The organism is Aquirufa ecclesiirivi (assembly GCF_011250515.1).
Classification (GTDB): domain Bacteria; phylum Bacteroidota; class Bacteroidia; order Cytophagales; family Spirosomataceae; genus Aquirufa; species Aquirufa ecclesiirivi.
In genome coordinates, this window is sequence record NZ_JAANOP010000002.1 from 57672 (window position 1) to 288357 (window position 230686).

200 protein-coding genes, 5 tRNA genes and 1 other RNA gene (1 of these 206 running past the window's edge) are annotated in these 230686 nt (G+C 36.4%); 94 read left to right on the top strand and 112 right to left on the bottom strand.

Annotated features, from left to right (window positions below):
• Positions 1-127: 127 nt before the first annotated feature.
• From G9H65_RS03555 to G9H65_RS03580, 6 genes are all read right to left on the bottom strand, one after another.
• Positions 128-463, bottom strand: coding sequence for a hypothetical protein (locus G9H65_RS03555; RefSeq protein ID WP_166373978.1), 336 nt, complete (start codon positions 461-463; stop codon positions 128-130).
• Positions 464-789: 326 nt separating this feature from the next.
• Positions 790-1551 carry an acyl-CoA desaturase gene (locus G9H65_RS03560; protein WP_166373979.1) on the bottom strand — a complete coding sequence of 254 codons (762 nt, stop codon included), beginning with the start codon at positions 1549-1551 and terminating at the stop codon, positions 790-792.
• 90 nt (positions 1552-1641) lie between these two features.
• Positions 1642-2301 (bottom strand): DUF4159 domain-containing protein, encoded by a 660-nt coding sequence (locus G9H65_RS03565; RefSeq protein ID WP_166373980.1) that lies wholly within the window; start codon positions 2299-2301, stop codon positions 1642-1644.
• Positions 2291-3007, bottom strand: a complete 717-nt coding sequence (locus tag G9H65_RS03570) for an RsmE family RNA methyltransferase (RefSeq protein ID WP_166373981.1) — start codon at positions 3005-3007, stop codon at positions 2291-2293. The genes G9H65_RS03565 and G9H65_RS03570 overlap by 11 nt, the downstream gene beginning before the upstream one ends.
• A 2-nt stretch (positions 3008-3009) precedes the next feature.
• Positions 3010-3567 carry a hypothetical protein gene (locus G9H65_RS03575; RefSeq protein WP_166373982.1) on the bottom strand — a complete coding sequence of 186 codons (558 nt, stop codon included), beginning with the start codon at positions 3565-3567 and terminating at the stop codon, positions 3010-3012.
• 11 nt (positions 3568-3578) lie between these two features.
• The gene (locus G9H65_RS03580; protein WP_166373983.1) at positions 3579-5786 is read right to left on the bottom strand and encodes a glutamine synthetase III family protein; all 2208 of its coding nucleotides are present in this window, start codon (positions 5784-5786) and stop codon (positions 3579-3581) included.
• A gap of 244 nt (positions 5787-6030) precedes the next feature.
• On the opposite strand from G9H65_RS03580, the gene G9H65_RS03585 reads away from it, so the two are divergent.
• On the top strand, positions 6031-7044 hold the full coding sequence (locus G9H65_RS03585) for a glutamine synthetase beta-grasp domain-containing protein (RefSeq protein WP_166373984.1): 1014 nt from the start codon (positions 6031-6033) through the stop codon (positions 7042-7044).
• Between the two features lie 88 nt (positions 7045-7132).
• Positions 7133-8458, top strand: coding sequence for a tRNA (N(6)-L-threonylcarbamoyladenosine(37)-C(2))-methylthiotransferase MtaB (gene mtaB, locus G9H65_RS03590; protein ID WP_166373985.1), 1326 nt, complete (start codon positions 7133-7135; stop codon positions 8456-8458).
• 99 nt (positions 8459-8557) lie between these two features.
• Here mtaB and G9H65_RS03595 read toward each other — a convergent pair whose 3' ends face one another.
• The 3 genes from G9H65_RS03595 to G9H65_RS03605 form a co-directional block, all read right to left on the bottom strand.
• Positions 8558-9901 (bottom strand): ammonium transporter, encoded by a 1344-nt coding sequence (locus tag G9H65_RS03595; RefSeq protein ID WP_166373986.1) that lies wholly within the window; start codon positions 9899-9901, stop codon positions 8558-8560.
• Positions 9902-9922: 21 nt separating this feature from the next.
• Positions 9923-11077, bottom strand: coding sequence for a porin (locus tag G9H65_RS03600; RefSeq protein ID WP_166373987.1), 1155 nt, complete (start codon positions 11075-11077; stop codon positions 9923-9925).
• Between the two features lie 352 nt (positions 11078-11429).
• Complete coding sequence (locus G9H65_RS03605; protein ID WP_166373988.1) at positions 11430-11777, bottom strand: 4Fe-4S dicluster domain-containing protein; 348 nt, start codon at positions 11775-11777, stop codon at positions 11430-11432.
• Positions 11778-11925: 148 nt separating this feature from the next.
• Here G9H65_RS03605 and G9H65_RS03610 point away from each other — a divergent pair, with 148 nt between their 5' ends.
• A complete protein-coding gene (locus tag G9H65_RS03610) occupies positions 11926-12939 on the top strand; it encodes an aldehyde dehydrogenase family protein (protein ID WP_166373989.1) in 1014 nt (337 codons plus the stop codon).
• Here G9H65_RS03610 and G9H65_RS03615 read toward each other — a convergent pair.
• Entirely contained in the window at positions 12912-13460 is a 549-nt protein-coding gene (locus G9H65_RS03615) for a phosphatase PAP2 family protein (protein ID WP_166373990.1), read from the bottom strand. The two genes, G9H65_RS03610 and G9H65_RS03615, sit on opposite strands and share 28 nt — an antisense overlap.
• 2 nt (positions 13461-13462) lie before the next feature.
• The gene (trpS, locus tag G9H65_RS03620) at positions 13463-14434 is read right to left on the bottom strand and encodes a tryptophan--tRNA ligase (RefSeq protein WP_166373991.1); all 972 of its coding nucleotides are present in this window, start codon (positions 14432-14434) and stop codon (positions 13463-13465) included.
• Between the two features lie 116 nt (positions 14435-14550).
• Between trpS and G9H65_RS03625 the strand changes: the two genes are divergently transcribed.
• From G9H65_RS03625 to trxA, 3 genes are all read left to right on the top strand, one after another.
• Complete coding sequence (locus tag G9H65_RS03625; RefSeq protein ID WP_205753237.1) at positions 14551-15234, top strand: DUF2461 domain-containing protein; 684 nt, start codon at positions 14551-14553, stop codon at positions 15232-15234.
• A gap of 3 nt (positions 15235-15237) precedes the next feature.
• Positions 15238-18801 (top strand): DNA polymerase III subunit alpha, encoded by a 3564-nt coding sequence (gene dnaE, locus G9H65_RS03630; protein ID WP_166373992.1) that lies wholly within the window; start codon positions 15238-15240, stop codon positions 18799-18801.
• 65 nt (positions 18802-18866) lie between these two features.
• Positions 18867-19190, top strand: coding sequence for a thioredoxin (gene trxA, locus G9H65_RS03635; RefSeq protein ID WP_109323049.1), 324 nt, complete (start codon positions 18867-18869; stop codon positions 19188-19190).
• On the opposite strand, the gene G9H65_RS03640 is transcribed toward trxA, so the two are convergent.
• Positions 19187-20389, bottom strand: a complete 1203-nt coding sequence (locus G9H65_RS03640; RefSeq protein WP_166373993.1) for an aspartate aminotransferase family protein — start codon at positions 20387-20389, stop codon at positions 19187-19189. The two genes, trxA and G9H65_RS03640, sit on opposite strands and share 4 nt — an antisense overlap.
• Before the next feature lie 132 nt (positions 20390-20521).
• Here G9H65_RS03640 and G9H65_RS03645 point away from each other — a divergent pair, with 132 nt between their 5' ends.
• Positions 20522-23101 carry a DUF5686 and carboxypeptidase regulatory-like domain-containing protein gene (locus G9H65_RS03645; protein ID WP_166373994.1) on the top strand — a complete coding sequence of 860 codons (2580 nt, stop codon included), beginning with the start codon at positions 20522-20524 and terminating at the stop codon, positions 23099-23101.
• A 66-nt stretch (positions 23102-23167) separates the two neighbouring features.
• Positions 23168-25336 (top strand): sodium-translocating pyrophosphatase, encoded by a 2169-nt coding sequence (locus G9H65_RS03650; protein ID WP_166373995.1) that lies wholly within the window; start codon positions 23168-23170, stop codon positions 25334-25336.
• 390 nt (positions 25337-25726) lie between these two features.
• On the opposite strand, the gene G9H65_RS03655 is transcribed toward G9H65_RS03650, so the two are convergent.
• From G9H65_RS03655 to G9H65_RS03665, 3 genes are all read right to left on the bottom strand, one after another.
• The gene (locus G9H65_RS03655; RefSeq protein ID WP_166373996.1) at positions 25727-26293 is read right to left on the bottom strand and encodes a 50S ribosomal protein L25/general stress protein Ctc; all 567 of its coding nucleotides are present in this window, start codon (positions 26291-26293) and stop codon (positions 25727-25729) included.
• Positions 26294-26352: 59 nt separating this feature from the next.
• The gene (locus G9H65_RS03660) at positions 26353-27294 is read right to left on the bottom strand and encodes a ribose-phosphate pyrophosphokinase (protein ID WP_166373997.1); all 942 of its coding nucleotides are present in this window, start codon (positions 27292-27294) and stop codon (positions 26353-26355) included.
• Positions 27295-27378: 84 nt separating this feature from the next.
• A complete protein-coding gene (locus G9H65_RS03665) occupies positions 27379-29643 on the bottom strand; it encodes an aconitate hydratase (protein WP_166373998.1) in 2265 nt (754 codons plus the stop codon).
• Between the two features lie 170 nt (positions 29644-29813).
• Here G9H65_RS03665 and G9H65_RS03670 point away from each other — a divergent pair, with 170 nt between their 5' ends.
• From G9H65_RS03670 to G9H65_RS03680, 3 genes are all read left to right on the top strand, one after another.
• Entirely contained in the window at positions 29814-32117 is a 2304-nt protein-coding gene (locus G9H65_RS03670) for a DUF5686 family protein (protein WP_262887523.1), read from the top strand.
• A 108-nt stretch (positions 32118-32225) separates the two neighbouring features.
• Complete coding sequence (gene topA, locus G9H65_RS03675; protein ID WP_166374000.1) at positions 32226-34715, top strand: type I DNA topoisomerase; 2490 nt, start codon at positions 32226-32228, stop codon at positions 34713-34715.
• Positions 34716-34737: 22 nt separating this feature from the next.
• Complete coding sequence (locus tag G9H65_RS03680) at positions 34738-35628, top strand: bifunctional 5,10-methylenetetrahydrofolate dehydrogenase/5,10-methenyltetrahydrofolate cyclohydrolase (RefSeq protein WP_166374001.1); 891 nt, start codon at positions 34738-34740, stop codon at positions 35626-35628.
• Positions 35629-35634: 6 nt separating this feature from the next.
• Here the strand turns inward: G9H65_RS03680 and G9H65_RS03685 are convergent, their stop codons facing one another.
• Genes G9H65_RS03685 through G9H65_RS03705 form a run of 5 tightly spaced genes read right to left on the bottom strand, consistent with a single transcriptional unit; the run spans position 35635 to position 39844 of the window.
• Positions 35635-36540 carry a class I SAM-dependent methyltransferase gene (locus tag G9H65_RS03685; protein WP_205753238.1) on the bottom strand — a complete coding sequence of 302 codons (906 nt, stop codon included), beginning with the start codon at positions 36538-36540 and terminating at the stop codon, positions 35635-35637.
• 2 nt (positions 36541-36542) lie between these two features.
• Positions 36543-38156 carry a hypothetical protein gene (locus G9H65_RS03690; RefSeq protein WP_166374002.1) on the bottom strand — a complete coding sequence of 538 codons (1614 nt, stop codon included), beginning with the start codon at positions 38154-38156 and terminating at the stop codon, positions 36543-36545.
• Between the two features lie 4 nt (positions 38157-38160).
• The gene (locus tag G9H65_RS03695; protein ID WP_166374003.1) at positions 38161-38565 is read right to left on the bottom strand and encodes an EVE domain-containing protein; all 405 of its coding nucleotides are present in this window, start codon (positions 38563-38565) and stop codon (positions 38161-38163) included.
• A 1-nt stretch (position 38566) separates the two neighbouring features.
• Positions 38567-39391 carry a 1,4-dihydroxy-2-naphthoyl-CoA synthase gene (menB, locus tag G9H65_RS03700; RefSeq protein ID WP_166374004.1) on the bottom strand — a complete coding sequence of 275 codons (825 nt, stop codon included), beginning with the start codon at positions 39389-39391 and terminating at the stop codon, positions 38567-38569.
• Positions 39392-39394: 3 nt separating this feature from the next.
• A complete protein-coding gene (locus G9H65_RS03705) occupies positions 39395-39844 on the bottom strand; it encodes a DUF2452 domain-containing protein (RefSeq protein WP_166374005.1) in 450 nt (149 codons plus the stop codon).
• A gap of 83 nt (positions 39845-39927) precedes the next feature.
• Here G9H65_RS03705 and G9H65_RS03710 point away from each other — a divergent pair, with 83 nt between their 5' ends.
• The 11 genes from G9H65_RS03710 (at position 39928) to G9H65_RS03760 (ending at position 52697) form a co-directional block, all read left to right on the top strand.
• Positions 39928-41004: an AMP-binding protein gene (locus G9H65_RS03710; RefSeq protein WP_166374006.1), complete on the top strand. Its 1077-nt coding sequence runs from the start codon at positions 39928-39930 to the stop codon at positions 41002-41004.
• On the top strand, positions 40997-41746 hold the full coding sequence (locus G9H65_RS03715) for a hypothetical protein (protein WP_166374007.1): 750 nt from the start codon (positions 40997-40999) through the stop codon (positions 41744-41746). The genes G9H65_RS03710 and G9H65_RS03715 overlap by 8 nt, the downstream gene beginning before the upstream one ends.
• A 5-nt stretch (positions 41747-41751) precedes the next feature.
• Positions 41752-43167 (top strand): aldehyde dehydrogenase family protein, encoded by a 1416-nt coding sequence (locus tag G9H65_RS03720; RefSeq protein ID WP_166374008.1) that lies wholly within the window; start codon positions 41752-41754, stop codon positions 43165-43167.
• Positions 43158-45968 (top strand): BamA/TamA family outer membrane protein, encoded by a 2811-nt coding sequence (locus G9H65_RS03725; protein ID WP_166374009.1) that lies wholly within the window; start codon positions 43158-43160, stop codon positions 45966-45968. The genes G9H65_RS03720 and G9H65_RS03725 overlap by 10 nt, the downstream gene beginning before the upstream one ends.
• A 20-nt stretch (positions 45969-45988) precedes the next feature.
• Complete coding sequence (locus G9H65_RS03730) at positions 45989-47050, top strand: tetratricopeptide repeat protein (RefSeq protein WP_166374010.1); 1062 nt, start codon at positions 45989-45991, stop codon at positions 47048-47050.
• A 53-nt stretch (positions 47051-47103) separates the two neighbouring features.
• Positions 47104-49044 carry a threonine--tRNA ligase gene (gene thrS / locus G9H65_RS03735; RefSeq protein WP_166374011.1) on the top strand — a complete coding sequence of 647 codons (1941 nt, stop codon included), beginning with the start codon at positions 47104-47106 and terminating at the stop codon, positions 49042-49044.
• Positions 49045-49161: 117 nt separating this feature from the next.
• Positions 49162-49722, top strand: coding sequence for a translation initiation factor IF-3 (gene infC, locus G9H65_RS03740; protein WP_109323029.1), 561 nt, complete (start codon positions 49162-49164; stop codon positions 49720-49722).
• Between the two features lie 86 nt (positions 49723-49808).
• On the top strand, positions 49809-50003 hold the full coding sequence (gene rpmI, locus G9H65_RS03745; RefSeq protein ID WP_109323028.1) for a 50S ribosomal protein L35: 195 nt from the start codon (positions 49809-49811) through the stop codon (positions 50001-50003).
• An 82-nt stretch (positions 50004-50085) separates the two neighbouring features.
• Positions 50086-50430, top strand: coding sequence for a 50S ribosomal protein L20 (gene rplT, locus G9H65_RS03750; protein ID WP_109323027.1), 345 nt, complete (start codon positions 50086-50088; stop codon positions 50428-50430).
• 96 nt (positions 50431-50526) lie between these two features.
• Positions 50527-51657, top strand: a complete 1131-nt coding sequence (locus G9H65_RS03755; RefSeq protein WP_166374012.1) for a cysteine desulfurase family protein — start codon at positions 50527-50529, stop codon at positions 51655-51657.
• Positions 51654-52697 (top strand): XdhC family protein, encoded by a 1044-nt coding sequence (locus tag G9H65_RS03760; protein ID WP_166374013.1) that lies wholly within the window; start codon positions 51654-51656, stop codon positions 52695-52697. The genes G9H65_RS03755 and G9H65_RS03760 overlap by 4 nt, the downstream gene beginning before the upstream one ends.
• A gap of 101 nt (positions 52698-52798) precedes the next feature.
• On the opposite strand, the gene dnaK is transcribed toward G9H65_RS03760, so the two are convergent.
• The gene (gene dnaK / locus G9H65_RS03765; RefSeq protein ID WP_166374014.1) at positions 52799-54688 is read right to left on the bottom strand and encodes a molecular chaperone DnaK; all 1890 of its coding nucleotides are present in this window, start codon (positions 54686-54688) and stop codon (positions 52799-52801) included.
• 170 nt (positions 54689-54858) lie between these two features.
• On the opposite strand from dnaK, the gene G9H65_RS03770 reads away from it, so the two are divergent.
• A complete protein-coding gene (locus G9H65_RS03770; RefSeq protein ID WP_166374015.1) occupies positions 54859-55860 on the top strand; it encodes a fatty acid desaturase in 1002 nt (333 codons plus the stop codon).
• A 45-nt stretch (positions 55861-55905) separates the two neighbouring features.
• Here G9H65_RS03770 and G9H65_RS03775 read toward each other — a convergent pair whose 3' ends face one another.
• On the bottom strand, positions 55906-58206 hold the full coding sequence (locus G9H65_RS03775; RefSeq protein ID WP_166374016.1) for a family 65 glycosyl hydrolase domain-containing protein: 2301 nt from the start codon (positions 58204-58206) through the stop codon (positions 55906-55908).
• Positions 58207-58247: 41 nt separating this feature from the next.
• Complete coding sequence (gene pgmB / locus G9H65_RS03780; RefSeq protein WP_166374017.1) at positions 58248-58895, bottom strand: beta-phosphoglucomutase; 648 nt, start codon at positions 58893-58895, stop codon at positions 58248-58250.
• Positions 58896-59074: 179 nt separating this feature from the next.
• Here pgmB and G9H65_RS03785 point away from each other — a divergent pair, with 179 nt between their 5' ends.
• Genes G9H65_RS03785 through G9H65_RS03810 form a run of 6 tightly spaced genes read left to right on the top strand, consistent with a single transcriptional unit; the run spans position 59075 to position 65898 of the window.
• A complete protein-coding gene (locus G9H65_RS03785; RefSeq protein ID WP_166374018.1) occupies positions 59075-60781 on the top strand; it encodes an alpha-amylase family glycosyl hydrolase in 1707 nt (568 codons plus the stop codon).
• Positions 60781-61593 (top strand): N-acetylmuramoyl-L-alanine amidase-like domain-containing protein, encoded by an 813-nt coding sequence (locus G9H65_RS03790; RefSeq protein WP_166374019.1) that lies wholly within the window; start codon positions 60781-60783, stop codon positions 61591-61593. The genes G9H65_RS03785 and G9H65_RS03790 overlap by 1 nt, the downstream gene beginning before the upstream one ends.
• Positions 61590-62726 (top strand): MalY/PatB family protein, encoded by a 1137-nt coding sequence (locus G9H65_RS03795; RefSeq protein WP_166374020.1) that lies wholly within the window; start codon positions 61590-61592, stop codon positions 62724-62726. Before G9H65_RS03790 ends, G9H65_RS03795 begins: the two co-directional genes overlap by 4 nt.
• A gap of 1 nt (position 62727) precedes the next feature.
• Positions 62728-63378: a hypothetical protein gene (locus tag G9H65_RS03800; protein ID WP_166374021.1), complete on the top strand. Its 651-nt coding sequence runs from the start codon at positions 62728-62730 to the stop codon at positions 63376-63378.
• Entirely contained in the window at positions 63375-65090 is a 1716-nt protein-coding gene (locus tag G9H65_RS03805) for an IlvD/Edd family dehydratase (protein ID WP_166374022.1), read from the top strand. The genes G9H65_RS03800 and G9H65_RS03805 overlap by 4 nt, the downstream gene beginning before the upstream one ends.
• A gap of 58 nt (positions 65091-65148) precedes the next feature.
• Positions 65149-65898, top strand: coding sequence for an SDR family NAD(P)-dependent oxidoreductase (locus tag G9H65_RS03810; RefSeq protein WP_166374023.1), 750 nt, complete (start codon positions 65149-65151; stop codon positions 65896-65898).
• Between the two features lie 106 nt (positions 65899-66004).
• On the opposite strand, the gene G9H65_RS03815 is transcribed toward G9H65_RS03810, so the two are convergent.
• Genes G9H65_RS03815 through fucP form a run of 10 tightly spaced genes read right to left on the bottom strand, consistent with a single transcriptional unit; the run spans position 66005 to position 75462 of the window.
• Positions 66005-67072, bottom strand: a complete 1068-nt coding sequence (locus G9H65_RS03815) for a dipeptidase (RefSeq protein ID WP_166374024.1) — start codon at positions 67070-67072, stop codon at positions 66005-66007.
• A 1-nt stretch (position 67073) separates the two neighbouring features.
• Positions 67074-68165 (bottom strand): D-TA family PLP-dependent enzyme, encoded by a 1092-nt coding sequence (locus G9H65_RS03820; RefSeq protein ID WP_166374025.1) that lies wholly within the window; start codon positions 68163-68165, stop codon positions 67074-67076.
• A gap of 1 nt (position 68166) precedes the next feature.
• Positions 68167-68949, bottom strand: coding sequence for an L-fucose dehydrogenase (locus G9H65_RS03825; RefSeq protein ID WP_166374026.1), 783 nt, complete (start codon positions 68947-68949; stop codon positions 68167-68169).
• Positions 68949-69779 carry an amidohydrolase family protein gene (locus G9H65_RS03830; RefSeq protein WP_166374027.1) on the bottom strand — a complete coding sequence of 277 codons (831 nt, stop codon included), beginning with the start codon at positions 69777-69779 and terminating at the stop codon, positions 68949-68951. Before G9H65_RS03830 ends, G9H65_RS03825 begins: the two co-directional genes overlap by 1 nt.
• A 1-nt stretch (position 69780) precedes the next feature.
• Positions 69781-70629 carry a fumarylacetoacetate hydrolase family protein gene (locus G9H65_RS03835; protein ID WP_166374028.1) on the bottom strand — a complete coding sequence of 283 codons (849 nt, stop codon included), beginning with the start codon at positions 70627-70629 and terminating at the stop codon, positions 69781-69783.
• A 21-nt stretch (positions 70630-70650) separates the two neighbouring features.
• Positions 70651-71328: an SGNH/GDSL hydrolase family protein gene (locus tag G9H65_RS03840; protein WP_166374029.1), complete on the bottom strand. Its 678-nt coding sequence runs from the start codon at positions 71326-71328 to the stop codon at positions 70651-70653.
• Between the two features lie 8 nt (positions 71329-71336).
• A complete protein-coding gene (locus G9H65_RS03845; RefSeq protein WP_166374030.1) occupies positions 71337-72104 on the bottom strand; it encodes an SDR family NAD(P)-dependent oxidoreductase in 768 nt (255 codons plus the stop codon).
• 9 nt (positions 72105-72113) lie between these two features.
• Positions 72114-73769 carry a UxaA family hydrolase gene (locus tag G9H65_RS03850; RefSeq protein WP_166374031.1) on the bottom strand — a complete coding sequence of 552 codons (1656 nt, stop codon included), beginning with the start codon at positions 73767-73769 and terminating at the stop codon, positions 72114-72116.
• A 15-nt stretch (positions 73770-73784) separates the two neighbouring features.
• On the bottom strand, positions 73785-74114 hold the full coding sequence (locus G9H65_RS03855) for an L-rhamnose mutarotase (RefSeq protein WP_166374032.1): 330 nt from the start codon (positions 74112-74114) through the stop codon (positions 73785-73787).
• A 4-nt stretch (positions 74115-74118) separates the two neighbouring features.
• Positions 74119-75462, bottom strand: a complete 1344-nt coding sequence (gene fucP / locus G9H65_RS03860) for an L-fucose:H+ symporter permease (protein ID WP_166374033.1) — start codon at positions 75460-75462, stop codon at positions 74119-74121.
• Between the two features lie 210 nt (positions 75463-75672).
• Between fucP and G9H65_RS03865 the strand changes: the two genes are divergently transcribed.
• Entirely contained in the window at positions 75673-77109 is a 1437-nt protein-coding gene (locus G9H65_RS03865) for an alpha-L-fucosidase (protein ID WP_166374034.1), read from the top strand.
• On the opposite strand, the gene G9H65_RS03870 is transcribed toward G9H65_RS03865, so the two are convergent.
• The 4 genes from G9H65_RS03870 to ligA are packed head-to-tail and all read right to left on the bottom strand — an operon-like array spanning position 77075 to position 80709.
• A complete protein-coding gene (locus G9H65_RS03870) occupies positions 77075-77524 on the bottom strand; it encodes a hypothetical protein (RefSeq protein WP_166374035.1) in 450 nt (149 codons plus the stop codon). The two genes, G9H65_RS03865 and G9H65_RS03870, sit on opposite strands and share 35 nt — an antisense overlap.
• Entirely contained in the window at positions 77505-77807 is a 303-nt protein-coding gene (locus tag G9H65_RS03875; RefSeq protein WP_166374036.1) for a Dabb family protein, read from the bottom strand. Before G9H65_RS03875 ends, G9H65_RS03870 begins: the two co-directional genes overlap by 20 nt.
• A 4-nt stretch (positions 77808-77811) precedes the next feature.
• Positions 77812-78705, bottom strand: coding sequence for a 4-hydroxy-tetrahydrodipicolinate synthase (gene dapA / locus G9H65_RS03880; RefSeq protein WP_166374037.1), 894 nt, complete (start codon positions 78703-78705; stop codon positions 77812-77814).
• Between the two features lie 3 nt (positions 78706-78708).
• Positions 78709-80709 (bottom strand): NAD-dependent DNA ligase LigA, encoded by a 2001-nt coding sequence (gene ligA, locus G9H65_RS03885; RefSeq protein ID WP_166374038.1) that lies wholly within the window; start codon positions 80707-80709, stop codon positions 78709-78711.
• Positions 80710-80790: 81 nt separating this feature from the next.
• Between ligA and rpe the strand changes: the two genes are divergently transcribed.
• From rpe to G9H65_RS03910, 5 genes are read left to right on the top strand one after another with little or no spacing between them, the layout of a single operon-like run.
• Positions 80791-81453, top strand: coding sequence for a ribulose-phosphate 3-epimerase (gene rpe / locus G9H65_RS03890; protein ID WP_166374039.1), 663 nt, complete (start codon positions 80791-80793; stop codon positions 81451-81453).
• Between the two features lie 5 nt (positions 81454-81458).
• Positions 81459-83486, top strand: a complete 2028-nt coding sequence (locus tag G9H65_RS03895; RefSeq protein ID WP_166374040.1) for an OmpA family protein — start codon at positions 81459-81461, stop codon at positions 83484-83486.
• Positions 83486-84610, top strand: a complete 1125-nt coding sequence (locus G9H65_RS03900) for an acyltransferase family protein (RefSeq protein WP_166374041.1) — start codon at positions 83486-83488, stop codon at positions 84608-84610. Before G9H65_RS03895 ends, G9H65_RS03900 begins: the two co-directional genes overlap by 1 nt.
• Before the next feature lies 1 nt (position 84611).
• Positions 84612-85361, top strand: coding sequence for a glycosyltransferase family 2 protein (locus tag G9H65_RS03905; RefSeq protein ID WP_166374042.1), 750 nt, complete (start codon positions 84612-84614; stop codon positions 85359-85361).
• A complete protein-coding gene (locus tag G9H65_RS03910; RefSeq protein WP_166374043.1) occupies positions 85358-86749 on the top strand; it encodes a protoporphyrinogen/coproporphyrinogen oxidase in 1392 nt (463 codons plus the stop codon). The genes G9H65_RS03905 and G9H65_RS03910 overlap by 4 nt, the downstream gene beginning before the upstream one ends.
• A 7-nt stretch (positions 86750-86756) precedes the next feature.
• Here the strand turns inward: G9H65_RS03910 and G9H65_RS03915 are convergent, their stop codons facing one another.
• Both G9H65_RS03915 and G9H65_RS03920 read right to left on the bottom strand, forming a co-directional pair.
• Entirely contained in the window at positions 86757-87329 is a 573-nt protein-coding gene (locus G9H65_RS03915; protein ID WP_166374044.1) for a carboxymuconolactone decarboxylase family protein, read from the bottom strand.
• A 46-nt stretch (positions 87330-87375) separates the two neighbouring features.
• Positions 87376-87924, bottom strand: a complete 549-nt coding sequence (locus G9H65_RS03920; RefSeq protein ID WP_166374045.1) for a peroxiredoxin — start codon at positions 87922-87924, stop codon at positions 87376-87378.
• 101 nt (positions 87925-88025) lie between these two features.
• Here G9H65_RS03920 and G9H65_RS03925 point away from each other — a divergent pair, with 101 nt between their 5' ends.
• Entirely contained in the window at positions 88026-88946 is a 921-nt protein-coding gene (locus G9H65_RS03925; protein ID WP_166374046.1) for a hydrogen peroxide-inducible genes activator, read from the top strand.
• Here the strand turns inward: G9H65_RS03925 and G9H65_RS03930 are convergent.
• The 4 genes from G9H65_RS03930 to G9H65_RS03945 are packed head-to-tail and all read right to left on the bottom strand — an operon-like array spanning position 88933 to position 95121.
• Positions 88933-90246 (bottom strand): MFS transporter, encoded by a 1314-nt coding sequence (locus G9H65_RS03930; RefSeq protein WP_205753239.1) that lies wholly within the window; start codon positions 90244-90246, stop codon positions 88933-88935. The genes G9H65_RS03925 and G9H65_RS03930 overlap by 14 nt on opposite strands.
• Positions 90247-90248: 2 nt before the next feature.
• Positions 90249-92966, bottom strand: a complete 2718-nt coding sequence (locus G9H65_RS03935; RefSeq protein ID WP_166374047.1) for a DNA gyrase/topoisomerase IV subunit A — start codon at positions 92964-92966, stop codon at positions 90249-90251.
• Between the two features lie 9 nt (positions 92967-92975).
• Positions 92976-93551 (bottom strand): NUDIX hydrolase, encoded by a 576-nt coding sequence (locus G9H65_RS03940; protein ID WP_166374048.1) that lies wholly within the window; start codon positions 93549-93551, stop codon positions 92976-92978.
• Positions 93552-93561: 10 nt separating this feature from the next.
• Positions 93562-95121, bottom strand: a complete 1560-nt coding sequence (locus tag G9H65_RS03945) for an NAD(P)/FAD-dependent oxidoreductase (RefSeq protein WP_166374049.1) — start codon at positions 95119-95121, stop codon at positions 93562-93564.
• 40 nt (positions 95122-95161) lie between these two features.
• On the opposite strand from G9H65_RS03945, the gene G9H65_RS03950 reads away from it, so the two are divergent.
• Positions 95162-97111 (top strand): thioredoxin domain-containing protein, encoded by a 1950-nt coding sequence (locus tag G9H65_RS03950; RefSeq protein ID WP_166374050.1) that lies wholly within the window; start codon positions 95162-95164, stop codon positions 97109-97111.
• Here the strand turns inward: G9H65_RS03950 and ruvC are convergent.
• Positions 97104-97676: a crossover junction endodeoxyribonuclease RuvC gene (gene ruvC / locus G9H65_RS03955; protein ID WP_166374051.1), complete on the bottom strand. Its 573-nt coding sequence runs from the start codon at positions 97674-97676 to the stop codon at positions 97104-97106. The genes G9H65_RS03950 and ruvC overlap by 8 nt on opposite strands.
• A gap of 20 nt (positions 97677-97696) precedes the next feature.
• On the opposite strand from ruvC, the gene G9H65_RS03960 reads away from it, so the two are divergent.
• Together G9H65_RS03960 and G9H65_RS03965 are read left to right on the top strand one after the other, a co-directional pair.
• Positions 97697-98326 (top strand): polysaccharide deacetylase family protein, encoded by a 630-nt coding sequence (locus G9H65_RS03960; RefSeq protein WP_166374052.1) that lies wholly within the window; start codon positions 97697-97699, stop codon positions 98324-98326.
• A complete protein-coding gene (locus G9H65_RS03965; RefSeq protein WP_166374053.1) occupies positions 98323-99096 on the top strand; it encodes a TatD family hydrolase in 774 nt (257 codons plus the stop codon). Before G9H65_RS03960 ends, G9H65_RS03965 begins: the two co-directional genes overlap by 4 nt.
• On the opposite strand, the gene G9H65_RS03970 is transcribed toward G9H65_RS03965, so the two are convergent.
• Positions 99082-99831 (bottom strand): ATP-binding cassette domain-containing protein, encoded by a 750-nt coding sequence (locus G9H65_RS03970; protein WP_166374054.1) that lies wholly within the window; start codon positions 99829-99831, stop codon positions 99082-99084. The genes G9H65_RS03965 and G9H65_RS03970 overlap by 15 nt on opposite strands.
• 14 nt (positions 99832-99845) lie before the next feature.
• Here G9H65_RS03970 and G9H65_RS03975 point away from each other — a divergent pair, with 14 nt between their 5' ends.
• The gene (locus G9H65_RS03975) at positions 99846-101321 is read left to right on the top strand and encodes a xylulokinase (protein ID WP_166374055.1); all 1476 of its coding nucleotides are present in this window, start codon (positions 99846-99848) and stop codon (positions 101319-101321) included.
• A 34-nt stretch (positions 101322-101355) separates the two neighbouring features.
• Here the strand turns inward: G9H65_RS03975 and G9H65_RS03980 are convergent.
• Both G9H65_RS03980 and G9H65_RS03985 read right to left on the bottom strand, forming a co-directional pair.
• Positions 101356-101439 (bottom strand) — tRNA-Leu (locus G9H65_RS03980).
• A gap of 71 nt (positions 101440-101510) precedes the next feature.
• Positions 101511-102749: an ABC transporter permease gene (locus G9H65_RS03985; RefSeq protein WP_166374056.1), complete on the bottom strand. Its 1239-nt coding sequence runs from the start codon at positions 102747-102749 to the stop codon at positions 101511-101513.
• Positions 102750-102814: 65 nt separating this feature from the next.
• On the opposite strand from G9H65_RS03985, the gene G9H65_RS03990 reads away from it, so the two are divergent.
• On the top strand, positions 102815-104086 hold the full coding sequence (locus tag G9H65_RS03990) for an asparagine synthetase B (RefSeq protein ID WP_166374057.1): 1272 nt from the start codon (positions 102815-102817) through the stop codon (positions 104084-104086).
• On the opposite strand, the gene G9H65_RS03995 is transcribed toward G9H65_RS03990, so the two are convergent.
• From G9H65_RS03995 to G9H65_RS04020, 6 genes are read right to left on the bottom strand one after another with little or no spacing between them, the layout of a single operon-like run.
• Entirely contained in the window at positions 104083-106095 is a 2013-nt protein-coding gene (locus G9H65_RS03995; RefSeq protein WP_166374058.1) for a glycosyltransferase family 39 protein, read from the bottom strand. The genes G9H65_RS03990 and G9H65_RS03995 overlap by 4 nt on opposite strands.
• A 7-nt stretch (positions 106096-106102) precedes the next feature.
• The gene (locus tag G9H65_RS04000; RefSeq protein ID WP_166374059.1) at positions 106103-107173 is read right to left on the bottom strand and encodes a DegT/DnrJ/EryC1/StrS family aminotransferase; all 1071 of its coding nucleotides are present in this window, start codon (positions 107171-107173) and stop codon (positions 106103-106105) included.
• Positions 107174-107175: 2 nt separating this feature from the next.
• Positions 107176-108396: an ABC transporter ATP-binding protein gene (locus G9H65_RS04005; RefSeq protein ID WP_166374060.1), complete on the bottom strand. Its 1221-nt coding sequence runs from the start codon at positions 108394-108396 to the stop codon at positions 107176-107178.
• A gap of 5 nt (positions 108397-108401) precedes the next feature.
• The gene (locus G9H65_RS04010) at positions 108402-109205 is read right to left on the bottom strand and encodes an ABC transporter permease (RefSeq protein ID WP_166374061.1); all 804 of its coding nucleotides are present in this window, start codon (positions 109203-109205) and stop codon (positions 108402-108404) included.
• Between the two features lie 5 nt (positions 109206-109210).
• Positions 109211-110269: a GumC domain-containing protein gene (locus G9H65_RS04015; protein ID WP_166374062.1), complete on the bottom strand. Its 1059-nt coding sequence runs from the start codon at positions 110267-110269 to the stop codon at positions 109211-109213.
• A gap of 4 nt (positions 110270-110273) precedes the next feature.
• The gene (locus tag G9H65_RS04020) at positions 110274-112895 is read right to left on the bottom strand and encodes an SLBB domain-containing protein (RefSeq protein ID WP_166374063.1); all 2622 of its coding nucleotides are present in this window, start codon (positions 112893-112895) and stop codon (positions 110274-110276) included.
• A 122-nt stretch (positions 112896-113017) separates the two neighbouring features.
• On the opposite strand from G9H65_RS04020, the gene G9H65_RS04025 reads away from it, so the two are divergent.
• Complete coding sequence (locus tag G9H65_RS04025; protein WP_394367184.1) at positions 113018-114898, top strand: DNA topoisomerase IV subunit B; 1881 nt, start codon at positions 113018-113020, stop codon at positions 114896-114898.
• Here the strand turns inward: G9H65_RS04025 and G9H65_RS04030 are convergent.
• Positions 114895-115203, bottom strand: a complete 309-nt coding sequence (locus tag G9H65_RS04030; RefSeq protein ID WP_166374064.1) for a tetratricopeptide repeat protein — start codon at positions 115201-115203, stop codon at positions 114895-114897. The genes G9H65_RS04025 and G9H65_RS04030 overlap by 4 nt on opposite strands.
• 56 nt (positions 115204-115259) lie before the next feature.
• Here G9H65_RS04030 and G9H65_RS04035 point away from each other — a divergent pair, with 56 nt between their 5' ends.
• The 8 genes from G9H65_RS04035 to G9H65_RS04070 are packed head-to-tail and all read left to right on the top strand — an operon-like array spanning position 115260 to position 121071.
• Positions 115260-115991: an electron transfer flavoprotein subunit beta/FixA family protein gene (locus tag G9H65_RS04035; protein ID WP_166374065.1), complete on the top strand. Its 732-nt coding sequence runs from the start codon at positions 115260-115262 to the stop codon at positions 115989-115991.
• Between the two features lies 1 nt (position 115992).
• Positions 115993-116946, top strand: coding sequence for an electron transfer flavoprotein subunit alpha/FixB family protein (locus G9H65_RS04040; RefSeq protein ID WP_166374066.1), 954 nt, complete (start codon positions 115993-115995; stop codon positions 116944-116946).
• A gap of 43 nt (positions 116947-116989) precedes the next feature.
• Positions 116990-117580, top strand: a complete 591-nt coding sequence (locus G9H65_RS04045) for a bifunctional nuclease family protein (protein ID WP_166374305.1) — start codon at positions 116990-116992, stop codon at positions 117578-117580.
• Positions 117577-118461: a cell division protein FtsX gene (locus G9H65_RS04050; protein ID WP_166374067.1), complete on the top strand. Its 885-nt coding sequence runs from the start codon at positions 117577-117579 to the stop codon at positions 118459-118461. The genes G9H65_RS04045 and G9H65_RS04050 overlap by 4 nt, the downstream gene beginning before the upstream one ends.
• Before the next feature lies 1 nt (position 118462).
• Positions 118463-118675: a DUF3098 domain-containing protein gene (locus tag G9H65_RS04055; RefSeq protein WP_166374068.1), complete on the top strand. Its 213-nt coding sequence runs from the start codon at positions 118463-118465 to the stop codon at positions 118673-118675.
• Positions 118675-119463 (top strand): undecaprenyl-diphosphate phosphatase, encoded by a 789-nt coding sequence (locus G9H65_RS04060; protein ID WP_166374069.1) that lies wholly within the window; start codon positions 118675-118677, stop codon positions 119461-119463. The genes G9H65_RS04055 and G9H65_RS04060 overlap by 1 nt, the downstream gene beginning before the upstream one ends.
• Complete coding sequence (gene truB, locus G9H65_RS04065; protein ID WP_166374070.1) at positions 119451-120140, top strand: tRNA pseudouridine(55) synthase TruB; 690 nt, start codon at positions 119451-119453, stop codon at positions 120138-120140. Before G9H65_RS04060 ends, truB begins: the two co-directional genes overlap by 13 nt.
• On the top strand, positions 120124-121071 hold the full coding sequence (locus G9H65_RS04070; RefSeq protein WP_166374071.1) for a bifunctional riboflavin kinase/FAD synthetase: 948 nt from the start codon (positions 120124-120126) through the stop codon (positions 121069-121071). The genes truB and G9H65_RS04070 overlap by 17 nt, the downstream gene beginning before the upstream one ends.
• On the opposite strand, the gene pheA is transcribed toward G9H65_RS04070, so the two are convergent.
• The gene (pheA, locus tag G9H65_RS04075) at positions 121045-122124 is read right to left on the bottom strand and encodes a prephenate dehydratase (RefSeq protein WP_166374072.1); all 1080 of its coding nucleotides are present in this window, start codon (positions 122122-122124) and stop codon (positions 121045-121047) included. The genes G9H65_RS04070 and pheA overlap by 27 nt on opposite strands.
• A gap of 89 nt (positions 122125-122213) precedes the next feature.
• On the opposite strand from pheA, the gene G9H65_RS04080 reads away from it, so the two are divergent.
• Complete coding sequence (locus G9H65_RS04080; protein ID WP_166374073.1) at positions 122214-123308, top strand: glycosyltransferase family 4 protein; 1095 nt, start codon at positions 122214-122216, stop codon at positions 123306-123308.
• Here the strand turns inward: G9H65_RS04080 and G9H65_RS04085 are convergent.
• Genes G9H65_RS04085 through G9H65_RS04095 form a run of 3 tightly spaced genes read right to left on the bottom strand, consistent with a single transcriptional unit; the run spans position 123298 to position 125926 of the window.
• Positions 123298-124491 (bottom strand): MraY family glycosyltransferase, encoded by a 1194-nt coding sequence (locus G9H65_RS04085; protein WP_166374074.1) that lies wholly within the window; start codon positions 124489-124491, stop codon positions 123298-123300. The two genes, G9H65_RS04080 and G9H65_RS04085, sit on opposite strands and share 11 nt — an antisense overlap.
• 5 nt (positions 124492-124496) lie before the next feature.
• Positions 124497-125045: a WcaF family extracellular polysaccharide biosynthesis acetyltransferase gene (locus tag G9H65_RS04090; protein WP_166374075.1), complete on the bottom strand. Its 549-nt coding sequence runs from the start codon at positions 125043-125045 to the stop codon at positions 124497-124499.
• A complete protein-coding gene (locus G9H65_RS04095; protein WP_166374076.1) occupies positions 125042-125926 on the bottom strand; it encodes a glycosyltransferase family 2 protein in 885 nt (294 codons plus the stop codon). The genes G9H65_RS04090 and G9H65_RS04095 overlap by 4 nt, the downstream gene beginning before the upstream one ends.
• A 198-nt stretch (positions 125927-126124) precedes the next feature.
• On the opposite strand from G9H65_RS04095, the gene G9H65_RS04100 reads away from it, so the two are divergent.
• Positions 126125-127258: a glycosyltransferase gene (locus tag G9H65_RS04100; RefSeq protein ID WP_166374077.1), complete on the top strand. Its 1134-nt coding sequence runs from the start codon at positions 126125-126127 to the stop codon at positions 127256-127258.
• Here G9H65_RS04100 and G9H65_RS04105 read toward each other — a convergent pair.
• The 11 genes from G9H65_RS04105 to G9H65_RS04155 all read right to left on the bottom strand — a co-directional run bounded on the left by G9H65_RS04105 (position 127243) and on the right by G9H65_RS04155 (position 138912).
• Complete coding sequence (locus G9H65_RS04105; RefSeq protein ID WP_166374078.1) at positions 127243-128436, bottom strand: glycosyltransferase; 1194 nt, start codon at positions 128434-128436, stop codon at positions 127243-127245. The genes G9H65_RS04100 and G9H65_RS04105 overlap by 16 nt on opposite strands.
• Positions 128437-128469: 33 nt before the next feature.
• Positions 128470-129768, bottom strand: a complete 1299-nt coding sequence (locus tag G9H65_RS04110; RefSeq protein WP_166374079.1) for a hypothetical protein — start codon at positions 129766-129768, stop codon at positions 128470-128472.
• Positions 129769-129825: 57 nt separating this feature from the next.
• Positions 129826-129899, bottom strand: a tRNA-Arg gene (locus tag G9H65_RS04115).
• 60 nt (positions 129900-129959) lie between these two features.
• Positions 129960-130033 (bottom strand) — tRNA-Pro (locus tag G9H65_RS04120).
• Between the two features lie 12 nt (positions 130034-130045).
• Positions 130046-130132: transfer RNA gene (locus G9H65_RS04125), tRNA-Ser, on the bottom strand.
• 63 nt (positions 130133-130195) lie between these two features.
• Positions 130196-131692, bottom strand: coding sequence for a glutamate synthase subunit beta (locus tag G9H65_RS04130; protein ID WP_166374080.1), 1497 nt, complete (start codon positions 131690-131692; stop codon positions 130196-130198).
• Between the two features lie 9 nt (positions 131693-131701).
• Entirely contained in the window at positions 131702-136270 is a 4569-nt protein-coding gene (gltB, locus tag G9H65_RS04135) for a glutamate synthase large subunit (RefSeq protein ID WP_394367185.1), read from the bottom strand.
• Positions 136271-136472: 202 nt separating this feature from the next.
• Positions 136473-136910: an STAS domain-containing protein gene (locus tag G9H65_RS04140; RefSeq protein ID WP_166374081.1), complete on the bottom strand. Its 438-nt coding sequence runs from the start codon at positions 136908-136910 to the stop codon at positions 136473-136475.
• A complete protein-coding gene (locus G9H65_RS04145; RefSeq protein ID WP_166374082.1) occupies positions 136900-137847 on the bottom strand; it encodes a phosphoribosylaminoimidazolesuccinocarboxamide synthase in 948 nt (315 codons plus the stop codon). Before G9H65_RS04145 ends, G9H65_RS04140 begins: the two co-directional genes overlap by 11 nt.
• A gap of 2 nt (positions 137848-137849) precedes the next feature.
• The gene (locus tag G9H65_RS04150; protein ID WP_166374083.1) at positions 137850-138392 is read right to left on the bottom strand and encodes a hypothetical protein; all 543 of its coding nucleotides are present in this window, start codon (positions 138390-138392) and stop codon (positions 137850-137852) included.
• Position 138393: 1 nt separating this feature from the next.
• Positions 138394-138912, bottom strand: a complete 519-nt coding sequence (locus G9H65_RS04155) for a hypothetical protein (protein ID WP_166374084.1) — start codon at positions 138910-138912, stop codon at positions 138394-138396.
• A 233-nt stretch (positions 138913-139145) separates the two neighbouring features.
• Here G9H65_RS04155 and G9H65_RS04160 point away from each other — a divergent pair, with 233 nt between their 5' ends.
• Positions 139146-140357, top strand: a complete 1212-nt coding sequence (locus tag G9H65_RS04160; protein WP_166374085.1) for a pyridoxal phosphate-dependent aminotransferase — start codon at positions 139146-139148, stop codon at positions 140355-140357.
• A complete protein-coding gene (locus G9H65_RS04165) occupies positions 140354-141091 on the top strand; it encodes a queuosine precursor transporter (RefSeq protein WP_166374086.1) in 738 nt (245 codons plus the stop codon). The genes G9H65_RS04160 and G9H65_RS04165 overlap by 4 nt, the downstream gene beginning before the upstream one ends.
• Here the strand turns inward: G9H65_RS04165 and G9H65_RS04170 are convergent.
• A complete protein-coding gene (locus tag G9H65_RS04170; protein WP_166374087.1) occupies positions 141088-141816 on the bottom strand; it encodes a TrmH family RNA methyltransferase in 729 nt (242 codons plus the stop codon). The two genes, G9H65_RS04165 and G9H65_RS04170, sit on opposite strands and share 4 nt — an antisense overlap.
• A gap of 3 nt (positions 141817-141819) precedes the next feature.
• On the opposite strand from G9H65_RS04170, the gene tamL reads away from it, so the two are divergent.
• Entirely contained in the window at positions 141820-144102 is a 2283-nt protein-coding gene (gene tamL / locus G9H65_RS04175) for a translocation and assembly module lipoprotein TamL (RefSeq protein WP_166374088.1), read from the top strand.
• Position 144103: 1 nt separating this feature from the next.
• Here tamL and G9H65_RS04180 read toward each other — a convergent pair whose 3' ends face one another.
• From G9H65_RS04180 to sucC, 5 genes are read right to left on the bottom strand one after another with little or no spacing between them, the layout of a single operon-like run.
• On the bottom strand, positions 144104-145054 hold the full coding sequence (locus tag G9H65_RS04180) for a transketolase family protein (protein ID WP_166374089.1): 951 nt from the start codon (positions 145052-145054) through the stop codon (positions 144104-144106).
• Positions 145055-145063: 9 nt separating this feature from the next.
• Positions 145064-145921, bottom strand: a complete 858-nt coding sequence (locus G9H65_RS04185; RefSeq protein WP_166374090.1) for a transketolase — start codon at positions 145919-145921, stop codon at positions 145064-145066.
• Positions 145922-145930: 9 nt separating this feature from the next.
• On the bottom strand, positions 145931-146377 hold the full coding sequence (gene bcp / locus G9H65_RS04190; RefSeq protein ID WP_166374091.1) for a thioredoxin-dependent thiol peroxidase: 447 nt from the start codon (positions 146375-146377) through the stop codon (positions 145931-145933).
• Between the two features lies 1 nt (position 146378).
• On the bottom strand, positions 146379-146990 hold the full coding sequence (locus G9H65_RS04195; RefSeq protein ID WP_166374092.1) for a fumarylacetoacetate hydrolase family protein: 612 nt from the start codon (positions 146988-146990) through the stop codon (positions 146379-146381).
• A 9-nt stretch (positions 146991-146999) separates the two neighbouring features.
• Positions 147000-148190, bottom strand: a complete 1191-nt coding sequence (gene sucC, locus G9H65_RS04200; protein ID WP_166374093.1) for an ADP-forming succinate--CoA ligase subunit beta — start codon at positions 148188-148190, stop codon at positions 147000-147002.
• Positions 148191-148285: 95 nt separating this feature from the next.
• Between sucC and G9H65_RS04205 the strand changes: the two genes are divergently transcribed.
• The 11 genes from G9H65_RS04205 (at position 148286) to G9H65_RS04255 (ending at position 158291) form a co-directional block, all read left to right on the top strand.
• On the top strand, positions 148286-148939 hold the full coding sequence (locus G9H65_RS04205; protein ID WP_166374094.1) for an ABC transporter ATP-binding protein: 654 nt from the start codon (positions 148286-148288) through the stop codon (positions 148937-148939).
• A gap of 52 nt (positions 148940-148991) precedes the next feature.
• Positions 148992-150410: a tRNA (N6-isopentenyl adenosine(37)-C2)-methylthiotransferase MiaB gene (gene miaB, locus G9H65_RS04210; protein WP_166374095.1), complete on the top strand. Its 1419-nt coding sequence runs from the start codon at positions 148992-148994 to the stop codon at positions 150408-150410.
• Between the two features lies 1 nt (position 150411).
• On the top strand, positions 150412-151722 hold the full coding sequence (locus G9H65_RS04215; protein ID WP_166374096.1) for a sigma-54 interaction domain-containing protein: 1311 nt from the start codon (positions 150412-150414) through the stop codon (positions 151720-151722).
• Positions 151700-152206 carry an LptE family protein gene (locus G9H65_RS04220; protein ID WP_235927464.1) on the top strand — a complete coding sequence of 169 codons (507 nt, stop codon included), beginning with the start codon at positions 151700-151702 and terminating at the stop codon, positions 152204-152206. Before G9H65_RS04215 ends, G9H65_RS04220 begins: the two co-directional genes overlap by 23 nt.
• Positions 152207-152209: 3 nt before the next feature.
• Positions 152210-152752: a hypothetical protein gene (locus tag G9H65_RS04225; protein ID WP_166374097.1), complete on the top strand. Its 543-nt coding sequence runs from the start codon at positions 152210-152212 to the stop codon at positions 152750-152752.
• 7 nt (positions 152753-152759) lie between these two features.
• The gene (secG, locus tag G9H65_RS04230) at positions 152760-153086 is read left to right on the top strand and encodes a preprotein translocase subunit SecG (RefSeq protein ID WP_166374098.1); all 327 of its coding nucleotides are present in this window, start codon (positions 152760-152762) and stop codon (positions 153084-153086) included.
• Positions 153087-153220: 134 nt separating this feature from the next.
• A complete protein-coding gene (locus G9H65_RS04235) occupies positions 153221-153499 on the top strand; it encodes a co-chaperone GroES (protein ID WP_166374099.1) in 279 nt (92 codons plus the stop codon).
• A 46-nt stretch (positions 153500-153545) separates the two neighbouring features.
• The gene (gene groL, locus G9H65_RS04240; RefSeq protein WP_166374100.1) at positions 153546-155177 is read left to right on the top strand and encodes a chaperonin GroEL; all 1632 of its coding nucleotides are present in this window, start codon (positions 153546-153548) and stop codon (positions 155175-155177) included.
• A 63-nt stretch (positions 155178-155240) separates the two neighbouring features.
• Positions 155241-155765 (top strand): 5' nucleotidase, NT5C type, encoded by a 525-nt coding sequence (locus G9H65_RS04245; RefSeq protein ID WP_166374101.1) that lies wholly within the window; start codon positions 155241-155243, stop codon positions 155763-155765.
• A gap of 12 nt (positions 155766-155777) precedes the next feature.
• Positions 155778-156914 carry an MFS transporter gene (locus tag G9H65_RS04250; protein WP_166374102.1) on the top strand — a complete coding sequence of 379 codons (1137 nt, stop codon included), beginning with the start codon at positions 155778-155780 and terminating at the stop codon, positions 156912-156914.
• A gap of 63 nt (positions 156915-156977) precedes the next feature.
• Complete coding sequence (locus G9H65_RS04255; protein WP_166374308.1) at positions 156978-158291, top strand: sugar porter family MFS transporter; 1314 nt, start codon at positions 156978-156980, stop codon at positions 158289-158291.
• Between the two features lie 19 nt (positions 158292-158310).
• Here the strand turns inward: G9H65_RS04255 and G9H65_RS04260 are convergent, their stop codons facing one another.
• Positions 158311-158763 carry a GNAT family N-acetyltransferase gene (locus G9H65_RS04260; RefSeq protein ID WP_166374103.1) on the bottom strand — a complete coding sequence of 151 codons (453 nt, stop codon included), beginning with the start codon at positions 158761-158763 and terminating at the stop codon, positions 158311-158313.
• A complete protein-coding gene (locus tag G9H65_RS04265; RefSeq protein ID WP_166374104.1) occupies positions 158744-159787 on the bottom strand; it encodes an RluA family pseudouridine synthase in 1044 nt (347 codons plus the stop codon). Before G9H65_RS04265 ends, G9H65_RS04260 begins: the two co-directional genes overlap by 20 nt.
• Here G9H65_RS04265 and G9H65_RS04270 point away from each other — a divergent pair.
• Positions 159780-160649 (top strand): 1-aminocyclopropane-1-carboxylate deaminase/D-cysteine desulfhydrase, encoded by an 870-nt coding sequence (locus tag G9H65_RS04270; protein ID WP_166374105.1) that lies wholly within the window; start codon positions 159780-159782, stop codon positions 160647-160649. The genes G9H65_RS04265 and G9H65_RS04270 overlap by 8 nt on opposite strands.
• Position 160650: 1 nt before the next feature.
• Here G9H65_RS04270 and sufB read toward each other — a convergent pair whose 3' ends face one another.
• Together sufB and G9H65_RS04280 are read right to left on the bottom strand one after the other, a co-directional pair.
• Complete coding sequence (gene sufB / locus G9H65_RS04275; RefSeq protein WP_166374106.1) at positions 160651-162099, bottom strand: Fe-S cluster assembly protein SufB; 1449 nt, start codon at positions 162097-162099, stop codon at positions 160651-160653.
• 81 nt (positions 162100-162180) lie between these two features.
• Positions 162181-162645 (bottom strand): Lrp/AsnC ligand binding domain-containing protein, encoded by a 465-nt coding sequence (locus tag G9H65_RS04280; protein ID WP_109322930.1) that lies wholly within the window; start codon positions 162643-162645, stop codon positions 162181-162183.
• Between the two features lie 407 nt (positions 162646-163052).
• Between G9H65_RS04280 and G9H65_RS04285 the strand changes: the two genes are divergently transcribed.
• The 3 genes from G9H65_RS04285 to pgi are packed head-to-tail and all read left to right on the top strand — an operon-like array spanning position 163053 to position 166139.
• Positions 163053-163688: a peroxiredoxin gene (locus G9H65_RS04285; RefSeq protein ID WP_166374107.1), complete on the top strand. Its 636-nt coding sequence runs from the start codon at positions 163053-163055 to the stop codon at positions 163686-163688.
• 34 nt (positions 163689-163722) lie between these two features.
• Positions 163723-164487, top strand: a complete 765-nt coding sequence (locus G9H65_RS04290; RefSeq protein ID WP_166374108.1) for a glycoside hydrolase family 25 protein — start codon at positions 163723-163725, stop codon at positions 164485-164487.
• A gap of 5 nt (positions 164488-164492) precedes the next feature.
• Positions 164493-166139, top strand: coding sequence for a glucose-6-phosphate isomerase (gene pgi / locus G9H65_RS04295; RefSeq protein WP_166374109.1), 1647 nt, complete (start codon positions 164493-164495; stop codon positions 166137-166139).
• A 49-nt stretch (positions 166140-166188) separates the two neighbouring features.
• Here pgi and hisS read toward each other — a convergent pair whose 3' ends face one another.
• Positions 166189-167547 (bottom strand): histidine--tRNA ligase, encoded by a 1359-nt coding sequence (gene hisS / locus G9H65_RS04300; RefSeq protein ID WP_205753241.1) that lies wholly within the window; start codon positions 167545-167547, stop codon positions 166189-166191.
• Between the two features lie 89 nt (positions 167548-167636).
• On the opposite strand from hisS, the gene G9H65_RS04305 reads away from it, so the two are divergent.
• The 11 genes from G9H65_RS04305 (at position 167637) to G9H65_RS04355 (ending at position 178331) form a co-directional block, all read left to right on the top strand.
• Entirely contained in the window at positions 167637-167780 is a 144-nt protein-coding gene (locus tag G9H65_RS04305; RefSeq protein ID WP_166228046.1) for a hypothetical protein, read from the top strand.
• An 87-nt stretch (positions 167781-167867) separates the two neighbouring features.
• A complete protein-coding gene (locus G9H65_RS04310) occupies positions 167868-168623 on the top strand; it encodes a 3-keto-disaccharide hydrolase (protein ID WP_166374110.1) in 756 nt (251 codons plus the stop codon).
• Positions 168624-168685: 62 nt separating this feature from the next.
• Positions 168686-169450 carry a class I SAM-dependent methyltransferase gene (locus G9H65_RS04315; protein ID WP_166374111.1) on the top strand — a complete coding sequence of 255 codons (765 nt, stop codon included), beginning with the start codon at positions 168686-168688 and terminating at the stop codon, positions 169448-169450.
• A gap of 4 nt (positions 169451-169454) precedes the next feature.
• The gene (locus G9H65_RS04320) at positions 169455-170747 is read left to right on the top strand and encodes an aminopeptidase P family protein (RefSeq protein ID WP_166374112.1); all 1293 of its coding nucleotides are present in this window, start codon (positions 169455-169457) and stop codon (positions 170745-170747) included.
• 217 nt (positions 170748-170964) lie between these two features.
• Positions 170965-172752: a translation elongation factor 4 gene (gene lepA, locus G9H65_RS04325; RefSeq protein WP_166374113.1), complete on the top strand. Its 1788-nt coding sequence runs from the start codon at positions 170965-170967 to the stop codon at positions 172750-172752.
• Positions 172753-172824: 72 nt separating this feature from the next.
• Entirely contained in the window at positions 172825-174435 is a 1611-nt protein-coding gene (locus G9H65_RS04330; protein ID WP_166374114.1) for a dihydrolipoamide acetyltransferase family protein, read from the top strand.
• A gap of 61 nt (positions 174436-174496) precedes the next feature.
• The gene (hisG, locus tag G9H65_RS04335; protein WP_166374115.1) at positions 174497-175360 is read left to right on the top strand and encodes an ATP phosphoribosyltransferase; all 864 of its coding nucleotides are present in this window, start codon (positions 174497-174499) and stop codon (positions 175358-175360) included.
• 1 nt (position 175361) lies between these two features.
• Positions 175362-176633 (top strand): histidinol dehydrogenase, encoded by a 1272-nt coding sequence (hisD, locus tag G9H65_RS04340; RefSeq protein WP_205753242.1) that lies wholly within the window; start codon positions 175362-175364, stop codon positions 176631-176633.
• The gene (hisC, locus tag G9H65_RS04345; protein WP_166374116.1) at positions 176630-177679 is read left to right on the top strand and encodes a histidinol-phosphate transaminase; all 1050 of its coding nucleotides are present in this window, start codon (positions 176630-176632) and stop codon (positions 177677-177679) included. Before hisD ends, hisC begins: the two co-directional genes overlap by 4 nt.
• Positions 177680-177683: 4 nt before the next feature.
• Positions 177684-178205: a hypothetical protein gene (locus tag G9H65_RS04350; protein ID WP_166374117.1), complete on the top strand. Its 522-nt coding sequence runs from the start codon at positions 177684-177686 to the stop codon at positions 178203-178205.
• Positions 178206-178254: 49 nt separating this feature from the next.
• A tRNA-Ala gene (locus G9H65_RS04355) sits at positions 178255-178331 on the top strand.
• A gap of 205 nt (positions 178332-178536) precedes the next feature.
• Here the strand turns inward: G9H65_RS04355 and nspC are convergent.
• The 4 genes from nspC to G9H65_RS04375 are packed head-to-tail and all read right to left on the bottom strand — an operon-like array spanning position 178537 to position 184781.
• Positions 178537-179685 carry a carboxynorspermidine decarboxylase gene (nspC, locus tag G9H65_RS04360; RefSeq protein ID WP_166374118.1) on the bottom strand — a complete coding sequence of 383 codons (1149 nt, stop codon included), beginning with the start codon at positions 179683-179685 and terminating at the stop codon, positions 178537-178539.
• Positions 179675-180889 (bottom strand): saccharopine dehydrogenase family protein, encoded by a 1215-nt coding sequence (locus G9H65_RS04365; protein ID WP_166374119.1) that lies wholly within the window; start codon positions 180887-180889, stop codon positions 179675-179677. The genes nspC and G9H65_RS04365 overlap by 11 nt, the downstream gene beginning before the upstream one ends.
• A 60-nt stretch (positions 180890-180949) precedes the next feature.
• Positions 180950-181462: a C40 family peptidase gene (locus G9H65_RS04370; protein WP_166374120.1), complete on the bottom strand. Its 513-nt coding sequence runs from the start codon at positions 181460-181462 to the stop codon at positions 180950-180952.
• A complete protein-coding gene (locus tag G9H65_RS04375) occupies positions 181455-184781 on the bottom strand; it encodes a UvrD-helicase domain-containing protein (RefSeq protein WP_166374121.1) in 3327 nt (1108 codons plus the stop codon). The genes G9H65_RS04370 and G9H65_RS04375 overlap by 8 nt, the downstream gene beginning before the upstream one ends.
• A gap of 101 nt (positions 184782-184882) precedes the next feature.
• Here G9H65_RS04375 and G9H65_RS04380 point away from each other — a divergent pair, with 101 nt between their 5' ends.
• Genes G9H65_RS04380 through G9H65_RS04395 form a run of 4 tightly spaced genes read left to right on the top strand, consistent with a single transcriptional unit; the run spans position 184883 to position 190674 of the window.
• On the top strand, positions 184883-186532 hold the full coding sequence (locus tag G9H65_RS04380; RefSeq protein ID WP_166374122.1) for a CTP synthase: 1650 nt from the start codon (positions 184883-184885) through the stop codon (positions 186530-186532).
• A gap of 16 nt (positions 186533-186548) precedes the next feature.
• On the top strand, positions 186549-188366 hold the full coding sequence (gene yidC / locus G9H65_RS04385; RefSeq protein ID WP_166374123.1) for a membrane protein insertase YidC: 1818 nt from the start codon (positions 186549-186551) through the stop codon (positions 188364-188366).
• A gap of 2 nt (positions 188367-188368) precedes the next feature.
• Positions 188369-189661 (top strand): glutamate-1-semialdehyde 2,1-aminomutase, encoded by a 1293-nt coding sequence (hemL, locus tag G9H65_RS04390; RefSeq protein ID WP_166374124.1) that lies wholly within the window; start codon positions 188369-188371, stop codon positions 189659-189661.
• 26 nt (positions 189662-189687) lie between these two features.
• Positions 189688-190674, top strand: coding sequence for a glycosyltransferase (locus G9H65_RS04395; RefSeq protein WP_166374125.1), 987 nt, complete (start codon positions 189688-189690; stop codon positions 190672-190674).
• Here G9H65_RS04395 and rfaD read toward each other — a convergent pair.
• Entirely contained in the window at positions 190655-191620 is a 966-nt protein-coding gene (rfaD, locus tag G9H65_RS04400; protein ID WP_166374126.1) for an ADP-glyceromanno-heptose 6-epimerase, read from the bottom strand. The genes G9H65_RS04395 and rfaD overlap by 20 nt on opposite strands.
• Positions 191621-191752: 132 nt before the next feature.
• On the opposite strand from rfaD, the gene G9H65_RS04405 reads away from it, so the two are divergent.
• On the top strand, positions 191753-192175 hold the full coding sequence (locus G9H65_RS04405) for a 6-pyruvoyl trahydropterin synthase family protein (RefSeq protein WP_166374127.1): 423 nt from the start codon (positions 191753-191755) through the stop codon (positions 192173-192175).
• Positions 192176-193282: a lipid-A-disaccharide synthase gene (gene lpxB, locus G9H65_RS04410; protein WP_166374128.1), complete on the top strand. Its 1107-nt coding sequence runs from the start codon at positions 192176-192178 to the stop codon at positions 193280-193282.
• Here lpxB and G9H65_RS04415 read toward each other — a convergent pair.
• From G9H65_RS04415 to G9H65_RS04450, 8 genes are all read right to left on the bottom strand, one after another.
• Positions 193270-193830 carry a 1-acyl-sn-glycerol-3-phosphate acyltransferase gene (locus tag G9H65_RS04415; RefSeq protein WP_166374129.1) on the bottom strand — a complete coding sequence of 187 codons (561 nt, stop codon included), beginning with the start codon at positions 193828-193830 and terminating at the stop codon, positions 193270-193272. The two genes, lpxB and G9H65_RS04415, sit on opposite strands and share 13 nt — an antisense overlap.
• The gene (locus tag G9H65_RS04420; protein WP_166374130.1) at positions 193821-194459 is read right to left on the bottom strand and encodes an HAD family hydrolase; all 639 of its coding nucleotides are present in this window, start codon (positions 194457-194459) and stop codon (positions 193821-193823) included. Before G9H65_RS04420 ends, G9H65_RS04415 begins: the two co-directional genes overlap by 10 nt.
• A 5-nt stretch (positions 194460-194464) precedes the next feature.
• Complete coding sequence (locus G9H65_RS04425; RefSeq protein ID WP_166374131.1) at positions 194465-195421, bottom strand: acetyl-CoA carboxylase carboxyltransferase subunit alpha; 957 nt, start codon at positions 195419-195421, stop codon at positions 194465-194467.
• A 33-nt stretch (positions 195422-195454) separates the two neighbouring features.
• A complete protein-coding gene (locus G9H65_RS04430; RefSeq protein ID WP_166374132.1) occupies positions 195455-196879 on the bottom strand; it encodes an MBL fold metallo-hydrolase RNA specificity domain-containing protein in 1425 nt (474 codons plus the stop codon).
• 76 nt (positions 196880-196955) lie between these two features.
• Complete coding sequence (locus G9H65_RS04435; protein ID WP_166374133.1) at positions 196956-198005, bottom strand: DUF6807 domain-containing protein; 1050 nt, start codon at positions 198003-198005, stop codon at positions 196956-196958.
• A gap of 72 nt (positions 198006-198077) precedes the next feature.
• Entirely contained in the window at positions 198078-199754 is a 1677-nt protein-coding gene (locus tag G9H65_RS04440) for a RagB/SusD family nutrient uptake outer membrane protein (protein WP_166374134.1), read from the bottom strand.
• Between the two features lie 23 nt (positions 199755-199777).
• Entirely contained in the window at positions 199778-202768 is a 2991-nt protein-coding gene (locus G9H65_RS04445) for a SusC/RagA family TonB-linked outer membrane protein (protein ID WP_235927465.1), read from the bottom strand.
• Between the two features lie 313 nt (positions 202769-203081).
• Complete coding sequence (locus tag G9H65_RS04450; RefSeq protein ID WP_166374136.1) at positions 203082-203651, bottom strand: RNA polymerase sigma factor; 570 nt, start codon at positions 203649-203651, stop codon at positions 203082-203084.
• Between the two features lie 264 nt (positions 203652-203915).
• On the opposite strand from G9H65_RS04450, the gene G9H65_RS04455 reads away from it, so the two are divergent.
• Complete coding sequence (locus G9H65_RS04455; protein ID WP_166374137.1) at positions 203916-205325, top strand: APC family permease; 1410 nt, start codon at positions 203916-203918, stop codon at positions 205323-205325.
• On the opposite strand, the gene G9H65_RS04460 is transcribed toward G9H65_RS04455, so the two are convergent.
• The 11 genes from G9H65_RS04460 to G9H65_RS04510 all read right to left on the bottom strand — a co-directional run bounded on the left by G9H65_RS04460 (position 205310) and on the right by G9H65_RS04510 (position 216609).
• Complete coding sequence (locus G9H65_RS04460; RefSeq protein WP_166374138.1) at positions 205310-206215, bottom strand: alpha/beta hydrolase; 906 nt, start codon at positions 206213-206215, stop codon at positions 205310-205312. The genes G9H65_RS04455 and G9H65_RS04460 overlap by 16 nt on opposite strands.
• Positions 206212-207135, bottom strand: coding sequence for an EamA family transporter (locus tag G9H65_RS04465; protein ID WP_166374139.1), 924 nt, complete (start codon positions 207133-207135; stop codon positions 206212-206214). The genes G9H65_RS04460 and G9H65_RS04465 overlap by 4 nt, the downstream gene beginning before the upstream one ends.
• A 1-nt stretch (position 207136) precedes the next feature.
• On the bottom strand, positions 207137-207811 hold the full coding sequence (trmD, locus tag G9H65_RS04470) for a tRNA (guanosine(37)-N1)-methyltransferase TrmD (RefSeq protein ID WP_166374311.1): 675 nt from the start codon (positions 207809-207811) through the stop codon (positions 207137-207139).
• Positions 207801-208334, bottom strand: coding sequence for a ribosome maturation factor RimM (gene rimM, locus G9H65_RS04475; protein ID WP_166374140.1), 534 nt, complete (start codon positions 208332-208334; stop codon positions 207801-207803). The genes trmD and rimM overlap by 11 nt, the downstream gene beginning before the upstream one ends.
• A 65-nt stretch (positions 208335-208399) precedes the next feature.
• A complete protein-coding gene (locus G9H65_RS04480; RefSeq protein ID WP_166374141.1) occupies positions 208400-209077 on the bottom strand; it encodes a 30S ribosomal protein S16 in 678 nt (225 codons plus the stop codon).
• A 93-nt stretch (positions 209078-209170) separates the two neighbouring features.
• Positions 209171-209528, bottom strand: an RNA gene (gene rnpB, locus G9H65_RS04485) — RNase P RNA component class A.
• 20 nt (positions 209529-209548) lie between these two features.
• Positions 209549-210829 (bottom strand): DUF4403 family protein, encoded by a 1281-nt coding sequence (locus tag G9H65_RS04490; protein ID WP_166374142.1) that lies wholly within the window; start codon positions 210827-210829, stop codon positions 209549-209551.
• Complete coding sequence (locus tag G9H65_RS04495; protein WP_166374143.1) at positions 210826-212640, bottom strand: hypothetical protein; 1815 nt, start codon at positions 212638-212640, stop codon at positions 210826-210828. The genes G9H65_RS04490 and G9H65_RS04495 overlap by 4 nt, the downstream gene beginning before the upstream one ends.
• A complete protein-coding gene (gene fabG / locus G9H65_RS04500) occupies positions 212640-213386 on the bottom strand; it encodes a 3-oxoacyl-[acyl-carrier-protein] reductase (protein WP_166374144.1) in 747 nt (248 codons plus the stop codon). The genes G9H65_RS04495 and fabG overlap by 1 nt, the downstream gene beginning before the upstream one ends.
• 18 nt (positions 213387-213404) lie before the next feature.
• A complete protein-coding gene (locus tag G9H65_RS04505; protein ID WP_166374145.1) occupies positions 213405-215954 on the bottom strand; it encodes an ATP-dependent Clp protease ATP-binding subunit in 2550 nt (849 codons plus the stop codon).
• Between the two features lie 55 nt (positions 215955-216009).
• A complete protein-coding gene (locus G9H65_RS04510; RefSeq protein WP_166374312.1) occupies positions 216010-216609 on the bottom strand; it encodes a WbqC family protein in 600 nt (199 codons plus the stop codon).
• A gap of 63 nt (positions 216610-216672) precedes the next feature.
• Between G9H65_RS04510 and G9H65_RS04515 the strand changes: the two genes are divergently transcribed.
• Positions 216673-217545, top strand: coding sequence for a lysophospholipid acyltransferase family protein (locus tag G9H65_RS04515; RefSeq protein ID WP_166374146.1), 873 nt, complete (start codon positions 216673-216675; stop codon positions 217543-217545).
• Here the strand turns inward: G9H65_RS04515 and G9H65_RS04520 are convergent.
• Genes G9H65_RS04520 through G9H65_RS04540 form a run of 5 tightly spaced genes read right to left on the bottom strand, consistent with a single transcriptional unit; the run spans position 217542 to position 221622 of the window.
• A complete protein-coding gene (locus tag G9H65_RS04520) occupies positions 217542-218168 on the bottom strand; it encodes an L-threonylcarbamoyladenylate synthase (protein WP_166374147.1) in 627 nt (208 codons plus the stop codon). The two genes, G9H65_RS04515 and G9H65_RS04520, sit on opposite strands and share 4 nt — an antisense overlap.
• The gene (locus G9H65_RS04525; protein WP_166374148.1) at positions 218149-219099 is read right to left on the bottom strand and encodes a YihY/virulence factor BrkB family protein; all 951 of its coding nucleotides are present in this window, start codon (positions 219097-219099) and stop codon (positions 218149-218151) included. Before G9H65_RS04525 ends, G9H65_RS04520 begins: the two co-directional genes overlap by 20 nt.
• 1 nt (position 219100) lies before the next feature.
• On the bottom strand, positions 219101-219505 hold the full coding sequence (locus tag G9H65_RS04530; protein ID WP_166374149.1) for an acyl-CoA thioesterase: 405 nt from the start codon (positions 219503-219505) through the stop codon (positions 219101-219103).
• A gap of 1 nt (position 219506) precedes the next feature.
• Positions 219507-220541 carry an endolytic transglycosylase MltG gene (mltG, locus tag G9H65_RS04535; RefSeq protein ID WP_166374150.1) on the bottom strand — a complete coding sequence of 345 codons (1035 nt, stop codon included), beginning with the start codon at positions 220539-220541 and terminating at the stop codon, positions 219507-219509.
• A gap of 1 nt (position 220542) precedes the next feature.
• Positions 220543-221622 carry an Ldh family oxidoreductase gene (locus G9H65_RS04540; RefSeq protein ID WP_166374151.1) on the bottom strand — a complete coding sequence of 360 codons (1080 nt, stop codon included), beginning with the start codon at positions 221620-221622 and terminating at the stop codon, positions 220543-220545.
• Positions 221623-221733: 111 nt separating this feature from the next.
• Here G9H65_RS04540 and G9H65_RS04545 point away from each other — a divergent pair, with 111 nt between their 5' ends.
• Genes G9H65_RS04545 through G9H65_RS04555 form a run of 3 tightly spaced genes read left to right on the top strand, consistent with a single transcriptional unit; the run spans position 221734 to position 226467 of the window.
• Positions 221734-223323 (top strand): FMN-binding glutamate synthase family protein, encoded by a 1590-nt coding sequence (locus G9H65_RS04545; RefSeq protein WP_166374152.1) that lies wholly within the window; start codon positions 221734-221736, stop codon positions 223321-223323.
• Positions 223324-223346: 23 nt separating this feature from the next.
• A complete protein-coding gene (locus G9H65_RS04550) occupies positions 223347-225227 on the top strand; it encodes an ABC-F family ATP-binding cassette domain-containing protein (protein ID WP_166374153.1) in 1881 nt (626 codons plus the stop codon).
• 1 nt (position 225228) lies between these two features.
• Entirely contained in the window at positions 225229-226467 is a 1239-nt protein-coding gene (locus G9H65_RS04555) for a type IX secretion system plug protein (protein ID WP_166374154.1), read from the top strand.
• Here G9H65_RS04555 and ychF read toward each other — a convergent pair.
• Positions 226464-227567 (bottom strand): redox-regulated ATPase YchF, encoded by a 1104-nt coding sequence (gene ychF, locus G9H65_RS04560; RefSeq protein ID WP_166374155.1) that lies wholly within the window; start codon positions 227565-227567, stop codon positions 226464-226466. The two genes, G9H65_RS04555 and ychF, sit on opposite strands and share 4 nt — an antisense overlap.
• A gap of 90 nt (positions 227568-227657) precedes the next feature.
• Positions 227658-227975: a DUF3276 family protein gene (locus G9H65_RS04565; protein ID WP_109322876.1), complete on the bottom strand. Its 318-nt coding sequence runs from the start codon at positions 227973-227975 to the stop codon at positions 227658-227660.
• A 176-nt stretch (positions 227976-228151) separates the two neighbouring features.
• Here G9H65_RS04565 and G9H65_RS04570 point away from each other — a divergent pair, with 176 nt between their 5' ends.
• Entirely contained in the window at positions 228152-228751 is a 600-nt protein-coding gene (locus G9H65_RS04570; protein ID WP_166374156.1) for a septal ring lytic transglycosylase RlpA family protein, read from the top strand.
• Positions 228717-229601, top strand: coding sequence for a DUF58 domain-containing protein (locus tag G9H65_RS04575; RefSeq protein ID WP_166374157.1), 885 nt, complete (start codon positions 228717-228719; stop codon positions 229599-229601). The genes G9H65_RS04570 and G9H65_RS04575 overlap by 35 nt, the downstream gene beginning before the upstream one ends.
• On the opposite strand, the gene G9H65_RS04580 is transcribed toward G9H65_RS04575, so the two are convergent.
• On the bottom strand, positions 229594-230686 hold the 3' portion of the coding sequence (locus G9H65_RS04580) for a TlpA family protein disulfide reductase (protein WP_166374158.1). 359 nt of this gene lie beyond the right edge of the window; 1093 of the gene's 1452 nt are visible here — the last part of the coding sequence; its start codon lies beyond the right edge, outside the window; its stop codon occupies positions 229594-229596. The two genes, G9H65_RS04575 and G9H65_RS04580, sit on opposite strands and share 8 nt — an antisense overlap.

The window sequence follows — 230686 nt, forward strand, 5'->3', positions numbered from 1 at the left end:
AGGATGTTATTCTGAGCCTTTTTTATAAAATATGCAAAGTGTTGTCTTGCCTGATAAATGGCCAAAGTAAATGATGTGATTTTAGTTTTTTTGAAGCTTTTCTAAAAACATTACTTAAAATACATTTTTACGGTATTTCTTTTTTTGAAAAAAAAGAAACAAAAAAACTTCTTTTCTTGTCGTTCATCAAAGGCGAATTTCGCTTCGCGAAACCGTGATTCACTTCGCTATCGCCTATATTTTTGACGCCAACGCGCATCGCCTTTGCTATGGTCAAAACCTCGTCTACCGCTGCGTTCATCATCTTTCGCTCGTGCTGACCGACGGTATTTTCTATCAAAAAATCAACAATCTTCATTCTGAAACTAAACTCTAAATAACTGACAATTGATGAGGTTAATCCCAACGAAAGATGGGAACGTAGCATGAGCGAAGCGGTAGGCGGATGGTTGCCCCTGCGCATAGGCCATATGAGATAGAGTCAAAGATTAAAGCCGAATGCGGAGTGAACATCGGTTCCGCGTAGCGGAATTCGTCTTAGGATTAACCGCACTTCTTTTGTTTTTTTTGTTTCTTTTTTTCAAAAAAAAGAAATACCTCAGTATTGGAATTAAAGTAGAGTTCGATATAAAATAACATAGATTGATTCAATTATTATATATCGGAAAATCCCAAATATTATTGACCAACTCGCTCGTCCTAAAAACTGTCAACTAATTTCAGGTCAGGACACGTTGATAAAAAAAAAGCCCTGAATAATTCAGGGCTTTTACATAATGCTTTGTACAATTAAAACTTGGAATTCGGGTCCTTAACGTTAGGACGAATAATTTTTAACCAAGTTAATAATTTGACCATCGGATAGGTAGGATCAATCTCAAACCATTTGGTGGCAAAATTGACACGGTTTGGTAATTTATGGTGGTTATTTTGGAACAACTCCCCCATCATCAGGACATCTACTACTAAGGAGTTCTTGGAGTGATCATGATTGTCATAATTTTGATAGCCATATTTGTGACCTGACCAGTTAACAATGGCTCCATGTACTGGACCCATCAAAAAGTGTACCGGTAACAAAAAGAAGAATGCCCAGTGCATATCAAAATAACGGTATGCTACTATGTAGAATGAAGAATAGGCCACTCCCCAACCAACACGTGAAATCCATGAATCACCGATTTTTTCAATTGTTTTTGAAACAGGGTAATCATGTTCAAAGCGCTCTTCTACTTTTTGAGAACGGTTTAAAACCGCATTATAAATGTTCTTCGTTTTCCACATCATGGTAAAGACATTGCTAGAGAACATCGGTGAATGTGGATCTTTAGGTGTATCAGAGAATGCATGGTGCATTCTGTGTAGAATGGCGTAAGCTCTTGGACTTAAGAAAGAAGATCCTTGTGACAAATAAGTAAGAAAATAGAAAAATTTCTCCCAATACTTGTTCATTAAGAACATTTTATGTGCTGAATAGCGGTGTAGGAAGAATGTTTGACTAAAAAGAGATACGTACCAATGAATAATAAAAGCTGGAAGTACTAATTGCATAAATTATATAATAAGATTATGACTACAAATTTAACTATGAAAAGTTTAAGAATCTCTAGTATTCCAATATACTTTTATGATTTTTATCAGTTAAGGGTGCAGGAAAGCGTATTGAAGTATATTGACTCCCATCCTAAGCGCGGCCTCTCTTTTTTCTGCCGGATCATGGTAAATACTTTCATCTTCCCAGCCATTTCCTAAATCACATTCATAGGAATAAAAACAGATAAGTCGGCCTTGATAAATCAATCCAAATCCCTGAGGTGCTTTTCCATCATGCTCATGAACCTTGGGTAGGCCTTTGGGAAAGGGATATGCTTGTGAATAAATGGGATGGCTATAAGGTAATTCTACAAAACTTAATTCTGGGAAGACTTTCGCCATTTCTCTGCGAATGGACTTGTCTAAACCATAATTATCATCAATATGCAGAAAGCCACCACCCAATAAATATTGGCGTAAGTTTTTTTGTTCTTCTTTGTCGAAAAGCACATTGCCATGTCCTGTCAAATGTATAAAAGGGTAATTCCAAAGCATGGGACTAGTTAATTCCACCGTTTCTGGACTGGGATCAATGCCCATTTTCTTTTGTTGGTTGGCAAATTGAATAAGATTAGGTAAGGAAGTCTTGTTGGCATACCAATCTCCTCCCCCTTTGTATTTTACTTTGGCAATTTTAAACAAGGGATTTTGAGCCAAAATAACTTGACTAAAACCTACTAGTAAGAAAATTAGCGCCTTAGTTTTCATGTAATAAATGAATGGCATGTGTGGCAGCCAAACCAGCTGTTTCTGTTCTCAAAATAGCTTTTCCTAGACTAAAGGGTGTCCAATCAGTTGAAATTAAAGCCTCACTTTCTTCGCTGGAAAAATCACCTTCTGGGCCAATCAAAATATGATACGCTTGATTCAAATGTATACTTTTACTTAAGCTTGAACTAGGAGGATTGGAAATGTAAGCAAATAGTTTTTGCTCATCTTCCTTGTTTCCAAGTTGTCCGACAAGCTCTTTGAAGGAAACCATGGGATAAATAGTCGGCAAAAACAGATTTTTAGACTGTTTCAAAGCCGAAATGACAATTTTTTCTAAGCGATGCGTTTTAATCTCTTTTCTTTCGGAATACCTAGAATGAAAAAAGCCAATGGATTGAATTCCAAATTCAGCGCATTTTTCCACCATCCATTCCATGCGTTCCATTTGCTTAGTGGGTGCTATCCATAGGTGAATCGCATAGGCGGGCATGACCGAATTTTCTATTTCATTTACTAGATGGAATGAGGTCTTTTTACTCGTAGATTGGTCAATTTTAGCCTCAAATTTTTGCCCCTTCCCATTTAAAATAAAAATCGGGTCTCCCGCTTTTAAACGGAGGACCCGATGGGCATGAATGGATTCTTCTTCGCTTAAAAAAGGGCTAGCAATTGGATTTGGCTCATAAAAAACCGGAATACTCATGCTTACTCTTCTTCAGATTTGAAAGAATATAAAGATGTATCTAATTGTATATTATCCGCATTGAAATCATGGATAAACTCCTCAATCACTTCATCTGTTAATGCAGGAACATATAAAGCAGCCTCTAAACCGATACCAAAATCAAAGTCTTTATCTACTTCTACATATTCACTAACCTTGATTTCATCGTTTTCTTCCATTTCTTCGATGATTTCTAAGACCATCATTTCTACTTCTTCATCCAATGAATCATTTGCTTGATAGGTCTCATCCCTGTTTTCAATAGGAACATACAAAGGAAAATGCTGGATAGCTTCTCTCTCTGCAGCCTCATATAGCAAGCTAGAATAATGTAATTGTAGAGTACAAAGGATGGCGTCGTAGACTACCTCTTTTTGCTCAAAATGGCCCACAAATTGTATGTGGACCATTTCTCTATCATTGCTTACCGGAAGATCTTCATCTTCAATCAAAATAAAGTTACGTTTTTCAGATACGCAAAGCTCTTTCAAACGGTTGATTTCCTCAGGAGAAAATCCGGGATTGCTTATTTGTGTCATAAGAAGACAAACTATTTAATCATTAATAATTCTCTATACTTTGGTAATGGCCACTCATCATCATCAATGATCAATTCCAATTTATCCACAGCATAACGGATTTCTTCGAAATATCCTTTGACCTTAGAGCCATATAAGAACGCTCTTTCTTCCAGATTTTCTACGTTATTAGCCTCTTTTCTTGCTTCTGTCATATCATTTTGTAATAAAACAATCTTAGAAGTATACTCAGAGATTTTTTTAATCATTTCAATCGTTGGAGCAAAATACTGAGGATCAATGCCAATTTCCTTCTGTCCTTTCACATTTTCTACCAATTGAGTTTGGTATTTTAATGAAGTAGAAACAATGTGGTTAATCGCCATATCTCCAACAACACGTGATTCAATTTGGATTTTCTTAATGTAGTTTTCCAATTCAATCTCGTAACGAGCATGCATTTCTTCTTTAGAATAAATGCCGTATTTCGTGAATAATTCAATTGACTCTGGGCGAGTATAAACTAACAAAGCCTCAGGAGTAGTTTTCATATTAGATAAACCTCTCTTTTCTGCTTCTTCTACCCATTCATCCGAGTAACCATTTCCCTCAAAACGGATTTTCTTAGATTCTTTGGCATAACGCTTTAACACATCCATGATGGCCAATTCTTTCTTCACTCCTTTTTCTAAGATAGCATCTACCTCTTTACGGAATAAGATTAATTGGTTAGCTACAATGGTATTCAAAATGGTCATGGGTGCTGCTGAATTGGCAGAAGAACCAACGGCACGGAATTCAAATTTATTACCTGTAAAAGCAAATGGAGATGTTCTATTACGATCCGTATTATCCAAAATCAAAGAAGGGATTTTGTTGATACCTAATTTTAGGTACACATTATCTCCTTTTTCTAATTGGAATTCTTCGATATCCTTCATGTTTTCTAAATCATCCAATACATTGTTCATGGTAGATCCTAAGAAAACAGAAACAATCGCTGGAGGCGCTTCATTGGCCCCTAAACGGTGCTCATTGCCTGAAGATGCGATCGATGCTCGTAATAAGTCGGCATTATCATGTACCGCTTTAACTACGTTCACAAAGAAAGTTAAGAAACGAAGGTTTTCTTTTGGTTTAGAAGATGGTCCCAATAAATTGACACCCGTATCCGTACCCAAAGCCCAGTTATTATGTTTACCTGATCCATTGATACCAGCAAATGGTTTCTCATGGAACAATACTTTTAATTTATGTTTTACGGCTACTTTCGACATCAAATCCATCAAAAGCGCATTGTGATCACAAGCTAGGTTGGCTTCCTCAAATGTCGGAGCCACCTCAAATTGCGCTGGAGCCACTTCATTGTGACGCGTGCGAACAGGCATACCTAATTTTAAAGCTTCAATTTCAAAATCAACCATGAACGCATTCACACGGGTTGGAATAGATCCAAAATAATGATCTTCTAATTGTTGACCTTTAGCAGGCGCATGTCCAAAAACCGTTCTTCCCGCCATCATTAAGTCTGGACGAGCATTGTATAGAGCCTCATCTACTAAGAAGTATTCTTGCTCAATACCTACGGTGGGTACAACTTTAGTTACATCACGATTGAAATATTCTTTTACCACAGCAGTAGCTGCTTTGTCGATTAATTCAATAGATTTCAATAATGGAGTTTTGTAATCAAGTGCCTCGCCTGTATATGAAACAAAAACTGAAGGAATACATAAAGTAGCTGTTCCAGCCGCATTTTCCATGATAAAGGCAGGTGAAGATGGATCCCAACCTGTATATCCGCGTGCCTCAAATGTAGAACGAATTCCACCGTTCGGGAAAGACGAAGCATCTGGCTCTTGTTGTACTAAAGCAGATCCTTTGAATTTTTCTACCGCCTTACCCGTACTTAAATCAATATCGAAAAACGAATCATGTTTCTCAGCAGTAGTTCCTGTTAAAGGTTGAAACCAGTGTGTATAGTGAGTCGCTCCTTTAGAAATAGCCCAAGATTTCATCGCTGCAGCTACCTCGTCAGCCGCATCACGGTCGATTTTGGAGCCCGTATTAATGGCTGTCGTAATCTTAAGGTATGCTTCTGGTGATAATAATGAGCGCATCACCTCATCATTAAATGTCATATTGCCGTAATAATCACTTACTTTTTCAGTAGGGATTTTCACAACGGCAGTAGCTCTACTTTGAGCTAATTCAAGAGCTTTGAATCTAGTTATTGCCATGGTTGGAATTTGGTTATCAAGAACGTAAAAATAGGATTTTTGCTTGTTACTTGAAACAAATTTAATCTCTTTTTCCCGTATATCTTGTTAATTCTAATAATTGTCATGTTTTTTATTTTCAAGTTTAATAGTAAAGAAATTGTATAATTTTTATGTCAAAAAATTGTTTTTCTTGAAAACAGGTTTATTTTTGCATTGTATTTGGTACAAAAAATGAATTTTTAATAAAAACACGTTTAAAATCATGGCAAAATCTAAACTTGAATACATTTGGCTTGACGGTTACAAACCTACTCAGAGTTTACGTTCTAAAACAAAGATTGAAAATAACTTCAGTGGCAAACTAGAAGATTGTGATATGTGGTGCTTTGACGGCTCATCTACTGAGCAGGCTCCAGGTGGATCTTCTGACTGTCTTTTGAAACCTGTGTTCATTTGCCCTGATCCTGCTAGAAAAAGTGCTTACCTAGTAATGTGTGAAGTGTTGAATTCAGATGGTTCAGCACACGAAAGTAATGGTCGTGCGACTATTGAAGATGATGATAATGATTTTTGGTTTGGTTTTGAGCAAGAATACTTCTTGTGGGATCCAGAAACTAATAAGCCTTTAGGATTTCCATCCAACGGTTATCCAGCGCCTCAAGGACCATACTATTGTTCAGTTGGTGCTAAGAATGCCTATGGTCGTGATATCGTAGAAGAGCATTTAGACATTTGTTTAGAAGCTGGATTAAATGTGGAAGGTATCAATGCCGAAGTAGCTGCTGGTCAGTGGGAATTCCAAATTTTCGCAAAAGGTGCCAAAGAAGCAGGTGATCAAATTTGGGTAGCTCGTTATTTATTAGAAAGATTAGGAGAGAAATATGGTGTTGCTATTAACTGGCACTGTAAGCCCCTTGGAGAATTAGATTGGAATGGATCAGGAATGCATGCCAATTTCTCTAATACGGCTTTACGTACTTGTGGAGAAAAAGGTACATATGATGCCATCTGTTCTGCATTTGCTCCAGTAGTGAAAGAGCATATTGAAGTATATGGTGCTGATAACCACTTACGTTTGACTGGAAAGCACGAAACTCAATCAATCCACCAGTTCTCTTATGGAGTTTCTGACCGTGGAGCATCTATCCGTATCCCTATTGCAACAGTAGAAAAAGGATGGAAAGGTTGGTTAGAAGATCGTCGCCCTAACTCAGCTGCCGATCCATACAAAGTAGCTTCAAGAATTATTAAGACAGTAAAAACAGCCAAATATTAATATTTGGAGTATTGTTTCATACATAATTGAGTAAAAATGGCGGATTTATCCGCCATTTTTGTTTTAAATTTGTAGCTTATTATTCTGCATGAAAAAATTAGCTTTTTATACGTTAGGTTGCAAGTTGAATTTTGCCGAGTCCAGCACCATTGCTCGTTCCTTGGAACCCATGGGTTTTGAACGGGTAGAATTTCAACAAAGCCCTGATCTTTTCGTTATCAATACTTGTAGCGTGACTGATCAAGCAGATAAAAAGTGTAAAAAAGTAGTTAAAGAAGCTAAAAAAATCAATCCAGAATCAGTAGTCGTCATTATGGGCTGCTATGCTCAATTGAAACCTGATGAAATTGCTCAAATCCCTGGGGTTGATTTGGTTTTAGGAGCAAATGAGAAATTCCAATTAGCGGACATTATATCACCTTATTTTGTTTCTGAAAAGAAACAAGCCTTGCCTAAAGTGATAGCTTCTGAAATTCGCTATGATTTAGATTACCATGCCTCCTATTCTGTCAATGACCGAACACGAACTTTTTTAAAAGTTCAGGATGGTTGTGATTACCCCTGCTCCTATTGTACCATTCCTTTGGCACGTGGACAAAGCAGATCGAGTAGTATTAAAAATGTGTTGGGTTTGGTTAAGGAAATTGCGGAAAAAGGAGTTAAGGAAGTCGTATTGACTGGCGTAAACATTGGAGACTTTGGTATTCAACAAGGTAAGCGTGTCGAATCTTTTTTTGATTTGGTCAAGTCACTAGATGATCAAAACGATTTAAATAGATTTCGTATATCTTCCATAGAACCTAATTTATTGCACAGTGAGTTATTACACTACCTAGCTGATTCACCGTATTTTGTGCCACATTTTCATGTTCCACTACAATCTGGTTCCAATGCAGTTTTACGATTAATGAAGCGTAGGTACCAAAGAGAATTGTATGCTGATCGGGTTCGCGAGATAAAATCTCTGATGCCAAATGCTTGTATTGGTGTAGATGTGATTGTAGGTCATCCTGGTGAAAGCGAAGAGATGTTTTTAGATACCTATCATTTCTTAAATGAATTAGATATTTCCTATTTACATGTATTTTCTTATTCAGAACGTGCCAATACCTATGCGGTCGATATCCAGCCAAAAGTAGATGCAAAGGTGAAAGCCGAGCGTTCGAAAATGTTACATATTCTTTCCGATAAAAAACGTCGGGCTTTTTATGAATCCCAAGTAGGGCGAAAAGGCAAAGTGCTTTTTGAAGAGGCTTCTTCGGATGGTTTTATGGAAGGGTTTTCTGAAAATTACGTACGCGTTCGTGTACCATTTGATCCTTTATTAATCAACACCATTCAGCCTGTACGCTACAAATCTTTAGATGATGAAGGATTAATGCGGGCGGACATCTTAATAGAACAATTCGTTTAATACGTATAAAACAAAAAAGCCGGAAACTAGAAGCTTCCGACTTTTTGATTGAAACAAAACCACAAGAACCATTACTTGCGGCTTTGTCTATATGTTAGACTATTCCGTAATCGACTCGTCGTGTTGCGAAATGTCCAAACCTAATCTTTCTTCTTCCTCATTAACACGTAATGGAATGATTTTATCCGTTACAATTAAAAGGATATATGATACGCCAAATGCAAAGGCAGAAACGATGGCAAGAGCTAAAATGTGTTTTACGAATAAATCTGTTTCTCCGTAGAACAAACCGTTACCAGCAACCGCAGAGTTTACTGCGCTAGTAGCGAAAATACCTGTCATCAACATACCAACCATTCCACCTACACCATGGCAAGGGAAAACGTCTAAGGTATCATCTAAGTTGGATGATGCTCTCCAGTGAGCGATGATGTTAGAAACCATTGCTGCGATTACACCGATGAAGATAGCTACTGGAAGGGTTACAAAACCTGCTGCAGGTGTGATGGCTACTAAACCAACTACAGCACCGATACAGAAACCTAATGCAGATACTTTTTTACCACGAGTTACATCAAATAAGATCCAAGATAAACCCGCAGAAGCAGCAGCAATGTGCGTAGTAGCGAATGCCGTAACAGATAAGGAGTTAGCTCCTAATGCTGAACCTGCATTGAATCCAAACCATCCGAACCATAATAAGGCAGTACCTAATAATACGTATGGAATATTAGCTGGAGGCAAAATGTTTGACTCGATGTGTGACTTTCTACGACGTAAGTAAAGAGCACCTGCTAAAGCAGCCCAACCAGCTGACATGTGAACAACAGTACCACCTGCGAAATCTAAAACACCTAAATTGAATAAGAATCCGTCTGGGTGCCATGTCCAGTGAGCCAATGGAGAATAAACAAAGATGCAGAAAAGCACCATGAATAAAACATAAGCTTTGAAGTTAATTCTTTCTGCCAATGCTCCTGAAATTAAAGCTGGGGTAATTACCGCGAACTTCATTTGGAAAAATGCAAATAACGCAAAAGGAATCGTGAATTTAATCTGGTCAGCTGATCCTAATGATAATTTGTGGTCAAACACATTATTGAACATAAAAAAGGTAGTTGGGTCACCAATCCAGCCGCCAATGGAATCTCCAAATGCTAAACTGAATCCAAAAACCACCCAAATAACGCTGATAACACCCATGGCAATGAACGATTGCAACATAGTAGAGATCACATTTTTATGATTTACCATTCCCCCATAGAAATAAGCTAATCCAGGAGTCATTAGGAGTACTAATCCAGAGGCTACAATCAGCCAAGCTGTGTCACCCGTATCTATGCCTTCTGTAGGAATCGATCCAGGTAGATCGGTAAACAATGCAAGCACCGCGACTGCAAGTAATACTAGAAGCGGAATCCAAGTTGGTTTTTGTGTTGTCATGTCCGTAAATGTTAAGTTAAATTAAAATTTGTATATAAAGACTGTTCCAAATGTGGCTTGTGATTTTTGAGACTTTCCATCACCATCCACAAATTGAGCGGTTTTGTATGCGTCTGTTCTTAATTCTGGTTTGATCAATAAGTGTCCTTCTGCTGTAGTGAAAGTAGCAGTTAAGGTAAATGAACTTACATCTGTTCCAACTGTCTCGCCGGCAGCATTGATACCACGCAAAGCTCTAGCTCCACTAGTATTATCAAAAACTTCGTAACGACCTCCTAAGCTAAAGTGGTCTGTGAAAGCGTAGTTTGAGTAAAGTGCTACCCCACCCCAAGTTTTGCTATCACCTACACTACCACCACCTTGAAAATCACCTGTTTGTGAACCATAAGCAGCATTTAAGCCGATTAAGTATTTAGGAGTTACTTGGTATGAAGTGGTTAAGTCTAATAAGTTGTAACTACCCGAATCATCTTTTCCACTAGCTAAAGGAGCAGATTCGTTGGAAGTAATTCCATTGATGTATACGTTCCATCCCTCTTTAGGAGCAAAAAAGAACTGACCTATGAAACCTTTCGAAGAGTTGTTATCATTTAAGTTATCTACGTTATTCACGATACCCAACATCAAAGCGGATTTAGAAGAGAACGCATAGTTGGCTTTAGCACCGATGTGGTAGAAAGGACCGTTATTGAATAAGTTAGATAATGAATAATTATAATTCACGGGTGCATCAATAACTTCATATCCAATGTGTGTACCAAACTGACCCACAGTGAATGTCCATTTGTCGCTAGGCTTCCAGTTGAAATATGCTTGTTTAATAGCTAAAGCAGTGGATGCTTTTCCTGCGCCTAATGGTCCAACTACGTTACCGTATTGGCCAAGGTCTGCATTTGGTCCAAAAGTTAAATCAACCACAACATCCGATGTTTTTGTAGCATAGCCAAATTTGGTCTGTACTAAACCGATGGAGAATTGATTTGATTTTTGATCAAAAGCTCTTTCGTAACCTGAAGTACCTAGGTTGCTGCGGTTTGTCGGATTGTTAAAATTTAACATATAGTACGAATCGATGTAACCCGAAAATGTAAATTTTGAGCTCTCAGCTTCTTTTTCTTGGGAAAATCCCAAAAAGCTAATTCCTGACAATAAGAGGGTAAAGATTGATTTTTTCATATTCTTTAAATTTTAATGGGAAAATAAATGCTTGACTACGGGACAAATATTGTTTTAAAAAAAATACAAAACAAGAATTATTGATAAAAATTAAACCTAAAAATGATAATTATTCAAAAATATTACAATTTAAGGTTAAAAATTAAACCTAAAATTTGAATAATTACAAAAATGAATAAAAATGGGATTAAAATTGAAACTCATTTTCGCAAAATTGACATTTTGAGGTTTTTATTCTTAGAATAGTATAAATTGGATATTATGACTTAGGATAAGTCAGTTTGGATTAAACTGAGGCAAAAAAAAAGACCTGCACGGGGCAGGTCTCTGTAAGTATCTATATTATAGCTATTTATTCAGCATGTAACCACGCTTTTTTAGCTAATAAGGTATCTTTATCTTCTACGTGATCAGGGTCAGGTACGCAACAATCTACTGGGCAAACAGCCGCACATTGTGGTTCCTCGTGAAACCCAGTACATTCCGTACACTTATCAGGTACGATGTAATAAAATTCTTCTGAAACTGGCTCAACGGGCGCCTTGGCGTCCATAGTGGAACCATCTCCTAATTCTACTTCTGTTAACGAGGTTCCCCCTGCCCATGTCCACTCAACTCCACCTTCATAAATCGCTGTATTAGGGCATTCTGGTTCGCAAGCCCCACAGTTAATACATTCATCTGTAATGATAATAGCCATAATCTTTTGTTTAAGACCTTAATCGTCCTTTTTGAAAGAAATTTATGCAATTTACATCCAAAATTTTGAATACTATATATTTTTAAAAGACTATTGCAAAATTTTTAGAACTTTGCATTCCCATTGCATGCTAAGAACCATTCCATTTATGAAAAAAGAGTCATTTTTGCAGCTCATTGCCTTTTTGTCGGACTATTTTACAAAGTCATCTAACAAGGAAAAAATAGAACTTTTTATAGATAGAGCTAAAAATGAGAATCCATGGTTCTCTGAACACCTCATTCGTGAAGCTATGGAAGCTGTTCAATTGCAATTTTTTGATGTGACCGCTTGGGAAGCTTTTTTTCTACAGCACCCCTTACAAGTTTCTACTCGCCATCAAGTCGGATTAATTTTAGCGGGAAATCTACCTGCTGTTGGTATTCATGATGTCTTAATGACTCTAGCTAGTGGAAATGAGGCTTGTATTAAATTGAGTTCTCAAGATAAATCCATCATGCTTTTATATGTTCAAGCCATGCAAGAGTTTAGTCCTGATGTGCCCATTCGACTAATTGAACGTTTACAAGGTATGGAGGCCGTCATAGCTACAGGAAGTGATTTCTCTGGTTCTTACTTTGCCCATTATTTTGCCACTATACCCCACATTATACGCAAGAATAGAACTTCCATCGCAGTATTAGATGGCTCAGAATCAAAAGAGGATTTTCATGCTTTGGCTAGCGATGTATTTTCTTATTATGGTTTGGGATGTAGAAATGTATCCACCATTGCTATACCAGAGGCTTATGATCCACTTCCTCTTTTTGATGTGTTAACTCAATACCATTGGGTTTTAGATCATACTAAGTATTCCAACAATTACCAGTACCACAAAACCCTTTTTCTTTTAAATCAAATTCCTCATTTTGATTTAGGAAATGTATTGATTCAAGAAAGTCAAGATTTAGTTTCTCCCGTTGGCGTGGTTTATTTGAGAAGATATGCTTCGAAAGAAGAACTTCTAACTTGGATACAAGCCTCCGAAGGAAAAATTCAGTGTATTGTTGGAGCTGATTCAGAGCAGGCAAACCAGGTAGCATTTGGAAAAAGCCAACAGCCTGGCTTGAGTGACTTTGCTGATGGAATTGATACTTATGCTTTTTTGACAAGCTTGTCGTAAATAAGGTGTTTTAATATAATAGTTCCCAAAATACCCACAGCAGCTCCAGTAATGACATCCAATGGATAATGGGCTCCAAGGTAAACGCGACTGTAGGAAACTAGAAATGCCCATAGCAGCAATAAATTTCTCGCAGTTTTATGTTGAGTTATTATATAAAAGCCAAAAGCTAATGCAAAGGAATTGGCCGCATGTGAGGAGCAAAATCCATACAATCCTCCACAGCCATCGGGTAAATGTATCCAAGAACTAAATGCTGGTTCATGGCAGGGTCTTAATCGTTGAAAATAGGGCTTTAAAATACTAGAAGATATTTGGTCGGCCCAAACAATGCATAAAATCAAATAGGATATGGAAGCTAAAAATAGCTTTTTCTTTTGTTGGTAAACGATATAAATCAAATACAAATACAAAGGAACCCAAATCCAGCGGTTGGATAAAAGCACCATGATTTCATCCAGACCACTCGCATGCGCTTGGTTGATCCATTGAAAAATATCACGATCCCACTGTGGCCACATAACTAAAACTGAAAGATTTCCCGTACTCGTTGAATCGTAGCCTCAGCAATAGGTTTTACTCGGGCCTCTCCTTCTTCTAATTTGGCTTCGATTTCCTTGGGATTGGCCATATAGTAATCGAATTTCTCACGGGCTTCTTTGAAATAAACTAACATAGCCTCGTATAATGCTTGCTTCGCATGTCCATATCCATATCCACCTTGTAAGTAATTGACTCTCATTTGAGAAACATCTTCCGGAGAAGCAATCAATTGATACAATTTGAAGGTAATATCTTCATCTGGATTCTTCGGGTCCTCCAAAGGGGTGGCATCCGTCACAATCTTTTTGATTTGTTTCAATAAGTCCTTTTCAGGCAAAAACACATCAATGTAATTGTTCAAGGATTTGCTCATCTTTTGTCCATCGATGCCCGGGATCGTCATGACATGCTCGGAAATTTCAGCTTCAGGGATAACGAAAATGTCTTTTTGAGCTAAACGATTAATCACGCCAGCCATATCCCTCGTCATTTCAATATGCTGACGCTGATCTTTACCTACTGGTATCAAGTTTGCATCATATAATAAGATATCAGCGGCTTGTAAAACGGGATAGGTAAATAGACCCGCATTCACATCGGCCAATTTATTGGATTTGTCCTTGAAGCTGTGCGCATTTGCTAGCATCGGGAAGGGTGTCACACAAGATAAATACCACAATAATTCGGTATGGTAGGGAGCCAATTTCGACTGGCGGTAAAAATAGGTATGCTCCGTATCCAATCCACAAGCTAACCAAGCTGCCGCAATGGATAAGGTATTCGCTCGGATGCTAGCACCATCTTTTAAACTCGTTAAGGTGTGTAAATCGGCTATAAAAAGGAAAGATTCATTACCAGATTTCTTAGAAAGTTCAACCGCTGGTAGGATGGCTCCTAATATATTTCCTAAATGTGGCCGACCAGAAGATTGAATGCCCGTCAGAATGCGCATGCTTTAAAATTTAATGTTTTACAAAAATCAAGAAAATAGCGCGAAACTCCCAAAGTTTGCGGGCAAGTATTGACTTATTTATTTAAATTCGTTTATATTTTTTGATTCCTAGGCTCATGTCCATTCCTTCTTCCCTTTTGACCTTTTTATCTGATTTAAAAGAAAACAATACAAGAGAATGGTTTGGAGAAAATAAGGACAGATTTCTAGAACAAAAGTCGGCATTTGACCAATTTACCATTCAGCTCATTTCGCTTTTTGGGGATTTTGAAAACATGGATGGTGTGGAGTTGAAGCATTGCTCCTACCGTATTTACCGTGATGTTCGCTTTGCCAAAGATAAGGCCCCTTATAAAACCTGGTTTTCTGCTAGTTTCTCGGAAGGTGGACGTAAGTCAGGTCTAATGGATTATTATGTGCACATTGAACCTGGTGGAAAATCCTTTTTAGGAGGTGGTATGTATAGTCCTACGCCTGAGCAATTAGCTATATTTCGACAAGAAATAGATTATAATGCGAAGCATTTAAAAGGAATCATTCATGCTCCTGAGTTTTTGAAGGTGTTTGGAGAAGCTGTGGGAGATGCTTTGAAAACAATGCCCAAGGGATATCCTGTTGAACATCCAGAAATTGAGCTATTGAAGAAGAAACAATTGTTTTTTTGGCGAAAATACAGTGATTCTGAAGTGTTAAATCCCAAATTTGTAGAAACACTAATACAAGATGCACAGGTATTGAAACCTTATCTAGATTTCTTGAATGCCATTTTTTTTGATAAAGAACCCTTTTCTATTAAGTAATTTATGCAGTTTTCGCATTTGCACAATCACTCCCAGTTCTCTCTTTTGGATGGTGCGTCCAAAATTTCTTCCATGTTTAAAAAAGCCAAGGCCGACAATATGCCTGCAGTGGCCATTACAGACCATGGAAATATGTTTGGAGTGTTTCAGTTTGTCGCTGAAGCTGGAAAACATGGAGTTAAGCCCATTGTGGGTTGTGAGTTTTATTTAGTGGCAGATCGTCATAAGCAAAGCTTCACGAAGGAGCAAAAGGATAAAAGGTATCACCAGCTATTCCTGGCCAAAAATCCTGAAGGCTATCAAAACCTTGTGAAATTATGTTCTTTGGGATTTATGGAGGGTATGTATTCCAAATATCCGAGGATCGATAAAGAATTGGTGTTGAAATACCATAAAGGCTTAATCGCAACTACTTGTTGTTTAGGTGCGAGTGTTCCTCAGGCCATTTTACGTTCAGGTGAAGCCGAAGCGGAAAAGGAGTTCAAATGGTGGTTGGATTTATTTGGTGAGGATTATTACATTGAAGTTCAGAATCACCATATTCCCGAGCAGCAAACGGTCAATGAAGTTTTGTTGCGTTTTGCCAAGAAATACAATGTCAAGGTGATCGCATCCAATGACAGCCATTATTTAGACCAAAAAGATGCGAATGCACACGATATCTTATTGTGTATTAATACCGGAGAAAAGCAGTCCACACCTACGTACAAGGACATAGAAGGTGATTTTGACATGAAAGGGAAGCGTTTCGCTTTTTACAATGATCAATTTTACTTCAAAACAACGGAAGAGATGACTCAATTATGGTCACATATTCCTGAATCCATTGATAATACCAATGAGATTGTTGGCAAAGTAGAAACTTTGGAATTGAAAAAGGACGTATTGTTGCCCAATTTCCAAATCCCAATTACCTTTTTAAGTCAGGACGACTTCTTGGAGCACTTGACCATGGAAGGCGCTAAAAAGCGCTATGTGGATATAAATCAAGAAATTGAAGAGCGTTTGAGATTTGAATTGCATACCATTAAAACCATGGGTTTTGCTGGATATTTCTTGATTGTCGCCGATTTCATTAATGCGGGTAAAGATTTAGGGGTTTATGTGGGGCCAGGTCGTGGTTCAGCGGCAGGTTCTGTGGTTGCCTATTGTTTGGGTATTACCAATATTGATCCCATTAAGTATAATTTACTATTTGAGCGTTTCTTAAATCCTGATCGTAAGTCATTACCCGATATTGATACGGACTTCGACGATGAAGGCCGACAAAAAGTTATTGACTATGTGGTAGAGAAATACGGCCGTAATCAAGTGGCACATATAGCCACTTACGGTACTATGGCTGCCAAAATGTCCATCAAAGATGTGGCTCGTGTATTGGATTTGCCTCTTTCTGAATCCAATGCTTTGGCAAAATTGGTGCCAGATAAGCCTAAAATATCCCTCGAGCGTGTGATTAACGCACCATTAACGGGAGATGGCAGTTTGGCAGATAAAGAAAATTTATCGAGTGAGGAATTAGAGCAAGTGAAACAATTAAGGCAAATCAAGGCAGATGGTGGTTTAGCCTCACGAGTGATTGAAAATGCCTTGGTACTGGAAGGTTCCGTTCGTGGAACGGGAATACATGCTGCGGGTATTATCATTGCCCCCAATGATTTGACTGATATATTACCTGTTGCCACCTCCAAAGACGTTAGTTTATTGATTACCCAATTTGATGGATCGGTTATTGAAAATGCGGGTGTCATTAAAATGGACTTTTTAGGCTTAAAAACCTTATCCATTTTAAAGGAAGCAATTCGCTTAATCAAGCAAAACCATGGAATAACGATTGATTTGGACTCGCTTCCTTTGGATGATGTCAAAACATTTGAATTATATCAAAGGGCAGAAACGAATGGTACCTTCCAGTTTGAATCCCCAGGTATGCAAAAGCACTTGAAGGATTTGAAGCCTGATCAGTTTTCAGATTTAATTGCCATGAATGCCTTGTTTAGACCAGGTCCTATGGTCTATATTCCTAATTACATTGCTCGTAAGCATGGAAGAGAAAAGATAGAATACGATTTACCAGAAATGGAGGAGTATTTAAGTGATACCTATGGTATTACAGTTTACCAAGAGCAGGTTATGTTGCTTTCTCAGAAATTGGCCAATTTCACCAAAGGTGATGCGGACGTTTTGAGAAAGGCCATGGGTAAAAAAGATAAGGCCACGATTGACAAAATGAAAGGTAAGTTCATGGAAGGTGGACAAGCCAATCAGCACCCTGCCGATCGATTAGAAAAAATATGGACCGACTGGGAAGCATTTGCTCAATATGCCTTTAACAAATCGCACTCAACTTGCTATGGATTAGTGGCTTATCAAACAGGGTATTTGAAAGCCAACTACCCATCCGAGTTCATGGCAGCGGTACTTTCTAACTCATTAGGAAATATTGAGAAGATTACCTTCTTCATGGATGAATGTAAACGCATGGGGATTCCGTTATTGGTTCCTGATGTGAATGAATCGGAAAGGTATTTTGCGGTGAATAAAAAGGGGCACATTCGTTTTGGTCTAGGTGCCATTAAAGGTGTGGGAGAAGCAGCCGTGGATGCCATTGTGGAAGAGCGCGCCAAAAATGGGGAATACACCGATATTTTTGATTTTGTTTCTAGGATCAACGTACGTCAAGTAAACAAGAAAAGCTTGGAGTCTTTGGCTTTCGCAGGTGCCTTTGACTGTTTTACGGAAATACCTCGCTCCCATTATTTTTACGTAGATCAGGAAAATACAACCTTTATTGAGAAGATTGTTCGATATGCCTCACGGATGGCTGAATTGAAAGCTAGCGCCACGCAGTCCTTGTTTGGTGAGTTGGGAGCAGGAACGGGTAATGATATCGCTAAACCAAGAATACCTTCGGCTGAAGCTTGGTCTGTGATGGAGCAATTGAAGAACGAGAAAGAAGTGGTGGGTGTTTATATTTCAGGACATCCTTTGGATGAGTATCGTATCGAAATCAATAATTTTTGTAATTCGAGTGTTTCTCAATTGGAATTAAAAGGTGGAAATGTGCAGTCTTTTGCGGGTATAGTTACTAAAATGAATGTGAGAACCTCCGGAAATGGGAATCAATTCATGATTTTCAGTTTGGAAGATTTCACAGGAACTACGGAGTTTGCGCTTTTTGCAAAGGATTATATTGAATTTGAACGATTCATTGGTCTCGACAGACTCTTATTTATTCAAGGAATTTATAAAAATAAAAACTCTTATTCGGATCAAAAAGCCTTTAAAATTCAATCCATTGAGCTTTTGTCAGAAATTTTATCTTCCAGAACGAAGGAAATGAAACTTTCTTTGAACTTACATAGTTTAAACAAAACTTCCTTGGATCATTTGTTAGCTACCTTAGAAAGACATAAGGGAAACAAAAAGCTGGTGATTGAGGTATATGATGAAGTAGAACGATTGCAGCTTGATTTTATGTCGCGCAAAATGCAATTGAATATAGAGAAGTCTTTAATGGATGAATTAGCTGATTTAGAGAATATTACAGTAAAACTGATTTCTTAATTAGCCAGTTTATCTAATAGAAATAATAAAAATGTTTAATTTTGAATCTTAATAAAAAATAAATCATGGGAAAATACGTAGAGGCTACTGATGCCAATTTTCAAGAGTTAATAGGTTCTGATACTCCGGTATTAGTGGATTTCTGGGCAGAATGGTGTGGCCCATGTAAAATGATTGGACCCGTAGTAGAAGAATTGGCAGGCGAAGTAGAAGGTCAAGCGATTGTAGCTAAAATGAATGTAGACTTAAATTCAGCGGTTCCTGCTTCTTTGGGTATTCGTTCTATTCCAACTTTGATGGTTTTCAAAAATGGAGAAATGAAAGAGCGTTTAGTAGGTGGAAACTTACCAAAATCAGTATTAGCTGAAGCTTTGTTGAAACACGCTTAATTTTTTGAAGTGACTTTTTGAATAGCCTGTAACAAAACGTTGCAGGCTATTTTTATTTCCTCCTCAGTAATCACTAAAGGAGGTGCAATGCGAATGGAATAGTCGCAAAACAAAAACCAATCGGTGATTAAACCTTGTTCTATGCAGGCATCAATGACTGCTTTGACTGTTTGAAAAGAATCCATTTCAACGGCTAGCATAAGTCCTATACCCCGTACTTCTTTGATTTTAGGATGAATTAACAGGGTTTTAAATAGTTGACTTTTCTTTTCAACATCATCCAATAAGTGTTCTTTAAATATAGTTTCTAGGGTTGCCAAGGAGGCAGCACATGAAACAGGATGACCGCCAAAAGTAGTGATATGCCCCAAAACGGGTCTTACCGTTAAGCTTTGCATGATTTCTTCGGGTGCCATGAATGCTCCGATGGGCATGCCCCCTCCCATTCCTTTAGCAGAAAGTAAAATATCAGGTTCGATATCCATGGCTTGAAACGCCCAAAATGTACCCGTTCTGCCGAATCCGGTTTGAATTTCATCAATGATTAAAAGACTTCCAGTTTCAAGGCAACGCTTTTTGAGCGCTTGAAAATAGGATTTGGTTGCTAACCTCACTCCAGATTCACCGCCTATTATTTCAATAACAATGGCAGCTGTTTTATGTGTGATTTGAGCTAAGTCATCTACATTTCCGTGTCGAATATGGCGGATATCAGGTAATAAGGGACGAAAACTATTTTTGAAGTTTTCATCTCCTGCCAAAGATAAGGCTCCCTGAGTGGCCCCGTGGTATGCCTGAAAACAGGAAATGACTTCTGTTCTACCCGTATATCGTTTGGCCAGCTTCATGGCTCCTTCAACGGCTTCTGTTCCTGAATTAGTAAAATATACTTGATTCAATCTGCTAGATTGAGTGGATTTTACTAGTGCAGCGGCTAGTTTTACCTGTGGGCTTTGAATGTATTCTCCATAAACCATTAAATGCATGTACGCATCTAATTGATTTTTAATGGCTGCAATCACTTTGGGATGTCGATGACCTACATTGGAAACAGCTATTCCTGAAATTAAATCCATATAGGATTTTCCTTGGTCATCATACAAGTAAATATGTTCTGCCTTTTCAATCTCTAAAGCTAAGGGTGCATCAGAAGTTTTAGCAAGATGATCTAGAAATAATTGTCGGTGTGTAATGGCCATATCTTAAAGAAAAACAAATTTATCTCCTTTACGTTATGATTGGTAATTCTACTTACGACTTTATTTTACCCTTTATCATAAATTAAGTTTACTTATAAATTCTCAGTTTATTTTTGTGGTAAATCCCTACATATGAAATCTATAAAACTACTTTTCACTTTATCTCTTTTTGCATCGTCTTTACAGGCTCAACAAATTCATGGTACAATTCGAAACAAACAAGGCGAGCTAATGCCATTTGCCACTGTTTGGGTTTCGAATCAGAATAAAGGAACCACAGCCAATGAAGATGGAAAATATTCGATTAAAACGGGTGTCGGCAAACACAATCTAGTCTTTCGTTTTTTGGGACATAGTCCCAAAACATATACGGTTGAATTGGAATCGGCTAGCTCCGATAAGTTATTGGATGTGGTTTTGGAAGAACAATCAGTGAACCTAGCAGAGGTCAATGTAGGAGGATTAAAAGAAGACCCAGCTATTGGTATTATGCGTCGAATGATTGCTATGGCCCCATTTCACTTAAAAGAATTGGATTCTTATGAAGCAAAGGCTTACGTGAAAGGTTCAGGAAAAGTGACCGAGGTGAGTTCATTGGTGAAAATGTTGGGAGGGAAAAAGATAGAAAAAGAAATGGGAATAAAGGTGGGAAGTACCTATTTATTAGAAGGTATTAACCAAGTTACTTATCAGAAACCGAACAGATTGCAAGAAAAGGTTATTTCTAACCGAAACAATTTGCCTCCTGCTTTAAATCAAGGTCTGAATTTACGAGTAACCCAAACCAATTTTTATCGTCCCAAAGTATGGGGAAGTTTATGGTCTCCATTGGGTCCCCAAGCTTTTCAATTATATAAATTTGCCTATTTGGGTGGTTTTACACAAGATGGTATGACTATCAGTAAGATTCAAGTACAGCCGAAAGCCAGTTATGACGATTTATTTGAAGGGACGTTACAAGTCGTAGAAGACACTTGGAGTATCTATTCATTTCAATTGAGATTTAAGGATTCCAATGGTTCATATGGATTTACGCAACAGAACGCGTTGTTTCAAGGAGTTTGGATGCCTATTCAATATGATTCACATGTGAATTTTGATGCCTTCGGGATTAAGGCCAATTTTAGGTATATCACTCAAATTAAGCAATATCATATCAAAGTAAATCCTGCATTTGTGGTGAAACCTGCGCTCATAGAAGAGCGCTTGAATAAAGAATTGGCAAAAGAGATCAATAAAGAAAAAGTAAAAGATCCTAAAAATGCATTGGGTAAGGAGTTGACTAGAAAGAAATTAAAAGAGGTATTGAAGAAAGTAGACAAATTGGAGAAAAAAGAAAATTTGGCTAAAATGGATGGTTTGACCTCGGATTATACATTTGAGGTGGATTCCATGTCGAGAAATAAATCGGAAAGTTTTTGGGAGGAAGAGCGCCAGGTTCCTTTAACCGAGTCAGAGAAAGTGGGTTATAAAGAAGCGGATAGTTTATGGATAGCAGGTGCAGATAAACGAAGAAAGGACTCGATCAATGCTTTACCTAAATTTCAATTTGGACAATTATTTACGGGTAAATTTTACAATTATGAAAAGAATTCCATTGGTAAGAGTTTCAATTTAAATGGTTTTGGCGCAGGATTTAATGCCGTGGATGGCTTATATCTCGACCGAAGTTTAACTTATCGAAATCGATTTGGGAGAAATAATTATTTGGCCTTAGGTGGAAATATTCGATATGCATTTGCTCGTCATTTCTGGAACGGGGATGTTTTTCTAGAGCGTAATTTCGATGAAAATAGACAGTACTTTAAAGCGGAAGCAGGAAGTAATGTTTTTCAAATGAATCGGAGTAATCCAATTTCATCCTTTTTGAATAGCTTGTATGCATTGATATTATCAGAAAATTATGTCAAACTATTCCAAAAGAATTATGTGAATTTCAATTATCAATACCAGTTCACACCTAGCCTGCGCTTTTTATCCATGATGGAGTATCGAAATAGAGAAATTTTATCTAATTCTGTTAACCATGGATTATTGAATCAGGATAAGCACTTTGAAGCCAATATGCCAGTTAATGAGGCTTGGGGAAATCAAATTCCCAAGAGAGGAAATCAGTTAGCAGGTTCCATAGGATTTCGTTGGCAACCCAAAGCTTCTTGGAATCGATATAACGGTGTAAGAAGAATAAATAATGGTGAAGGACCTACATTTACTCTTATTTATGCAGTTGGAACGGGCGATGATCAATTTCAACGTATTAATTTGGAGTATAGTCAATTTGTCAATTTAGCTCGTTTGGGTACCTTGAATTTACAAATGACCTATGTGAACTACTTCCAAAGGGCGACTAATTTCTTGGATTATACGCATTTTAATGGCAATCAGACTAATTTTATCAGCGCCAATGAGCAGTCGTTTCGAGCATTACCCTATTATGCATTTAGTACCACAGATAACCATTTAAAAATGCATGCGAAATGGGAACCCAGAAAATTGTTGTTTAGTCAATGGAATTTGTTGACACAATATGGTATCCGTGAGTATGTGGTATATAACCGACTTCAGATGTTGCAAGGAGCCAATCAAAGTGCTTATCAAGAGTTAGTTTATGGTGTTTCGGGTATTGGTAAATTTCTAGGTGTGGAACTAGCATATCCCGTAGGTAATTGGGTTCCTGAGCGTTTTAAGCTATTGCTTAGATTTCCTTTTTAGTTGTTTTATACGCCAAAATTCTTATTTTTGTAACAAATTTTTTTGGAATAATCTAAAACACACTTTATGGATTCAATTGTTTACTTAGTTCCTGCTTTTGGAATAGTAGGATTGTTGTACACGGCTTGGAAGTTTAGCTGGGTATCGAAGCAAGATGCTGGAAATGACACAATGAAAGAGCTTTCAGGCTATATTGCCGATGGGGCGATCGCCTTTTTGAAAGCTGAATGGAAAATATTAGCCTATTTCGCTATTCCTACAGCGATATTATTGGCATGGTTAGGGAATCAGGAAGGACCTGGATTTCACTCTTCACCACTTATTGCGGTAGCCTTTTTAATCGGAGCTATATTTTCTGCTACGGCAGGTTATATAGGGATGATTGTAGCTACTAAAGCCAATGTTCGTACTGCAGAAGCTGCTAGAACATCTTTGGCAAAAGCATTGTCTGTTTCATTTACAGGAGGTTCTGTGATGGGAATGGGAGTTGCTGGATTGGCTATCTTAGGTTTAGGCGGTTTATTTATCGCTTTTTATCAGATTTTTGCACAAGGACAAGCCTTGACATCCAATGAAATGAAAACAGCTATTGAAGTATTAGCGGGTTTCTCATTAGGTGCTGAGTCAATTGCCTTGTTCGCTCGTGTAGGTGGGGGTATTTATACAAAAGCTGCTGACGTAGGAGCCGATTTAGTAGGAAAAGTTGAAGCAGGAATCCCAGAGGATGATGTGCGTAATCCTGCAACCATTGCGGATAACGTGGGTGATAACGTAGGTGATGTGGCTGGTATGGGAGCTGACTTGTTCGGATCTTACGTGGCAACTATATTGGCAACCATGGTATTGGGTCAGGAAATTGAAGTTAGCGATAATTATGGTGGCTTCTCCCCTGTTTTATTACCGATGTTAATTGCAGGTGTAGGTTTATTAGCATCTTTAGTTTCTACCTTTTTTGTTCGTATTAAAAGCGAAACAGATTCAGTTCAAAATGCGTTGAACACGGGTAATTATTTATCGATTGCCATCACGTTTGTTACTTCTTATTTTTTAGTAACGAACATATTACCTGAAGCATTGGTATTACGTGGATTTAGTTTTACTGCTATGGATGTATTTTATTCCATTATTGTAGGTCTAATTGTAGGAACCTTAATGTCTATTATAACTGAATACTACACAGCTATGGGAAAACGTCCAGTTGACTCCATCGTTCAGAAATCAGGAACTGGTCATGCCACTAATATCATCGGTGGTTTAGCCGTAGGTATGGAGTCTACTGTGTTGCCTATTTTGGTTTTAGCAGCTGGTATTTATTTCTCTTATTTCTTTGCTGGAATTTATGGAGTATCTATTGCTGCGGCAGGTATGATGGCCACAACAGCCATGCAATTGGCCATTGATGCATTTGGACCCATTGCTGACAACGCAGGTGGTATCGCTGAAATGTCTCAATTACCGGCTGAAGTTCGTGAGCGTACCGATAATTTAGATGCAGTTGGAAATACAACAGCAGCCACAGGTAAAGGATTTGCTATTGCTTCTGCTGCTTTGACATCATTAGCTCTTTTTGCTGCATTTGTTGGTATTTCAGGTATTACACAAATCGACATCTATAAAGCAGATGTATTAGCTGGTTTATTTGTGGGTGGAATGATTCCATTTATTTTCTCAGCATTGTGTATTTCTGCGGTTGGTAAAGCTGCCATGGAAATGGTGAATGAGGTTCGTCGTCAGTTCCGTGAGATTCCAGGTATTATGGAATACAAGGCTAAGCCAGAATATGAAAAATGTGTAGCTATCTCAACAGAAGCTTCGATTCGTCAGATGATGTTGCCAGGTGCTATTGCGTTATCGGTACCAGTAATTGTTGGCTTTATCATGGGACCAGAGGTTTTAGGTGGTTTATTAGCTGGTGTTACGGTTTCAGGTGTGTTGATGGGTATATTCCAATCTAATGCAGGTGGAGCTTGGGACAATGCTAAGAAATCATTTGAAAAAGGGGTTTTAATTGACGGAGTTACCTACAAGAAAGGTTCTGAGCCTCACAAAGCTGCAGTGACTGGTGATACAGTAGGTGATCCTTTCAAAGATACCTCAGGACCATCAATGAATATCTTGATTAAGTTAATGTCGATTGTTTCCTTGGTTATTGCTCCATACATTGCAAAAACAGATGGTAAAGTTTCTCATGTGGAGAAAGCCCCTATCGTCATGAAAGTGGTAGCTAAGAAATAGTTATAATTTTTTATTTTTTAAAAAGGTCAATCCGGAAGGGTTGACCTTTTTTAGTGAAAAGTGTTAAGAATGTAGAATGTAGAATGTAGAATGTAGAATGTACTTCCCTGATTAGAGTTGACAGGTTTCTAATAATTTTTCATTGTTAAAATAGAAAAGGCCGAAACCGACACTATTTTCTACTCACATAATTTCGAGATAATTCCAATGGAGAAAGTAGAATCCCCAAATGGATAAAATGGTCAACGTATTTCTGTCATTCACATTCGGATTCATAATTCTACATTCTACATTCTTCATTCTTCTTTTTTTATTCAATTCCTTAATAACCAAAAAAGCCCTCCAAATGGAAGGCTTTTTTGAATCTCTATCAGAAAGATATTCCTAGAATTAAGCTGTTAATTTACCTCTTAATGCTCTTGGGATATCGATCGTTGCAACTGGATTGGACATTGGATTCAAGATCTCACATCCTTTCACATCCAATTTATTTACTTTAACTGTTTGTCCTAGATCTAATCCAGAAATATCAGCAGTAACAAAATCAGGAATATTTTCAGCTAATCCCTTTAATGTCACTTTACGTAACTTTTGGATCATTTTACCCCCTTTAATAACACCAGGAGAGTTACCAATAATTTTGATAGGTACATCAATCTTGATAGGCTTGTTATCTACAATTTCTAAAAAGTCAACGTGTAATATCATTTCATTTACTGGGTGAAACTGCGCATCTTGTAAAATGGCGCGGTATTGATCACCTTCAATATTCAATGCTACTTCGTAAACATCTGCTGAGTAAAGTAAATCACGGAAAAGAATCATTGGAACAGCAAAGTGAACCTGCTCTTTTCCACCATACAATACACAAGGAGCTAAAGCTTCAGTACGCAAATCTTTCGCGCCCTTACTTCCGAGATTCGCTCTTTTAAACCCTACAATCTCTAATTTTTTCATGTTGTTTTTGTTAAGTTTTCAGTCTTTCGCTTGCTGCTATCCCCTGAAAACGGTTGAAATTAATATTTAATAAATAATGAACTGATAGATTCGTGATCTCTGATTCTTCCGATTGCTTTGGCAAATAATTCTGAAACGGTAAGAACTTTAATTTTGGCGCATTCTTCTTTTAAAGGTATCGTGTCAGTTACAACTAATTCCGTTAGCACGGAATTAGATATGTTTTCGTAAGCCTTACCCGATAATACAGGGTGAGTCACAATGGCTCTCACTGATTTAGCGCCTTTGTCCATGATTAATTGAGCAGCTTTACACATGGTGCCACCGGTATCAATTAAGTCATCAACTAATACGACATTGGCACCTTCCACATCTCCGATTAATTGCATGGAAGCAATTTCATTGGCACGCTTTCTGTGTTTGTCGCAAATAACCATGTTGGCATTGAAAAACTTGGCCATGTTTCTAGTTCTAACCACACCTCCCACATCTGGAGAAGCAAAAGTTAAATTTTCTAGACCTAAGGATTTCAAATATGGGATAAAAATTGCCGTTCCTTCCAAATGGTCTACAGGAAAATCCATGAAACCTTGAATTTGTCCAGCATGTAAATCAATCGTCATTAAACGATCTGCTCCAGCAGCAGTCAATAGATTCGCAATCAATTTTGCCCCAATTCCTACTCTAGGACGATCTTTACGATCTTGACGAGAGTATCCAAAATAAGGAATGACAGCAGTAACATAGTGTGCGGAAGCTCTTCGGGCTGCATCAATCATTAACAACAATTCCATCAGATTATCTGCTGAAGGGAATGTCGATTGAATGATGAATACATCACAACCACGAACTGACTCGTCAAAACTTGGAGACATTTCTCCATCTGAAAAGCGCAATGTAGTGGCTGCACCCAAATCTTTTCCATAGTATTTAGCAATTTCTTTGGCCAAATAATTGGACGCTGAACCTGAAAATATTTTTACTGCATTAATCGCTGCCATTTGGAAAAATTAAGGAACAATGGTTGGTTTATCTGAAATAAGGCGCAAAACTAGTGAATTTTGCGCCCTTTTACAATTTTATGCTTATTTAATCGAAGCACGAATGATATTCAAAGCTCCACCAGCTTTAAACCATTCAATTTGCTGTGCATTATAGGTGTGGTTAACAGGGAAACTATCTGTACTTCCATCCGCATGCGTTAATTCAATAGTCAATGACTTTTCAGGAGCAAAATCATTCAATCCAAGGATATTGATGCTATCATCTTCTTGGATTTTGTCATAATCAGCGTCATTGGCAAATGTTAAAGCTAACATTCCCTGCTTCTTCAAATTAGTTTCGTGAATACGAGCAAATGATTTTACTAATACCGCACGAACTCCTAAGTGGCGTGGTTCCATAGCAGCATGCTCACGCGAAGAACCTTCACCGTAATTGGTATCTCCTACTACGATGGTACCAATGCCAGCAGCTTTATAAGCACGTTGGGTATCTGGTACTGCACTATAAACACCAGTCAATTGATTTTTAACGTTATCTGTTTTTTCATTGAAGAAATTTACAGCACCGATTAACATGTTGTTGGAGATATTATCTAAGTGTCCACGGTATTTTAACCAAGGTCCAGCCATAGAAATATGGTCAGTTGTACACTTTCCTTTAGCTTTAATCAATAATTTTAAACCTTTCAAATCAGTTCCTTCCCAAGCTGAGAATGGAGCTAATAATTGAAGACGATCCGACGTGGATGCTACTTTAACTTGAACACCTGAACCATCTTCAGCTGGTGCTTGGTATCCTGCATCTTCAACGGCAAAGCCTAATTTTGGTAATTCGTCTCCTGTTGGAGCCTCTAATTTAACCTGTTCTCCTTTTTCGTTAGTCAATGTATCAGTTAAAGGATTGAAAGTTAAATCACCTGCAATAGCCAAAGCAGTTACAATTTCTGGTGAAGCGACGAAAGCATAAGTATTCGGGTTGCCATCTGCACGCTTAGCAAAGTTTCTATTGAAGGAGTGAACAATTGTATTTTTTTCTCCTTTTTCAGCACCTGGACGAGCCCATTGACCAATACAAGGTCCACAAGCATTTGAAAATACCGTAGCACCAATGGAATCAAATGTCGAAATAAAACCATCTCTTTCGATCGTATAACGAACTTGCTCCGATCCTGGGGTTATGGTAAACTGCGCTTTGGTTTTTAAACCTTTGGCCGCAACTTGTTTGGCTAATGAAGCCGCACGAGCGATATCCTCATAAGAAGAGTTGGTACATGATCCAATCAAACCAACCTCTACTTTAGTAGGCCAGTTGTTTTTAATCGCTAATTCTTTCAATTTAGAAATAGGCGTAGCTAAATCTGGAGTAAATGGACCATTGACATGTGGCTCCAATGCATCCAAATCAATTTCGATTACTTGATCAAAATAAGCCTCTGGGTTTGCATAAACCTCAGAATCCGCAGTTAAATGCTCACGAATACCGTTTGCTAAAGTAGCTACATCGGCTCTTCCTGTTGACTCTAAATAACGAGCCATTGAATCATCGTAACCAAACGTAGAAGTGGTAGCACCAATTTCTGCTCCCATGTTACAAATGGTTCCTTTTCCTGTACATGACATAGATGTAGCACCTTCTCCAAAATATTCAACCACACATCCAGTACCACCTTTAACGGTTAATATTCCAGCTACTTTTAAGATGACATCTTTCGCTGAAGTCCAACCGTTTAATTTTCCTGTTAATTTAACACCAATCAACTTAGGGAATTTCAATTCCCAAGCTAAACCAGCCATGACATCACATGCATCTGCTCCACCAACACCAATGGCTATCATACCCAAACCGCCTGCATTCACTGTGTGTGAGTCAGTTCCGATCATCATTCCACCTGGGAAGGCATAGTTTTCTAAAACTACTTGGTGAATAATACCCGCTCCTGGTTTCCAGAAACCAATACCATATTTATCTGAAACAGATGATAAGAAATCATACACTTCTTTATTCTTGTCTACAGCTACTTTTAAGTCGGTGGTCGAAGCCACTTTAGCTTCAATTAAGTGATCACAGTGCACGGTAGAAGGAACAGCAACTTGCGGACGACCTGCTTGCATAAATTGCAACAAGGCCATTTGAGCCGTTGCATCTTGCATAGCTACACGGTCAGGTGCAAAGTCTACATAAGAACCTCCACGTGTAAATGTGGTGGAAGGAGTACCTTCCCACAAGTGACTGTAAAGAATTTTTTCCGTCAATGTAAGCGGTTTTCCTGTCAATGCACGTGCTGCGGCTATTCTAGCCGGCATGCGATCATAGACAGCTTTAATCATTTCAATATCAAAGGCCATGAGTCAATGTTGGTTTTAATAAATTGTTTGTAAAATTAATAGATTAGCGTCACCTTTTTGCCACTTTTTGTAAATATCATTTCCTTTGCAGCAGTTTTTTATGAATTTTACATATTAATTGACTTTTTATCGATTAATTTCTCCTTGTTAAAACCATTGTTAAGCCCAATTTGAGATTTAAACAGTTTTCTTCTTTTTGTTTTCTCCTGTTTTTTTCTGGAAGCTTTCTTGCCTTCGGCCAAAAAAGCAATTCGATCGATACCTTACTTAACAGGGCATTAGCGCTGGCTCCTCAGCACAGTGCTTTGATGGGACAATTTTCTGCGGAAGTTATTACTAAAGAAAAAGGTCGCTTCAATCAAGTTATTGGTTTGGCCAAAAATCGATTGAAAAAGAATGAAGGAATACAAGAAGGTCAGTGGTATGGAAATCAAACTCACGCTAAAGTCTATGTGAAAAGCTTAAATCAAATGATTCATGAAATCATTGATGTCAAAGGTTTTCAAAAAAAATACCCTAGGCCTACTCTATTTTTCTGGCCTGATTTTTATCAAGACTTCATTGGAACAAATTGTGTTTCTCCACTTAATTTTCACGGTCGGGATTATTATACCTATGTATATAAGGGTGATACCTTAGTTAGTGGACATAAAGGTTATCAATTTGAAGTTCGTCCCATTTCTACAGGAGATCGCTTGTTTACGGGAAAATTAACCTTAAGTAACACAGGTTGGATTATTCGCTGGGAAGCTCAGGTAGAGTCTGATGCTTTACTTTATCACATGGATTTGCAACATCAATGGGTAAATCAAGCCTGGTTGCCTAAATCAGCTTATTTTAGCTTGGCAGGTGGACTCATGGGTAATTATGGAGAATTTATTTTGCAAGAAGAAGTGCAGCAGACTCCTCAAATTTGGAAAGCCGAAGCAGGATTTCAAGTTCCCAATCAATCGCAAGAAAGGCTGAATATTGCTGAAATAGGTTTTGATGAAGTATTTGCCACTCAATTATTAGGTAATTTTCATCAGTCATTACTAAGAAAATGGAAGTCGCGCCCTCAAAGCGGACTCATCACCATGGATTCTGTTCGCTATCTCAAACGTGAAGAAATCAAACACAATACAGATGAAGATCGATTTTTTCAAGGATCCTTGACCTCTGAATTATTAGAAACCTCCATTGATACGCTCAGGAAAAGCCCATTTTCATTGAATCAATTACTTTTTTCTAAGTCGTTTTATTACGGACCTCGACAAAAGGATTTTTACCCTTTTGAGATTTACTATAAATCACCTGTGTTTGATTCCAACTTTAATACGGTGGAAGGATTTGTGGCGAATGCTGGATTAGTATTTAGAAAGCGTTGGGCTCGGTACCGTTTTCTAGAAGCTGAATTTTTGGGCAGACGATCATTTGGTTTGAATCGTAATACAGGCTACATAAAACTGAAGTATAAGACGGATTCTTTTGATATATCAATAGCCCAAGGTGATTTTGTTCAACAATTGAATCCTGATAATTCCATCTCTCCTGAAATGAATTCACTTTCTACACTTTTGTTGAAGAATAATCAAATGAAAATTTATCGAAAGGAATTTTGGAATTTGGCCTTGATTAAACGATTCTCTTCTAAATTTTTCCTAAAAACTAGTTTGGAATGGTCAAGGAGAAGTCAAATGGATAATACCACGGATTACTTTTGGTTTAATTACCTGAATCGTAAATTCACATCCAATAATCCACAAAATGCAGAATATATCCAAGAAGGATTTCAAACGCATCAAGCATTTATCAGTCAATTGACTTTAGGATTTAGACCTTTTTTAACTCAATATTACCGCAATCACATTCGGGAAAGCGAATGGGGCTCCTCTCCTCTTATACTTGTTAAATACCGTGCAGGATGGAGCGGAGTGGCTGAATCGAGTGCTCCATTTAATATGGTAGAGCTTTCATATTTACAAAATATGGCCCTTTCTCCTTGGATCAAAACTGGATTTATCATTAATGTGGGAACTTTTCTTGGAAATGCCCCAACGAATTTTATTGATTTTAAGCATTATAACGGAACCATGAATTTAGTTCAAGCTGGAGAAATGCTGGCTTCACATCGCTTAGTAGGTTACTACCAAAATTTCACTTCTGGTGCTAACCAGCGACTGAATGTGAACCATTATGCTTACAGTACTGCTGGTACCTATATAGAAGGATTGTCTTTGTTTCAATTTTCTAATTTGTGGCTGAAACCCTTGTTAGGTATGAAAAAATCCTATGTCAAAGAATTATTGATTGCCAATACCGTTTACATCAACAATCAAAAACTTTTGTATTCAGAAGTGGGTTATGGCATGGATGGATTACTTAAAATTTTCCGCTTGGAAGCAATCGCAAGCTTTATCAACGGGCAATTTAATTATGTAGGATTACGCTTGAATCTCAATTCAAGAATTCGGATTGGAAACATCCCGGATTAATAGAACAAATAGATTTTTTTTCAATGCTTCCTTATCATTCGCTAGAAATTCATTTTAAGCAAGTATATTTGAGGTCATTTTTTAGTTAACAATATTCAATTTAATAGAATGGCAAAAAATTTGGTCATCGTGGAGTCGCCTGCAAAAGCTAAAACCATCGAAGGGTATTTGGGTAAAGATTTTGTGGTGAGATCTTCGTTTGGTCACGTGAGGGATCTTCCTATCAAGGGAGATAAGGCGATTGATATAGAACATGATTTTACGCCAACCTATGTGATTTCACCGGATAAAACCAAAGTGATTTCGGAATTGAAAAGTTTAGCTAAATCTTCTGAAGAAGTATGGTTAGCGACTGACGACGACCGTGAGGGAGAATCTATTTCTTGGCATTTAAAAGAAGCATTAGGTCTAAAAGACGACACCAAAAGGATTGTTTTTAGAGAAATTACGAAATCAGCCATTCAAAATGCCATTTTAGCGCCACGCAAAATTGACATGGATTTGGTCAATGCCCAACAGGCTCGCCGAATCATGGATCGATTAATAGGTTTTGAATTATCTCCTGTTCTTTGGTCGAAAGTTCAAAAAGGCCTGTCTGCAGGACGTGTACAATCCGTAGCAGTTCGCTTGATTGTTGAACGAGAAAAAGAAATAGAAAAACACGAAAGTGTCGGAACCTATAAAATTTCAGCCTTATTTAATTTGCCCGGCAAAAAGGTGTTGAAAGCTGAATTACCTAAGAATTTTGCCACGGAAGATGAAGCAGTTGCCTTTTTGAAAAAATGTGTTGGAGCCAATTTTAGTATCAAGAGTTTGGAAACCAAACCTGCCAAAAAATCGCCCGCTCCACCGTTTACTACCTCCACATTGCAGCAAGAAGCATCCAGGAAATTGGGATATTCGGTAGCTACTACCATGCAAATTGCTCAAAAATTATATGAATCAGGGCGTATATCTTACATGCGTACTGACTCTACTATGTTATCTCAAGAAGCAAGAGATAAGGCGAAGTCGGCAATAGAAGCAGCTTATGGAGCTAAATTCCATCATGCCCGACAGTTCAAAACCAAGAGCGAAAGTGCACAAGAGGCTCACGAAGCCATTCGGCCTACTGATTTTGAAGTAAATTCCATTTCAGGAGATGCGCGTGAAAAACGTTTGTATGAGCTGATTTGGAAACGTGCAATCGCTTCTCAAATGTCGGAAGCTGTGATTGAACGTACAACAGCTCAAATTCAGATTTCCAGCACTTCAGAATTATTAATAGCTCAAGGTGAAGTGGTTACTTTTGAAGGTTTCTTAAAGGCCTATTTAGAAGGAAAAGATGAAGAAGAGGAGGATGAAAACAAAGATATGCTGCCGCCTTTATCCATTGGTCAAATGCTTGAATTAGCCGAATTAAAAGCTCAAGAGCGTTTTTCTAGACCTGCGGCTAGATACACGGAGGCCAGTTTGGTCAAAGCTTTGGAAGAAAAAGGAATAGGTAGGCCTTCTACCTACGCACCTACCATTTCAACAATCATTAAACGTGCTTATGTTGTGAAAGAAGATCGTGCAGGTAAAGAGCGCGAGTTTCAAACATGGATATTAAAAGACGATGAGATAGTTGGTCAAAAGAATACAGAAATAGTAGGTACAGAGAAAGCAAAATTATTCCCTACGCATATTGGGACCTTGGTAACAGACTTTCTTGTAGAAAATTTTGAAGATGTAGTGGATTATACTTTCACTGCTGAAATGGAAGATGAGTTTGATAATGTGGCCAAGGGCAAGCTAGCCTGGACTCAATTGATGAAGAATTTTTATGGTTCTTTCCATCAAACCATTGAAGATAGTAAGTCCATTTCTCGTAGTTCGGTAGGCGGTGGAAGAGAATTAGGGGTAGATCCAGCTTCAGGAAAGAAAATATCGGTTCGACTAGGCAAATTTGGTCCTTTCGTACAATTGGGCGAGTCTGGAGAAGAAGAAAAACCTGTTTTTGCTAATTTATCCAAAGAACAATCTATCTCGAGTTTAACTTTAAAAGAAGCCATCGCTTTATTAGAACGTCCGAAATTACCTCGTGAAGTAGGTATTCATGAAGATAAACCGCTGGTGATTGGTGCAGGAAAATTGGGTCCATACATTAAATTTGATGGTAAATTCACCAGCTTACCAGACACAGAAGATCCTTTCACCCTGGATCTGACTGGAGCAATACGAGTGTTGGAATCAGCACAGAAAGTAGCCGAAGCGGAAAGTTTAGGAACTTTTGAAAATGAATTGATTTCGACAGGAAAAGGTCGTTTTGGCCCTTATGTGAAACATGCTGGTAAGTATTATTCCTTAGGAAAAACAGACAATTTGGCTACTTTGAGTTCTGAAAGAGCCATAGAAATCATTTTAGCTAAGCGAAATTTAGAAGCAAATAAATTCATTAAAGAATTTGCGGAAAACGATCAAGTGAAGATTGTCAATGGCATGTATGGTCCATACATTCAAATTGGAAAGCGTAACGTGAAGATTCCTAAGGATCAGAATCCTGCCGAATTAACATTAGAACAGTGCCTAGAACTTGGAGAACAAGCGCCAGCACCAAAGAAAACTAGAAAAAAGTAATTTTAACACATAATGTAAGGGTATGAGTCAGATTATTGATGGCAAATTTGTTTCTGAAACAATGAAAGCTTCGATTGCCAAGGAAGTTCAAGATTTAGTTGCATCAGGTCAAAGAGCCCCCCATTTAGTCGCCATTTTGGTTGGAAATAATGGAGCATCTGAAACGTATGTGGCCAATAAAGTCAAATCTTGTGAGGAATTAGGTTTCACTTCTACCCTATTGCGCTTTGATCCAAGCATCTCTGAAGCTGATTTATTAGCTGCTGTTCAGGGTGTCAATGATAATCCTGATATGGATGGTTTGATCGTTCAATTACCTTTACCAGATCACATTAATCCAGACAAAGTGATGGAAACCATTCATCCTTCCAAAGATGTAGATGGATTTCATCCCATCAATATCGGTAGAATGGCCAAAGGATTACCAGCTTACATCTCAGCAACACCTCAAGGGGTATTAGATTTATTAGCCTATTACCATATTCAAACGGCTGGAAAGCATTGTGTGGTAGTCGGTAGAAGTCAAATTGTTGGTTTACCTTTGTCTATTTTGATGCAGAGAAATCATCCTCAAGGCAACTGTACCGTCACACTGACACATTCAAGAACGCCTAATTTGGAGGAAATTTGTGCTCAAGGTGATATTGTTATTGCAGCATTGGGAAAACCAGAGTTCATCAAAGCGGCTCATATCAAAGAGGGTGCCGTTGTGATTGACGTAGGTTTGACTCGTGTAGAAGATGCTAGTAAAAAATCAGGCTTTGCGTTGAAAGGTGATGTGGATTTTGCAGATGTAGCTCCAAAATGTTCTTTCATTACCCCTGTACCTAAAGGTGTAGGCCCCATGACGATTGTTTCATTAATGAAAAATACCTTATTGGCGGCTAAAGGAACGATTTACCCTAAAAACTAGATTTATTTATAATCGATGGTAATAGCGATGAAAGACTCCCAAAGGAAGTTTTTTGTCGCTATTGTCATTTAAATAAAGTTCTCCAGATTCAGCAGAAGATGGCACATCAAATATGCCATTCATGAGATTCTCTACGACTAAGGTGGAGAATCCTAAGGAATATACATTACTCAATAAGAGATGTTCTTCAGGATCTAATATTTCTTTCACAGATAACAAAAGGTCTTCAATTTGCTCTTCCAATACCCATTTTTCTCCATCTGGTCCACGACCATAGGCTGGAGGGTCCAAGAGTATACCTTGATAAAAATTCCCTCTTCTAGCCTCTCTTTTAACAAATTTCAAAGCATCTTCAGCCATCCATCGGATACCATCTAATTTAGAGACTTCCATATTTTCTCTAGCCCAAGATAAAACGGGTTTAACCGAATCAACGTGTGTCACTTCCGCTCCCATTTGTCGACATACCAAACTGGCTCCTCCGGTATATGCAAACAGGTTCAAAAATTTCGGATTAGGTAGTTGAAATAAAGGAATTTTTTCAGCTAAAAACTCCCAATTGGAAGCTTGTTCTGGAAAAAGTCCTACATGTTTAAAAGAGGAAAGTGAAATTTTAAACGATAGATGTAATCGTTCAGATTGGTAAGGCATAAACCATTTGTCGGGTACTTTACCTTTTACTTCCCATTGACCCCGCTCTTGGCTACCTTTTTCCTTTTTGAAATGTGCATGACTCAGTTTTTGCCATTCTTGCTCGGATAGCGATTTTGCCCAAATAGCTTGAGGTTCTGGTCTTCTAACAGTGAATTCTCCAAATTTCTCTAGCTTTTCAAATCCACCTGAGTCGATTAACTGATAGTTTTGACCCCAAAATTGAGGAGTTTCAATGGCAATGGATGTGGACTGCTTCAAAATTATTTCTGGATTTCTATCTTGTTTAAATAATATACGGACCGGCGGCCTTCTTCGTTGGAGATTGTTTGATAGCCATTGGCTAAGAAAAATGGTCCGTACCAATAATTCAATTCAGAACGACTACTTCTTCTGATTTTGTCGCCCTCATTTTCAGTACTGATGTTTTGTATGCTTTCACTTTCTGACCTTCCTTGATTTCGGATAGTTTTAGTAATGATTTGATTGTCTAAATTAAAGGAAAGTACAATTTGATCTCCTTGAATGGAGGTTTTGATTTTTTGAATCAATTTAGGCTCTTTTAGGTCTTTCATATCGATGCAATGGTCCCAAAGTAAATCTCCTTTTTCATCCAATTCAACAATTACGGCATGTGTATACACCCAACCATCAAACTGCTGTTGGTTACCATAATAATTATAACCTCTATACCCCCAAGGACTATAATAGCTTGAATATGGAGAATACAAACCATAATAACCATAACCCCAACGGTAGGGATTGTACATCATGCTCCAAGGAGAATAAAAGCCACCTAAGCCCATCATGCTGCCATAGGGGCCAAAATTATTGTATTTATAGTCAGGATAAAATGCTTCAGCTACCACAATGTAGTGATCCCCTTTTTTGAGGATTTCATGGATTAATAAACGGTAATCTAGCCTTAAATCCTCTCCTTTACTTTCTTTATCCTTGATTTTCTTTTCTTGTTTTTCCTTCTGTTTCGGAGTTAGGAAATTGAAAAAATTAGAAAATTTCGTGAAACTATGAAATTTTGATTGAAGCAATTCTCCGTCTAAATAGGAATTGAAATAAATACCTTGTGAACTTGGACCTTTGGAGGATCCAATGGTGGTTTTGTGTCCATAGGTTCCCACAATCACTTGTAAAGAATCATTCAATTGAGTCGACTTAGCATTCATCATGGCGAAATTCTCATTAGGATTCATGACAATTTGTCCAATTTGACCGCCATCTTCATCAAATGATTTAATGATCAACTGATAATTTTTAGCTCTATTTCCCACCGAATAGGTCACATTTACCTGCTGTTGGATAGAATCTAAATCCATGGATTGGATTTCAGCTTGGCCTTTTACCACTGCTGGAAGAATTCGTGTTTTACGTTCTTTTAGATTGGTAAATAAGATAACTGGTTGATTATTAACGATTCCTCCTATGAATAAAGATTCATTCAAGGCTTTAAAATTAGAAATTTCCATTCTATCTACAGAATAGATTTGGAACTTCTCAAAGCTACCTTTAGCTACATTGACACGAACAATTTGGTATGAATTACTCTTAAATCGACTAAAAAGTAAATTTAAGGATTTGCCATCAAAGCTATAGTTTACATAATCTAATCCATTGTCGATGGTTCCAGAAGTGTACCAAACTTGTTCCAAATTAGTGGAGAATTTTTGAATACTAAATTCCTGTTTACCTAATTGATTCAGGATGATAACGCCTTGATTACCAATGGGAATGGTAAATGATTCTAAGTCCTTTCCTCCTACGGGGAACTCAATTCTTTGTCCAATTTGGGCATTGGCTTGAAACAAGGCGGTTACCAAAAGGCAACCTATAACTAGCTTGAATTGATGAAATCGTTTCATATATTTATTCTGTTAGGCTCATGATAATATCAAATTCGGGTTTGTCAACAGGTGTTACTGAAAGTCTAGATTGTTTCAATAAAGCCAAATTGCTCAAACGTTCATCTGATTTCATCTGTTTAAGGGTTACGGTTTTAGAAAACTTCCGTATTGGAATCAGTTCCACCACTACCCAGCGTGGATCATGCGTAGTAGGATCTGGATAATGTTCCTTACTTACTTCGGCTAATCCGACCACTTCTAGACCTTCATTGGAATGATAAAAATACACCCAATCGCCTTTTTTCATGGCCATTAAATTGTTTCTGGCTTGGTAATTTCTAACTCCATCCCAAACGGACTTTCCCTCTTTAACGAAATCATCCCAAGAATATTTGAATGGTTCTGATTTAACTAACCAATGGTTCATGTTATGGGAATTTAGGGAATTTAGAGAAATCAGGTTTTCTTTTTTCTAAAAAGGCATTTTTACCTTCCTTAGCTTCATCCGATAAATAATATAATAAAGTAGCATTTCCTGCTAATTCTTGAATTCCAGCTTGTCCATCTAATTCAGCATTGAAGGAAGATTTAAGCATTCGAAGTGCGATAGGACTTTTTTCTAAAATCCGTTCACACCATGATATGGTAGTTGCTTCTAATTGATCCAATGGTACCACTTTATTCACCAAACCCATTTGTAAAGCCTCTTGTGCATCATACTGATCACATAGGTACCAAATTTCTCTGGCTTTCTTTTGTCCAACCACTCGTGCTAAATAGGAAGCTCCGAATCCACCATCAAATGAACCTACATTGGGACCAGTCTGTCCAAATCGTGCATTATCAGCTGCTATCGATAAATCACAAACCACGTGTAAAACATGACCGCCTCCTATAGCCCAGCCAGCCACCATGGCTATAACCGGTTTGGGAATCGTTCTGATTTGTCTTTGTAAATCCAAGACATTCAAACGAGGTACTAAATCTTGGCCTACATAGCCCCCATCACCTCGTACACTTTGGTCACCACCTGAGCAAAATGCTTTCCCTCCTTCTCCTGTTAATATAATCACCCCAATGGTGGTGTCTTGTCTGGCTAATTCCATCGCCTCCGACATCTCTTGTACCGTTTTAGGGGTAAAAGCATTGTGTTTATGCGGACGATTAATAGAAATTTTTCCGATTCCGTTGTATTCTTGAAAGAGAATTTCTTCGTACTCCTTGATCGTTTTCCAGGGAAAATTAGATGTCATTGCTTATTCGTTTTCTTGGTTATAAATCACATCCCAGGTATGGTCTGCTAATAAAGTTACTTGGGCTAAAAATCGACTATACTTGAATGAACGGCCCCATTCATGAGGTGCTACTAATGATAATAAATCCGTTCCATTCTCTTTTTCATATAAGTAATAGGTTTCACTGATGATGGGTTCAAAACCCATCGCTGCGTCATATATACGCTCGGATATCTCTTTTCTCTCAGCTAATAATTTGGCTTGTTTGGCCAAAACTTCCATTTGCTCATACAGCTGGTTCATTTGACGATCCGTCTGTTGCCTCATTGCTTTTACCGATCGTCCTTTGGTTTTGCCCATATCTTCTGGCTTAATGACAGCAGACCCTGCGGTATGCGCATAAGGTAAAAGCCCTGGGTTTTGGGCAACTTTATCAGGATTAATGGGATTTAAGAAAGGATCTTCAGACATGCTCAATTAATTAAGGTAAATCCTAGCTGTAACCCTCAAAATTAGAGAATGTTTGGTTAATTTTGGAATGATTCACCGATTATATGCTGGTATTTTCTCCAAAGTCAAATGTCTTCCCTACTCCTTCCACTCCTTTTGAGGCAGAAGTGATGGAATTTTGTAAGCTTTGGAAAGCTGGTATTGAATGGTTTAGCTTCCATACTTCTGGTTCAACGGGTCAACCCAAAGCCATCCGTATCCATCGAGATCAAATGAGGCACTCAGCCCTTTTAACTGGCGAATGGCTTGGATTAGAGGCTGGAGATCGAGCTTTATTATGTTTACCCATCAAATTTATCGGAGGAGTAATGGTGGTAGTCAGGGCCCTAGTTTGGGATTTACAACTCGTCATAATCGAGCCTAGTAACCAGCCTGAAATACCTCCAAATATTCCAATTCGATTGACATCCCTAGTTCCTCCACAATTACAATATATTTTGCAACATGATTCACTTTTAGCATCTTTCCAAGGTGCTAAAGGAATTTTAGTGGGAGGTGCAGCCATTTCAGTGGAGATTGAGAATTTGGCCATGAAACAAGATTTCCCTATTTTTCTTACTTACGGTATGACGGAAACCGTATCACATATTGCTTATCGTCCTATTTCTCTAAAAACAGATGACTATCTTCACCCCCTCCCAGGTGTTGAATTAAAACTGAATGAGGAAGATTGTCTGTGTATTCGATCTGCATTGACAAATAATCAATGGATAGAAACGAATGATTTAGCTGAATTAAAGGCAGATCAAGGATTTCGTATTTTGGGTAGGAAAGATTTTATCATTAATTCGGGTGGGATGAAAATTATACCTAGTCAAGTCGAAAAACATATTCAGGCATTTTTTATTGAAAAGGGTATTTCAGCTCTTTCCTTTGTGGCTGGTATACCAGATGATTTTTATGGACAAAAAGCCGTATTATTCATCGAATCACCTAATTTCTTTAATCTGGGAGACCCATTAAAACAGTATTTATTACAGCATTTGTCTTCAAAACAAATACCTAAGTCAATTATTTGCCTTCCAAAATTCATATTTAATTCAAATGGGAAATTGGATAGCTTGAAAACGGTAGCTTTGTATCTTCAATCTTCATCCAAAGAATCTCATGCCAATGACTAATTTTAATTTATTTTATGAGAGTGCCAATAACGTTCCTGCTCCTTATCATTTTGAATCACTCATTCGATTTATAGGATTTGGTACTCCAGAAGCCTCTTTGGAAGTAGAAATTCAATATACTGACCGAGAAGATTTCTCAAAAGAAGAATTGATAGCCGAGGGTTTACCTACGGATGAATCTTGGACTTGGAATGGAAGTATTTCTGTTGCTTGGCAACAAAGATTAGCTGCTCGATTTGACACCTATAAATCTGGATCTTGTAAGCCTAGGGATGAGGAACCATTTATTATGTTAGAATACCCTAATTCTACCACCAAGGTACCTAGGATGTTAGAAATAGAAGAAAACTTAATACAGGAATTCATACAATCCATTTTTGAAACTGCTGGAAGGGAAATGCCTCTCTTTTTAGGATTTCAATTTAAGGATGAATTGGATGAATGGGTCAGAATTGAAGGTGAATTATCCTTTGAAAATTTAACTTTTACATATCAAGAATCGGGATCGGTCTTAAAAACAATTTCGGATTGGGATCGTTTACAAGCTTTGATGAATACGGTTTATATTGCTGATTTTCAAGCTGATAAAGCAAAGGAGGAATTGAAAAGTACCCATTCGTTTGCTGTGTATCCAGGAGATGGCTTGTGGTATGTGGCTGGTGATTCCTTAAGAAAACCCGCTGGAAATAATCGGTATTTTGATGGATTAGAAAATAGTTTAAGAGAATTATTTAAGTCTTAAAAGCCATGGTTTCACCAATAGAAGATCAAATCGCAGAAGTATTTTGGATTCAAAAATCGTCTTCGGGACGTCTGAAAAACACGACCCACCAAGAGCGCATTGAAAAATTGAAGTCCATTGAAAAATACATGATTTCTCACAAACAGGAATTGTTTGATGCCCTTTATGATGATTTCAAAAAACCTTCCTCCGAGGTTATATTGGCAGAACTTTTAGGAGTAAAAAGAGAAATAGATCATATATGCCGCCATTTGAAGTCTTGGATGAAACCTCAGAAAGTAGATACTCCACTTCTGCTTTTAGGTACTCAAGGGTATGTGCAAATGGAAGCCAAGGGTATGTGTTTAATCATTGCTCCTTGGAATTACCCATTTAATTTGGCCATTTGCCCTCTACTTTTGGCTTTGGCTGCTGGAAATGCAATAATTTTAAAACCATCTGAACTAAGTCCTGCTACTTCTTCTTTTATAAAAAAGATGATATCGACCTTGTTTGATCGCAGCGAAGTGGCGGTTTTTGAAGGGGATGCATCTGTTTCTACCTATTTACTCGATCAAAAATTTGACCATATTTTCTTTACAGGTAGTCCTTTAATTGGTAAACTAGTGATGAAAGCAGCAGCGGAGCACTTGACTTCCGTGACTTTAGAATTGGGAGGCAAATCCCCTGCTATTATTGGTCCTCAGGCAGATATTGAAGCTTCAGCACAGAAAATAGCTTGGGGTAAATTTTTAAATAATGGACAAACCTGCATTGCACCTGATTATGTATATGTGCATGAAAAACATTATTTCTCATTTTTGGAAGCCTTAGAAAAGGCGGTGAATCGTTTTTATGATCCCGAGAAAAAAGGAGTACAACATAGCAAAGATTATGCTAGAATTGTCAATTCAAGACATTTTAGTCGAATTATTGGTTTAGTTGACGATGCTAAATTACATGGTGCCAATGTATTATTTGGTGGTGAAACAGATGAGCAAGATTGTTTCATCGCACCTACGGTATTGACAAACTGTCATCATGATATGAAAATCATGCAGGAGGAGATATTTGGACCTATTTTGCCTATTTTAGTTTATAAAGACGAGCAACAAATCATTGATCAATTGGCCAAAGAGGAAAAACCATTGGCTCTCTACATATTTTCTGAAAACGAAGAGTTTACACAGCATATATTGAAAAATACAAGCTCAGGTGGTGTGGTCGTTAATGACTGCCTCATTCATTATGGTCATGGTGAACTGCCATTTGGTGGGGTAAACAACTCTGGAATTGGTAAAACGGGTGGTAAATTTGGGTTTATTGAGTTTTCAAATCAGAAATCAGTATTGGTTCAACATAGTGGAATGATGAAAATGTTATATCCTCCTTATCATTTTAAAGTTCGCTGGATGCTTGATTTTATTTTAAAATGGCTGTAAAGAAATTTGCTTTATTCTTGTGGTGCATCTGTTTCTCACCTGGCTTATTAGGTCAACTGAATTATTCTTTATTGGACCAAAATCCAGCTTCCGTTCGGTGGAAACAGCTTCAGCTTCCCAATCATGCCATTCAGATAATCTATCCTGAAGATGCGGATAGCTTGGCTCAGCTAACAGCCTATTATTTAGAAAAGCATGTCCATCAAGTAGGTCAAACCATACCGAGTAAACTTCATCCCTGGAAAATTGTATTGCAAAATAGAGGGATTTATTCCAATGGTTTTGTTAGTTTAAATGCTCCCAGAGCTGAATTATTTACGATTCCCACGCAAAATCCCGCCTTAGTAGGAACCAATGAATGGTTAGAAATGCTGGTGAGTCATGAAACTCGTCATATGTTTCAAAATGAGTTAGGTCGACAAGGCCTAGCCAAGGTATTTCGAAGTCTCTGGGGAAGTAATGGGCAAGCCTTATATTCTAATTTAATCATTCCCAATTGGTTGTGGGAAGGTGATGCGGTAGAAACAGAAACGCGATTAAATCCGATTGGTAGAAGTAAAATTCCCGAATTTTATTTGCCTTTGCAGGCCTATTTATTAGAATATGGTATTCCCTCCTATGGTAAAATGATGGGAAAATCATATCGTCAATTAGTTCCTAATCACTATGTTTTTGGTCAATTTTTGAGTCAATATATTCGCCAAAAACAAGGAGAATTGGCCATTGGTCAAATTTGGCAAAAATCATTGCTTCGTCCTTATCCATTTGCCTTTTCTTCTGTGTTAAAAGAACGAACCGGTCTGAGCATCGATCAATTTAGTCAATTGGCTTTAAAGGAATTACGGGATTCTATTCAAATGAGGCGATTGAATGTATCAGATCAATCGGAACAAATTAGCCCCAAGGTTTCTCAAACCTTTACATCATATAAATTTCCATGTTGGGTTACCGAAGATACGTTTGTCGCCATTAAGTCAGGCTTTTCAACCATTCCTGTTTTAGTTGAATTTAGTCGTGGTCAAGAAAAGGAATTAACCAAATTAGGACCCATCTCAGAAATGAATATGCTTTCTGCATCCAAAGAATGGGTGATTTGGTCTGAAATCAAATTTGATGTTCGTTGGGGACAAAAACAAGGAACACGTTTGGTTCTTTTTAATCGGAAAACGAAGGAAAAGATTTTTTGGGATGGTGATGAAAAGTGGATTAACCCATCCATTAGTCAGGATAATAAGCAAGTTCTTACTTTAGTTCAACAAATTAATGGATCTTCTCATTTGTTACTATTGGATGTAGACACTCGGCAATTGATAAAAAAAATACCTATTTCATCTGGAGAACAAGTCTTGCATGCCCGTTTAGCAGATCAAAATCGAATGGTTTATGTCGTGAAAAGTCAGCACCAAAAATCCATTAGAATTATGGATTTAGAGCGATTTACCGTCATTTATGAGTTTCATTTAGGAAGTAATAATATTGGTGCACCTTTTTTGAAGGGTGATTTTGTTTATTTCAATCAACCGATTGAAGGTTTAGATCAGATTGTGCGTATCCATGTGAAAAACAAGCAACAACAAGTGATTACTCACGCTCCTTTTGGGGCATATTCAGCTCAAGTAATTTCTAATGATGCCATTGTTTATCAGTCTTATCGAGCTTCAGGTGATGCCATTATGGTAAAGAAATTAGGAAATGAGCCATGGAGTACTTTGCTACAGTCTAAACCTACTCCTGTTTTACAAGAACTTAGGCCACATTATGCAAGTCAAAAATATTCTAAATGGAATATTTTCAATGTGTATTCTTGGGGACCATTGATTGCTGCCCAAGGAAATCAATTGGAAGTAAGTCTTTTATCTAAGAATGTCACCAACACCTTACAAGCTGGAATTGGGTATCAATATGATCCCAATGAACGATCGGGAACTCAATTTGCTAGATTTTCGTATCAAGGATTATTTCCTGTGATTGATGCTTCATTTCAAAATAGCCAGCGAAGCACGAGTTTGTATGTGGATAAAAGAGCACCCTTTGATAGTTTGCGGACCGATAATTGGATGCAAACAAAAGGGGATATTGGTATTCGACTGCACTTAAATCTTACACATTCAGCCTTTGCTGAATATTTAACCCTTTCATCTACTTATTCTTTTTTCCAAGTTAATGGATATGATTTACCCTTAAGGTTCAAAAGCGAGGCCTTTAATGGCTTGTATTCCTCCATGACGCATGCTATTTCGTATTCAAAATTATTAAACAGAGCTTATAGGGATGTGCAATCACCCTGGGGTTATCAAATAGGTCTGCATTGGCAAGGAACACCTTTTAGTCAAAACTTAAATTCCGAAATTTGGTCTGCACAAGGGAAAGTATTTGTTCCTGGCTTATTTAGGCATCATGGTATTTCCTTGAGAGGCGCTTATCAGCAACAATCTAATGGGAATTATACCTTTGCCAGTACCCTTGCCTTGCCACGAGGTTATACGACCGTACTATACAATCGATTGTTCACTTTTTCTGCGGATTACAAATTTCCGATCGCAAATACCGATTTTAATATAGGGAGGTTGTTGTATGTCAAACGATTAAAGGGTAATATCTTTTTTGATGCATCACAGGGAGAAAATATAGTAAAAGATGGTACATCCACCACCACATTCCAATCATTCGGTGTAGATTTGTCATCCCAATTTCACTTCTTGCGTTTTTCTCAGAATTTTGAAATCGGTGTTCGTTGTTTATATAAATCTCAAACCAAGCAAATCGAGTGGTATCCTCTAGTAATCGATATAGGATTTTAGTCATTTATTGGATAACCTTGATGGTTTTGGGCATTTTTTTGATGTCGTGTGAAACGAATCAAGATTCAAAAGGAGAAAAAATCCCTCCTGCTTCTGCTTTTTTAAAAGGAGAAGATCCCCAGCGAGTGATACAATATGTCAGTGCGATTATTGAAGATAAACCTTCTTCTACTTTGTACTATATTAGGTCAAAGGCTTATTTCACTCAAAGAAAGTATTTATTGGCATCTGAAGATATTCAAAGAGCACTTCAAATCGAATCTGGTGATTTGGATTTTTTATATCTATCCGCTCAAATTCATTTTCACCTTGAAGAATATACGGAAGCATTAAAAGATGCTAAATCTTTGGAGGAAGCGGGATTTTCAGCTCCCGGTTTATGGATATTATTAGCAGAGATTTATGCTCAAACTGCTCAAACCAAAATGGCTAATTACTATTTGGCAAAAAGCCTGAAAGTAGGATTATCCCCTACCGATAGAGCTTATGTCTATACTTTACGAAATTTATCGATAGGCGATACATTGTCGTGGATGAAGTTAGTTCGCGATAGTAGTAGCATTTATCTATCTGAAACTCCCCTAGCGAGATTGTATTTTCAGCACCAAGGTGATCGAGTACCCATGTTGATTTATCAAGCTCAATTATTATCGGCACGCAAAAAATTCCCGCATGACCCCCATTTATTACGCTTTTGGGCTAGGTTTTTGGCTAAGATTCGACAAGTTCCCAGAGCTGAAAAAGTTTATGCTAGCGTTTTAGCCTCATTTCCCTCTAATGATAATTTATTCGCAGAAATAGGGGATTTTTATTTTAAGAATCGGGATTATTATAAAGCTATCGCCTTTTTAGACAAAGTTTCGAGCGATAGTCCTTATGCTTCTCAGGCCATGTTTATCAAATCCATCAGTTGGCTGTATTTAGGCGAACGATTAAAGAGTTTGGCCTTGTTGGATTCAGCTCTACAAATCTACCCTAGCGACATGAGGTTTAGAAGTTTAAAGTATCGTTTGATAAATCGAAACTTGGATTCTACCCGAACTCAAACGGATAGTTTGTCTACTGAGTCTTCTGAAAATTAAAATACGCTCCTAATATTCCTGCTTAATTTGTAAATTGCATAAAATTTGTTCGAATGATAAAAATTACTTTTCCCGACGGAAATATCCGTGAGTATAATTCTGGTGTGACACCAATGGAAGTTGCCTTGTCAATTTCAGAAGGTTTAGCAAGAAATGTGTTGGCTGCCAAAGTGGATGATCAAGTGGTAGATGCTTCTACCCCAATCCAAACAGATGCACATGTTCAATTATTGACCTGGAATGATACGGAAGGGAAAAAGACATTTTGGCATTCTTCAGCTCACTTAATGGCTGAAGCTATTGAAGCTTTATATCCAGGTACCAAATTTGGTATTGGTCCAGCTATTGAGAATGGTTTTTATTATGATATCGATTTAGGAGGGAAAGAGTTTGGCAGTGATCAGTTTAAGCAAATTGAAGATAAAATGCTGGAATTGGCTCGCCAAAAAAGTGAGTATTTACGCAAGCCTGTTGCAAAGGCAGATGCTATTGCTTATTTCCAAGAGAAAAACGATGAATATAAGTTGGAGTTATTGGAAGGTTTGGAAGATGGTTCAATTACCTTTTACTCCCAAGGAAACTTCACTGATTTATGTCGTGGGCCACATATTCCTCAAACAGGATTTATTAAATCGGTCAAACTACTCAGTGTAGCAGGTGCTTACTGGCGTGGCGATGAAAAGCGTAAGCAAATGACCCGAATTTATGCCATTACTTTTCCTAAGGCAAAAGAATTGGAAGAGTATTTATTCTTGTTAGAAGAAGCCAAACGCCGTGACCACCGTAAATTAGGCAAGGAATTAGAACTTTTTGCATTTTCAGAGAAGGTAGGTTTAGGTTTGCCTTTGTGGTTACCTAAGGGAACTATTCTTCGTGAAAGGTTAGAGAATTTCTTACGTAGAGCGCAGGTTCGAGCTGGTTACTCTCCTGTAGTAACGCCGCATATTGGTAGTAAAGAATTGTATGTAACCTCAGGTCACTATGCCAAATATGGTAAGGATTCATTCCAACCGATCAATACACCAGATGAGGGAGAAGAGTTCTTATTGAAACCCATGAACTGTCCTCACCATTGTGAGATATATAAAACGAAACCACGCTCCTACAAAGATTTGCCATTACGACTGGCGGAATTTGGAACGGTGTATCGTTATGAACAATCGGGTGAATTACATGGATTAACTCGTGTAAGAGGCTTTACTCAAGATGATGCGCATATTTTTTGTCGTCCAGACCAAGTGGAAGATGAATTCATGAAAGTGATAGATTTGGTGCTTTATGTATTTAAGGCCCTAGGTTTCCATGAATTTTCGGCTCAGGTTTCTTTAAGAGATAAAACGGATCGTGAAAAATACATTGGACGTGATGAAGATTGGGAAAAAGCGGAATCGGCTATCATTAAATCTGCACAAGAAAAGGGTTTACCTTATGTGATTGAATATGGTGAAGCAGCATTTTATGGTCCCAAATTGGATTTTATGGTACGTGATGCCCTAGGTAGAAAATGGCAATTAGGAACGATTCAGGTGGATTATCAATTACCTCAACGATTTGAATTGGAATATACGGGTTCAGATAATCAAAAACATCGTCCGGTTATGATTCACCGAGCGCCATTTGGTTCCTTGGAGCGTTTTATTGCTATTTTGATTGAGAATACAGCTGGAAACTTCCCATTGTGGTTATCTCCCGATCAATTGGCGGTCTTACCCATTTCAGAGAAATACGAAGATTATGCCAATGAGATCTATTTACGTTTACAAGAGCGTGATTTAAGAGGTTATGTTGATCACCGTGATGAGAAGATTGGACGTAAAATTCGTGATGCAGAAGTTTCCAAAGTTCCTTTTATGATCATTGTAGGTGAAAAGGAGCAAGCAGAAGGTTTGATCAGTATTCGTAAAAAAGGACAAGGAGATTTAGGTTCCATGACTTTGGATGCATTTATGGCTATTGCTCAGGAAGAAATCCAACAATTGACACACGATAAATAGATTTATTGGAGAATATCAATTGCTTGAAACTCTTTTGTTTGCAAATGCGTTAAAATTGATATAGCTTTCGAATTGAATACAAGAATTAACAATAATTATTAAACGAAATTTTACTTTATGGCTTTACGCCCCAATAACAATTACCGAGGAAACAAACGAGAAGAGGAGCCTTATAGAATCAATAATCTAATACGAGGAGTTGCAGAAGTGCGATTAGTAGGAGAAAATATTGAACAAGGTGTTTATGAGTTTTCTAAAGCTTTGGCGATTGCTGAATCTCAAAGTTTAGATTTGGTTGAAATTTCCCCTAATGCCGTTCCTCCTGTTTGTAAGGTTATTGATTATGCTAAGTTCAAGTATGATCAAAAGAAAAAGCAAAAGGAAATCAAAGCTAATGCCACTAAAACGGTCATTAAAGAGATTCGTTTCGGTCCTAATACCGACGAACATGATTTTAACTTTAAATTAAAGCATGCCGTAAACTTCTTAAAAGAAGGTGCTAAGGTGAAAGCCTATGTACACTTTGTGGGTCGTACTATTGTTTTCAAAGAGCGTGGCGAAATGTTGTTATTAAACTTCGCTAAAGGCTTGGAAGAATTTGGTAAACCCGATGACATGCCCAAATTAGAAGGTAAGCGTATGAGCATTATCTTCTCTCCTAAAGCTGCCAAGAAATAATTTCAATTTTTTTTCATCAAAACAGGGAATTAAAGGGTATTTTTTATACTTTTGCATTCCCAATTTTAAATTTAATTTTTACTATAATGCCAAAAATTAAAACCAACTCTGGAGCAAAGAAACGTTTCAAAGTAACTGGAACTGGTAAAATTAAGCGTAAGCACGCTTTTCATAGCCACATCCTTACTAAAAAGACGACTAAGCAGAAGCGTAACTTAGTTCACGCTACCTTAGTTTCTCCATCTGATATGGACCGTGTAAACTTAATGTTAGGTCTTTAATATCAATTTAAGTTATTGTTCAACCAGAAATAAGGCCTAAAGTACTGTAAGAAGTCGCCTCAATTTCAAAAAACAAATTTCTATGCCACGTAGTGTCAACCATGTAGCTTCTAGAGCTCGCAGAAAAAAAATCTTAAAATTAGCCAAAGGCTTTTATGGTCGCGGAAAAAACGTTTGGACCGTAGCCAAAAACAAAGTAGAGAAAGGTTTGCAATATGCATACCGTGATCGCAAAGTAAAGAAAAGAGATTTCAGAGGATTGTGGATTCAGCGTATCAATGCTGCCGCTCGTCAAGAAGGAATGTCTTATTCAGCTTTCATGGGCAAATTCAACAAATCAGGAATGACTTTAAACCGTAAGGTGCTTGCTGATTTAGCGATGAACCACCCAGAAGCGTTCAAAGCAGTAGTGAATAAATTAGGTTAATCCTTATTTACATAGCTTACAAGAAAGTCCCAAAGAAATTTGGGACTTTTTTCATGCCCAATATGTATCTTTGCTGTACAACCACCCGCTAAGAAATTGAATCGTCCCGTCTATTTAGATTATGCCGCTACAACTCCTGTATCACCAGAAGTTTTGGAAGCTATGATTCCTTATTTTAGTCATCATTTTGGTAATTCAGGCTCTAACCAACATCTATTTGGTTGGGAAGCCTCTGATGCTGTGGATGAAGCTCGTAAATCCATAGCCACCTATTTTTCGGTTAAACCTGCCTCTATCCTATTCACATCAGGTGCCACGGAATCCAATAATTTGGCCCTTTTAGGTTTGTTGGAGCATCAAACTCCTGGTCATATTATTTCTTCCTCTTTGGAGCATAAAGCCGTTTTGGAGCCTTTGGCATATTTAGCTACCAAAGGATGGGAAATTACTTATTTAGCACCTAATTCAACAGGTGAAATTAATTTGGATCAAATTAAAGCGGAAAAAAAGCCTAATACGTCCCTCGTATCCATCATGTGGGTTAATAATGAAATTGGAACAATCAACGATATTTCAAGTATTGCAACCTGGTGTACACAGCAAGGAATAATTTGTCATAGCGATGCGACCCAAGCATTGGGGAAATTGGATATTTCACAAGCACATTTACCTGATTTAATGAGCTTTTCTGGTCATAAAATTTTTGGACCTAAAGGTATTGGTGCTTTGATTGTGAAAGTAAATACTCCCTTACAAGCCCGACAATGGGGAGGTGCACAAGAAAGAAGCTTACGTGCTGGTACTTTACCCGTTCCTTTGATTGTAGGGCTTGCAAAAGCGGTGGAAGGTATTCCACAACTTCTGAACTCTTTGCCTCAATTACAAGCTAAAAAAATGGATTTCGAAAAGGCTCTTAAAGCATCTTTAGGAGAAAGAATATGTTTCAATTCAATTTCTGAAAATCAAATACCTCATATACTTAATTTTTCCATTTTAGGAGTCGATTGGGAAAAGCTTTTTAGATCGATGCCCAAGTTGGCTCTTTCTAATGGGTCTGCTTGCAATTCTAAATCAACATTTCCCTCGCATGTGTTAAAAGCTTTAGGTAGAGACGATGATACAGCTTTGACTAGTGTTAGAATCTCAATGGCGCATACCTATTTGCATGAGGATCATGATTGGGTGGTGAATTACTTGGTTAAAAGTCTAGAAAAATTGATATCATGAAAGATTGGATACAAATTGTGAATCGTTTGGAACAACTATTGGCAGAAAACATGGACTTAGCTCTTGCCACTGTTGTACATGTTGATGGTTCGGCTTATCGTAGACCTGGAGCAAGAATGTTGGTGACGGGAGATGGAAATTGGTGGGGAGCCATTAGTGGCGGTTGTTTGGAAGGAGATATGTTGAAGAAGGCACAAATGGCCATGATGACCCAACAAATTAAATTGGTCACCTATGATACGCGTGAAGAGGATCCTTTTCAATTAGGAGTTGGATTAGGTTGTCAAGGACTCATTGATATTGTCATTGATCCTATTCGTGTTCATTTGGAAGCTTTTTGTGTTGCCATGAAACAGGCGGTATCGTCTTATGAGCCTGGTGTATTAAGCAGCGAGTGGGATGAAAATAAGGTATCATCTTTTCAGTATTTGTATATTCCTCAGTCGGATATTCATTCCTTTGATGCTGACAAAAAAGAGATTTTGCTTCAAAAAACGGCTCATTATCGCCTTTTAGAAGGAAAATCAACTCTTTTAGAATACATCCCTCCTATGCCTCGTATTTGGATTTTTGGGAATCAGTTTGATGCTTTGGCTTTGATTCAACAAATAAATCTTCTGGCTTGGGAGATACATTGGGTAGGTAATGTGCAAAAAATGAATCCCCTTGGTAAGAAATTGGTCAAGCAAGTTTATGATTGGGAAGCTGATTTTCAAATCCTACCAGACGATTCTCTAGTCATGATGACCCATGACTTTGATCGAGATGTGTTTTTAATGAAAAAGTTAAGTTCATGGGAACTTGTTGCTTATTGGGGAATTTTGGGTCCACAAAAGCGTATGGATAAACTGCAAGGTCATTTGAATGATGCGGGTTTGGATATTTCCAAACTCAGAAAAAAAATTTCTAGTCCTATTGGTCTGGATTTAGGAGCAGAAGGTCCTGAAGAAATCGCTATTTCGATTATTTCTGAAATAATCGCTCAAAAAAATAATCGAGCTGGTCAAGCACTTAAGTTCAGGGAGAAGCCAATCCATTAATATTTTAATGCTTTAGAATAGATTTTTGATCGATAGGTATATCAACAAAAAACTCCCAGCGTAGCTGCTGGGAGTTTAAATAAACCTCTAAACCTATTTAACTATTTTACTTCCTCGAAAGCTACATCTTCTGCTTCACTAGCGCCATTGGCAGAAGCATCCGCTGTATTTTCTGTTGCACCTGCAGTTTCACCAGCAGCGTACATTTCTTGGGAAGCAGCAGTCCAAGCTGTATTAAGTTTTTCCAAGCCAGCATCAATAGCAGCTACATCTTGGGAAGCATGAGCTGTTTTTAATTCAGCTAATGCACCTTCAATGGCTGATTTGTTTCCTTCTGAAAGCTTCTCTCCATATTCTTTCAATTGCTTTTCAGATTGGAAAATTAAAGCATCAGCTTGGTTGATTTTCTCAACACGCTCTTTCTCAATTTTATCGCTCGCTTCATTGGCCTTTGCCTCGTTGCGCATTTTTTCAATTTCAGCATCTGTTAAGCCACTGGAAGCTTCGATACGGATTTTTTGTTCCTTACCAGTTCCTTTGTCTTTCGCAGATACATGCAAAATACCGTTGGCATCAATGTCGAAAGTAACTTCAATTTGAGGTACTCCACGTTGTGCTGGTGGCAAACCATCTAAGTGGAAACGTCCTAATGAACGATTATCCTTCGCCATAGGTCTTTCTCCTTGCAATACATTTAACTCAACGGATGGCTGGTTATCTGCGGCAGTCGAGAATACTTCTGACTTCTTAGTTGGAATGGTTGTATTCGCTTCAATTAACTTAGTGAATACACCTCCCATCGTTTCAATCCCTAAAGATAATGGAGTCACATCAAGTAACAAAACATCTTTTACTTCACCGGTTAAAACTCCACCTTGAATAGCAGCTCCTAAAGCGACAACTTCGTCTGGATTCACTCCTTTAGAAGGTTTCTTTTCAAAGAATTTTTCTACTTCTTCTTGAATTCTAGGAATACGAGTTGAACCTCCTACTAAAATAACCTCATCGATGTCTGCATTAGAATATCCTGCATTTTTCATGGCTCTTTTGCATGGCTCCAAGGTACGTTGAATCAAACTATCAGCTAGTTGCTCAAATTTAGCACGTGTTAAATTGCGAACTAAGTGCTTTGGAATACCATTCACTGGCATGATATAAGGCAAATTGATCTCGGTGGACGCGCCAGAACTTAATTCAATTTTAGCCTTTTCAGCCGCTTCTTTTAAGCGCTGAAGTGCCATTGGATCTTTACGCAAGTCGATGTTTTCATCTGAAATGAATTCTTGAGCCAACCAATCAATGATTACTTGGTCAAAATCATCTCCTCCTAAGTGGGTATCACCATCAGTAGATTTTACTTCAAAAACTCCCTCACCCAATTCTAAGATCGATACGTCAAAAGTTCCACCACCTAAGTCGAACACCGCAATCTTCATATCCTTACCTTGCTTGTCGACACCGTAAGCTAAAGCTGCAGCAGTGGGTTCATTGATGATACGTTTCACTTCTAAGCCTGCAATTTGGCCCGCTTCTTTCGTTGCTTGACGTTCTGCATCATTGAAATAAGCAGGAACAGTAATAACAGCCTCTGTAACAGTTTGTCCTAAATAATCTTCTGCTGTTTGCTTCATCTTCGTTAAGATTTGCGCAGAAATTTCTTGTGGGGTATATAAACGATCACCGATGCGAACACGTGGAGTATCGTTATTCCCTTTTTCAACTTGATATGAAATCGTTTTTAATTCAGAACTTACATCACTATATTTTTTACCCATAAATCTTTTAACAGATGATATGGTATTTTGAGGATTGGTAATCGCTTGTCTTTTGGCAGGATCTCCTACTTTACGCTCCCCATTCTCCAAAAACGCTACAATGGAGGGAGTTGTTCTTCTTCCTTCTGAGTTAGCAATAACAACTGCCTCATTTCCTTCCATTACGGCCACACATGAATTGGTGGTACCTAGGTCAATTCCAATAATTTTTCCCATGATTATTATTTTATTTTTTACCCCCATGTTACAAGGAATATGCCATGAAAGCTGTTTTAAACAAATGCTGACATATTGTCACGTACTCTCCCATAAATAATAAAATTCAATAAATTTCGTCAGTAAATAGGCATATGTGTTATCTTTGCAACAAGAAAATATGTTCAATTATGTCTGAATTTAATGACTTTACGTGGGTAGAAGGTTCAGAGCCTCACCGTCAACGTACAAGAGAAATCATCAAGAAACACCCCGAAGTAAAAAAATTAATTGGTAAAAATCCGAGTACAATGTGGTGGATTTTGGCCTGTGTTGGTTTACAAATTACCCTAGCCTATTTTTTGAAAGATTCACCCTGGTGGTTAATTGTTGCCGCCGCTTGGTTTGTAGGTGCATTCCCAACACATACCTTATTCGTATGTATTCACGAGACCGCCCATAATTTGGTATTCAAAAAAAATTCATGGAATGTGTTTGCTGGGATTGTTGCTAACTTCCCCTCTTTATTTCCTACAGCCATTTCTTTCAAAAACTACCACTTAAAGCACCATGCTTTTCAAGGGGTACATGAACTGGATGCGGATTTACCTGATTATTGGGAAGCAAAATTGATTAACAATTATTTCATTGGTAAAGCCATTTGGTTATTATTATTTCCCTTCTTTCAAGCTATTCGTACCATTCGTTGTATTGAGTTAGCCGTATTTGATCGCTGGGTAATCATGAACATTGTAGCACAATTCGCTTTTGATGCTTTGATTGTGTACTTATGGGGCTGGCCTGCCTTGGCTTACATGGGTTTAAGTTTCCTGTTTTCTGTGGGTTTACATCCACTAGGCGCTCGTTGGATTCAAGAGCATTATTTGGTTTTAGATAAAAATCAGGAAACGTATAGTTACTATGGTGGTTTGAATGGCATCAATATGAATGTGGGTTACCATAATGAACACCATGATATGCCTTCTATTCCTTGGAATAATCTTCCAAAATTAAAGGCTGCAGCACCTGAGTATTATGATAATTTGAAATACCATACCTCCTTTGTCAAATTGTTCTTCACTTTCCTATTCTCTCAAGAGGTAGGTTTATATTCAAGAATTGCCCGTAAAGAACGCGGTGGAGTTGTATTAACAGATGTTTCTACACCCGATATTGATTTAGCTAAAGAATAATTGATCATTCTCTAGTATTAAAAAGGCCTCATTTGAGGCCTTTTTTTATATTACTACAGTTGAGTTTGCTGCAACATGAAGCTTCTTATCATGGATGACAATTTCACTAGCATGACCCGCTAAATTTTGTACTTTCACCCCTGCTTGGTTGACTTCAATTTCTAAATGATCATTTCTGAAATTGATTTTAAAACGATAGCTCTTCCATTGCTTCGGTAAAAATGGGGCTAAGTGTAATTGGTTATTTTGAACACTTTGCCCTGCAAAACCTTTAATAATAGACATCCAGGTTCCTGCCATGCTGGTAATATGACAGCCATCTTCAGTATCATTGTTATAATCATCTAAATCCAATCTGGCAGCTCGGGTATAAAATTCATACGACTTATCTTCCTTACCTAATTTGGCAGCCAAAATACTATGAACACAAGGACTTAAGGATGATTCATGGACGGTTAAGGGCTCATAAAATGAATAATTTCTTTCAATCTCATCCAAAGAGAAATCTGATTCAAAGAAATACATACCTTGTAAAACATCTGCTTGCTTAATATAACAAGAGCGTAATATTCGATCCCAAGACCAATGTTGATTGATGGGACGTTGCTGGGCAGGGATTTGATCAACGGGTGCAATAATTTTATCTAAGAAACCATCTTGCTGAAGATATATGCCTCTTTTTTCATCTCTTGGATAGTGCATGTGTTGAACAATATGTTCGAACTCTACTAATTCCTCGACTTTAAATTGACTTTTCTCTAGTTTGATAGAAGTCTCATTCGGGTACAATTGAGTGATTTCTTGATGAACTTCTTGAACATAAGACAAACACCAAGCTGCTAGGTAATTGGTATACCAGTTATTATTGACATTGTTTTCATACTCATTTGGACCAGTTACACCCAACATGACATATTTTTGAAGATTTTCTGACCAATTGACACGTTGCTTCCAGAATCGAGCAATGGCTAATAATACATCCCAGCCATAATCAAGCAAGTGTCTTTTATCATCTGTGTATTGTACATAATCCTTGATGGCATAAGCAATGGCACCATTACGGTGAATTTCTTCAAAGGTTATCTCCCATTCATTGTGGCATTCCTCCCCATTCATAGTCACCATCGGATATAATGCTGCCCCTTGGTCAAAACCTAGTTTCTGTGCATTTTCGATGGCCTTATCCAATTGCTTCCAACGGTAGATCAAGAGATTTTTAGCTACCTGAGATGGTGCCGTTGATAGGTAAAAAGGTATGCAATAAGCTTCTGTATCCCAATAAGTAGATCCTCCATATTTTTCACCTGTAAATCCTTTGGGACCAATATTTAATCGATCGTCTTTGCCTGTATACGTTTGATTGAGTTGGAATATGTTAAATCGGATTCCTTGCTGTGCTGCTACATCACCTTCAATGACGATATCATTGCTGTTCCACTTTTCTGCCCATGCTAATGCCTGTTCTTGTAACATTTGATCAAATCCTTTAGATGCAATCTTCGTGAGGTATTGGGATAGTGCTATTTCAAAATCTGTGGTTGGGTGATTTTCGGAGCTTAAATTGATGGCATATTTAAATAAGGTAATAGGCTCATTTTCAATCACATCCACTTGGTAGCTTAAAACGCTATATTTTTCTCTAGTTTCAGATTGAGCTTGAACATGGACTTTTTGTCCATTTTGGTAAATGTGCACTTCTTGTCCGGTGATGACTTCAAAATGAGTTTTTTTAGTTTTTGACCATACAAAGGAACGATTTCCTTGAGCCTCTACTTTGACTTGATCCCAAAACTTCTCTTGATAATTAGAATCTTTATTTTGGATATCTCCGTCGATATAGGCTTTTAGTTGAATTGATCCAGAAAAATTGACGGGAGTGATGCTGTATGAAATAGCACCAGATTCGTCATCAGCCATGCTATTGAAACGAATGGATTTAATTTTTAATCGTTTGTTATTCGATAAGGTGATTTCGCAAGTACGAAGCAAATACCCCTCTTTCATATTCAATTCTCGATAAAATTCATGTATGCTTGCTTGGTGTAGGTCGACCTTCACTCCTTCTATCTCAATGTCTATTCCGATCCAATTGGCGGCATTTAATACTTTGGCAAAATATTCTGGATAGCCGTTTTTCCACCAACCAACGCGCGTTTTATCAGGATAATAAACCCCTGCCACATAATTTCCTTGAAGTGTTTTACCCGTGTAGCTTTCTTCAAAATTGGCTCTTTGTCCCATTCGGCCATTCCCTAAGGAAAAAATGGATTCCGTGATTTCGTTGAATTCAGGATGGAATGAATCTTCAATGACTTTCCAAGCATCATGTTTTAAATACTGTTTCATAGGGTTCTAATTAGGAGCGCAAATACGATGAATAGATAGGATTAAAGAAGAAGAAGTTCAGATACTTGTAGTTCTGTAAAAGAGGAAATGACTTTATCCGCGCCTCGCAAAATGGTTGGAGAGCCAACTCCTACCACTTTCATTCCACCCGCTTTGGCGGCATCTATACCGGCTTGGGCATCTTCAAATACAATACATGCTGTCGCGGGGCAGCCTAGTGCTTCCGCTCCTTTTAAAAATACTTCAGGGTCTGGTTTACTTTTTGTTACTACGTTTCCGTCTATTATGGCATTAAACCAAGTTGTTAAGCCTGTTTTTTCTAAAATAATACCAGCATTTTTACTCGCAGAACCTAAGGCAATCAGGTAGCCTTGTTCTTTTAATTGTTGTAGGAAGGAAATGACACCCGGCAATATTTCACAGGGATTCATGTGCGAAATGAGCTCTAAGTAAGTCTCATTTTTTTCTTTGAGCCAACGACCCTTTTGTTCTTGCGTAGCTTGAAAATGTGCCCAATGCAAGATTTTATCTAAAGACTCAACTCGGGAAATCCCTTTGAGTTCTTCATTTTGCTCATGACTTAATTCAAAATCAAAATGTTTCCCTAAAATTTTCCATGCTTGAAAATGATATACTGCGGTATCTACGAGTACGCCATCTAAGTCGAAAAGACAGGCTTTATACTTCATTTTATAATTTTTAGGGTTATGCTATATTTCAAAAATACGAGTTTTCCAGCTGCGGAAAAAGCGAAATTTGGCTTATTTGAGCCCTTTATCTTGTTATTGAGGAATAATTTAATTTTATTTAAACTAGAATTATTCCGACCTAAGCCTATTTTTTTAGAAATTAATAGATTCAGATTTACATGAAAGAGAAAAGATCCCATAAGTTTATCGTATATCAAATGATGTTTCATTTATGGGGCAATACCAATACCGATTTAGCTTTTAACGGTTCATGTCAAAGAAATGGAGTTACCAAATTTTCTGACATATCCATCAAAGCTTTGCAAGCCTTGGCGAAAAAAGGATTCACTCATATTTATGCGACTGGTATCATCGAACATGCCACTATGGAGGATTTTTCTGCCTATGGATCCCCATTAGATCATCCATCCATTGTGAAAGGTCGGGCTGGTTCACCCTTTGCCATCAAAGATTATTATGACGTTAATCCCTTCTTAGCAATTGATCCTGCCAAAAGAATGGAGGAGTTTGAGGAAATGTTGGAGCGAATTCATGCCTGTGGTTTGCATTTGATTTTGGATTTTGTACCGAATCACCTGGCCAGACAATACCATTCAGATAAGAAGCCAAAAGGAATTAGTGATTTTGGACTAAATGATCAGACAGATAAATCTTTTGATCCCAATAACAATTTTTATTATTTACCAGGTACTCAATTTTCTGTGCCTGATGGTTTAGATATACCTGTACCCTATTCTATTCCTTATATTGAAATTCCCGCCAAAGTGAGTGGAAATAATGTTTTTTCGGCTCAGCCCTCGAAAGATGATTGGTTTGAAACCGTGAAGTTGAATTATGGAATCGATTTTCAACATGGAGAAAAGACCTATTTTGATCCGATACCGGATACTTGGTTAAAACTGCTCGATGTTTTAGTCTACTGGACTAATAAAGGAATTGATTCTTTTCGATGTGATATGGCTGAAATGGTTCCTGTGGAATTTTGGGCTTACGTCATTCCTAAGATCAAGTCTATCAATTCCAAAGTGACATTCATTGCTGAAATTTACCAACCTTATCGTTACCAGGATTATATCTATCGAGGTGGGTTTGATTATTTATATGATAAAGTAGGTTTATATGATGCCTTAAGAAGGTTGATGGAAGAGAAACCTAAAGCTACGGTAGAGGATATTACTCGTGTATGGCAACATGAATCAGGGGAATTTTCTGAGCACATGTTACGCTTTCTGGAAAATCATGATGAAACTAGAATAAATAGTCCTGGTTTTGCTCAACATAATCTATGGTCAACTATTCCAGCTATGGTCATAACTGCTTGTCTGCATCATGGACCATTAATGACCTACATGGGACAGGAATTTGGTGAGTCTGCCAATGAGGTGGAAGGATTTAATTTGGCGCAAGATCGCACCACTATGTTTGATTTTTGGCGGGTAGAATCACATCAAAGATGGATGAATCAAGGGCAATTTGATGGGGCAGAATTAACTAAGGAGGAAAAACAATTGGATGATTTTTATGTGGATTTGTTTCAATTCGTACATGCACATCCTGCTATTCAAGAAGGGCATTTTTTTGATTTACAATATGCTCAAAATGAACATTATCCGAAGAGAAAAGTCTATTCATTTTTAAGATATACTTCCAAAGAAAAATTGTTAATCGTATGTAATTTTGATTCTCAACAATATTATTCTTTGGATATTCAATTACCCAACTTGGCGAAAGAGATGATGAACGTGTCCCAAGTTAAGTTGAAATTAATACAAGCATTTGTGCCACCAGCTGTGAGAGAACACCTTCAACAAGCTGATGTGGCGATGTTGCCCCCGAACAGTGCTTATGTTTTTATGATTTCATAATGGCCTTACTCCCAAAATCCATGCGATTACTATTCCTTCTATTGGGCGTTTTTCTTTTTCAGTTCGGAAATGCTCAAGAAAAATGGATTCCTTTAGATTTGCAAAGTAGAATAGCTTTGTCTCAAAAAAAACAGAATCATGTGATTTTGGCAGAGTATTTCTTGGGCAAACCTTATGTGGCAAATGCCCTTTCGGCTGAAAATCCAGAGAAATTATACCTTTCATTGGAGGATTTTGATTGTGTAACATTCATTGAAAATGTGATGTCACTATATCATTCCAAAGGTCAGGATTCCCTGTATAAGAAAAATTTGATTCATTGGAGGTATGCTCAACCTAAGGATATTCGATTTGAAACAAGAAATCATTATTTTTCAGCTGCCATGGAACAATTGGTTAAAGATCAATGGATCCTTCCCATACCTACTCCTGAGGGAAAACAGATCAAGAAAAGTTTTACGTTTTTATCTCAATTTTATCGAAATAAGAACAAGAATATATCCATTCCAGCTTTGGAACAAGTGGAGAGCCAATTAAGATTAAATCCTTTTACCTACATTCCATCGATCAATGTTAGTAAGGTACTCTCCAGTTTTAAGGAAGGCGATATTGTTACTTTTGTTTCCAAAAGAAATGATCTAGATGTACAGCATACGGGCTTTCTTACGTTTAGAAAATCAACTTTTTATGTACTTCATGCTTCTCAGGAAGTAAAAAAGGTATGTGTTTCGGATAAGAACTTAGTGGAATACTTGAAATCGCATCCCTCCTTTCTTGGCATTCAGGTTTTTAGACCTAATTTTATTAAATGAAAAAATACAACTTTGATCAAGTGATTGATCGTAAAAATACGTCTAGTTATAAATGGGACAACCCGATCTATGCGGGCAAATCCATCCTTCCTATGCCTGTGGCTGATATGGAGTTTGTAGTGGCAGATGAAATTTTGGAGGCATTGGATAAGATTACTCAACATGGAGTTTTAGGTTATTCCATCGTGCCTGATTCCTTGAAAATATTAGCGCAAAAAAAGATCCAAGAGGAATATCAATGGGAAACAGCAGTAGAATGGCAAGTTTGGTTACCCGGAATCGTTCCAGGTATTAGCATAGCCTGTGATATCTTTTCCAACGAGAAAAATGGAGTTTTGACAGCCATTCCCGTGTATCATCCGTTTCATTTGATACCTACTTGGTTAAATCGCCCTTTACTTACTTTTCCCATGGTGGAAAAAGAGGGCCGATGGACTTACGATTTTGAAGCTTTTGAAGAGGCGCTAAAACAACAGCCAGCCGTGTTTTTATTTTGTAATCCCCATAATCCTGGAGGTACGGTATTTAATCAGTCAGAAATAGATCAAATAGTACGTTTGTGTAAACAATATAATTGCTTGATTATTTCTGATGAAATACATGCTGATTTACGCATTCATCCCCAATCCAAACATATTTGTATTGGTCAATACATCGAAGATATTCCCTCCATCAGTTTTTTTGCAACATCAAAAGCTTTTAATACAGCTGGCTTAGGAGGTTGTGTAGCCATTATTCCTCACAAAGCAAGCAGAGAGGCTTTTATCAAAAGAACCTTTGGATTTATGCCTATGCTGAGTCGACATAGCATTGACGTCATGTCAGCTACTTACCTGTATGGTTCTAATTGGTTGGCTCAATTATTGCCTTATTTGAAACAAAATCATGATTTTCTGTTGGATTTTGTCAAGCAACAACCAGGTTTGGACATGATTCCTCTAGAAGCTACCTATTTGGCCTGGATTTCCTATGATGAAACTTGGGGAGATTTACCAGAACGATTGCTAGAACATGGGCTACACGTATTGCGTGGGGAGCAATTTAAAGGAAAAAACTTCATTCGGTTAAATTTTGCTTGCCCTCAATCGCAGTTACAAGAAGCCTGTCAGATCATTGCCAGTTTAGCGCTTTAACATGGTAAAAATTTTTCGATTTACTGTATTTCTATTGTTGGTATCGCTACTGCTTGGTTTGTTGTATTATGTTCAACAAAAGGAGGAAGTAGAAAAACAATCGAATATTGGCTTGGAGGAAATGGACTTGGTACAGCGCTACCAAGATTCCTTGGATAGCCCATTGAAGTCGGTGGATCAAGATAAAAAAACCGAGTTCATTACTAAAATCGAGGATTTTGAAGCGAAAATGGAGTCCATACCCAATAAAGTAATTTTTAGTGTCACTAAAAGTAATCAAACGGTCTATCGTAAAGAATTTCAGCATGTTTCTTGTAAACAAATTTTATCTTCTGATTTGAATGGCGATATGCAACCTGAGTTTTGGGTTTTGGTCAGCAAGGGTAAAAAAAGCATTATTTATACTTTTGAATATCATAAGGGAAATTTACAGACGGTTCAATTTCCCGTCTTGAAAGGTCGTCAAAATTTTGGGTACCTAGGAAATGATAGTTTACATGTAGATAAATCTTATATTGTGAGGTCATTTGACTTTCAAAACGATCCCTATTCAGACCTGTCTGAAGGAATTAGGTCATGTTATTATAGCTTTGGAACAGACCGAAGCTTTGTATTAAACAAAACGTTAGACTTAGAACATATTCAACAATGAGTGAGCAAAAATTACGATCGCAGCAATGGTTTGGCAAGACAGGTAAAGATGGATTTATTTACCGTGCTTGGATGAAAAATCAAGGTATACCTGATGATTATTTTCAAGGGAAACCAGTTATTGGAATTTGTAATACCTGGTCAGAATTAACGCCATGTAATGCTCATTTTAGAGAATTAGCAGAATTTGTCAAAAAAGGGGTGATTGAAGCAGGAGGATTTCCCGTAGAATTTCCGGTGATGTCTTTGGGGGAAACATTAATTAAGCCTACCGCCATGTTATATCGTAATTTGGCCAGTATGGATGTAGAAGAATCTATTCGTGCCAATCCGATTGATGGGGTGGTATTAATGTGTGGTTGTGATAAGACGACTCCTTCTTTGGTTATGGGTGCTTGCAGTGTGGATTTACCGAGTTTGGTGATTTCTGGCGGACCCATGATGAAAGGAAAGTTTAAAGGTAAGGAAATTGGTACCTCTGATGTATGGCGCTTTGCTGAAGCGTATAAATTAGGTGAATTATCGCAGGCAGAGTTTATTGAAGCAGAAGCGTGTATGGCACGTACGCCGGGTCACTGTGCGGTGATGGGTACAGCATCTACGATGGCTACCATGGTGGAAGCACTAGGATTAAGTTTACCACAAAACGCGGCTATTCCTGCCGCCGATGTTCGTAGAAAGGTATTGGCTCAGCATTCGGGAAGAAGAATTGTGGAAATGGTGAAAGAAGATTTAAAGCTTTCTAAAGTTTTAACGCGTGAGGCATTTGAAAATGCTATTCGAGTGAATGCTGCCACTGGAGGATCTACCAATTTTGTCATCCATTTATTGGCTATTGCTGGACGTATCGGTGTGGAATTAGATCTAAATGATTTTGATAAATTTTCTAAGCAAATACCTTTATTGGCTAATATTCAGCCTTCAGGAGAACACTTCATGGAAGATTTATATTATGCAGGTGGCTTACCTGCCTTGATGAATCAAATGAAGGATTTTTTACATACGGGAATCATTACTGTGAATGGTAAAACCGTCGGTGAAAATATAGCGAATACTCCTATTTATGATTCCAAGATCATATCTACCATGGAGAATCCTTTTAAACCAGATTCAGGAATTGCGGTGGTGAAAGGTAATTTGGCTCCGAATGGGGCTGTGGTTAAGCCAAGTGCAGCTTCACCTGAGTTATATAAACATCGAGGAAAAGCCGTGGTATTTGAAAATATTGAAGATTATCATGCTCGAATTGATCTTCCCGATTTAGATATCGATTCAACTTCTGTGATGGTGTTGAAAAATGTAGGTCCTAAAGGCTATCCAGGAATGGCGGAAGTGGGAAATATGGGTATCCCTAAAAAGCTCTTAGAGAAAGGTGTGAAAGACATGGTTCGTATTTCTGATGGCCGTATGAGCGGAACAGGATTTGGAACCGTTGTATTACACGTTTCCCCTGAATCTGCAGCTGGAGGTCCATTAAATTGGGTTCAGAATGGCGATTATATTGCTTTGGATCTAGATAATAGATCCATTCATTGGGAAGTATCAGATGAGGAATTGGAGGCACGTAAACAGGCGCAACCTTTCCAAGCACAAGCTCATATACGGGGTTATGTAGGACTATTTATTGACCGTGTGTCCCAAGCCCATGATGGGGCTGATTTTGATTTCCTAAAAGGAGGATCAGGTTCTATTGTGACGAGAGATTCACATTGATTTTATTAGTAGAGGCCCTTATTGAACGATTAGGGCCTCTTTCATTTTATACAGAATTATGTTAAAGTATATTGTTACAGGTGCAGCGCAAGGAATTGGTTTTGAGATAGTTAAATCTATTTTGTTGCAAGGTAATTATGTGATTTGGAATGATATCAATCAAGATCAAATTGATAAAGCTAAAGCCCAATTACACCATTTAGGACTATATCAATTTTCCAGTATTTGCGCAGATGCAAGTTCCGATGAATTTTTAGATTCTCTTTCTATTTTGGTGGATGAAACCCCCGGAACATTAGCGGGATGCGTTTGTAATGCAGGTATTACTACTTTTGGTGATTTTTGGTCATATACTAAAGAGTCTTTGGATCAAATATTGAAGATAAACATCAAAGGAACTTTCTTTTTAGCGCAATTGGTGGCTAAAAAACTACGAGATGCAGGAAATGGAGGAAGTATTTTATTGATGTCGTCCGTTACAGGTCATCAGGCGCATCCTGATTTAGCTGCTTATGGTATGACCAAGGCTGCTTTAAATCAATTGGCAAAGAATTTGGTGATTGACTTATCTCCTTTTCAGATTCGTATTAATACGATTAGCCCAGGGGCCACTTTAACAGAAAGAACACTTTCAGATCAAGATTATATTAAGGAATGGTCTGCTATCACTCCTTTGGGATATCCAGCCACGGTAGAAGACATCGCAAATGCAGCTTTATTTTTCCTCTCTCCCCTTTCTAAACACATCACTGGTCAATATTTAGTAATCGATGGTGGCTGGACTTCAGTGGGGATACCCCCCAAATGAATGATAAATTATAAAATATAAATTGTAAATGAATGATAGTTTTCTTGACTCCTTTTAAATCTGTTTTATTCCCAATATTTATAATCTATATTTTATAATTCATAATTTATTGCCAGTTTTTCTCCAGAAACCCAATCCAATTTTTATGACAGATCTTTTCAATGTCATTTGACGAATAGCCTCTTTTGCTTAGTAAATTAGGTATTTTTTGCAAATCGGCAATAGATTGAAGGTCATAGGGACATTGTTCTGTACCAAATCCACCATCTAGATCAGTCCCAAGCCCTACGTGATTGGTATTTCCTGCAATTTGGCAAATATGATCCAAGTGATCAATCATGGTATTCAAGCTCACCTGCATATTTTGAGGAGTGGAGACTCCCCTTACCCAATTGGGAACCATCATCCATGCATCCAATGGCATACCTATGACAGCACCCCTACGAATCAATTCCTTAAATTGTTCATCCGTAAATTGGCGATTATGATCGACCAAAGCTCTACAATTATGATGACTAGCCCAAACTGGGCCATTATAATGCTCCATGGCTTCCCAAAAGCTATCATCACATAAATGAGTGGCATCAAGAATAATACCTAATTGTTGCATTCTGGCTAATAGAGCCCTTCCATTCTCACCCAATCCTCCCGTTGCATTGGTTCCTTGCGCATATCTTCCAGGGCCATAATGCGCTGGTCCTAAAGCTCTTAATCCATAGTTATACGCAATATCTAAATGATCAACCGTGATAATGGAATCGGCACCTTCCAAACTTAAAATGTAACCAATCTTCTTTTTGCTATCTTGACTGCTATTCCAATATGCTACATGAGTTTGTAATTCTGACCAGTTTCTGATCGGACTTAATTCCCCCAAAGCTTCTAGTGCTTTGTAATAGGCTAATTGTCCTTGAGTTTGAGCCCAGGCTTGTTCTGGCGAGTGCCAACCAGGTAAAGTAGAGCTTTTATCCACATAACGTGCTATTTGGGTCGCCACTACAATTCCAATATTCCCTTTTCTCAATTCTTCCAAAGAAATGACAGCATTGCCTCGATCGGGTTTATCAGTCATGCCTTTTTCCCTTTCATTAATGTCCTTTAATGAAGCTCTTAAATCACGATTCCATTCCAAAGCATTCATGCTGAGGTCTAAATGTGCATCAAATAGTAGCATGTTATATGTTGATTTTTCTGTTTCTAGCTTTTACTTCCCAATTGCCCACAAATTTGTCATTTTCGATTACTTGCAAATTAGCATGCAAGGCTACAGTAGGACAAACATGGTAAGGAATCATTAAAAACTCCTGACCTATTTCAAAAATATCAGAATCAGGCACTTCTACGATACCATGTTCTTCACTTTGGCTCAATAACTTAAATTCTGGTTGATCGATGAATCGTACTCGATTCTCTATGGTGTTTTCTGCTGCCACGGATTTATGTCCCAAATCCAAGCAAATAGTTGTTTTACTAGGTTTTGAAATGATACGGCTAATGATGAAAAGTGCTGGTTTTAAACTATTTTCTTGATAAAGTGCTGTATATCCCGCATCAAAAAAGACAAAAGTACCAGGACTACATACATAGGCTGGGTTCTGATGATGAACTAAAAAGCTGGGAGTTCCTCCTACACACAATTCTAAGTAAGGAAATTCAGATGAAATTGATTGAACCAAGTCCTTAAATTCGCTGAAATCTCGTTGCACATGCGCATTTCTCTCTTCTACACTCAAGTCCCTGATATGGCCATCATAGGCATGAAGACCACTAATTTTTAAAGCTGGTAAATTCTTTATTTGATGAATCAAAGAAGCAGCCTGTGTAGAATTGATACCAGTTCGATTCATACCTACATTAATATCAATGAATACATCAATACTAAGTTGTTGACTTAGAAATATGGCGGAAATAGCTTCAGCGGCATGAAGATCATCGACTAAACAAGCAAATTGACTTTTAGGATAAGCTTGTACTAAATTTGCCAAACGGATTATATTAGGCCCTGTTGGCTGCATGCTCAATAAAATAGATGGGGCAAATGACAAAGCTAATAATTCCGCCTCAGCTATGGTCGCACATTTAAATTTTGTGATACCAGCCTCAATGCATAAGTCATTGACCTCCTTCGTTTTATGTGTCTTGATATGAGGTCTTAATCGATTGGGATCTCCATCTACTAAACTCAATACATAAGCGATATTTTCCTTGACCTTGTTAGGAAAGACCAATAAACCAGGACTTTGAATTTCTGTATAATCAATGCTCATCTTATATCAATGCACGATCTAAATGTGTATAACCACCGTCTACATGGATTAATTGACCCGTCGTATGACTTGATTTTTTAGACATTAAAAAAGTAACCATATCCCCTAATTCTTCCGGAGTGGTCATTCGCTTTCCTAATGGTATTTTTTCGGTGATGGAGGCCAAGGTTTCTTCTGGATTAGGAAGGGTTTTTAACCATCTGTCGTACAAAGGAGTATAACATTCCGCTACTATAACAGCATTCACTCGAACGCCTTCTTTCAATAACTCAACTGCCCATTCTCGGGTTAGCGCATTTCTGCCTCCATTGGCTGCAGCATAGGCAGAAGTACCACCCTGACCTGTTTCAGCCACTTTAGAACCAATATTAACAATTGCTCCTTTTGATTGAATTAAATGCGGTAAGCAGGCTTTGGCCATCAAATAATAATGAATCAAATTGGAGTGTAACGACTGCATGAATTTTTCATAGGTTCCCGAAGCCAATCCTACCCCATCGTTAATTCCCGCATTATTCACTAAGCCATCTATTTTACCAAAAAATTGGTAAACTTCATTGACCACGCGGTCACATTCTTCGGGTCGACTAAGTTCAGCAACAAAGGAGAAAGCTTGTCCTCCCGTAGCTTGTATCTTGGCGATTGCCTTTTCATTATCTTCTCTATTCCTTCCCACAATAGCCACCATGGCAGATTCTAAAGCCAATGATTGACTAATTCCTTCTCCGATTCCTTTGGCACCACCAGTTACGATGATGACCTTTTCTTTAAGTCCTAGGTTCATTATAGTTCTACTTGATAAAACGCTAAACAATTATTCAATTTGATATCCGCTTGTTCAGTAGCAGATAAGCTAGCTATACTTTCATGAAAGACTTCCAACCATTTTTCTAAGGTTGAAGCCACTAATACGACTGGGTAATCTGAACCAAATAATAATCTTTTGGGACCAAAAACTTCAATGGCCACATCGATAGTCTCTTTGATCTCATCTTTTGTCCAATTGGCCCAATCTGCTTCAGTTACTAGTCCTGAAATTTTGGCAGAAACATGCTCAAGTTCTTTAAATCCTAGCATGTTCTTCTTCCAGTTTGTTAAATCGTTTGATTTATAGGGAGGCTTAGCTAAATGATCTAATATCAGTTTTTGACTATTTACTTTTTGTGCAAATACTATACTTTCTTTTAATTGATGTGGATAAATTAAAATATCGTACGTGTAATCAAAAGCAGCTAATTGCTTCACTCCTTGGATGAAATTGGGCCTTTGAAAGAACAGGGGGTCTTTTTCTCCCTGAATCACGTGACGGAAACCTACACATTTTTCAAATTGAGAAAAATACTCGAGTCGACGTTCTAGGTGCTCATTTTGTAGGTCAGTCCAACCCACCACGCCTTTGATAAAGTCATTTTGCTCTGCCAAAGCTAACAAAAAAAGCGTTTCTTCTTCGGAAGAGTCCGCCTGAACAGCTATGCAGCCCTGAACACCATTTTTTTCAAATATTACTTGACTTTCATTTGGATAAAAATCAGTTTGAATCTTGGACATATCATCGGTAATCCAAGTATCTCGCTCTGGCTGATAATTCCAAAAATGTTGATGTGCATCAATCATACTAAACTGCGTAGGCAATGGCCTTTTGCTTTTGCTCTCCTAAACCGTCCATGCCTAAAGTCATGACATCTCCTGCTTTTAAAAACACAGGAGGATTTAAACCCAATCCTACTCCATGAGGTGTACCTGTTGAAATCACATCACCAGGCAATAATGTCATGAATTGAGAAATGTAAGAAACAATTTGAGCCACGTTAAAAATCAATTGCTTTGTGTTACTAGTTTGAAAACGCTTCCCATTAATATCCAACCACATATTTAGGTTGTGAACATCTTGAATTTCGTCTTTGGTAGCTAAAAATGGTCCTAAAGGGGCAAATGTATCACAACCTTTACCTTTGGACCAGTTTCCTCCTCGTTCTAACTGGAACTCTCTTTCAGAAATATCATTATGTAAGCAATAACCAGCGATATAATCGTATGCCTGCTCTTCACTAACATAAGAAGCTTTTTTACCGATTACGATCGCAAATTCTACTTCCCAATCCGTCTTAACTGAGTTTTTAGGAATAATGACATCATCATAAGGGCCACTTAAAGCTGATGTGCTTTTGAAGAACAAGATGGGTTCTGTAGGAATGGCCGCCCCTGTTTCTTTGGCATGGTCAGCATAATTTAATCCGACACAAATGATTTTGGATGGACGAGCCACGCAAGAACCAATTCTTTCTCGTTTACTAATCTCTTCTAATATTTCGTTTTTGACGATATCTGCTAATTTTTCAAGTCCTCCTTGCTCAAAAAACGCTTCATTAAAATCTTGAAAAAAGGCACTTACATCGAAGTATTTACCATCGATTAAAACGGCAGGTTTTTCGTTATTTAAGGCTCCTAAACGAACTAATTTCATGTGATGTATTGAATTTGGGTATTATTTGATGTCTTTTAAAACTGACCACATCGTTTCAGCAAGAAATTTATTTCCTGCTTCATTCAAATGTACACGGTCGCTGGTTAAAATACCAGATTCTTTATTTTCTGGATTATTGTTTTGCTCAAAGCTTAAAAAAGCTTTTCTCAAATCAATCAAGGCACAATTATTGTTTTTTGCAATTCGGCGTATGATTTCTGAATATCGATTTAAATCTCCGTCATTTTCATTGGTGGAATCAAAACGTTCGCCAATAAGGGTTGGTGTACAAATAACAACTTGACTACCAGCAGATTGTATTTTCTTAATTAACGCATTATAAAAACGCTCAAACTTGTCAGCATCAGTTCCTGTTCTAGAGGATGTTTTATGCCAAACATCGTTAATTCCGATGTAAATGACCGTGATGTTAGGTTTTTTGGCTAGTAAATCATCTTCATGACGAAGGTATAGATCATAAATTTTATTACCTCCTATACCCGCTCCTATTAATTCATATTTGTCCCCAATACCTTGCGCTGCCAACATGCCTTGCATTTGAGTAATATAGCCAGTTTTTGAAACCCCAGCTTGAGTAATGGAATCACCAAAGAATACTATCTTGATGGGGTTGGCAGGTGAAAAAGAGCTTAATGATGCCAATAATAAGGCAATGGATAATATCAATTTGCTTTTCATGGGATTAATTAATTGTTTAAGTAGGTAAAACCTCCGTCGATAGGATAATCACAACCTGTAATAAATGATGCTTCATCGGAACATAAATATAAAGCTAAATACGCAATTTCTTCTGGCTGAGCCATCCGTCCAATGGGTTGTGTGGCTGATAATTTGGCAAACATTTCTTCTTTTTTGTCTGGATAATTTTTGGCGATAAATCCATCGACGAATGGAGTATGAACTCTTCCAGGAGAAATGCAATTGCAGCGAATACCTTGCTGTACATAGTCTTTGGCTACGGATTGAGTCATGGAGCGAATGGCACCTTTGGTCATGGAATATCCGAAACGGTCGGGAATACCTACAGAAGCCGCCACCGATGCCATATTCACAATAACCCCTTTCGAATGCTGTAACATGCCTGGAATAAAGGCCTGCATACAATGAAATGCACCTTTTACATTGACATCAAAAATGGCCTGAAAACCCTCAGAGCTAGTATTTTCAATATTCCCAATTTGAGCTATTCCAGCATTATTGATTAAAATATCGATGTTCCCTATTTCAGAAGCCAGTTTATTCACGGCATCTAGCTGGGTAATGTTAATGATATGAAGTTGAGATTTAGATGAAATTTGTTTTAATTCTCTTTCCGTTTCACGGGAAGAAGCATTTTCTAAATCTATCAAATGAACCTCAGCGCCCTGTTTGGCGAATAGTAATGATATGGCTTTTCCAATTCCGGATCCACCACCTGTAATGACAGCTTTCTTATTTTTTAATGAAAATAACATAGGACAAAATTATAAAGATACTCCCCTTCTCCAGAACATGAAATCATCTTGACCAAGCTCCATGGCTTTGGTATTGATTTCCCCTGAAGCTAAACGAATCACATAATCTAATATTTCTTCACCCATTTCTTCGACGGTTTTTTCACCTGAAATAATGGGACCACAATCAATATCAATGATTTCTGGTAGTTTTTCTGCTAAACGTGTATTGGTAGATAATTTGACCATAGGACTGATCGGATTTCCAGTAGGTGTTCCTAAACCCGTAGTAAACAGTTGAACGGTAGCACCTGCACCAGCCATACCCGTAGTAGCAAGCACATCATTTCCAGGAGTACAAACTAAATTTAAGCCATTTTTTTTCGCATATTGACCATATCCCAAAGCATCTACAATGGGTGACGTTCCAGCTTTTTTAGCAGCACCAGCAGATTTAATGGCATCAGTAATCAATCCATCTTTGATATTGCCTGGTGAAGGATTCATGTCAAATCCTGCTCCTACAGCCTCAGCTCTTCTAGCGTATTCACGCATCAATTTGCCAAAATTATCCGCTACTGTAGAATTGATAGACCTATTTTGTAATTCTTGTTCTACACCGCATAATTCTGGAAATTCCGCGATCATCACTGTACCACCTAAGGCAACCAATAAATCTGCGGTATGTCCAATGGCAGGATTAGCAGAAATCCCAGAGAATCCGTCTGAGCCACCACATTTAACTCCTAAACGTAATTTAGAAAGTGGAGTATCTGTTCTACTAATTTTATTGATTTCAACAAGCCCTTGGAAAGTTTTTAAAATGACTTCACTTAATAAATTTTCAACTCCACTACCTTCATCTTGTTGTTGCTCAAAGAAATGAATGGGTTTAGAAAAATCAGGATCTATGGCTTTTAAACTATTTTTAAAAGTCTCAATTTGAGAATGTTGGCAGCCTAAACTTAAAACAGAAATCCCCCCAACATTTGGATTGGCACAATAACCAGCCAATAAGGCACATAGCATGTCTGAGTCGTCTTTACTTTCTCCACATCCACTTTCATGACGTAAAAACTTGATACCATCTACATTGGGAAATGAGTCCGATTTTTGTAATAATTCACCTTTAAAAGTACCTTTTATTTCATTGGTTTTTAATTCTTTACCATTTTCCAATTGCTTTTTCAATTCAATTACTTGGTCCGTAAATGGGTCATTTTTTTGAAATCCCAAACCTTTGATAAAGGCATTTTTAAGTAATTCAATATTTCGATTTTCACAAAATACCAAAGGAATAACGAGCCAATAATTTTGGGTACCGACTTGACCATCAGGTCTTTGATAGCCTTTGAAAGTAGTATTTTTCCAACGGTCTACATTCGGAACTTCCCAGGTATATTCTTTTTGCTTACCCAAAAAATCTTGAGAAGCATGGTGTAAATTAAAGGTATGAATTAAGCCGCCTTTGGGAATATCTTGTGTAGCTACACCTACTAAAACACCGTACATCGTAGCCTTTTCCCCTTTGGGAATATCGACGGTACTAAATTTGTGTTTTGCAGCAATATCGTCCTTTAAAGTAATTTCTTGTCCTTGATGTTGTATAAGAGTACCAGCTTTTAAATCTTTTAGGGCAACGAGCAAATTATCTATGGGGTGTATTTGTAAGTAAGAACGGGACATTAAAATAGTTTTATATTATAGTTTAAAGATTTGTTTAGTTAATACCCACTTTACGCCTTCTGAAGTACCGGGTATCACTTGCTGAAATTGACTCATGAGTTGTTCCCATGCTTGAACCTGTTCATTTGAGGAATCAAGCTTACTTTTTTCCTCAAAACTGAAACTGTCATGAGCGACAATTTCCATGACTAGTCGGTTTTCAAAGCGAAAAATTTCCATGGATTCAATTCCAGATGCGCGAATGCTCTCCGCGATTTCGGCGGGGATGTTTTGATGATAGTTTTCATAGGTTTGAATAAGTTTAGATTCATTTTTCAAGTCCAGCATTAGCATAAATCGTTGCATAATTCTAGACTTTTTGGATTTTAAATCCTTGGTACGCGTAATATACAATAAACACAAAGCAAACTAAAGGTATACTCAATGCCAATGATGGTCCTATTTTAAATAGGTAAGCCGTAAATGGTGGAATAATAGCCCCACCTACAATGGACATGATAATTAACGATGAAGCTAATTTTGAACCTTCTCCCAAATCTTTACATGCCAGTGCAAAGATAGTAGGAAACATAATGGATTGGAAAAAATATACCATCATTAATGCAATAACTGCTAAGATTCCTCCTCCTAACATAGCAATGATGATGGAAAGCACCGAACCTATGGCATAAATTCCCAGTACACGGTTGGATTCATATTTACCCATAAAATAGGTCCCAATGAATCGACCTACCATAAATAAAATAAAGGCAAAGGAGGCATGAAAACTAGCAATTTGCGTAGCAGTCATCGTTTCCGTTGTCTGATAAATTTTCTCCACAATCCATAAATTCGAATCCCGAGCAAAATCTAATTTAAAATCAACAAAATTTCCCCAAAGCGAAACTTGTGCTCCAATATTACAAAATTGGGCAATGACGCCTAATCGTAAATGTTTGTTTTTTAGTAGACTTGCTATGCTTATCTTATTACCACTTGATTTACTTTCACCCACTGCTTTGACCTCTGGCATTTTAGTAATGGCGAATAAGATAGCTACAAAGGCCACGACTAATCCAATGATTAAATAAGGACCTTGAACAGATTCTGCTTGACTAATGCGTATCGCTTCGGCTTCAGCGCTTGGTAAGGCCTGAATCATATCACGCGAATATTCCCGATCCGAAAAAATGAAAATTCCACCGATCACGGGACCTAATATCGTACTAACTCCATTGAATGATTGTGCTAAATTAAGGCGAAAATCTCCTTTCTTGGGGTCACCAAGCACGGTTACGTACAAATTAGCTGCAGTTTCAAGGAAGGCTATTCCACTAGCTATCAAAAATAATGCCCCTAAGAAAAAACTGTATTGTCTTACTGCAGCAGCAGGATAAAATAAAAATGCTCCAGCTGAGTAAAGGATGAGGCCCATTAAAATGCCCATTTTGTATCCTGATTTTCGCATCACTATTCCCGCAGGAATTGCCATAACAAAATAGCCCATATAAAAGGCTGTCTCAACAATATTAGCTTGCCATCTTTGTAAATCTAAAGCAATTTGAAATTGCTTAACTAAAGTGCCATTCAAGCTATTGGCTAAGCCCCAAAGAAAAAATAAGCTGGTAACTAAGATAAAAGGAAGTAAATAATTAGTATTGTCTTTATTTTGACTTAGTTCTAATTGTTCTTCAGAGTTTATGGGTAAGGCCATGTAGTGACTTTTAGTTAAAAGAGTTTAGCAGCTTTAATTTACCTGCTTTTTTTTATTAATTTTAGTTTTATACTAATTATTCTTATGTTAAATGTTCAAATAGTTCAATCAAAAATCAAAAACCCTTGAAAAGTGGTTTTCTCAAAATGGATTTTATCTGGTAACATATCTACTTGTAAATTAAATATTCCCATCATTAAAAATACATTCATGCGTTTTATTCTACTTTCCACGCTTATTTTGGGCCTAAGCTTTGTAACATTCGCTCAACAAATTAGTCCTATAGCCCCCTTACCTACCAAGAAACAGATTCAATGGCAAGCTTTGGAATATTATGGCTTTGTTCATTTTAATATGAATACGTTTACGAATGTAGAATGGGGTGAAGGAAAGGAATCACCATCGAATTTTAATCCTAGTGCCTTAGATTGTCGTCATTGGGCCAGAATAGCCAAAGCTTCCGGTATGAAAGGCTTGATTTTAACGGCCAAACACCACGATGGATTTGCATTGTATCCTTCTAAATTCACCACACATTCTGTCGCAAAATCCCCTTGGAAAAATGGTCAAGGTGATGTTGTGAAAGAATTGGCACAAGCCTGTAAAGAATATGGTTTAAAATTAGGTATTTATCTTTCTCCTTGGGATCGTTTTCATCCAGCTTATGGGACCGATGCATACAACAAGATATATGCTGAAATGCAAAAAGAATTATTGACCCAATATGGTCCTATTTTTGAATTTTGGTACGATGGAGCTAATGGAGAAGGCCCCAATGGAAAGAAGCAAGTGTACGATTGGCCCTTATTTCATGCTATGGTTAATAAATATCAACCCAACGCTGTGCAGTTTTCTGATAATGGACCCGATATCCGCTGGGTAGGTAATGAAAGAGGTTACAATTACGAAACTTCTTGGAGCCCTATCAATCGAGAAGAAATTTATCCTGGATATCCTAAATTTGATGCCTATAAAAATGGACAAGAAAACGGAACACATTGGGTGGCCCCCGAAGTCGATGTGTCCATTCGTCCAGGTTGGTATTATCACCCCAAAGAGGATAATCGGGTAAAAAGCCCCGACTCTCTTATGAAGATTTATGTGGCTTCTGTGGGTCGTAACGCTAATTTACTTCTCAATATTCCCGTGGATACCCGCGGATTGATACATCCCAATGATTCAGCTTCTATGATGGGATTTGCGGATTTGAGAAAGAAAAGCTTGATTAATTTGTTGAATCCTAATTCCACTAAGATTCAAGTGAGTACCACGCATAATTCAACTTATCTATTTAAGAATTTATTGGATACAAATCCAGCTAGCGCTTGGGCTCCTAACCTTCGTGATACACAACCTAGCATTCAAATGAAATTGTCCAACCCAGTACTCTCAAATACCTTGATGCTTCAAGAACCCATTGCTTTAGGGCAAAGGATCAAATCTTTTACCGTTGAAATAGAATCGGAGAACGGAGAAAAATGGCAAATTAAAGCCAAAACTATTGGAAATAAACGGATGCTTACCTTCCCAGAAAGAAAGGTAAAGCATATTCGCATTATGTTAGATGAGTATCGAGCCCAACCCTTGATTTCAAATTTGGCTCTTTATCGAATTATTTCAACACGTAACGAATCGCTTTTCCACTAAATGTATAGCCATTGGCGTATTGGGTGCTATAAACTTGATATTTAACGTCCATCAAGGCACTAGCGCCCATTTCTGTGGCTTTTTCTACCAATTGACTCAAGATTTCTTGTTTCTTGGTTTGATGATTTCCTCGGTTGAGCATCTTTCCATTGACAGTTTGATTGTTTTCCAATGGAACTTCTCCAGAAATGCTGATACTTTCAATGACCTCGTAGGATTGCTTCGGACTTTCATTGAAATAAAATACATCTATGGCATATTTCACAGGAATCTCAAATCCTAAACCATCGTGCCTATCCACGCCTCCATCCTTAAAATTGGGAGAATAATAGGTTGAAGGTTTCACGTTTTTAGAACATGAAGCCAACAATAACAAACATCCGAAACTTAGTACTTTAAATGCTTTCTGAGTCATAAATTAATACTCTGTCCCAATATTGGGCACAGTTTTTGATGAATTCTAAATGTATAGGAGCTGTTTGATAATAATCATGTCCAGCTTCATCCACAAAAGTGGTTAATAAACAATAATCATAAGAACGATCTATGACAGGTCGATCAGTATTAGCGGGTTTACCTACATTGAAATCTTTCACTGTTTCAACCTTTCCTAAGGATAATACTCCTGCTTCAAATTGTTGAATTTCTTCTTCACTTAGGCCTTTCTTTAACCAAAAATTTACGATGTGAACAAACATAATATTAATTAGATAAGTTTTCTTGTTGAATAATACGGTTCAATTTTAGCCCCAATTCCTCAGATGCTTCGGCTAATGGCATTCTTACTTGAGCTTGAATCATCCCTTTTAAGGCTAAAATCTTCTTCACCCCCACCGGATTTCCTTCTTCGTACAAATAAGGATCTATAGCTAAGAAACTTCCCAATGATTTTCTAGCTTCTGTAAAATCTCCTGCTAATGCAGCATGAATCATTTGCGAGAACTGATGAGGAAATGCGTTGGCAATCACTGACATAACTCCTACTCCACCCACTGAAATAATAGGTACGGCTTGAACATCATCTCCTGAAATCAACAGGAAATCAGCTGGTTTATGCGCCGCAATCTCCATGCATTGTTCTATCACACAAGAAGCCTCTTTTACGCCAATAATATTAGGATGTTCGGCCAATGTTAAAATTGTTTCAGGAGATAAATTAATACCTGTTCTTCCTGGGATATTGTACAAAATAACAGGAACTGGACTCGCATCTGCTACTGCACGGTAATGTTGAATAACTCCACGGGCACTAGGTTTATTATAATAGGGACAAACCGAAAGTATGGCATCAATACCATCAAAGGAGGTTTGCTTGATTTGAGCCATTAAATTTTCAGTATGGTTTCCACCTAAACCATATACGATGGGTAAATTTTTAGTATTAGCTTCCTGAACGGTGGCAATGATTTTCTTCTTTTCATCAGCACTTGTAGTCACTGATTCTCCCGTGGTCCCTTGAACCACTAAATAATCGACGCCACCGCTTGTCACGTACTGAATAAGGTTTTCTAAGGCCTTCCAATCAATCGTTCGATCGGAAAGCATAGGTGTAATCAGGGCTGGTGCTACCCCGTGAAATTTAGGTAAAGTATGCATGAGCTAGTGTAGGAGAGCTAAAAACTCATCCTCTGTGATAATTTTTATGGATAATGAATTTGCCTTTTCTAATTTGGCAGGCCCCATATTTTCACCAGCTACTAAATAATCTAGTTTAGATGAAATACTGGATACAACCTTACCTCCATTGGCAATAATTTTGTCTTTTAATTCTTCTCTTTCGAAGTTTTTAAACACGCCCGAAATTACAAAACTTTTTCCGACCAAGGCTTCTCCCTCTAAAACTATTTCTTGAATTTCTTCGGATAACTGAACTCCAGCCTTCCTTAAACGTTCAATTTGCTCAATATTATCTGAATCTGTTACATATTCTTTCAAGCTATGTGCAATTCTTTCACCAATTTCAGGTACAGCTATTAATTCCTCCAATGTTGCCATGGATAAGTTGTCCATGGAATGAAATTGTAAGACCAATTTTTCTGCAATCGTGGCCCCCACATGGCGAATTCCTAATCCAAAGAGTACTTGCCTAAATGGTATAGTTTTTGATTTTTCAATGGAAGTTAAAATGTTGGAAATGGATTTGCTTTGAAATCCTTCTAATCCTTCAAAATGACTTGCTTGTAAATCGTATAGGTCTGCTAGGTAATGAATGATGCCTTTTTCTACCAATAAGTCGATGGTCTCTACTCCTAAGTTTTCAATATTGAGCGCTTTTCGCTGTATGAAATGCTCTATTTTTCCCTTAATCTGTGGCGGACAATGTTTATCATTCAAACAATAGTGGTTGGCCTCCCCTTCTTGACGGACCAAAATTGTCTCACAGGCTGGGCATTCAACAGGGAATAGAAATTTAGGTGAATCGCCTTTTCGTTTTGCTAGATTTACCGAAGTGATTTTGGGAATGATTTCACCTCCTTTTTCAATAAATACTGTGTCATTTTCTCTTAGGTCCAATCGCTCCATTTCATTGGCATTGTGCACAGAGGCTCGTTTGATGACTGTTCCAGCTAAATAGACAGGTTTCAGATTAGCCACAGGTGTTACATTCCCTGTTCTTCCTACTTGATAACTGATACTTTCAATCTTCGTTTCAGCGATTTCTGAAGGATATTTATAGGCAATGGCCCATCGAGGTGATTTAGCCGTAAATCCTAGTCGTTCCTGTTGAGCATAATCATTGATTTTAATAACAATACCATCCGTATTTAATGGTAATTCATGTCTTTTATCTTGCCAATCATGGATGTAAGCTAATACATCCTCCACATTTTGACATTTTTTCCAAGTGGGAGATACAGGAAATTTAGCCAAATTTAAGGCCTCTAAACTTTCTTCATGTGTTTGAAATGGATTCTCATTGCCTACCATAGCATAGATATAGCATGCCATATTTCTCCGAGCTACTTCAGCGGAATCTTGCATTTTAAAAGTACCTGATGCCGCGTTTCTAGGATTGGCTAAGGGTGCTTCTCCCCGACTAATCTTTTGTTCATTGATAGCTTCAAATGACGACAAAGGCATATAACCCTCTCCTCTTAGTTCAAATTCCCTTGGAAAGATGCTGGAATTTAGTCGAAGAGGTAAACCTTTAATTGTTTTTACGTTATTCGTAATATCATCCCCTCTTGATCCATCACCACGGGTTACGCCTTTGATAAGTTTACCATTTTCATACCAAAATGATAAGGCTACTCCATCAAATTTGAGTTCACAGATGTATTCATAGTTTTCACCATCCAATGCTTTGGCAACTCGTTCATCAAAATCTCTTAGGTCTTGTTCGTTATATGTATTTCCCAAAGAAAGCATGGGAAAACGATGGGTGACACTTTTAAATTGTTTGGTAATGGTTCCTCCTACACGTTGAGTAGGACTATCAGCCAAGGCGAAAAGCGGATTTTCGGCTTCTAATTTTTGTAATTCAGCCAACAATGCATCAAATTCCTGATCAGAAATAAGGCTTTCATGTTGCTGATAGTAAGCTTCATTGTATTGATTAATTTGATGGATTAATTCTTCCATCCGCAATTTCACATCCATGTATCAATTTTTAACTTCCTAAAGTTAAATGGAATGCACTAAGAAATAAACCTTAGCCAATAATTTTCATACCTTTGCAAGATGGAAAGTTTAATCATCGCCCCTTCAATTTTAGCTGCTAATTTTGCAGAACTTGGTTCAGAAATCGATATGTTGAATGCCTCTCAAGCTGAGTGGATTCATGTGGATGTTATGGATGGAATGTTTGTACCCAATATTTCTTTTGGATTTCCCGTTTTAGAAGCAGTAAATAAACGAGCGACGAAAGTGTTGGATGTACATTTGATGATTGAAAAGCCAGAAAGATATTTGGAAGCTTTTGCCAAGGCTGGTGCACAGGTTTTGACAGTACATTATGAAACATGTCCGCATTTGCACCGCACAATACAGCAAATTAAAGACTTAGGTTGTTTAGCGGGTGTAGCTTTAAATCCTTCCACTCCTGTTCATGTTGTAGAAGAAGTTCTTGCAGATGTAGATTTGGTTTTAATCATGTCAGTGAATCCTGGTTTTGGAGGACAAAAATTTATTCCAAACGCCATTAAAAAAACGAAAGAATTGGCTGAATTAGCTGCCTCCAAAGGTTTGACCAAACTTAAAATAGAAATAGATGGTGGTGTTTCTACTGCCAATGCATTAGATTTAATCGAAGCAGGTGCCAATGTTTTAGTGGCAGGTAATTTTGTTTTTTCTTCATCAAATCCGATTGAAACTATTGCCAACTTGGTGAAACTAGGTAACTAACATTCATGAATTTGAAAATCCGCTTCATTTTTGGAATTTTCTATTGTCTGCTTGTTTTTAGCTTGCCTGCACAGCGTGTTCGCTGGGCTAATAAAGTCATTTCTGTTTCAAGTGAATATGCTGATCCATTATTAGGTTTGGAGTTTAGGTCCTTACATATCCTAGGTAAACCCAGTAAATACCCAACATTTAGTAACAGTCCAAGTGCCTGGCAGTCCCTAACTCCTGACAACCCAGCCGGAGAATATATAATTGTTTCATTTGATAGTTTATCTAAGGTAAAGCAAGTAGCTATTTTTGAAAATTTTGGAGCAGGATCCATTGTGCGGGTAGATGGATTAGATGAAAACAATAAATTGATCTTGTTAAAGGAGTTTAATCCTGGATATGCTCAAAAATCAGCTCAAGTAACTAGCATCAATTTACCTACTGCAACGGTCCCATTACGCGCCATTAAAATATCGATGAATTCCGAAAGGATAAAAGGTTATTCTCAAATTGATGCCATTGGAATATCGGATTCAGATGTTCCTATTGAAGAAAGTTTGAAATTGAACAAAGATGCCAATGCCTATTCTTTTAAAGAGAATTTAGGAAAAGAAATCAATTCTCCATACAATGAAATTTGCCCTGTGATTAGTCCAGATGGTAAAAAACTTTATTTTACCCGTTGGAAACATCCATCTAATATGGGGAAAAATAAGAACCAAGATATCTGGGTGTCTAATTGGCAAGCAGATACTAAATCTTGGGCCAAAGCTGAATTGTTTCCTGAACCCATTAATAATGATGAAAACAATGCGGTTTGTGGCATCTCTCCTAATGGCAAAACCATGCTATTGAATAATGTGTATAGAAATGACGGACAAATGGAAAAAGGCGTTTCGATGTCCTTTTTGCTTCGTACGGGTGACTGGAGTTTCCCCAAAGCATTGAAAATATTGAATTTTAAAAATAAATCAGAATTCTCTGAGTATTCCTTAGCTCCCAATGGAAAGATTCTAGTGATGACTACCGAGATGAAAGATTCTTTTGGTGGCAAAGATATTTATGTCTCTTTTTGGAAAAATGATGATAGCTGGACCGAACCTAGGAACATAGGACAAATTGTCAATACTGGTGAATCAGAATCGACTCCTTTTATTGCTCCCGATGGAGTGACGATGTATTTCTCATCCAGTGGACATGTGGGATATGGAAACAATGATATCTTTTTAACCCGTCGCCTAGACGATACTTGGCTGAATTGGTCTGAACCTGAAAACTTAGGTCCAATTGTCAATACAGCTCAATGGGATGGCTATTTTTCTGTAGCTGCTCAAGGTGACTATGCCTATTTCAGTTCTGTAGAGAACTCTTTGGGTGCCGAAGATATTTATCGAATTAAAATACCAGAAAAAGCAAAGCCATTGACATTGATTCAGATGGCTGGGCAAGTACTGAATCAAGATTCTCAAGAAACGGTTGCAGCTAAGATTTTAGTTAAATCAGTGGCAGGCACTGATTCTCTTTGGGTAGACTATGATCCCTATTTAGGCGATTATAGTTTCATGTGGCCTGCCAAAAAGGCATTTACCATGCAAGTAGTTAAAGATGGCTACATCTGTCGGGTAGAAAAATTTGATTATACTTCCGAACGAAATTATAAAAATGTTCAAAGGAACCTTTTGATAATTCCTATTCAATTGAATAAGCAATATCAAATTCCTAATATTAACTTTGATCAAAGTAAAGCAGAATTAAACCCAAGTTCGTATGAAGAATTAGATAAAATTGTCAAAATTCTTCAAGACAATACAAATTTTAAAATACTGTTGGAAGGACATACAGACAACCAAGGCGACTGGAATGAAAATATGAAACTTTCGCAAGAAAGGGTTGAAAATGTTAAAATATACATCGTTTCTAAGGGGATTAGTGCGAATCGAGTTCGCGTTAAAGGATGGGGTGGAACCAAACCAATGGCCAGTAACATGAGTGAAGAAAGAAGAAAATTAAACCGAAGAGTGGAGTTTACCCTTCAAGGAGATTAATGACCGATAAACACGCAGTATATTTCACGCAATTAAATGGTATTCGCTTTTTGGCGGTATTTTTGGTTTTATTGGATCACTGGTTGGTGCCAAGCATCCCCTTTCCATTAGGACATTTAGGAGTGGTTATATTTTTTGTACTGAGTGGTTTTTTAATTACTCGTATATTATTTCAAAGTGCTGATGATGTGGCCGATAGAGGTCATTCTCCTTGGAATAAAATCAAAACCTTCATTTTGCGCAGATCCTTGCGGATTTTCCCCATTTACTTTCTTATTTTATTAATTGGTGGATATTTACGTATAGAACCGTTTTCCCAAGTTTGGAAATGGTTAGTCTTTTATATGCCGGATTTTTACATCATGATACATCGGCAATGGATAGGTGTATGGGACCATCTTTGGTCATTGGCTGTAGAAGAACAATACTATTTAATATTTCCCTATTTTATCCTGTTTTTACCAAGAAAATACTTTGGTCAATTATTCCCTTGGATGATAGCCTTAGGTTTTTGTTCTCGTTTGTTTTTTTATTTATTGGCCAGCCATAGCTTTAAAGAGTCATCTTGGATGTGGTCCTATGTTAATCCTTTCAGTGCTGTCGATAGTTTTGGTTTAGGTGGTTTACTCGCCTATTTCTATCATTATCATCGATCAACATTCCAGCGAATCAGTGAAATCAAGTTTATATTACCTCTTACGCTTGCTTCTTTTTTCTTAGTACTTTGGTTTTCCCACTTAGCAGAATATACGTATGATAATGTGTGGTTTATCGTCATAGAGCGCTCTGCAGCAGCTATTTTTTCCTTCTTTTTAATTGCAGAAGCGGTAGCTGAAAGGCAACATCTTTTTGGTCGCTTTTTGTCCCTTACTTGGGTAGATTACATGGGTAAGATATCTTATGGTTTATATTTGTACCATAATTTTATTTATAATTATTACCATCAAGAAGGAAATACTTTATGGTGGGCTATTTCTAAATATATGCCCCTATTTCAAACAAATTTCCTTAATTTTATATGGTCAAAATTTTTCGTCAACCTAATTTTATTACTATTTGTTGCCAGTGTTTCTTGGTTTGTTATTGAGAAGCCAATAAATAGTTTCAAGGATAAATTAAAATAATATGAGTTTGGAATTAGTAGTAGTAATACCTGCTTACAATGAAGAGGAATGTATTCAGCAAGTGGTAGCGCATTGGATCAATGGAATTTCTACCTACGTGAGTCCAGATAAATTCAAATTACTCATCATAAATGATGGTTCGAGAGATCGTACTGGAGCTATTTTAGATGAAATTTCTGGAATTTATCCTAATTTGATTGCTAAGCATCAATTAAACGGTGGACATGGCAATGCGGTGGTTAATGGATACAGAATGGCTGTTGAAATGAACCCAACCTATGTTTTTCAAACCGACTCAGATGATCAGTTTGACGTAAAGGATTTTGGTAATTTCTGGGAAAAAAGAAATCAATCTGAATTTATTTTAGGATACCGCAAGGTAAGACATGATGATCCATTCCGCTTGGTGATTACCCGAATATTGAAATTCTCATTATTGTTCATTTATGGCACGTATATAGATGATGCCAATATTCCTTTCCGTTTATTCAAAACAAGTTTCCTAAAGAAACTGTTACATGCATTACCAGCACAGACACCTTTTGCTCCTAATATCTTTTTAGCTGTTTTGGCGAAAAAATCGGGTCAAAATTTATTTAATATTCCTGTTCTGCATAAAGAAAGAGAAACTGGAGAAGTGTCAATACGTCATTTTAAATTGCTTCAAGTTTGTTGGCAAAGTTTCAAAGAATTAGTTGCCTTTAGAGTTCATTTAAACAGTTTAGTTAAAGAAATTACCCAAGGAAAATGAAATATAAATATGTTATCCTAGGTGGAGGACCCACTGGTCTAGGTGCAGCTTATCGTTTAAAAGAGTTAGGAATCACTGATTTTATCGTTCTAGAAAAGGAAAACTTCGTAGGAGGTCTAGCGACCAGTTTTCTAGATGAAGAAGGTTTCACTTGGGATGTAGGAGGCCACGTTCAATTTTCTCATTATCAGTATTTTGATGATTTGATGAAATTGGCTTTGGGTGAAGAAGGTTGGTATACGCATCAACGAGAGTCTTGGGTTTGGATTAGAGATCGTTTTGTTCCTTATCCTTTCCAAAATAATTTAGGGTATTTACCTAAGGAAGAGCAATGGCAATGTTTGCAGGGTCTTATTGAATTATATAAAAAAGGTCCATCTACTAAATTAGCCAATTTTAGAGAATGGATTTTAAATACTTGTGGACAAGGAATTGCCGATGTATTTATGTTTCCATATAATTTCAAAGTGTGGGCTTACCCTCCTGAAATGATGAACGCCAATTGGGTGGGTGAACGCGTGGCGGTGAGTGATTTAGGAAGAATTGTGGAGAATATTATTTTTGACAAAGATGATCTTTCATGGGGACCTAATAATCTATTTCAATTTCCTAAATCTGGCGGTACAGGATCTATTTGGAAAGCGGTAGGTCAATTGATTGGTGAACCTTATTTTCGATTAAATTCTACTGTAAAGTCGGTCAACTTAAATCAACATCAAATTACCTTAGAAGATGGTACTAAGATAGAATACGAACATGTTATGAGTACGATTCCTTTGGATATATTCACACAAAAATGTGAGGATTTACCTTTGGAAGTGACTCAAACTGCTCAAGGTCTGAAACACAGTAGCACGCACGTGATTGGTATTGGATTGAAAGGTAAACCAGTAGAACAATTAGCTAAGAAATGTTGGATGTATTTCCCTGAGGATAATAGTCCGTATTACCGTGTTACCGTATTTTCTAATTACAGTCCAGATAACGTACCTGATCCTGCTAATCAATGGTCATTAATGGCAGAGGTCAGCGAGTCTGATATGAAGCCAGTGAATCGAGCCAGCTTGGTAGAAGATACAATCAAAGCGATGTTAGAGGATGGATTGATTGAATCAGAGGAGCAGGTAATTTCCAAATTTTATTTTTCTACGGCCTATGGATACCCAACTCCATCCCTTGAACGCGATGGTATATTAAAACAAGTATTACCTGTTTTAGAAAATAAGGATGTGTATAGTCGCGGAAGATTTGGTGCTTGGAAATATGAAGTGTCAAATCAAGATCACTCCATGATGCAAGGAGTAGAATGGGCCAATCGCATGGTACATCAAGTACCAGAATTGACCCTTCCATTCCCGAACACGGCTAATGCGATGTGGGGTAAATAATTTTACCCTACAATAAAACGATTAAGCTTTTGAAAATCGCGGTTAGGCGAATGGCATCCATGATGCGGGCTTCAGTAGCGCCGTGATTAATAACAGATTGTTCGTGCGATTTTACACACATTTCACAGCCATTGATGGCAGAAACGGTTAAACTCGCTAGTTCAAAGAATTCTTTTCCTAATACAGGGTTCATCATGATGGACATTCTGATTCCTGCTGGAGCAGTATTGTAAAAATCTTTACCTACAAAATGCTTAAAACGATAAAATACGTTGTTGGCATTTAGTAAAGAAGTTAAAGCATGAATCTCATTGATTTCCGCTTCAGTAGCTCCTTTAGATTTGGCTAATTCAGTCAATGAATTAATGGTGATTTCATGCTTTTGGTTGACAGAGACAGCTAATGCCAATAATAGGGCTTCTTTTTCTGTCAAGGTAGCATACTTTAATGCATTGGAAACGTTGATCTTTAAATCCTTGATATAACGATTATCCGTGGCATCCAATTGGTCCAAAAGTGGAAAATGACTAGTGGCAGGTAAATTAATTTCGGCTAATAGATTATCTCTAGTTTCACTCATGATCTTGTTGTTAAAAAGCCCCAAATGAATGGGGCTTTAGTTGATATTATAAGGTTGCTTCTCCTGCTTTCCAGTTGCATGGACAAAGCTCGTCAGTTTGCAATGCATCTAAGACACGTAATACCTCATCTACGTTACGTCCTACTGATAAATCATTGGCAGAAACCCAACGAATGATACCATCTTGATCTGCAATGTAAGTAACACGGTAAGCTACTTTCTCATCTTCAGTTAAAATACCTAATTCTTCGGCTAAACTTTTTGAAGTATCAGCTAACATAGGGAATTTTAATCCACGTAAATCATCGTGATCTCTTCTCCAAGCCGCGTGAACGAATTCTGAATCAGTAGATGCTCCAATTAAAACCGCGTCACGGTCAGAAAAATCACCAGCACGACGATTGAATTCTGCAATCTCCGTTGGACAAACAAAAGTGAAATCTTTTGGCCACCAGAACATCACCATCCATTTACCATCTTTTTTATGATCTTCTGCGGTGATTGTAGCAAACTCCTTATCTTTTTCTAATGACACTACTGCTTTTTTCTCAAATGCAGGAAACTTACTTCCCAATCCTAACATGTGTGTAGACATAATATATATTGTTTCGTTTAAATGTTACACAAATTTCGATAAGTAAATCCTATCAAGCAAATCTATATTTACTATATTTGTATAGTTTTAAACTATATCACATGACAATCACTCAGTTAGAATACATTGTGGCATTAGATGATCTAAAAAGTTTTTCAAAAGCGGCAGATTTTTGTTGCGTTACCCAACCTAGCCTTAGTATGCAGATTCAAAAGCTTGAATCAGAGTTAAATATTGTTTTATTTAATCGAAAAGATAAACCATTAAAAGCTACATTACAGGGAGAGGAGATTATCCGACAAGCGAGAGTAATTTTAAAAGAAACAGCTACTTTAAAGGATCTATCCAAAGGTTGGAGTAATCAAGTTTCAGGGAATGTGCGTATTGGTGTTATTCCTACTATTGCCCCCTATTTAATGCCACGTTTTTTATCCGGATTTCAACAAAAATTCCCTGAATTGCATATCAATATTTCGGAAACCACGACTTCGAATATTGTGAAGGAAATCAAAGAAGGTAAATTGGATATTGGAATTTTAGTAACTCCTTTGGGAGATCAATTGATTGAAAAGCATTTGTATTACGAAGAACTATACCTTTATTCCAATCTTCGATTAGCTAGTGGTAAGATATGTCAACTAGTGGAGCCGGAGAATTTATGGTTATTAGAAGAAGGGCATTGTTTAAGTAGTCAAATTAATTCCATATGTAATCTTAAATCGGGACAAACTTTAAGCTCGCGAATAACTTATCAAACAGGAAGCTTGGAAACCATTGTTCGTATTGCGGAAGATGCTGGTGGGCAGACAATTATACCCGAAATGTTGTATGATTTATTAGATTCGAATAAACAGGATCACGTCTTCCCTTTACCATTTCCCAAACCTGTCCGAGAGGTTTCTTTGGTTTATTCTCCTAGTTATGCAAGAAAAGGCATTATAAAAGCATTACATGAGGAAATTTTATCAGTAATTCCTGAATCTTGGCGTGAATTAAATGAACGAAATATTATTCCGATCTAAGTTCCGCGGGGTTAATTTTATGAAGTCTTGCCATGTAAATCAAACTTAACACAAATACTAAGGCTAGTACCAAAATCCCTAAACGCATATTCCCCGTTAACTGAATTAAAAGTCCAAATATAAATGTTCCTACAACCGTAGAAGCCCGATCACAAACATCAAAAAAACTGAAGTATGAAGCTGTATCATGCTCATTTTCAGGGCATAATTTAGCATAGGTTGCTCTGGAGTTCGACTGAATTCCGCCCATGACAAAGCCTATGGCAGTGGCTAATAAATAGAAATGAAAAGTTTCACGTACAAAATAGGCAGAACAGCAAACCAAGATCCAAAATACAATAATGACGCGAATGGCATTTACATTGCCTATTTTTTTGGATAAATGAGCACAAACATAAGCCCCAGGAATAGCGACTAACTGAATAAGTAGAATGGTAATAATGAGTGATTCAGAAGGCAAATGTAATTCTTGACTACCAAAAAGAGCTCCCAAGAGCATAACCGTCTGTGAGCCCATATTGTATAGGAAAAAACCCAACAAAAAGTTCTTTATCGAAGGAATGTGAGTGATTTCATGAAATACCTTTTTTAATTCTTTAAACCCACCTAACCACCACCTTGGATGATCTTTTTCTTTTTGCACGGATTTTGGTAGATAATAAAAAGGTATTTGGGCGAAAATAAACCACCAAACCCCAACCGTTAAAAAAGAAATTCTAGATGCCATTTCTACCGATATTCCACCGTATAAATCGGGCATTAGAATCATACTTAAATTCTGTAATAAAAGGATAACACTTCCAATGTATCCCAAAGAAAAACCTTTGGCACTTAATTGATCATAGCGGTCGGGACTGGCTATTTCAGGTAAAAAGGAATTATAAAAAACGAGGCTTCCTCCCCATCCAATGATGGAAAATAAAAATCCCAAGGAACCAATGATGTATTGTCCTTTGGTAAATAAGTACAAAAGCATACAGCTAAATGCGCCTAAATAACAAAAAAAGCGCATAAAGTTTTTTTTGCTCCCTGTATAATCAGCTATTCCTGATAAAAAGGGCATGAATACGGCAAGTATCAAATAGGCAAAAGAAATGATGTAAGAATAGACAACAGTATTTTGGAGAGAAAATCCCGCAATTTCTATTAATTCAGGATGTTTACTTCCCATGACAATTGCCGCCACGGGGAAATAAATGGGAAAGATGGCTGAAACAATGGTTAATGAATGCACTGAATTAGCCCAATCATAAAATGCCCAAGCATTCATGGTTTTTTTATTATTCAGCGATTGTTCCATAATTAAAATAGGCCTAATTGTTCTCCAGTCCCTAAATCTTTGTGATCAGGTGGCAAATTCTTGATTTCAAATGGGATATCATCAACTTCTTTTGAATCAGTATCTGATTCTCCAGTATTATTATTTTCTTCTGATTCAGTTTCAGCTATTTCAATGTCTCCAGCAAGATTTTTTATGATGAATTCAGGTTCATCATCTCCACTTACCATTAGACTTTCATCTTCTGGTTGATTGGGTGCTTTTTCTTCGGTATCGATGAATTGTAAATCAGTTAATTTAGGATAGTTCAGCTTATTTCCGATGGCTTTCCAACCACGCACTTCCCCTAATTCTGAGATCGGTAATAATTCTACTTGATTCGTTTTTCCATCTGGTTTATGTTTAATCTGCACATTGGGAGCATAATTGTCCGTTGCAGCAATCAATCGCGAAGCTTTATGATCCGATATAAACAAGAATTTCTTGTCGATGGTCGTCGTTTCTAACTTAAACCTTTTGATAAAATGATTTTTACTTGCTCCATCAATATAAACAGCAGAGATAATGCTATTAGCTTCATATTTTTTCAAATACAATATCTCATCAGCTGTGTAACGATTGGTTAATTCGAAATTAGTCAATTCGTAATTCCCAGATTTGTAGAGAACTAAAATGCTATCCTTGGGCTCAAAGTTCCCTATAAATTGACCATGTTCATCTCGGTTCAAGCGCCCAACTGTGGCATCATACCAAATATCTACTCCTCCAAGCGTGGATACCCCAGCTGATTTTTGAACAATTTTTCTAACAGGATATTTGGTCAACACATTACCTAATGATTCCCGTCCTTTAATCGCTAATTTGGCAAAATCATAATCAAATTGCTTGATTTTGGCGGTGCAATTGGCCGTTAAATTAACTTGAATAATTTCAGCTTCCCCATTTTCATTGGCAGAGAAATAAGTGATTTTCGACTTCGCATTGTCACTTACTAATTTATATTCTCGGTCACGGGTTACGGAAGTAACTTTAAATCGTTTGACATAAGAAATTCCATTTTTCCCGTCAAAATAGACCAAATTATATACTTTTCGATCATCATTTTTCTTAAATACGGAACAATACAAAATGTCCTTACCTACAAATACTTTCTCTTGTACCTTGGTCACAACGCAGGTACCATTTTGACGAAATACAATGATATCATCGATATCAGAACAATCCATAAGATACTCGTCTTTTTTCAAGCCATATCCGATGAATCCATCCGTACGATTTACATATAATTTTTGGTTGGCAGCTGCTACGACGGTGGCAGTGATGGTGTTAAAGTTTTGAATTTCAGTCTTTCGTTCTCTACCCTTACCGTATTTTTGTAACAGGTTTTTGAAATAGTTGATCGCATAAGTGATCAAATTAGCCAAATGATGTTCAACCTCTTTCAATTCTTCTTCCAAACGCTTCATGGCTTCATCGGCCTTGAATGCATCGAATTTTGAGATACGTTTGATGCGAATTTCTAATAAGCGTAAGATGTCTTCCTCAACAATTTCACGGTAAAAATCCTTTTTGAATGGCTCCAAACCCCTATCAACCATCTCGATGACCGATTCAAAGGTTTCACATTCCTCAATATCTCGGTAAATCCGATTTTCAATGAATATTTTCTCCAATGAACTGAAAAGGATACGCTCCATCAGTTCTGCTCTCCTGATTTCTAGTTCCTGTTTCAGTAAATCAACCGTTTGATTTGTACTTACTTTAAGGATTTCTGAAATACCTACAAAATGAGGTTTTTCATCAATAATGACACAAGCATTCGGTGAAATAGAGATTTCACAATCGGTGAAAGCATAGAGTGCATCTATAGTCACATCTGGCGAAATGCCTGGAGCCAATTGTATTTGAATTTCAACGTCTTTGGCTGTATTATCAATGACCTTTTTGATCTTAATTTTTCCAGTGTCATTGGCTTTTATAATGGAATCAATCAGAGAAGTAGTAGTGGTGGAATAAGGTATATCCTTGATTACCAAGGTCTTCTTATCTGCTTCTTCAATCTTAGCTCGAATTCTAATTTTTCCTCCACGCAAGCCATCATTGTAATTTGATGCATCTAGTAGTCCCCCTGTTAAGAAATCAGGTAATAGTTCCACTTTTTTATTATTCAATAAATCGATGGAAGCCTGTAATATTTCACAAAAATTATGAGGCATGATTTTGGTCGCTAAACCTACTGCAATACCCTCAACTCCTTGTGCTAGTAATAATGGAAATTTTATAGGTAATGTGATGGGTTCTTTTTTACGCCCATCGTATGACAATTGCCATTTGGTGGTTTGGTTATTAAAAACGACATCATTGGCAAACTTGGATAGTCTTACTTCGATATAACGAGCTGCGGCAGCACTGTCTCCCGTGCGCATATCTCCCCAGTTTCCTTGGCAATCAAATAGTAATTCCTTTTGCCCTAGATTCACCATGGCATCTGTGATGGAAGCATCTCCGTGAGGGTGATACTGCATGGTTTGACCTACCACATTGGCTACTTTGTTAAAGCGACCATCGTCCATCTCCCTCAAAGCATGAAGAATCCTTCTTTGTACAGGTTTTAATCCGTCTGCTACGGCTGGAACAGCGCGTTCAAGAATTACGTAAGAGGCATATTCTAAAAACCAATTTTCGTACATTCCTGCCACGGCAATTTGATTTTGCAAGCTGCCATCCAATGATTCATCCATATAATCGAACTATAATGTTAACTCCCCTATTTTTAGGTGGAATAATTGGTATAAAAATAAGGCTGTAGCACCCCAAATAACTTCACCTTCAAATTCAAATTGAGGGGCCCAATAGGTCTCATTTTGAATCTTTAATTGATGCGCTTTTAATTGCGAACTATCTTGGAAATGTGACACAGGTATTTCAAAAATACGATTTATTTCTCGTTTATCTAAAACGTAATTTTGCTTTTCTTCTAAGACAACAAAATAAGGCTGAACCCAATAATTGGATACCATGACCCAAACAGGTTCCAATGCCTGCAAGGCTTCATAAGGTACATCAATCCCGATTTCTTCCTTTACTTCTCGTATGGCAGTAACTTTCAAATCCAGATCAGATAATTCCTGTTTTCCTCCTGGAAAAGCCATTTGTCCTGAATGTGCTCCATCGTATTCATTTCGCTTTATCAATACTATAGTATGCTGATCCACATTTTTATGAATGATGGCCACCACCGCTGCATATCGAGCATTATCTTTCACCGATTCCATTTGCATGAAACTTTGATGTAGATTAAAAATGGGCTCAAACATTTCTTTCATCTAAAATTTTCTATTTAGACATGGCTTCTGCGCATCGAATTCCATCCAAAGCCGCTGACATAATTCCACCAGCATAACCCGCTCCTTCTCCACAAGGATATAATCCTTTAATTTCTGGGTGCTCTAGGCTCTCCTGATCTCTAGGTATTTTTATTGGGGAAGATGTTCTACTTTCTAAACCAATGATTTGACCAATATTGGTAGAAAAATTGGGTATTTTTTTGTTAAAGTCGCTCAATCCTAAGGCTAATGGCTCCGCTATAAAATCGGGTAAAAAATCCCGCATTTCTCCTGGTATTAAGCCTGGAACATAAGATGTTTCATGAGAAGATTTGCTGGTCTTCTTTTGGATAAAATCTAAAGTTAATTGTGAAATGGCCTTTTGCGTTCCTCCAGATAAGGCATGTGCTTTTTGCTCTAAAGATTCTTGCAAATACATACCCGCTAATGCTCCTTCAGATTTAAAAGCAGACCAATCATTTTCCAATAAACTAACAACTATACCTGAATTCGCATAATGAGAATCTCGTCGAGAAGGCGACATACCATTCACCACCACCTGATTTTGGCTAGTAGCAGAGGGAACAATGAAACCACCAGGGCACATGCAAAATGAGAAAACGCCTCTTTGCATACCTTGATACTTAGTCTGACTTACCAAACTAAAACTGGCAGGTGGTAAATATTCAGGTCTTTGTTTTGTTTTATATTGACAAGTGTCTATCAGGGCTTGTCGATGTTCAATTCGAACACCAATAGCAAAACCTTTGGACTCGATCAAAATGTTTTTTTGTCTTAATAATTCAAAAATATCACGTGCGGAATGTCCTGTCGCTAAAAGAAGCTTATCTGCCGTAAATTCTTGATTTTGAGCAGTAATTACTCCTTTGATTTGCTTATTCTGAACAATAAAATCAATAACTCGTTGATGGAAATGCACCTCTCCTCCTGCCTCTATAATGGCATCTCGCATGGATGCTATGATGGCAGGTAATTTATTGGTTCCTATATGTGGATGGGCTTCAAACAAGATATTTGCATCTGCACCATGCGCAACAAAAGTTTCTAAAACAGATTTTATATCCCCTCTTTTGGTACTTCTAGTATATAATTTTCCATCAGAATAGGTTCCCGCTCCTCCTTCGCCAAAACAATAGTTACTATCAGAATCAACGATGTTAAAACGATTGATGGCAGCCAAATCTCTTCTTCTTTCGCGTACGTCTTTTCCTCTTTCTAAAACGATAGGTTTAATACCCAATTGAATGAGTCGAATCGCCGCAAATAAACCAGCTGGACCGCTTCCAACGATGATTACCTGTTTAGCATTAGGATGGAGCTGCTTTAATTTGGATAGATGTTGTAAAGAGAAATCGTGGTTCTTCTCATAAAAGCCAATGCGCAAATTGACTTTTATTTGTCGACTTCTTGCATCAATCGATTTTTTCTCGATTCGATATTGGCAGCTATTTAATAGATTTGTACCTAATTCAGAAATAAGAAAGGCTCGAAGCAATTCAGGAGAATGAGCTATTTCTGGACTGACTACAAAATCTTTTAGTTCTAACATCGTGTAAATTTGTACGAATTTACAAAAATACTATCTTTTAATGAACCAGCTTCAGCATCAAGTTAGCCCCTATTTATTACAACATCAGCATAATCCTGTTCACTGGCAACCTTGGGGGCCAGAAGCATTGCAGCAAGCTAAAGATGAGGATAAATTAATATTGGTTAGTATTGGATATGCGGCTTGTCATTGGTGCCATGTGATGGAAAAAGAATGTTTTGAAAACCAAGAAGTAGCGGATTTGATGAATAAATATTTTATCAATATCAAGGTTGACCGAGAAGAAAGGCCCGATGTGGACATGATTTATATGGATGCAATCCAACAAATGGGATTATCAGGAGGATGGCCTTTGAATGTATTTTTAATGCCTTCACAAAAACCATTTTATGGGGGAACCTATTTCCCGAAAGTAAAATGGATGAATATCTTAAGTTCAGTACAAAATGCCTTCGTAGAACATCGTGCTGAATTGGAAGCTTCTGCGGAAGGATTTGCCAATTCAATCTCAGATAAAGCTTCCCTTTTTCAAATCATGGATATAGAATCGAGTCCTAGTTTCATTCCTACAAGTTTAAAGATTATTGTGGGGAATATGGATCCTGTATTTGGAGGGATGAATAAAGCTCCGAAGTTCCCATTACCTTCTTTACTAAAGTATTTGGAATCGATTCCCTCTACATTGGGAAAAGAAATCCAATCATTTCAGGCATCTGATGTTCAATTAAGTCGTATGGCTCAAGGTGGGATTTTTGATCAATTGGTAGGAGGTTTTTCTCGTTATTCAGTTGATTCGGAATGGTTTGCTCCACATTTTGAAAAAATGCTATACGATAATGGGCAATTGTTGGAAGTATACGCTGCGGCATATACTCGAACCAAAAATCCTCTCTATTCGGAAGTTCTCATTCAAACGATTCAGTTTTTAAATTCGGAATTAAAAGCTGAAAATGGCCTTTATTATGCTTCTTTAGATGCTGATAGCGAAGGGATTGAGGGTTTATTTTATACCTGGCCCTATGAGAAAGTGAATGAAATTATACCTTCCTTAGAAAACCCCGAATTTTACCGTACCTACAGTATTTTGCCCAATGGAAATTGGGAAGATGCCCGAAATATTTTGTTTAAAAAAGAGGCCAGCTTAAACTATAAATTTAAAGATGAATTAAGCCTACTTTTAGCAGAAAGAAATACTCGAATTAGGCCAGAAACAGATATCAAGCAAATATTGGCGTGGAACGCTTACCTACTTGCTGGATTAGTTGCAGCTTATCAAGCTCTTTATTCTGCTGAAATAAAACAAGATGCATTGAACTTAGCGGATGCCATTGAAAAGCACTTATTGAAGGTAGATGGGTCTTGCTTGCATCAAGCCTCCTTTTCGGGAAATCCCATTGAAGGTTTTTTAGACGATTATGCGGCGACTGCCCTTGCGTTTATTCAATTGTATTTAGTAACATTTGATAAAAAATACTTGGAAATTGCCAGTAAGCTTGTTGAAAAGGCTTCCGAATTGTTTGAATCCAAAGAAGCGAATTTTGCTTTATACCTTTATGCTCAAAATAAGAATAATGAATTAATTGCAGATAAAGTTGAATTCACCGATTCGGTTTGTCCATCTTCAAATTCAATGCTTTGTGAAGCTTTACTTTGGATAGGATTAATTCAATCGCAAGTCAATTGTACTTTGCGAGCTCAACAAATGCTGGAAACAGTTATGTCGAAGGCTCAATCCAACCCCTCCTATTTTTCTAATTGGTTACGTATATATTCTCAATGGTTTGAAAACCCTCAAGCGATGATCAAGTTTGATCTTACATATGTGATGGATCAGGGATTGATGGATACTATGCGCGACATCAATCGGACCTTGATTCCTGTGGAGAACTTGCCTGAGAACAAACATTTTTTAGTTTGCGTAGGAAACCATTGTTTAGCGCCAGTTAGTACCTGGGACGAATTACAAGCTCAATGGAAAGAGCTTATTTAATTCTTTCTGGGTTTTCTGAAACAAAGGCTCCCCATCCTTTTTTAGTTCCTTTGACAGAGGAGGAAATATTATTTTGGTGGAAATGATGGCAAATAGCTATGCCAAGTGCATCAGTGGCATCAAATAATTTTGAATCTAACTTGATGCCGGCGATTACTTCTACCATTTTGGCTACTTGTTCTTTGGACGCATTACCATTTCCTGTGACAGATTGCTTGATTTTTTTGGGTTCATACTCCACAATGGGAATGCCTTTGGAAAATGCCAGTGACATGACCATGCCTTGAACACGACCTAATTTCAACATTGATTGAATATTTTTACCGAAAAATGGAGATTCAATGGCTATTTCATCGGGTAAGAATTCTTCAATAATACCCAATACTCGTTCATGTATCTTGAGAAATTTGGCACCTTGAGTGGTGTATTTTGTCAGGTTTAATACACCGTATTGCAAGACAGTAACTTTAGCTTTGTCAATTTTTAATAAGCCATATCCCAAAAAGCGAGTACCTGGGTCAATCCCTAAAATTATTTTTTCTGCACCTGAACTCGTAATTTGCATGAATATTGGATCTGAATACTATGTTCATTCATCGTTTACCTTCTTTTGTGCCTGCAATTCTCCCTAATTTGATTTGGGAGAAAAAAGCAGATGCAACAGAAAATAAAGTGTATTTCACTTTTGATGATGGACCTAGTCCTGAAATTACCAATTTTGTTTTAGAAGAGTTAGATAAATTTCAGGCAAAAGCTACTTTTTTTTGCATTGGAAAAAATATGCGCTCATTTCCAGATCTTGCCCAAACAGTACATGTAGCAGGTCATAGTTTAGGAAATCATACGATGAATCATGTCAATGCTTGGAAAGTATCTCATGAAGCATATCTAGCTAATAAAATGGCTTGCGATGAAGTTTTTTCAGAAATGGGTATTTCAAGTATTGGCTTTAGACCTCCTTATGGACGGGTCAATCGAGCCCTTATTAATCAAGTTGCTGAATTTGGACCAATATACATGTGGACTTTGTTAACAGGTGATTATAATTCAAGTTTGTCTCATGTCTCTATTACTAAAAATTGCCTGAAAAATATTCAATCTGGTTCTATCATTGTTTTTCATGATAGTCAAAAAGCCTATCCTCATTTAAAAATTATTTTGCCTGAATTTTTAGCTTATTGTCGCGACAATGGCTTCCAATTATCCGCCTTATGATTGATACTCACGCTCATTTATATGATGAACATTTTACCCAGCAATGGGATGCTGCTTATGCTGAAATGAAGCAAGCAGGCATTGAAGAGGTTTGGTTGCCTAATTGTGATCAGGAATCTTGGTCTTCTTTATGGAATTTATATCAATCAAATACTTCTTTTTGCAAGCCCATGATTGGCTTACATCCCACCTATGTAAAAGAAGATTATGAGCAGCAACTAGCTTTTTTTCAAAGAGAGTTGCAAAGCAAAAAAGTATTGGCTATTGGTGAAATTGGACTCGATTATTATTGGGATGTAAGTTTTAGAGATCAACAAATTGCTGCTTTTGAAACTCAATGTCATTGGGCATTAGAACATCATTTGTGGATTGATGTACATTGTAGAAAAGCCTATGCTGATTTGTTAGCCATTCTAAAAAAGAAGGAATTTAAAGACTTAACAGGAATTATTCACTGTTTCTCTGGCGATGCTCGAGAGGCAAATACCTTAGTAGATTTAGGTTATACATTGGGAATTGGAGGTGTTTTAACCTATAAAAATGCCAATTTACATCAGGATATTCAACTTGTCCCTTTAGCTAATTTAGTATTAGAAACTGATGCTCCTTATTTAAGTCCTGTACCTTATCGAGGAAAACCTAACTCCCCTGCTTACTTAGGTTTAATAGCTCAAAAGTTGGCAGATTATCGAGAGATTAGTTTAGCTGAATTAATTGAAATTACCAATCAAAATGCTCGTGCATTGAAGGCCTATTCAAACTTTAAATAGCGCATCAATTTTTTCTTTCCAAATCAACATTGCTTGTTGCAATGTTACCACATGCTTGTTTTTTGATTTTTTGAAATGATTCCAATCTCCTTGGAAAATTAATTTCCCTTGGTGTAAAATGCCAACTTGCTGACTTAAACTTAATATATCCACCAAATCATGGCTAATTAGCAGGCAAGGTATCTTCTCTTCCTCCACTACTTGCTTAAATATTTCTGAAAATTCCAATTTTTGTTCGGTATCCAACTGACTAAATGGTTCATCCAATACCAATATTTCAATTGGTTTACTAATAGCTTCCAATAAGGCTAATTTTTGTCGTTCCCCTCCAGAAAGATGCTGTATTTTGGTGTTTTTAACTGATTTTAGCCGAAAACGGATTAAATTTTTCTGAATGAATTTTTCCAAATCTTTGGCTGTCATTTTTTGACCTAATCGACGAAGGTATTCCTCGACTGTATGGTGAGGCATCAGGTGCAGGTTTTGTGGAACATAGCCAACTTCTTTAAATACTTTAATCAAACGATCCATTTGGGTGTTTAATTCTTTGCCATTAACTAAGATAGAAGCTTCAGGTTGAATGGTTTGTCCAACAACGATATTGGCGATAGTACTCTTGCCAGAGCCACTTTTTCCGATGAGAGCAAATATTTCACCTGCTTTTACTTGAAAATGTATATGGTTTAAAGCAAAATGACTTGTAACTTGGTGGTGATTAATTTGAATCTCTAACATTTAAATAACTTTTTATGCTACTGTGTGGAATTGATGTAGGCACATCTTCGATTAAAGTTAGTATTGTTGATGCTGCTAAGCAAACAGTTCTTTTTTCTTGCTCTTATCCAGAGACAGAAAATGAAATTTATTCACCTCAACCAGGCTTTGCTGAGCAAGATCCTGCTCATTGGTGGTTTTGTACTCAACAAGCTATTTTGAAGGGAAATTCTTCAGGGGCTTACAATCCTTTGGATATTCATGCTATTGGAATTTCATACCAAATGCATGGTTTGGTCGTATTGGATGAAAATTTAAAAGTGCTAAGACCATCCATTATTTGGTGTGATTCTCGAGCAGGAAGTTTAGGCGAAAAAGCTGCTTTAGCGCTTGGAGAGACCTATTGTCAAACACATTTACTCAATTCTCCTGGTAATTTTACTGCTGCAAAATTGGCCTGGGTAAAAGAAAATCAACCAGATATATTCGAAAAAATAAAGCACGTTGTTTTGCCTGGTGATTACATTGGAGCTCAATTAACAGGTAAGCTCACTTGTACTCCTTCTTCATTATCTGAAGGAATATTCTGGGATTTCAAGCAAAATCGAATTTCAACGGAATTACTTACCTATTTTGGTTTTTCTCCAGATTTATTTCCCACCATTCAACCCGTATTTTCTGATCATGGTCAAATTTTGCCAGAAATGGCTAAAAGCCTGGGCTTTAATGAATTTGTAAAAGTAACTTATAAAGCAGGTGATCAGCCCAATAATGCCTTATCACTTGGGGTTTTAGAACCAGGTGAAATTGCAACTACTGCTGGTACTTCTGGAGTAGTCTATGGGGTGAGTAATGAGTTGAAATTTGACCAAGGTAATCGTGTGAATTCCTTTGCTCATGTGAACTATCAAGAATCCCTCAGAAGAATTGGAGTTTTAATGTGTATCAATGGAACCGGAATTATGAACCGCTGGTTGAAGCAAAATTTCTTTCCAAACAGTTCATACCAGCAAATGAATGATTTAGCCTATCAAGCTGAAATAGGCTCTAAAGGATTAATTGTTATGCCTTTTGGGAATGGCGCTGAAAGAATATTCCAAAATCGAGTTATTGGAGCTAGTTTCCAGCAATTGGATTTAAATCGCCATCAATCTGCCGAGATTTGTCGATCAGTTCAAGAAGGTATCGCCTTTTCTCTAGTCTATGGCATTGAATTGTTGGATAAAGTGGGAATTACCCCTCAACGACTTAAGGCAGGTTTGGCTAATATGTATTTAAGTCCTGTTTTTAGTCAAAGTATAGTCAATGCAGCTCAAATTGCCGTGGATTTGATGGAATCTGATGGTGCTATGGGCGCAGCTTTAGGTGCGGGAATTGGTATTAGTTATTTCAATTCTCCGAAAGAGGCGGTTGCTAAACTAAAGATTAAAAGAACGATTGAACCAGATGTAAAATATGCGGATGAAACGGCAGAGGCATATGCCAACTGGAAAAATTTCTTACCTGCTTAAAAAAGTAAAAGCCTCCTGAATTTCAGGAGGCTTGTACCCAGAGCCGGAGTCGAACCGGCACGGGCTTGCACCCACGGGTGTTTGAGACCAGCGCGTCTACCAATTCCGCCATCTGGGCAATTCTTAATTGCGTCACAAAAGTACTTCAAATCCTTCGATTAATCAAGTACCTTTTTAATAATTTCTTAATTATTCGTAGCGTAGAGCATCTACAGGGTCTAATTTAGAAGCTTTAAATGCGGGGTAAATTCCTGAAAATAAGCCAACTAAAATACAAACAATGATACCCGTTATCATCCAAACCCAAGGGATAATAAAGCTGGCACTACCTGAACTTATTCCCTGAGCAATTAAATTTCCGATGGGAATTGCTAAAACAATCCCTCCAATTCCGCCTAATAAACAAATAACAATGGCTTCGATCAAAAATTGTTGTAATATTCTAAAAGGAGTTGCTCCTAATGATTTACGAATACCAATTTCTCTGGTTCTTTCGGTTACCGAAACCATCATGATATTCATTAGCGCAATAGCGGCACCTAGCAAGGTGATAAATCCAATCACAAATCCACCGATTCTCAAGGAAGAGGTGATGTTTTCAAAGCTTTTGGCGATAGAATCCGAACGATCGATGGAAAAAGAATCTTCAGACCCTATGGGATCCATCCGCACTCTGCGCATAGCACCTCTAGCTTCTTCCATAAAATCATCCAAATTCGTCACTTTCGTAGAAGATGTGGTAATATCATAGGTTAAACTTCTACCCACAGCCATTTTTCGACCAGTTTCTAATGGAACCATGATCACACGGTCATCTCCCCCACCCATCATACTACCTTTTTTCTCTAAAATACCGACTACTTTCAATTTTTGGCCGGCGACTATAATTTCAGAATTAACTGGATTTTGTTTTTCATACAGTTGATCAATGACATCTACACCTAAGAGGCAAACATTGTTAGCATGTTGAAATTCTTGATTCGAAAAATTTCTGCCCATACCTACTTTATAACCTTTCAATTCCATGAAATTATCATCAATACCCACTAAACGGGTATTAGGATTCGTTTTTTTAGAGCCATTTTTGGCAATGGCATTGAAATTCACATTGGTTTTTAAGGAAACTTTCCCCTTGGCGCTAAATAGGGCTTTGTATTTGATGGCCTGCCTATAATCAATATTTTTAAATCTTTTTTCTCTCTGTCCCTCTCTCCTAATTTGCATGGCCGGTCTATTTCGAATATCAAAAGAATTAGCTCCTAAACCTGAGAAAGAATTATCTACCGAGCTTTGAATACCGTCAATGGCGGTTAAAATTCCAACTAAAGAAGTAATTCCAAGTGAAATGATTAAGGCCGTTAATATCGTTCTTAGTAAATTTCCTTTGATCGATCTTAGTCCTTCAAATACGTTTTCCTTAAGATTCATGTTGTTCTCCTACCGTTTAAATTTTACCTTGCAATTTATTAGATAAATTACTTCTTAAGAAACCAATGAAAGGGCTTATTCTTCCATTAATCATTTTTTGTTCTACATTCAGCTCAATACTAGCGAATAAGCTATTGATTCCCATGGATGATAGCCAAACGAACCATCTAAAAGCCTATGGATTTACCTATAAAGTTTTGCAAGGTGAAGATGCCAAAGTATCATGGCTTTTGAATTATAAAGGTGGATCTTTTCTCATGGAATATTCTCCCATGTTTTCCAAAGATCTTTTAAGTAAAGGAATTTCATATCAAATTATTTCAGATCAATCCGCTTCTCAAATTTTAGCGGAAGTCAATTCTGAAAGTTCTAATATGGAACAGGCTACTTTGCAGAAAGTCCCCAAGATTGCACTTTATTCTCCTAAATCAGCCTCTCCTTGGGATGATGCCGTTTCTTTAGCTCTAACTTATGCCGAAATTCCATTTGAAACTATTTATGATCAAGAAGTTCTCGACGGAAATTTAGCCAAATATGACTGGGTACATTTACATCACGAAGATTTCACGGGCCAAATGGGTAAAATGTATACTCAAAAAGATCAAGTGTGGTATCAATTGCAATTACAGGAAGATCAACAAATGGCCAAGAAAAATGGTTTTACCAAAGTGTCTCAAATGAAAGGTAAAGTGGCTGCCATGATTAAAGATTTTATGTTAGGCGGAGGATATTTATTTGCGATGTGTACAGCTACCGATACTTTTGATATCGCATTATCCACCCTTGGAATGGATGCTGTACCTGCCTTTTACGATGGTGACGCTACCTCGTCCAATATTAGTGCCGATCATTTAAATTTTAATAATACCGTTGCCTTCAAAGATTTTTCCTTGATTCTAAATTACCGAGTCAATGAATTCTCGACCATTGATTCAGCTCCCAATTATACCCAAAGGCCAATAGCTGAAGAAAATGACTTTTTTGAATTAAATGAGTTTTCGGCTAAATCAGATATGATTCCTTGTATGTTGACCCAAAATCACCAACAAGTAATACATGGTTTTATGGGACAAACCACAGGATTTGCTAGTGCCAATGTTAAATCAGAGGTAACAATCTTAGCAGAAAATGAAAGTTTGAAAGAAGTGAAATACCTATATGGTCAAGTAGGAAAAGGCTTTTTTGCCTTTTTAGGAGGTCATGATCCAGAAGATTACCAGCATTTTGTCAATGAAGAACATACTGATTTAAGCCTTCACAAAAATTCTCCTGGATATCGTTTAATACTGAATAATATTTTGTTCCCTTCTGCGAAAAAAAAGAAACAAAAGACCTAATGAAGTTTTCTTAAATAATAATCTTCCCCTCGAACCAACACTCCTTCTACTAGTGTGGTATCTGTACCTAATCTTACATCACCTTGTTGTGGTTTAAATACCTGTTTACTGAAAAATAAATAGTCTGCTTTAGCAGGAATTGCTTGAATCCCTTGTTCAAATGGATTTAGTGGTATTAATTTTCTACTAAATTTTTCTCCCCACAATGGGTATTCAAAGTCATCATTGATTGTCCCTAAAGCTACAATGGCATTATTAGGCACTAATTTCTCGAAATTTTGATACGCTTTTGTTATGTCAGGTCGATTTATGGTTAATGCGCTAATTCGGTCTAGTTCCAAAATTGATTTTTTCCCATATGCCGTAAATGGTAAGGCTCGAATGTTTAGTCCTAGTGTAAAAATGGCAGAAAGACTGATAATAACGACTACCATTCCAAAAATCAAATTTACGGACCAAGTATGTTTTCTCTCAAAAATATAACTTGCCATATAGCCCAAAAGAGGAAATAGATAAATGGCTGAGCTAATCATATACCGTCCTTTCCAAGGGTCATAAGCTGCAGTAAAAGCTAATGTTGCAAAGTGGATAGCAAAGGCTAACAAAAACAAGCCTTGTGTCCAATTTGGCCTTCTTATAAACATCAGAATACTAGGTAGTATTATGAATATGAAAATACTACCATAGATAGGACTTCCATTATAAAACTCAAAGCGTTTATCAAAAGTAAAGGGAATGATGGTGAATTCTGTAACTCGCTCTAAACCCAAGTGCAGTCCTTGATCAATAACCCTAAATGGGGTTTTCATCATGTGATTCAACTTTTCGACCACCATAATATTTCTTAATCCATCCAAATTGAACAAATCAAAACCATACCTGACAACATTTCTACTTCCTTGAACAAATAAATTCCCTAAACTTCCTGCTCTTTCTACGGATTGATGCTGCGTGGCAGTAGGTGGCCCGATCGGGTGTCCATAATGAATAAAATTGGAAATATAGCCAGTAGCAGCTACAAACAAAACGATTCCTAGTAGATGGGCAATGATTACATGCTTAAATACAAAAAATGCTTTTTTCTGAATGACAGGTAAAAAACAATATGCATATAAAATGAGCAGAGGTATAAAAGAGAAAACAAAAGTGATTTTATGGCTAAGAGCTAAACCGAACGTTAATCCTGCTAAATACAAGTATATTGTTTTCTCCTGTTTTCTATAAGCAACCAAATAATAAACAATGGAACAAAGGTAAGCTGCTAATACAATATCTGTTTCCGTAGTAATGGATTGCATCAAGACATTGGGCAGAAACAAAAAAAGCATACTTAAAAATAAGCGCGTTTTAAATTTAACCCCAAGGTTTTTTAAAATTCCATAAATACCAAAGGATATGATCCAATAAGATCCAATATTGGGGAGTTTAAATAGATATTCATTGTATCCGCTCATTAAAAAAGGATATACCTGAAGGGAACAAAAACTTCTCGGATATGTATCAATATTCCAATTTGTCCCAATAAAGTGCGACATCGACCCTTGTTTGAGGAAGTAAATGACCCGATTTAAATGCCCAGTCATACTATCCCATTCATTGGGGGGGCTATTAAATACAAGGGTAATTTGAAGGGCGCAAACAACTAAAAATGACCAAAATAAGCAGGCAAATATAAAGCGTTCTACACCTGTTAATTTTACATAAGTTTGATGGGTTGTTTGAATAGCATGACCAATGACTTTAAAGGCAGAAATATGTTCCATTTCAAAGGCAAATACCGGTCTTTGAAAAAAGTAATAGATTAAAGAAGTAATGAAAAAGGGAACAATTGCCCATAAAATACGGCTATTCCATAAATCTAAAGCCGATAATCCATACCCTGTTAAAATGATACTACTGGTATATATGGTAAATCCAATAATCAGGATCTCCTCTAAGTTTTTATTAGAAATCTTAGATGCTACCTTGTAGTTCATCAAAATAAATGAAATGAATGCGATCCAATACATGGTATGATTAATTAAAGCATTGATTCACTAAATCTGAAATCAATCTTATTTCATCTTCTTTAATTTCAGCACTTAAGGGTAAACATAAAACCCTAAGCGCTACGTCCTCAGAGACTGGGCAAGATTGTTTTTCTACAAAACTTAATGTATTCAAAGAAGGATAAAAATACCTCCTTGGGTTTATTTGTACTGAATTAAGGGTCTTTACCGCTTTTAATAAACTCGCTTCATTGGGGAATAGCACAGGATAATAACTGTAATTTCGATCAATGTGTGAGTTGAATTGAATGGCTTCGCCAGGAACTTGTAATAGATGGTCGTACAAATCACAAGCCCACTTTCTATAATTTCTGATATCTTCAAAATGACCTAGATTTACCAATCCCATGGCAGCATGAAATTCGGAATTCTTACCATTGATTCCGGCAGAAAAGTAATCATCATTCTTGTGACCAAAACTACGTAATTCTTTAATTTTAGCAGCTAATTTGGCATCATTAGTCATGACAGCCCCTCCTTCTACTGTATGGAAAACCTTCGTAGCATGAAAACTACAGGTACTAATAGTTCCAAAATTAAAAATGGATTTTCCTTTATAAGTTACACCAAATGCATGTGCTCCGTCATAAATCAGTGGAATTTGATATTCTGAGGCTAAGGCTTCTTGTTCTTCCAAATCACCCGCATTACCATATACGTGTGTGGTTAAAATCGCTTTTGTCTGGGAATTAAGTTTAGTTCTTATTTGTGCCGACTCTACTGTTAAACTGACGGGATTAATATCAGCAAAAACAGGAGTAGAACCCTCCCAAAGTATAGAATTTGAAGTTGCACAATAGGAAAATGGGGTGGTAATGACCTCTCCTTTTACTTGAAGTGCTTTTAAAGCTAGTTGAAGGGCTATGGTGCCATTTGTGACAAATATGACATGTTCAACTTGTAAATACTCACGCAGTTTTTGTTCTAATTCCCTTAATAAAGGGCCATCATTGGTTAGATGATTACTTTCCCAAATACGTTCTAAATAGCTGACATATTCTTTTAAATCAGGTAAGAACGATTTGGTGACATGTAACATAATTAGATAGAATCAGATAGTTGACGAATAGGAAAAGGAAATACAGGTCTTACATAACCCGGCCATTTACCATACCATGTAGTATCTTCCCTGAAATCAGCAATTTCAAAATTAAATACTTCTTCGAAGTTATATAAGACGATGGACTTATCCTTCACAACCATGAAAGAAATATGGTATGTACCATCATTCAAAAAGTGTCCAGGGATCTCTAAATTAGCTTGAACCAATCCTACACCAAAGTTACCAGGAGGAGTTCCTACATTAAAAATACATTCTCCAGTGCTTGCAAATAGGTGTAAACTAACATTCAATTGTTGATTAGGCTCTGTATTCCAAAATTCAATGTTAATATTGATTTTGTTTCTAATGTCTAAATATGTTTGGCCATCTAATAATTCAGGAATTAATGTGGCTCTTTTTAAACGTATTTGCTGCGATCCTGGAGCAGATTCAAATGTAGCATAGCTTTGCTCCAAACGATTGGTTTGAAGGGCTGCCATGTAATTAGACAGCACCTCACCTGTTTCTCCAAATTGTTTGACCCTACCCTTTTCTAAATGCAAGGTTTTATTACACAAATTGGCTACAGCTGTTAAATTGTGGCTTACAAATAAGATTGTTTTATCATTAGCAGCCACTTCGCGCATTTTACCTAAGGATTTCTTTTGAAAATCAGCATCGCCAACCGCTAATACTTCATCTACAATCAGTATTTCGGGGTTTAGATGAGCGGAAATAGCAAATCCTAAACGAACATACATACCTGATGAATATCGCTTAACAGGGGTATCTAAAAAACGAGAAATTTGCTCACCCGCAAAATCGACAATCTCATCAAATTGTGATTTAATTTCATGTTTGGACATACCAAGTATAGCCCCATTTAAAAATATATTTTCCCTTCCTGTCAATTCTGGATGAAAACCCGTTCCTACTTCCAATAAGCTAGCTACCTTACCTCTCACATGGATTTCTCCACTGGTAGGTTTTGTAATTTTACTTAAGATTTTTAATAAAGTAGATTTACCTGCACCATTACTACCAACAATACCTAATTTATCACCCCGATTTAAGGCAAAAGAAACATCATTTACAGCCCAGAAAATCTCTTTTTCTTCTTTCGTTAATAAGTTTTTTATACCATTCTTTAAACTAACAGCTCCTTTGTTGGCTGAAAGTTCGTATTTCTTAGAAACGGAATCGACTTCAATGATGTGCATACACGTTATAAATAATCCACAAAAGAATCTTCTCTTTTGTCAAAAATGATAATGCCAACGATAAAAACTAAAACACTAGCAAGAATACTGATACTAGCATTCTGTACCGTCAGTAATTCATATTGGCTAATTAAACAAGCTCTAAACATTTCCACTAGTCCTGCCAATGGGTTCAAAATATTATAGTATAAAAACCAAGACTTCTCGGATAATTGCTTAGTCGTGTAAACAATAGGAGTCGCAAAGAAGCCATATTGAACAATCAAGGGTATAATTTGCTGAACATCACGATATTTCACAGAAAAAGAAGCAAAAATCAAACCAAAGCCTAAGGCGAATAAGCTGGTGATAAATAATGCAAGAGGTAAAAAGAGTATATAGGCAGAGATATCTTGATGCAGACTTAGTGCTAATACAATATAAACAGCTAAGCCAACTAAAAAATCAACTAAAGAAACGGCTATGGATGAAAAACAAATTATTAAACGGGGAAAATATACTTTCGAAATTAAATTACTATTGACCAAAATCGAATTACTAACGGCTTGAAGCGAATTAGCAAAGTAATTCCAAAATAGAATTCCTGAAAATATAACCAATTGGATAGGATAACCAGAAATGTCTTGAATTTTAGCTACTTGTTTATAAGCAAATAAAAATACCAACATAGTGGCTACTGGCTTAACGATTGCCCAGCTTAAGCCTAAAATGGTTTGCTTGTACCTTACTGAGATATCTCTTTTGGCTAAAATGACCAATAATTCCCAATCACTACCAATCTCCTTGATTTTTTGTTGTATAAGATTCATCTAAATTAGGCCATTAATTCTTTATAAACATTTCGCATGTAAATCAACAACGAGGTGATTAACATACCAATAACTATGGCAACTAAAGTAATTGGACCCCAGAAATAGACTTCAATTTTGGTAGGTAATTCTGAATCAGAAATAATTGTAAATAAGGGAGATTCTTTAATTAGTGAAAACTTTAGATTATCAAAATTACGAACGGCTTCAAAATACATACTCTGTAGTTGAGAAGAATTCATTTGCAATCTTTCTGCCGTAATTCTAGCTCGCTGGTAAATAATCTGTTGATTTTGATCGTTATAATTAGCTAGTTTTCCTTGAGTATAATACAAAGCTGAACGCAGTGAATCCACTCGTTTATCCATGATAACTAATAATTCCTTGGATTTTTTGGTCTTAGTTTGTATGTAGAATTCAGTTACCGTTTTTAAATATAATTTAGACCAAGTATAGCTTAATGTATCATTCCTTGTTTCCACAGTCATAGTTAAAAAAGAAGACTTGGGGTTCTCATTACTGATGACAGTATTTCCTTTTAAATATTCATAAATGGCATTCATGATATTTCTATCTTGCTCATTCGCCTTAATGGGATCGGTAATTTTAAAACGATAATTAAAAAAATCATCGGGTAAATTACTCCATTCATGATTTTTTAAATCGGCCTTTTGCAAAAAGAAATTAGCGAATAAATCCTCTTTTTCTCCAAATTTCACTTTGGTTAACATGGCTTTTCTAAATAAAGCTTTTGTCTTTAACAGCTCTTTAAAATTTTCCCCACTAAATAATGAATTACTAGCCGTGAAACCTCCTAAACCTAAACTACTAGCTATATCTGCTAGCCCTCCACCAGATGATCCTTCAGAATCCATGACAAAGACAATTTGCGCCTTGTAGATCTTATTTTGGCTTCGAATAATTTCTACACCTATTCCAAGGACTAATCCAACAAGTGCACCTATTAACAGTTTTCTACGATTCTGCTTAAAAAACGGAATCAATAAAAAGCACTTGAATAGTAAGCGCTTAAATGAAAATTGATCAGATCTTAACTCTGCCATGTGATTAGTTTGATGTAGCTTTAATCAAGGTAATAATACCAATTAAACTAGTAAGCGTTCCTGTGAATATTGATACAACCGATACAATTTGTTGTCCAGTTGCCACTTTTGATTTCTTTGGAACAATGATTTCTGCACCCTGTTCAATTTTGGGATGAAAACGTAAAAACAAGAAAGATTTTGTTCTTTTTACCGATCCATTTGAATACAGGACATAAGTTCTTTTTCTGGCTGAGCTAGAAGTAAATCCTCCCGCTTCTGAAATAAAGTCATAGAATGATTTTCCCTCTAAATACTTAACACTATTTGGATAGAGTACTTCGCCTGAAACTTTAACTGTTTGTGGCTCTTTGGGAATATCGATGATATCTCCTTCTAAGACATATAAATCATCTTCTCCTCCTGGGTTTTTTAACGCCTTGACTAAATCTATACCTATGGTTTCTTTTGTTTTAGTTACTATGGCTGGATCTTTTTGTGCAGAAATACCGGTGAAGTTATCTTGAATTTCATTTAATTGTTCCGTCTTTCTATTCTTTTCAAATTCAGTTAATTGAATTTTACGAATCAATTTGGCTCCTTTGGGATAAGCTTGTCTATTTAATCCTCCTGCTCTTGTGATTATTTCGCTAAGTCGTTCGTCCTTCTTTTCTAAGCCATATACACCTGGATAAATAACTTGCCCTTGAATGGTGATGAATTGTTGCAATTCATAGTTAGGTGATGAACGAATAAATATCTCATCATAGGGTTGTAATTCAAAAGTAGATGCTGTTTCATCTAATTGTAATTTCTTACTAATTGAAAAACGAATGATTTCAGCTATTTGAGAATTCATTGGAATATTATCAGCCAAATTTTTCTTTCTCCGTACAATCTCCACCACCCCTGTGGCTGCCGACTCTCTTAATCCACCTGCTTGCAAAATCAAATCTTCCACCGTCATTTTTTCAACAAAAGGAAGTGTTAATTTCAATTGACGGTTAATTAATTGATTCGCAGCTTCATTTGACTTTAATTCTTCTGAAATTTCACTTTCAATTTGAACGACATCCGTGTTAGAATCTGTATTACCAGTAAGATTATTACGATTATTATCTTGAGAACTGGTTACTTTTCCAGTATTGTTTTCTGATTTTTTGTTCCCATCAAGATTCAATTCAGCATCACTTTCATTTCTCTTTTCCCTTTTTAAATTGATCTCTCCGTGTATTGTAACCGTATAGCCTTCTTTCAAATCTAAAATGGAGAAAATGGAAACATTATCTTCTCTTCTTAAAGCAATATCTTTGGATTTGTTCGTTAAAATATCCTTTAAATTAACGGATAAATTTGTTTTGGATAAATCTGGGTTAATTCGTTGGATTAATACACGGTCTAAAAATGCATTCTCCTTTAAGCCCCCAGCTCTGTCAATTAATTTTAATAAAGTAGAACTTCCTTCCAAGGCAAATTGACCTGGTCTGAATACTTCCCCAAGAATTGATATTTTGTTTTCAAAACGGTCTTGATTGACTGATTCAACTTGAATAACATCACCCGTTTGAGGACTAAAAGAATTCATCAACGCCGAGTTAAGGTCAATTAATTTTCTTTCTCGATTGGTATATCGAGTAATTTTTACTAATTCTCTGAAAGCATCTTCTGTAAAACCACCAGCAAAATCTTGAATCACTTTGGATAAATTTTCTTGCGGCATAATTTCAAATAACGCTGGTCGCTTTACCTTTCCTTTCACCTCAATTCTACTTTTATAAACCCCAACTTTGATAATATCTTGATCATGAATATTGACATCATTTTTTTGTATTCCCGCTGTTAGGAAATCATACAAATCGATGGTTGCAATGACTTTTTTATTACGAATTAATTGGATTTCACGGTAAGTACCATTTTGATTAGGACCTCCTGCCAAATAGAGGACATTCATTACTCTTGCTAAAGAAGGAACAGAATAGGTACCTGGGAACAATACCTCTCCTTGAACTGTGACATTCACTGTACGAATGCTTCCTAAAGAGATAGATGCATACAAATTAGTACTACTAGGTCCGCTACCCTCACGACGAAGCCCAACAAATATTTGTGAAAGCTTTGATATAATTCGACTTTTCGCTTCTTCAATGGTTAATCCTGCTACATAAACGTTGCCAATCCGATTGATTTTGACAAAACCGTCTGGACTTACCGTTAGATTATAATGATCTTCAGAATAACCATTGATATCGATGATTAACTCATCATCGGGCCCTAAAACATAAGATTTAGGAGTTGCAATTTTTAAATTTGGCTCAAATGTCCCTGTTTTGTTATTAAAAATAGAATACCCAAAAATTCTCTTTCTTAAATTAAATACCGCCGTATCTTCATCGGCTATTTCACCAGCATTTCTCTTGCGCTCAGCCATTAAACTGTCGTAGTTTTGCTTTTGCTTGGGAGTAGTCGTGATCGTTCTACGACCGACATTTGCTTGATTCTGAGGCTGATTTCTGTTTTGACTATTAGAAGGATTGTTATTCATTCGATCCAAAAGCTGGCCTTGTACTCCGAATGGAATCGTCTGACTCATCATTTTTGTACTTAACAACAAGAATGCCATTAAGACAAAAGAAAACTTTTTGTTCATAAAGTCTTTTATTTCTAATTTGACTGCAAATTAAAGAAAAAACATGATTTAATGCTAACTTTAAAGCTAATTGCAGTTCGCAGCTCAACATATAGTATATTAATTTTTACAAAAATTATCTAGTGGAAGAAATTAACAGTACCCCCCCGATTTATAATGATGATAGTATACGTTCCTTAGATTGGAAAGAGCATATCCGATTAAGACCGGGTATGTATATCGGAAAATTAGGAGACGGATCTTCTGTTGATGATGGTATATATGTGCTTGTCAAAGAAATCATGGATAATTCCATCGATGAGCATATGATGGGTAACGGAAAGGTTATCGAAGTTAAAATTTCAGATCACAAGGTAGAAGTTAGGGATTTTGGACGTGGTATTCCTTTGGGAAAAGTGATTGATTGTGTTTCTAAAATAAATACAGGAGGTAAATATGATTCTGGGGCATTCCAAAAGTCAGTAGGTTTAAATGGTGTAGGAACCAAAGCCACTAACGCACTTTCACAATATTTTAAAGTTCAATCGTACCGAGATGGACAAAGCAAATGGGCAGAATTTTGTAAAGGTGAATTAACAGCTGAATCAGATGGATTTGAAGCCTCAAATGCCAAAAGTGGTACGCATGTTTGCTTTGAACCAGATAATACGATATTTAAAAATTACCATTTCATTCCTCAATACCTCGATTCATTATTTTGGAATTATGCTTATTTAAATGCAGGATTAACCATCAATTTTAATGGGGAGAAATATTTTTCTCAAAATGGTTTATTGGATTTACTTTCAAAAAAGACCAATGCCGAAGAAAATAGGTATCCCATCATTCATTTAAAAGGGAATGACATTGAATTAGCAATTACCCACAATAATCAATACGGCGAGGAATATTACTCCTTTGTTAATGGTCAAAATACTACCCAAGGCGGTACGCACTTAGCTGCTTTTAGAGAGGCTATTGTACGAACTGTAAGGGAGTTTTATAAAAAGGACTTTGATCCTTCGGATGTGAGAGCCAGTATTGTGGGCGCTATTGCCATACGCGTTCAAGAACCCGTATTTGAATCGCAAACGAAGACTAAATTAGGTTCGACTACTATTTCTCCAGATTCAAATTCAACATCCATTAGGTCATTTATTGGCGATTTTGTCAAAACTGAATTAGATAATTTTCTTCATAAAAATCCGAGTACTGCTGATGCCATATTAAAAAGAATTCTACAATCAGAAAGAGAAAGAAAAGATATCGCCGGAATTAAAAAATTAGCCAATGAAAGAGCTAAAAAGGCGAACCTGCATAACAAGAAGTTAAGGGATTGTCGGGTACATTTGCCGGATGAAAAATCAGATTCTCGGCACGACACGATTTTGTTCATCACAGAGGGAGATTCAGCCAGTGGTTCTATTACAAAATCAAGGGATGTGCAAACGCAAGCGGTATTTAGTTTGCGAGGTAAACCATTGAATTGCTTTGGTTTAACTAAGAAAATTGTATACGAGAATGAAGAATTTAATTTACTTCAACATGCCTTGGATATTGAAGATAGTTTGGATAGTCTTCGCTATAATAAAATTGTAATTGCTACCGATGCCGACGTTGACGGAATGCACATTCGTTTACTAATTTTAACTTTCTTCCTTCAGTTTTTTCCTGATTTAGTGCGAAACGGTCATTTATATATTTTAGAAACTCCCCTATTCCGCGTAAGAAATAAGAAGGAGACTATTTACTGTTATTCAGACGAAGAAAGACGAAATGCGATTGAAAAACTAAGTCCGAAACCTGAAATAACTCGCTTTAAAGGCTTAGGAGAAATCTCACCAGAGGAATTTGGTACTTTTATTGGTGAAAATATCAAATTAGAACCTGTTATTCTAGAAAAGGAATTTACAATTCCTCAGTTGTTGACATATTATATGGGTAAAAATACGCCAGAAAGACAAAAATTCATTATCGAAAACTTGATTATAGAAAAGGACCTGGAAGAAGTTTTACTTAATTAAAAGTTTAATTCCCACATTTGTTTCAATTCATGCAGGGCTTTCTTTTGGCCTGCTATTGTAGCTTGCTCAATTCCTAGCTCAATTATTTGTTTAGCTTTGTCATCTTCTTCTATCTCCAAAAGGTAATCAGCAAAGCTATAGTAAGTAGGAATATAGATTGGAAATTGTTTAATCAACGTAGTAAACAAATCGATTGCCCCGCGTAAATCACCTTCTTTTTTTAATTCCAAAGCCAACAAATAATAGTTAAAAGGATTATTTGGCTCCTCCTTTATTTCATTTTTTATAAATTCTTTACGCTCCATTTTTGTAATTTTAAAAACAAATTAGTATGCTTGCATACATTTTTATTTAATCGCCTATGAAAATCCTAGTTTGCATATCGGTTGTACCCGATACGACATCCAAAATTACACTAGATTCATCAAATACCCGTATTAATTCAGAAGGACTAACTTATATTGTAGGTCCTTACGATGACTATGCTTTATCTAGGGCTATTGAAATTAAAGAACAAACACAGGCTGAATTAGTCGTATTACATGTTGGAACCGCTGATTCAGAAGCTTTAATTAGAAAATGTTTAGCTCTAGGTGCGGATAGTGCCGTTAGAATTGATTCCTCAGCCATTGATTCATATCAAGTTGCGCAAGAAATCATTCAATATGCTCAAGATAAATCATTTGATTTAATCATGATGGGAAAAGAAGCCATTGATTACAATAGTGGAATTGTTCATGCTTTAGTTGCACATGGTTTAGGATATAACCATTTTTCGCCTGTGATGCACTTGGATTTTGATGCTGGTAAATTGACATTAGAAATTGAAACTGATTTAGGAAAGTCGAAAGTTAGCTCTACTCTTCCCGCAGTTTTAGGTTGTCAAGAGCCTATCGCAGAATGGAAAATCCCCTCTATGCGTGGAATTATGACAGCTAGAACCAAAGAAATAACAGTCATTGCTCCTACTAAGGTTAATTTTGAAAGTCAAATTTCAGCTCAAGTAATCGAAACAGAACGTCTCCAAAAGATGATTCCTGTTGAAAATGCCGAATCATTAATTGATATGTTGAAAAGTGAAAACCTTATCTAATATGAAAAATTTAGCAGTATTTATAGATAGTAAAAGTGGTCAAGTTGCTGAAAGCTCTAAGCGCTTGTTGGATTTTGTGAGCAATTGGGCCCTTGAGCATGGAACCAGTGTATTTGTCTATGGTTTTGAGCCATTTTCTTCTGAATTATTTAATGCTTATGCCTCTATAAAGCAATATACACACATAAAGATCCCAGATCTTGTTAATCATAATCAAGTTATAGCTCCATTATTGGAAGATATTCATCAAAAGGAGATTGGACAATTCTTCTATGTGAAAACTCTATTAGTGGATACAATGGCTTCCAGCATAGCCAATTCATTACAAATACCTCTTATTTCTAATGTATTGAAAGTAGAAAAAGTAGCAGCAGGATATCAATTAACAAAATCAGTTTTTTCTGGAAAGGCAACAATTACTACAGAAATTAAAGGTGAATCTTTCTTGATAGCATTTAGTAAGTCTTTCTCAATCGATTTGCCTGGTCATGTAGGAAATTCTACTATTATACAATCGGAAATAACTTTAGAAAAAGATCCACAAAATATATTAATTGAGAATCATCCAATTACAGGATCAATTCCCCTTCCAGATGCAGCGATCGTTGTAGGAGCCGGTAGAGGTTTAAAGGACCCGTCAAACTGGGCCATGGTGGAAGATTTTGCCAAGGAGTTAGGTGCAGCTACAGCTTGTTCTAAGCCTGTTTCTGATTTAAATTGGAGACCACACCATGAGCACGTAGGACAAACGGGAGTAAAAATTGCTCCTAAATTATACATTGCATGTGGTATTTCAGGTGCTATTCAGCATTTAGCAGGGGTTAATGGATCTAGAAAAATTGTGGTAATAAACAATGACCCAGAGGCACCCTTTTTTAAGCATGCAGATTACGGTATTGTAGGCGATGTATTTGATGTGCTTCCTAGATTGTTAAATAAGCTTAAAAGCCATTAATTTTAGGCCATTTTTTGATACATTTGTTTTTTAAAATGTAGCCTTGAACGATTATTTAAAATTAAGTATAGTTTCTGTTTCTCCTAGTTCGGTTGGAGCAAGTTCTTTTATACTCCTTCTACAATCAGAGGAGTTTCCAAACTTGAGATTCCCAATAGTTATTGGGAATCAAGAAGCTCAAGCTATTTCGGTTTACTTGGAGCAGATTCAAACCAGTAGACCTTTAACACACGATTTATTTATTCAAGTAATTGAGAAATCCAATTTGGATTTAAATCGTGTGTTAATTACAGATTTTAAAGAAGGTATATTTTATGCCAAAATCGAATTTTTCCAAGATGGCGTGTTAATTGAATTGGATGCTAGACCTAGCGATTCGATTGCTTTAGCACTTAGAGCACAAAAAAATATTTATATCAAAGAAAGCTTGTTGAAATCCATTTGCATTCCTGATGAAGAAGAGGAAGAAATGGAAGAGGATCTTTCCTTTTCAGTGGATATCCCTGTTTATCAACCCAGCAATATTTCCTTAGCCGATTTAGAAGATTTGCTTCAAAAAGCATTGTTGGAGGAGAATTACGAAGAAGCTGCCAGATTAAGAGATCAAATTGAAGTATTAAATAATCAAAAATGAAATATTCAAAAGCTAAGCCGAGTTCGACCAACATATTGTTGATTTTCTCTATTTCTAGTTTGGCCTTTATCATATGTGTGTTCTTTCAATTATTTGTGGGAATTAAATCGTGGGGTGACGACATCAAATCTCAAATGAAAATGTATGTTTATATGGAGGATTCCTTGACAAGTCAACAACTTGTTGAATCATTCAAACTACTTTCAAAAAAGCCTTATATTGAAACTGTTGGTACAAAAAAGGAAATCAGTTTTGTTTCCAAAGATAAAATTGCTGCTGATTTTTTAAAGTCTAATCATGAAAATTATCAAGACTTGTTAGGGGAAGATAATCCCTTCAAAAATTTATTTGTTTTAAGTATCAGTGATGAACATAAATCTGGAAATTCATTTAAGAAAATTGCAGATGAATTAAAGGCTTTTCCAGGAGTGTATGAGATCAGCTATCCAAATGCATTTTTGGATTCATTTTTATCCAAAATCAAGCATGTGGGTTGGATCATTTTGGTATTTATTATTTTATTAAGTGGTTTTATTTACTTGCAGGTATCCAATTATATTCGTTTACATATTCATAGTAATCGTGTATTAATCAAAACTATGCAGTTATTAGGTTCTACGAATTCGTTTATCCGAAAACCGTATTTGTTAAATTCATTGGTTCTAGGTCTATTGGGAGGAGGTCTCGGCTATGTAATTTCGAATGGAGTTTTTTACTATTTCATTCAAAGCCTACCAGAAACCGGTTTCTTGTTTTTTGATGTAAGTAATCAATTGAAGTTATTCTTATTAGCAGTGCTTAGTTCTTCCCTATTTAGTTTAATCTCGACTTTTTTTTCCTTGAATCGTTATTTAAAGATTCAACACACTAATTTATTTTAATATGGCAAATTCAACAAATTCCAATTTTCCATTGGACAGAAAAGATATCATGATTTTAATCGCTGGATTATGCATCATGGTTTTAGGTTTTTTTGTGATGACATTGGATAAGGAACCATTTGGTTTCGGATTCTTGGGAATCACTTTAGGTCCCATTTTGGTATTGATCGGTATTATCCTTCCCATTTTTTCCTTATTTAAAATAAAGAAATAATGAATCAATTTTTTGAAGCCATTGTGCTGGGAATTGTAGAAGGATTAAGTGAATTTTTACCTATTTCTTCTACGGCTCACATTATTGTTACCGAAAAATTATTAGGAATTGAATCTTCTAAGTACCTTAATTTTTTCACCGTATTTATTCAATTGGGGGCAATTGCCGCTGTCCCATTTTTATATTTCAAACGATTATTTCAGTCGCTAAAGGTGTATAAATACATCATTGCTTCCTTTATACCAGCAGCTATTTTGGGCATATTACTTGATGATTTATTGGAATCATTATTTCAAGGTTATTGGTTCATTGCGGCTTCTTGGTTTGTTGGTGGTTTATTATTAATAAAAATCGATGACTGGGTTAAGGATAAGGATCACCAACATGACAATATTGATAATATGTCTATTCCTCAATCCATCAAAATTGGTTTTTATCAATGTCTTGCTATGATTCCAGGTGTTTCTCGCTCGGGAGCATCCATTATTGGAGGTCGATTAGTCGGTTTAAATCACCGAGCTGCTGTTGAATTTTCTTTTTTATTGGGTATTCCCACTATTCTGGGAGCATGTGCTAAGAAACTATTAGATTACCGGCATGATTTAGACATTATTTTGAATCCTAACAATAGTTTAGCATTACTTTTAGGGGCATTTATAAGCTTTATCATTGCCTTGATTACCATTCGTTGGATGGTTGACTTAGTGAATAAATTTGGCTTTAAATTCTTTGGATATTATCGAGTTTTAGCTGGCATCTTTTTAGCAATATATTTGTGGTTGAATTAACACCTATAGAAGATAAGTTTTATTTGATCGATAAGCCCAAAACCTGGACATCTTTTGACGCAGTTCGAAAGATCCGAAATATGGGTCGATTCAAAAAAATTGGTCATGCTGGCACTTTAGATCCCTTGGCAACAGGATTGTTGATTATTTGTGTCGGGAAATACACCAAAAAAATTGAATATTTTCAATCTTTACCAAAGACTTATACGGGCAGTTTTGTATTGGGTAAAACAACTCCTTCTATTGATTTAGAAACTGATTTTGATCACGAGTTTCCCATTGATCATATTACACCAAGTTTACTGGAAGATGCACGTCTTTCTTTAGTTGGAGAAATAGAACAAGTCCCTCCTATTTATTCAGCTATCAAGCAAAATGGACAGCGTTTATATGTTCAAGCTAGAAAAGGTTTAACTGAAAAGGATGTTGAAATTAAAATTAGACAAGCTACTGTCCACGTATTTGATATGGACATTTCTTCTTTTCCAGAAATAAAGTTTAAAATTTCTTGTTCAAAAGGAACATACATACGCAGTATGGTGAGAGATTTTGGTTTTTTCCTGAACTCTGGAGCATATTTAAAGGACTTAGTACGTAGTCAAATTGGGGATTATACGCTTGAAAAAGCACAATCTATTGAGAAATTTAGTGCGGAGCAATATGAAATTCTTTTATAATTTTCCTGAAGTATCCTTTATTGATCAATCCGTAATAACCATTGGGATGTTTGATGGAGTACATTTAGGTCATGCCAAAGTTTTAAATGAATGTGTTAAAATTGCCGAAAAAAAAGGGATTTCGTCCATTGTCATATCATTTAGTAACCATCCTTCCTCCTACTTTAATCCTAATTTAGAATCAAAAAATAGTCTCTTAAGTCCAGATAGAGAAAAGATCCAATGGATAGAATCTATAGGGATAGATTATTTGTTCATGATTCCCTTTGATCATTACATTGCTCATTTACCAGCTGAAAATTTTATTAAAGATATCTTGCTGGCTAAATTTGGAATTAGTGATTTAGTGTTAGGCTATGACAATCGTTTTGGTTTTCAAAGAAAAGGTTCTGTTGATTTTGTTAATGCACATTATTCTGAACAAATACATGCCTATTCTATTGACGTTGCCAAATTGGATGGAGAAATTATTAGTTCCTCCATTATAAAGGAATACCTTGATCAGGGGAATATGACAAAAACTAACTCGATGTTAGGAAGGAATTATTCCTTACAAGGTAAGGTTGTACACGGGAATCATCAAGGTCGACAATTTGGTTTTCCAACCGCTAATATTGAATTAGAAAATTCAGATAAATTGATTCCTGGATTTGGCGTTTATATCAGTTATTTGAAGGTGGATGGTACTTCTATTTTTGGTGTTACCAATATCGGAATTAGACCTACTGTAACTCAGGATACTCATACCTCTATTGAAACACATTTGCTTGATTTTCAAGAGGATATTTACGGAAAAGAAGTAGAATTATTTATATTAGATAAAATCCGGGATGAGAAAAAATTCAATTCTCTTCCCGAATTAATCGCTCAAATTTCTGCCGATGTTCAATATGCTAAATCTCAATTAACAAAGATTCATATAGCTTCCTAAAAAGATTATTTCGTCTTTTCTTTTGTCAAGAATCAGCTGAACATTTTCATCTAGTTTATTCCCTTCAATGTCGATAAAAAACCAGAATTTAAACTCATGGGTATCTTTTTGAGGTCTTGATTCTATTTTCAGTAGATTAATTTGAACATCTTCAAAGTCCTTTAAAAGTGATAATAGAGCCCCTGGTTTATCATCATGTTTTAATTTAATGGCTAAGCTCGTTTTATCCTTATCTGTTTTCTTTAAATTCTCTACTTTAGAAATGATGAAGAAACGAGTTTGATTTGATTCACTATCTTGAATATTATCAAATAAAATAGGTAATGAATAAATTTTTGCTGCTATATGTGAACATAAGGCCGCCGCTTTGGTGTCTTCTACGGCAAGTTTAGCTGCTTTGGAGGTAGAATCCACTTGAACAAAGAAATCCTCAGGTTTATGATTAAAATAGTCTTGCAAAAAGCCTTTGCATTGTTGAAATGCAATATCCTTTGAATAAATTTTTTGAATTTGATGTATGGAATTTTCTTTTGAAGCTAAACAGAAATTAACAGGTATAATTATTTCTGAAATGATAAATAAATTACGTTCATTTAATAAATCCATGGTTTCTTTGACCATCCCCTCTTGATTGTTTTCAATGGGGACTACTCCATATTTTGCTCTTCCTGTTTCAACAGAATCGAAAACGGATCTAATGGAAGGTAGGGAAATATAATCGGCTACTGCGCCAAATCTACTTTCAGCAGCTTGGTGAGTAAAACTACCTTCTGGACCTAGGAAAGAGATGATTTCGGGTAACTCCAAATTTCTTGAAACTCCAAAAATTTCTAAAAATATGGCTTCTATGGCTGCTTTACTTAATTTTCCAGTGTATTTAGAGGCTAATCGATCTACTATTTCTTTTTCCCTATCTGGATGATATATAACAGTATTGTTTTCTCTTTTTAATCGACCAATTTCTTCAACAAATTCCATTCGCTCTACAAGCAATTTTAATATGGAATCGTCAATGTTATCTATACTTTCTCTTAATTGTTGTATGCTTTTCATTCGGGATAATTTTCAATGCAGTTCAAAATTACTAATTTTGATCAGTAGTCGAAGTTTTTCTTCCTATAAGCTCATTTTAATTTTGTTTAATGTCAAAAAAGAAAATATTATTCTTCTCTAGTAACTTACAACGAACGGGTGCAGAGATTGTATTATTTGATATTTTACAACAGTTAGATGCCACTAAGTTTGACATTGGATTAGTTCTATTAGAGCGTAATGGAGTCCTTGTCAATCAATTAGCTCCTCATATTCAAGTTTTTTATTTTGAAACCCAATTTTCCATATGGGACAAGGTAAAATTTCATGCAGGACAAAATGTATTGCAACAGCGGATACAAGTTATTCAACAGCAGTTTGGGGCTTCTGTTTGGTATATTAATACCATTCAAAATGCTTTTCTATTGCAATTTAAGGATCAATTTAAAGTCCAAACATTTTTACATGTTCATGAGTATTTATATAATTTTGAACAATTAGAGATTAAAGATTCTCAGCGGTTATTTGATCAGGTTGATTACTTAGTAAGCTGTTCAGATTTAGTACATCAATTTTTTGCTCCCATTTTCCCTAAGGAGTGCTTTGTATTACATTCAGGAATCAACAAACAATTCATTGATGATTGTTTGTTTGATTTTAAAAAAGTAAAAAAGACCAAAAAGAGAATCATTTCTTCTGGTACTATATGTTACCGAAAAGGAGTTGATATTTTCATGAAAATAAGCCAGAACTTTCCTGAATCAGCCTATGAATTTATTTGGCTTGGAAAATGGGCGAATAATGGATATGCAGAAGTAATACGTCGACAAAAAAATAGTGGATTATTTCCTGCTATTCAATTTTTAGATAATTTAAGTTCTCAGGAATACTATCAACAAATAGCTCAAGCTGACGCTTTTATAACTTGCTCTAGAGAAGAGAGTATGGGCTTGGTAGCAATGGAAGCTATTTATTGTGGAATTCCTGTCTTAGCGACCAATTCTGGTGGCTCTAGCTTGATGGTCAACGATACTAATGGGATATTATGTCAAGATTTTAGGCCTGAAACTTTATCAACAGAATTAAACTCGATTCTTTTGAAAGAGTTTAATTTGGAAACAATGCGTGATAGTTTATCCCATTTCGACATGACATGGGAATGCCAAAAGTTAGAATCGTATCTTTTGAAGGATACTATTCAGTAGGTTGTGTCTGGCTACTTGATAAATTTGTATTCTTTTTCTCTTCGACTAATTGAAGTCTTTTTACTTTATCAATTTTAGTATATTTCACTCGATCTACGGTGTTTGTATCAATATTTTTTGATAGTAAATAAGCTATGTAGCAGTAAATTAAAAAAGTAATTAATAGTCCTAATAAGACCTCATGATTGGAATAACCATGTCGAATGACAGAATATAAAACCAATACCGTAAGATTGAAGGCAATTAGAATCATGGTTGCCCCAATGTGACTAAATCCATTGTCTATTAAAACATGATGCAGGTGCTTTCTATCTCCTTTGAATGGTGAAACGCCTGTAGACAAGCGAATAACAAACATACGTAATGTATCAAACAGGGGAAGTAGGAGAATAATGATGGTTAAGATCGGTGCATCTTTAACAAGCCGTGGATCGTAAATATATGAACTGTTAAATACAATATACTTAACGGCAAAAAAAGCTAACAAAAAACCAAGAATCATGGAACCAGTGTCACCCATGAATATTTTATTTTTGGTAGACCAATTAAAACGTAAAAAACCTACGAGAGAACCAGCTAAAGATAAGGCTAAGGTAGCTAAGGCAAATAAACCTAAACTATAAAATAAGTATGCAAAAATAGCTGAGGATACAAAACCAACGGTACCAGCTAAGCCATCAATTCCATCCAATAAATTAATGGCGTTTATGATGGCAATAATAATGAATAAAGTAAAGGCAATGCTGATGATATAAGGAATATTATTAATCCCTAAAAGTCCATAAAAGGTAGAAATACGTAAATCACCAAAAGTAATTAACAATAGTGCTGCAGCAATTTGAATGAACAATTTCTTTTTCGGAGATAAAATCAAGATATCATCTTTGATTCCTAAAAAGAATAAGATAATGAGTGAAGCAACGGCTAAATGGATTTCATGGCCTTCGTTCGGATTATCCCAAATAAAATAACTAATTAAGGTAGCAGCAAATATAGCCACTCCACCTAAGGTAGGAGTTAACTCTTCATGTGAGCTTCTCAACTCTATTTCTGCCATTAAATCTTTCAATTTCGAGATATTAATGATCACAGGAATGGCTGTCACTGTTATCACGATAGATATAATAAAGGAAACAATGATTTGAAACTCTTTATTACTTAATAATTGCAAATATTCATTCATTGTACTTAGTTGATTTCTCTATGTTTAACTACTTGTGCTGGATTCCCTTGGTTTATGGTAAAGGGTGCTAAATCTTTACTGGTAAATGATCCCACAGTTAAAACACTATGAGATTTTAATATCACACCCCCACTAACCGTGGATTTTGCTCCTACCCAAACTCCATCTTCTAATGTAATTCCTCGGGTCATCAAGTCAAATGAAGATTTTTTATAATCATGATTACCCGTTAAAAGCAAAGCTCCTTGTGAGATGCATACATGATTTCCAATAATTATTTCCGATATATTATCGATCCAAGCCTCTTCACCCAACCACACATAATTACCCAATGTCAATTTCCAAGGGAATTTAATTTTAACCCAAGGTTTTATTACCACATGATGACCAATCTTAGCTCCAAAATATCTTAAAATACTTACTTTTAAAATATTTGGATAAGGAATATTAGTCAAGAAAAACATATTTGAAAAAAGAAGCCATATAAAATATTTTACTTTGGCAATAAAGCCAGGCGATCCTTCTCCCGTAAATGTGCTTAAATCTGTTTTCAAATGATCTCTTTTAAAGCTTCTCTAATTTTATTTTTATCAAACCCATGGGAATATTCAAACTCATAAACCTTGGCATCTACCAGAAAACGATACCAAAACACTTGTAGTATATTCCAGATAAGTCCACGCAATCCATCCAAAAAACCTAAACGAATAAAATAAGAATAATGAAACAACAGTATAGACCTTACAAAAATAGGACTTTTGTTGTATATTGATTTTAAAAAATGAATAATACTATCTTTAAATGGTAGTTTATCATGAACCTCGGCTGCGCCTAAATACCGATGTTTTAAAACTTCAATGGATTCTCGACTTGCGTACAAATTGTGCTTTTGTGTCCACCAAGTAAGATTATTCAAATTATGATCAATAATCAAATGAGTTAAATTATAGGTAGAAGGTTGTTTTAAAACAATTTTTTCATCCATCCATTTATCATCACATTTCCCCTCTCCTCTTTTCCAAATCCGAAGTAACCACATGGGATTTGTCATTCCATACTGAATTAGGCCACCCATGAAATGCACTTTTCTCTTGATAAAAAAACCATTGATTGTATCCATTGCATCGTTTATTAAACAAGCATGTATTTCTTCAATTAGTTCATCGCTTAAAAGTTCATCACAATCTACTCGAATGATGTAATCAGTATCAAAAGGGAATATTTCTAAAGCTTTATTTATCTGATTAGCATGGTGAATGAATTGATTTTGATAGACAGGTATTCCATACTTCGATGCTATTGATAAGGTTTTATCTGTAGAAAATGAATCTATAATAAATAGTTGATTACTTAATTTTTGAACATTTTGAATACACCGCTCTAAATGAATTTCTTCATTAAAGGTAAGCAACAAAACACTGATAGTCTTTTTCAACTGTTAGCTAATTCTTAAATATATTGTAGCGATTTAATTCTAAATTATGCCACTATCACGCAATTTAAGATATATAATTGAAATATGTCAATTATGATAAACTAGAAATAAGTAGATGAACCATTCCACTATAATATTACCGTGGGTTTCATTGCCATATTTAAAAAAGGGAGTAGTTTTGTCCTTGAAATTCAACTTATGAGAATTCTTATTTTTCACAATTTATTATGGTCGCAATACAAGTCGGTTGTATTTGAAAAAGTAGCTGAAATTTGTGTCGAAAAAAATGATGAATTATTAGTTATAGAAACTACAATTACGGAAGCTGGAAGGGAAGATTTAGTCGATTTCGATTTATCTACTTATCCCTATAAATTCCCGGTTAAACTTTTGAGCACTAAACCGTTGCAACACATTTCTCCATGGAAATTGGGTTTTGAATGGATCAAAGTAATTTTCGAATTTAAGCCAAATGTTATCAATTTTACCGGCTATGCAGAACCAGCAGCATTGCCGGTTTTATTGCTATGTAAATTGTTAGGAATTAAAACTGTTATGACGATTGAATCAGTAAAAAGTCAATCCGAAAATCAAAATGGTTTGACTCATTTGCTTAAATCCATTGTAAAATCAGCTATTTTCAAAGTAACTGATGGTTTTTTTAGTTATGGTCTAAATTCCAATCAGTTTTTGTTTCGTGCAGGAATTGCAAAAAAGAAAATTTTCACATTTCTAAATTCATTTGATAAAGTAAAATTTAGACAGCAAATTACAGAAAACAGTTCAAATTTATTGGATCAAATAGGTGAACCTTATTTACTTTATGTTGGTAGGTTATCCGAAGAGAAAAATTTATTTGAGTTAATTGATTTAATGAAAGAATTGCCATATACCTTAAAGATGGCTGGAAATGGTCCTTTGTTGACAGATATTAATAAGAAAATTCAACAAGAAAAAATTACGAATATACATGTTTTAGGTACTGTAGCTTGGACCGAGTTAGCTGATTTGTATCGTCAGGCTACTTGTTTAATCTTAGTATCTACTGCTGAAACTTGGGGTATGGTAGCCAATGAGGCACAAGAATTAGGCAAACCTGTTATTTGCACAGAAGCGTGTGGTTGTGCGAATGATCTGATATTGGATGGATATAATGGACTTGTAATCAAACAATTATCTGATTTAGAAGAACGAAATCGAATCAAACAATTTTTGAAAGAATTACCTGAAAAATCTGAATATTATGCTGATCATTCAAAAAGAAGTTCTCAAATTTTTGGTGTCGAAAAATTAGCTAATGAAATGTATCAAGGTTTTCAACAATTAAACTGAATTAATTCATTTAATTTAATTTCAACGGCCTGGTATGAATAGTTTTGTCTAGCATATTCCCTACCCTTTCGACCCATAATTAATCTGAGATTTGAATCGTTTAGTAATTCAATAATGGCATCTTTCAATGAGCTATCTAATAATTGAATCTCTTTAGCGCAGCCAACATTTTTTAAATCTAATGCAATACCTACATGTTCTGAAATTACCACTGGAATTTCACATAGCATAGCTTCTACAACAGACATACCAAAATTTTCGGATAAAGAAGGTAATATAAAAATATCTGAATCTGTTAATAATTCGATACCCACTTTGGGAGAAATCAAACCAGTAAATATTACGTGTTTATCTATCTGTTTTTCTTGAATAATAGTCCTAAGTTCATTTATGTAATGATCTTCTTCTATGCCAGCAATGACATATACGACATTAGGGTAATTTTGAATGATTTCAGGCAAAATATTCAATACAAAATTGATCCCTTTTTTAATCGTAACGCGACCATAATGAGTTAATATAAGTTGATCCTTTGAAATAGCAAATTTATCTCGAAATGTACCCTTTAGTGGTAGATCATTAAATTTTTCCACATCGACAATATTGGGAACGATCGAATATTTTAATGGAATAGATAAGAATTTCTTTACTTTTAAAGCTTCATCTTGAGTGGAAAATAATATTCGATGAGCGTTCATCAACATCTTTTTAACATATAAACTAAAAAACAATCTTTTGAATTTTGATGATTTTAAATGAAAAGTCTCATCATATAAACTACCGTGAGGAATAATCACATAGGGTATATTATTCCATTTACATGCTAGGTAAGCAGCCATAATCGGAAAATTCCATACAGCTTGTAATACCACTAGGTCAAATCGATGAACATGCTTAAATAACCATAAAAATATTCCAGGTGAGAAAGTGAAGTTAGGATATCCATAGCATGGAAAACGCCAAATTGGATATGAAAATTCAGAACTTGATTTTTTCCCTAAGGGTATTTGTTCTAATTGAGTTTTTGTCAGACCTTGAGTAGTTGTTACTACTTCAATATGACAATTGATATCTTCAAGGGCTTTAGAGAAAGTTAAATTGGTAAATATGGGACCTCCTATTGAAATAGCAGGATAGTAAGCTGGAGATACTTGTAAAACCCTTTTCTGAGTTGACATAGAAATAAATAAAGATGTAATCTTTTGATTACACTAGACTAATTTTTCAATTTCATTTTTATCTTGGACCATTTCCACATTCATGAATCGAATGAATATCAAGAATGATACCCAATAGGCAAAATCCATTGGTCTCCCTGAAGTAAACATTCCAACAAAAGTATTTAAATAGAATAGACCAATAAAGTTTTGAAAGATGGTATTCGATTTAAAGCAGCGGTACGCAAAATATAAAAAGGTAATATGAAAACCAGCAAATAAAATAAATCCAAAAATTCCAAAATTCACCAATGATTCTAACATGGGGATATCTATGTAACGATAACGATAACCATGCCCGAAAACAAAATCAATTTTACTGGTATTCCATAATTGCTTGATGTAATTAATGTTATTTACACGCCCCATAGCTGATTCATCCACCTCAGAACTCTTTCCCAAGGTTACCCCTGTGCTCATGGCTCTTATAAAAAGGTTGAAAAATGAGTTATAATAGGAATCAAATAATTCGATTATTCTAAGTTTAGTAGCGAAGTAATATAAATTACCAATTGCTACTGCATAAAAGATATAGGATTGCCTCTTGATGTTTGTAAATACACTTTTCACAGGTACCATGAAAAATAGAATACAAGGTAAGGCCAATAGCAAAGTTAAAATAGTGGCCCTTGTTTGAGTTAAAACAATGACAATCAGACTGAACCATACGTTGATATGCGCTAATAGTCTAGTTAAATATACATGTGGGACTTTGATCGAGTCCCAATTTCTATTGATGATTAAAAAAGAAATCAAAAAGCCAGCTAAACCATTTCTACTGTATATATAGGGGTTTCCTGTAAAGTTTTCAGTAGTCTTGCTAGTGTACTGCACAGTAGCTCGTGTTCCAAATACGTAATTGGGATTCGTTGCGACTGAATATATCAAAGCACAACTTGTTAAAAAAGTAATGATTAAGATGAGTACAGGTAAGTATTTTTGAACTTGATTATCTACTCGCAATAAGGAAAAGAAAAAACCAAATATTAGGGCAAAGTTGATCAAATCCGTGTTAAACATGGTCATTTCTTTATTCATCAAAAAGAAATAAATCATGGCAACACTGAAAAATGTACCACCTAATAATAATAGAAATGTATTTGGTTTGTGGCCAACCTTGGCATGAAAATGATTGAGCATCAATACCAGACCAGAAACATAAACGATACCCGTAAAAACAGAACCTCCGCCGAAGCCTAACTTTTCTTTGAAAAAATAAATTAATGGAGGGGCAATCCAGAATATCACTATTCCTATCGCATTTTTAACCAAGGTGATTTGCTTAATGGTCAACGCTTTGTAGGAAGGCTAGAAATGATTGATACGATATGAAAGTCAAAAGACTTTTAGTGATTCCGTTTGGATTCGAACCAAAGACCTACTGCTTAGAAGGCAGTTGCTCTATCCAACTGAGCTACGGAACCTAAAAATAAATAGTCAATTTATTCTTGGTGCAAGCACTGTTAAATAAATTGACTATATTGTCGGGGTGGCAGGATTCGAACCTACGACCTCTTGGTCCCAAACCAAGCGCGATACCGGGCTACGCTACACCCCGAAAAAAACACTGCGGAGAGAGAGGGATTCGAACCCTCGGTACCGTTGCCAGTACGACAGTTTAGCAAACTGTTCCTTTCGGCCTCTCAGGCATCTCTCCTAGCATTTAAGAGAGCACAAATGTAGTAATTTTTTTTGAATATCGAAATTCAAAATTGAAATTTTATTTAAAAATATCGAAACTTGAAACACTTTTTCCTTCCAAGCTTGTTTTACCCATTAAAAACTGATCAATATTTCTAGCAGCCTCTCTTCCTTCGGAAATTGCCCATACTACTAAAGACTGTCCGCGTCTTGCGTCACCGGCCGCAAATATTTTTTCTTGAGCAGATTGGTAATTACCATTAGCTACAATATTCCCTCTTTCATCGGATAAAATTCCAGCCTCTGTTAACTCCTCAAATAAATTACCATGGTCAGTATGTAAAAATCCTGCTGCCACCAAGGCTAAATCGCATGGTATTTCACGGATATTCTCCACTTTCTGTTCCATCTTACCATTAGACATATCGTAGGTTATATCTCCGATTTTAAGTGCAATTAGTTCATTCTTATCATTGGTGATAAACTCTTGTAAAGAAATTGACCATAAACGGTTGGCTCCTTCTTCATGCGAAGTAGAGGTGCGCAACATATTAGGCCAATTAGGCCATGGTGTATTTTCTGCTCGATCTACAGGTGGCTTAGGCATTACTTCAATTTGAGTAATGGATGCTGCTTTATGTCTGTTTGATGTTCCAACGCAATCCGATCCTGTATCTCCTCCTCCTATCACGACCACATGTTTACCCGTAGCTAGGATATTTTTGTTGGCATAAGCTTCGCCTTTATGATTTACTTCTAAACCAATTTGGGCATTACGTTTATTTTGTTGAGATAAAAACTCCATGGCAGGATAAATACCTATGGCATCGCTACCTTTAGTAGAGATCAAACGTGGAGTTGTTGAACCTGTGGCAATTAATATAGCATCAAACTCGGATGTTAATTTCGAAACCTTATAATTTACACCAATGTTCGTATTGGTCTTAAATTCGATTCCCTCTTTTTCCATGACAGCCACTCGACGATCAACGACTGATTTATCCAATTTGAAATCAGGAATACCATAACGTAATAGTCCACCAATGCGATCTGCTCTTTCAAATACAGTTACTGAATGCCCAACTTTATTTAGTTGAGCTGCAGCAGCTAATCCAGCGGGACCAGAGCCTATTACAGCAATTTTCTTTCCTGTTCTTTTAGCTGGTACAAAAGGCACCACCCATCCTTCTGAATATGCTTTTTCTATGATTGATTTTTCAATCAATTCAATGGTAACGGGTGGTTTATTGATACCCAATACACAAGCTGATTCACATGGAGCTGGACAAATTCTTCCCGTAAATTCTGGGAAATTATTGGTTGAACTCAATATCTCATAGGCATATTTCCAATTTTGCTCATAGACAGCATCATTGAATTCTGGTATAATATTACCTAAAGGACATCCGCTATGACAGAAAGGTGTACCGCAGTCCATGCAACGGCTAGCCTGCTTTTCAGTTTCTTCGGATGAATTTAATAATTCAATTTCTTGATAGTCATTGACACGTTCTGAAACATCTCTCTTTGCAGAGGTTTTTCTATCAACTTCTAAAAAACCTGTTGGCTTCCCCATTTTCAATAATTAGTTTAATGCTACTTGAATATTTTGATATACTTTGTCTTTGTCATTTAAAACATCTGTGATGCTCAAATGCCTACTCGCCAAGGCATTTCTATAATCGATTGGTAATACTTTTTTGAATAAACTTGTCATAGACTTAAAGTTATCCAACACATATTTACCCTTTACAGATCCTGTTAATTCAATATGTTTCGTTAAATACATCGAAACAATTTGAATATCTTCTTGATTCAAATCAGAAATCTCCACCATTTCGCGGTTAACCTTGGCTTCAAAATCATTCTTTTCATCTAGAATATAAGCTACTCCTCCCGACATACCCGCTCCAAAATTTCTACCAGTGGCACCTAAAATAATGACTAATCCTCCAGTCATGTATTCGCAACCGTGATCACCAATTCCTTCAACCACGACCTTGGCTCCCGAATTTCTTACGCAGAATCGCTCACCTGCCATTCCAGCTAAATAGGCTTCACCTGAAGTAGCACCATAGAAAGATACATTACCTACAATAGAGTTTTCTGCAGCAACAAATTTAGCGGCTGGGGAAGGATAAGCGATTAAAGTAGCACCACAAAGTCCTTTTCCAATGTAATCATTGGCATCTCCTTCAATTTCAAATTTCAAACCTTTGACAGAAAAGGCTCCAAATGATTGCCCAGCAGTACCTTTAAATTTAATGTGAATTAAACCATCAGGAAGCGCCTTGTCACCGTGTTTTTTAGTGATTTCATTGGATAAAATGGTACCTACTGAACGATTAACATTAATGATATTAAATTCTCCATTCACCTGTTTCTTCGAATCAATAGCTACTTGAGCAATTTTTAAAATTTCCCAGTCCAATTGTTCAGATAAACCATGATCTTGCTCTTCTGATTTAAACACAGCCACTCCTTCTCCAGGATTTGAAGGTGTTAAGATCGGTGACAAATCAATATGCTTGAATTTCCAGTGAGAAGAAACATCTGTCATGCTTAAATAATCGACACGACCAATCATTTCTTCAATTTTACGGAAACCTAATTCAGCCATGATTTCACGTAATTCTTGAGCTAAGAAATAGAATAAATTTACTACATGCTCAGGTTTACCTGTATACAATGCTCTCAGCTCAGGATTTTGAGTTGCCACACCTACAGGACAAGTATTTAGGTGACACTTTCGCATCATAATACATCCTGCAGTAACCAAGGCAGCCGTTGCTACACCAAATTCTTCTGCACCTAATAAAGCTGCAATAGCAATATCACGACCTGTCTTAATTTGACCATCCGTTTGTATGGTCACACGCCCTCTTAATTTATTCTTAACTAAGGTTTGATGTGTTTCAGCCAATCCAAGTTCCCAAGGTAAACCAGCATGACGTATAGACGATAGTGGTGATGCACCTGTTCCTCCATCATATCCAGCAATCAAAATATGATCAGCATGTGCTTTTGCTACTCCTGCAGCAATAGTTCCCACACCTGCTTCTGAAACTAGTTTTACAGATATGCGGGCTGCCCTATTTGCATTTTTCAAATCAAAGATTAATTGAGCTAAATCTTCAATGGAATAGATATCATGGTGCGGTGGAGGGGATATTAAACCTACTCCAGGCGTAGAATGACGCGTTTTACCGATCCAATCATCTACCTTATGTCCTGGTAATTGTCCTCCTTCTCCCGGTTTAGCACCTTGAGCCATTTTTATTTGAAGTTCTACCGCATTCGTTAAATAGTTGGCTGTTACACCAAATCTACCTGACGCTACTTGCTTAATAGCTGAATTCATGGAATCTCCATTTTTCATTTTTTCAAAACGAATTGGATCTTCCCCTCCTTCTCCCGTATTTGACTTTCCTCCAATACGATTCATCGCAATGGCTAAGGTAGTATGGGCTTCATAAGAAATCGAACCAAAGGACATGGCACCCGTAGCAAAACGCTTCAATATATTTTCAATCGGTTCCACTTCATCGATGGAAATGGAATTAGCATTTTTGAAACGTAAAAGTCCTCTTAGCGTAATTGACTTTTTACTTTGATCATCAATTAACTTAGAATATTTCTTGTAAGTAGAATAATCATTGGACTTAGTTGATTGTTGCAATAAGTGAATTGTCTGAGGATTAAATAAATGCTCTTCTCCACGTTGTTTCCACTGGTAAATGCCTCCTACTTCTAATTTTGGATGATCTGATTTTAGTAAGGCAAAACCAGATTGATGTTTAATTAAAGCTTCTTTGGCAATTGTATCTAAATCAACGCCATTAATTCGAGAAATTGAACCACTGAAATAATTATCAACCACATCTTTGCTCAATCCTAAAATCTCGAAAATTTGAGCTCCCTGATAAGATTGTAGAGTGGAAATACCCATTTTAGAGAAAATCTTCAATAATTCTCCATTGACAGCTTTAATGTAATTGTACTCTAATTTTTCATAGGACAAACTCTGGTCAACCAAACGATTATCCTTCATTGCTTTGATGGTTTCAAAGGCCATGTAAGGATTAATAGCTGAAGCTCCGTAACCAATTAACGTGGCATAATGATGTGTTTCCCAAACATCTCCTGCTTCAATGATGATACCAACTTTGGCACGTTTCTTGGTGCGGATTAAATGATTATGTACAGCACCTAATGCTAAAAGTGATGGAATAGGTGCATGCGAAGAATCAATACCTCTGTCTGTCAATAAAATAATGGAATATCCATCATCTACAGCATCTTCAGCATATTGACAAATACGATTTAATGCTTTTTTCAAAACCCCAGACTCTTCCGAAGAACGGAATGTCATGTGAATGGATTTAGTTTGAAAATTGGCATGATCAATCCAACGAATCTTCTCTACTTCTTTGTTGCGAAGTACAGGTTGTTGGATTTCAATTTGACGACAATGGCTTGGTGTTTCATCCAATAAATTAGATAGTCCACCAATATCCGTCAATAAGGACATCACCATTCTTTCACGAATTGGGTCAATTGGAGGATTAGTTACCTGAGCAAATAATTGCTTGAAATAACTTGAGAGGTGTTGTGCTTTATCCGATAATACTGCCAAGGGAGTATCGATACCCATGGAACCTAAAGCTTCCTTCCCTGTTTCAGCCATTTGAGCTAAAACTACTCGGATGTCTTCTGTCGTAAAACCAAATATCTGTTGGCGTGAAATTAATTCCACTGGTTTTGGTTGACGGTACTCGCTTCCTGCTTCAGGTAAATCTTCTACACGAATTTTATTTTCACGCAACCATTGTCCATACGGTTGTTGTTGACAAATTTTCTCTTTTAGTTCTTCATCTGGAATAATTCTTCCCTGTTCCATATCCACCACAAACATTTTTCCAGGTTGTAAACGACCTTTAGAAACGATGGTAGCTGGATCTAAATCCAAGACACCTGCTTCAGATGCCATAATTACATGGTCATCTTCAGTAACCCAATATCTTGAAGGACGTAATCCATTTCTATCGAGCGTGGCACCAATCATTTTACCATCTGTAAATGATATCGAAGCAGGGCCATCCCAAGGTTCCATCATGGCTGCATGGTACTCGTAGAAATCCTTTTTATAGCTTTCCATTGACTCATTTCCATCCCATGCTTCTGGGATCAACATCATCATGACATGAGGCAAACTTCGTCCACTTAAATATAAAATTTCAATAGCATTATCCAGAATAGCAGAATCAGATTGACCCAAACTACAAACAGGTAAAATCATGTCTAGCTCTTCTTGCGTAAAATATTTGCTAGAGAATAAGGCAGACTGAGCCTGCATCCATGATGAATTACCTTTTACTGTGTTAATTTCACCGTTATGGGCGATATAACGGAATGGTTGTGCCAATCTCCATTCAGGAAACGTATTTGTAGAAAAACGCGAGTGTACAATGGCCAATGCCGAAGTAAAATTTTCTTGAAACAAATCCTGAAAATAGCCTGGAACCTGCATGGTTGTCAACATACCTTTATAAATAATGGTACGACAAGACAAAGAGGCAAAATAAAACTTAGCATTTAACTGAACAATGGTTTCATTTAACAAGCGAGTTACATATTGACGGAAAACATATAATTTTCGTTCAAAATCAATTTCACTCAAGCAAGATTCAGGTCTTTCAATGAATAATTGCTGAATAGATGGCTCTTCATTTCCGGAGTCAGCTCCTAATATTTCAGAATTATTTACTGGAACATTTCTGTAACCTAAAATACGCAGACTTAATTTCTTAGCCTTTCTCTCAATAATTTCTTTGCATTCCTTAATCAGTGTTTCATCTTTAGGAAAGAAAACCATTCCAACACCGTAATGACCTAATGAAGGTAAGGCAAATCCCAATTTTGCTGTTTCTTCAAAAAAGAATTCATGAGGCAATTGAACCAATACACCAGCTCCATCACCTGAATTAGGATCACAACCACAGGCACCACGGTGGTCCATTCGAATCAACATCTTAATTGAATCTTGTACAATTCGATGCGATTTAATGCCTTTCATACTAGCTACAAAACCAATACCACACGCATCGTGCTCAAATTCTTTCCGATACAATCCCTCTTCATTCATGACTTCCATAAGAAACTATTAATATTCTAATAATAAACTAAAAATTCTTAACAAAATTAAATACCAGTTATACGCGACAATTTGATATTTATATAAGCAATATCAAATTTAATCAAAAATATATTTGGCAATTCATTGAATAAACAAAATATAATACGGTTATTAAAATATCACTAAACAAGTACAAAATATCTTGTTAGAGTACAATTAATTAGTAATCTTCACCGTATTCAGTTGATTCATTACCGAATTCATTCTCCTCTTCTTCTCCTCCATCACCAAAATCATTTTCTAAATCGTTTAGATAAATAGCATCAACTCCCTCCCTAACGGTATTCATAATTGTTAGGTTTTCAATTTTAGCTTGATCTAACCGATCTACTACCGATTCTTCTTTACTCACAACCACAAATAAACCGGATTCATTGGAACAGATTTTAGTTCCTTTTCGAATGGCAGAAACACCATACCCATCCAATTCAGTGACTTTGGAGATATTTAAAATCATGTTGGTGTATTCTTTTTTAAAAAGCAATCGAACGACATTTTCTAATTCCTCATAATTGCTTTGAACTAAGTTTTCGCCTTTCCAATCAATTAAAGCATAACTTTCGTTTTGATCAAGTTGAAATAAAGCATTAGTTGACATTTTCTAAGTATTGGTTTACGTGATTAAATATACGTTGTTCTAAATTATCTTGTGGCTCTTTTTGGAATTTTTGGCCAGTAATTTCTTCATACAATAAAATATATCTGTTGGAAATTTCCTCAACAAATTCATCTGTTATCGTGGGTACTACTTGGCCTTCTTTCCCTTGGAATCCATTCGCGATTAACCACTCTCTGACAAATTCTTTGGACAATTGTTTTTGAGGTAATCCTTTTTCCAATAATTCTTGATACGTATTGGCATAGAAATAACGAGATGAATCAGGCGTGTGAATTTCATCCATTAACATGATTTGCCCATCCAATAAACCAAATTCATATTTTGTATCTACTAAAATTAGTCCTTTTTCTTGGGCCATTTGTGTACCACGTTCAAACAATGCCAAGGCTTTTTGACATAATTGATTCATGATATCTGGAGTAACTATACCTAATTCCAAAATTTTTGCTACTGAAATATCCTCATCGTGTCCCTCACTAGCTTTGGTGGTTGGCGTTATTATTGGCTCTGGTAAACGGTCATTTTCTTTTAAGCCTTCAGTCAATGAAACCCCACATACTTCCCTTTTCCCAGATTTGTATTCGCGCCATAAATGTCCTGCTACATAACCTCGTACAACCATTTCAATGGGAATAGGGATACATTTATAACCATACGCAGCATTGGGATCTGGGGTGTCAATTAACCAATTGGGAATAATATCCCGTGTTTTATTCAAAAAATAAGTGGCAATTTGGTTTAAAACTTGTCCTTTAAATGGAATAGTTCTTGGAAGAATTACATCAAAGGCCGAAATGCGATCTGATGTGACCATCAATAAGCGATCATGACCAATACTATAAACATCTCTCACTTTTCCTCGATAAAAAGCTGTTTGATTGTTGAAATTAAACTGACCTTGAGCCATATTTTCCATGTTCAATAAATTAATATTCTTTCTTTCTTTTTCATTAAATCCAATAGACCCATTGCTTCCTTGGTATTTATTCGATTCATATTTTGTTGCTCCTGAACCAATTGGTTTTGTTTAGCCATTTTCAAAATAGGCAGCAATTTTCTCCATTTATAGGCATAAATTTCAAACTGTTTTATGAGTGTATCTGAAACAGGATTCTCCTTAATCCCCTTTTCAATTAAGGAAATTGCTTGGTCTATTTTACCTTGCTTTTCTAACACGGCAGCTTGAATTAACAATTCATAGGAATCGGTACTAGAAAAATATGCACTATTTTCTGCCGTTTGATTCAAACGAATGTTTAATAAAGCTTGCGTTTTTTCTAATTCTTTGTTGATGAAAATGTCTTTCCCCTTTGCTTTTTTTATCCAATACAATGCTTCTGCATTTCGCTTCTGCTTAATCAGATAATTAACCTGCTGAATATCTTTATTATATATACTAGCCCTATTGGAAAATAAGCCCTGATAAATCAATAATAAAATGTACAAGTAAGATGTAAACAAACTATATCTTAATTATATGCAGAATAAAGAGTAAATCTGATGTGATTAATATCAATAACAAAATTAATAAATATACCTTCATATCGACTAATTCGGTCCAATTATTCGAGCTAAGAAACGTAAAATAGGAAGTTTCTTGGTTACTTAGTGTGAATTCAACGCTCATATTTCCCCGACTCACCAATTTGTTTATTGGATTAAATGATTGTCCACCCCCTTTTTCATCAATTTGATTCGAAATGCTGGAATGTTTAAGATTCAAAACTTCTGGATTTTCTAATAAACTCAAAAAAGATTGTGTAGGTGTTGTTGGAATTAACGTTTCCTTCCAAGCATTTTTAGAATGAACTATTTCAAGAGAAACATAAACTGGCTGAGATCGCTTTACATCTTCACTAATGAGCGATTTAGCTTCAATCCAGCGTTCTTTTGTATGAGTATGTTGTAATGCAATTTGATAACGAACATGTACTGGATCCGCTAACGAATTGGAATGAGAAACAGGTTCGGAATATGACATAAACAACCAGAAAAAAAGTAAGAATATACTTAGTCTGGCTAAAATCTTAAAAATAAAAATGCCTGATATTCGAAAAATACCATGAGAACTACGCCAATATCTCCAAAGAATTAGTAGATAAATACTTGAAAATAAACTCAATAGAATAATAAATAGCTGTGTGAAATTCATTGAGTGTGTTTAAAAACAATTCAAAAGTAAATTACTATTTTTACAATTCTTATTTTTTTTCAATGGATATATTAAAAAGTCGCAGGTTAGAGCATTTGAAGTATGAAATTCGTGGACCTGTATATGACAAGGCATTAGCTCTTCAAAATCAAGGGTATAAGATTACTTCTTTAAATATAGGAAATCCTGCCGCATTTGGTTTTGAGACTCCAGATGAAATTGTCCACGATATCATTGTAAATATACGTAATGCGCAAGGTTATACCGATTCTCGCGGTCTTTTTGCTGCCAGAAAAGCCGTCATGCAGTATTATCAAAATAAGGGAGTCAAAAATATCCTAATTGAAGACATCTACATTGGAAATGGGGTAAGTGAATTAATTTCACTCGTTATGATGGCTCTTTTGAACTCGGAAGACGAGGTCTTAATTCCATCGCCTGATTATCCTTTATGGACTACCGTAGTAGGACTTGCAGGAGGCAATTCAGTACATTATGTCTGTGATGAATCTACGGATTGGCAACCAGATTTAGAGGATATGGAAGCGAAAATTACTGACAAATGCAGAGCTATTGTCATGATTAATCCTAATAATCCTACTGGGGCCGTTTATTCTAAAGAAACAGTGGATAAAATCGTTCAACTTGCGGCTAAACATAAGTTGATTTTATTTTCAGATGAAATTTACGATAAGATTTTATATGATCAACACGATCACCATTCGGCTGCTGGTTTAAGTGACGAAATCCTAATTGTAACGATGGGAGGTTTGTCTAAAAACTACCGTGCAGCCGGTTTCAGAGGTGGTTGGATGATTTTAACAGGTGCTAAACACAAAGCCAAGTCGTATATTGAAGGATTAAACTTCCTATTTAGCACGAGGTTATGTGCCAACGTAATTACTCAATTTGGAATTCAAACCGCCTTGGGAGGTTATCAATCCATCAATGATTTAGTCGCACCAGGGGGCAGGTTATATAAGCAAATGCAATTAGCATATGAAAAATTAAATGCCATCGATGGGGTTAGTTGTGTGAAACCCAAAGGTGCATTGTATCTATTTCCTAAAATTGATTTAGGAAAATTCACTTTTGAAGATGACGAACATTTTGTAATGTCATTGCTAGAGGAACAAAAAATTCTAGTAGTGGCGGGTAGAGGGTTTAATTTCAAACAAAGGGATCACTTTAGAATTGTATTTTTACCTCATGTGGAACAACTTTCTTTGGCTTTAGATAAAATTGCTTTGCATTTTGATAATTATAGAAGATGATATTTAACCAATTTTCTCGCAAGCAAAAGTTATTTATTTTCCTTTTTGGAATATTTTTGACCAATGCCATTATTGCTGAGATTATTGGTGTAAAAATTGTGAGCATTGAAAAATCATTGGGCTTCTCTCCTTTAGGTTTGATCACTCCTTGGGGAGAAAGATGGGATTTTAATCAAACTGCGGGTGCGCTAAATTGGCCTATTGTATTTATCACCTCCGATATAATTAATGATTATTTTGGGAAAAAAGGAGTTCGCTTTATTTCCTATACCACAGCTATTTTTATTGCTTATTCATTTTTGATTATCTATTTGGCCACTTTACTTGTTCCTGCCGATTTCTGGCTTCAAGTAAATAATACGGGTAGTTTTGATATCAACAATGCCTTTTCTCGAATATTCAGGCAAGGTCTAGGAATCATTACGGGTTCATTAACCGCTTTCTTAGTAAGTCAAATGTTGGACGCTATGGTTTTTGAGAAAATAAAATCAAGAACCGGTCAAAAGCATATTTGGTTAAGAGCAACTGGCTCAACTCTTATATCTCAATTAATTGATAGCGTTTTAGTTATTGGTATTGCCTTTTATTTCTTTGGCAATTGGAGTTTGGGTCAATGGATGAATGTTTCTTTTAACAATTACTTGTACAAGTTTATAATCGCTATTTTATTTACTCCTTTGCTTTACTTAGCTCATTATATAATTGAGCTTTACTTAAGCCCTGAGAATGATTAATTTCTTCTCACATGATCTAATATAATTCCTGTTGAAATAGCTACATTCAATGATTCAGCTGCCCCAAATCTAGGAATGGTGATTCTTTGTTGTATCATAGCACTTACCTCAGGACTAATTCCATGAGATTCGCTTCCCATGATAATGAACACCTTGGTAGGAAAAGTAAATTGATGTAGATTTTCACCTGCTAAATCAGCTCCAAGAACAGTATGTACAGGATTAGCTTGAATGAACGCTGTCAAGTCGGTATAATTGCAATCCACACGTTTAAATGATCCCATCGTAGCTGAAATTACCTTGGGATTATAGAATTCAGTACAGTCATTGGATAAAACGATTTGTTTAATGCCATACCAATCACAAATCCGAATAATGGTTCCTAAATTCCCTGGATCGCGAACGCCGTCCAATAACAATATCACATCATCTAATTGAGTAAAAGATGGGGTGATCTTGCATTTTACAACAGCCAAACCATATTGATTGATAGTCAGTGTACTGAACTTAGTGATATCTTCTTTTGATACAAAATAAGTAGGAATAGAAATACCTGAAAATACTTCTTGAAAATCTACGTTAATGACTAAAAATTCTATTTCATAATCTGAATCTATCACTTCTTGAATACCCTTCTCTCCTTCTACCAAAAATAGTTCGTTCTCTGATCGTCCTTTTTTAGAATGTAGAGAATTAATTAACTTTATTTGTTTATTCGTTAGCATCTTTTGAAATCTAGAAATATACTTGTTGGTTTAGTAATAGTTCAGGCTTTGTTTATCTCCTGTACGGGATATCGTCAATTTAAATTTTCCGAGTACAAAGTAAATCGAATTGAAATACAAGGCAATCAATTAATATCCAAGGAAGACCTAAGAACAAATATACCCGGTTTAAAGGAATCCTATGCTAGAATATTTTCTCCAAGGGTTTATGGTTTTTTTGAGGCAAAAAGAAAGTTAAAAGATTCACTAGGCAAATCACCGGCATTCATCCAACTATTTAGTACTCCAAACCCCAGCTTAAATAAGCCTTATTTAGACATAACTAAGGAAGCGGTCTTCAAGTATTATCGAAACAATGGTTTTTTGAAAAATAAGGTATTTCTTAAAATAGATACCATAAATTCAACTGAGAAATTAGTGAATGTTACCTATACAATTGAAGAAAACGAAGTAAGTACTTTCTCTAAAATGGATTCATTTCTTGTTGATAATCCTTTACTCGGGAAAAAAATAGAAACCTATTATTCCAAAGAAAGTGTCATTTCCAACAACGACAGATTGAATTTAGATTTGTTGAAAAAGGAAAAGGACAACATTAGTCATTACTTGAAAAATCAAGGCTATTTCTATTTTTCTAATGAAGCTATTGGTTTGAAGCTCAATGATTTACAAGATACTAGTTTATTGAGAGTAGGAATTATCTACAAAATTCCAGATTTTAAAGAAGTAAATACCAACCGATTATATGATCGTTTATTTCGATTTGGACGAGCTACTTTTGTCAATAATCAATATACGGACTCCAGTAATATTGGTGTATTAAATACCAATGCCCTTTCCAAATTAATCACTTTCAAAGAAGGTGATTTATATTCGGTCGATCAATTAAATCAAAGTTTACAAAATATTTATGCTTCTGATCAATTTAAATCAGTTTCCATTAAATTTGACACCTCCTCCACCCGTGTTTTTCCCAAAGTAGAATTAGTTCCCAATGAAAAATTTAATTTCTCGTCTGAATTAGGTGGCAGTGTTTTCAGAGGAATTCCTGGACCATTTTTGACTAATTCCTTTAAAATTCGACGAGTTTTTTCAAGTTTAGATTACTTGGATTTCTCTGCTAGAGTTGGTTTTGAGGCTCAAGCAGGATTTATTAACACCGATCAAGCAAGGAAAAACCTAGAAGTTAATTTAAGCACAACGCTCAACTTTCCTAAACTATTTTTGCCCACTAATATCAAAAAACAGTTAGGGTCCTTATATGCTTCCCAAACACAAATAGGTTTTGGGTATGATTACATCAATCGACCAGAATATTTACGCACTAATTTTAAGATATTTCAACGGTATCAATGGAGAAAGTCTCCATTTAAAACATTCCAATTTTCATTGGTTGATTTAAATATTTTAAATACCAATTACCCTGAGACATCCACCGCATCGGCATTTAAAAGCTATTTGGAAGAATTACGTTTACAAGGAAATAACCTTTACCGAAGTTTTAACCCAAGTTTTGTATCGAGCATTCATTTTACCTATGCTTATCGAAGTTTTTTACCAAGTAATGAATTACAAGCTGGTGAATCTTTTCAACTAGGTTTAGAATCGGGTGGTAGTACATTAAATCTCATAGGTTCGAAGAAAATCACCTTCATTGAAAATCTGTTAGGTAGTGATCAGAATATTCAATTTTATCGCTTCTTACGCTTCAATTTTGATTATAGAAAATACAAAATGCTTGGGCTAAATAGGAAATCACAGTTAGCTTTTAAATTTGTTGGCGGTTTAGCCTATGCTTATGGTGAAGAAAACGATTTTCAGCTTCCTTACGAGAAGAATTTCTTCATCGGTGGGCCAAGTAGCCTACGAGCTTGGAAACCGCGTCGCCTGGGGCCTGGAGCTTATAATTCCGTTAGTAATTTAATTGAACAACCCGGAAGTATTTTATTAGAGTCTTCTGTCGAGTATCGTTTTCGTATGTTTCAGCTATTTGGCACAATGAATGGAGCCTTTTTCATTGATGCAGGAAATATTTGGACTTTTGCAAATTCCAAAGGAGAGAAAGATGGCTATTTTGCCTTTGATAATTTCTATAATCAAATAGCAGTAGGAACAGGTTTTGGTTTACGCTGGGATTTTTCGTATTTCTTATTACGCTTGGATTTAGCGACTAAGGTTATAAATCCAGCTAAGCCGGTAAATGAAAAATGGGTTCTCTCCAAAACTTCATTCAGTAGTGGAGAAAACCCAATTGAATTTAATATAGGAATTGGTTATCCTTTTTAATCTATTTTCTTGAGATAGCTTTGATTGATTTTTCAACAATCGCAGCGGCATTTAAACCGTATTTTTCCATCAAATCTGCTGGCTTTCCTGACTCACCAAATGAATCGTTTACACCTACGAATTCTTGAATAGTTGGACGATTTTGAGATAAATACTGAGCTACAGAATCACCTAAACCACCATTTAATTGATGCTCTTCCGCAGTAACAACACAACCCGTTTTGGATATAGAAGCTAAAATTGCGGCTGTATCTAATGGTTTGATGGTGTGAATATTTAACACATCCGCCTTGATCCCTTTTTCTTCTAGTATTTCTGCCGCTTGAATAGCTTCCCAAACTAAATGTCCAGTTGCCAAAATGGTAACATCAGATCCTTCAATAAGATGAATGGCTTTGCCAATTTCAAATTTTTGATTTTCTGGGGTAAATACAGGAACTACTGGACGACCGAATCGTAAATAGACAGGGCCTTCATAATCAGCAATGGCAATAGTAGCTGCTTTAGTTTGGTTGTAATCACAAGGATTAATGACCACCATACCTGGAAGCATTTTCATTAAACCGATATCTTCTAAAATTTGGTGAGTTGCACCATCTTCTCCTAAGGTTAATCCAGCATGTGAACAGCAAATTTTTACATTTTTGCCTGAATAAGCGACCGACTGACGTATCTGATCATATACACGACCTGTACCAAAATTAGCAAAGGTAGTAGCAAAAGGAATGTAACCTCCAATGGCTAAACCAGCAGAAATACCAATCATGTTAGCTTCAGCAATACCTGTCTGGAAAAAACGCTCTGGACTATTTTTAATAAAAGCTTCTAATTTTAAGGAGCCTATTAAATCAGCACATAAAGCCACAACCTTAGGATTGTTTTGACTCAAATATTCCATTCCAGCACCAAAGCCTGAACGAGTATCTTTTTTTGTTTCGTAAGTAAACTTCATTGTTAATTATTAATAGTCGCCTAAAGTTTCGTTTAATTGTGCTAATGCATCAGCTAATTGCTGGTCGTTAGGAGCCACACCGTGCCACTTATGACTTCCCATCATGAAATCTACCCCCGCTCCCATTTCAGTTTTCATTAATACCATGATCGGAGAACCTTTACCCAATAAAGATTTAGCATGAGCTAAAGTTGTCATAACCTCGTCCATGTTATTTCCATCCATGCGCAATACATTCCATCCAAAAGCCTTATACTTAGCTTCTAAATCACGATTACTCATTACTTTTTCCGTAGGACCATCGATTTGCTGACCATTTTCATCAATAAAGGCAATTAAATTGTCCACCTGATGATGTGGCGCATACATTGCTGCCTCCCAAACCTGACCTTCATTTTGTTCTCCATCTCCCATTAAACAATAAACGGTAGATGGGTCATTGGATAGTTTCTTTGCTTGAGCAGTACCAATTGATACACTTAATCCTTGTCCTAAAGAACCAGAAGCAATTCGAATACCTTCCAAATGCTCATGGGGTGTAGGGTGACCTTGTAAACGTGAATTTAGTTGTCTAAAAGTGGATAATTCCTTCACAGGAAAATACCCTCTACGTGCTAAAATGCTATATAAAAGCGGAGAAATATGTCCGTTTGAAAGATAGAAAACATCCTCGTGGGCACCAGACATATTAAAAACTACTTTTCCATTCGCATCCTGTGCTAATTTCATGGAATTAAAATACAATCCCACTAATAAGTCGGTACAACCTAATGATCCACCAGGGTGACCTGATTGACAAGCATGAACCTGACGAAGAATATCTCTTCGTACTTGGCTAGCTACATTTTTTAATTCTTGTGTTTGCATAAAAAAAAATTAGTGGATCTGAGAACTATGATTTTTAGTATCCACTTTGGCTATAATATCTGTAATAATTCCGTTTTCATCTATTAAAAACGTCGTGCGAGCAGTACCCATGTACGTTTTACCATACATCGATTTCTCCACCCAAACTCCGTATTTATTCACTAATTCGTGTTCAGTGTCAGCTAAAAGAGAAAAATTTAACTGATATTTTTTCTTAAACTTGTTATGAGCTGCATTGGAGTCGACACTAACACCAATCACTCGATACCCCTTGGAAGTCAAGTAATCTAAATTTTCATTCAAATTACAAGCTTGTGCTGTACATCCTGGAGTATCATCTTTTGGATAAAAGTAAAGTACTACCTTTTTTCCTTTAAGTAAGGCTAAATCAACCAAATTACCTTCTGAATCTGTCATACTAAAAGCAGGAGCTGATTCACCTATTTGTAAACTCATATTATGAGATGTTTAAATCAAACAATTTTTCGTCGTAAAGAAAACCATTCAATTGGTCGCCAATTTTGACAGGTCCAACCCCTGCGGGAGTTCCAGTGAAAATATAATCACCCGTTTTCAAGGTAAAATATTGTGAAATATCGGCGATTAACTCACTGATATTCCATATCATCAAGTTACTTTCTCCAGCTTGAACCGTCGTTCCATTGATATCTAATCGAAATGGAATTGATTGCTCTAATTCGCCTTCTTTCAAAGGTCGAATTTGAGAAACAAAAGCAGAACCGTTGAATGCTTTCGATTTTTCCCAAGGTAGACCTTTTTCTTTCAACTTAGCTTGTAAATCACGCGCAGTGAAGTCAATACCTAAACCTATTCCATCGATGTATTTGTGGGCAAATTTCGATTCAATATTTTTACCCACTTTTGAAATACGGAATACTAATTCGATTTCGTGATGGACATCTTGAGAAAAACTCGGATAGTAAAAATCCGAGTTTTGATCTAAGAGTGCCGTGTCGGGCTTTAAAAATATTACAGGATCTTTGGGTTTTTCGTTAGATAACTCCTTGATATGATCCACATAATTTCTTCCTACACAGATAATTTTCATGTGAAAAAATTATTTCAATACTTCAGAAACCAATTTTGCTGCATCTTTTAATAATACCGCTGAAAATACTTTCAAGCCAGAATTATTAATAATAGCTGCTCCTTCTTCTGCATTGGTACCTTGTAAACGCACAATGATAGGAACATTAATTTCACCTATATTTTTATAGGCTTCTACTACTCCATTAGCTACGCGGTCACAACGAACAATACCACCAAAGATGTTAATCAAAATGGCTTTAACGTTCGGATCTTGTAAAATAATGCGAAATCCAGCTTCTACTGTTTTGGCATTCGCTCCACCCCCTACGTCAAGGAAGTTAGCGGGTTCTCCACCAGATAATTTAATGATATCCATGGTTGCCATCGCTAAACCAGCTCCGTTCACCATACATCCTACATTACCATCTAATTTAACGTAGTTCAAATCGTTTTCGGAAGCTTCTACTTCCAATGGATCTTCTTCAGTTATATCACGAAGTACTGCTAAGTCTTTGTGACGATACAAAGCATTATCATCTAAATTTACTTTAGCGTCAACAGCTAAAATTTTATCATCAGATGTCTTTAATACAGGGTTAATTTCAAACATGGATGAATCTGTCTCCACATATGCCTTATATAAAGATTGAATGAATTTTACCATTTCCTTCAAAGCTTGACCACTTAAGCCTAACATGAAAGCAATTTTACGAGCTTGGAAATCTTGTAGTCCAACACGAGGATCAATCCATTCTTTAATGATCTTCTCTGGGCTGTGTTCAGCAACTTCTTCAATGTCCATTCCACCTTCGGTAGATGCCATGATGACATTACAAGCACGACCGCGATCTAATAATATCGATAAATAGTATTCTTTCGGTTCTGAATCGCCAGGATAATATACATCCTCACTGATTAAAACTTTATTAACCTTTTTACCTTCAGGACCTGTTTGATGAGTAATTAATTGCATTCCCAAAATTTGAGAAACGCGCTCATTAAGCTCATCCATGTTCTTGGCAAGTTTAACTCCTCCTCCTTTTCCACGTCCACCCGCATGAATCTGAGCTTTTACAACAAACCAACCTGTGCCAGTTTGCGCTTTTAAAGCTTCAGCTGCCGAAGTAGCATCTTCTAACTTGTCAACAACAATACCCTCTTGAATCCTTACCCCGTAACTTTTTAAAATTTCTTTTGCTTGGTATTCGTGAATATTCATTTATCAAAATTTTTATTTCGTGAAATTACTATTTATTTGCCAAACTTTTAAAATCTTATTGTATCAATCGTATTTTCTAAAAAAAAGACAAAAAAATGTTAGAATTAAAAAATATTTCCAAATCCTATGGGACACAATTAATTCTGGACAATATATCATTTAGTATTAAAAACAATGAGTTGATCTCCATTTTAGGACCTTCTGGTTCTGGGAAAAGTACCCTATTGCAAATCATTGGTTTATTAACAAACTACAATTCAGGTGAAATCTACTTGGATGGTGTAGCTTATTCTAGTTTGAATGAACAGGAACAAAGTTTTTTCAGAAATAATAAAATGGGCTTTGTGTTTCAATTCCATCATTTATTAGGAGAATTCTCTTGTGAAGAAAACATAAAATTTCCGCTCTACATTCGAGGAAGTAAATTAACTCAAGAAGATGATGACTTCTTCAACAAAATAGTACAGAAATTAGGTATTAGTCAGATTCTGAAAAAATTCCCAGGTCAAATATCAGGTGGAGAACAGCAACGCGTAGCTGTAGCCCGAGCCTTGATCAATCGTCCCAGCGTACTTTTAGCTGATGAACCAACAGGGAATCTTGATAAACACAACGCAGAGAATCTGTATGATCTATTTTTGGAATTAAAACAAGATTGGAATCAACGAATTATCATGGTAACGCACAATGAAGCTCTCACGCATCAATCCGATCAAGTAATTATTTTAAATTCTGGCAAGATTCAGTAGTCATTGTCTGACAAAATGTCATAAATTTGTGAATTAATTCAATTGTTAATTCATGCAAGATTTAAAAGTACTCTCACCCGAGGAGGTAAAAGGATTGGATGAACCCAGAATTTCACCCAGTCAGAATCAGTCGGAGTATTCAAAAAAAATATATTTAGAGAGCTATGGCTGCCAAATGAATTTTGCCGATTCTGAAGTAGTGACTTCCATTTTAATGGAACAAGGTTATGCTACCACATCCAATATTCATGAAGCTGACACCATTCTGCTAAATACTTGTGCTATCCGTGAAAACGCAGAGCAAAAAATTCGTCATCGTTTACAGAGTTTCAAGCCTATAAAAGCCAAAAATCCTCACATTACAATTGGTATTTTAGGATGTATGGCCGAGCGCTTAAAGACGCAATTATTAGAAGAAGAGAAAATAGTCGATTTAGTAGCTGGGCCAGATGCTTATCGTGATTTACCTCGTTTATTGGAAGAAGTTGAAGATGGAAACAAGGCAGTTAATGTCTTTCTGTCACGTGAGGAAACTTATGGGAATATTGAACCAGTGCGTATGCATACTAATGGTGTAACAGCCCTAGTCAGTATCATGCGTGGATGTAATAATATGTGTTCTTTTTGTGTTGTTCCTTACACACGAGGAAGAGAAAGATCGAGAGACCTTGATTCTATTTTAAAAGAATGTACTCAACTATTTGAATCTGGATACCGTGAAGTGACTCTTTTAGGTCAAAATGTAGACTCATATCATTGGCAAAATCCGGAAACAAAACAATCGATAAATTTTGCTCAATTATTAGAAAAAGTGGCTCAACTTACCCCAGAGCTACGTGTTAGGTTCTCAACTTCACATCCCAAGGATATTACAAATGAAGTCTTATATACCATGGCGAAGTATGAAAATATTTGCAAGAATATTCATTTACCCGCACAAAGTGGCAATAACCGAATTTTAGATTTAATGAACCGTACCTATACCCGTGAATGGTATTTGGAACGAATACAATCGATTCGAAATATTTTAGGCGAATCTTGTGGAATTTCACATGATTTAATTGCTGGTTTTTGCTCCGAAACAGAGGAGGAACACCAAGATTCATTAAGTCTATTAGAAGAAGTTAAGTATGATTTCGGGTACATGTTTTCCTATTCGGAAAGACCAGGGACACCTGCGGAAAAGAAATTAAGTGATGATATTCGAGAAGATGTTAAGAAAAGAAGGCTTCAAGAAATCATTGATTTACAAAGAATTCATTCTTCCTACCGAAATCAACTTATGATAGGTAGCGTTCAGCGCGTATTGGTAGAAGGTGATTCTAAGAAGTCTTCTGCCCATCATTTTGGGAGAACAGATAATAACAAGGTTGTTGTTTTTCCCAAGAAAGAGGAAATGAAAGGTGAATTTGTGGATGTAATCATTACTCATTGTACTTCAGGAACATTATTAGGTGAATTAATCAATTAATATGGAATCAAGTCATCTGAATGCTATTAAAGCTCGCTTTGGAATCATAGGTAACTCTTCTTCCCTATTGCGTGCTATTTCAGTTGCGGAGCAAGTTGCCCCCACTGACATGACTGTGTTAATTACTGGAGAAAGTGGATCAGGAAAGGAATCATTTTCCAAAATAATTCACTCTTTATCTAAAAGAAAACATGGTCAATTCATTGCAGTAAACTGTGGAGCTATTCCTGAGGGAACCATTGATTCCGAACTATTTGGACATGAAAAAGGCTCATTTACGGGGGCTATAGAAGCCCGTAAGGGGTATTTTGAGGTTACCGATGGCGGTACAATCTTTTTAGATGAAATAGCAGAAATGCCGCTCGGAACACAAGCTAGGCTTTTACGTGTTTTAGAGAATGGTGAATTTTATCGAGTTGGTTCTTCTAAAGTACAAAGGACGAATACTCGTGTCGTTGCAGCGACCAACGTTAATCTTCAAGATGCTATATCCACGGGTAAATTTAGGGAAGATTTGTACTACCGTCTTTGTACGGTACCTATATACGTACCACCTCTGAGAGAACGTGGTGATGATATTGAACTGCTTTTCAGAAAATTCACAACCGATTTTTCTGAATTACATCGGGTAAAACCGATTATGTTGACACGTGAAGCGAAAGACTTGTTACAGAAACAACGATTTCCGGGAAATATTCGTCAATTAAAAAATTTAGCTGAGCAAATATCTGTGTTGGAAGTAGGAGATCGTATTGTAGATGATATTAAGCTTCAATACTATTTGGAATTCAACGAACCTAAGATTAATTCATCTGTTATTAAGGGTGACTTTTTCACGAGTCCTGAAGGACTTAATGAGAGAGAAATTTTATATAAAATCTTGTTTGATTTAAAGCGAGATGTGACTGAATTAAAGAAAATATTATTGAAAGTCATTGAGTCAGGTAATACCAACGCTTATGATATTATTTCCAATAATATGTCCATTTTTGAAGACATTAAGCCTGAGTTCTCCGATTTGCAAAAGAATTTAACACTTCCCTCAACCCCAAGTGCTGTGGAAGTTAGTCCTAATCCAATTGAAATTCATCCGATTTCAAATTCTACTATGGAGGAAGATGTTAATTTTGAAGATGTGAGTGCCCAAGTGCAGGATGTTACTTTGTCTCTTGAAAAACAAGAGAAGGAGATTATCATCCGAGCCTTAAAGAAAAATAGAAATAAGCGTAAATACGCTGCCAAAGATTTAGGAATCTCAGAAAGAACCTTATATCGAAAAATTAAACAATATGATTTGGAAGATATTGCCTAGAATGGCTGTACTTATCGGTATAATGGCACTTTGTAGTGGATGTTATAGTTTCAAAGGGGCTAGCTTGTCACCTGAACTAAAGACGATTCAAATCAGCAATATACGAATGGAGACGGCTGGTGGCCCAGCTAATCTTAGTTTGGATGTAAATGAGCGATTGAAGGAATATTTTCAAAGAAATACTTCGTTGAAATTGACCACTCAGGCACCCGATTTATTGTTAGAAGGTACGATCGTTGGATATGAATTGAGTCCCCAAGCCCCTACTTCGGATGATAAGGCTGGTTTGAATCGACTTACCTTACGTATACAGTTTAGGTTGACTAATCGAATGGATGAGAATAAGAATTTTGATCAAGAATTTTCATTTTATCAAGATTTCCCTCAAAATCAAACGTTGAATCAAGTAGAAAAAACGTTGATTCCGAAATTATTGGATCAAATAATCTTAGATTTATTTAATAAAATTGCTGGAGATTGGTAAAACATGGATAGTAAGGCCCAAGATTTATGGTTTCTATTAAATAAAATAGATCGAAGTAATTTGAGTCTGCAACATTCATTTGAGGCAGATAAAGAGGCATATCCATATTTTTATTTGTTGTTTTGGAATGAAAAATTCAATCCTAACCTGCAAAAAAAAATCGCATTAATGTCATCGTATAGAGAGCATTTTTTCAATTCAATCTTTGATATTGAAGAAATGGCACAGCCATTTATCGATGCAGAAAAAGTAACTCCACCTTTACCTGATGTGAAAGAGCAATTACAGGTCATCGATAATTTTTTACAGAACTTACCCAGCATAGCTCGGCCTAAAAAGAATCTTTTAGATGAAGATTCCGATGTTTTAGACCTTTCTGAACTAAAAAATATCATTCCAGTGTCTGAAACATTTGCTAAAATTCTTGAAAGTCAGGAGAAGTATGAAAGGGCAATTGAGATGTATGAAAAATTAAGTTTGATTAAACCTGAAAAAAGCCTTTACTTTGCAACTCGAATTTCCGAATTGAAACATAAATTAATTTAAATAAACGATGTTCACCGTATTAATTTCTCTTATAGTTCTATTTTCAGCACTTTTAATCATTCTGATTTTGGTACAAAACCCTAAAGGTGGTGGTATTAGTGGTGAGTTTTCTTCTGCAGGTGCTACTCAAATGTTTGGAGTACAAAAAACAGGAGATTTAGTAGAACAATTAACTTGGGGCTTTTCCATTAGTATTTTAGTTTTGGTGTTATTAACAAATTTCACCCTTTCTTCAGGAACAACAGACGCTACCCAATCGGTCAATGTGGAGAAAGCTGCTGGGAAAACATTACCTGCTGCCCCTGCTCCTAGTCCTGCTACACCGGCAAAATAAATATACTGACACGGATTGTCGAATAACTGACAATTTTTCAGCTTACATTTTTTGGCACACATCATGCTGATAAACAGAAAGTCCTTAGATGATAAGGACTTTTTATATGTTAATAACTTAAAATCTATATTATTATGTCAAAATTAAGTATCAAGCCCTTAGCAGATCGGGTTGTTGTTGAGCCTGCTCAAGCTGAAGAAAAAACTGCTTTTGGTATCATCATTCCTGATACAGCTAAAGAGAAACCACAAAAAGGAACCATTGTAGCCGTAGGAAATGGCAAAAAAGATGAGCCTATCACAGTAAGTGTTGGTGACTCAGTATTGTATGGTAAATATTCTGGAACAGAGATTACAATCGACGGTAAGGATTATTTGATTATGCGTGAGTCTGACATTTTTGCAGTTTTATAGTTTTCATACTTTAAAATATTTCAACCAGTAAAATTTATTTAACAAAATGGCAAAAGAACTATATTTTGACACCGAGGCGAGAGAAAAAATGAAAAGAGGGGTTGATACCCTTGCGAACGCCGTAAAAGTAACATTAGGACCTAAGGGACGTAATGTAATCATTGATAAAAAATTCGGATCACCTTCTATTACAAAAGACGGTGTATCTGTAGCGAAAGAAATTGAATTAGAGGATCCTGTAGAAAACATGGGTGCTCAATTAGTGAAAGAAGTAGCTTCTAAAACAGCTGATCAAGCTGGTGATGGTACTACAACTGCTACTGTATTAGCTCAATCAATTTATACAATTGGTTCTAAGAACGTGGCCGCAGGAGCTAATCCAATGGATTTGAAACGTGGTATCGAGAAAGCTGTTGAAGCTATCGTAGGTAACTTGAGAACTCAATCTCGTCCTATCACTACTTCTACAGAAATTGCACAAGTTGCTACTATCTCAGCTAACAATGACGTGGAAATCGGTCAAATGATTTCTTCAGCCATGGAAAAAGTTGGTCGTGAAGGTGTTATCACTGTTGAAGAAGCTCGTGGAACTGAAACAGAAGTTAAAACAGTAGAAGGTATGCAATTTGACCGTGGATATTTATCTGCGTATTTTGTGACTAATACAGACAAAATGGAAGTGGAATTAGAAAAACCATTCATTTTGATTTCTGAGAAGAAAGTATCTTCTATGAAAGAATTACTTCCAGTTTTGGAGGCTGTAGCACAAACTGGCCGTCCATTGTTGATTATCTCCGAAGATGTTGATGGTGAGGCTCTTGCTACTTTAGTCGTGAATAAAATCCGTGGTGCACTGAAAGTAGCTGCTGTTAAAGCTCCTGGTTTTGGTGATCGTAGAAAAGCAATGTTAGAAGACATTGCTATCTTAACAGGTGGTACTGTTATCGCAGAAGAAAGAGGTTTCAAATTAGAAAATGCTACTTTGGAATACCTTGGACAAGCTGAGAAGGTGATCATTGACAAAGACAACACAACGGTTGTTAATGGAAATGGTTCTAAAGACGATATCGAAAACCGTGTGAATCAAATCAAAGCGCAAATTGAAAACACGACTTCTGATTACGATCGTGAGAAATTACAAGAGCGTTTAGCAAAACTTTCAGGTGGTGTGGCTATCCTTTACATTGGAGCTGCAACTGAAGTAGAAATGAAAGAAAAGAAAGACCGTGTAGATGATGCTTTGCACGCTACTAGAGCAGCAGTAGAAGAAGGAATCGTAGCAGGTGGTGGTGTTGCTTTAATTCGCGCAATCAGTGCTTTAGATACCTTGACAGGCGAGAACGAAGACCAAAATACAGGTATCAACATCATTCGTCAAGCAGTTGAATCACCTTTACGTACAATCGTTTCTAACGCAGGTGGTGAAGGATCCGTAGTGATCAATGCGGTTAAAGCTGGAAAAGATGATTTCGGATATAATGCCCGTGAAGACAAATACGAGAATATGATTGCTGCGGGTATCATTGACCCAACTAAAGTAACTCGTTTGGCTTTAGAAAATGCGGCTTCTATCGCTGGATTATTATTAACTACTGAATGTGTCATAGCTGATAAACCAGCTTCTGAACCAGCTCACGGTCATGGACCAGGTGGTGGCGGAATGGGTGGCATGATGTAATTAAATTAGATTTTTAAGTGAAAACTCCCCATCTTTGGGGAGTTTTTTTTTACAATACTCTCAATGAAAAGAATTGCCATTGATATGGATGATGTCTTAGCTGATACGTCCATTAAAATTATAGATCAAATAAATAATCGTCTGAATAAATCGTATCAACATGCTGATTTGGTTCAAAGTGACGCATTGAAATTAGCTTTTTACGAAGATTATCAAGCAAATAACCAATTTTTATGGGAACCTGGTTTTTTCTTAGATATTGCAGTTAAGGAAGATGCCATTGGTGTGGTTAAAAAATTGCAAGAAAAATACGAAGTATTCATTGTATCTGCTGCCACAGAATTTCCAGAATCGATGAAAGAAAAGTTGATATGGTTAGAACAGCATTTCCCTTTTATAGGTTGGAAACACACCGTATTTTGTGGTCATAAATATATGATTCAAGCAGACTTCTTGATTGATGATCATGAGAAAAATCTAGCCTCGTTTACAGGTAAACCTATCCTTTATTCCGCGCTTCATAACCTTCATATACATGACTACGACCGTGTGAGTACTTGGAAAGAAGTGGGCCATTTATTTTTATAGTTTTTGACATCTATGCTTCAAGCTAGACTTGCTATTAGTGTATTATTTCTTGTTTGCGGATTAAATTTTGCTTCCTGGGCAACTAGAATTCCTGATTTTAAAGATTTTTTATCCTTATCAGATGCTGAATTAGGAAGTATACTGATGGGACTACCTATTGGTTCTATGGTCTCCCTCCCCTTAGCAGGATGGTTAATTGCCCGCTATAATTCGAAAATCATTTGTTTGCTGTCCGTCGTTTTATATATTATTATATTACCTGCACTAACGTATATTTCTACTTCCTTATTTCTATTTATAGGTTTGTTTTCATTTGGAATGGCGGGAGATTTGTTAAATATTTCCATGAACACCCAAGTGGTTGCATTGGAAAAAATGACTAACAAGAAAATCATGTCCTCATTTCATGCCATATTTTCTATTGGTTTGATGTTAGGGTCATTGCTGGGTGGTTATTTAGTGAAAAAGAACATTTCATTAGAGCATCACTTTTATCTCATTGCTATATGTAATGTGGTTTCCATTATAGGAGTATATCAGGCATTATTAATTGATTCAAAAAATTTAGAGCAAGAAAATGAGGTTGTCAAAGCCAAGTTTAAAATAAACAACTATTTACTGATTCTTTCTTTTATAGCTTTTTGCGGAATGCTTTGTGAAGGTGCCATGGCAGATTGGATAAGCCTCTATTTTAAATCTATCCCTAATTTAGAAGGATATCCATTCACTATAGGATTTTCTTCTTTTGCCTTTTCCATGGTTATCGGGAGATTTTTGGGTGATTGGGCCGCTCAACATATTTCCATAAGAAATATCCTAATGTTCAATGGTATTTTAATTGCTCTAGGTATGAGCATTACCGTACTTTTTATGAATGTCAATGTGTTAATATTGGGATGTTTTATAACTGGTTTGGGCATTTCAACTATCGTCCCAATGATCTATTCACAAGCTGGAAATACCCGTGATACATCACCTGCCATGGCTATTGCCGCAGTTTCTACCATCGCATATATTGGATTTATGTTAGGTCCTGTGGTGATTGGCTTTCTTTCTGAATACTTTGGACTCCAAAGAGCCTTAGTACTGCTTATCATGCTAGGAGTTTTAGCAAGTGGTATTAGCAAGTTTGCATTGAGCAAAGATTAATCAAATTCAATTGAATTTTTCGGATATTTAATTATCTTTATTTTATAAATAAATTTAATAATTATTGGTATGAATAAACATGTTATATTTTGGTCTATAACAGTTGGCCTAGGAGGAATGTTGTTTGGTTTAGATGTTGCTGTTATTTCAGGTGCTGAATTAGCCATCCAAAAATTATGGCATTTAGATAGTTGGACGCATGGATTAGCTGTAGCTACGGCATTGTATGGTACTGTGGTTGGTGCAGCATTAGGTGGTATACCAGCTGATAAGTATGGAAGAAAACAAACACTTCTCTGGATAGGAATCAGTTTCTTCGTATCGTCTATCGGTGCAGCATTGGCAACAGATGTGAATCTGTTTATGTTATTTCGTTTTTTAGGGGGCTTAGGTATCGGAGCCTCTTCGGTGGTGGCACCTATTTATATTTCAGAAATAGCGCCCCCACAGCATCGAGGTAAACTGGTTATATCCTTTCAATTGAATGTTGTATTGGGTATTTTGTTAGCATATATATCCAATTATTTACTTCAAGGTGGTGATGACGATTGGCGCTATATGTTAGGAATGGTAGCTATTCCAAGTTTACTATTTTCTTTTTTAATACTCTTTACACCAGAAACGCCTCAGTTTTTATTGTTGAAGAGAAATGATCAAGCTGGAGCCTTAAAAGTTTTGACATTGGCAGATCCTGACCCTGAAGGCACTTTAAAGCGAATCTTAGATAATGCTAAAACACATATCAAGAAAGAACACCTATTTTCTAAAAAGTTCTTTACGCCATTGCTCCTCTCCTTTCTATTTGCCTTTTTCAACCAGATGTCTGGAATTAATGCTATCATCTATTATGCTCCTAGAATTTACGAATTAACAGGCTTAGGTAAAGAAAGTGCTTTACTTTCTACTGCCGGTATTGGAGTGGCCAACTTATTATTCACCTTATTGGGTTGGTATTTCATTGATAAAATTGGCAGAAGAATACTGATGTATATAGGTTCCGTGGGATATATTATTTCCTTAGGACTCATTGCATTCTCTTTTTATCAAGAATCTTATGCTTTTGTACCCATTTATATATTCTTATTTATAGCTTCTCATGCTATAGGCCAAGGATCGGTTATTTGGGTATTTATATCAGAAATTTTCCCGAATTCTGTTCGAGCATCTGGCATGGCCTGGGGATCATTAACTCACTGGTTATTAGCTGCTTTAGTTGCCAATTTTTTTCCCATATTGACAGAAAATTTTGGCGGAACATTTATTTTCAGCATATTCGGCATCATGATGGTGGGCCAATTTTTCTATGTCATGTTTTTAATGCCCGAAACGAAAGGAGCATCATTGGAAGATATCGAGAAACAGATCATCATTCATTAGATTACGTGTGCATCTGAACTTATATGTCCAGATGCACATTTAACCAGCCTTGGTCAAATTTGACACCGTATTTGCTGTAAAATTGAATAGCTGCTTCATTCCAATCAAGTACTTGCCACATCATTCCAGTGCAATTTGTTCGCTTAGCTTCCAAAACTGCTTCATCTAACAGCATTTTACCTAAACCTAGGGAACGGTATTCTTCTTTGATGAATAGATCTTCCAAATAAAAACGTTTTCCTTTCCAAGTTGAAAAACGAAAATACCACAAGGAAAATCCCGCCAATTTCCCTTCATAATAAATCAGGTTCGCTGAAAATATAGGATTCTCTTGAAAGCCGTTTTGAACAAAATCATCAAAACGTGAACTAACTTCTTCGGGTGCCTTTTCAAATAAAGCTAATTCCTTCACTAAGCTATAAATGGCTGGGACATCTTCTATTCCAGCTTTTCTAATTTCTATTTGCTCCATGATTTGTAACTTCTCTTAATCGATATAATACTTCCCGCATATCTTCTGGGAAATCTTGCTCAAAATATATTCTTTCATTGGCTTTAGGATGATCAAAACCCAAGGAAAATGCATGTAAGGCTTGTCGCGGACATAATTTCATTAAGTTGGCCGCAAAGGTTTTAAAATTGGCAATGGAGCTCATATACCTAATTTTATCACCTCCATAAGCAGCATCAGAAAGTAACGGATGTCCAATGGAGGCAGCATGTGCTCTAATTTGATGTGTTCTACCCGTTTCTAAATTGAATCTGACTAAAGAACAAAAAACAAACGATTCCATGACTTCATAATGAGTAATGGCCAATTTTCCATGTTCCGCTTCTTCAGGAAACATCATCATGACTTTCCTGTCGCGAGGACTACGATCTATTTTTCCACGAAGTGTGGCCTTGCTTTCTTTGGGTACACCCCAACAAATCGCATAATAGGTTCGGTCAATGGTATGATCAAAAAACTGCCTAGCTAAATGATTTAATGAAAACTCGGATTTAGCGACGACCAATATACCTGAAGTATCTTTATCTATTCGATGAACTAAACCAGGACGAATATCTCCTTTGCCAGGCAAATGTTGACAATGGTAAAGTAAAGCATTCACCAAAGTCCCTTCCCAATTTCCGTGAGCAGGATGCACCACCATTCCTGATGGTTTATTGACTAAAATCAGTTCTTCATCTTCATAAATGATATCGATGGGGATATTTTCAGCTACGATATCTTTATCGCGAGGTGGATGAGAGAATGATACCACAATCTCATCAAAGGGTTTAACCTTATAATTCGACTTAATATCGAGGCCGTTTACTTTTACTGAACCTGACTCAATTCCTGATTGAATTTTGGAACGAGTGGCATTGGAAATTTTTAGAAGTAGGTATTTATCTATTCTAAGTAATTGTTGACCTTTGTCCACCGTAAAATTGAAATGTTCGAACAAATCATCTTCACTCTCAATGGGATCTATTTCATTATCTATGGACATATCTGCTTTTGAAAAAAACTATTTACAAATACCCTCACCAGTTGTTGAATTGTTTGATCCACTTTGGAATGAACAAGACATACGATTATTTTTCAAGCGAGATGATCTGATACATCCCACCGTTTCTGGCAATAAGTGGCGCAAATTAAAGGAATATATCCGTATCGCCCAAGATAATCCAAAAAAGGGAATTATAAGTTTTGGTGGAGCTTATTCCAATCATTTATATGCCTTGGCTTTTGTGTGTCAAATGTTGAAAATTCCTAGTATCGGAATCGTAAGAGGAGAAGAATTATCATCTAAGAGTAACCCATATTTGAGTCAAATGGAAGCCATGGGTATGGAATTATACTTTGTTGACCGAGAATATTACCGTAAAAAAGAAGTTCCCAATCAATTTAAGTCAGATGATTATTGGATAATCCCAGAAGGAGGTTATTCCATACATGGAATTGATGGCATGAAAACTTTGGTAGACGAAATTCAACAGGACATTAAACCTGATTATCTAATTAGTGCCGTTGGAACAGGAACTACTATACTAGGCTTAGCGAAATATTCAAAGGTTAAAACCATAGGGATACTATGCTTGAACAATGCAACAGAAATTGAAGAACATGCAGAAGATCTTCAATTAAGTCTTCCTAAGCTTCAACTTTCAAAGGATTATTTATTTGGCAAATATGCATCCAGACCACCAGAACTTGTGGCCTTTTGTGACTTATTTGAAATACAACATCAAATAACGATTGAACCTATCTATACAGGTAAAATGATGTACGCAGTTGATGATTTACTCAAAAAAAAGTACTTCCCAACAGGAAGTACTTTGGTATGTATACACACAGGAGGAATTAAGTAGTTTAACCTACGGATCCTTCTAGTGAAATAGCCAATAATTTTTGGGCTTCAACAGCAAACTCCATCGGCAATTGATTTAAAACCTCTTTGGCATAACCATTAACAATTAACGCAATCGCAGTTTCAGTAGATAAACCTCTTTGGTTACAATAGAAAATTTGGTCTTCACCAATTTTAGAGGTTGTAGCTTCATGTTCTACTGATGCCGTATTGTTTTTTACTTCTAAATAGGGAAATGTATGTGCCCCACAGCGATCACCTAATAATAATGAATCGCATTGGGAATAATTCTTTGCAGAATCAGCTCTTTTGGCAACTTGTACTAATCCACGATATGAATTCTGTGAAACACCCGCTGAAATACCTTTGGATACAATTCTAGATTTAGAATGTTTTCCTAAGTGAATCATTTTAGTACCTGTATCCGCTTGTTGATGATTATTGGTCACTGCTACAGAGTAAAACTCACCAATGGAATAGTCCCCTTTCAATATCACAGAAGGATATTTCCAAGTAACAGCAGAACCCGTTTCCACTTGTGTCCAAGATAATTTAGAATGTGCTCCATCGCAAATACCACGTTTGGTTACAAAATTATAAATACCACCTTTGCCCTCTTTATCACCTGGATACCAGTTTTGAACCGTGGAGTATTTTACTTCTGCACCAGCATGGACAAAAATTTCCACTACTGCTGCGTGTAATTGATTTTCATCCCGCATCGGGGCGGTACATCCTTCTAGATAACTAACATAAGAATCTTCATCAGCTACTATTAACGTACGCTCAAACTGACCTGTTCCTGAGGCATTAATACGGAAATAAGTAGAAAGCTCCATGGGGCAACGGACGCCTTTAGGAATATAACAAAATGAGCCATCAGAAAATACTGCAGCATTTAGCGCAGCAAAGTAATTGTCCTTCACGGGTACAACACTACCCAAGTATTTTTTAATTAATTCAGGATGCTCTCTTACCGCTTCTGAAATAGAACAAAAAATAATTCCTTTTTCAGCTAAAGTTTCCTTAAATGTTGTTGCAACTGAAACGGAATCTATGACAGCATCAACGGCAACGTTTGATAAACGTTTTTGTTCATCTAAAGAAATACCTAATTTTTCGAAAGTCCTACGCAATTCAGGATCGATTTCATCCAAAGAATTCAATTGCTTTTTAGGCTTGGGAGCTGAATAATATTTTAGTGATTGATAATCTGTTGGTTTATAGGATACATTAGCCCAAGTAGGCTCTTGCAATGTTTTCCAATAACGAAATGCCGCTAAGCGCCATTCATACATCCATTCTGGCTCATTCTTTTTATCAGATATAAAGCGAATGGTGGATTCATCCAAACCTATAGGCGCTTCATCCGTATCAAAATGGGATTCGAAACCGTATTTATAATCGGAAGTGGTTACCTCCTGTAAAATATCATCTACCTTTTCTGCCATAACTTATGTTTCTTAAGAGATACAAAATTACAAAGCAAAATTTAGTTTTGTAAGCATTTAATTAGAATTATTCTAAATAAACTAAAATAAAGGTGTATTTCTAATTAAACTTTCTTCCAAGGAAATAAAAGTCTCAGTTCTTTGAATACCTGTCACCCGTTGAATTTTATCGTGAAGTACTTCTCGTAAGTGTTGGGTATCTCGACATATAATCTTGGCAAAAATGGAATAAATACCTGTCGTATAATGAATGTTGACCACTTCGGGTATCTTTTCTAATTGCTTGGCGACATCTTCGTAAAGCGAACTTTTATCTAAGTAGATTCCTAAAAATGCGGTGATGTCCCACCCTATTTTAGAATAATCAATTAAAAGCTGAGCTCCTTTCACAATGCCCAAGGCTTCCATTTTTTTCATCCTTACATGTACCGTTCCACCGGAAACATCTAAACGTTGACCGATTTCCGTGTAAGGAAGATTGGAATCACTCACTAAAATTTCTAAAATTTTATAGTCTAGTGGGTCTAGATCAAATTTCTTATCCATAATATTTTCAACAAATTGATAATATTTTTAAAAATTACTCAAAAAAATCAGATTTTCTTTAAATTATTTTGAAATTTTAAAAATGATTTATAATTTTGAGACATAATAGTTACAAAGGTAAATATTATTTCACTGTAGGGTGATGAAATTGGCAGACGTGCCCTCCTGTCTCGGGGGTGGTGAGTTCGGGATAAACGTAGCGTAATGGGTTGACCACTAAATCAGTTCTGCGATATGGCTAACCGCACCTTGGAGGTTCGAATCCTTCTCCTACAGCATTTTTATTATTTGGTTTTTAGTTTGTTGATGAAGTGTAATGTTAAAAGCAATTCTATTTTAGGATTGCTTTTTTATTTGATAATTAGTCTATAAATTCGGTAGATAATTCACTTTAAACACCTATCATTATGTCATTAAGATTAGGAGATATTGCGCCCGATTTCAGCGCTGAAACAACCCAAGGACCTATTAATTTTCACGAATGGATTGGAAATTCATGGGTATTATTTTTTAGTCACCCCGCTGACTTTACTCCCGTATGTACAACTGAACTAGGAAAAACAGCTTTATTAAATGGAGAATTTAGCAAAAGAGGAGTTAAAGCCATTGCTATTTCCGTAGATAGTCTGGAATCTCACAACAAATGGGTACCCGATATAGAAGAGGTAAACAACGTAGAAGTAAATTTCCCCATTATCGCTGATCCAGAGAAAAAAGTGGCCTTATTGTATGATATGATTCATCCCAATGCCTCAGAAAAAGCGACAGTACGTTCCGTATTTATTATTGGACCTGATAAAAAAATCAAGCTTACACTAACTTATCCAGCATCAACCGGACGTAATTTCACTGAAATATTACGTGTCATCGATTCTTTGCAATTAACTGCAAATTATCAAGTAGCTACCCCGGCTGATTGGGTAAATGGAGAAGATGTCATCATCACACCTGCTGTATCAAATGAGGAAGCGCTTACTAAATTCCCTAAAGGATTTACAGCAGTTAAGCCTTATTTGAGAAAAACACCACAGCCAAATCTATAAGATTTTGTAAATTTGGTTATTCCCGCCAAAAAAATTGAAGAAAAAAAGAATCCAGCTTATTGTTAGTTTCCTTGGAGTTATTGGCTTTTGCTGGATTCTTTTTTCTTATATCAGCTCACTAACAGATGATGAAGGGCATCAATTTGCCTACAGTGACGCCATCCAAATTGAAGTTCCCCAAAAACACGCAATTCACGGTATTGATGTATCTCATCATAATGGAATTATCCCCTGGAATCACCTCAGTGAATTAGAAATTTTTGATACAGTTTCTTTAAAATTTGTATTTATTAAAGCAACTGAAGGTAGAAGCTTGCAAGATCGCAATTTTAAAGATAATTGGCGTAAAGCCAAACAAAAAGGATTAATAGCTGGGGCCTATCATTTTTATATACCAACTAGAGACCCCATTGAGCAAGCCAAAAATTTTTGTAAGATAGTACAGCTTCAAGAAGGAGACCTCCCTCCTGTTTGTGATATTGAAGTCACAAACAGGGTTAGTCACAAAAAAATCAAAAAAGATATCAAGGCTTTTTTAGATTATTTAACCGATTATTATCACACCAAACCTATCCTATATACCAACACACGGATGTACGCTGATTTATTTAATAATGAAGAGTTTACTGATTTTCCATTGTGGTTAGCTAGCTACGAAACCAATACGATTGTCGATGCTGATAATCTACGTTTTTGGCAGTATAGCAAGCTAGGTAAGCTTCAAGGGAATTCCAAATCTTGGGATTATAATGTATTTTTGGGCGATCATTCAGAATTTGCTTCCATGCTAATCAAATAAATAACATGCTATCCACGATTAATTTTACCCAAACCACTGCCTACCAAAAGCTATTATCTGACAAAAAGCGTTTAGAATCTAGTTCTATTTCAGCCTTATTTCAAACTGATAGCGAAAGACAAAAAAAGTATAGTCTTTTCTTTCAGGATATATTCATTGATTTTTCTAAAAATATCCTAGATGCAGCCACATTCAACCATTTAATTGAATTAGCCAAAGAGTGCCAATTAGAATCTGCCATTCAAGCTCAACTACAAGGTGAGGCAATTAACCAAACAGAAGGCAGAGCCGTTTTACACACTGCTTTAAGAAAACCTAAGGGACAATCTCAGTTATTAAATGGTGTTAATATCAATGCGGATATACATCAAGTGAGAGCTCACATGAAAGAATTTACGGAACAAGTGATTTCTGGGGCTTGGAAAGGATATACCAATAAAAGTATCACCGATGTAGTTAATATCGGAATTGGAGGGTCAGATCTTGGTCCCGTGATGGTGACCGAAGCTTTGAAACCTTACAAAACACATTTAAATGTACATTTTGTGAGTAATGTGGACGGCACTCATATTGCTGAAACTTTGAAAAAAGTTAATCCGGAAACTACTTTATTTTTAATAGCTTCCAAAACATTCACCACACAAGAAACCATGGCCAATGCATTCACAGCTCGCGATTGGTTCTTGAAAACTGCCCAAGATGAATCGGCTGTTTCCAAGCATTTTGTAGCCTTGTCCACCAATAAAGCTCAAGTGGAGAAATTTGGTATTGATTCAGCTAATATGTTTGCATTTTGGGATTGGGTTGGAGGAAGATATTCTCTTTGGTCAGCCATTGGATTGTCTATTTGTTTATCCATTGGATATGACAATTTTGAATCTCTTTTATCAGGAGCACATGAAATGGATTTACACTTAGCTAGCACACCTTTAGAAGCTAATGCACCTGTCATTTTAGCACTTTTAGGAATCTGGTATGTGAATTTTTGGGATGCTCCTACGCATGCTATTTTACCTTATGATCAATACATGCACCGATTTGCGGCCTATTTCCAACAGGGAGATATGGAATCCAACGGTAAAACTGTGGATAGAACTGGAAAGCGAGTTGATTATGCGACAGGTCCTGTTATTTGGGGAGAACCTGGAACCAACGGTCAACATGCCTTTTATCAATTGATTCATCAGGGCACTCAAATGATTCCTGCTGATTTTATTGCACCTGCTAAAACGCATAATCCAATTGGTAATCACCATACCTTATTGATGTCCAATTTCTTTGCTCAAACTGAAGCCTTGATGAATGGTAAATCGTTGGAAGTGGTAAAATCAGAATTAAGTAAAATTGGATTAGATGAATCAGCAATAGACAAACTTGCTCCATTTAAGGTTTTTGAAGGTAATAAACCCACCAATTCCATCTTGGCGAAAGAAATTAACCCTGCTACATTAGGTGCATTAATTGCCATGTATGAACACAAAATTTTTGTTCAAGGAGTTATTTGGAATATATTCAGTTATGACCAATGGGGAGTAGAATTAGGAAAGCAATTAGCTAATTGCATTTTACCCGAATTAGAAAACGAAGAAAAAATCCAAAGTCATGATAGTTCCACCAATGGATTGATCAATCAATTTAAGGCTTGGAGATAATAACAGTTGAATATCAATGAAAAAGGCTAGTCTTTCAACTAGCCTTTTTTTATTTTATTTTCTCCATTAAATCTTGCAGACTGAGTAATTCCTGCTCGCCACTCTCCATATTTTTAAGATTCATTTTATTTTGAGCCATCTCTTGTTCTCCTAGAACGGCAACAAAAGGAATTCGTTTTTTGTCGGCAAATTCAAAAGGTTTCTTGATTTTAGCTACTTCCGGATAAATTTCAGAAGGAATTCCTAGTTTACGCAATTCATTTACATATTGAAAAGCCTGTGTTTGTCCTGCTTCATCAAAATAGGCAAACAAAATTTTAGATCCGCTGAAGGGAATTTCAGGGAAAAGATTTAAGGCATCCATGACATCGATCATACGTTCGATTCCAAAAGACAAACCTACTCCTGACATATTGGGTAAACCAAAATCCGTCGTTAAGTTATCATATCTTCCTCCTCCAGCAATAGAACCAAAAGGAATATCAATAGCTTTCCCCTCAAATATTAAACCGGTATAATAACTTAATCCACGGGCAAGTCGATAATCAAAAATGATGTTCGTATTCACAAATCCATTTTGTTGAATGAATCCTAAGACATCTTGGATTTCCTTTAATCCAGCCAAACCTTGAGTATTGCCATTAAAAAAAGAGGTCAACTTATCTATTTTAGCTAGGTTATTTCCTTCAAATAAAATCAATTCAGCTAAAACAGCACATTGCTCCTCTGTAAATCCTTTTTCTATTAATTCTTTAGCCACGGCATCCCAACCAATTTTATCTAATTTATCGATGGCTACAGCGAAATCAACAAAATGTTCATTCATACCAAGAACATCTACTACACCTGCTAAGACCTTCCTAGAATTAATAACTAGGTTAGCTTTCAAGTTTAATGAATTGAAAATAGCTTGGAATAAAGTGATTAGTTCGGCTTCATTCAAGAGAGAATTAGATCCTATAATATCAGCATCACACTGATAAAATTCTCGATAGCGTCCTTTTTGGGGTCTATCTGCTCTCCAAACGGGTTGTATTTGATAACGCCTAAAAGGAAATGCTAAATCGTAACGATTCATTGACACAAAGCGAGCAAATGGTACGGTTAAGTCGTAGCGTAAACCCTTTTCGCTGACTTTATAGGTAAACTTTTTACTACCTTCTTGAAAATCTTGATCTGTTAATTTGGAGAGATAATCTCCTGAATTAAGAATTTTGAACAATAATTGATCTCCTTCATCTCCATATTTTCCTGTCAAAGTAGATAAATTCTCAATGGCTGGCGTTTCGATGGCTTGAAAACCAAATTGCTCAAAATGCTTTCGAATGATGTTGAAAACATAATTTCTTTTGGCCATTTCTTTTGGACCAAAATCTCTTGTACCTCTTGCGTTACTGGGCTTTTGCATAATTTCAAAAAACAAATTTAATTAATCGGGGCTTATTATTTGATTAATAAACGATATTTCGTATTTTTGCACACCAAATTTATCAAGACATGGCCGTAACTAGACTAAAACGTAAAGACAGAAGAAATCACGCAGTAGCGAATAATAAAGTATCTGCTATCAGAATTTTAAAGCAGAGACCAATTATCAAATTGGTAGATGTAGAAGAAATCAAAGCAAGTTTCGCTAAATAAGCATTATTTCAGTAAAGAGAAACCGGTATTCACCGGTTTTTTTTTATCCAAAAATTGCTGTAATTTGATTTTCTAAATCCATTATACATGAAAAAAATTACTTTCATTTGCACCGCTATCTTAGCAGCTGGTGTATTTAGCTTACAAGCACAAGACCACCGATTCGTTGAAGAGAATCCAACAAAACCTGACAAAACTGAATTTTGGGATCCTGAGATCCGTGTCGTAAGTCCAGGTAAAACCCCATCTGATGCCATTATTTTATTTGATGGTAAAAGTTTAGATAATTGGGAAACTGTTAAAGATGGCAGTCCAGCTAAATGGAAGGTAGAAGATGGTGCCATGACCGTAGTTAAGGGAGCTGGCAATATTTCTACCAAACAAAAATTCACAAATTACCAATTACATATTGAATGGCGCTCTCCGATGGAGCCTGAGACATTAAAGAGCCAAGGGAAAGGGAATAGTGGTATTTTTATGCAAGGAATGTATGAGGTTCAAGTATTGAATTCTTATCAAAATAGAAGTTACCGCAATGGTCAGGCTGGAAGTATTTACAAACAATCTGCACCCTTAGTGAATGCTACTTCACCAATGGGAGAATGGAATTCGTATGATATCATTTATACGGCACCGAAATTTACCATCAATGGTGGGATTGATACTCCAGCTTATGTTACGATAATTCACAATGGAATTGTGGTACAAAATCATACAAAAATTCAAGGAACAACGGAATACATTGGACAGCCTAAAAACCCTGTTCATGGTCCTGGACCTATTAGTTTGCAAGATCATGGTAATCCAGTAAGTTTCCGTAACATCTGGATTCGTGAAATGTAATATTTAATTCATTAATTTTGGGGAAGGTTTTTCTTAGAAAACACCTTCCCTTTTTTTATCCTATGAAATACCTTATTAGTTGGATTTTACGTCATATTCCTAGAAAGTACATTCAATTGGTCGCACATCAATTGTTAAAAGCATACAGTATATTTTTAAAGGGAAATAAAGTCCACTGCCCAATTTGCCAAGAAAACTTTTCTAAGTTTTTACCCTATGGCCGATTACATCCTAGAGAAAATGCCTTATGTCCGTCTTGTTTAAGTTTAGAAAGACATCGATTGATGTATTTATTTTTACAGAAGGAAACTAGCTTTTTTAAAAGCAAGCCTAAATTATTACATATTGCTCCAGAATATTGTTTCATAGATCGATTCGAAAAATTATTAGGTGACAATTATATAACGGCTGATATTGAATCCCCGTTGGCTAAAGTAAAAATGGATTTACATGATATTCCGTTCGAGGACAATAGTTTTGATGTGGTGTTTTGTAATCACGTATTAGAACATGTTCGGGATGATGTACGTTGTATGCAAGAGATTCGTCGAGTTTTAAAGCCAGATGGATTTGCGTTATGCCAAAGTCCACAAAGATTGGATTTGGCTACCACTTACGAGGATGCCAGTATTACAGATCCGAAAGAAAGAGAAATTCATTTTTTACAAGATGACCATTTGCGTATTTATGGTCGTGATTATGGAACTCAATTAGAAAAATCCGGTTTTCAAGTGAGTCCTATTAATATGATTGAAAAAATTGGTTTAGAAGAAAGTAAAAAAATGTCTTTACCCTTAGGTGAAATTATATATTTATGCCACAAATAAAAGCATGAGATACGAAGCACTTCCAGCACAGCTGTACATCAACAACCGTCAAAAATTAGTCCAACAATTAGCACCAAAATCCATTGTGTTAATTTGCTCCAATGATATCATGCCAACCAATGCGGACGGTAGCATGGGATTTAAGCAAAATTCTGATTTACTATATTTATCTGGATTAGATCAGGAGGAAACAATACTTCTTTTGTATCCAGATGCTCCTGAAGAACATCTAAAAGAAATTGCTTTTGTCAGAGAAACATCAGAATTGATTTCTATTTGGGAAGGTCACAAATTTACCAAAGAAGAGGCTCAAGGTATTTCTGGGATTAAGAACATCCAATGGTCACAGCATTTTGAAGCCATATTACAAACTTTAATTTATACGGCTGAAAACATCTATCTGGTTGATAATGAACATATTCGAAATAGCTCTACGGTAGAGACACAAAATGCAAGATTTACAAAATCGTTGCAAGCCAAATATCCTACGCATAATTATAAGCGCTTAGCTCCTATTACGAACACCATTCGTATGAAAAAGGAGTCCGATGAAATTGTGGCCATGCAGAAGGCTATTGATATTACGGAATCAGCATTCAGGCGAGTATTGAAGTTTACAAAACCTGGAGTAACAGAGTATGAAATTGAAGCAGAGTTTATACACGAATTTATTCGACTAAAAGGAGACGGTTTCGCCTATACTCCTATCATTGCATCAGGAGCAAATGCTTGTGTATTACACTACATTGAGAATAGAGAAGTTTGTCAGGATGGTGATGTTATTCTGTTGGACGTAGGTGCAGCATATGGCAATTATAATGCCGATATGACTAGAACGATACCAGTAAATGGCAAGTTTAGTCCTAGACAAAAGCAGGTTTATTTAGCTGTATATGATGTTTTGAATTTTGCTAGTCAATTAATGCGCCCGTCAATCTATTGGGTAGATTATCAAAAAGAAGTGGAGCGGTACATGGAAGGGAAGCTGATCGACTTAGGTCTTTTTTCTCGTGCCGATGTAGAAAAACAAGATAAAAAGGCTCCTTTATTTAAAAAATACTTCATGCATGGAGTGGCTCATCATTTAGGATTGGATGTACATGATGTTTGGGATAAATATAAACCTTTTGAAGCAGGGATGGTTTTAACCTGTGAACCAGGTATTTATATACGTGAAGAAGGATTAGGAATACGATTAGAGAACAACTTGTTAATCACGGAAAACGGGACAGATAATTTGATGAAGCATATACCCATTGAATGGGAAGAGATCGAATCCATCATGCAATCGAAGTAGTAAGTTAACTAATGACAATTTATTCGATTTGAAACGCTAATAAATAGTCTTGCATGTGGTTTGCCACCTTCCGCTTAGCTATATTTGTAAGATGGAAATATGCTTTCCTTAAATTGATTTTAAAAATGGATAATCCTTGTAAAGGAGAATTCCTATTGCCCTGAATAAGAATTTAACATATCTATTCCGTTTCTAGGTAAAACATATATTAACATAAATGAAGAACCTTCGTAATTTTTGCATCATCGCCCATATTGATCACGGAAAAAGTACCTTGGCCGATCGATTAATTGAATTCACGAATACGGTCCAAAAGCGTGATATGATGAATCAGCTATTGGATGATATGGATTTGGAAAGAGAGCGTGGAATTACCATTAAGTCTCATGCGATTCAGATGCAATATCCTAAGGATGGAGAGATTTATACATTTAATTTAATTGATACTCCTGGACACGTCGATTTCTCTTACGAAGTTTCACGATCTATTGCTGCTTGTGAAGGTGCATTATTAATTGTAGATGCCTCCCAAGGTATTGAAGCTCAGACCATTTCCAATTTATATTTGGCTATTAATCATGATTTGGAAATCATTCCAGTTTTGAATAAAATCGACTTACCTGGTGCTATGCCAGAAGAAGTTTCGGATCAAATCATTGATTTAATTGGTTGCAAAAAAGAAGACATCATTCACGCTTCTGGAAAAGAAGGTATTGGAATTCAAGATATATTGGATGCTGTTGTTACGCGTATCCCAGCTCCTAAAGGTAATCCAGAAGAACCTCTACAAGCTTTAATCTTTGATTCAACCTTTAACTCTTACCGAGGAATTGAAGTAATATTCCGTGTTTATAATGGGGAGATTCGTAAAGGAGATCGCGTTAAATTCATGAATACGGGAAAGGAGTATTTTGCGGATGAGATAGGTACCCTAGGTTTGGAACAAGAACCTAAATCCATTATCAAAACAGGGGATGTAGGTTACCTCATTTCAGGGATAAAAGAAGCTAAAGAAGTTAAAGTAGGCGATACGATTTCCCACGTGGCTAATCCATGTAAATCTGCCATACAAGGATTTGAAGAAGTAAAACCTATGGTATTTGCAGGTATTTATCCTGTTGAAACTTCTGAATTTGAGGATTTGAGAGATGCCATGGAGAAGTTACAATTAAATGATGCTTCATTAGTTTGGGAACCTGAAACTTCCATGGCCTTAGGTTTTGGGTTTCGTTGTGGTTTTTTAGGTATGTTGCACATGGAGATTGTTCAAGAACGCTTAGAGCGGGAATTTGACATGACGGTGATTACCACGGTACCATCAGTAAAGTTTAAGGTATTAACTACCGCCGATGAGGAATTATGGGTATCGGCACCAAGTGATTTGCCTGAACCCAATTTGATTAACATCATAGAGGAGCCATACATTAAAGCTCAGATTATCACCAAATCAGAGTATACGGGTGTTATCATGAGTCTTTGCATGGATAAACGGGGGATCCTAACCAATCAAATTTATTTAACTACAGACCGAGTAGAACTGACTTTTGATATGCCTTTGTCGGAGGTAGTATTCGACTTTTTTGACCGTTTAAAAACCATTTCCAGAGGTTATGCATCTTTGGATTATGAATATAAAGGTTACGAGCCTGGTTACTTGGTAAAATTAGATATTATGTTGAACGGGGAAAAAGTAGATGCTTTATCTGCCATCGTTCACCGAGATAAGGCCTATGATTGGGGAAAGCGTTTATGTGAGAAATTGCGTGAATTGCTACCTAGACAACAATTTGAAATAGCTATTCAAGCAGCGATTGGTCAAAAAATCATCGCTCGTGAAACAGTTAAAGCATTAAGAAAAGACGTTTTAGCCAAGTGTTATGGTGGTGATATTTCTCGAAAAAGAAAGTTATTAGAAAAGCAGAAGAAAGGTAAAAAGCGTATGCGTCAAGTGGGTAACGTAGAAATCCCACAAGAAGCATTCATGGCAGTTTTAAAATTAGATTAATCAAATATTTTTACATAATAGTTTTCGAAACAGGCTTCTAAAGCTTAATTTTGAATTTTTAAAAATAAGATAATGGCTGAAGTAATTAGAATGCCCAAGATGAGCGATACCATGGTTGAAGGTGTAATCGCTAATTGGCTAAAGAAAGAGGGTGATGTAATCAAATCTGGTGATATCATAGCTGAGGTGGAAACCGATAAAGCAACGATGGAGTTAGAGAATTACGAGGATGGAACATTATTATATATTGGCGTTAAAGTTGGTGAAGCTGTTCCCGTTGATGGAATTATCGCCATTGTTGGTACTCCAGGAGAAGATTATTCTAGTTTATTAGCTGATGCACCGGTAACGGCTGTAGTTTCTGTAGAAGCTAGCTCAACTCCTGTAGCAGCCCCAGTGGCTACTACTCCTGCGGCTCCAGCAGTAGATTTAAGTTCAATTCCAGCGAAAGCAGTAAGAATGCCTAAGATGAGTGATACCATGGTGGAAGGTGTCATAGCCAAATGGTTGAAGCAAGTAGGCGATGTAGTCAAATCAGGTGATATCATTGCCGAGGTAGAAACTGATAAAGCTACTATGGAATTAGAAAACTACGAAGATGGTACTATCTTATACATTGGGGCCAAAGAAGGTGAAGGTGTTATCGTAGATGGCATCATCATGGTAGTGGGTGAACCAGGCACCGATTTTCAACCACTTTTACAACAAGCTACTACCCGAGCAGTTCCAGCACCTGCTGCACCAGTAGCCGTAGCTGCATCAGCTCCAGTGAAAGAAGCGCCAAAAGCGACTGAAACAAAAGCAACATCTTCTGGAATTCAAGCGGATGCTAAAGGAGGAATTATCAAAGCTTCTCCCCTAGCTAAAGCCTTAGCGAAAGAAAAAAATATTAACCTTAATTGGTTACAAGGAACAGGTGATGGTGGTAGAATTACTAAATCTGACGTAGAAAACTACAAACCAAATGCTGGAGGGGCCACAGGCAACTTCATTTCTGGAGAAGAGAGTTTCGAAGATATTCCAAATAGTCAAATGCGTAAGACAATCGCTCGTCGTTTGTCTGAGTCTAAATTCAGTGCACCAGAGTTTTATTTAACCATGGAAATCAACATGGATAAAGCAATGGAAGCACGTGTCAGTATGAACGAAGTATTGCCAGTCAAAATTTCATTTAATGACATGGTGATCAAAGCGGTAGCTTTGTCTCTAGTAAAACATCCTAAAGTTAATTCATATTGGATGGAAGATCGAATCCGCGTCAATAAGCATGTACACATTGGTATGGCAGTAGCTGTAGAAGATGGTTTATTAGTACCTGTCATTCGTTTTGCTAGTGAGAAATCAATTGCACAGATTTCTGCAGAAGCGAAAGAATTAGGTGGGAAAGCAAAAAACAAACAATTACAACCCAAGGACTGGGAGGGTAATACGTTTACTGTTAGCAATTTGGGTATGTTTGGAATCGATCAATTTACTTCCATCATTAACTCACCCGAATCATGTATTTTGGCAGTGGGCGGTATAAAAGAAACAGTGGGTGTAAAGAATGGTCAATTCTATGCAACGAATATCATGAAGTTAACCTTGACTTGCGACCATCGCGTGGTAGATGGTGCAACAGGTGCTGCGTTTTTACTTACGTTAAAACAGTATCTAGAGGATCCCATTAAGATGTTTATCTAAACAAAAATAATGGCAAGCCTCGAAAATTTCGGGGCTTGTCTATTTTAGGAAAATTACGAATATGAGCAATACTAACATAAGAATCGCAGTGCAGAAATCAGGAAGATTAAGTGACGATTCATTGAAATTATTTAAAGAATGTGGAATTAAGTTTGAGTCTGGCGGATCTAAGTTACGTTCGATATCAAGCAATTTTCCGATTGAATTTTTGTTCTTGCGTGACGATGATATTCCAGGATATGTAGAGGATGGTGTAGCTGATTTAGGAGTAATTGGACTCAATGTATTAGAAGAAAATCGCAAAGAGGTAGAAATTGTCAAGGAATTAGGATTTTCCAAGTGTAGACTATCATTGGCTATTCCTAGAAATGAAGTTTATACGGATTTAAGTTATTTTGAAGGTAAAAATATAGCTACCTCCTATCCTAACTTGACCAATAATTTCCTGAAATCCAAAGGTATTACTGCCCATACACATGAGATTTCTGGTTCAGTGGAAATTGCTCCAAGCATTGGACTTGCGGAAGGAATTTGTGATATTGTTTCCACAGGTGGAACATTACTTAGTAATGGCTTAAAAGAAGTTGCGGAAGTCTTTAAAAGTCAGGCCGTATTGATTTCCAACAACTCATTAACAGCAGAAAAGAAAAGTATTTTAGAAAAACTCACATTCCGCATTGATTCCGTTCAAAGAGGTCAAAATGCTAAGTATGTGGTTTTAAATGCAGAAGAAAAGAATTTAGAGAAAATTATCGCCTTATTACCGGGCATGAAATCGCCTTCTCGTGTACCATTAGCTGAAAAAGGTTGGTATTCCTTGCATTCTGTTATTTCTGAAAATGATTTCTGGGAAATCATTGAGTCTTTGCGCGAAGCGGGTGCTCAAGGAATTTTAGTGTTACCTATTGAGAAAATGATTCTTTAGTATGATTCCTTTTATAAAATATCCTTCTGTCGACACCTTTGCTCAAATTTGTCAAAGACCCAGCTTAGATGCCCAATCTTTGGATGAAATCATTGAAGGGATATTCACACATGTTGAAACCCAACAAGATCAAGCATTGCGTGATTTAACGTTGAAATTTGAAAAGAGAGAGATACAAGAAATTCTTTATACTGAACAAGAAATAAACGAACTTGCTAATCAGGTTCCTGAATCACTAGAAAAGGCTATTCAACAAGCTTATGCCAATATTCATACCTTTCATGAATCTCAACAGTTTGTATCTCATAAAATAGAAACAAGTCCTGGTGTAATTTGTTGGCAGAAGGCTAGCCCAATTGAAAAGGTGGGTATTTATATTCCTGGAGGAACAGCTCCATTATTTTCTACCATTTTAATGTTGGCTATTCCTGCACAAATAGCAGGTTGTAATGAGATTGTTTTATGTACTCCTGCTGTGCATCCAGCCATTTTCTATACTGCAAAGTTGTGTGGCGTTACAAAAATGGCTAAAGTTGGTGGAGCGCAAGCTGTAGCAGCGATGGCTTTAGGAACTGAATCCATTCCAAAAGTGTATAAGATTTTTGGACCTGGTAATCAATATGTGACTGCAGCCAAAATGTTTGCGAACCACAAAGGAATAGCGATCGACATGCCCGCTGGACCCTCTGAGGTGGCGGTATATGCTGATTCACATGCTAATCCAGCCTATGCAGCGGCAGATTTATTGTCACAAGCTGAGCATGGAATTGATTCACAAGTATTTTTAGTGGCTTTAGAAGAATCCTTCATTGAAAAGACTCAAGCAGAACTAGAAAAACAAGTTGAACTTTTGGATAGGAAAGATTTAGCTTTACAAGCCTTGAAAAATTCAAAAGCAATTTTGGTTAAAGATAGAAAAGAAGCAATTCAATTATTAAATGAATATGCCGCTGAGCACTTGATATTAGCCTGTGATCAACCAGAGGAATTTGCTGATCACATTGTGAATGCTGGATCAATCTTTTTGGGTAATTTCACCCCCGAGGCAGCAGGTGATTATGCATCGGGTACTAACCATACTTTACCTACCAATGGATTTGCAAAAGCTTATTCTGGAGTTAATTTGGCTAGTTTTCAGAAAAAAATCACGCTTCAAAGTATCAGTCAAATAGGCTTAGAAGTATTGGGTCAAAGTATCATCGACATGGCAGAGGCTGAATCATTACAGGCACATGCTAATGCCGTAGCGATTCGATTAAACACACGTTCATGAATTATCAATCCATCATATTACCACATATTTGGAATTTGAAACCTTATTCGTCGGCTAGAGATGAATTTAAAGGTAAGGAAGGAGTATTCTTAGATGCTAATGAAAATCCAATAGGTTCTCCACTACCTGAAAATTGGAATCGTTATCCTGATCCCATGCAATGGGAAATCAAGGAAGAGTTGTCGGCTATTAAACAAATTCCTGTCAATCAAATATTTATAGGAAATGGATCTGATGAAGCAATTGACTTAATCATCCGTATGACCTGTGCAGGACCTGCAAATTCGATTATTTTATGCCCTCCTACTTATGGAATGTATGAAGTAAGCGCATCGATTAATCATGTTAAAATCATTGCTGTCCCTTTAACTCAGGAATATCAATTAAACGTTGACCAAATTTTATCTTCGGTAAAAGAAGAAACGCGAATCATCTTTATTTGTTCACCGAATAACCCGACGGGAAATAAAATTAATCGAAATGATATTTATCAAATCATAGAAAATTTTCAGCAAGGTTTTGTCATTATAGATGAAGCCTATATTGATTTTTCTGATGAGCCTAGTTTCATTACAGAATTGAATAAATTTCCTAACGTAATCGTCATGCAAACGCTATCCAAGGCATATGGATTGGCATCTTTGCGTTTAGGAATGGCATATGCGCATCCACAAATTATTCAAATTTTAAATAAAATTAAACCGCCATACAACATAGGTGGAGCGACACAGGCATTGGTTTTAGAGGCTTTAAAGAATAGAGATTTTTTATTTAATTCGATTCAACAAATAAATCATGCAAAAAATACGTTAATTTCAGAGTTGGAAGCTATGCCTCAAGTGATTCGTATTTTTCCTTCTCAAGCTAATTTTATCTTGGTGAAAATGGAAAAAGCGCAAGAATTATTTGATTATTTAATATCGCAACAAGTCATTACTAGAAATCGATCTAATGTGGCTTTATGTGAAAATTCCATCAGAATTACCGTTGGTTTACCAGAGGAAAATCAAGTATTAGTTCAAAAAATACAAGAATTTTATTCTTAACTATATGTTTAAAAAGAGCCTGTTCATTCTGTTATTTACTTGCCTATCCTCCGTAGCTTTTGGTCAAATTCAAGAATGGGCCTCAGGTTTTAGGATTGGTGAACCAGGCGGATTTATGGCACGTAAATATTTGAGTAACGGCATTAATGCGGTAGAAGTTAATATTGGAGCATATGGTGGCTTGTGGGGAACCGACAGAAATTATAAAGATGGTACGTTTAAGAATATTGGTTTCACGATGAATGCTTTGTATTTGTGGCATCATCCCACATTAATTAATTCAGATATCCATACATATTACGGATTTGGTCCTCAGTATACATCCAGAGATTTATATGCCAAAGGAAGTACCACACCAACAAACAATGGGGGATTTGGTGCTGCTGCCGTTGGTGGAATTGAATTTTATCCCGTTGATGCCCCTAATTTATCCTTTTTTGGTGAAGTAGGATTTTACAATGAGATTGCACCTAACCCTTTCTTTTTTCATGTACAAGGTGGAATTGGAGTTCGGGTAAATTTCTAATTGATATTGCAATTTCACAGAAAAATCATGACATTTGCAATCCATAAACGGGGATGTAGCTCAGTTGGCTAGAGCGCTTGCATGGCATGCAAGAGGTCGTCGGTTCGAGCCCGATCTTCTCCACCATTTAAAACGTAGCATGAAGAATGTAGAATGAAAATTCAATTCTTGATGCTACGTTTTTTTAGTGGATGATTTATCATGAAAATTTGTTAGGAGATTAGTCAGGGAGATCGGTCTGTCGAAGAGATTTGTCAAATTTTCAAAATTTGACAAATCTAAGCGGAAATGAGCACATATAAGCTCGTTTATAATCACAAATACTGATAATTTACAGACGATCTTTAAACGACTCATATCCAAAACTTTTGAATAGCACAAAGTTTTGATTCCTATCCAATTTACCAATACTAGGCAAATTAACTCCGTTGAAAGTGGTTGTTTTGACCATTGTATAATGAATCATATCTTCCAAAATGATCTCATCCCCTATTTGTAATGGTTCATCAAAAGAATAGTCTCCATAATAATCTCCAGCTAGACAAGTCATGCCACCAAAGCGATATGTCGGTTTTCCTGCCACTGGTTCTGAATCCGCAAAACGAATTCTTGGTTTATAAGGCATTTCTAAGGTATCAGGCATGTGAGCCGCAAAAGATACATCCAAAATGGCTACATTTATTCCTGCCGAATGAACAATATCTAACACGGTAGATTTTAAAAATCCAATTTGCCAACCCACTGCTGAACCTGGTTCTAAAATAATGGATAAATTAGGGTATTTAGCTTTAAAGCGAGTTAGAACTGATATTAAATGATCTACTTGATAATCTTCCCGAGTTATCAAATGCCCACCTCCAAGATTTAACCATTTAATTTTTGGCAATAAATCACCAAATTTCTCATCAATGACAGCCAACGTTCTTTCCAAAACAAAAGAATCATTTTCACATAAAGTATGAGAATGTAACCCTTCTATTCCTTCAGGTAATGTTTCTCCGATATCAGACCGACGAATTCCCAATCTTGAACCAGGAACGCAAGGATTATACATGTCAGTTTCTACTTCAGCATATTCAGGATTAATACGTATACCACAAGAAATACCCTGCTGAGCCGCACTCTGATAATACTGCTGATATTGATTCAGCGAGTTAAAAGAAAGGTGACTTGTATAAGAAGCTAACTCCTCAAATTCTTTTTCTAAATAAGCTGGTGAATAGACGTGACATTTAACCTGCATCTCTTCATAAGCCAAACGCGCTTCATGCAAAGAACTAGCCGTAGCCCCAGCTAAATACTGTCGAACCAATGGGAATTCATGGTAAAATGAAAAACCCTTTAAGGCACAAATAATCTCAATACCTGCTTCTTGTTGAACCCGTTGCAGTAATCTAAGATTATTCAATAATAGATTTTCCTCCAAAACAAAGCAAGGCGAAGGTATAGTAGGATAAACCTCTGTAGGTCTAATATTCATGTGGAAGGGTGATATTGTGCAATTCGTGCCAAGGTAAACCGTGAATATTTAACATCTCCATAAATGGGTCAGGATTAAATTCTTCTACATTATACACTCCAGCCTTTATCCAATCTCCTTGAATCATTAAACTAGCTCCAATCATGGCAGGTACTCCTGTCGTATAACTAACTCCTTGCGCCTGAACCTCTTTATAGCATTCGGCATGGTGACAGTTGTTATACACATAATACGTAGCTTCTTGACCATCTTTGATACCTTTAATCTGACAACCAATGGAGGTCTGACCAGAATAATTCTCTCCCAAAGTGCCAGGCTCTGGAAGTACCGCTTTTAAAAATTCCAAGGGTACGATATCCATACCATTGAATTTAATTGGCTGAATCGAAGTCATACCCACATTTTGTAATACCTCTAAATGTGTTAAATATGCCTGACCAAAAGTCATCCAAAAACGAGCGCGTTTCAATGTTGGAAAGTTTTTAGTCAAAGACTCTAATTCTTCATGAAATAATAAATAGGATTCTTTAGGTCCTATATTGGGATATTCAATAGGCTTATGAATGGACATCGCTTCAATCTCAACCCATTGACCATTTTCCCAATATTTCCCCTTTTGAGTAATCTCACGAATATTAATTTCTGGATTAAAATTTGTCGCAAAAGCCTTTCCATGATCACCTGCATTACAATCAATGATATCCAAGTAATGCATCTCATCAAAATAATGCTTATTCGCATAAGCTGTGTATACACCGGTTACACCAGGATCAAATCCACAACCTAATAAAGCCATTAATCCAGCTTCCTTAAATCTTTCTTGATAAGCCCACTGCCATGAATATTCAAATTTTGCTTCATCTTTAGGCTCATAATTGGCTGTATCCAAATAATGAACACCTGTAGCCAAACAAGCATCCATAATTGTTAAATCTTGATATGGCAAAGCCACATTAATCACCATGAAAGGCTTTTCCTCAGTGAATAATTTTACTAATTCGGGAACAGAGTCGGCATCTACTTGACGCGTTTTAATCGCAGTAGGAAGTCCAATATTTTGTGCCTCCTTCGCGATTGCATCACATTTGGATAATGTTCTAGAAGCCAACACCACCTCTGAAAAAACCTGGGGATTCATGGCACATTTCTTAGCCACTACATTACCAACACCACCGGCACCGATTATAATTACCTTTTTCGACATAGTTTTATTTAAAAGAATGCAAAAATACATCAAGAGAAGCTTTTATCCTTCAAGCTTTCATTAATTTTTAAAAGGACGTATCAATTTCACAAAACTTCCCAACCAATATTTAGTGTATAAGTTATCTTCTCGTACTCCTTTTGAAGTACTTGAATGAAGAAAATAGACTTCATTGGCAGATTTAATACGTGAAATTATACCTGAATGATTGATTACTTTAGTTTGACTCGTGGCAAAAAATACCCAATCACCTACTTGAGCATCCTGAATTGAAATAGGTAAACCAAATTGTGCTTGATCTTTTGATAGTCTTGGAATTTGAAAATGTTGATCTGCATACATTCTGAATAACAAACCAGAGCAATCCATCCCTTTGCGATCTATTCCTCCAGTTCGGTAAGGCACACCTTGGTATGACAATCCTGAATGAATCAGTTGATCTATTTCACGTATTGTATAATTAGCCTCTATTGGAGGATTTGCTAAACCGAGAAATTGAATTGTCTTTTTCCAAACGGAACAAGAAGAAACAAGAACAAGTAACACCCATAATACAGCAATTCTCCTAAACATATTCCACAGCTTTATCCATCGTATATATAATGGCTCCTTTTACCTCTGGGTAGCCCATTTGTCTAAGTGCTTCGCAATATGAGTTAACTTGGCTTTGATGTGAATCTTTCTTTTTACCTGTTTTATAGTCAACAACAATCAGGGTTTGATTTTGCTTAATGACACGATCGGGACGAATCATATTTCCGTTAGGTAATAAAATATCTTCTTCGGAAATGAATAATTCGCCGGGCTTAAAAAACTGTTTAATGTCATCCATTTCAAGCAGTTCCAATATTTCAGGCAATACTTCTTCTTGATTTATGTCCTCATAAGATTTTAAATTCTCTAATTGCTTGTGAATGACCTCACCAAGTTCCCTTTTTTCTTTAGCGAGGGTATATAGATCTGCCTGTTCGGATCTTACCCGCAATAAGGGTTTTGCGGACGTTTTGGCGTCTAATTTCAAAGAGAGATGAATTTCTGAATCCATCGATCTTTGCTTTTGAATAAATGAAGTTGATTTACTTAATACATAGTACTTGGAAATATCCTCAAATTCTAAGTCCATGAAAGAAGGCAACTCTTCTGATTCTGTCTTACATGTTTGTAAATACTCAAGCAATAATTTACCAATGGATTGTTCAAAAGTTGATTTTGTCTTAAAATGTGACTCAAGATTTGGTTCCGAAAACAAGATATGTAAATGTTGCTTCGCACGTGTACTTGCCACATACAGCATATTCAACGCATCTAAAAATATAGCATCTTTTTCTTGTTGTTTTTGGCTTGCTAGTTGTTCAAATTGATCCAAGTCATTGGCATTTGCCCTAGCATAAAAATATGGTAAAGCACCCTTTTCTTCTAACACAAATTCTTCCTCCTGTATATCCAATTTAAACCAAATTTTATCACGGTCACTGGCTTGATGCGTCCAAGAAGCAAAAGGCAAAATGACTACTGGATATTCCAGACCCTTTGATTTATGAATACTGGTAATGGTAATTGCATCCACATTTTCAGGGCATGAAATACTGAAATTATGCTTGTTAAGATCAAAATAGGCTAAGAAATCCGAAATGGAACTAGCATTTTTCAATGTAAAATCTTGAATTATATCCAGCAATTTCAATACATATTCTGAACCTTCTGTTCGACTAAATAAATCGAATATGGCAATGGTATGATAAACGGTATCTAACAAACTTTCATCCTCCCAAAGAGAATCCATTTGAATGCTATAAAACTCAGCAACATATTGATTCAATACCAATGCCTGATTTGAATTAAATTTACTCTCTTTTTGTAAGAAATTTAAAGCATCCAAAGAAATCGCTTGACCATGAATATCAGCTAAAGCATAAGCGGCTTCAAATAGCAATATGGGCTTTTGAGGATCGACTTTCATTTTTAAGAGTGCCAAAATGAAAGCAACTAATGATGAATAATAGACCAAAAGTGAATCAGCAGAAATAATAGGATAACCAGCTTCTTTTAATTGTAAAGCTAAAAATTTAGCATCCTTATTTTTCCTTGTTAGTAATGCAATATCACCCAAACGAAAACCTGCTGTCACATTATATTCAATCAACTGAATGACATTTTGCAACATCCACTTGGCTTCTAACTCTTTATTTTCTGTTGTAATTACAGGTTTTTGGAATACCAGCATATCTACTTGGCCAGATAATGCAGTCGATGATACTTGGGGAATTTGGGTCATACTATGCCCATATACAGGTTCTAAAAGCGCACAAAATCCTTGATAAGTCGGTTGATTGGAAATCCAAGAGAAAAAAGCATTATTAAATTCAACTATTTCTGGTGCGCTTCGGTAATTACTTTCTAATTGATTTAATTGAATCTGATTCATTAAATAGTCAAGTCGAACTTGATCAAATTCCGATTGATTGAATTTGTCACCTAACAACTGCGGATTTTGTGCTGTCAGGGAGGCTATCAATCCCACTTCACCACCTCTAAACTTGTAGATGGATTGTTTAGCATCCCCTACCAACAAATTGCGCTTTCCTAAAGAAACCGTATTTTCAAGTAATGGCATGAAATTTTTCCACTGCAATATAGATGTGTCTTGGAATTCATCAATAAGAATATGAAAATACCGATCTCCCAATTTTTCATAAATAAAAGGCACGGGATCTTGAGAAATAATTTCATTGATTCTCCTAGCAAATTCCGCTATTGAAATACTCGATTGCTCGTGTTGATAAACTTGATATTCTTCATTAATAGATGAAATCAGGGCTATTTTTTTTAAATCTTTTACGATCAGTTTAAACAATAAATACTTAGATATTTCTTCCTCATACAGTTGAATGAATTCAGTAGCCAAATCAGTTAATTGTTTCGATATACCATCTATTTGAGATTTAGTAATTGGATCTACTTTAGCTGCATGCCATTTGTTCTGATCGATCGCAGTTCTAATACTTGAATATTTATCTATTTTAAGGTTTTGTCCATTCGCAAATTTTCTAAATGCATTAATAGGGCCCTTTACTCCATTGGCAAAATACGATTCTTCAATGTGTAAGGAATCAGCGAGATTAACAATTTCTTGGGATATTTCAACGATTTGATTCTCAATTGAATCTATTTTAGTATTTATTTGATGTTCAATTTTTAAAAAATCAGACATAGAAAAAACTTCCATTTCTTGTTTTATACCAAAATAATTTTCGTCAAATGAAATCTTTAAGAAATCAATTAAACTTTGTCGAATACGATTCCAATTTTTACCATCTATGACTTCCTGTCGAGCGAAGGAAAGAATTAAATCCGTTAAAACGGGATCTCCAGATTGATTTACCTTATCTAAAAGCTGGTCCATCAAATCATTCATCAACGAGTTTATATCCAAGATAACCTCAAATTGACTTGGTAAATGAAGTTCTTCTACAAAGGAACTGCTCAACCTTTGGACAAAAGCATCTATGGTCATCACGGAAAAAAGTCCGTAATCTTGAAGAATTTGTTGTAGTGTGATGTAGGCACGCGTAGCCAATTCGTCTAAGGTCAATTCAATGCCTTCTTTTGCTAGATCCTCTTGAATTCGACGCAATAATTGATTTGACTCTGAAATCTCTTTTTCTGCCATATCCACAAAAGCTGGATAAGCTGATATACCTGATAATGCTTTGATGATTCTAGTTCGCATTTCCTCGGCAGCTTTAATGGTAAATGTTACTGCTAAAATTCGTCGGAAATAACCACGAGGCTCCACTTCGTGTAATGACAACTTGATGTACTCCAGCGTTAATGTATAGGTTTTACCAGACCCAGCAGAAGCAGAAAAAAGTTGTAAAGGGGAGGCTAACATGAAAAAACTATTTAGAATGCAAGATAAAATAAAAATAGGATTAATTCGGTGTGCCTTTTATTGCTATCTTTGTTTCCCGTAACCAAACAAACAAATTCCCAATGTCAGGTAAAGGGACCACAAAGAAATCAAAGTACATTTTCGTTACGGGTGGAGTAACTTCTTCATTAGGTAAAGGCATCATAGCGTCCTCTTTAGCCAAGCTTTTACAGGCTAGAGGATTAAGCTGTACCATTCAAAAATTCGATCCATATATTAATATTGATCCAGGAACATTAAATCCCTACGAACATGGGGAATGTTATGTTACCAATGATGGTGCCGAAACCGATTTAGATTTAGGCCACTACGAGCGTTTCTTAAATACGCCAACAAGTCAGGCTAATAACATTACTACAGGTAGAATTTACCATAATGTCATTACCAAGGAAAGAAGAGGCGATTATTTAGGCAAGACAGTTCAGGTAGTTCCCCACATTACCGACGAAATCAAAAGAAATATTTTGCTTTTAGGCGAAACAGGTAAATTTGATATCGTTATTACTGAAATAGGTGGATGTGTCGGCGATATCGAATCCTTACCATTTATTGAGGCTGCCCGACAATTGAAGTGGGATTTAGGTGAGAAAAATACCTTATTTATCCATTTGACGCTTATACCCTATTTAAGTTCAGCTGGGGAATTAAAAACTAAACCTACCCAGCACTCGGTAAAAACGTTATCAGAATCAGGTATTCAACCTGATATTTTGGTTTGTCGCACAGAACATCCATTACCACAAGAAATGAAGCGCAAGATTGGCTTATTCTGTAACGTAACAGAACAAGACGTCATTGAAGCAATGGATGCCGAAACTATTTATGATGTTCCTTTATTAATGAAGGAAGAACGTTTAGATAGTCGAGTTTTATATAAATTAGATATTTACAACGACAAGGATTCGAACTTAGTTAATTGGAAAAACTTTTTGTCTAAGCTTAAAAATCCCAAATTTGAAATTTCCATTGGGCTAATTGGTAAGTACGTTGAGTTAAAAGATTCTTATAAATCCATCGCTGAAGCCTTTATTCACGCGGGAGTGGCCAATGAAATTAAAGTCAATGTGAAATGGATTTCATCTGAAACGATGGATGATGAAAATACCCAAGAAACGTTAACTGGTCTTGATGGCATTTTAGTAGCTCCAGGTTTTGGAGAAAGAGGGATTCAAGGAAAAATCAATGCAGTAAAATTTGCTCGAGAAAATAAGATACCATTCTTGGGTATTTGTTTAGGAATGCAATGTGCGGTCATTGAGTTTGCTCGGAATGTGATCGGTTTGGAAGATGCTCACTCGTTTGAAATGAACCCAGAAACACCTTATCCAGTGATTGATATCATGGAAGATCAGAAGAAAATATCTGAGAAAGGTGGAACCATGCGTTTAGGTGCTTATCCATGTAAAATTGAAAAAGGAACTTTGGCGCATAAAATTTATGGAAAATCATCCATTCAAGAACGTCATAGACACCGCTACGAGTTTAATAATACATATTTAGATCAGTATCATCAAGCAGGAATGGTGACCTCAGGAGTTAATCCTGACAGCAATTTAGTGGAGATTGTGGAATTACCCAATCATCCATTTTTTGTAGGAGTACAATTTCACCCAGAATATAAATCTACCGTGGAAGCTCCTTCTCCCCTGTTTGTTCATTTTGTTAAAGCAGCTTATCAACATGCTGTTCCATTTATTAAAAATTCAAAATAGTATTTAGACGTATCTTATGGATAGGAATTCAGTTACCGGTATTGTATTGATATTAGCCATGTTATTGGGTTATCAATACTTCTTTGCTCCCAAAGAACCGATTAAGAGTGAAACCAGTGTAAAAGCAGCCTCAAGCACAAAAAAAATTGACACTTTAGTTTCAAAAGCTAGCCCGGCACAAGTAATAAAAGATACAGCCATTGCTAGCATCAAAGAAGAGACCTTTGTATTAGAAAATAAGGATATTCAGGTTCAATTAAGCAATTACGGAGGAAAAATAGTTTCCGTGACACTGAAGAACTATGAATCGTATAAAAATTACAATCAAGGACTAAAAGCTGGTTTGAAATTATTCGATGCTAAAAAGGACCAATTCGACGTAGAGCTTCCTATTTCTGGTAAAAAAGTAAAATTGTACGATTTAACGTATCAAGCTAAATCAAGTCCTCAAGGTGTAGAATTTGTAAGCACCTTGCCTACTGGAAAAGTAATCAAACAAACCTATAGCCTAGCTAAAGAGGGATTTGAGCTAAATTATGGCATTGATGCGAAATCATTAGGAACAGATTTGGGTGCTGAATACCAAATCCATTGGAAAGAAAACATCCATCAATCAGAGAAAGATATTGCTGAAGAAAGAAAAGCAACGATCAATTATTTGTTGCATGAAGATGAAGAGTTTGATTATTTATCTGAAAACCCATCAGCGAATGAGGCAGATAATATTACATCTAAATTGGATTGGATCACTTTTAAAAAGAAGTATTTCATAACAGGTTTGATTCCTCAAGGATTTCAATTTCAAAAAGCGGCATTAAGTAGTACTCCAAATTTGAATGATTCATTGAATATCAAAACGTTGGATGCCAATATGGTAGCTTCTACCCAAGACTTGCTTCAAGGAAAATCAAATTTTAAATTTTACTTTGGACCCAATGATTATTCCATCATTAAACATGTGGCTCCGTCATTTGGAAAGAATGTTAAGTTAAGCTACGACTTCTTACTCCCTATTACACGCTATATATTCGTTCCTTTGTTCGATTTCTTAGAAAGTATTGTTTCTAATTACGGATTATTAATTGTTTTATTGGTTCTAATCATCAAAACAGCCTTACTACCATTGACTTATAAGTCGTATGTATCTATGGCTAAAACAAGGATATTGGCCCCAGAAATTGCAGCAATTAAAGAGAAAATCGGAGATGATGCAGCCAAAGTTCAGCAGGAAACCATGAAACTATATGGTGAAGTGGGTGTCAATCCGCTAAGTGGTTGTATACCTGTATTAGCCACCATGCCTGTTTTAATGGCGGTTTTCATGTTATTTCCAAATCTAATCAACCTGAGACAGGAATCCTTTTGGTGGGCCAATGATTTATCTACTTTTGACTCTGTCTTGGATTTACCCTTTGCTATTCCATTTTATGGATCTCATGTCAGTATGTTTTGTTTACTAATGACTTTGTCCCAATTGGCTTACGGGTATTATAACAACCAAATTACACCTGATCAACCAGGACAGCCGATTAATATGAAAATGATGGCCTATGTAACGCCAGTCATATTTATGTTTGTGATGAACTCATTTCCGGCAGGATTAAGTTTCTATTATTTTGTATCCAACTTAGTGACCATCGGTCAGCAATTGGCCATTCGTAAATTTGTGGATGAAGATAAAATCAAGCGTCTGTTAGATGAAAATCGCAAGAAAATAGCTGCTGGTGGTGGTGCTAAAAAGTCGCGATTCTCTCAATACCTTCAAACTCAAATGAAGGCGGTTGAAGAACAGCAAAAAGAACAAAAGAACTCCAATACTAAGAAGAAGAAATAGTTATGGGATCATTAAGTGCTTCCTATTTTGAACGCGCACAAGAAGTTATACCAGGAGGAGTTAATTCGCCTGTTCGAGCATTTAAATCAGTAGGTGGTTCACCCCTATTCATTCAATCTGCCAAAGGTGCATACCTAAAGGATGTTGATGGTAAAGAATATATTGACCTAATAGGTTCTTGGGGACCTATGCTTTTTGGACAAGCGCATCCGAGAATTGAAAACGCGGTTCGTGAGGCTTTGTCTAATGGCTTTTCATTTGGAGCTCCGTCTTATAATGAGGTTTTAATCGCAGAGAAAATCGTTTCCATGATTCCATCCATCGAGAAGGTTCGATTGGTAAATTCAGGAACTGAAGCCACCATGGCAGCTATTCGATTGGCAAGGGCTTACACTAAAAGAGACAAAATTATCAAATTTGAAGGATGCTATCATGGTCATGGTGATTCCTTTTTAATAGCTGCTGGTTCTGGCGTTGCCACCTTAGGTACACCTGATAGTCCAGGTGTTACAGTTTCTACAGCAAAAGATACCTTAACGGCCATATATAACGATTTAAGTTCATTAAGAAACTTATTCGAGGCCAATCCAACTGATATTTCAGCAGTCATTTTGGAACCTGTTGTTGGAAATATGGGATTAGTTATTCCCGAACCTGGTTTCATTGAAGGGATTCAACAATTATGTAAGTCATATGGGAGTCTATTGATATTTGATGAAGTTATGACAGGTTTCAGACTGTCATCATCTGGTTATCAAGGTCTCACGGATATTCAACCTGATTTAACCACTTTAGGTAAAATCATAGGTGGAGGTCTACCAGTGGGTGCTTATGGCGGTAAAGCCGAAATCATGAACATGATAGCACCATCTGGACCCGTATATCAAGCAGGTACGCTTTCTGGAAACCCACTCGCTACTACAGCTGGTTTAGCCATGTTAAATTTAATTACGGATAATCCCGAGGTTTACCCAACTTTAAATCAAAAGGGAGAATATTTGGCAGCAGGTATACGACAGCAATTAATGGATCTTAAAATTGATGGCTTTGTGAATCAAATAGGTTCTATGTTCACTTTGTTTTTCACCAATATAGCCGTGAAAAATTTCAGCGACGCTAAAACTTCGGATACGGCAAAATTTGGCGTCTACTTTAGAGAAATGTTGAACCAAGGTGTGTATTTACCTCCTTCACAATTTGAATCTTGGTTTTTATCCGCTGCGCTAGATCAATCACATCTAGACCATATTTTAAAAGCCAGTAGAATTGCTTTAGAAAAAACACTAGTAGTTTAATATTTGCTAGAAGAGCTCATCGCTTCATGAAAGAAGAATCCACTTTCTATAGTGTAATTATTCCAGTCTACAATCGTCCTCAAGAATTGGACGAACTTTTACACTGTTTGACTCTTCAGAGTTTTCTTCATTTTGAAGTTCTAATTATAGAAGACGGATCTCAAATTTCTTCTCAAGAAATAGTATCAAAATATGCCAAGCTTCTAGATATTCATTATTTCTATAAAGAAAACGGTGGACAAGGATTTGCTAGAAACTATGCCTTTGAAAGAGCAAAAGGAGATTTTTTTGTTATTTTGGATTCCGATGCTTTAGTAGAATCTAGCTATTTAGAAGAAGTAGAAAAGGGAATAAGCGAGAAAAATATCGATTTGTTTGGTGGACCAGATAAAGATCATGTGAGCTTCACTCCCATACAAAAAGCCATCAGCTTTAGTATGACTAGCCTATTTACAACTGGAGGAATTCGAGGAAAGGAAAAGAATGTAGGTGGAAAATTTCATCCTAGGAGCTTTAATATGGGTATATCTAGAAAGGTATGGGAAGCCACACATGGATTCAAAATTACTCGTATGGGTGAAGATATAGAATTTAGTATTCGATGTTTGTCCTTAGGTTTCCATTCGGCTTTACTTCCTAAAGCATTCATATATCATAAAAGACGTACCGACTTTACTCAATTTTATAAGCAATTACACTTTTTCGGTCGGGCTAGAATCAATATTTCCAGATTCTTTCCTAAAGAATTAAAATGGGTACATTTTTTCCCAGCTTGTTATTTAATCGGATTAATTCTTGTTGGAATATGCCTTATTCTATTTCCTGAATTGGGTAAATACTTGGCTGGATTTGTCGTATTGTATTGGTTGGGGATATTTATCGATGCAATTGTTCAAACAAAAAGCCTTAAAATAGCAATCCTTGGACTTATCGCAGCTAACATTCAGTTAATCGCTTATGGCCAAGGATTTCTAGAAGAGGCATGGCAGAAATTTACCAATAAGCCTTCTTAAGCAAATAATTCTGAACGTAATCTTTCACTCCTTCTTCCAATGTATGGAAAGGTTGTGTAAAACCAATTTGACGTAACTTCGACATATTGGCTTCGGTAAAGTATTGGTACTTATCACGTATATCCATGGGCGTATCGATGTAATTAATAACAGCCTCTTTGCCCATAGCAGCAAAAGTCGATTTACCTAAATCATTAAATGAACGAGCAATGCCAGTTCCTAAATTGTAGATTCCTGAGTTCTTACGGTGTTCCATGAAGAAGATACATACATCGATTAAATCTTTGACATAGATAAAATCCCTCATTTGCTCGCCATCACCATAATCTGGACGGTGCGATCGGAATAAGTTAAGACTCCCCTTTTCATTGATTTGACGGAATGCATGCCAAATAACCGAGGCCATGCGACCTTTATGGTATTCATTAGGACCATACACATTAAAAAACTTCAATCCAGCCCAGAAAAAAGGCTTTTTCTCTTGTTGCAATGCCCAAATATCAAAGTCGTTTTTTGAATCTCCATAGGGATTCAATGGCTTTAATCCGGGTATTTTACTTTCATCGTCATCGTATCCTAATTCTCCCAAACCATAAGTTGCAGCAGATGAAGCATACACCAATGGAATTTGATATTCAACACAACGATTCCAAATTTCCTTGGAATAATTCACATTCAAATCATCAAAGATCGATTTATCAAACTCGGTGGTGTCCGTACGAGCACCAATGTGAAAGATGAACTCCACTTCTCTAAAATTGGAATCTAACCAAGAGAAAAACTGAGTTCTCTCCACTTTTTCCTTGATTTTTTTACCAAGCAAATTTTTGTTTTTTTCCTCGAAAGAAAAATCATCTACTGCGATAATGTAGTTAAAATTCAATTCGTTTAATTTTTGAATTAAACAACTACCAATGAATCCAGCAGCTCCTGTAACAATGATCATAATTAAATAGATTATATAGATTTAGCCTTCAAATTTACGTAGAATCCCAATAGCATTCCATACCTTTGCAGAATTAATGGTGATTCTGCTACTGTTTTCCCAGTTCACCCTCACTTTAAACAACTGAAAACAATGGTTTACGTCATCCGCAAGGAACATTTTAATGCCGCACATCGGCTATACAATCCCAATTGGTCAGAAGCTAAGAATGAAGAAGTATTTGGCCCCTGTGCTAACAAAAATTGGCACGGTCATAACTTTGAATTAATAGTCACCATAAAAGGTATTCCGGATCCAGAGACAGGATTTGTATTTGACTTAAAGGAATTAGGCAAACTGATTAAAAAAGAAATTATTGATAAGGTTGATCACAAAAACCTCAATATGGATGTAGATTTCATGACAGGTAAATTAGCCAGTTGTGAAAACTTAGTGATGGAATTTTGGAAAATTTTAGACCCAAAAATCAAATCCGCTTCTTCTAGTGCCCAATTGCATAAAATCCATTTGGTAGAAACCAATAAAAACTCGGTTGAATATTACGGAGAAATATAAATGAAGTATTTTATACTAGCAGGCGAAAAATCGGGCGATTTACACGGTTCCAAACTCATTAAGGAGCTATTATTGCTTGATCCTACTGCTAGCATACAAGCTTGGGGAGGAGATGACATGCAGGATGCGGGAGCAGAAGTTCTCATACATCATAAAGAGCTTGCTATCATGGGATTATTGGGTGTATTACAGAACATTCAACGACTTAAAGGCTTATTCCAAAAATTCAAAAATCAAATTCAAGCATTTCAACCAGACACCATCATCTTCATCGATTACGGTGGATTTAACTTAAAGGCAGCTAGAATTGCCAAATTGCAAGGATTTCATACCCAATTTTACATTGCTCCCAAAGTGTGGGCTTGGAATAAAGGCCGCGTAGATGTCATCAAAAAATGGATAGATCAATTGTATGTAATTTTCCCTTTCGAAAAGACGCTATTTGAAGAACATGGCATTTCTACTCATTATGTGGGTAATCCTTTGAAAGATTCCATTGATGGATTTCAGCCTAATCCCCAATTTGTCGAACACAACTCCATCCAACAACCTTGTATTTCGTTATTAGCAGGTAGTCGAAAGCAAGAAATATATGCGGCTTTGCCTGTTTTTCAAGACTTAAAGCTTCAATTCCCTAATTTACACTTTTATGTAGCTGGGCTTAAAGAATGGAAATCGATTTATGAGGCATATGATTTGGATATTATTTATGATGATACCTACAATTTGCTACAAGTATCACAAGTTGCCATTGTTACCTCTGGAACGGCGACATTAGAAACTGCCTTATTCAAAATACCCCAAATTGTCGTGTATAAGACAGACTGGCTATTTTATTCCTTAGCCAAACTATTGATAAAGATTAAATTCATATCCTTAGTCAACATCATTTTAGGTAAAGAAGCTGTTCCTGAAATGATACAATCTAAGTTTTCTGTTTCTTATATTTCAATTAAATTGAAGCAATTAATGGATACCAATTCATCCAGCAGGCAAATACAATTGAAAGCTTACGATGAATTATCTCACATCATAGGACCTGCAGGTGCATCGAAAAAAACAGCTAAGATGATGTATAATTATGCTTTAGCCTTTCAAGCTAAGTAATTCTTAATCCAAGATTTTTTTGTCCCTGGGATAGAAGCATAATAGTTCGCAATAACTTTCTTGTCCACTTCAAAATCTCCACTCGGATAAAATGGATCATTGATATGAACCCACTTATTCACATAATCAAATCCAACCATGATGATAGGAATGTTTGCCTGAACAGCAATGTGATAAAAACCTGTTTTTAATTCTTGTACATCTTTACGTGTGCCTTCAGGCGCCAGAGCGGCATGAAAATGTTTATTTGCTTGATAAATATCGACAATCGCACTAACCAAATTTTGATTCTTTGATCGATCAACTGGGTAACCTCCTAACCAACGAAACAGCCAACCAAACGGACCCTTAAAAAGTTCTTGTTTACCCCAAAAATAGATTTTCATATCAAGTAAAGAACGAACCCCTAAACCAATAGGGAAATCAACCCAAGTAGCGTGAGGACATACGATGACGATACTTTTGGGAATATCTCGTGGAATTTTTCCTTTCATTTCCCAACCCATTCCTTTAAAGAATAAGTCGAACAATGCAGATTTTATGAGCATAATTGCAATAAATAGGAGTCAATTTGATTTAAAGAACACGAAGGATCAATGAGCACTCCATTAATGCCTACTCGTTTTGCTGATTCAATATTATGAAAATTATCATCAAAAAAAACAATATTTTCCGGTTTTAACGATAAATCTTGAATTACATGGTAATAAATATTCACATCGGGCTTAATCAATCCTAGATTAAAGGAAAAATATGTTTTCTGAAACAAGGTAAATAGACTCTCTCCTTGCGGCCCTAAAGGCACTTGTGTGAATTTCTTGGCGTGAATGGCACTGGTATTACTTAACAAATAGAGGGAGAATTGCTTGGATAAATTTTCAAGCCATTCATATACACCAGGATGAAAATTCAATAGAAGTGCTAAAAATGCCTGATCAAATTGTTCATCTGTACAGTTCAAAGCTAATTTTACTCGAAGAAACTCTCTAAATTCTTCATCACTTTGTAATCCACTTTCATAAGCTGCCCAAAGGGACTGACTATGCGTTAACTCTTTAACTTCTTGGCTAGAATATTGATGGGATAAATTAGAGAAAGCGTGATACGTCTTATCTAAATCAATGGGTAATAAAACATTGCCTAAATCAAAAAGAAGTGAAGGTTTAGAAGTAGACATAGCCTTTACTCAACGACAACACCCATTTTACCGTACTTATCTATACGTGCGTCAATTCGTGCACGACTATCCATAGCACAAAGATTTTTCAATTCTTCTTTGATAACGGATTTCATTTTTGCGGCAGCCGCATCTGGATCTAAATGCGCACCTCCTAATGGCTCAGGAATAATCCCATCAATTAAGCCATTTTGCTCCATATCATTTGCTGTCAATTTCAAAGCTTCCGCAGCTTGCTCCTTATAATTCCATGATCTCCATAAAATAGAAGAACAAGATTCAGGAGAAATTACCGAATACCAAGTATTTTCCATCATTAAAACACGATCTCCAACCGCTATACCTAATGCACCACCTGACGCTCCTTCACCGATGATAATGCAAATAACAGGTACTTTCAACATGAACATATCACGAATATTCCTTGCTATAGCTTCACCTTGTCCCCTTTCTTCTGCTTCTAAACCTGGAAATGCACCTGGGGTATCAATTAAACAAACAACTGGCTTATTGAATTTCTCCGCCATTTTCATCAAACGCAATGCCTTACGGTATCCTTCAGGATTGGGCATTCCAAAATTCCGATATTGTCTTTGCTTGGTATTACGGCCTTTTTGTTGGCCAATGAACATCACAGAAAATTCTCCATCTATATTCCCAAATCCACCCACCATGGCTTTATCATCTGCTACCGAACGATCACCGTGAATTTCTATGAACTCTTCACATATTTTTTCAATATAATCAAACGTATAAGGACGATCGGGATGTCGAGATAACTGAACCCTTTGCCAGCGAGTTAAATTAGAAAATGTCTCTTTTTTCAATTCTAGAATTTTTTCTGTCAAGGATAGTACCGTAGCAGTAACATCGACATTATTTTCAATTGCTAATTTGCGCATTTCTATCAACTTATCCTCTAATTCAGCAATTGGCTTTTCAAATTCTAATAATGTTCTCATAGTAGATGTTAATTTCAAATGTAAAATTATCAATTAAAGAATGAAAGTTTGATTCTTTTCGGGCAAAATAACATCTTGATATCCCAAATTTGTTAACGCTTCTTTGAATTCTACCATACTTTCTTCTTCTCCATGTGATAGAAACACTTTTTTAAGCGTCGTTGGACTTTGTACTTTCATAAAATCCAACAAACCTAATTTATCAGCATGTCCTGAAAACACATCAATTTTACGTATTTGAGCGTGAACTTTGTATTCACGATCCCTTACTTGGATGTGGTCCGTTCCAGCTAATAATTGTCGGCCTAAAGTACCTTCCGCGGCATAACCAATCAATAAAATAGTACAATACGTATTAGAAATATTATCAGCAATATGTGTTTCTACCCTACCTCCTGAAATCATTCCTGATGAAGAAATAATGATACAGGGTTCATGGTAATTTTTTATTGCTCTACTTTCTTTCTCCGTTTGTAAAAACTTCAAGTTGTCAAAATCGAATAGTTCATCATATTCAGCTTGAAATTCTCTGGCTTCTTGATTTAAATAAGAGGAATATTTGGTATAAATCCGAGTAGAACTTTTCCCCATAGGACTATCAGTAAAAACACGTATAGCAGGGAAATGATCTTCTTCAATCAAGCGATTTAAGGTATATAAGACAGCTTGCGTTCTACCTACTGAAAAAGCGGGTATAATTAATCTACCAGGTTTATCGATGCAAGTGGCCTTAATGATATCTCCTAAAGCTTTCTTAGTACTTTCTTTATCTTCATGTACTCGATTACCATATGTGGATTCACAAACCAAATAATCGCATGCTGGCATGGTTTGAGGATCAATGTGCAAAGGGTAATTTTTTCTACCCACATCTCCACTAAATCCCAAAGTTTTCTTGACTCCATTTTCAGTAATACCCAAATGAACATGGGCTGCACCCAATAAATGACCTGCTGGAATAAAGGTAATTTCTAAATTTTCTGTGGCTCTAAATTTCTTACTAAAAGGAATAGTAATAAAATGATTGACAGAATGTTCTACATCCTTTTGTAAATACAAATCCCCTTTACGTAAAAGGCGATCCATTTGTTTATGCTTTTTTCGACTTTCTCCTTGAGCAGCTTTTAACTTTCTTAAATGTAAGTTAGCTGAATCCATTAAAAGTAATTCCGCTAATTCAGCTGTAGGAGGTGTACAAAGAACTTGTCCTTCATATCCTTCCCGATAAAGCATAGGAATATTACCCGAATGGTCAATATGTGCATGAGTAAGAATAACCAAATTGATCAAAGAAGCATCAAATGGAAAGAATGCTTTATTCTCATAGGGCTCATCAAAATCGATCTCCCGCTCCATATCCGTACCACAATCAATCAAAATCTTAAAGCCATCTTCCAATTCAAGCAAATACATACTTCCTGTCACTTGTTTGGCCGCACCTAAAAATTGTAGCTTCATATAAATCAAATAAATAGGGGCTCAAAGAGCCCCTGATACATGACAAAAATACAGCTTTTTCGTGAAATAGAAATGCCTATTTAACTTGCTTAGCAAAATCAGCCTGCATTTTATCCAAAACATCCTTAGTCAACTGCTTGTCGGCAATCACCGTTCTATATCTAAATGTCACAAATTCTCCCTTTTTTAAAGTCAAATTACGCTCATCCTTACCATTACTGAAGACTTTAGCACCTAATGGATTTACGGCAAATAAACCATATCCTCTGGCATGCCAATAACTTGGATAGCTAACATTCGCTGGGTGATCTAAAATAGCAATGTTGATAGGATGATTATCCAATTCTCCTTTCAAATTCAACCATTTAGCACGGGTACTCCAAACCTTCTCACCTGTAATTCCTTCACTGCTCTCATAATCGCCACTTACTCCAGTATTATCTAATACAGGAACTTTTGTTTCTACTCCATGAGCATCCGTAAAAATATCTGGTTTATTCGAAGGGATTTCCAATTGACGAGCCACCCGAATCGCAAACATTCCATCTTTTACATCTTTAAAAAGAACGGTTTCTGCTAAAGCAGTTAAGGTAGTAATTCGATCAATGATACGAACATCCGAAGTTCCTGAAAAAGCATAGCTTGTCTTTTCTGCTAATACCTTCGCTCCTTTCCCATCACTGTCAATCCAAGTAGCCGAAACAGCTAATTCTCCTTTTTCTTTACCAGACTTCATGTTCAATACTTGTTCATGAACAATGGTTCCAAATTTATGACTCTTCATTCCATCTGAAATGTTATTGGAATTATTCCAATAATCAAAACCATTCACATCTTCGTAATTTAACCACATACCGACGTGGTGAGGGTGATCAGTACGTTCTCCTGGACGAATAGCTACTGGATAACCACGCGTAATAGTACTCCCTTTAGCACTCAAAATAGGGTAAAGAACGGCCTTTTTCAGGATGGCTTCACCGGGGAAAAAATAAGAAGTAAAATACTTCCCACCAACCATCACATCAATCTTCTTTTCAGCATCATTTTTTTTGAAACTAACTGATTGGTTTTGAGCATTGACTTGAAAAGCGATGCAAGCAGATAAGATTAAAAATAATTTTTTCATAAAAATAAGTTTAAAGTAAAATTCCGAGAATGACTCCTCGGAATTTCACAAAATAACAAAATCAAATTGACATTAATATCCTGGGTTTTGTGGAAAACCTGTAGAAGTACCATCTGCTCGATCAATTTGTACTTGTGGAATAGGTCTTAATACATGGTGAGCTTTGATAAAAGGAGCGGCCTGAGGATTAAACTTCTTTACTCGGTCAATCAAATTCCCCCAACGAGCTAAATCTAACCAGCGAGATTGTTCTCCTAATAATTCACGCTCACGTTCTTCCATAACAAAATCAATGGTTAATTCGTCTGCCTTAACCATCATTTCGTTTTCTTTACCTGGCCAAGCAGCACGACGACGAATCATATTGTAATTTGCCGCAGCATCAGCTTTAAGACCAGAAAAATATTGAGCTTCAGCTAGCATCAAATAGGTATCTGCCAATCTAAATGCAATAAAATCACGACCACCTTCGAATTGAGTACGATCTACACGACCACCATCAAAATGCTTGTTGATAGCTAAGAATATACGCTCATCATAACGAGAAGGAACCAATACTTGATATTTCTTTTTAGCTCTTTCAGCTTCCGACATTTCATAACCTGGTAAGAAAATCGCTGTATCACCTAAAGCGAAAGTGACCGTTTTTTTGGTTAAGTCAAAACTTGTATTGTAAGTTCCTGGCTTATTAGACAAATAAGTATCCTTGAACGTTTTCTTGTAACGACTGTCATTTTCGCGATTATTGAAAACCACATCTAAAGTATAATTCGTTGGTTTGTAACGCTTAAATGGACGACCATTTTCTGTATCACGCTGCATGCCAGGTAATACGTCATATTCCATACCAAAAAATACGTGTGCATTATTACCACCAGCATTTGTTAACGGATCACGAGTATACTGAATAGACCAGATAACCTCATTATTCATTTCGTTTCCTTGCTTGTGAACATCAGCAAAATTAGGTAACAAAGTCAAACCATAATTTGCAATCACACTTTTTAGATTAACAATGGCTTTAGCATAATCATCACCAGCTTTAGCTGAAGAGGTTGCTTTAGTCAAATATACCCTACCTAATAAATGTTCTGCAGCGGCACGTGTAGCACGACCGTATTCAGCGGATCTTGATTTATTCTCCAAATCAGGAATCGCTTCATTCAAGTCCTTGATGATTTGAGCATACTGTGCAGCTACCGTACTACGTTTTACTACTTTTGTTGGTGCCAAAGTTTCAGTTAAGCGTAAATCTACCCCACCAAACAATTGAGTAAAAATAAAATAATGGTGTGCACGAATAAACTTAGCTTCAGCTACACGTTGTTTTTTAACAGACTCTGATAAACCAGTTACTGCAACCGACCGTTCAATAATCGCATTACACGTATTGATACCTTGGTAAAAATCATTCCATATTTCAGCTAAATGTCCATTTCTGGTATCAAAATCTGTTGTATAGGTATTCATAAACTTCCAACTTCCGTCAGCACCATTGGTATAGGTATCTGTTCCAAAAATTGTCAAGTTCATACCGCGCTCTGTTCCATACCATGAGCGCATGGTAGAATAAGCAGCACTCGTAGCATCGTTTAATCCTTTGGCAGTATTGATATAATCATTACCAATTCGTGAAACGACATTCTCTGTTAGCAAATCATTACAGGATTGTAAACCTAAACCTAAAGTTCCAATCAATCCTAAATTTGCTAAAAAACTTATTTTTTTAAATAATTTAAAGCTTTTCATATCTATCAATATTTGAAATATTTTTAAAATTTAAGATTTACGCCGAAAGTAAGTACACTCGTTGCAGGTGAAACGTTCGTGTTTACTTCACCACCTCCAACGCCTTGCTCTCCATCTACGTAAGTTTCAGGATCAATACCTTTGTATTTTTGACGGTATTCTGCCAAAATTAATGGTTGCTGGATACTTGCATACACGCGGATACTTTCCATCTTCCATTTTTTAGCTACAGCATCTGGTATATTGTAACCAATATTGATATTTCTAATTTTAAAGAATGAACCTTCAAAATATGTCAATGAACTTCCGTATTTCGGAAACTCTTGTGTCACAACTGGCTGAGGAAACTCGTTGGTTGGATTATTGGGAGTCCAAAAGTTCAATGACAAGTTGTTGTATCTACCAGCCAATTGATTGACGTTATCATGAAAACGGCTACGAATCATTTGACCTACACGAGCAAAAACAAAGAAGGATAAGTCAAAACCTTTGTATGAAAATCTGTTGGTTAAACCTGCTGTAAAAGAAGGTACCGCAGATCCTAAAATTTGACGATCATCTGCATTAATTTTGCCATCATTATTATAGTCTTGCACTTTAATTTGACCCACTTTATCACCATATTTAGCTGCCTCATCTTTTTCAGAAGTTTGCCAAATTCCAATTTTCTTGTAGTCAAAGAATACACTTAAAGGCTGACCAATAAATCTACCAGCACCAATATCATCCACTTTTCCATTAGCTAACTCAATAATGGATTCTCTATTTCTATTGAAAATCAAATCCGTTGTCCAGTTAAAACCTCCTTTATCTACGTTAACAGATGATAATGTCAATTCAAGTCCTGTATTTTGAGTCTCACCAATGTTGGTTGTAAATCCACCGAAACCAATAGAAGTAGGTAGAGGTTGAGGAGCTAATAAATTCGTCGTATTAGTTACATAGTATTCAGCAGTACCTGAAATTCTTCCGCGTAAGAAACTGAAATCTAAACCAATGTTTTTCGTAGTGGATGTTTCCCAACGTAAATCTGGATTACCGATAGTATTAGGACGGTATCCATAAGCTGCAGCATTATCCCAAGCATACGCAGTTCTACCTAATAAAGCCTGTGTTTGATAAGGATTAATAGCTTGATTACCAATGGCACCCCAGCTAGCACGTAATTTCAACTGGTCTATGGCAGTGATATCCTTAATAAAAGGCTCTTCTGACATGTTCCAACCAACGGCCACAGATGGGAATAAACCAAACTTGGTATTAGCTCCAAATCGTGAAGATCCGTCCGCTCTCAAAGTAGCTGTAATTAAGTACTTTTCTTTATAGTCATAGTTCAAACGACCCATGTAGGATAACAAAGTCCATTCGATTAAATCAGTATTAGCACCAGTAATCTGACTAGCATCACCTAAACGATGATAAGATTCTGATTCCGCTGGAATACCATTTACAGAAATAGAAGTACGCTCATCACGGTCACGCTGAATAGACTGCAAACCAGTAAAATTGACGTTGTGAACATCTTTAAATTTACGATTATAAGTAATCACGTTTTCTAAAGTCCAATTGAACAAAAATTGCTCACTGATAGCACCGTTTGCATTACCTCCACGGTTATTGTTTGTAAATGCTCCAATGAATCGACCAGCACGACCAATAGTCAAATCAGGACCAAAATTCACACGATATTTTAAGCCTTTAGCTATATTCCATTCTCCATATAAGCTATTAAAAGTTCTAAAACGCTTATTTTCATCAATGTTAGCTCCTGGAACAATTTCTGCAAATGGATTTGTTCTTAATCCATCATTCGTTGGAAGAAACACTAAATTTCCATTGGCATCATAAGGTTCTCCCAATGGATTCTCTTGCATAGCTCCACCTAGAATATTAAGGTTTTCTCCATTACGCAAGCTATTTACTACCAAAGTAGATAAACCAATCTTAATCTTGTCATTAATTTGATGATCCAAATTTACACGGAAAGTATAACGAGTAAAATCTTGCATCTTAACCACACCAATATCATTAAAATAATTGGCAGAAATATTGAAAGTAGTCTTTTCTGAACCACCAGAAACAGATACTTGATGGCTTTGAATAGCACCAGCACGCAACATCCCTCCTACGTAATCCGTACTTCTACCAGTAGCTATACTAGTTAATTCTCTAGGCTCAAATATTTTAGCATCATCAGCAGCTGTCGCAGCACCAAGCGGATATTGACCAACTGCACGTCGAGACTCTCTTTTGTATTCAGCAAACTCCGCACCATTCATTACTTGGATTGTTCCTAATTGCTGATTAACACCATAATATGAGTCGACAGAAACAACTGTTTTACCAACTTTACCCCTTTTGGTACTGATGATAACCACACCATTTGCACCTCTGGAACCATAAATAGCTGTTGCTGATGCATCTTTTAATACTTCCATGGAGGTAATATCAGATGGGTTGATATCGTCTATACCACCAGATAATGGAATTCCATCCACTACATATAATGGATCATTTGATGCATTAAAGGATCTTCTACCACGAATACGGATTTGTGGACCCGCTCCCGGCTTAGAACCAGGCTGAACCACGTCAACCCCTGCGGCTCTACCTTGTAAAGCTTGACGAGCATTGGTTACAGGTAATTCGGAAATCTCTTTTGCTCCTACCGAGGAAATAGCACCTGTCATTTGACTCTTTTTCTGAGTACCATAACCAACTACTACTACTTCACTTAAACTAGTATTGTCTGCTAACAATTTAACATCAATCTGACTTTTTGACCCAACAGTTATTTCTTGGGGCAAATATCCCACTGAAGTAATCAATAATACAGACGAATTAGCAGCTGAAATTTTAAAATTTCCATTTACATCTGATGATGTACCTGTCTTGGTTCCTTTTATCAAAACCGAAACCCCAGGAATCCCCGAACCATCTTCAGCAGAAATAATTTTTCCACTGATGGAACGCTCCTGAGCAAATAACTGAATTCCTAAAAAAACAAATATCATGCTTAATAGGAACTTTGAAAGTAATTTTTTTCTCATTTGTTCTAAAATAATAAGTTAATAAGAATGCAAAGTATTTTGAATTCTACTCCATAATGCCTTGCTCTCATCAGGAGTTAGCTGGACCTTAGGGTTTATGAATTTTCTAGGCTGGTTCCAGGAATTACTAGAAAATTTTACTAAAAATTTACTAATGCGGTCACGCATGAAGCGTTTTAAGTTTCTTTGTTCCTTTCCATTTTGATGTATCATTTAAAGTTTTTTTTGTACAATTACTATGTAAAGCAATATGCACAAACTTTTTACTCATTTTTCATCAAAATGCTACATTTTCATAGACCATTAAATCTTTCATCTGACGTAATGCTCCAAAAATCAAATTATAGACCGATTGTGGATTAATTTTCATGGATTGACTGATCTGGTCCGTATCCATATTGTGGTAAAATTTTAAAGAAATAGCCTCCCTTTGTCTTTTACTTAATTTTAATAAACATTGTGACAATTGTTTATTCGTAGATATTTCATCTTCCATGCGAATCATCAAATATTCCTGGCTGTAATCACGATCTGCCGACTCTAAATAATAATTAGCATGATGTTGTGCATTTTTTAATTGTCCATCCAAATGACGTACTAATTTTCTTTTGATGGATGCCATCAAATAAAATTTGACACTGGTAGTTGGACCTAGGTTAGCATGATTACGCCATAGTTCAACAAACAAATCATGCAAACAATCTTTGATTAATTCCTTATCACTAGTAATCCCCATGGAATAGGAATATAGAGGCTGTACGAAATGCTGATAAAGGCAAGTAAAGGCCTGGTGATTTCCATTTCTGAATTGGTCCCAAACTTCCACTTCATTGATGCTTTGTTTCATTGGTATTCTGATTAATAGGACTTTTGTAAGTAGTTCATTTTTTTTACTCCATATTTTCTATCGAGTGAAACCAATATAGATATACCAATTATAATAATTCAATGAAAATCTTTAATTTTTTTCCGTAAACGTTTACGTAAACGTTTACAATTTTTAAGTCTTCGAGAAAATTGAAAATTGTCTTTAAAAATGGTCTAAATAATATTTCTCCCAAAAAAAATACCATAAACTAAAAATTGACTATTTTTAAGTTTTCCAACAAAAATGAATCAACAAATTAAAAAATTAAACACCTTGGATGCCTCTATGCTGGTCATGGGATCCATGATCGGATCAGGTATTTTCTTGGTAAGTTCGGAAGTAGCTAGACAAATATCTAGTCCATATATGTGGCTGGGAACCTGGATACTTACAAGTTTTTTAACCATTACAGGGGCCTATGCTTATGGTAAGCTCTCTACCCTTTTTCCTCAAACAGGTGGTCAATATATTTACTTAAAGGAAGCCTATTCTCCCATGACGGGATTTTTATTTGGCTGGACTACCTTTTTGGTAATTCAAACGGGTACTATCGCAGCAGTTGCAGTGGCATTCGCTAAGTATACTGGGTTTTTATTCCCGACTTGGATCAATGAAGATGCTATTATATTTAATTACATCAATAGTCAACAAATATTGGCAGCTGCATTGATAGCATTACTAACGTATTTTAATTTAAAAGGAATATCCTTTGCGTCATTCATTCAAAACCTGTTCACTTTTACCAAAATTGGAGCCATCATTGTATTAATCCTGATTGGATTCTATGTTGGTTTTCAAAATGATTGGTTACATTTTACTGACTTTTTCAGAGAAGTAAAAACCTTTGATACTCCCACTCAACAGTTAATTCCTATTGATACCTTCACTTTAGCTAGTTTATTTGGTGTAGCGATGATTGGACCACTATTTTCCTCCTCTGCTTGGAATAATGTCACATTTGCTAGTCAAGATTTTGAAGATCCCAAAAAAACCATTGCTAAAGGTTTAGTCTATGGTTCTGCCTTGGTGTGTTTATTGTACATCTTAACCAATATTGCCTATTTAGGTATTTTGCCCTTGGACGGTAATCCTTCTGGCGAAACTGCCTACGAACGAGGTATTATGTTTGCCAGTCAAGATAGACTAGGTTCAGCAGCCCTACAAAGTGTATTTGGTACCATAGGGGCTACTTTAATGGCCATATTTATTATGATATCCACGTTTGGTTGCAATAATGGAATCATTCTTGCTGGTGGTCGACTTTTTGAGGCGATGGCTCAAGACAAATTATTCTTTTCCAAAGCAGCTCATTTGAACAAAAATGGCGCACCAGCATATTCCCTAATCATCCAAGGTATTTGGGCCATCCTTTTATGTTTCTCTGGTGGGTACGGGACTTTATTAGATTTTACTGTTTTTGCTATCTTACTTTTCTATTTCCTGACGGTTATGTCTTTATATAAGGAAAAGATTTCCAAAGGATTATTAAGCAATACAAATAAACTATTATTTGCCGTCTACTTACTAATCTTAATAGCTATTGCTGCGAACTTATTATATGTCAAAACCTTATCATCTACGATTGGACTTATCTTAGTGATTTCTGGGGTGCCTTTTTACTATATAATGAAACGAAATCAAAGTAAGGACTGACTTTTAAACCATTTGAATAAACTTTCAAACCAATCATCTCCGGTTGTTTTATTATTTAAACCAAATCCATGTCCTCCTTTGGCATATACATGTAGATCACTAGAAATATTCAAGTCACTCAATTTCTCGACATACAACAAAGAATTTTTAACGGGTACCGCTTTATCATCTGCTGCATGAACTAAAAATGCAGGAGGTGTTTGAGCGCTTACTTGCTCTTCATTGGAGAACAAATGTAAATCATCTTCGGACATAGCTGGACCGATTAAATTCTTAGCCGAGCCTTGATGTCCAAAAGAACGAAAACTAATCACTGGGTACAACAGTATTTGAAAGTCTGGACGCAAATTAGCCCCATCATTAATTCCTGTATAATCTTTGTTAAAATGTGTCGCTACACTAGCTGCTAAATGTCCTCCTGCTGAAAAGCCCATAATACCTATTTTCTTAGGATCTATTCCCCACTCAGATGCGTGTTGACGTGTCAAGCGAATGGCTTGTTGAGCATCTTGTAATGGGGCAATTCGTTTATCTACTTGTCTTTTTGCATCAGGTAAACGGTAAAATAAAACCAATGCATGTATACCCTTTTCATTGAACTTCTTAGCAATATCGGATCCTTCATGAGAAGAAGCTAAAATTCCATAACCTCCTCCTGGACAAACAATCACACAAGGTTTCATGGATCCAGTACCTGCCGAATAAAACTGATAAGTGGGTATCGTCACTTTGGCAATGCGAGAAATCCCATTGGTAACAGCTACATTTTGTTCGTTTGGACCATCAATGAAATTAGGTATTGCTCCTGAATATAGAGCTTGAGGACCTTGTGCCATTAGACAAAAAGAAAGGTTTAAAATAGAAAAAAGAGTCAAAAGGATTTTTTTCATGACTTAATAACAGGTTTAGTTTTATCGCTAGTAATTAAAACGACTGCCAATAGTATGAAAAAACTAGCAAATAATAAAATTGGGTGTAACTCTTCATCTAAAACCAAATTTCCTAATATTAGGGCGACAACCGGGTTTACATAGGTAAAAGTTGCCACTAAAGTTGCATCACACTCTTTAGAAAGATATCCAAACAATGAAAAGCCTGCCATAGAACCAATTAATGTCAAATAGGCAAAAACCGACCATGCCGACATAGGTACTGCATCAAAATGCAATAAAGCTAAATCGCCTTTTATAGAACTAATGAAAATGAGGGGAATACTTCCTGAAATCATTTGAATGGCACAAACCTGCGTGAAATGATAGGTGTTAGCTTTGGTTGATTGTACTCGAAATACAGCAATATTCCATGCTAACACTGCACCCAGTAAGAGTAAGATACCCGAAAAGAATTCATCTTCTTTTCCAGGAATGGATAAATCTTTTTGTGAACTCATCAGCAATATGCCCACTAAGCCCAAAAAAGTAGCTACAATTTTTTTAATGCTTGGTTTTATACCTTCTAGCCAAAAAAATATCACTAAAATTAATGGACCTAGAGCCATAAAGACCGCTGAAAAACCCGAAGGAACAATGGAGCTGGCTACCGCAAGTGAGGCATTATTGACCGTAATAAATAATAATCCTGCCATGATGTGAACACGTAGATGTTTCATCGGCATTTTAACCCAATATCCGCCTATGATAGACCAAGTTAAAAGCAATAGACCTGCCGTTAAATTTCTACCATAAGATATAAACAAGGGTGGAAAATAGGCCACTAAAATTCGAACACTAAGAAATGTGGAACCCCATATCAAATATAGCAAACCCAATGCTATCAGATTAGGTAGACTTAATGAACCTTTTTTTAACATGCTATTGTAATAAATCAGGTCTGCGTTCCTGGGTTCGTTTTACTGATTGCTCATGTCTCCAAGCTTCAATTTTCTTTTCATGACCTGAAAGCAATACTTCAGGTACATCCATTCCTTGGAAACTTGCAGGTCTTGTATATACAGGCGGAGCTAATAATCCATCCTGAAATGAATCTGTAAGTGCTGAACTTTCATCACCTATGGCTCCTGGAATCAATCGAATGATGGCATCAGCGCAAACGGCTGCAGCTATTTCACCTCCAGATAACACATAGTCGCCAATCGATATTTCACGAGTGACGTATTTTTCTCGAATTCTTTCGTCGATGCCTTTATAGTGCCCACAAATGAATAATAGATTCTCCGACAAACTTAATTGATTCGCTAAACCTTGTTGGAATGTTTGACCATCTGGTGTCAAAAAAATAATGTCTTGATAGGTTCTTTCGGCCATTAAAGAATCTAAACACGTAGAAAGTGGCTCCACCGCAATCACCATCCCTGCACCACCTCCAAAAGGATAATCATCCACTTGTCTAAATTTCTTGGAAGAATAATCGTGCAAATCATGCAAATGAATAGAAACCAATCCCGCCTGACTTGCTCTTTTACAAATAGAATGTTCAAAAAAACTTTGCATCAAGGCAGGAACCACCGAAATGATATCAATTCGCATCATCTAAATATACTTCTAAAAGGCCTTCGGGTAAAATACTATGAATCACTTGATTCTTTTTGTCTACTTTGGGTATGATTTCATCCATCAAAGGAATTAATACTTCCTTAGTCTGATATGTCATCACCAATACATCTTGCGCACCAGTGGAATAAACTTCCTTGACAGTACCTAGAGCACCGTGATTTTTATCGATTACTTGATATCCCACAATTTCATGGTAATAAAATTGATTATCCTTCAATTTGGGCAACATTGAAACTGGCAAAAATAACTTGACACCGACTAATTCTTTAGCGGCATCCAAGGTATCAATCCCCTCCAAACACATCAAATTCAAGTTAGATCTAATTTGTAAATCCGTAATGAAATAGGGAACCATTTCGTTTCCTAATTGTAAGAATACAGCATCTAAATCCTCATATTCTTCTGGATCATCTACATCTAAATACACATGGAATGCTCCCTTAATACCATGAGGTTTAGAAAGCGTTCCTAATTCAAAATATTCTGTTGCTGCCATAGGTACAAAAAAAAATCATACAAATCTGAATATCAAATTTGTATGATTTTAAATGATTTTAAAAATTATTCTGCAGCAGGAGCTTCTGCTTCTGGAGCAGCTTCTTCACTTGCTGGTGCTTCTTCTGTTGCAGGAGCTACCTCTTCAATTGCTGGAGCTTCCTCAACTGCAGGAGTCTCTTCTGAAACTACTTCAGCTACAACTGTTTCTTCTACCTCTTCAACAGCATCATCATCACTTTCATTAATAGCTTCCACTACACTAGCTACTAAAGCTTCATCTTCCACCTTGTTCTTTGCTGCAATAACTTCTGCACGTGCTGCAGAAACCTTAGCTTCAGCTGCTAAACGAGTAGCCTTAGACTTATCTTTTGAATCTTGGATGTTAGTAGACTTAGTTTGAATCTTAGTCTCTTTTTCTGCTTTCCAAGCTTCAAACTTCGCGTCTGCTTGCTCTTGTGTAATAGCACCTTTAATGACACCTACTTGTAAGTGTTTCTTGTATAAAATACCGCGGTACGACAAAATTGCTTTTGCTGTATCCGTTGGTTGAGCTCCATTCATTACCCATTTAAGTGCTTGTGCATCGTTCAAGACGATAGTAGCAGGATTTGAATTTGGGTTATACGTACCAATTTTCTCAATAAAACGACCGTCGCGAGGTGCACGAGCATCTGCTACAACTAAGTCAAAAATTGCCAATTTCTTGCGTCCACGACGCGCTAGTCTGATTTTAACAGCCATTATTTGTTGGGTTATGAGGGATCTCGTCCCTCGAGTTTATAAAAATGTTTGCGAAATTAATGATTTTAGACAGAATTTCCAAGTAAAAGAAATAGAGAAAATAAATCTATAAGCCGAATTCTGTAAGCTGTAAAGCCTTCTTATCATTTATCTTGGATGAATATCACTATTCACCTCTAGCAATCTACCCGCTGACATCGGACGAGCAACCCTTTTGTCTTTCGACAGCCAGCCTATTTGATCTTGCAACGCGTGAGGTTTACCTATGCCTATTTTGTCACCAAAACAGCGGTGAGCTCTTACCTCGCCTTTTCACCCTTACCCCGAAAGGCGGTTATTTTCTGTGGCACTATCTGTCAGATTACGAATAATCTTCCTTCCCGTTAGGAAGCACGATGCTCTATGTTGTTCGGACTTTCCTCTTTTAAAAAGCGATAAGACGATTTATTTTCTCTGGCGCAAAGGTAGTATTTATTTCCTTATCAACCATTTACCCTGAATTTTGCCCACCACATTCAAGACCTCCTGATTCCATTGCAAACTATCCAAACGAATATGCATATCAGAATCTATCATGCCACTATTCATCCACTTAGAGCGATCTATAAACAGCATAGGGTCAATATTGAAACGATTCAAATTCTTCTCTAAACTACGAATAACTTGTTTTTTAAATAAAGTGGAGGGGAAGCGAAGTCCAGATAACTCCTTGGATACCAAACGAATACTCAGCCTATTGTCTTCCAGTAAAACAGGAATAAAATCAAAACTAAAAGAACTAGCCTTGCCCTTGTATCCCAAAATAGTACAATGTATCCATCGGGTATCGGTTGTTTGTAAGGTCAAAGTTAAATTAGCTTGCTTGGTCCCAATTCTCATCTGGGATTCTACTAAAGATCTCAAATATTCCCAACTTAATTGGACCGAAAATGGAGCACCTGAATCCACGAATGAAGGTACATTTGAGATTAATTTGATTGAATTTTTCTGAAGTACTCGATTGTCAAATACATTCGTAAATACTAAAGAAGAATTGGCAAAAACTGTACCCCTGACACTTGTTGAACCAAAAACCAATTTTTCTAAAGCAATTTGACTAAGAGTAGGATGCAGGACAAAATCAGCAACTGGTATACTATGTATTGCCTTGTTTAATATCTTTTCCAAGTTGGACACTTGAAGCGTTTGGTTGATTTGGGTTGTTACCTGATTAATTAATTGTTCCTGCTTGCTAGCTAAGAGTCGGTCTATTACAGAAGAAACATTTACCCCAAATCCAGCTACTCGTAAACTGGGTTTTTCTTTCCATTGATAGGAATACTTAATTTGTTGAATAGATAATGAACTAACGGGCTTCGTTATAACATCAGCTTGTAAACTAACATCCATTTGTCCATTCACTTTACCAGCAGAAAAACCCGCTAAACTCGGCTCTGCAGTAAAACTGATAGGTACTTTTACTTGAATGGATCGATCATTATTACCTTGAATTTGAGCCTTATTTAGCATATTCACTTGCAGGGGAAAACCTACAATAGACGCATCAGACCCCGTTTGAAAGATGGTCTTTCCTGGCTGTAATTTCATCCATTTTTGCAATGTATCATAACTAAATTCAAAGTCTACTTGAGTGAAACTTGGTGATAATTGGCTAAATTTTTCTTGATATACTGCTGGTTTAGAGGGCAATAAAACATCTTTTCGACAAGAAAATCCCAATAGAACTATCAATAAAATTAAAATGTACCTCATAGTTGATTTAATCTTTTCCGAATAATCCATTCAATTCCTAAAATTCCCAACATTATAGCACCAAAATACGGCCACTCCCAAAGACTTATTTCCTTTATGCTAACTTCACTTTCAGCCAATTTATTATCCAAAACCATTTTTTTAATTTCAGTGGATTCGACTAGGTCAACACCTTCTCGATGGCTTAAAACTTGTAATGCGATACTATTTCGACCAAGCAATTTTTCTGGGTTGGAGTCTAACACATAAAATTCTCCTGTAAATTCTACATCTTTTCCTTGGTAGTTTACCTTAGCTTGATATTGATATTTCCCCAGCTGTTTAGGCTTGAAATTAACCATCTGATGAGCTTCACTCATAATTCGATTAAACTGATTAGTGGAATTTGCACTTGAAATTTTCCAATGCACTGGTATATTTTTTGAATTTGTTAAGTCTGAGTTTAACTGCCTCATTTCAAATAAAACATCCTCACCCATCGAAACTTGAGGTTTCGCTAATTCAATAGAAAACAAATCATTCGCTTGTCTTAAAAAACTAATTTTAAACATTTCATGCAAACTCGAATCCAACAAACGAAATGAGCCCGTACTTTTCATTTCAGCCATTTGTTCTTTCCAAAGTGATGCATTTGAGCTAAAAAGACTAGTTCTTTGTTCTGAGAATTTCTTCCAAATACTAGGAAAATAGTTTCCAAGCTTAGTAAATTCTTCAAATGGAGGCCGATCCTGCTTTATGTCATTTGGTATATTCAAAAACCAAACAGATTTATCTTTTGGAAATTCCTTGGGTAGTATTCCATAAAACAAGTAATTATCGGAATTCGGTAATGTCTTAATGTCTGAACCAAAGTTCCAGTGTATTTTGATTTTAGCATCTTTTGCCACACGATTTATAACTCCTAAATTGGGATTAGGTGCTATAGCAAATGCTTCAACCTTTGCCTGAAACTCTTGAATTATCCAAGTGAACCCTTGACCCAAGGATGAATCATGTTCCATTTGAATCCGTATACGATGGGTGCCAATGTCTTTGGACACTAACTCTAGGTCGATTTGTTGAAAATCTTTCCAAACACCCCCTTGTGCTCTTATTGTTTGATGCAATTTACCATCAATCAAAACCTGAATATTGGGTGATTTTTGACCCAACTTAAGATTAGACCAAACCGATATTGGAACATGAACACGTTCTCCTGGCACAGAAACCAATGTTTTTGTAGGAAAATTTAAGCCTATTTTTTGAGCGCTAATTTCCTTTCCAAAAGGAATGATATGAATCTTTGGTCCGTGATGTATGGGACTTTCCAAATCACTTAATTGTCCGTCCGTTACAAAAAACACATGCGACAAGTGGTAGTTCTTACTTTCCTTCCGAATCCATTCTTGCACTTTTGCCCATGAAGAAGCCTCCCCATGGGGAGTTATTTCATCCATGTTCTTTCCCCCTTTATTTAAACCCAATACGTTGAGTTCACTGGATGAAGTATTTAATGTTTGTACATCCTTACTTACCAAATTGATGAATTCAGTATAAGACGCAAGATTCATAGATTGGGAATCATCTATGATCAAAAGTATTTTGGAAGGAAGCTTCGTAGATTCTTCCATCACTATTTTCCATGGAATAAAACAAAGAACTATTCCTACCAGAAACAAACCTCGTAAAAATCCTTGAACACCGTAAATCAGTCGATGAGTATGGCTCTTATTTTGAAACCAATAATATGCCAGACCAATAAAAAAAGCTAAGCTCAATCCCACCCAAAGGGGAACTGAGCTTAGCCATAAATTCAAGAGAAATGGATGCATTAGGTTAAAAGGCCCCCATCAACTTGTAATACCTGACCAGTCACATAAGAAGAAAGTTCAGAACCTAAAAACAAACATACATTTGCCACTTCGTTTGCCTGTCCACCTCTTTTCAATGGAATAGCTTTAGTCCATTCATCTACCGTGGCCTCATTGAGTTCTCCCGTCATTTCTGTTTCAATAAAACCAGGAGCAATGGCATTGCAACGTATATTTCTTGATCCTAATTCTAAAGCGACCGACTTGGTAAATCCAATAATACCAGCTTTGGAAGCTGAATAATTTGCCTGTCCAGCATTACCTTTAATCCCTACTATAGATGTTAAATTGATGATGGAACCCGACTTAGCTTTCATCATAGGTTTGATGACTGCTTTTGTCAAATTGAAAACTGATTTCAGGTTTACCCGAATTACTTCGTCCCATTGTTCTTCACTCATGCGCATCAATAAACCATCACGTGTAATACCAGCATTGTTTATTAATACATCAATGGAGCCAAAATCTTCCAAAACAGAATTAACTAATTCTTCTGATTCCGTATACTGAGACGCGTCAGAACGATATCCTTTGGCACGAATACCAAAAGCAGCTAATTCCTTTTCAAGTGCCTCTCCTTTTTCCACAGAAGATAAATAGGTAAAAGCTACATTAGCTCCTGATTTAGCAAAAGATGTCGCGATAGCACGTCCAATTCCTCTAGATGCTCCTGTAACTAATACAACCTTGTTTTCAACTAATTTCATACAAATAATTTAATCTTTTTAATTGGTTTTTCTAGTAAGAACTATTTCTGTTGCCCCTTCCTCAAAATCGGCTTCAATAATCTCATTTTCCGCTAGAGGTCCTTTTAAAATCTCTTCAGCTAATGGATCCTCCAAGTATTTTTGAATGGCACGGTTCAAAGGTCTAGCTCCATACTGAGGATCATATCCCTTATCTGCAATATAATCCTTGGCTTTATCCGTCAAAGTTACCGTATATCCTAAATTGCTCAAACGAGTTTTTAATTTAATCAACATTAAATCGATGATTTGATGTAAATCTGCTCGTTCTAATGAATTAAACACAATAATATCGTCCAAACGGTTAATAAATTCAGGTGCAAAAGCTTTCTTCAAAGCATTTTGTATCGTTGATTTAGCATGCTCCTCCACATTATCCATTCTCGATTTCGTTGAGAATCCAATTCCAGAACCAAAGTCTTTTAAATCACGAGCACCAATATTGGAAGTCATGATAATGATTGTATTTCTAAAATCAACCCTTCTACCTAATCCATCCGTTAAAATACCATCATCCAAAACTTGTAACAACAAATTGAAAACATCTGGATGCGCCTTTTCAATTTCATCTAATAAAACCACGGAATATGGCTTTCTTCGAATCTTCTCTGTTAATTGTCCACCTTCTTCATATCCAACATATCCTGGAGGCGCTCCAACCAAACGAGATACACTGAATTTCTCCATGTATTCACTCATATCGATACGAACCAAAGCATCTTCTTTATCAAACAAATAAGAAGCTAAGACCTTCGCCATTTCAGTTTTACCTACACCTGTTGGTCCAAGAAATATAAAGGATCCAATGGGTTTTTTAGGATCTTTCAATCCCACACGGGTACGTTGAATGGCTTTTACTAATTTTTTAATGGCGTCTGCTTGACCAATGACATGCTTGGACATTTCTTGCTCCATCAACAACAACTTTTCACCTTCTTTAGCCGCAACACGATTAACAGGTATACCTGTCATTTGAGCAATAACCTCAGCCACATGTTCTTCGGTAACCGTGAACTTCTGCTTTTTAGATTCTTCCTCCCAAATGTTTTTGGCTTGCTCCAATTGATCAATTAATTTCTTTTCACGATCCCGCAATTGAGCTGCTTCCTCGTATTTCTGAGATTTAACGACTTGATTTTTCTCCTTTTTAACAATCTCAATTTGGGATTCTAAAGCCACAATATCAGCAGGAACATTGATATTAGAAATATGTACACGTGCTCCCACCTCATCCATTACATCAATAGCTTTGTCTGGTAAGAAACGATCTGAAACATATCGATCCGATAATTTAACAGCAGAAATAATGGATTCTGGCGTGTAAATCACATGGTGATGCTCTTCGTACTTATCCTTAATGTTGTGTAAGATTTCAATCGTTTCATCGACGGTAGTTGCATCAACCATCACAGTTTGAAAACGACGAGCCAAGGCTCCATCTTTTTCAATGTATTGACGGTACTCATCTAAGGTTGTAGCTCCAATAACCTGTATGTCACCTCTCGCAAGAGCTGGTTTAAACATATTAGAAGCATCCAATGAACCCGAAGCCCCACCAGCACCTACAATAGTATGCAATTCATCAATAAATAAAATTACATCAGTAGATTTCTCTAATTCATTCATCACGGCTTTCATTCGTTCCTCAAACTGACCACGGTATTTGGTACCAGCCACTAAGGAAGCTAAATCAAGCGTAACTACTCGCTTGCCAAATAAGACCCTAGAAACTTTCTTTTGAATGATTCTAAGTGCTAAGCCTTCTGCAATGGCCGTTTTACCTACGCCAGGCTCTCCAATTAAAATTGGGTTATTCTTCTTACGACGCGACAAAATTTGGGCAACACGCTCAATTTCTTTTTCTCGTCCGACGATGGGGTCTAACTTACCATTTTCAGCAATTTTTGTTAAATCTCGACCAAAATTATCTAAAACTGGAGTTTTGCTTTTCTCTGTACTTTTTGTTCCAGATGAAGCCGAAGAACCTGAACCAGCCGAACCACCTGATCCAGATGAATACAAACGACTATCATCATCATTGTCGTCTGTGTCCGAACTTGACTTAGGTGAATTTTCTTGTCCAGCACCATTTTGAAATTCTACCATTTCTTTGATTAAATCATAATAGACCTGGTATTTTTCTAAAATTTGCGTAGCCACATTATCCTCATCTCGTAAAATCGCCATCAACAAATGGTCTGTTCCTACTAAATTAGTTTTGAAATATTTCGCTTCTAAATAAGTCAAACGCAATACCTTTTCCGCCTGTTTGGTCAAAGGAATGTTCAACATATTTTGTTTATCAAAAGATGAACGACTGGTCGAAGCGGTCGAATGTTCAATACTTTGCCTTAATTGATCTAAGGAAACCCCGGACTTCAACAATAAATCAATTCCCGGTCCTTCTCCATCACGAATCATTCCTAGCATTAGGTGCTCTGTCCCAATGTAATCATGTCCTAAACGTAAGGCCTCTTCTCTTGATAGAGAAATTACTTCTTTCACTTTATTTGAAAACTTAGCCTCCATATAATTTATTTTTATGCCGAGAACAAGAACTCTGTCCTATTTGTTCAATTTTTGTTCAATTGATTAAAATCAAATTAGCATCCCTGCCTTGGTTCATTAACAAATCCAACATGGATAAGTTTGGTTGAAATACATTTCCAAAACATTGGGGATATACCAATTCCTTATAAACGTTTCTATCTCGCCAATCTTGCTTAGCTTGGATATGATTCCAAAATACATCTTTATCTTCTATTTCAAACGATTCAGATAAAGAATAATTCATTTTTCTACCTAAAATTCGACTGAACAATTCAATGAATTCAATATTTAAATCTACTAAAAAATTTAATTTTTTCGCAAAAATAGACCGTATATATGGCTCAAAATATTCGAAATAAGGTGCTTTTCCGTATGCAGCCTGAATAGCTCCTTGATGAATCCTCAGCCAATTTTGTCCATAGTCAATGCGTACATCTTTCATCAGTACTTTAGCTGCATGAATATGTTGAATAGGAACTGTTAATGTTTCAATTCCGTTAGCACCTAAAATCAATGCTCGATTTCGATAGGTTTGCTTTAAGAAATGCTCGTAGACTTCGAATTGAACTTGATCTTGGGAAAGAAGTAAGGTAAAATATTCTATACTGGGTAAATAATGGATCTCAATGCGCATTCCCAAAAATTAATCGGATATTTGTAAAATTAATAGAATAAAGCCAATTAGTTCAGAATTCAAATGATGTTTTTCTTTAAGTTATTAGGTCAATTACCCTTATTTATGCTTTATGGAATAGCCAATATCCTGAAATGGGTATTTTATGGGCTAATTTCCTATCGAAAAAAGGTCATTTTAGGTAATTTAAGTCGTTCTTTTCCTGAAAAATCAGCAAAAGAAATAAAGCAAATAGCTTTTCAATTTTATGGATATTTAACAGATCAATTACTGGAGTTTTTTAAGGGTGTTTCTTTAACGGATAATCAAGTCCTGGATCGCGTAGAGTTAAATAATCAAGAGATTGTTCAGAATTATATAAACCAAGGAATTCCTGTCATATTGGTAGCTGGGCATCAGGGGAATTGGGAGTGGGCGATACATCGTTTGGCCTTGACAAAAATCACCAATGATATTGTCTATCAAAAACTAAGTAATCCTGCATTCAACGAGTTTAGTAAACAAGTCCGTCAAAGGTTCGGAAATATCGTGTTAATGGAAAAAAGGGAGTCCGTAATTTTAACAAGAGACAGAAAAAATATTCCAAGAGTTATATGTTTAGCAGCAGATCAGGCACCACAAAAGCCTGAAACGGCTTATTGGACTAACTTTTTGAATCAAGAGACAGCCTTTTTCACGGGTATGGAACGCTTTGCAAGAGAATATCAATATCCCGTGGTATTTGCAGAATTAATTCGCAAAAAAAGAGGTCATTATTCGATGACTTATGAGCTATTGGCTGAACCAAGTTTTGAGAATTTACCCCACGGTGAAATTATAGAGCGTTTTGCCCGAAGACTAGAAAAATCAATTGTCAAATTTCCTGAACAATATTTATGGTCTCACCGTAGATGGAAACATAATAAACCGGAACATATTTCCATCAAATGGAATTAAAGAAAATCCGAACAATCGCCAGCTCCTTCACGAATAACTTCAGTTTCATCATCTTGAAGATCTATCACACTGGAAGATTGTAAACCTCCAAAATCACCATCTAATACTAGATCAACTTTATTTTGATACATATCAAATATCAGACTTGGATCCGTATAATCTTCAATTTCTAGTCCTTCTTGAGGCAATGTGGTCGTTAATAATGGATGGCCTAATGCCTTAACAATTTCAAGTATGGGCAAATAATTGGGAATACGAATGCCAACCGTTTTCTTACCTTGAACCAAGACAGAAGGAACTTTGGAGCTGGCAGGTAAAACAAAGGTGTAAGGTCCTGGCAAATAGCGCTTTAATGTTTTAAAGGCAAAATCACTTACTTTGGCAAAATTGGCAATTGAACTTAAATCCGCGCAGATAAAAGAAAAGCGATTTTTATTGGGTTTTATTTGTTTGATTTCACAAATACGAGCAATAGCCTGAGCGGATTGAATAGAACAGCCCAAAGCATACATGGTATCTGTTGGATATATAATTACTCCATTTTTATTCAAGACCTGCACCACTTGTTCAATAAGTGCTTGTGAATTATTCTTCTCGTAAATTTTAATCAATTGAGCTTCCATTTTTTAGTCGAGAAGGTGGATAAAAGAAATCATTAGGCTCTTGTTCATTATCCTCAATTTTCACTTGATCAATACTGGCATTGATTTCAAAACCAACCAATAAAATTAGGGCAAAAAAGTATAACCATACCATCAAGGCAATAAGAGAACCAATGGAGCCATATACCTTATTATAACTTGCAAAATTTACTAAATAATAAGAGAATATATTCGTAATGGAAATGGTTAAAATAGAGGCTGTAATGGAGCCTGCATTGAAAAATTTCCAGCGTTTATGAATGGCTGGTGCATAAAAATAAATGATGGAAATCGTCAAAAAGAAGACAGAAAATATAACAAAATAGGTGAGTATTTTTATGAAGTAAAAAGTAAAGTCATAATTAATTAAGCCTTTATTGGCCAAACTATGAACAATTAAATTTCCCACAATAAATACTAAAAAAGCTGTAATAAGCACAAAGGTCAATAGGAAATTTAGAGCGACAGCAATTACTCTTTCTTTAATATAACCCCGATTTTCATTGGTTTTGTAGGTCAAATTAAAAGAACGTATTAAGGCCATAATTCCACTCGTAGAAGCGTAAAGGGCTAAAATAAAACCAAATGATAAGACTCCTCCCCTTTTGTTTCTAACTAATTCCACAACCAGTTCAGACAAATCCTTCAACATACTTTTAGGAATTGATCCTTTTAAAAAACCAATCATCTTGACATCTAAGTTATCTATGGGCAAATAGGCCAACAATGAAAATAGAAATATGATAGCAGGAAAAAAGGCCAGAGTAAAATTATAAGCTACGGCAGCTGCACGAACGTCAATGTCAAATTGAAATATCTTTTGATATAGAATACTTAGAATTCTAGCTAAGACATAATGCTCCTCTAGTTCTTTCCAAATTAATTTAAGTTCACGGAGTATACTTTTTCTCATATTAAAAATATGGCTTTAATACCTCCAACAAATAATCAGGGGCCTTCACCATTTTTTGTCGTTTCATGTCCATGAAAACCAAGGTAGTTTTGCCTTCGTGGATTAATTCTAGCTTAGAATTTAATATTCGATATGAAAATTGAATTCTAACCAATGGTAAAGACAACAAGGTGCATTCAATGGTTAATAGTTCGTCATAATAAGCAGGTGCTAAAAATTTGGAATAATTCTCGTAAACAGGTAAACCTATATGACGATCTTCTAAATCTTTATAACTGACGCCTAAACTGCGCAAGGTTTCCACCCTGGCTATTTCAAATAAGCGGGCATAGTTGCCATAATATACATATCCCATTTGATCCGTATCGGCATAACAAACTCGATATGTAACAGCATGACTAAACATATTACTTAATTTTAAGAGCATCTAATGCTTTTTGATACCTTCTTGCATTTAACATGTGTTCTTCATAGGAGCTAGCAAAAGAATGATAGCCCGAAAAATCTTCTTTAGCACAAAAATACAAATAGGAATGCTTTTCTAGATTTAAAACACGATCAATTACCTGAGGTGAAGGAATGGAAATAGGACCTGGAGGAAGTCCTGTTAATCGATATGTATTATACGGAGAACTAATGGCCGTATATTTTCCAGTAATACGTTTAATCGTAAAATCTTTCCATGCAAAAACAATGGTTGGATCAGCTTGCAAAGGCATATTTGTTTTCAAACGATTCCAATATACTCCTGCTATTCTAGATTGCTCATCTGATTTTTTACTTTCACCCTCTACTATGGAAGCTAAAATTCCAGCTTCTGTAGGAGTCAATGCCAATTTTTTAGCTTTTTCAATTCTTTCTGCCGTCCAAAACTTAGTATACTCTTTGTTCATTTTTGACATAAAAGATTCAAAAGATGAAGTCCAAAGAATTTCGTAGGTATTCGGAATAAACATACAAGGAATTGTCTCCTTATTGAATCCAAATTGACTTACATATTCATTCGAATCTACATGCTTGAATATAAAGGTCGAATCAAAGGGCAATTGCTTGGACAATTTACCAGCTAAATCTTCTTTTAGTCGGAAGGTATTGATAACCAAACGAATGGCATCTTGTCGGCCATTTCTCAACTTTCGAATTATTTCAAAATTACCTGATTCAGAATAAATCAAATACCGACCCGCTTTGACGCGCTCAGGGTATGATAAAACCTTTGCTAAAAAACGGAAACTCAATTGATCTCTAACTAATTTATGTTTTTCTAAAGTATCCAAAACTGTTTGAAAACTTGCACCCTTTGGAATCAATAAAACAAAAGGCTTATCAGCCTTTACATCAAAATTCGGTGTTTTGAATACCTGCCAAACATAATAGGAAAACATAGCCGCCAAAAGCGAAAACACTAAAATAAATATCTTGAATTTTTTATTATCAATCATCTTAGGCTAGTTTAAAGGGTACATTAAATCGATTGGCTAAAGCTTGTAAATCAGCTACGACTGGCTCCAATAATGGAATTCCATTGGCTTTACGCTCCACTTCTAATTCTCTTTCTGGATCACCTGGTATAATGACTTTCTTTCCCTCAACGGCTTGAGCTGAACGGAATCTTTGTATCCATTTATCCATATCTTGTTTAAATTCATCTGCAGGTCTAAAGGCGTCAATGCGCATAGCGCCTAAAAAATGACCTGTACCTATACCAACGGTCTCACCTGCCGACATAAATCCTGCCGTGGCAAAAGGAGGCACCCAAGGTCCGAAATTGGCACCAGATAAAACACCTGATAAAATATCTACCATGGCACCTAAAGCATATCCTTTATGTGAACCATGTTCTCTATCTCCACCCAATGGAAGTAAAGCACCTCCATTTTTGATGGCAAAGGCATCATTACAAGGATTTCCATCGGCATCTTGAACCCAACCGTTGGGAGTATTAAGTCCTTTTCTTTGTAAAATTTCCAATTTTCCATAAGCTACAGCAGTAGAAGCAAAATCTGCCACAAAGGCAGGTTCTGTTAATGCAGGAATTGCCATGGCCACTGGATTAGTACCTAATAATTTCTCTCTTGAAAACGTAGGTGTGACTAAAGGAGCAGCATGGGTCATCGCCCAACCAATCATTTGATGCTCCAGAGCTTTCATGGCATGATAACCTGCAATACCAAAGTGATTTGAATTACGGACAGCTATCCAACCTGTACCTGCCTTTTCTGCTTTTTCGCAGGCAATTTCCATAGCATAAGGTGCTACCACCAAGCCAAGACCTTTATCTCCATCAATCACCGCCGTAGAAGGAGATTCATGAATAATCTTAATCTTAGGATTGGGATTAAGTCTACCATGATCAAATAAACGAACATAACCTGCCAAACGGGCTACACCGTGAGAATCTATTCCACGTGCATCCGCAGAAACTAAAACTTCAGCAGCTAATTGCGCTTGATTTTCAGGAGTTCCAATGGATTCGAAAACCGAAGCCACAAAATTTTGTAAGCGGGTAAAATCTGCTTGCATAGTCTAAAAACAAAGCACAAAGATAAAAATATTATGGGGGAATAAAACTTTTGACAGCTAGCCAACGTTCTTTTGCTATATTCGTTTTATCGAATTTCACATCAACAAATTATGCAAACTTCTAATCTCATTGAATTAGGTCAGTCTTTCTGGTTTTGGGTAGCACTTATTTTAATTGCCGTTATTATACGAGACGTTTTCATTCAAAAAAGTCATACCATCACTCACAATTTCCCTATTGTAGGGCATATTCGGTATTGGATCGAGCGGATCGGTCCAGAAATTCGACAATACATCGTAGCGAATAACCGGGAAGAGCTTCCGTTTAACAGACAGGAACGTTCATGGATTTATGCATCCTCTAAAAATGAAAATAATTTACAAGGTTTTGGAAGTGATCAAGATTTTAATTCTCCTGGGTATATCTTCATAAAAAATGCTATGATGGGCTATAATCCTCCCAAGGATCATCCATTTAGATCTAATCCTGGCGTTATTCCTGCGGCCAAAATCATAGGTGCCTATCATGAACGAAAAAGACCGTATCGCCCATATTCGGTAGTTAATATTTCTGGAATGAGCTATGGTTCATTATCTGCCAAAGCTGTGGAATCCTTGAACAAAGGAGCCTATTTAGCGGGATGCTTTCATAATACGGGTGAAGGCTCGTTATCGCCCTACCATCAAATGGGGGCTGATATTGTATTAAATATCGGAACGGCCTATTTTGGTGTTAGGGATTTAGATGGTAAATTCTCCATGGAAAAATTAGTTGAAAAGGTACAAGCCAACCCAAGGTTAAGAGCCATTGAACTGAAATTATCGCAAGGAGCAAAACCAGGTAAGGGTGGCATGTTACCTGCCGCCAAGGTCAATAAAGAAATTGCAGATATCCGTCACATACCTATCGGAAAGGATGCCTTCTCCCCTGCTTTTCATTCTGAATTCTCCAATATCCCAGAAATGGTTGATTTCATTGAAAAAATGGCAGAGGCAACTGGATTGCCAGTGGGTATCAAATCAGCTATAGGAAAGCTAGAACAATGGGAAGAATTGGCATTATATATGAAAAAAACAGGCAAAGGTCCTGATTTCATTACCATAGATGGTGGAGAAGGAGGAACAGGTGCAGCGCCGCATGCCTTTGCAGACCACGTATCCATGCCATTTACTTTTGCTTTTGCCAAAGTGTATCAGATCTTTCAAAGACAAGAATTATCTCAACACATCTTTTTCATCGCCTCAGGTAAATTAGGCTTTCCTGAAAAAGCCTTAATGGCCTTTGCTATGGGTGCTGACTCTATTAATATAGCCCGAGAAGCCATGATGTCGATTGGTTGTATTCAGGCCCAAAAATGCCATACCAATCATTGCCCAACCGGGATTGCTACTTCCAACAAATGGTTGCAAGCCGGTATCGATGTAACCTTGAAGAGTGAGCGATACTATTTATACCATTATACATTAATCAAAGAAATCGGTGAAATTACACATGCTTGTGGTTATGAGCATCCATGTCAATTAACCATGGATGATATCGAATTCTCCATGGGTGATAATAACCGTACTATCGCCTTATCCAAATCATTGGGCTACCATAAGGATCCTGTAAAATATGGAAGTTTCCATGATTTATTGGCTTGTTCTCATTTAGGTGGAGAAGGTGCAAGAAAACGATTGACATTTGCAACTAAGGTTTAGAAAGGTTTGGTTATCTTTGTACTATGTTATCTATATCCAATCTAAGTTTCTATTTCGGTAGTAGGGCATTGTATGAAAATGCCAATTTGCACATCAAACCTAAAACCAAAATTGGCCTCATTGGGGCCAATGGTACAGGGAAATCTACTTTACTTCGCTTAATTTCTGGCGAATACTCCCCTGATGGAGGAAATATTTCCAAGTCGGGAGAATGTACCATCGGTTTTCTCAATCAAGATTTATTATCCTATCAAACAGATGATAGTATTTTAGAAGTAGCCATGCAGGCCTTCGACAAGCAATTAGAGCTTCAACATAAAATTGATGCTGTCTTGCACAAGATGGAAACCAATTATGAAGATAAGGATGTTGATGTTTTAGCGAATCTACAAGAAGATTTTGAACGTTTGGATGGATATACCATTCAAGCCAAGACGGAGGAGATTTTAGAAGGTTTGGGATTTAACACCGAAGATTTATCCAGACCCCTACGCTTATTTTCTGGAGGATGGAGAATGCGGGTCATGTTGGCCAAATTACTATTACAAAAACCAGCTTTATTGCTGTTAGATGAGCCAACTAACCACTTGGACTTACCTTCCATTGAATGGGTAGAAAAATACATCCATGATTATGAGGGTTCCATTGTTGTGGTTTCTCACGATCGTTATTTCTTAGATAGAACCATAGACCATATCGCAGAGGTTTCCAATGCGAAAATTACTTTATATCCAGGTAATTTTTCCTTCTACATGGAAGAGAAAGCCTTAAGAAATGAAGTACAAAAAGGAGCTTTTGAAAACCAGCAAGCCCAAATTCGCCAGACAGAGCGATTTATAGAACGCTTTAAAGCGAAAGCATCTAAAGCTAAACAAGTTCAATCACGTGTAAAAGCATTGGATAGAATTGATATCATTGATGATGTCATTGATGAAAAAGCAAAAGTTAATTTCAAATTTAATTTTGGTACACAACCAGGCCGATTCATCCTTTTTTTGGAACAAATATCCAAAGCATATGGCGAAAAAATCATCTTAAAAAACACCTCGGCAACCATAAATCGTGGTGATAAAATTGCCTTAATTGGGGCTAATGGTAAAGGTAAATCTACCTTATTGAGAGTTATTTCGGGAACGGAGAAAATAGAAGGAGAAAGAAGATTAGGCCATAATGTGATTGAATCTTTTTTTGCTCAGCATCAGTTAGAAAGCTTACAAGTAGAAAATTCACTTTTAGATGAATTAAAATCCACTGGTACAGCAAAAACTGAAATGGAATTACGAAGTATCTTGGGATGTTTCTTATTTTCAGGTGAAGAAGTATTCAAAAAAATTAAAGTGCTCTCAGGAGGTGAAAAATCACGCGTAGCCTTAGCAAAAGTCTTGATTTCTCAGGCTAACTTCTTATTACTTGATGAGCCAACCAACCACTTGGACATGCAGTCGGTGAATATTTTGATTCAAGCATTGCAGCAATACGAAGGCAGTTATGTGGTTGTTTCCCACGATCGCTTCTTTGTTTCACAAATTGCTAACAAAATTTGGTACTTGGAGGATTATGAAATCAAAGAATATCCTGGCACCTTTGAAGAATACGAAACTTGGCAAGAAACAAGAAAATCAGAATTGCCTAGTGGAAATAAAAAGGTTTCCGAAAAGCCAAAACCTGAAATTGAGAAAACGATTGCACCTATAACTCCTGTCGTAAATAATGCCAAACAGATTGAAAAATTGGAGGCTAAAATCATGGAATTGGAAAACAAGAAGGAAGAAATTGAATCAAAAATGTCCGAATTAGCTCAAAGTAATCAATTTCAAGAAATGAAAACTTGGGAAGTAAAATTAAAAACAGTAACAGAGGAATTAAGTGTTGTGATGAATGAATGGGAAACCCTAATCGCCTAACATGAAGAAAATCCCTGGTTTGATCTTCCTGTTTTTATTGATGAATTTCTCCATTATTGGACAGATCATGAATAAAAAATTTAAAAGCGAAGTACAAACCATTATTTTAAGTAAATCCGAAGAAAAAACCATCATTACCGATAATCCAGTAATAGACCTAGGTACCCAAGGAAATTATCAAATTTGCTTTGATGATTTAGTGATGAAAAACCTGACATATCACCTTCGTGTTATTCATTGTCAGTCTGATTGGAAGCCTTCGAATTTATCCGAAATTGAATATTTACAAGATTTCAATGACATTCCTATTCGATCACCCAAAAACTCCTTTGGTACCAAAATCCCCTATTTACATTATCAAATAGGACTACCTAAGGTTCGAATCAGCGGCAATTATATAGCCATGGTCTACGCTCAAAGAAATAAAAGGGATACCGTATTTACCAAGCGCTTTTCCGTTTATGAAAACGCCATTACTGTGGCAGCAAAAATCTCCTTTGCGAGGCCTAATCATCTCCGTAATACGCATCAAGCAATTGATTTAACGTTGATTTATCCCAATCAACTCATGTTAAACTCAGACGAAGGAATACAGGTCATTCTAAGAAAAAATTACCAGACTAAAAATTGGTTGGATAAAATTCCAAGGGCACAAATTAATGGACAAGATAGAAAAATCACCTTTCCGTTCTATGATAATGAAAATGTGATTCCAGGAGGGAATGAATTCAGGTTAATCAATTTATCTAGTACCCAGCAAAAAATGACTTTTGTCGAGAGTATTCGTCAATATGATGCCTACACTGAAGTGAGTACTCAATTAGAAGTACCTCAAGGAAATTATTCCTATGTCCAAAGGCCTGATTTTGATGGTTCTTTTGTGATTGACCATTATGAAAATGGAAATTCTAATGTATCATCAGATTATATCTGGTGTATTTTCCAATTAAAAATGGAGGAATTGGCTAATGAACAAATTTATGTGGTGGGTGCTTTTAACCAATTTGAAAAAAGCCCCGATAATCTCATGGAATACAATGCTTCCAAACAGATGTATACGAAGAGAATTCGCTTAAAACAGGGAATTTATAACTACCAGTTTGTAAGTAATAAACCTAATAACATGTTAGAAGGAAATTACTCACAAACTGAAAATACTTATGAGGTACTTGTCTATTTTAGAAAACCTGGAGACCGCCACGATTCTTTATTGGGATACAATAAATTATTATTTCCTTAAACATTAAATCTAAAGTGCATGATATCGCCATCTTGTACGACATATTCTTTGCCTTCTACACTCATCTTTCCAGCTTCTTTACAAGCAAGTTCTGTTTTTAAGGCCTCATAATCAACCAATTTAATTACTTCAGCACGAATAAAGCCTTTTTCAAAATCGGTATGTATCACACCCGCTGCTTGTGGAGCCTTCCACCCTTTTTGGATAGTCCAGGCACGTACTTCTTGCACACCAGCCGTGAAATAGGTAATCAGATTCAATAAATAATAAGAACTACGAATCAATTTACTTAAGCCAGATTCTGTAAGGCCATATTCACCCAAAAACATAGCTCTTTCATCCAAATCTTCGATTTCAGCAATCTGAGCTTCTAAAGCAGCACAAACCACGATTACTTCAGCGTTTTCGGCTTGCACATTGGATCTTAATTGATCTACATATTCATTACCTCCTTGTGCTAGCGCGGACTCATCCACATTAGCTACATAAATAACAGGCTTATCTGTAAGCAAATATAAATCTCCAATCGCAGCAGCTCTTAATTCTGGATCCATAACTACAGTACGAGCAGATTTCCCTGCTTCTAAGGTCGCTTTAAATTGCTGTAAGGCTGCCAATTCTTGTCTAGCCTTGGCATCACCAGCTTTTGCTGCTCTTTCTGTTTTAGATATCTTTTTGTCTACTGATTCTAAATCCTTCAACTGCAATTCCATATCAATGATTTCTTTGTCACTAACAGGATTGACACGTCCTTCTACGTGCACAATATTTTCATCGACAAAACAACGTACCACATGAATAATAGCATCTACTTCACGGATATTAGCTAAAAACTTATTTCCTAAACCTGCTCCTTGTGATGCACCTTTCACCAACCCTGCAATATCTGTAAACTCGATCACAGTAGGTAAAACACGTTGAGGCTTGACTAAAGCCTCTAAAATAGATAAACGATCATCTGGTACGGTGACAATACCCACGTTGGGTTCTATCGTACAAAAAGGGTAATTGGCTGCTTCTGCTTTATTAGAAGAAATAGCACTAAATAAAGTTGACTTGCCTACATTAGGTAAACCGACAATTCCACACGTTAATCCCATAGCTTATTTAAAATGAAGCGCAAAAATACGCTTAAAAATTAAAAAAGCCCCTGTTTGTACAGCGGCTTTTTAGTAAATAGTAAGTATTTTTTATTCCCACTTTAAATCTGAACCTCCAAACTCATCTTCATCGCGGTTGAATTGTGTAAAATCAACATCGGGCATTAATTCTGTCTTCACATGATCCACTGCTTCTTTCAATCCATCCATGAATTTATCGAAATCCTCTTTGTAAAGGAACATTTTGTGCTTTTCATACACAAACCCATCTTCTTTCTGGTGACGGCGACTTTCTGTTATTGTAATGTAATAATCTTGTGAACGAGTTGATTTAACATCAAAAAAATAAGTTCTTTTACCCGCACGAATTCTTTTTGAAAACAATTCTTCTCTGTCTCTTTCTTCCACTTTAAATAAGTATTTAAGTTTTACAATGCGTAAATCTACTATTTATTCTTAATCACTCAAAAAATATATAGGAAATTTACTATCAAAAAATGAGCATTTTTTGCACAAAAAACAGATTATCTTAAATTATAAGTATAAAAATTACACAATAAGCAGGTAATTTGATAAGTTGCATCATGACTTCGTATAAGATCATACTATTTACCCTAATCTATCTCTTCATTTTCCCGGTCCAGGCACAAAACCTGGGAGATGAAAGTTATGGTATTGCATCTTATTATTCACTTAACTTTTACAATAAAAAAACGGCGAACCAAGAGGTATTAAATAGAAAAGAATACACCGCGGCTCATCGAATTTTTCCATTCAACACCTTAGTAGAGGTTACTAATTTATACAATAAAAAATCAGTCATAGTTCGTATTAATGACCGAGGTCCGTATAAATCAGGACGAATCATTGATTTGACAGAAATTAGTGCTAAAAAGCTAAATATTAGGAATATAGGTATATCCAAAGTTCGTTTAAAAATCATTGGATTTGAAAATGAACAAATGCTTATTCCATACCAGCATTTGGAAATGGAAACAGGCCCCAAATTCAGTTCTAAATATTACCAGAAAACACGACTTAAATACAATAAAAAATACCGCCTAAAAAGACATATTCGCCATCGTTCTTACTTAGTTAAAGGTAAAAAGAAAGGTACTGTGAATAAGAAACGTAAAAAGAAAATTAGTTATGCTAAGAAAAGTAGCAGAAGAACAAGCAAGTAATTCCTTGTCCATCCTAGCAGAAGAAATCAGCCAAGAGCTATACCATGGAAAACATCGGAGTGCCTTTCATGGATATTCCTCTGAATTTAAAGAATATAAAGCATATCAAACGGGTGATAATTTAAAGCAAGTAGACTGGAAGTTATACGGGAGAACCGATAAGCTATTTACTAAGCACTTTCATGATGAATCAAATATCAGTGCTTACTTTTTCATTGACTTATCATCCTCCATGTTTTTCCCAAGGGAAAACCTTGAAAAAATTAATAAATCCATCCAAATCATCGCCGTTTTATGTAAGATTTTACAAAAGCAAAGAGACAAATTTGGAATCCTGGGTATTTCCAATGAACTACTTTGGGAAAGTCCGTTATCCAATACCAAAGGGCATTTACATGAAATTTATACGCAGCTAGAAGATTTGGTACAAAGGGAATCCTTGGAAAAAATCAGTCAACTCCCTATTATTTTATCCAATAAGGTAGCTGCGATTGGCCAAAGAAAGATTGTTTTCATACTAACTGACCTACTTTTCAACGATCAAGACTATGCCTTATTTTTACAGAGTCTATCGGAAATAAAAGCAAATAAAAATAGTATTAAAATCCTGCACGTTTGGGATCAAAGTGAAAGACAACAAGATTCAGCATTGGGAAGTATTTTACAATACAAAGACATAGAAACGAATCAAGTTCTTTCTTTACCGATTGAAGAGTGGAATCAATTACAAGTAAAACAACAAAGTGTCTTTATTGACCAGCGAATCAATCCACTACTTAGCAAAGGCTACCAGTATCATTCTTTATGTGTGAATGATAGCCTTTTTGAGCTTTTACGACAAATTATTTAATACCTAGCTCTTTTTGACGGTTTTCATAGAATGAGATAAAATCTTGGATTTTATCCGTTGGAATCTTCTTCCCTATAATTCGCTTATTTTTATCTAATATGTAGATAATGGGAGTCGAGTAAATATCAAATGTTTTAAGAAAATCGGTATAATATTCTTCTTTACCTGTTTTAGCATTTAGATGAATATCTACTCCGTTATAGATGGATTCCATTTTGAACTCTTTGATAAAATCAATCCATTGTTGCTTATTTCGTGCAATGGAAGTGGCCAAAACTGAAATTTTCTTAGATTTAAAATAGTTAGCTTGAGCCATCAATTTAGGCGTTTCTTCTTTACAGTGACTGCAATCTGGATCATAAAAATACACCAAGGTATATTCTCCAGGTATGGAGGAAGTAGTTAATCGTTTACCAGTAGGATCGGATAAATACAACTCGGGAATTCGCTTACCGATTAATAATGGTTTTAAAACTTTGATTCGATCTCTCATTTGACGAACGGTGGTCGTATCCCATAAAGCGGCTTCACCTACATAGTATTTTTCACCCATGTGGGCGAATGCAGCATCCGTACCAACAATGTTAGAGGTCTCATACGTACTAGAAATCTTATAGATGACGTATCGTCTGACATCCCTATTTTTAATCTTGGTCAACAGAATATCGGCATCTTTAATGATGGAATCAGGCTGTTGAACCACTAAATCCTCAAAATACTTTTCTAGTTTTCTCTGTAAAAATGGGGTACGAATGAAACGCTCGTCGTTTAAATCAAGGTTATCAAAGAAATGTTTTTTGTAATAAGTAAACTGATATTGGAAAAACTCGGTACTATCTTTTGAAGTACTAATTTTCTTTTTGAAAGGAGGAATTTCTGGTTCAAATGTGGCCTTTACTAATTTAGACACAAATAATTGTTTATTTTTCTCAAACCAGGATTGCTGGAATTGAACAATTTCTTTTCGAACCAAAGCAATTTGAGAAGGGTCTTTTTTCTCCATTTCCAATTTCCTTAAATCCACATATCGTTTTCCCATTTCCTTTTGAAATCCGAAAAATGCTTCGTTTTCTACCGAACTTTGA

Excerpts from the sequence above, each read along its gene's own strand:
- G9H65_RS03665 (WP_166373998.1), bottom strand. The coding sequence starts at position 29,643 with ATGGCCTTTGATATTGAAATGATTAAAGCTGTCTATGATCGCATGCCG.
- G9H65_RS03855 (WP_166374032.1), bottom strand. The coding sequence starts at position 74,114 with ATGCAACGATTTATGCTAATGCTGGACTTGAAAAATGAATCTAAACTT.
- nspC (WP_166374118.1), bottom strand. The coding sequence starts at position 179,685 with ATGAATATTAGACCTACAGAGGTTTATCCTACTATACCTTCGCCTTGC.
- yidC (WP_166374123.1), top strand. The coding sequence starts at position 186,549 with ATGGATAGGAATTCAGTTACCGGTATTGTATTGATATTAGCCATGTTA.
- G9H65_RS04420 (WP_166374130.1), bottom strand. The coding sequence starts at position 194,459 with ATGTCTACTTCTAAACCTTCACTTCTTTTTGATTTAGGCAATGTTTTA.
- G9H65_RS04365 (WP_166374119.1), bottom strand. The coding sequence starts at position 180,889 with ATGTCGAAAAAGGTAATTATAATCGGTGCCGGTGGTGTTGGTAATGTA.
- G9H65_RS04165 (WP_166374086.1), top strand. The coding sequence starts at position 140,354 with ATGATATTTAACCAATTTTCTCGCAAGCAAAAGTTATTTATTTTCCTT.
- G9H65_RS04435 (WP_166374133.1), bottom strand. The coding sequence starts at position 198,005 with ATGAAAAAATTATTTTTAATCTTATCTGCTTGCATCGCTTTTCAAGTC.
- G9H65_RS03615 (WP_166373990.1), bottom strand. The coding sequence starts at position 13,460 with ATGTGGCCACAGTGGGATCGTGATATTTTTCAATGGATCAACCAAGCG.
- G9H65_RS03710 (WP_166374006.1), top strand. The coding sequence starts at position 39,928 with ATGCTGGTATTTTCTCCAAAGTCAAATGTCTTCCCTACTCCTTCCACT.
- rfaD (WP_166374126.1), bottom strand. The coding sequence starts at position 191,620 with ATGATCATTGTTACAGGAGCTGCTGGATTCATTGGTAGTTGTTTAATT.
- G9H65_RS04450 (WP_166374136.1), bottom strand. The coding sequence starts at position 203,651 with ATGAAACAAAGCATCAATGAAGTGGAAGTTTGGGACCAATTCAGAAAT.
- thrS (WP_166374011.1), top strand. The coding sequence starts at position 47,104 with ATGATAAAAATTACTTTTCCCGACGGAAATATCCGTGAGTATAATTCT.
- G9H65_RS04440 (WP_166374134.1), bottom strand. The coding sequence starts at position 199,754 with ATGAAAAGCTTTAAATTATTTAAAAAAATAAGTTTTTTAGCAAATTTA.
- G9H65_RS03850 (WP_166374031.1), bottom strand. The coding sequence starts at position 73,769 with ATGTCCCGTTCTTACTTACAAATACACCCCATAGATAATTTGCTCGTT.
- ychF (WP_166374155.1), bottom strand. The coding sequence starts at position 227,567 with ATGGGATTAACGTGTGGAATTGTCGGTTTACCTAATGTAGGCAAGTCA.
- G9H65_RS03580 (WP_166373983.1), bottom strand. The coding sequence starts at position 5,786 with ATGGCAATAACTAGATTCAAAGCTCTTGAATTAGCTCAAAGTAGAGCT.
- G9H65_RS03970 (WP_166374054.1), bottom strand. The coding sequence starts at position 99,831 with ATGTTAGAGATTCAAATTAATCACCACCAAGTTACAAGTCATTTTGCT.
- G9H65_RS04250 (WP_166374102.1), top strand. The coding sequence starts at position 155,778 with ATGCTTCAAGCTAGACTTGCTATTAGTGTATTATTTCTTGTTTGCGGA.
- G9H65_RS03830 (WP_166374027.1), bottom strand. The coding sequence starts at position 69,779 with ATGATTGATGCACATCAACATTTTTGGAATTATCAGCCAGAGCGAGAT.
- dapA (WP_166374037.1), bottom strand. The coding sequence starts at position 78,705 with ATGCATACTTTACCTAAATTTCACGGGGTAGCACCAGCCCTGATTACA.
- trxA (WP_109323049.1), top strand. The coding sequence starts at position 18,867 with ATGGGAAAATACGTAGAGGCTACTGATGCCAATTTTCAAGAGTTAATA.
- G9H65_RS03555 (WP_166373978.1), bottom strand. The coding sequence starts at position 463 with ATGCGCAGGGGCAACCATCCGCCTACCGCTTCGCTCATGCTACGTTCC.
- G9H65_RS04080 (WP_166374073.1), top strand. The coding sequence starts at position 122,214 with ATGTCAAAAAAGAAAATATTATTCTTCTCTAGTAACTTACAACGAACG.
- ligA (WP_166374038.1), bottom strand. The coding sequence starts at position 80,709 with ATGGATGTGAAATTGCGGATGGAAGAATTAATCCATCAAATTAATCAA.
- G9H65_RS03770 (WP_166374015.1), top strand. The coding sequence starts at position 54,859 with ATGTCTGAATTTAATGACTTTACGTGGGTAGAAGGTTCAGAGCCTCAC.
- G9H65_RS03605 (WP_166373988.1), bottom strand. The coding sequence starts at position 11,777 with ATGGCTATTATCATTACAGATGAATGTATTAACTGTGGGGCTTGCGAA.
- G9H65_RS04395 (WP_166374125.1), top strand. The coding sequence starts at position 189,688 with ATGAAAGAAGAATCCACTTTCTATAGTGTAATTATTCCAGTCTACAAT.
- G9H65_RS03975 (WP_166374055.1), top strand. The coding sequence starts at position 99,846 with ATGCTACTGTGTGGAATTGATGTAGGCACATCTTCGATTAAAGTTAGT.
- G9H65_RS03995 (WP_166374058.1), bottom strand. The coding sequence starts at position 106,095 with ATGTATTGGATCGCATTCATTTCATTTATTTTGATGAACTACAAGGTA.
- ruvC (WP_166374051.1), bottom strand. The coding sequence starts at position 97,676 with ATGCAAATTACGAGTTCAGGTGCAGAAAAAATAATTTTAGGGATTGAC.
- G9H65_RS03560 (WP_166373979.1), bottom strand. The coding sequence starts at position 1,551 with ATGCAATTAGTACTTCCAGCTTTTATTATTCATTGGTACGTATCTCTT.
- G9H65_RS03790 (WP_166374019.1), top strand. The coding sequence starts at position 60,781 with ATGGCCTTACTCCCAAAATCCATGCGATTACTATTCCTTCTATTGGGC.
- G9H65_RS03730 (WP_166374010.1), top strand. The coding sequence starts at position 45,989 with ATGGTTTTGGGCATTTTTTTGATGTCGTGTGAAACGAATCAAGATTCA.
- G9H65_RS04005 (WP_166374060.1), bottom strand. The coding sequence starts at position 108,396 with ATGCACATCATTGAAGTCGATTCCGTTTCTAAGAAATACGAACTTTCA.
- miaB (WP_166374095.1), top strand. The coding sequence starts at position 148,992 with ATGCAAGATTTAAAAGTACTCTCACCCGAGGAGGTAAAAGGATTGGAT.
- rpe (WP_166374039.1), top strand. The coding sequence starts at position 80,791 with ATGGAAAGTTTAATCATCGCCCCTTCAATTTTAGCTGCTAATTTTGCA.
- G9H65_RS04445 (WP_235927465.1), bottom strand. The coding sequence starts at position 202,768 with ATGATATTTGTTTTTTTAGGAATTCAGTTATTTGCTCAGGAGCGTTCC.
- fucP (WP_166374033.1), bottom strand. The coding sequence starts at position 75,462 with ATGGCCTTACCCATAAACTCTGAAGAACAATTAGAACTAAGTCAAAAT.
- G9H65_RS04105 (WP_166374078.1), bottom strand. The coding sequence starts at position 128,436 with ATGTCAACTCAGAAAAGGGTTTTACAAGTATCTCCAGCTTACTATCCT.
- G9H65_RS04070 (WP_166374071.1), top strand. The coding sequence starts at position 120,124 with ATGAAATTCTTTTATAATTTTCCTGAAGTATCCTTTATTGATCAATCC.
- G9H65_RS04215 (WP_166374096.1), top strand. The coding sequence starts at position 150,412 with ATGGAATCAAGTCATCTGAATGCTATTAAAGCTCGCTTTGGAATCATA.
- G9H65_RS03660 (WP_166373997.1), bottom strand. The coding sequence starts at position 27,294 with ATGGCAGCGATTAATGCAGTAAAAATATTTTCAGGTTCAGCGTCCAAT.
- hisS (WP_205753241.1), bottom strand. The coding sequence starts at position 167,547 with ATGCAAAAGCCCAGTAACGCAAGAGGTACAAGAGATTTTGGTCCAAAA.
- hemL (WP_166374124.1), top strand. The coding sequence starts at position 188,369 with ATGGGATCATTAAGTGCTTCCTATTTTGAACGCGCACAAGAAGTTATA.
- G9H65_RS04030 (WP_166374064.1), bottom strand. The coding sequence starts at position 115,203 with ATGGAGCGTAAAGAATTTATAAAAAATGAAATAAAGGAGGAGCCAAAT.
- G9H65_RS04060 (WP_166374069.1), top strand. The coding sequence starts at position 118,675 with ATGAATCAATTTTTTGAAGCCATTGTGCTGGGAATTGTAGAAGGATTA.
- G9H65_RS03815 (WP_166374024.1), bottom strand. The coding sequence starts at position 67,072 with ATGCTACTATTTGATGCACATTTAGACCTCAGCATGAATGCTTTGGAA.
- G9H65_RS04550 (WP_166374153.1), top strand. The coding sequence starts at position 223,347 with ATGTTATCTATATCCAATCTAAGTTTCTATTTCGGTAGTAGGGCATTG.
- trmD (WP_166374311.1), bottom strand. The coding sequence starts at position 207,811 with ATGCGAATTGATATCATTTCGGTGGTTCCTGCCTTGATGCAAAGTTTT.
- hisD (WP_205753242.1), top strand. The coding sequence starts at position 175,362 with ATGATTCCTTTTATAAAATATCCTTCTGTCGACACCTTTGCTCAAATT.
- G9H65_RS04330 (WP_166374114.1), top strand. The coding sequence starts at position 172,825 with ATGGCTGAAGTAATTAGAATGCCCAAGATGAGCGATACCATGGTTGAA.
- G9H65_RS03570 (WP_166373981.1), bottom strand. The coding sequence starts at position 3,007 with ATGAGTATTCCGGTTTTTTATGAGCCAAATCCAATTGCTAGCCCTTTT.
- G9H65_RS04035 (WP_166374065.1), top strand. The coding sequence starts at position 115,260 with ATGAAAATCCTAGTTTGCATATCGGTTGTACCCGATACGACATCCAAA.
- G9H65_RS04320 (WP_166374112.1), top strand. The coding sequence starts at position 169,455 with ATGAGATACGAAGCACTTCCAGCACAGCTGTACATCAACAACCGTCAA.
- pgi (WP_166374109.1), top strand. The coding sequence starts at position 164,493 with ATGCTATCCACGATTAATTTTACCCAAACCACTGCCTACCAAAAGCTA.
- G9H65_RS04020 (WP_166374063.1), bottom strand. The coding sequence starts at position 112,895 with ATGAACAAAAAGTTTTCTTTTGTCTTAATGGCATTCTTGTTGTTAAGT.
- G9H65_RS04490 (WP_166374142.1), bottom strand. The coding sequence starts at position 210,829 with ATGAGGTACATTTTAATTTTATTGATAGTTCTATTGGGATTTTCTTGT.
- hisG (WP_166374115.1), top strand. The coding sequence starts at position 174,497 with ATGAGCAATACTAACATAAGAATCGCAGTGCAGAAATCAGGAAGATTA.
- G9H65_RS04520 (WP_166374147.1), bottom strand. The coding sequence starts at position 218,168 with ATGGAAGCTCAATTGATTAAAATTTACGAGAAGAATAATTCACAAGCA.
- G9H65_RS03695 (WP_166374003.1), bottom strand. The coding sequence starts at position 38,565 with ATGAACCATTGGTTAGTTAAATCAGAACCATTCAAATATTCTTGGGAT.
- G9H65_RS03680 (WP_166374001.1), top strand. The coding sequence starts at position 34,738 with ATGAGTCAGATTATTGATGGCAAATTTGTTTCTGAAACAATGAAAGCT.
- G9H65_RS04350 (WP_166374117.1), top strand. The coding sequence starts at position 177,684 with ATGTTTAAAAAGAGCCTGTTCATTCTGTTATTTACTTGCCTATCCTCC.
- G9H65_RS04430 (WP_166374132.1), bottom strand. The coding sequence starts at position 196,879 with ATGAAGCTACAATTTTTAGGTGCGGCCAAACAAGTGACAGGAAGTATG.
- G9H65_RS04545 (WP_166374152.1), top strand. The coding sequence starts at position 221,734 with ATGCAAACTTCTAATCTCATTGAATTAGGTCAGTCTTTCTGGTTTTGG.
- G9H65_RS04180 (WP_166374089.1), bottom strand. The coding sequence starts at position 145,054 with ATGAAGTTTACTTACGAAACAAAAAAAGATACTCGTTCAGGCTTTGGT.
- G9H65_RS03800 (WP_166374021.1), top strand. The coding sequence starts at position 62,728 with ATGGTAAAAATTTTTCGATTTACTGTATTTCTATTGTTGGTATCGCTA.
- trpS (WP_166373991.1), bottom strand. The coding sequence starts at position 14,434 with ATGCGCATTCTGACGGGCATTCAATCTTCTGGTCGGCCACATTTAGGA.
- G9H65_RS03640 (WP_166373993.1), bottom strand. The coding sequence starts at position 20,389 with ATGGCCATTACACACCGACAATTATTTCTAGATCATCTTGCTAAAACT.
- G9H65_RS03900 (WP_166374041.1), top strand. The coding sequence starts at position 83,486 with ATGACCGATAAACACGCAGTATATTTCACGCAATTAAATGGTATTCGC.
- G9H65_RS04525 (WP_166374148.1), bottom strand. The coding sequence starts at position 219,099 with ATGAGAAAAAGTATACTCCGTGAACTTAAATTAATTTGGAAAGAACTA.
- G9H65_RS03925 (WP_166374046.1), top strand. The coding sequence starts at position 88,026 with ATGACAATCACTCAGTTAGAATACATTGTGGCATTAGATGATCTAAAA.
- G9H65_RS03650 (WP_166373995.1), top strand. The coding sequence starts at position 23,168 with ATGGATTCAATTGTTTACTTAGTTCCTGCTTTTGGAATAGTAGGATTG.
- G9H65_RS04205 (WP_166374094.1), top strand. The coding sequence starts at position 148,286 with ATGTTAGAATTAAAAAATATTTCCAAATCCTATGGGACACAATTAATT.
- G9H65_RS03705 (WP_166374005.1), bottom strand. The coding sequence starts at position 39,844 with ATGTCTGAAGATCCTTTCTTAAATCCCATTAATCCTGATAAAGTTGCC.
- G9H65_RS04235 (WP_166374099.1), top strand. The coding sequence starts at position 153,221 with ATGTCAAAATTAAGTATCAAGCCCTTAGCAGATCGGGTTGTTGTTGAG.
- hisC (WP_166374116.1), top strand. The coding sequence starts at position 176,630 with ATGAATTATCAATCCATCATATTACCACATATTTGGAATTTGAAACCT.
- G9H65_RS04170 (WP_166374087.1), bottom strand. The coding sequence starts at position 141,816 with ATGCTAACGAATAAACAAATAAAGTTAATTAATTCTCTACATTCTAAA.
- G9H65_RS03805 (WP_166374022.1), top strand. The coding sequence starts at position 63,375 with ATGAGTGAGCAAAAATTACGATCGCAGCAATGGTTTGGCAAGACAGGT.
- G9H65_RS04085 (WP_166374074.1), bottom strand. The coding sequence starts at position 124,491 with ATGAATGAATATTTGCAATTATTAAGTAATAAAGAGTTTCAAATCATT.
- G9H65_RS03595 (WP_166373986.1), bottom strand. The coding sequence starts at position 9,901 with ATGACAACACAAAAACCAACTTGGATTCCGCTTCTAGTATTACTTGCA.
- G9H65_RS04375 (WP_166374121.1), bottom strand. The coding sequence starts at position 184,781 with ATGTTAGCCTCCCCTTTACAACTTTTTTCTGCTTCTGCTGGGTCTGGT.
- G9H65_RS04270 (WP_166374105.1), top strand. The coding sequence starts at position 159,780 with ATGGACATATCTGCTTTTGAAAAAAACTATTTACAAATACCCTCACCA.
- G9H65_RS03965 (WP_166374053.1), top strand. The coding sequence starts at position 98,323 with ATGATTGATACTCACGCTCATTTATATGATGAACATTTTACCCAGCAA.
- G9H65_RS03950 (WP_166374050.1), top strand. The coding sequence starts at position 95,162 with ATGAACCAGCTTCAGCATCAAGTTAGCCCCTATTTATTACAACATCAG.
- G9H65_RS03565 (WP_166373980.1), bottom strand. The coding sequence starts at position 2,301 with ATGAAAACTAAGGCGCTAATTTTCTTACTAGTAGGTTTTAGTCAAGTT.
- G9H65_RS04265 (WP_166374104.1), bottom strand. The coding sequence starts at position 159,787 with ATGTCCATAGATAATGAAATAGATCCCATTGAGAGTGAAGATGATTTG.
- G9H65_RS03875 (WP_166374036.1), bottom strand. The coding sequence starts at position 77,807 with ATGTTTGTTCACATCGTAAATTTTTGGTTAAAGAAAGGCCTAAGTGAA.
- gltB (WP_394367185.1), bottom strand. The coding sequence starts at position 136,270 with ATGGAAGTCATGAATGAAGAGGGATTGTATCGGAAAGAATTTGAGCAC.
- G9H65_RS03960 (WP_166374052.1), top strand. The coding sequence starts at position 97,697 with ATGTTCATTCATCGTTTACCTTCTTTTGTGCCTGCAATTCTCCCTAAT.
- G9H65_RS04040 (WP_166374066.1), top strand. The coding sequence starts at position 115,993 with ATGAAAAATTTAGCAGTATTTATAGATAGTAAAAGTGGTCAAGTTGCT.
- rpmI (WP_109323028.1), top strand. The coding sequence starts at position 49,809 with ATGCCAAAAATTAAAACCAACTCTGGAGCAAAGAAACGTTTCAAAGTA.
- menB (WP_166374004.1), bottom strand. The coding sequence starts at position 39,391 with ATGACATCTAATTTTCCCTGGAAAACGATCAAGGAGTACGAAGAAATT.
- G9H65_RS04140 (WP_166374081.1), bottom strand. The coding sequence starts at position 136,910 with ATGTCAACTAATGCTTTATTTCAACTTGATCAAAACGAAAGTTATGCT.
- G9H65_RS04505 (WP_166374145.1), bottom strand. The coding sequence starts at position 215,954 with ATGGAGGCTAAGTTTTCAAATAAAGTGAAAGAAGTAATTTCTCTATCA.
- G9H65_RS04280 (WP_109322930.1), bottom strand. The coding sequence starts at position 162,645 with ATGGATAAGAAATTTGATCTAGACCCACTAGACTATAAAATTTTAGAA.
- G9H65_RS03905 (WP_166374042.1), top strand. The coding sequence starts at position 84,612 with ATGAGTTTGGAATTAGTAGTAGTAATACCTGCTTACAATGAAGAGGAA.
- sucC (WP_166374093.1), bottom strand. The coding sequence starts at position 148,190 with ATGAATATTCACGAATACCAAGCAAAAGAAATTTTAAAAAGTTACGGG.
- G9H65_RS04245 (WP_166374101.1), top strand. The coding sequence starts at position 155,241 with ATGAAAAGAATTGCCATTGATATGGATGATGTCTTAGCTGATACGTCC.
- G9H65_RS04305 (WP_166228046.1), top strand. The coding sequence starts at position 167,637 with ATGGCCGTAACTAGACTAAAACGTAAAGACAGAAGAAATCACGCAGTA.
- rplT (WP_109323027.1), top strand. The coding sequence starts at position 50,086 with ATGCCACGTAGTGTCAACCATGTAGCTTCTAGAGCTCGCAGAAAAAAA.
- pgmB (WP_166374017.1), bottom strand. The coding sequence starts at position 58,895 with ATGAAGTATAAAGCCTGTCTTTTCGACTTAGATGGCGTACTCGTAGAT.
- G9H65_RS03935 (WP_166374047.1), bottom strand. The coding sequence starts at position 92,966 with ATGGATGAATCATTGGATGGCAGCTTGCAAAATCAAATTGCCGTGGCA.
- G9H65_RS03795 (WP_166374020.1), top strand. The coding sequence starts at position 61,590 with ATGAAAAAATACAACTTTGATCAAGTGATTGATCGTAAAAATACGTCT.
- G9H65_RS04225 (WP_166374097.1), top strand. The coding sequence starts at position 152,210 with ATGGATAGTAAGGCCCAAGATTTATGGTTTCTATTAAATAAAATAGAT.
- G9H65_RS04570 (WP_166374156.1), top strand. The coding sequence starts at position 228,152 with ATGACTTCGTATAAGATCATACTATTTACCCTAATCTATCTCTTCATT.
- G9H65_RS03865 (WP_166374034.1), top strand. The coding sequence starts at position 75,673 with ATGCGTTTTATTCTACTTTCCACGCTTATTTTGGGCCTAAGCTTTGTA.
- G9H65_RS03810 (WP_166374023.1), top strand. The coding sequence starts at position 65,149 with ATGTTAAAGTATATTGTTACAGGTGCAGCGCAAGGAATTGGTTTTGAG.
- rimM (WP_166374140.1), bottom strand. The coding sequence starts at position 208,334 with ATGGCAGCAACAGAATATTTTGAATTAGGAACGCTTTCTAAACCTCAT.
- G9H65_RS04130 (WP_166374080.1), bottom strand. The coding sequence starts at position 131,692 with ATGGGGAAGCCAACAGGTTTTTTAGAAGTTGATAGAAAAACCTCTGCA.
- G9H65_RS03940 (WP_166374048.1), bottom strand. The coding sequence starts at position 93,551 with ATGAAAGAAATGTTTGAGCCCATTTTTAATCTACATCAAAGTTTCATG.
- G9H65_RS03930 (WP_205753239.1), bottom strand. The coding sequence starts at position 90,246 with ATGGAACAATCGCTGAATAATAAAAAAACCATGAATGCTTGGGCATTT.
- G9H65_RS03655 (WP_166373996.1), bottom strand. The coding sequence starts at position 26,293 with ATGAAAAAATTAGAGATTGTAGGGTTTAAAAGAGCGAATCTCGGAAGT.
- G9H65_RS03610 (WP_166373989.1), top strand. The coding sequence starts at position 11,926 with ATGAAAAAAGAGTCATTTTTGCAGCTCATTGCCTTTTTGTCGGACTAT.
- G9H65_RS04515 (WP_166374146.1), top strand. The coding sequence starts at position 216,673 with ATGATGTTTTTCTTTAAGTTATTAGGTCAATTACCCTTATTTATGCTT.
- topA (WP_166374000.1), top strand. The coding sequence starts at position 32,226 with ATGGCAAAAAATTTGGTCATCGTGGAGTCGCCTGCAAAAGCTAAAACC.
- G9H65_RS04000 (WP_166374059.1), bottom strand. The coding sequence starts at position 107,173 with ATGTTACATGTCACCAAATCGTTCTTACCTGATTTAAAAGAATATGTC.
- secG (WP_166374098.1), top strand. The coding sequence starts at position 152,760 with ATGTTCACCGTATTAATTTCTCTTATAGTTCTATTTTCAGCACTTTTA.
- bcp (WP_166374091.1), bottom strand. The coding sequence starts at position 146,377 with ATGAGTTTACAAATAGGTGAATCAGCTCCTGCTTTTAGTATGACAGAT.
- G9H65_RS03775 (WP_166374016.1), bottom strand. The coding sequence starts at position 58,206 with ATGAAACAGTATTTAAAACATGATGCTTGGAAAGTCATTGAAGATTCA.
- G9H65_RS03870 (WP_166374035.1), bottom strand. The coding sequence starts at position 77,524 with ATGACTCAGAAAGCATTTAAAGTACTAAGTTTCGGATGTTTGTTATTG.
- G9H65_RS04415 (WP_166374129.1), bottom strand. The coding sequence starts at position 193,830 with ATGCTCATAAAATCTGCATTGTTCGACTTATTCTTTAAAGGAATGGGT.
- G9H65_RS04055 (WP_166374068.1), top strand. The coding sequence starts at position 118,463 with ATGGCAAATTCAACAAATTCCAATTTTCCATTGGACAGAAAAGATATC.
- G9H65_RS04285 (WP_166374107.1), top strand. The coding sequence starts at position 163,053 with ATGTCATTAAGATTAGGAGATATTGCGCCCGATTTCAGCGCTGAAACA.
- G9H65_RS03720 (WP_166374008.1), top strand. The coding sequence starts at position 41,752 with ATGGTTTCACCAATAGAAGATCAAATCGCAGAAGTATTTTGGATTCAA.
- G9H65_RS04480 (WP_166374141.1), bottom strand. The coding sequence starts at position 209,077 with ATGGCTGTTAAAATCAGACTAGCGCGTCGTGGACGCAAGAAATTGGCA.
- mtaB (WP_166373985.1), top strand. The coding sequence starts at position 7,133 with ATGAAAAAATTAGCTTTTTATACGTTAGGTTGCAAGTTGAATTTTGCC.
- dnaK (WP_166374014.1), bottom strand. The coding sequence starts at position 54,688 with ATGGGAAAAATTATTGGAATTGACCTAGGTACCACCAATTCATGTGTG.
- G9H65_RS04220 (WP_235927464.1), top strand. The coding sequence starts at position 151,700 with ATGATTTGGAAGATATTGCCTAGAATGGCTGTACTTATCGGTATAATG.
- G9H65_RS04015 (WP_166374062.1), bottom strand. The coding sequence starts at position 110,269 with ATGGCAGAGTTAAGATCTGATCAATTTTCATTTAAGCGCTTACTATTC.
- G9H65_RS03760 (WP_166374013.1), top strand. The coding sequence starts at position 51,654 with ATGAAAGATTGGATACAAATTGTGAATCGTTTGGAACAACTATTGGCA.
- G9H65_RS03915 (WP_166374044.1), bottom strand. The coding sequence starts at position 87,329 with ATGAGTGAAACTAGAGATAATCTATTAGCCGAAATTAATTTACCTGCC.
- lpxB (WP_166374128.1), top strand. The coding sequence starts at position 192,176 with ATGAAGTATTTTATACTAGCAGGCGAAAAATCGGGCGATTTACACGGT.
- G9H65_RS03845 (WP_166374030.1), bottom strand. The coding sequence starts at position 72,104 with ATGTTATTTTCATTAAAAAATAAGAAAGCTGTCATTACAGGTGGTGGA.
- lepA (WP_166374113.1), top strand. The coding sequence starts at position 170,965 with ATGAAGAACCTTCGTAATTTTTGCATCATCGCCCATATTGATCACGGA.
- G9H65_RS04370 (WP_166374120.1), bottom strand. The coding sequence starts at position 181,462 with ATGTTTAGGAGAATTGCTGTATTATGGGTGTTACTTGTTCTTGTTTCT.
- G9H65_RS03910 (WP_166374043.1), top strand. The coding sequence starts at position 85,358 with ATGAAATATAAATATGTTATCCTAGGTGGAGGACCCACTGGTCTAGGT.
- G9H65_RS04405 (WP_166374127.1), top strand. The coding sequence starts at position 191,753 with ATGGTTTACGTCATCCGCAAGGAACATTTTAATGCCGCACATCGGCTA.
- fabG (WP_166374144.1), bottom strand. The coding sequence starts at position 213,386 with ATGAAATTAGTTGAAAACAAGGTTGTATTAGTTACAGGAGCATCTAGA.
- G9H65_RS04465 (WP_166374139.1), bottom strand. The coding sequence starts at position 207,135 with ATGTTAAAAAAAGGTTCATTAAGTCTACCTAATCTGATAGCATTGGGT.
- G9H65_RS03575 (WP_166373982.1), bottom strand. The coding sequence starts at position 3,567 with ATGACACAAATAAGCAATCCCGGATTTTCTCCTGAGGAAATCAACCGT.
- G9H65_RS03690 (WP_166374002.1), bottom strand. The coding sequence starts at position 38,156 with ATGAAACGATTTCATCAATTCAAGCTAGTTATAGGTTGCCTTTTGGTA.
- G9H65_RS04455 (WP_166374137.1), top strand. The coding sequence starts at position 203,916 with ATGAATCAACAAATTAAAAAATTAAACACCTTGGATGCCTCTATGCTG.
- G9H65_RS04530 (WP_166374149.1), bottom strand. The coding sequence starts at position 219,505 with ATGTTTAGTCATGCTGTTACATATCGAGTTTGTTATGCCGATACGGAT.
- groL (WP_166374100.1), top strand. The coding sequence starts at position 153,546 with ATGGCAAAAGAACTATATTTTGACACCGAGGCGAGAGAAAAAATGAAA.
- G9H65_RS04145 (WP_166374082.1), bottom strand. The coding sequence starts at position 137,847 with ATGGAAAATATGGCTCAAGGTCAGTTTAATTTCAACAATCAAACAGCT.
- G9H65_RS03985 (WP_166374056.1), bottom strand. The coding sequence starts at position 102,749 with ATGAATCTTAAGGAAAACGTATTTGAAGGACTAAGATCGATCAAAGGA.
- G9H65_RS04495 (WP_166374143.1), bottom strand. The coding sequence starts at position 212,640 with ATGCATCCATTTCTCTTGAATTTATGGCTAAGCTCAGTTCCCCTTTGG.
- G9H65_RS03835 (WP_166374028.1), bottom strand. The coding sequence starts at position 70,629 with ATGAAATTAGTTCGTTTAGGAGCCTTAAATAACGAAAAACCTGCCGTT.
- G9H65_RS03820 (WP_166374025.1), bottom strand. The coding sequence starts at position 68,165 with ATGAGCATTGATTATACAGAAATTCAAAGTCCTGGTTTATTGGTCTTT.
- G9H65_RS04575 (WP_166374157.1), top strand. The coding sequence starts at position 228,717 with ATGCTAAGAAAAGTAGCAGAAGAACAAGCAAGTAATTCCTTGTCCATC.
- G9H65_RS04260 (WP_166374103.1), bottom strand. The coding sequence starts at position 158,763 with ATGGAGCAAATAGAAATTAGAAAAGCTGGAATAGAAGATGTCCCAGCC.
- G9H65_RS03840 (WP_166374029.1), bottom strand. The coding sequence starts at position 71,328 with ATGAAAAGCAAATTGATATTATCCATTGCCTTATTATTGGCATCATTA.
- G9H65_RS04185 (WP_166374090.1), bottom strand. The coding sequence starts at position 145,921 with ATGCAAACACAAGAATTAAAAAATGTAGCTAGCCAAGTACGAAGAGAT.
- G9H65_RS03990 (WP_166374057.1), top strand. The coding sequence starts at position 102,815 with ATGAAAGGGCTTATTCTTCCATTAATCATTTTTTGTTCTACATTCAGC.
- G9H65_RS04155 (WP_166374084.1), bottom strand. The coding sequence starts at position 138,912 with ATGTCATATTCCGAACCTGTTTCTCATTCCAATTCGTTAGCGGATCCA.
- G9H65_RS03585 (WP_166373984.1), top strand. The coding sequence starts at position 6,031 with ATGGCAAAATCTAAACTTGAATACATTTGGCTTGACGGTTACAAACCT.
- G9H65_RS04100 (WP_166374077.1), top strand. The coding sequence starts at position 126,125 with ATGAGAATTCTTATTTTTCACAATTTATTATGGTCGCAATACAAGTCG.
- G9H65_RS04510 (WP_166374312.1), bottom strand. The coding sequence starts at position 216,609 with ATGCGCATTGAGATCCATTATTTACCCAGTATAGAATATTTTACCTTA.
- G9H65_RS03825 (WP_166374026.1), bottom strand. The coding sequence starts at position 68,949 with ATGAACCTAGGACTTAAAGAAAAGGTCATCATCGTAACTGGTGGTGCC.
- G9H65_RS03895 (WP_166374040.1), top strand. The coding sequence starts at position 81,459 with ATGAATTTGAAAATCCGCTTCATTTTTGGAATTTTCTATTGTCTGCTT.
- G9H65_RS04425 (WP_166374131.1), bottom strand. The coding sequence starts at position 195,421 with ATGAGAACATTATTAGAATTTGAAAAGCCAATTGCTGAATTAGAGGAT.
- G9H65_RS04380 (WP_166374122.1), top strand. The coding sequence starts at position 184,883 with ATGTCAGGTAAAGGGACCACAAAGAAATCAAAGTACATTTTCGTTACG.
- pheA (WP_166374072.1), bottom strand. The coding sequence starts at position 122,124 with ATGAAAAGCATACAACAATTAAGAGAAAGTATAGATAACATTGACGAT.
- G9H65_RS04460 (WP_166374138.1), bottom strand. The coding sequence starts at position 206,215 with ATGAAAAAAATCCTTTTGACTCTTTTTTCTATTTTAAACCTTTCTTTT.
- mltG (WP_166374150.1), bottom strand. The coding sequence starts at position 220,541 with ATGATTGATAATAAAAAATTCAAGATATTTATTTTAGTGTTTTCGCTT.
- G9H65_RS04160 (WP_166374085.1), top strand. The coding sequence starts at position 139,146 with ATGGATATATTAAAAAGTCGCAGGTTAGAGCATTTGAAGTATGAAATT.
- G9H65_RS03945 (WP_166374049.1), bottom strand. The coding sequence starts at position 95,121 with ATGTTAGAACTAAAAGATTTTGTAGTCAGTCCAGAAATAGCTCATTCT.
- G9H65_RS03715 (WP_166374007.1), top strand. The coding sequence starts at position 40,997 with ATGACTAATTTTAATTTATTTTATGAGAGTGCCAATAACGTTCCTGCT.
- G9H65_RS04195 (WP_166374092.1), bottom strand. The coding sequence starts at position 146,990 with ATGAAAATTATCTGTGTAGGAAGAAATTATGTGGATCATATCAAGGAG.
- G9H65_RS04315 (WP_166374111.1), top strand. The coding sequence starts at position 168,686 with ATGAAATACCTTATTAGTTGGATTTTACGTCATATTCCTAGAAAGTAC.
- sufB (WP_166374106.1), bottom strand. The coding sequence starts at position 162,099 with ATGGCAGAAAAGGTAGATGATATTTTACAGGAGGTAACCACTTCCGAT.
- G9H65_RS03625 (WP_205753237.1), top strand. The coding sequence starts at position 14,551 with ATGTCCATTCCTTCTTCCCTTTTGACCTTTTTATCTGATTTAAAAGAA.
- G9H65_RS03785 (WP_166374018.1), top strand. The coding sequence starts at position 59,075 with ATGAAAGAGAAAAGATCCCATAAGTTTATCGTATATCAAATGATGTTT.
- G9H65_RS04050 (WP_166374067.1), top strand. The coding sequence starts at position 117,577 with ATGAAATATTCAAAAGCTAAGCCGAGTTCGACCAACATATTGTTGATT.
- G9H65_RS03600 (WP_166373987.1), bottom strand. The coding sequence starts at position 11,077 with ATGAAAAAATCAATCTTTACCCTCTTATTGTCAGGAATTAGCTTTTTG.
- G9H65_RS04010 (WP_166374061.1), bottom strand. The coding sequence starts at position 109,205 with ATGAATCTTATACAACAAAAAATCAAGGAGATTGGTAGTGATTGGGAA.
- dnaE (WP_166373992.1), top strand. The coding sequence starts at position 15,238 with ATGCAGTTTTCGCATTTGCACAATCACTCCCAGTTCTCTCTTTTGGAT.
- G9H65_RS04555 (WP_166374154.1), top strand. The coding sequence starts at position 225,229 with ATGAAGAAAATCCCTGGTTTGATCTTCCTGTTTTTATTGATGAATTTC.
- G9H65_RS04540 (WP_166374151.1), bottom strand. The coding sequence starts at position 221,622 with ATGCAAGCAGATTTTACCCGCTTACAAAATTTTGTGGCTTCGGTTTTC.
- G9H65_RS03725 (WP_166374009.1), top strand. The coding sequence starts at position 43,158 with ATGGCTGTAAAGAAATTTGCTTTATTCTTGTGGTGCATCTGTTTCTCA.
- G9H65_RS03920 (WP_166374045.1), bottom strand. The coding sequence starts at position 87,924 with ATGTCTACACACATGTTAGGATTGGGAAGTAAGTTTCCTGCATTTGAG.
- infC (WP_109323029.1), top strand. The coding sequence starts at position 49,162 with ATGGCTTTACGCCCCAATAACAATTACCGAGGAAACAAACGAGAAGAG.
- G9H65_RS03645 (WP_166373994.1), top strand. The coding sequence starts at position 20,522 with ATGAAATCTATAAAACTACTTTTCACTTTATCTCTTTTTGCATCGTCT.
- G9H65_RS04310 (WP_166374110.1), top strand. The coding sequence starts at position 167,868 with ATGAAAAAAATTACTTTCATTTGCACCGCTATCTTAGCAGCTGGTGTA.